The organism is Micromonospora echinaurantiaca (assembly GCF_900090235.1).
In the GTDB taxonomy this organism is placed as follows: Bacteria; Actinomycetota; Actinomycetes; order Mycobacteriales; family Micromonosporaceae; genus Micromonospora; species Micromonospora echinaurantiaca.
On sequence record NZ_LT607750.1, the window covers coordinates 2,668,809 to 2,895,944 of the forward strand.

A 227,136-nucleotide genomic window follows, 5' to 3' on the forward strand; every position below is an offset into this window, starting at 1 on the left:
TAGAGCCCGACGGTGACGCCCCGGACGGCGACGGCGGCCACGTCCGTCCAGAGCCACTCGCGCCGGTTCTCGGCCAGCACCGCTACCCGCTCCCCCGGGCTCACCCCGAGGGCCAGCAGGCCGTGCGCCACGGTCTGCGCGGTGTCCCAGTACGCCGCCCAGGTCACCTCCTGCCAGATCCCGCGGATCTTCTCCCGCAGCGCCACCCGCTGCGGGGTGGCCCGGGCGCACTCGCGTACCCGGGCGGCGATGGTCGGGGCGGCGGCGTCGGCGGCGCCGGTGGCGGGCGCCCCGGTGGGCGCGCTGGTGGGCGCGCTGGTGGTGCTCATGCCGCCGCTCCGCTTCGCTCCGCGGCGTCATGAGGCACCGCCGGGCGGTGTCGATGATTCGCTCGCTGACGCTCGCTCACGTGGTGGTCACCTCCCCCAGGTAGGCGCGGATCACGTCGGGGTGGTGCTGGATCTCGGCCGGGGTGCCGGTGGCCACCGGTTGTCCGAAGTCGACCACCAGCACCCGGTCGGCGAGGTCCATCACCAGGCCCATGTCGTGCTCGACCAGCACCACCGGGATGCCCAGCTCCTCCCGGACGTCGAGGATGTAGCGGGCCATGTCCTCGGTCTCCTCGAGGTTCATCCCGCCGACCGGCTCGTCGAGCAGCAGCAGCTTCGGCTCCATGGCCAGCGCGCGGCCCAGCTCCACCCGCTTCTGCACCCCGTACGGCAGCAGCCCGACCGGCATCCGCCGCCACTGCTCCAGCTCCAGGAAGTCGACGATGTCCTCCACCGCGGCCCGGGCGGCCAGTTCGGCGCGCCGGGCCCGGCCGCGCCAGAGCACCGCCGCCAGCGGCCCGTACCGGATGTGGTGGTGCCGGCCGAGCAGCAGGTTCTCCAGCACGGTGAGGTTGGCGAAGAGCTCGACGTTCTGAAAGGTTCGGGCGAGCCCGAGCGCGGCGATCTGGTGCGGGCGCCGGCCGACCAGGTCGACGCCGTCGAAGACCACCTGACCGGCCTGCGGCCGGTAGACCCCGGAGAGCACGTTGAAGATCGACGTCTTGCCGGCGCCGTTCGGCCCGATCACAGCGAACAGCTCCTGCCGGCCGACAGTGAAGCTCACCCCGTCGATCGCCCGGACGCCGGCGAAGCTCAGCCGCACGTCGGTGAAGCGCAGGATCTCGTCGCTCACGACAACCACCGCTTCCGTCGCCGGTAGTGCTTGACCTCCCGGAACGAACGCCGGCCGGTGTCGGCGCCGGCGTGCAGGCCCAGGTAGAACTCCCGCACGTCGTCGTCGGCGAGCAGCTGCGCGGCCGGCTTGTCGAGCACCACCCGGCCGGTCTCCAGCACGTAGCCGTGCGCGGCGACCGAGAGCGCCATGGCGGCGTTCTGCTCGACCAGCAGCACGCCGGTGCCGGCGGCGTTGATCCGCACGATCAGCTCGCGGACCTGCTCGACCAGGCGCGGGGCGAGGCCGAGGCTGGGCTCGTCCAGCAGCAGGTAGCGGGGGCCGGCCATCAGTGCGCGGCCCATCGCCAGCATCTGCTGCTCGCCGCCGGAGAGGTAGCCGGCGGTGCGCCGGCGCCGCTCGGCCAGCACCGGGAAGAGCGCGTACACCTCGTCGAGCCGGGCCGGGATCCGGCGTGGGTCGGTGTGCCCGCCGAGGCGCAGGTTCTCCTCCACGGTCAGCTCGCCGAAGATCCGCCGCCCCTCCATCACCTGCGCGACGCCGCGGCGCACGATCGCGGCCGGGCGCAGCCGGTGCAGCGGCTGGCCGTCCAGGGTGACCTCGCCGCGGACCACCTCGCCGTGGTGGATGTCGAGCAGCCCGGTGATGGCCCGCAGCAGGGTGGTCTTGCCGGCGCCGTTGGCGCCGAGCAGCGCGACGATCCCGCCGGGCGGGACGGTGATGCTCAGGCCGCGGAGCACCAGCATCACGTCGTCGTAGACGACCTCGAGGTTGCGCACCTGCAGCATGGCCGGCGCTCCTGGGGCTCGAGTGTGGCGTGTGCCACAAGTTACCGAGCATTAAACCGTGCGGAACGTCCCCGCAAAAGATCGGAACGGTTGGATCCGCCGGCTTGGCCGCCGACGGTCGGCCCGATCGCCCGGGCGACGGCGCCGTCCGGTCGCGCCGGCGCGGTGCGCCGCCCTGGCCACCCGGCGCGACGAATCAGCCGGTCGGCGTGCCGAGCGGGTGGACGGTGCGGGTCGCGCCGTTGTAGCTGCGCGCGGCGACGAACTCCCCGGCCGGCGGGGCGTCGCCGAGCACCGCCCGGGCCAGGCCCGCGTCGGCGTCGCGGAACCGCAGCGCCAGGCTCAGGTGCGGGCGCCACCGCCGGGGCGCGTGCCACGGGTTGCGCCCGTCTGCGTCGGCCAGGACGCGCCACACCGCCGCGTGCAGCGCGGTCAGCTCGGCGCCGGGGTCGACCAGCCAGACCAGCGGCGCGCTGCCGTCCAGGACGGTGACCTCGCCGAGCCGCGCCGGCACCGGCAGCGCCGCGTCGACCAGCGCGGTCAGCCGGGCCACCGCGCCCGGCGGGAACTCGTCGGCCGCGGCCAGGGTCAGGTGCGGCCGGTTGGTCGGGTGGGTGTTACGCGCCAGGCTGGGCAGCCCCGCCGCGGCCAGCCGGGCCCAGGCGGCCCGGACCGCGGCGTCCAACCCCGGCGAGCAGACCAGTTCGACCGTACGCACCAGCGTCAGGCTAGTCGGCGGGCTGACCGGTCGGGTCAGAGCCAGCCGTTGTCGCGGGCCGTGCGCACCGCCGCCGCCCGGTCGGCGGCGCCCAGCTTCTGCACCGCGGCGGCGAGGTGGTTGCGGACGGTGCCGGCGGACAGGTGCACCCGCCGGGCGATCACCGCGACCGGGGCGCCGAGTTCGGCCAGCCGCAGCGTCTCCAGCTCGCGCGCGGTCAACGGGCACTCGGGCAGGGTGAGCGCGTCGGCGGCCAGCGACGGGTCGACGTACCGGCCGCCGGCGTGCACCCGGCGGATCACGTCGGCGAGCGCGCCGCCCGGTGAACCCTTGGGCAGGAAGCCCCGCGCCCCGGCGGTGAGCGCCTGGCGCAGGTGCGCCGGCCGACCGTGGCCGGTCAGCAGCACCACCGCGCAGTCGGGCCGCACCCGGGTCAGCTCGGCGGCGACCTGGATGCCGGTGAGCCCGGGCATCTCCAGGTCCACCACGGCCACGTCCGGCCGGTGGGCCAGCGCGGCGGTGACCGCGGCCGGCCCGTCGGCGGCCTGCGCCACCACCTCGAGGTCAGGCTCCAGCCCGAGCAGGGCGGCGACCGCCACCCGGACCAGCTCCTCGTCGTCGGCGAGCAGGACGCGGATCATGAGGCGACCGGCACGGTGGCCTCCAGGGTGAACACCGCACCCTCCCGGTGCACCCGCAGCCGGCCGCCGGCCGCGCCGAGCCGGTCGGTCAGCCCGCGCAGGCCGTCGCTGCGCCCGTCCGGGCCCCGGTCGGTGGCGCCGTCGTTGGTCACCGTCATCCTGGCCACGCCGCCCTCCTGGACGATCTCGATCCGGCACCAGCCGGCCCGGCTGTGCCGCAGCACGTTAGTGCTCGCTTCGCGCAGCACCGCCGCCAGCTCGCCCGCCGTCGCCGCCGGCAGGCCGGCCGGTAGGGACGGCACGGCGCACCGTACGCCGCACGAGCGCAGCACGCCGGCCACGGCGGCGAGCTGCTCACCCAGGTCGACGGTGCGGTAGCCGTGCACGGTCTCGCGTACCTCGGCCAGCGCGGCGGCGGCCAGCCGCTGCACCTCGGCGGCTTCCCGGCCGGCCCGCGCCGGATCGCTCGGGGCGAGCCGGGCAGCCAGTTCGGCCTTCAACGCGATCACCGTGAGGTTGTGCCCGAGCACGTCGTGCACCTCCCGGGCGAGCCGCAGCCGCTCCTCGGTCGCGGCCAGCCGGGCCTGCGCGGCCTGGCCCTGCCGGGCCTCGACGAGCAGGTCCCAGAACCAGACCTGGAACCAGTTCACCACCGCGATGCCGGTCCCCACCCCGCCGGTCACCGCGAGGTGGCGGCCCAGCGAGCCGCCGGTCCAGCCGGCCACGCCGGCGGCGACCGCGACGGCCAGCGCCGCGACCGCCAGCGCGGCCGGGGGGCGGACCAGCAGCGGCGCCATGCCGACCAGCGAGGCACCGAGCCACGCCCAGGTGGGCCAGTCGCCGGCGGCGACCGGACCGACGACGGGAACGCTCAGCACCGCCACCACGGCCAGGCACGCCTGGAACCGCCGGCGCCGCCGCTGCGCCAGCCACGGCGTGGCCGCCGCGTACAGCACGGCGGACTGGGCGGCGGCGAAGGCCAGCACGCCGACCGCGCCGAGCGCCGCGCGCACCGGGTCGGGTTCCCGCAGCACGCCGACCGCCGGCAGCAGCAGGCTGGCCCAGCCGCTGGTGGCCAGCGACACCAGGGTCGCGTAGCGGGCGCGGCGCAGCCGCCGGTCCGCCCGGGGTACCGCCGCCTGCTGCGCCACGCCGCAGATCCTAGGGCGGCTCGCCGTCCGGTTCACCCGTGCGGATCGCACGGTCCGGCCGTGCGACCCGCCCGGAAATCCGGTGCCGCACGCGGCTGTCCTGCGGAGCACCGCCGCCGGCAGGGTCGAGGGCATGAGACAGACGCTGACAGACGACCCGGTGGTCTCCGCGCCGCCGGCCGCCGCCCGCCCGGCCGGCGGCGTACGACACCTGCTGCGGCACCTCGGCGAGATGGCGCTGGCGATGGTCGCCGGGATGGTGCTGCTCGGCCCGCTGTGGACGGTGGCCGGCGCCCCGCTCGGGCTCACCGCCACGCTGGCCCGGCCGGACGTCGCCGCGCTGACGATGGCGACCGACATGACCGTCGGCATGACCGTCTGGATGCGGTACCGCCGGCACTCCTGGGCCGCCAGCGGCGAGATGGCGGCCGCGATGTACCTGCCGTTCCTGCTGCTGCTCGGGCCGTACTGGGCAGGGCTGCTCGGGGCCGACGCCCTGCTGCTCGGCGGCCACCTGCTGATGATTCCCGCGATGGTGCTGGTGGCGGTGCGGCACCGGCACGCCGCGCCGGTCCCGGTACGGCGGCACCCGGCCGTCGTCGCGCTGGCCCGCCGGTGGCCCACCCTGCTCGCCCTGCTGATAACGGTCAAGCTGTGGGCCGAACCGGACGTGCCGAGCCCGTGGCTGATGCTGGTGCTGCCCGGCCTGTACCTGGTGATCGGCGCGGCCCGGCGCCGGCTGCGCGGTCCCGGCGGGCTCGGCCGGCAGCTGGTCGGGCTGGCCGCCTGGTCGGCGCTGGCGCTGGTGGCGGTGGTGGTCGACGGCCGCACGGCGGCCTGGCTGGTGGCCGCCGGGTGGCTCGCCCACGCCGGCTGGGACCTGCTGCACCACCGCCGCGACGAGGTGGTGCCCCGGGCTTACGCCGAGGGGTGCGGCGTGTTCGACGCGGTGGTCGGCGTCACCGTCGTGCTGGCGATCCTGACCGGCTGAGCCGCCGGGTCGGGCCGGCCGGCGGTACGGGGGCGGCCGGCCCGACCCGGTGTTGTGCCGGTCGCCGCACCGCCCGCCCGGCGGTGATGAAAGGCTTGTCACATGAGTTCCGCACCCGTCCCGCCCGAACCACCCACCCGTCCCGCCGCCGACCCGGACACCGGGGCGGGTGCCTTCGCGGACCTCGGCCTGCGCGCCGAGCTGCTGAACGCGCTGACCGCGCTCGGCTACGAGGAGCCGACCCCGATCCAGCGGGAGGCGATCCCGCCGCTGCTGACCGGGCGCGACCTGCTGGGCCAGGCGGCGACCGGCACCGGCAAGACGGCCGCGTTCGCGTTGCCGCTGCTGCAACGGATGCCGCCGCAGCGCGTCGGCGGCGATCCGACGGCGCTGGTGCTGGTGCCCACCCGGGAACTCGCCGTGCAGGTGTCCGAGGCGTTCCACCGCTACGGCAAGGACCTGGGCACCCGGGTGCTGCCGATCTACGGCGGGCAGCCGATCGGCCGGCAGCTGCGCGCGTTGGACGCCGGGGTGGACGTGGTGGTGGCCACCCCCGGCCGGGCGCTGGACCACATCGCCCGGGGCACCCTGCGGCTGGGCGGGCTGGCCACCGTGGTGCTGGACGAGGCCGACGAGATGCTCGACATGGGCTTCGCGGAGGACATCGAGGCGATCCTGGAACACGCGCCGGAGCAGCGGCAGACGGTGCTCTTCTCGGCGACCATGCCGGCCCGCATCGACGGGATGGCCCGGCAGCACCTCACCGACCCGGTGCGCATCCTGATCGCCCGGGAGCAGCCGGTGGCCGGCGAGGCGCCCCGGGTGCGGCAGAGCGCGTACATCGTCGCCCGGGCGCACAAGCCGGCGGCGCTGGGCCGGGTGCTGGACGTCGAGTCGCCCACCGCGGCGATCGTGTTCTGCCGCAGCCGGGAGGAGGTGGACCGGCTCACCGAGACGATGAACGGGCGCGGCTACCGGGCCGAGGCGCTGCACGGCGGGATGAGCCAGGAGCAGCGCGACCGGGTGATGGGCCGGCTGCGCTCGGGCACCGCGGACCTGCTGGTGGCCACCGACGTGGCGGCCCGGGGCCTGGACGTCGAGCAGCTCACCCACGTGGTCAACTACGACGTGCCGTCGGCCCCGGAGTCGTACGTGCACCGGATCGGCCGGGTGGGCCGGGCCGGCCGGGAGGGCGTGGCGATCACCCTCGCCGAGCCGCGCGAGCACCGGATGCTCAAGACCATCGAGCGGGTGACCGGCCAGCGGATCGCCATCGACAAGATCCCGACGGTGGCCGACCTGCGCACCCGTCGGCTGGAGCTGACCCAGGCCGCGCTGCGGGAGAGCCTGCTGGAGGACGACCTCGACCCGTTCCGGGCCATCGTGGAGTCGCTGACCGACGAGTTCGACCTGGTCGAGGTGGCGCTCGCCGCGGTGCGGCTGGCGCACGAGGCGACCTCGCCGGGCGCGGCCGACGAGGAGGAGATCCCGCAGATCCCGGTGCGTGGCCCGCGGGAGGGGCGGCCCGACGGTGGCCGGGCCGAGCGGCGCGGCGGGCGGCCCCGCGCGGGCGGCATGACGCAGGTCTTCATCGGCCTGGGCCGGCGCGCCGGGGTGCGCCCGCAGGACCTGGTCGGGGCGATCACCGGGGAGACCCGGGTCAGCGGCCGGGACATCGGCTCGATCGAGATCGCCGACCGGTTCTCCCTCGTCGAGGTCCCGTACGCGGTGGCCGACGAGGTGATCGCCGGGTTGCGCGGCAGCACCATCAAGGGGCGGAAGGCGACCGTACGCCGCGACCGCGACGGCGACGGGGACGGGGACCGCCGGCCCGCCGGCGGCGCCGACCGGCGGCCGTACCGCGACGGCGACGGCGACCGGCGGCCGCGCCGGGACCGCTACTGAGGCCGTACGCCACGCGGCCCCCGGCCGTCGCGCGGTGCGACGGCCGGGGGCCGGGGGTGTCGGTGCCGGTCAGGCGGCGGCGAGCGCCGGTCCGTCCAGCGACTCCGAGTCGATCTCGGCCGGGCGCAGCGCCAGGGCGAGCACGTCGGCCACGTCGGCCAGGGTGTGGACGGTCAGCGCCTCGCGCACCTCGGCCGGCAGGTCGTCCAGGTCCGGCTCGTTGCGCTTCGGGATGATCACCTCGGTCAGGCCGGCCCGGTGCGCGGCGAGCAGCTTCTGCTTCACCCCGCCGATGGGCAGCACCCGGCCGGAGAGGGTCACCTCGCCGGTCATCCCGAACTCGGGCCGCACCGGTCGCCCGGTCACCAGGGAGGCCAGCGCGGTCACCATGGTGATGCCGGCGCTGGGACCGTCCTTGGGTACCGCGCCCGCCGGGAAGTGGACGTGGATCCGACGTCCGGCCAGGGCGTTCGGGTCGATGCCGAAGCGTCGCCCGTTCGACCGCAGGTACGACAGCGCGATGTGCGCGGACTCCTTCATCACGTCGCCGAGCTGGCCGGTCAGGGTCAGCCCCGGCTCGCCCTCCATGCTGGTCGCCTCGATGAAGAGCACGTCCCCACCGGCGCCGGTCACCGCCAGGCCGGTCGCCACGCCGGGCACGGCCGTCCGCTCCGCCGACTCCGGCGTGAACTTGGGCCGACCCAGGTAGCGGGCCAGGTTGTCGGTGTCCACCTCGACCGGGGACGGGTCGTCGGCCAGCGCGACCGTCACCTTGCGCAGGATCTTCGCCAGGGCCCGCTCCAGCTGCCGGACGCCGGCCTCCCGGGTGTACTCCCCCGCGATCCGGGCCAGCGCCTCGTCGGCCACGGTCACCTCGTCGGCGGTCAGCCCGGCCCGCTCCCGCTGCCGGGGCAGCAGGTGGTCGCGGGCGATGGCGACCTTCTCGTCCTCGGTGTACCCGTCCAGGGTGACCAGCTCCATCCGGTCCAGCAGCGGGCCGGGGATGGCCTCCACCACGTTCGCGGTGGCCAGGAAGAGCACGTCGGACAGGTCGAGGTCGACCTCCAGATAGTGGTCCCGGAAGGTGTGGTTCTGCGCCGGGTCGAGCACCTCCAGCAGCGCGGCGGCCGGGTCGCCGGAGTAGCCGGCGGCCAGCTTGTCCACCTCGTCGAGGAGCACCACCGGGTTCATCGAGCCGGCCTCGCGCAGCGCGCGGACGATCCGGCCGGGCAGCGCGCCGACGTAGGTGCGCCGGTGACCGCGGATCTCCGCCTCGTCCCGCACGCCGCCCAGGCTGACCCGGACGAAGTTGCGGCCCAGCGCCCGGGCGACGGACTCGCCGAGGCTGGTCTTGCCGACGCCGGGCGGGCCGGCGAGGGCGAGCACCGCGCCGGAGCCGCGCCCGCCGACCACGCCGAGGTTGCGCTCGGCCCGGCGGTTGCGCACCGCGAGGTACTCCAGGATGCGGTCCTTCACGTCGGCCAGGCCGGCGTGGTCGGCGTCGAGCACCGCGCGGGCCGCGGCCAGGTCGGTGTTGTCCTGGGTACGCGTGTTCCACGGCATCTCCAGGACGGTGTCCAGCCAGGTCCGGATCCAGCCCGCCTCCGGGGAGGCGTCGCTGGCCCGCTCCAGCTTGCCGACCTCGCGCAGCGCCGCCTCGCGGACCTTCTCCGGCAGGTCGGCGGCCTCGACCCGGGCCCGGTAGTCGGCCGAGCCGTCCGGCTCGTCCTCGCCGAGCTCCTTACGGATCGCGGCGAGCTGCTGGCGCAGCAGGAACTCCCGCTGCGACTTCTCCAGCCCCTCGCGGACGTCGTTGTTGATCTGCTCGGTGACCTCCTGCTCGGCCAGGTGCTCCTTCACCCAGCCGACCAGCAGCTCCAGCCGGGCGGTGACGTCCGGCGCGGCGAGCAGCTCGCTCTTCTGGTCCAGGCTCAGCCAGGGCGCGTACCCGGCGGAGTCGGCCAGCTCGGAGAGGTCGGTCATCCGCTCCATCGCGTCGATGACCTGCCAGGCGCCCCGCTGTTGCAGCACCGAGGTCATCAGGGCGCGGTACTCGCGGGCGAGTTCCCGGGCCCGGCCGGCGGGAGCGGGTTCGTGCAGTTCGGTCGCCTCGACCCAGAGGGCGGCGCCGGGCCCGGGCACGCCCGAGCCGATCCGCGCCCGGGACAGGCCGCGGATGACGGCGGCGGGCTCGCCGCTGGGCAGCCGGCCTACCTTCTCGATGGTGGCCACCGCGCCGACCGGGCCGTACTCGCCGTCGAGGCGGGGCACGGCCAGCAGTTTGCGGTCGCCGGTGGCGCGGGCCGCGTCGACCGCGGCCTGGGTGGTCGGGTCGAGGGTCACCGGGATGACCATGCCGGGCAGCAGCACGGCGTCGGTCAGGGGAAGTACCGGAAGAGTTGCCATCGAACACCTGCTATCGCGTTGTCTTGAGCCTGTCTCGCTCAAGTAACAAAGCGTTCCCCTTGTTCCGCTGTGTGACCCAGACCACGTCCGGCCGCCGGCCGGGCCGGTGCCCGCAGCAGGTCCCGCAGCAGTCCACCGCCACCGGCGACGGCGACCGCGAGCGGGATCGCCAGGCTGGTCAGGGCCAGTGCGGCGACGGTCGGGCCGGGCAGCCCGGCGAACCAGGCCAGCCCGGTCAGCGCGATGAAGACCAGCAGCTTGACCCGGGTCCGGGCGACCGGCACCAGGGCGGTCTGCGGGGTGGGCGCGGTGGCGGGCATCGGTACTCCCCTTTCCGGTTCGTCGCGCGAATCCGTCGCGCAGGCTCGTCGCGCAGGCTCGTCGCGCGCGTTCGTCGCGCAGGCTCGTCGCCCGGGTTCGTCGCGGAGGCTCGTCGCGCGGGTTCGTCGCGGAGGCTCGTCGCGCGGGCTCGTCGCGCGGGTTCGTCGCTCAGAGCAGGAGCAGCAGGGCGGCGCCGACGGCGGCCGCGGGAATGGTGGTGATCACGGTGGCCAGCGCGGCGGAGTGCCGGCGCATCGCGGCGAGCGGGATCAGGGCGTCGCCGTCCTGGCTGATCGCGTTGGCCACCAGGGTGGGCAGCGGCAGGCCGCCGCTGACGTAGAGACCGGTGAAGACGATCTGCACGGCGCAGCCCGGGATGAGTCCGATCGCCGCGCCGACCAGGACGCCGAGCAGCCCGGTGAGCGCCAGTTCGGATCCGTCGAAGCCGGTGCTGGTGGTGATCACCTGCCAGGCGAGGTACGCCACCGCCACCCAGACGGTGACGAAGGACGCCTCGTGCGCGCTGTGCCGCAGCGTCTCCCGGAACGACCGGGCCTGTGCCGTCTCCAGGGTGTCGTCGGCCAGCCGCCCCCGCCCGGCCGCGAAGATCAGCATGGCGGTCAGCGTGCCGAGCACCCCCAGCGCCAGGTACGGGTCGACGCCGCCCAGCCGGTCGGTCAGCGCCCCCGGATCGACCAGCTGGAACACCACCGGAACCGACACCAGGAACGCCGGCGTGGTCAGCCCCCAGAACGCGGTGGACGCCGGCACCCGGGGCAGCAGCCCGCCGAGCAGCCGGCGCGCACCGGCCAGGTCGGGTCCGCCCGCCGCGGCCAGGCCGGCCGGTACGCCGGCGGGCGCGGCGGCCAGGCCGACGGGCGCGGCGGCCGGCACACCGGCGGGCGCGCGCCGGCGCCGCACGGCGCGGGCCGGGTCGATGCCGAGCGCGTCGACGACGTAGCCGGTGACCAGGCCGACCGCGAAGAGCAGCAGGTGGATCTGGAGCGCGAACAGCGGGTTCCAGGCGATCACCACCCAGGACGAGTCACCCATGGTGGCCGCCAGCGCGGCGATCACGGTGCCGAAGGACACCTTCCCCCGGGCGTAGAGCGGCATCAGGATGATCGCCCCGCCACAGCCCGGGCTGACCCCGAGCAGCGCGCCGACCAGCGGGCCGAGCCGGCGACGGCGGGTCAGCCCGTCGGTGACCCGGTCGCCGTAACGCCAGCGCAGCCAGCCGAAGAGCGCGACCATCACGGCGACGTACACACCCACCTGCATGAACGCGTCCGCCAGCGGGCGGAGTACGAGTTCGGTCACAGCACACCTCCTCCGGGAACGGGCACCGCCGGACCGCCCGCCACACGCGGACGGTCCGGCGGCGGGCTGTCAGGTGACCTTGCTCTTGACCTTGTTGACCATGCCGCCGGCGATACTCGGGTTGGTGCCGTACAGCCGCGGGTCGCCGGGCGGGAGCACCGGCTCGGGCGCGTGCGCGCGCGGGCTGTGGTCGTAGCGGAACTCGCCCTTGCCGTCCGGCGCCGGTCCGGACGCCCAGCGGCCCTCGGCCGCGTCCGGACCCGGCGAGAAGTCCAGGTACGTGTAGCTGAACTGCTCGGTGAACTCCTTCGAGTCGGGGAACGCGTCCGGCACCGGCATCTCCTCCAGGCCGTCCTCCTTGAGCTGCTCGATGGCGGCCATCCACATGTTCTGGTGCATGGTGTCGCGGGCCAGCAGGAAGCGGAGCATCTGCTTGACGCCCGGGTCGTCGGTCATGTTGAACAGCCGGGAGACCTGGAGCCGCCCCTGCGCCTCGGCGGTCACATTGAGCTGGAAGTCGGCCATCAGGTTGCCGCTGGCGGTGATGAAGTTGCCGTTCCACGGCACCCCGGCGCTGTCCACCGGCAGCGCGCCGCCGCCGCCGTGGATGAAGTGCGCCGGGTTGGAGCCGCCGTAGATCGCCCCCACCATCGGGTTGTCGTCGGCGGCCTCCTGCAACGACAGCGGCGCGTTCTCCAGCAGCCGCGTGATCATGGTGGCGATCATCTCGACGTGGCCCATCTCCTCGGTGCCGACGTCGAGGAAGAGATCCTTGTACTTGCCGGGCAGGCGGCAGTTCCAGCCCTGGTAGAGGTACTGGTTGGCGACGGTCATCTCGCCCCACTTGCCGCCCAGGATCTCCTGGAGCCGGCGGGCGAACGCGGCGTCCGGGCCATCCGGCTTGGCCTCGAACTGCAGGTCCTTCATGTGGCTGAACACGGGTCCTCCTCGTGCCACTGGTTCGGTACGGAGGACAGTTCCCGCCGGGCTGACCCGCCCGGGCCAACCGGCGGCCCCGCCGGGTCAGGCCGTGGGGCTGGGCAGCAGCACCTCCAGCGCCACGCCGCGCGGGCGCAGCCGGTGCGCCCGTACCGTGCCGCCGTCGACGGCCAGCAGCCGCCGGACGATCCACAGCCCCAGGCCGGACATCCCGACGGCCGGCGCGGGTCGGCGCAGGGCCGCCAGCAACGCGTCGTCCACCCGCCCCTCGTCGGTGACCAGGATGCTCAACCCGGCCCGGCGCACCGAGGCGTAGATGCCGATCCGCCCGTCGGCCGGCCCGTGCCGCAGCGCGTTCTGCACCAGGTTCGCCAGCACCTGCCGGGTGCGGCCGGCCGGCACCGGGCAGGCGCCGGCCCGGCGGGTGACCCGCACCCGTCGCCGGTGCCGGGGCACCAGGACGGCGACCCCGCGGAGGATCTCCACCAGCGGCACGGTGGTCGGCTCGGGTTGCCCGGCGAGGGCCAGCGCGCCGGTGCTGGCCGCCGCGTCCCTGAGCAGGTCCTGCAGATGCGCGGCCTGGTCCCGGGCGAGTTCGCTGATCACCCGCCGGTCGTCGCCGGTCAGCCCGGGGCGGTCGGCGAGCGCCCGGGTCAGCGAGGTGAGGGTGCTGACCGGGGTACGGAACTCGTGGCAGAGCACCCGCAGCAGCAGCTCCGGGTCGCCCGGGACGGGTGGGGTGGCCGGACCCACGCCACCCCGCCGGAACCCGCGTAGCAACCCCTGGAAACCGTGCCGTCCGCGCATCGGTCCGCCTCCCCTCGTCCGGCCGCGCCGCATGATCGGTACCCGCTGGGGAAGGGACCAGACATGCCGAACCGCCCCACCCTCCGGCTGGCCGTGGTCGACGACCACCCGCTGTTCGTCCGGGGGCTGGAGCTGCTGCTGCCGGCGGCGACCGGCAAGCGGGCCGAGGTGGTGGGCTCCACCGGCGACGCCGCCTCGGCCGCCTCGCTGGTCAGCCGGTGCCTGCCCGACCTGGTCCTGGTCGACCTGCACATGCCACCGCCCGGTGGCATCCGCGCGGTGGCCGCGATCCGCCGGACCAGCCCCCGGGTCCGGGTGGTGGCGATGTCCGGCGGCGACGACCCGGAGCCCGCGCTGGACGCGCTGCGCGCCGGCGCCGAGGGTTTCCTGCCCAAGAGCGCCGAGCCGGAGGAGCTGCTGCCGCCGCTGCTGGCCATCCTCGACGGGTGGGCGGTGCTGCCGGGCGAACTGCTGCGGGCGCTGCTACGGCCGGTCCGTGCCGCGCCGGTCGATCTCGACCAGGAGGAGCGATGGCTGCTGCGGGCGATCGCCGCCGGCCGGAGCACGCTGGAGATCGCCGACGAGCTGCACGTCTCGGAACGGACGGTCAAGCGGATGACGGCGGCGCTGCTGCGCAAACTCCGGGTTTCCAGCCGGGCGGAGGCCGCCGCGCTGGCCGGCCACGCCGGTCTGCTCGGCGGGTGAACGAACCGCTTTCCCGGTCGCCGCGATTTGCACCGGGAAACGACCCGCCGAAATGAAAACAGCGGAATTGTTGCGGGTGCGCCGCGGGATGCGTCAAACTTTGACCACACCCCGCCGCACACAGGGAGTAATCGGCAATGGCAAGAAAAGTAATCACGGTGCTGACCGACGATCTCGACGGCGGAAAGGCCGACCGGACGGTCGAGTTCGGTCTCGACGGCGTGGCGTACACCATCGACCTCTCCGACGAGAACGCGGGAGTCCTCCGTAAGGCACTGGACCCGTACCTCGCCGCCGGCCGGCGGATCGGCCGGGGCGCCGCCGACACCGGCCGGGCACCCCGCCGCGCGAGCGGAACCGGCGCGGGAATGGATCGCGAGCAGAATCGCGCCATCCGGGAATGGGCCGTCAAGAACGGTTTCCAGATTTCCGAGCGGGGCCGGATCCCGGTCGAGGTCGTCGAGGCGTACAAGAACCGCTGAGCGGGGCGGGACGCAGGTCCCGCGGCGGCGGGGTCGGGCTGACGGACAGCCCGGCCCCGCCGCTCGCTGTGGGGTCCGGGTCGCCCGGGTGCGCGCCGGGACCGCCGCATCGGGACGGTGCGGAGGCGTCCGCTCCGCACCGCCCCGATCGCCGGTTCCGTCAGCTGACCTCGATGCGTACCGCGTCGAAGGCCGGGGTCTGGTTGGCCCGCTCCATCATCGGGATCCGGTGCGACCCGTCACCGGCCCACACCGCGCACTGGGCGATGCCGGACTCGGGCAGCCCCGGGATCTGGATGGTCACCTCGTCCGGCTCGGCGCCGCCGCGGCTGTCCTCGGTGGCGACGAAGAACGCGGGCACCTCCTGAGGCGCCGGCGGCTGGTCGAGGCTGTCCAGCATCCGGCAGGCGGTGTGGAAGTGGCCCCGGACCAGCCCCTGCTCGTTGAGCAGCGAACTCTCCACGTAGTAGCCGCCCTGGCCGGCGGCGAGGAAGCGGTCCCGGACCAGGTTCCGGGTGGAGACCCGGAGGGTGAACGGCTGGTTGGCGCCCACCTGCTCCGGGAAGTCGGTGATCAGCAGAGACGGGTTGTTCGCCGCGGCGCCGACCTCGCCGAACGCGGTGCTCACGCAGCGGTTACCGTTCTGGAAGCCGTCGTGCGGCTGCAGCTGGCTCTCGTCGCAGTCGTTCGCCAGCACGCCGAGCCCGGCACCCGGGCCGCCGTTGTTACCGCCGCCGTTGTCGCCGCCGCCACCGTTGTCGCCGCCACCGTTGTCGCCGCCACCGCCGTTGTCACCGCCACCGTTGTTGCCGCCGCCGTTGCCGGTCGGCTGCACCTGGCACTCGGCGAGCTGGCGCAGCCCCTGCGGACGCGGCCCGAACCGGTCGATAGCCGTGGTGATCCGGTCCAGCGTCGCCCGCCGCTTGCCGGCCAGCGGCTGCAGGATCGCGTTGCGGATGAAGGCCTCGCCCCGGTCGCCCTCGGCGGCGAGCCGGCGGTCGGCCTCGGCGATCTGGGTCTGCAGCAGGTTCAGGTTGCGCTCCACCTCGGCGCGCGCCCGACGGGGCACCTCCGGGAGCTGGCCGGCCACATCGGGACAGGCGACCGCGGAACCGCCGTTGGGTGCCTCGCCCTCGCGGACGTCCTGGCACTCCTCGACCGTCTGCTGACCGTCGCCCCAGTGGTTGCGCACCCACCGGCCGTTCTGCCAGGTGCGCGTGGTGCCGTCCCGCCCGCTCGGCGCGGTTGCCCCGGGGCTGGGCGCCACGCAGGCCGCGGCCGCCGGCCGGGTCCGATTCGACCGCCGGTCCTCGGCCGACGAGATCTGGGTCACGGCGACGACGCCGCCGAAGACCGCGAGCGTGCCGACGACGGCCAGCAACCGCTTGCTCCGCGCGTTACCGGATGACCGGCGCGCCCGTGTGGACCTGCGCATCGAATTGCACTCCTTCTCGATCCGGTACTTGATTCGTGACCTCGGCGGACCGACGGAATTGAGGTGGCACGCCCCGGCGGAAACCGTCCGGGCGGACCGGTGGCATGTCGACGACCGACGATGCCCTTTCCGCACCGTCTCCCGCGTCCGGTGACGCGGATGGGGAGATCCTGTCCATTCCCGCAGGAGTACGAAGCGGCAGCCGTCACGGTTCAATGCGGATCGGACAAAAATTCGCGGCCGGTCACGACGGCCGCACCGGAGATTCGGTCGGTGCCGGAACGCACCGGGCGCCCCGGTGGACGGAGGAATCAGTCCACGCAGAGGTGGTCGAAGGCGAAGCCGTTCACCAGTTCGTCGCGCCGCGCCCGCAGGCCGCGGATCTCGGCGCGCAACTCGTCGCGGGAGACCAGCGCCGGCGCGTCGTCGTCCAGCCCGGCCAGCCGCTCGCCGACGGCGACCGCCGCCAGGTCCTCGGCGAGCCGGGCGGCGTCCACGCCGCAGGAGAAGCGGTGCTCCCAGACCGACACCCGCTCCACCAGGCAGGCGCCGGGGCGCACCTCGACCCAGCTCCAGCCCTCGGCCGGCCCGTCCTTCCAGGTCACGTGCAGCCCGCGCACGATCGGGTCGGCCAGCCGACGGGCCACGTACGCCTCCACGGCCGCGGCCCGGGCCAGCGCGCCGAGGTCGTTGACAGGCCCGGTCCGGCCGTCCGGCAGCCGGCCGAGGATGTCTCGGAAGCCGACCGCCGTCTCCCCCGGCAGGCCGCCCTCGGCGTACCCGCGCGCGTCGATCACGTACGCCACGATCCGCCGGCCGTGGTCGGCTGCCCGCAGCGTCGGCGACTCGATCCGCAGCACCTCCAGGCCGACGGCCGCGCCGACCGCGTTCCTCATCCGCTCGGTGCGCTGGGCCGCGGAGCCGGCCGGCGCGGGTGGGCCGATCTCGACGGCGAACAGCGGCCGGCCGCTGTCGCCGGCGCAGACCACGAAGTCGACCCCCGCCCGGATGGCGGTGCTCCACTGGTGGCCGGTGATGCCCGGCGGACGGCGCTGCACCAGGTCGCCCATCCGGCGGTCGGCATGCACGACCTGCCCACCCCGGGTCAGCACCGGTGCGCGGCCGTCGTCGGTCGGGATCGCGCGCAGCCAGGAGGTGTGGTCACTACCGGTGCTCGTCATCGCCTGATCCATCCGTCGTCCGTGGGCCGGCCCGAGTCTAGGCCGTCGATCATGGTCGTCGCCTCGTCGGTGCGGCCGAGGCCACCCGAGCCGGACGCGGCGCACGCGTCGGCCAGGACGAGCACGACGGGCCACCGCGCACCGGCCGGCCGGCGGCCCGTGCGGCACCGTGGGCCCGTCGGGCAAAACCGGTTGAGCCCCGCGCGTGGCCGGGCTGGGATGGGCCGGTGACCGTATTCCTCACCACCGGGCGGCTGGTGCTGCGCGAGTTCACCGAGGCCGACGCGGACCTGCTGGTCGAGCTGGACGGCGACGCCGAGGTGATGCGCTATCTGACCGGCGGCCGCCCCACCCCGCCGGAGGTGGTCCGGGACCGGACCCTGCCGGCGATCCTCGCGCTCTACCGGCGGCCGCCGGGCCTCGGCTTCTGGGCGGCCGTGGACCGGGCCGACGGCGGCTTCCTCGGTTGGTTCGAGTTCCGCCCGACCCGGGACGGCGACGTCCGCGAGGTGGAACTCGGCTACCGGCTGCGCCGCCCGGCGTGGGGCGCCGGCCGGGCCACCGAGGGCTGCCGGGCCCTGGTCGACAAGGGCTTCACCGAGTTGGGCGTGCAGCGGGTCACGGCGAACACCATGGCGGTCAACTCGGCCTCGCGCCGGGTGATGGAGAAGGTGGGTCTGCGGCACGTGCGCACCTACCACGGGGACTGGCCAGAGGCGATTCCCGGCTCCGAGCACGGCGAGGTCGAGTACGCCCTGACCCGCGACCAGTGGCGCGCCGACCGCGACCGCGTCGGCCCGGCGGCCGGCCGGACCACCTGAGCGTCCGCAGCGACCCGGCCCGCCGGTCGGATCGGGGCGCCCGGTCGGGATCACTCGGCGCCCATCACCAGACCCTCGATGGTGTGCTTCTGCCGGATGGGCACCAGGGTGTCCACCACCGGACACGGCAGGTGGGCGCGGACCAGCTCGGGCAGGCTGGCCCAGTAGCCCCTGGTGACCGCCAGGTCGTGGTGGCCCGCATTGCCGGCGCCGGGCGCGTCCACGCCGAGCACCAGCACCGGACGGGCCAGCGACGACACGTTCGGGGTGCCGCGGTGGATGGTGAGCGCCGACCGCGCGGAGATGTCGCCGCGCCGCGGGTACTTGCGCACCGCACGCCGCTCGTAGCGCGGGTGGCGCTCCTTCGGCGGAAACATCTCGTGGTCGAAGTCCCGGCCGTCGTCCCACTGGGTGCCCGGAGCGATCTCGAACGGGCCCATCTCCTCCGCCGTGTCCACGGTGGTCAGGTTGAACGCGAGCGAGGTCAGCCGGCGCTGTCGGCGGGTGTCCTCCGGCATCGGGAAGTCGCGGTGCCACGGCTGCATGGCCGCACCGGGGAACGGGATGTCGAAACCCAGCTCGACGATCTCGTAGTCGGGGCCGAGGGCCGCCCGGCAGACCGCCACCACCCAGGGGTGGGTGACCAGGTCGACGAAGCCGCGCAGCTGTTCCGGGTGGATCTCGACGTACCAGCGCTCCGGGCCCCGCCCGACCGCGCCGTCCGGCCGGGAGCGCGCCTCGCGGAAGGCCACGTCGATGTCCTCGCCGACCCGGTCCACCCAGTCCACCGAGAACGCGCCCGGGCACGCCGTGATGCCGTCGCGGTAGAGGTCGCCGAGCGCCTCGACGGGCACGTCATCGTCGGGGAACCGGTCGGTGCCGACGCGGGTGTCGGACTGCCCGGCGCGCGGTGCGGGTGGACCGGAGTGGGGCCTCATCGGGATCCTCCTGGTGGGTCGACGCGAGTATTCCAACGTTGTAGAGCACTGACAAGTGGGCCGGGCCGGTAGGTGCTCAGGGGTCCCCGGCCGGCGCCGGCGCGGACCCCGACCGGCGGGTCCGGCATGATCGGCCACGGCGGGCACACGAGGGGGTACGGGATGCGGGTGGTGTCGCTGGTGCCGTCGCTGACCGAGGCGGTGGCCGCCACCCTGCCCGGGCTGCTGGTCGGCGCCACCGACTGGTGCACCCACCCGGCGGGGCTGGACGTGGCCCGGGTCGGCGGTAGCAAGTACCCGGACCTGGACCGGGTGCTCGCCCTGCGGCCGGACGTGGTGCTGCTCAACGTCGAGGAGAACCGCCGCGCCGACGCGGACGCGCTGACCGCGGCCGGGGTGCCGGTGCGGATCACCTACCCGCGCACGGTGGACGCGGCGCTGGCCGAACTGGCCGAACTGCTGGCCGAGCTGGGCGCCTCGACCGAACCCGACTGGCTGCTCGCCGCCCGCCGGGCCTGGGCGGAGCTGCCCGCGCTCCCCGCCCGCCGGGCCGTGGTGCCGGTCTGGCGCAAACCGTGGGTGGTGCTCGGCGCGGGCACCTTCGCCGGCGACGTGCTGCGCCGGCTCGGCGTACACAACGTCTACGCCGGCCACGCCGAGCGCTATCCCCGCCCCGCCCTGGACGAGCTGCGTGCGCACCCGCTCGACCTGGTGGTGCTGCCAGACGAGCCGTACCGGTTCACCGAGCGGGACGGGCCGGAGGCGTTCCCCGGCGTCCCCTGCGCCCTGCTCTCCGGGCGGCACCTGACCTGGTACGGCCCGTCGCTGGCCGAAGCTCCGGCGGTGCTGGCCGGTCAGCTGGCCCGCCCGGTGACCTGCCCGCCCGGCTGAGCGGCGGCCGCCTAACCTCCCGGGGGGCGGCGCTCGCGGCGGGCGGTGACGACGCTCCAGCCGATCGAGATCGACAGGGTCACCACCACCACGGCCAGGGTGATCCAGACCGGCAGCTTCCCGACCGGGGTCTCGGACAGGATCAGCTTCAGCCCGGCGAAGGCCAGCAGCACGGCCAACCCGTACCGCAGGTAGCCGAAGTGGCGCAGCAGGCCGGCCAGGCAGAAGTAGAGGCTGCGCAGGCCCAGCACAGCGAAGGCGGTGGCGGTCCAGACGATGAAGGTGTTGGTGGTGATGGCCAGGATCGCGGCCACCGAGTCGATCGCGAAGATCACGTCGGTGGCCTCGATGGCGACCAGCGCCACCAGCAGCAGGGTGGCGTGGCGTCGGCTGCCTACCCGTACGAGGAAGCGGTTGCCGTGGAAGCGGGGCTCGGTCGGCACCAGCCGGCGGAACACCCGCACCGCGACGTTGTGGTCCGGGTCGACGTCCGGCTCGCCGCGCACCGCGAGCCGCCAGCCGGTCCAGATCAGGAAGGCGCCCAGGACGAACCCGACCCAGGCCAGCCGGTGCAGCAGCTCCGCGCCGGCGAAGATGAAGACCAGCCGGAAGCCGAGCGCCCCGATCACGCCCCAGAACAGCGCCTTGTGCTGGTAGCCGGCGGGCACCTGGAAGTAGCGGAAGAGCAGCGCGAAGACGAAGACGTTGTCCACCGACAGCGCCTTCTCCAGCAGGTAGCCCGAGTAGTAGGCCAGCGCCGGCTCACCGCCGCGCCAGAGCCAGATCAGCAGGCCGAAGGCGAGCCCGGCGGTGATCCAGACCGCGCTCCACGCCAGCGCCTCGCGCAGTTCGATGACGTGGTCGCCGCGGTGGGAGAACATGTCCACCGCGAGCATGGCGGCGAGCACTCCGGCGACCGCCAGCCAGGCCCACAGCGGTGCCGTGAACGTCGCCTCGTCCACCCGGCGCCCTCCGCATCCGTGCCGGCGGCTCTGTGCACGCGTGACGCGCGGCGGCGGCACCGGAGACGCGTCGTACCGAGCGTAGGCGAGCGGCGCGGTGCCCGACGGTGGTCCGGCGAAGTCCGCGGGCCCCGCCCGGGCGGGGCGGGGCCCGGGAACCGGTCAGGCCACCGGGGTGACCTGGCCGTCCACCTCCACCAGGGCGTGGTCGTCCACGTCGTACGCGATCATGTTCGTCACCCGCACCACGCCGCTGACCTGCCCGGCCAGCCGCCCGGCCAGCTCGACGGCAGTACGCCGGTCGAGCCGGCCGTCCAGGGTCACCTCGCCGTCGCGGACCCGCACGGTGACCAGGCCGTCCCGGATCGCGAGCACCCGGCGCAGCACCTCCTGGACGACGTCCTCGCGGATCTCGGCGTCCGTGCGCAGGTGCACCCGCAGCAGGTCGCCCCGGGTGACGATGCCGACCAACCGGCCCAGGTCGTCGAGCACCGGCAGCCGCTTGACCTGCTCGCGGTCCAGCAATCGGGCGGCGGCGGACAGGCTCACGCCCGGGTAGGTGGTCACCGGCGGAGCGGTCATCAGGTCCCGGGCCAGCAGCGCGTCGGCCTTCTCCCGCGCGCTGCGCCGGCGCCGGCCGGCGAAGACCCGCCGCTCGTCCGGGTGCCCGGCGCGTTCGATCTTGTGCAGCAGATCCGCCTCGGACACCACACCGAGCACCCGACGGAAGCGGTCCACCACCGGCACGGCGCTGATGCCGCGCCGGACCAGCACGTCGACGATCGCCCGGTACGGGGTTTCCTCGTCCACCGTCGCGACGTCCCGGGTCATCACGTCGCCCACCTGCCATGTCCTCATCACGACCTCCTCGCCGCTGTCACCGGCGACGCTACGGCCGCCTCCGGCGCCGGGTCAGGGTCGCGGGACCGGTACCCACCCGGCCGAGTGGACCGGTGCGACCGGGGTCCAAAGTCCCGGTCGGTTCGGGCCCGGTCGGCCCTGACCCGGCGCCCGGACCGGGGCGTCCAATGGAGATGCCACCGGGAAGCGCGGTGCGAAGCACGGAAGGGACGTGGAGACAATGACCGCGACGATCAAGCGGACCACCGCAGAGACCACCGCTCCGGTGACCGAGACCCGCCGGGAGCGGGCCACCCGCTACCTGCTCGCCGGCCTCCGGCTGGCGCTGGGCTGGGTCTTCCTCTGGGCCTTCCTGGACAAGCTGTTCGGCCTGGGCCTGGCCACCGAGGCGAAGAACGCCTGGCTCGACGGGGGCAGCCCGACCAAGGGCTTCCTCAGCTTCGGCGCCACCGGCCCGTTCCAGGACTTCTACCAGGGCATCGCCGGCGCGGCCTGGGCCGACTGGCTTTTCATGATCGGTCTGGCCGCCATCGGCACCGCGCTCATCCTCGGCATCGGGGTGCGCGTCGCCGCCGCCGCGGGCGGGCTGCTCCTGGTCATGATGTGGACGGCCGTGCTGCCCCCCGAGAACAACCCGTTCATGGACGACCACCTCATCTACGCCGCCGTGCTCGCGGTGCTCGCCCTGGTCAACGCCGGCGACACCTGGGGCCTCGGCCGGATGTGGGCCCGGCTCCCGATCGTCCAGCGGTACGGCTGGCTGCGGTAGCCGACCCGGTAACCCTCTCCCCTCGGCGGGCGTCACCACCGGTGACGCCCGCCGATCCGTGCGCCCGAGTGACGGGCTGAGCGGCTGGGCGGCGGGTCGGAGCGGGTGTGGTGCGGCGGCACGCGGGTCCGCCGGGCATCGGCGGGCCGCTATCCGGCAGGATCGGCGGTGACCGGACATCACGACCAGTACGGCAGGAGACTCGCGAATGAACCAGGCAGCAGGCGCCCGCCCGGGCAAGCCCGAGGTGGGTCCGATCGAGGGCGCGCCGCCGGCCGACCTCGTGATCGAGGACATCACCGTCGGCGAGGGCCCGGAGGCCCGGCCGGGCCAGCAGGCCAACGTGCACTACGTGGGGGTGGCGCACTCCACCGGCCGTGAGTTCGACGCGTCGTGGAACCGCGGTGAGGCGTTCGAGTTCCCGCTCGGCGGCGGACGGGTCATCGCCGGCTGGGACCAGGGCGTGGTCGGGATGCGGGTCGGCGGCCGGCGTCGGCTGACCATCCCGCCGCACCTGGGCTACGGCGACCGGGGGGCCGGCGGCGTCATCAAGCCGGGCGAGACCCTCGTCTTCGTCGTCGACCTGCTCGGCGTCCGCTGACCGGCTGAACCCGCGCGGCCGGGGCGGTGACACCCGTCGCCGACCCCGGCCGCGACCCGCTCAGCAGGCCACCAGCTCGCGGTCGGGGCACGGGTCGACGATCGGGATGACCCGGTGCAGCCCGGTGGCGCGCAGCACCCGGTGGACCGTCGGGTCGGGACCGACCAGCACCAGCTCGCCGCCCCGGGCCCGGATCCGCAGGTGCGCGGCGACCAGCGCGCGCACCCCGGCGGCCGAGAGCACCCGTACGCCGGAGAGATCGACCCGCAGCACCGACCGGGCCGGGGCGGCCCAGAGGGCGGACCGCAACGCGCCGACGGTGGCGATGTCGACCTCGCCGGTCACCCGCACCTCCACCGCGTGATCAGCCGCGCTGATCTGCACGTGGAGGCGGTCGTCGCGTTGTCCCATGCCGTCGAATCTAGCCGGCACCCCTGACAGTTCCGACCTGCCGCGGGCCGAATCCGGGTACGCCCAGGGTTCGACCCCGAGGCTGCCGGGATCCCCCTCAGGGATGAGGTTCCCGACCGCTCGGGGGCGGCGCGGAGGGCATCGGCGGACGAGAATGGCCGGATGGTCGTCCCCCGCCCGCGCGCGCCCTGGCTGATCCGTCCGGTCCGCGAGCCGGCCACCGTGCCGCCGCCGCTCGACGGGCCGTGGGCCCCGACTGACACCCGGCTCGACGCCGCCGAGCTGCTGCCCCTGCCCGCCGGGGCCACCGGCCCGGAGGACGTGCTGGTCGACCCGGCCGGGCGGCTGGTCAGCGGCGCCGAGGACGGCCGGCTCTGGTGGTGGCCGGTCGACGCGCCGCCGGGCACCGGCCCCCGGCTGCTCGCCGAGACCGGCGGCCGGCCGCTCGGCATCGAGCTGGACCCGCGCGACGGCAGTCTGGTGGTCTGCGACGCGTACCGGGGGCTGCTGCGGGTCACCCCGGACGGGGCGGTACGGGAGCTGACCGGCGTCGGGGCGCGTCCGCACCTGGCCGACAACGCCGCCGTCGCCCGTGACAGCACCGTCTACTTCACCGACTCGTCGTACCGCTTCCCGGTCTCGCACTGGAAGCGGGACCTGCTGGAGCACCGGCCGAACGGGCGGGTGCTGGCCTACCACCCGGGCACCGGGCGCACCGAGGTGGTCCGGGACGGGCTGTACTTCCCCAACGGGATCGCGCTGACCCCGGACGAGTCGGCGCTGATGCTGGTGGAGACCGCCACCCACCGGCTGGTCCGGCTCACCCTGCCGGACGCCGAGGTCACCGTGCTGGCCGACCTGCCGGCGTACCCGGACAACCTGACCGGGGTCGGCGACGGGACGTACTGGATCGCACTGCCCAGCCCTCGGCTGGCGGCGATGGAGCGGCTGCTGCCCCACCCGCGGCTGCGTCAGCTGGTCGCGCTGCTGCCGGCGGCGGTGCAGCCGAAGCCGCTGCGCTACGGCCTGGTCGCGCTGGTCGACGGCGCCGGGCGGGTGTTGCGTACGCTGCACGGCCCGCGCGGTGGGTACCACATGATCACCGGCGTCCGGCAGCACGGCGACCAGCTCTGGCTGGGCAGCCTCACCGCGACCGGGGTGGCCCGGGTTCCGCTGGCCTGAGCCGCTCCCCGGCGCGCCGATCGGTGCGGCGGGAACGGCGCGACCGGCCCGCCACGGTGGCGGGCCGGTCGGCGTACCCCTGGATCAGCCGCCGGTCACCGACGGCACCGGCGCCGGTGAACCGCCGGCCACCGCACCCGGGTGTGGCACCTGGGCGGGCGCCGGCCGCAGCCCGGCCGGTACGGGCAGTGCGCTGCCCTTGACGAACTCGTCCCAGCCGACGTTCCACGCGGTCCAGCCGTTGCCCTCGGTCAACTCGACCTCGGTGCCCTTGATGGTGACCAGGTCACCGACCTGGGTGAGGCGCATCAACCAGTCCGCGGCCTCGTTCGAGACGTTGGTGCAGCCGTGCGAGACGTTGGTGTTGCCCTGGTCCCCCACCGACCACGGCGCCGCGTGGATGAACTCGCCGCCCCAGGTGAGCCGCTGCGCGTCCTCGACGTCGACCACGTAGGGGTCGGCCGAACCCCGGGTGTCGAACGTCGTGAACTCGTGCTTCTCCATGATCACCATCTTGCCGCTGGACGTCGGCGTGCTCGGTTTGCCCATGCTGACCGGGATCTTGCGAACGACCTTGCCGTCGCGCACCACCGACATCTGCTTGGTGGCGTTGTCGATCTCCAGCGCCACCTGGCGGCCGATCTTCGAGGTGGCCCGCCGGTCCTCGTCACCGACGTGCTCCTTGCCGATCGGCAGACCCTCCAACCCCGCCCGGACACTGATCGTGGTGCCCGGTCGCCAGAAATCGGGCGCCCGGTAATAGACCTGGCTACCGTCGGACACCCAGGACCAGGCGCCCGGCTGCGGCGGGTTCGTCTTCACGAACAGGCGCCGCTGCACATCCGCTCTGGCCTCTTTCGGAATGGGCGGGTCGAACGCGACGGTTACCGGCATTGCGGTGCCGTACGTCCGATTACCGGCGAAATACAACGTGCTGGTGATCGCCGGTTTCGACGATTTCGGCATGGTGGTGAAGGTGGTCTTCCGGGTGGTGGTGGCGCCCGAGTCGCCGGTGGCGGTCACCTCGGCGGTGTAGGTCCGCTTCGGCTGCAACGGCTCGCTCGGCACCCAGCCCGAGCCGTCCTCCCGCGGCTCCGCCTTGACCTCCTTCCCCTTGTCGTCGGTGATCCGCACCGCGGTGACCCGACCGCCCTTGATGGTGGTGCCCACCTCGGCACTGATCGGGACGTCCCGGGCCCGGTCGGCGGGTGTCAGGCTCACCTCCGGCGGGGCCGACCGGCCCTTGGCCGACTCGGCGCCCTTGCGATCCGCGGTGCAGCCACCCAGGACCAACGGTGTGGCCGCGATGCTCACCGCCAGCAGCGTCAATCGCCGCCTCAACTCCATGATGCGTCCCCCCGTTTACGGCTTCCCTTCGTCACATTCTCGCCGTCGGTAGCCGCCGGCCGCGCAATTTCGACGGATTCGGAAAAGCAATGTGCAGCTCCATTTCCCGCCGTGTGCCAGATAGCGGTAATTGGGCTGGGAGCCGGTTCGCGCGCCGGATACACCGTTCGGCCACCCGTGGCCGGGCCGTCCCCTGCATCCTCGACCGGGACCCCGCCGCCCACTTCGCCACCACCGTCGGGTCTGCCCGATCTGCACCGCCCGACCACGACCCGCCCGGGCCGGCTGCCGCCGCCACACGGGCCAGGGCCGGCTTTTGTCGGTGCGAACAGAAGTTTCGTCAGTCCCGGCAGAGCTTTGCCTTCGCTCATCGATAAGGGTACGGTGGCCAATCAGATACAAAGTTGTCCATAGGTCGATCAGTTGCCCCGCCTTCCGGGCGGCGGCCCACCCCGCCCCGACGGACGGGCGGCGCCGCCGCGTGCTGACCGCGACCATCGCGCCGGGCCCACGCCCGGCCGGTCCGGCGTGCCCGCGGACGGCCGGTCGGCCCGAACGGCCGGGTCCGCAACGCCCGGCAGGAAGGACCAGCACCATGGACGAACTCGCCTCCCGACCACCGGCGTCCGGCCCGGAGTCGGTCAGCCGCCGCGGCGTGCTGCGCGCCGCCACCGTCTCGGCCGCCGCGGTCGGCGCCGCCGGCTTGCTCGGCGCGCCCGCCGCGGCCCACTCCGGCCCGGCGCACGGCCGACGCCGGGTCCCGGCCGACCGGATCAGCATCCAGCTGTACACGCTGCGCGACCAGCTCGCCGCCGACCTGCCCGGCACGCTCGCCGCGCTACGGCGGATCGGCTACCGCCGAATCGAGCACGCCGGCTACGTCGGACGGACGGCCGCCGAGTTCCGGGCCGCCCTCGACGACGCCGGACTGCGGGCCACCTCCGGGCACGTCGGCATCCCGCAGCCGTTCGACCCCGACGCGTGGGAGCAGGTGCTCGCCGACACCAACACGGTGGGCTGCCGGTACCTGGTCCACCCCTGGTTCGGGCTGGACGCCGAGGGCCGGCCGATCCGCGACCCGGAGCGGTACCGGGCGCTGGCCCGGGACCTGAACCGCGCCGGGCGGCTGGCCGAGCGGGCCGGGCTACGGTTCGGCTACCACAACCACCAGCTGGAGTTCGTGCCGTTGACCGACGGGCGGACCGGGTTCGAGATCCTGGCCGCCGAGACCGACCCCCGGCTGGTCCACTTCGAACTCGACCTGTTCTGGACCTGGCGCGGCGCGCGGGACCCGGTCGACGTGATCCGCGCGCACCGCGGCCGGATCCGCCAGGTGCACGTCAAGGACATGGACCACAACGCCAGCTTCGCCGACCTCGGCGACGGCCTGATCGACTTCGGCCGGATCTTCGGGTACGCCCGGGAGGCCGGGATCGAGGAGTACATCGTGGAGCGCGACGACGCGGGCACCCCGCCGCGCGCCCCGGCCGACGCCCTCGACACCGCCCGGGTCGGCTACGCCTACCTCGCCTCGCTCCGCTACTGAGCCACGACCTCGGGGGACGCCCAGATGAGAAGAGCCGCACTCCTGCCCGCCCTGGTGCTGGTGGCCGCCGGCCTCACCGCGCCGGCCGCGCCGGTCACCGCCGCGCCCGCCGCCGCACCACCGGACAGCAGCTTCCAGAAGGTCACACTCAACGACTACCCGGGCGAGCCGATGAGCCTCGCCGTGCTGCCCGACCTGCGGGTGCTGCACACCTCCCGGACCGGCGAGGTGCGCATCCACGATCCGCGTACCGGGCTGAACACGCTCGCCGCCGACGTGCCGGTGTACGAGCACGACGAGGAGGGCCTGCAGGGCATCGCCATCGACCCTGACTTCGCCCGCAACAAGTGGGTCTACCTGTACTACTCCCCGCCGATGGACACCCCGGTCGACGATCCGGCGACCCCGGACGTCAACGAGGGCGACGCGCCGTTGGTCGGCACCGAGGCGGACTGGCAGCGGTTCCGCGGGGTGCTGCGGCTGTCCCGGTTCAAGCTGGACGGGATGCGGCTCGACCTGCGTACCGAGCAGAAGATCATCGACGTGCCCACCGACCGGGGCATCTGCTGCCACGTCGGCGGACAGATCGACTTCGACAGCGCGGGCAACCTGTACCTGTCCACCGGCGACGACACCAACCCGTTCTTCTCCGACGGCTACACCCCGATCGACGAGCGCGCCGACCGGAACCCGGCCTTCGACGCCCAGCGCACCTCGGCGAACACCAACGACCTGCGCGGCAAGCTGCTGCGGATCCGGGTCAAGCCGGGCGGCGGCTACCGCGTCCCGCCGGGCAACCTGTTCCGGCCGGGCACCCCGAAGACCCGGCCCGAGATCTACGCGATGGGGCTGCGCAACCCGTTCCGGTTCGCCGTCGACCGGCGTACCGACGACGTCTACCTCGCCGACTACTCCCCGGACGCCGGTTCGGCGAACCCGGATCGGGGGCCGGCCGGGCACGGCCGCTGGATGCTGGTGGACAAGCCGGCCAACTACGGCTGGCCGTACTGCGTCACGCCGACCATGCCGTACCGCGACCACGACTTCGCCACCGGCACGCCCGGCGGGTACTTCGACTGCCGGCGGCCGGTGAACGACTCGCCGCACAACACCGGGCAGCGCCGGCTGCCGCCGGTCGAGGCGCCGCAGGTCTGGTACCCGTCCGCGCCCTCCGGCGAGTTCCCGCAGCTCGGCACCGGCGGGATCGGCCCGATGGCCGGCCCGGCGTACGACTACGACGGGCGCAGCACCTCGCGGGTGAGGTGGCCCGCCTACTATGACGGCGTCCCGCTGTTCTACGAGTGGACCCGCGACTACGTCAAGGAGTTCCGGCTCGACCGCGCCGGCGAGGTCGCCGACATCCGGCCGGTGGTGCCCTCGCTGGTGGTGGACAACCCGATGGACCTGGAGTTCGGCCCCGACGGCGCGCTCTACGTGCTGGAGTACGGCGACGGATACTTCGCGGAGAACCCGGACGCCCAGCTGTCCCGGATCGACTTCGTCCGGGGCAACCGGACTCCGATCCCGAAGATCAGCGCGGACCCGACCGCCGGGCAGGCGCCGCTCACGGTCACCTTCTCCAGCGCCGGTACGGTCGACCCGGACGGTGACCCGCTGCGCTACGCCTGGGACTTCGACGCCGACGGCTCGGTCGACTCCACCGAGCCGAACCCGAGCTGGACGTACCAGAGCAACGGCTCGTACCAGCCGACGCTGAAGGTCACCGACCGCACCGGCCGGTCCGCGGCGGCCACCCTGCCGCTGCTGATCGGGCCGCGGGCGCCGATCGTCGAGTTCGTCAGCCCGGTCGCCGGTCAGCCGTTCGAGTTCGGGCAGACCGTCGCGTTCCAGGTGAAGGTCACCGACGACCGCCCGGTGGACTGCTCACGGGTGCGGGTCACCTACATCCTCGGGCACGACGAGCACGGGCATCCGCTGTCCAGCGCCGCCGGGTGCACCGGCAGCATCGCCACCTTCGTCGACGGTGGACACGGCGGAGCGCCCAACCTGTCGGCGGTCTTCGTCGCCGAGTACACCGACGCGCCGACCGAGCCGGACGTACCGCCGCAGACCGGCACCGCCACGGTGGTGCTGTACCCGTCGGCGTCCTGACGGCCGAGCCGGCGGCGGGCCCGGGCGACCGGGTCCGCCGCCGGCCGCCGGTGGGCGCCCGGCGGCATCACCCCTCGTCGTCGTGGCCGTAGTTGCGTTCCCACCGGCCACCGACCGGCGGGGTGTCCGCGCGGACGGCGGCGTCGACGTTGCCGGCCAGGTCGTTGTCCACCACCCGGCAGTCCACGCAGCAGCCCTGGTCGGTGATCCAGATTCCGTGGGTCTGGGTGGCCGGGCCACGGTTGTCCCAGATCCGGTTGCCCCGCACGGTCGCCGAGGTGAGGTCCGCGTTGACCGTGATCCCGGCCCGCACCGGCGGCGCGGACGGCAGCTCGTACGGCGTCCCCGGTTTCGGGGTGTCCCCGCTCCAGGCGGTGAACGCGCCGGGCCGGATCGGCGCCAGGGTCAGCGTGTCGGCGTCGTTCGCCGCCACCACCGCGATCGCCCGGCCGACCCGCACCACCTTTCCCCGGTGCCCGTCGTTCGGCCAGGTCGCCGTCCGGTCCACCACGGACTTCTCGCTGTACCGCACCGAGTCGCCGTGCCCGGTCATCGCCGGCGCCACCTGCCGGCCGTTGTTGCGGATCCGGTTGTCCATCACGATCGCGTCCCGGACCGGCCGGTCGAAGCGGATCGCGTCGCCGCCGTTGCCGTAGAAGTCGTTGCTCTCGATGACGATCTCCTCGGCCACGTCCTGTCCCGCCGCGCCGAGGCTGCGCTGGTGGTAGCCGTGCCGGCCATTGCCGCTGACCCGGTTGCCCCGGATGGTGTACGGCCCGGGAGTGTTGCCGATGCTGACCCCGTCGCGCAGGTTGCCGTCGATCACGCAGTCGGTCAGGATGCCGCCCCGCCCGGCGGTGTGCGTGGTGCCCTTCGCCGAGACGTGGAAGCCGGCCTCCAGGTTGCCGGTCATCGTGCAGGCGGTGACGATCAGGCCGTTGGCGCCCCAGTCGGAGATGCCGAACCGGTTGCCCTGGGCGTGGCAGCCCATCACCTTGATCCCGCGCGGACGCAGCCCGCCGGCCTCCTGCAGCTCCAGGAAGATGCCGTTGGTGGCGTTGGCCACCGCGCTGCAGTTGACGATGGCGAGCCGTTCGATGCTGCCCCACCCGCCGATCCCGATCCCGATCCCGGCGCCGCCCATCTCGGTGCCGTTGTCCAGCCGTCCGCACCCCACCACCAGCACCCGGTCGATCGCGCAGTCCTGCAGGAAGTCGCAGCCCAACCCGGTGGCCGCGGTGTGGTGGATGTAGAGGTTGCGGAAGATGCCACGGACCACGTACTGCAGCCCGAGCCCCTTGGCGAGCGGGCTGTACTCCGCCGACGCCACCTGGGAGCCGTCGATCTCGAAGTCGGCGAAGGTGCAGTCGGCCAGGTGCCGGTCCCGGCCGGCGTCGTGCAGCTGCGCGGTGTGGAAGGCCAGCGGCACCGGCTCGGCCCGGTTGCCGGCGTTGCTGAGCACGAACCGGGTCGCCCCCGGCCCGGCGCCGACCAGCGACACCCCGCTGCGCCACACCGTGCCCGCGTCGCGGATCGAGTAGACCCCCGGCGGGCAGTGGATGACCCGGGCCCGCCCGTCCGCCTCGTACGCGTCGCCGAGCAGGTCGACCAGGGCCGCGAGGGCGGGCTGGTCGTTGGTCACCCCGTCGCCGGTCAGGCCGTGCTGGCGGGCGTCGCAGAGCAGCGGCGCCCCGGCAACCGGATGCGGCCGGATGTCGGAAGCCACGGTCATGCCCGGGTGCGCCACGTCGTCTCCCCTCGGCGACTGGGCCACCCGCTTTCCCGGTCCGTCTGCCGGGAAACGCCGGCGGCGACCAGCCGCGGGGCGAGGGGCGCCCTGTCCGGCGGTCCCGGCCCGAGCCGGGACCGCCGGCGCCGGTCAGACGGTGGCGATCAGCAGCGCCGGCCGCTCGACACAGTCGGCGACGTGCCGCAGGAACCCGCCGGCCACCCCACCGTCGCAGACCCGGTGGTCGAAGGTGAGGCTGAGCTGGGTCACCTTGCGGACCGCGAGCTGCCCGTCGACCACCCACGGCTTGTCCACGATCCGCCCCACCCCGAGCAGCGCCGCCTCCGGGTGGTTGATGATCGGGGTGGAGCCGTCGACACCGAACACCCCGTAGTTGTTCAGGGTGAACGTGCCGCCAGTGAGCCGGGCCGGCGGCAGCGTGCCGGCCCGCGCCGCGGTGGTGGTGGCCGCCAGTTCGGCGGCCAGCTCGCCGGTGGTCAACCGCTGCGCGTCCCGGACCACCGGCACGACCAGGCCGCGGTCGGTCTGCGCGGCGATGCCCAGGTGCACCGCGGCGGACTGGACGATCCGCTGCGCCTCGGTGTCCACCCGGGCGTTGAGCTGCGGGTAACGGCGCAGCCCGGACAGACAGATCCGGGCCAGCAGGGCCAGGATGCTCACCGGCGCGTCCGGGGTCGCCGCGTTGATCGCCGCCCGGGTCTCCAGCAGCGCGGTGGCGTCCACGTCCACCCAGATGGTGACCTCGGGGATCTCCCGCCGGCTGCGGGACAGCTTGTCGGCGATCGCCTTGCGGATGCCGGTCAGCGGGATGACCACGTCGCCGGCGCCGGCCGGGGCGAGGCCGACGTGCGCCGCCGGCGGGCCGGCCGGCTCCGGGTGGTCCGGCACCGCGGCCAGCCGGGCGGGCGTCGCCGCCACGGCAGCCTCGACGTCGGCCCGGCGGACCACACCGCCGGGGCCGGTGCCGCGCAGCGCGGCCAGGTCCAGGCCGTGCTCGCGGGCCAGCCGGCGCACGATCGGCGAGATGACCAAGGGGCCCGGCGCGACCGACGCGGTCTCTGGCGCCGGGACGACCGGCGCGACCGACGCGGTCTCTGGCGCCAGGGCGGCCGGCGCGGCCACGGGCTCCGGGGCGACCGCGAGCCGGGGCCGACGCCGCCGCCGGCCCGACCCGCCGTGGCCGGTGCCGTAGCCGATCAGGACGTTGCCGGAGCCGGCCCGCTCCTCCTCCCGGTAGGTGGCGTGCCCTGCCGGTTCGCCGCCGGCGGCGTCCGCCGGGGCGATGGTGATCAGCGGCTGGCCGACCGGCCGGACCTCACCCGCCGCGCCGTGCAGGGCCACCACCCGGCCGGCGTACGGGCAGGGCACGTCGACGACGGCCTTGGCGGTCTCCACCTCGACCACCGTCTGGTCCACGGTGACCATGTCGCCGACGGCGACCCGCCACTCGACGATCTCCGCCTCGGTCAGCCCCTCGCCCAGGTCGGGCAGGAGGAACACCTGGGCCCCGTCGACGGTGGTCATGCCGCGCTGCCTTCCGCGAGCCAGCGCGGGTCGGGCTGGTCGTCCCACTGCAGGCGGGCCACCGCGTCCAGCACGCGGTCCACCCCGGGCAGGTGGGTGTGCTCCAGCATCGGCGCCGGGTACGGGATGTCCAGCCCGCTGACCCGCAGCACCGGGGCGTGCAGGGCGTGGAAACAGCGCTCCTGCACCCGGGCGGCGATCTCGGCGCCCACCCCGGCGAAACCCTGCGCCTCCTGGATCACCACGCAGCGTCCGGTGCGCCGCACCGAGGCGGTGACCGTGGCGTCGTCGAACGGCACGATGCTGCGCACGTCCACCACCTCCAGGTCCCAGCCCTCCTCGCGGGCGGCCTCGGCGGCCTCCAGCGCGACCGGCACCGCCGGCCCGTACGCCACCAGGGTGGCGTCGCGGCCGGGCCGGCGCACGACCGCCCGGCCGAACGGCTCGGTACGCGCCGGCAGCTGCGCCTCGGCGCTGGAGAAGTAGAGCTTCTTCGGCTCCATGAAGACCACCGGGTCGGGGTCGGCGATCGCCTCGCGCAGCAGCGAGTACGCGTCCTCGACGGTGGCCGGGGTGACCACCTTCAGGCCGGGGGTGTGCGCGTAGTAGGCCTCGCTGGAGTCGCAGTGGTGCTCCACCCCGCCGATGCCGCCGGCGTACGGCACCCGGATGACGATCGGCACGCTGAGCGCGCCCCGGGTGCGGTTGCGCAGCTTCGCCACGTGCGAGGCGATCTGCTCGAACGCCGGGTAGGCGAACGCGTCGAACTGCATCTCGACCACCGGGCGCAGCCCGGACATGGCCAGGCCGACCGCGAAGCCGACGATGCCGGCCTCGGCGAGCGGGGTGTCGAAGCAGCGCTTGTCGCCGAACCGGGCCAGCAGCCCGTCGGTGATCCGGAAGACGCCGCCGAGCTGCCCGACGTCCTCGCCGAAGACGACCACCCGCTCGTCCTCAGCCAGCGCGTCGGCGAGGGCGTCGTTGAGCGCCTTCGCCATGGTGGTGGCCATCAGGCGTCCCCCTCCTGCTCGGCCGCGGCCAGTTCGGCGCGGACCTGCTCCCGCTGCTCGACCAGCTGCGGGGTCGGCTCGGCGTAGACGTGGTCGAACAGGCTCAGCGGGTCGACCGTCGGCTGGGCGTTCATCCGGGCCCGCAGGTCGGCCGCGTACTCCTCGGCCTCGGCGGCGACCGCCGCGACGGCCGTCCCGTCCAGCACGCCGCGCTCGCGCAGGTAGGTCTCCAGCCGCGCGATCGGGTCCCGGTCCCGCCAGGCGTCGACCTCGGCGCCGTCCCGGTAGCGGGTGGCGTCGTCGGCGTTGGTGTGCGGTTCCATCCGGTAGGTGTGCGCCTCGACCAGGAACGGCCCGTTGCCGGCCCGGGCGTGCGCCACCGCGCGGGTGAGCACGGCGAGCACCGCCACCGGGTCGTTGCCGTCGACCTGCTCGCTGGCCACGCCGTAGCCGACGCCCTTGTACGCCAGCGACGGGGCGGCGGTCTGCCGGGACAGCGGGACGCTGATCGCGTACCGGTTGTTCTGCACGAAGTAGACCACCGGCGCCTTGAACACGGCGGCGAAGTTGATCCCCTCGTGGAAGTCGCCCTCGCTGGTGGCGCCGTCGCCGATGAAGGCCAGCGCCACGGTGTCCCGCCCCTGGTACGCCTCGCCGTAGGCGAGCCCGGCGGCGTGCACGCACTGGGTGGCCAGCGGGGTGCACTGCGGCGCGGTGCGCCGGGCGGCCGGGTCGTACCCGCAGTGCCAGTCGCCGCGCAGCAGGGTGAGCACCTCGACCGGGTCGAGCCCGCGGGAGACCAGCGCCATCGACTCGCGGTAGGTCGGGAAGACCCAGTCGGTGTCGCGCAGCGCCAGCATCGCGCCGACCTGGCAGGCCTCCTGGCCCCGGGAGGACGGGTAGACGGCCAGCCGGCCCTGCTTGGTCAGGGCGGTGGCCTGGACGTCGAACCGGCGGCCGATCACCATCCGCCGGTACAGCTCGGCCAGCGCCTCGGTGGGCGGTTCGGGGTAGTCGGCACGGGCGGGCAGCGGCGTGCCGGCCGGGTCGAGCAGGCGTACCGGCTCGGCGGCCGGCAGCAGCCCACGGGCCGGGTCGGGCGGGGTGGTCGACCGGCGGGTGGATGCCCTGCGGACCGCCTGGGGTGTGGTCGTCACGGCGGGGACCTCCTGGACGTGTGGTGGGCCTATGCTCCTGCTGTCGGATGATTGACTCAAGATCCGCGCCAATTGCGGGACAGATGGCAGGTGGGAGGCGTCACGGTGAGCCAAGGATCCGGGCCGGGGGTGGACTCGACGGCCGGAACGGGACGATCGGCCCGCCCGCTCGACGAGGTGGACCGGCGGATCCTGGACGAGCTGGTCCGGGACGGGCGCACCTCGGTGCGCACGCTGGCCGAGCGGGTGCACGTCTCGCGAACCAACGCGTACGCCCGGGTGGAGCGGCTGCTGCGCGACGGGGTGATCACCGCCTTCCGGGCGCGGGTGGCGCCGGAGGCGGCCGGGCTGGGCACCTCGGCGTACATCGCGCTGAAGATCGAGCAGAACACCTGGCGGGAGGTGTCGGCGGAGCTGGCCCGGGTGCGCTACATCGAGCACGCGGCGCTGCTCGGCGGCGACCACGACGTGCTGGCGCTGGTCCGCGCGCCGGACAACGCCGCCCTGCGGGACGTGGTGCTCAACCGGGTGCAGAGCATCGCCGGCGTGCTCTCCACCCGCACCTGGCTGGTCTTCGAGGAGTTCGACGGCGAACGCAGCCCGTGGGCGTGAGCCGGCCTCAGCGCTCGGGCGGCGCCTCCAGGCCCTCCCGGTCGGCCAGTTCCAGCAGCGGCTCCAGCGAGAACCGCCGGTCGTCCAGGCCGGCGTGCGGGTCGCCGCGCTCGGCGAACCGGGCCGGCATCGACGGCACGTCGAAGTCCTCCGGCCGCGCGTCGTCCAGCTCCGACCAGTCCAGCGGCGCCGACACCAGCGCCCGCGCGGTGGGCCGGATGGAGTACGCCGAGGCCATGGTGTGGTCGCGGGACATCTGGTTGTAGTCGACGAAGACCGGGCGGTCCCGTTGCTCACGCCACCAGGTGGTGGTGACCAGGTCCGGCAACCGGCGTTGCATCTCGCGGCCCAGCGCGAGCACCGCCCGCCGGCAGTCGCCGAAGCTCCACCGGGGCTCGATGGAGAGGTAGATGTGCAGGCCCCGCCCGCCGGTGGTCTTCGGGTAGCCGGTCAGGCCCAGCTCGTCGAGGAACGCCCGCACCTCGCGGGCCACCGGCACCACCTGGTCGAAGCCCACCCCGGGCATCGGGTCGAGGTCGATCCGGAGCTGGTCGGGGCGCTCCACGTCGGCGGCGGAGACCGGCCACGGGTGGAACCGGAGGGTGCCGAGGTTGGCCGCCCAGATCACCACCGCCAGCTCGCTCGGCGCCACCTCGTCGGCCGTCCGGCCACTGGGGAAGGTGATGTGCGCGGTGCGGACCCAGTCGGGCGCGCCCGCCGGCAGCCGCTTCTGGTAGAAGGCGTCACCGCGGTTGTCCTGCCGGGTGCCGATCTTCGCGCCCGGGAAGACGCCGCGTGGCCACCGCTCCAGCATGGTCGGGCGGTCGCGCAGCGCGCGCAGGATGCCGTCGCCGACGGCCAGGAAGTACCGCACCACGTCGAGCTTGGTCAGCCCGAGCTCGGGGAAGTAGGGCTTGTCCGGGCTGGAGACGCGGACGACCCGCTCCCCCACCTTGATCTCCTCGGCCGCCGTCGCCACGCCTCACACCGTATAGGCGAGCGGCCGGCGCCGGGGGCAGCGCGCCGAGCGCAGTCGGCTCAGGCGACCAGCATGACGCCGACGACGATCAGCGGCAGGCCGACGAAGAGGAAGATCCCGACGCCGGTGAGCACCCGCCCGCCGCCGCCGGTCTCCTGCTCCGGCCCGAGCCCGAAGGTGGTCCGGGCGTCGAGCATGCCGATCCGGCTCAGCGTCAGGTCGCCGGTCACCCCGAGCAGGGCGCCGACGACCACCAGCGCGATGCCGAAGCGGGTGACGAAGTCGCCGCCGGCGACCGCGACCCAGATGCCCGCCGCGACCGCGACCACCACCAGGGCGATCACGAACAGCACCAGCGCCTCGCGCAGACCACGCACGACCGTCATCGCCGATCCCACCTCCGTCTCCCGGCGGCGGCACCGCCCGGGACGGCCATTGTGCACGGTGGGAACGCGTTGCCGCTGCCCCGGACACGGAGCGTGGTCAGCGGCGGCGCGGGCTGAGGACCGGGCGCCCGTCGGTGCGGCGGTCGGGCGCGCGAAAGCGGCCGGGGTCTCGGCGGCGGGCCGGGCACGCGGAGGCCGGGCCGGGGTCGCCGGCCCGGCCTCCGTCCGTTGTCAGCGGCCTTCCTGCTGCAGACGGCTCATCAGCATCTGCTTGCCCTGGTCACCCGCCTTGCGGTTGTTCTCCTGGATCTTGCGGAACCAGGTGGCGAGTTCCGTGTCGCCCCGGGCATCCGCGTCCGCGATGTACGTCTCCATCCGGTACACGTGCTCCAGCGACATCTGCAAGGCGTGGATGAGGTCGTAGTTCTTGTCCCTCACCGGGCTCATCTGTTCCTTGGTCATGGTCGCCACGGCGCAACCTCCCCTGTCGGTCATCGTGGAGCCAGCGCTTACCCGGCCGGGCCGGGTTCACGCCCGCCGCCGGGCGACGATGACCCGTCCCGGAGATCGCACCGGACGAGGCGGCGACGTCCGACCGCCGCGCCGACCGGCCGCCCCGACCGCCACGCCGACCAGCCACCGGCGACCACCGGGCGGGGCCACCGGGCGGGGCCGCTGGGGCCGGCGATTACCCGCCGGGACGCCCGGGTACGGGTTGCCCCATGGAACTGGCAGCGCTCTGGATCGTCCGGCACGGCGAGAGCACGGCGAACGTGGCGGCGAGCGCGGCCGAGCGGTCCGGCGCCGAGCTGATCGACCTCACCCACCGGGACGCCGACGTGCCGCTCTCGGCCACCGGCGAGGAGCAGGCCCGGGCCACCGGCCGGTGGCTGGCCGAGCTGCCCCCGTCGCGCCGGCCCGACCTGGCGGTGGTGTCGCCGTACCTGCGCGCGGTGCGCACCGCCGAGCTGGCGCTGGCCGGCACCGACATCCCGGTCAGCGTCGACGAGCGGCTGCGCGACCGGGAGCTGGGCATCCTCGACGGGCTCACCGGCCACGGGGTGCGGCAACGGCTGCCGGAGGAGGCGGCGCGCCGGGCCCGGCTCGGCAAGTTCTACTACCGGCCACCCGGCGGTGAGTCCTGGACGGACGTGGCGCTGCGGCTGCGTACCCTCCTCGGCGACCTGCGCCGCGACCACCCGGGCCGGCGGGTGCTGCTCTTCGGCCACGACGCGCTGGTCTTCCTCACCCGCTACCTGGTCGAGCAGCTCACCGAGACGGAGCTGATGGCGCTGACCCACGGGCAAATCATCGCGAACTGCTCGATCACCGGCTGGTCCGCCGACGAGCACGGCCGGCTCACCCTCAACGTGTTCAACGACGTCGCCCACCTGCGCCAGCAGGGCGCGCCGCCGACCCGGGAGGACGAGGTCCATGCCGAACCGGTCTGACACGGCCGTGATCACGCCGCAGCTGCTGCGGGACTGGGCGCTGCCCGTGCCGACCGGCGGCAAGCAGGCCCGCGGCACGGTGCTGGTGGTGGGCGGCTCCCGGTTCACCCCGGGCGCGGTGCTGCTCGCCGGGGTGGCCGCGCTGCGGGCCGGGGCCGGCGTGCTGCAACTGGCCGCCGCCGAGTCCACCGCCGCCGCGCTGAGCATCCAGGTGCCGGAGGCGCTGGTGGTGGGGCTGCCGGAGACCGCGGACGGCGCGGTCGCCGGCCAGCCCGGCGACCGGTTGACCGAGCTGGTGGCCGAGGCGGACGTGGTGGCGCTCGGCCCCGGCCTCAAAGAGATCGACGAGACCCGGGCGCTGCTCGGCCTGGTGCTCGACGCGGCCGGCCCGGAGACGGCGCTGGTGCTCGACGCGTACGCCCTGGGCGCGCTCAGCCACTGCCCGGACCTGCTGGTCGGCTCCGGCCGGCCGGTGGTGCTGACCCCCAACCTGACCGAGGCGCGCCACCTGCTCGGCCGGGCGCCCGGCGACGACCTGGACGCCGAGGCGGCCGAGCTGGCCCGCCGCTACGACGCGGTGGTCTCCCTCTACGGCCACATCGCCACTCCGGACGGGCTTGGTTGGCGGGAGGAGAGCGGCGACGCGGGTCTCGGCACCTCGGGCAGCGGCGACGTCCGGGCCGGGCTGCTGGCCGGGCTGTTGTCCCGGGGCGCCGAGCCGGCGCAGGCCGCGTGCTGGGCGGCGTTCGCCCACGCGGTGAGCGGGCAGCGGCTGGTCCCCCGGTTCGGCCGGATCGGGTTCCTCGCCCGTGAGCTGCTCGACGAGATCCCGCACACCCTCGCCACCGTCTGACACCTTTTGTCCGCCCTGAGCGCGTGTGTGTAACGCCACAACGGCTTTCGGCGCTGGTTGCACAGAGGCAAGCATCCTGCCTGCCTCTCGCCGGTCCGCACTCCACCCGGAGTGCGTCAACCGGCGGGTAACGGCCCCTGGGAGTCTGTGTGAAGAACCTCCGTCGCAAGACACTGGCCGCCGCGTCCGCAATGACGCTCGGCGTCGGACTGGCCGTCACCGGTGGGCTCGCGCCCGCCGTGGCGGCCGCCGGCCCGGACACCACGTTCCTGGTCCTCGCGCCGCAGGGCGCGAAGACCGACAAGGCGGCGGCCCGGGTGGCTGCCGCCAAGGGCACCGTGGTGGCCAGCTACGACCAGATCGGCGTGCTCGTCGTCCGCTCGACCAACCCCGACTTCACCACCGACGTGGCGGGCGCGGGCGTCGAGTCGGTGGCGTCCACCGCCGGCCTGGGCACCGCCCTCGACGAGGGCGAGACCGTCGAGGTGGCCGCGGCCGACGCCGTGGCCGCCAGCGCGGATCCGACCAAGGAGCCGCTCTTCGGTCAGCAGTGGGACATGCCGATGATCGGCGTCCCGCAGGCCCACGCGATCAACGCCGGCAGCGCCGACGTGGTGGTGGGCGTGCTGGACAGCGGCATCTCCAGCAGCCACCCGGATCTGGCCAGCCAGATCGCCAAGGACAAGAGCGCCTCCTGCCTCGGCGGTGTCGTCGACACCACCGAGTCGGCCTGGAATCCGACCACCTCCGACCACGGCACCCACGTGGCCGGCACCATCGCCGCCGGGGTCAACGGCGTCGGGGTGACCGGGGTCGCTCCGGGGGTGAAGGTGGCCGCCGTCAAGGTCGTCAACAACGACGGCTACATCTTCCCCGAGGCCGCGGTCTGCGGGTTCCTCTGGGCGGCCGAGCACGGCATGCGGGTCACGAACAACAGCTACTACATCGACCCGTGGCAGCTGAACTGCCGCAACGACGAGCGTCAGCGTCCGGTGTGGCAGGCCGTGCAGCGAGCCATCCGTTACTCGCAGAGCAAGGGCGTGCTGCACGTGGCGTCCGCGGGTAACTCGAACTGGGACCTCGCGCACAAGATCACCGACACCGGCAGCCCGAACAACGGGACGCCGGAGGTCCGCGAGGACCTCACCAGCGCCTGCCTCGTCCTGCCGGGCGAGGCGCCGGGCGTGGTGACCGTCTCGGCGGTCGGCCCGACCGGGGAGAAGAGCTACTACTCCTCGTACGGCCAGGGCGTGGTCGAGGTGACGGCGCCGGGCGGCGACACCCGGTTCCGCACCCGGGGTGTCAGCTCCACCCTCGCCGACGGCATCCTGTCGACCACCTTCAACACCGCCACCCGCACCAACGGGTGGGGCTACAAGCAGGGCACCTCGATGTCCAGCCCGCACGCCGCCGGCGTGGCCGCGCTGGCCCTGTCCGCCCACCCGGGCATGACGCCGGGCCAGCTCAGCTCGTTCCTGCAGCGCACGGCCGAGGCGCAGGCCTGCCCGGAGGGGGTCTACAACCCGGTGCCGCTGATCGCGGCCGGCCCGAACGCGTACGACGCCACCTGCTCCGGCGGGGCGCGTAACTCGTTCTACGGCGCGGGCATGGTCAGCGCGTACAACGTGGTGCGCTGAGGCGACAGCACGACCAGTGGTGGGGCCCGGCGGTGATCCGCCGGGCCCCACCCGCTTGGGGGACACCAGTTTCCGCAGCTCACCCCCGGGGTACCGGACGAACATCCGTCGAACCTAGGAGGTCACCCGGTGTCCACCGATGCCATCGTCCTGCTCAAGGAGGACCACAAGGAGATGCGCCGCCTGTTCAAGGCCTTCCAGGATGCCGAGGAGGGGCCGGCGAGCAAGCGCAAGCAGCTGGTGGGGCAGATCATCGAGGCGCTCACCGTGCACACGTACCTGGAGAACGAGGTGATGTACCCGGAGGTCCGCAAGCTCCTGCCGGACCTGGAGGACGACATCCTCGAGTCGTACGAGGAGCACCACGTCGCCGACCTGCTCTGCGCCGAACTGTTCACCATGGACGCCGAGGACGAGCACTTCAACGCCAAGACGACGGTGCTGATCGAGAACGTGCTGCACCACGTCGAGGAGGAGGAGCAGGAGTGGTTCCCGAAGGTGCGCGAGGCGCTCGGCCGTAAGCAGTTGCAGGAGATCGGCGAGCGGATGATCGAGCTGCGCGACGGCGCCCCCCGCAAGCCCACCGACCCGAAGGCGCTCAAGAAGTCGCTGCACGCGGTGACCGCCTGAGCGGCGACGGACACGGCGGGCCCCGGCGCGTCGGGGCCCGTCGTCACGCCGGGGGCGCCGGCAGGATCCGCCGCAGCCGCCCCGGCGGTACGGTGCGCTGCCGCCACTCCCGCGGGTAGCCCACCGAGACCTCCTCGAACCGGACGCCGTCGTGCCAGGTGGTCCGGGGAATGTGCAGGTGCCCGTAGACCACCGCGGCGGCGTCGAAGCGCAGGTGCCAGTCGGTGGTGGCCTCGGTGCCGCACCACTGGGCGAAGATCGGGTAGCGCAGGATCCGGGTCGGCTCGCGGACCAGCGGGTAGTGGTTGACCAGCACGGTGGGCAGCGCCGGCTCCCGCTCGGCCAGCCGCTGCCGGGTCTGCTCGACCCGGGCCGCGCACCAGTCCACCCGGCTCGGGTACGGGTCGGGGTGCAGCAGGAACTCGTCGGTGCAGACCACCCCGGTCCGGTACGCCTCGGCCAGCGCCGCCTCCCGGGTGTCGATCCCGTCCGGCAACCAGCTGTGGTCGTAGAGCAGGAACAGCGGCGCCACCAGCACCGGCCCGCCCGCGCCCCGCCACACCGGGTACGGGTCCTCCGGGGTGAGCACGCCCAGCCGCCGGCAGACGGCCACCAGGTGCTGGTAGCGCTCCAGCCCGCGCAGCGTCACCGGGTCGTTCGGCGGGGACCACAGCTCGTGGTTGCCGGGCGCCCAGACCACCCGCGCGAAGCGGTGCGCCAGCAGCCCGAGCACCCACTCGACGTCCGCCACCGTGTCGGCCACGTCGCCGGCGACGAGCAGCCAGTCGTGCGGCGTCTCGGGGTGCAGGCCCTCGACGACGGCCCGGTTCTCCCGGTGGTTGACGTGCAGGTCGCTGATGGCGAGCAGGCTGCCGCCCGCGCTCCCGTCGGCCACCATTCCCCGATCCTATGGACCGCCCATCCCCGCCGCGACCCCGCGCCCCGCACCCGGCGTCCGGCGTCCGGCGTCCGGCGTCCGGCGTCCGGCGCAATATGCGGGATGTGGCGGTCTCCGACGCGCGGGAAGCCGCCAGATCCCGTACGTCGTGCCGATCTTGACGGGCGGGTCCGGCGGCGACGGCGGGAGGAGGACGGGCGGCGCGCCGTCAGCCGGGTTGCCAGAGGCGGACCGGGGCGGCGGGTCGCCGACCCGGTAGGATCAGCCCGGGCCGTGACTGGCGCGTGGGGATGGAGCACCATCGGGAAGCGGTCCCGTCATGAGGACGCATGCCGAGCGCCTGGGCCTTCCGCACGTCACCTGGAGGTCGCATGTCGTCGCTGAACGCCGAATCCACCGCTTTCCGCAGCGCCCTCGAGGTGATCCGCGCGGTCGAACCGCGGGTCGCCGACGCCATCGGGGCGGAACTGGCCGACCAGCGCGAGTCGCTGAAGCTGATCGCCAGCGAGAACTACGCCTCCCCGGCCACGCTGCTGGCGATGGGCAACTGGTTCAGCGACAAGTACGCCGAGGGCACCGTCGGCCGCCGGTTCTACGCCGGCTGCCAGAACGTCGACACCGTGGAGGCGCTCGCCGCCGAGCACGCCCGGGAGCTGTTCGGCTCCGCGCACGCGTACGTGCAGCCGCACTCCGGCATCGACGCCAACCTGGTCGCGTTCTGGGCGATCCTGGCCGACCGGATCGAGTCCCCGGCGCTGAAGAAGGCGCAGGTCCGGCAGGTCAACGAGCTCACCGAGGCGGACTGGTTCGCGCTCCGCCGCGAGCTGGGCAACCAGCGGATGCTGGGCATGTCCCTGGACGCCGGTGGGCACCTCACCCACGGCTTCCGGCCGAACATCTCCGGCAAGATGTTCGACCAGCGCAGCTACGGCACCGACCCGGCCACCGGCCTGGTCGACTACGACCAGGTCGCCGCGGCGGCCCGGGAGTTCAAGCCGCTGATCCTGGTGGCCGGCTACTCGGCGTACCCCCGCAAGGTGAACTTCCGGATCATGCGGGAGATCGCCGACTCGGTCGGCGCCACCTTCATGGTCGACATGGCCCACTTCGCCGGCCTGGTCGCCGGCAAGGTGTTCACCGGCGACTACGACCCGGTGCCGCACGCGCACATCGTCACCACCACCACGCACAAGTCGCTGCGCGGCCCGCGCGGCGGCCTGGTGCTCTGCCAGCCGGAGCTGGCCGACCAGGTCGACCGGGGCTGCCCGATGGTGCTCGGCGGCCCGCTGCCGCACGTGATGGCCGCCAAGGCGGTCGCCCTGGCCGAGGCGCGTCGGCCCGACTTCGCCGACTACGCCCAGCGCATCGTGGCCAACGCGCAGGCGCTGGCCGAGGGGCTGCTGCGCCGGGGCGGCAAGCTGGTCACCGGCGGCACCGACAACCACCTGGTGCTGATCGACGTCACCGGCTACGGGCTGACCGGCCGGCAGGCCGAGCAGGCGCTGCTCGACTCGGGCATCGTCACCAACCGCAACTCGGTGCCGCAGGACCCGAACGGCGCCTGGTACACCTCCGGCATCCGGATCGGCACCCCGGCACTCACCACCCGGGGGCTGGGCACCGCCGAGATGGACCAGACCGCCGAGCTGATCCACACAGTGCTCAGCCAGACCACGCCGGGCAGCAACGCCGACGGCACCCCGTCGAAGGCCAAGTACCTGCTCGACCCGGCCGTCGCCGACAAGGTCAGCCGGCAGGCCGCGGAACTGCTCACCGGCTTCCCCCTCTACCCCACCGTCGACCTGACCTGACCCGCACCACCCCCGACGCCCCGCCCGGCCCCGCCGCGCGGGGCGTCGCCGTCCCCTCCCGTTGATCATGAGGTTGACGGCGTGGGTCCGGACATTTCACACCGCCAACCTCATGATCAACGGGGTGGGTGGGCGGCGCGGGTGGGGGTCAGTGGGGGCGGGTGCGGAGGGTGCGGAGGCGGTGGAGGGTGTCGGTGCCGCCGCGGCCGAAGTGGTCGTGCAGGGCGCGGTAGTGGGCGTACAGCTCGTCGTAGACCGCCGCGCGGGCGGGATCCGGGTGCCAGGTCTCCCGGTGGGGGGCGCCCATCGCCGCCGACGCGGCCGGCACGTCGGGGTACGCCCCGACGGCCACCGCCGCGTGGATCGCCGCGCCCAGCGCCGCCGGGTGCGCCGAGTCGACCACGTGCAGCGGCCGGCGCAGCACGTCGGCGTAGATCCGCAGCAGCAGCCGGTTGTCAGTCAGCCCGCCGGCGACGGTCAGCTCGTCCACCCGCACCCCGGCGTCCTCGAACGCGGCGACCACGGTCCGCGCCCCGAACGCGGTCGACTCCAGCAGCGCCCGCCAGATCTCCTCCGGCCGGGTGGCCAGGGTCAGCCCGACCAGCACCCCGCTCAGCTCGTGGTCCATCAGCACCGAACGGTTGCCGCTGTGCCAGTCCAGCGCGAGCAGGCCGTGCCCGCCGACCGGCTGCCCGGCGGCGAGCGAGTCGAGCAGCTGGTACGGGGTCACCCCCAGTTCGCGGGCCCGCTCGGCGTACGACGCGGGCAGCGCGTTGGCCACGTACCAGGCGAAGATGTCGCCGACGCCGCTCTGCCCGGCCTCGTAGCCCCACGCGCCGGTGGTGACGCCACCGTCGACCACGCCGCACACCCCGGGCACCTCGTGGCAGGCGTCCGCGTTCATGATCAGGCAGGTGGAGGTGCCGAGCACCGCGAGCATCCGGCCCGGCTCGACCGAGCGGGCCGCCGCGGCGGTGACGTGCGCGTCGATGGTGCCGACGGCCACCGCGACGCCCGCCGCCAGGCCGGTCCAGGCGGCCGCCTCCGGGGTGAGCCCGCCGGCCCGGGCGCCCAGCGGCGCGAGCGGACCGTCGACGCGGGGCAGCAGCCCGTCCAGCCGCGGGTGCAGGGCACGCAGGAACTCCGCCGACGGGTACCGGCCGTCCTGGCGCAGCCCCTTGTAACCGGCGGCCGAGGCGTTGCGGGTCTCCCGGCCGCAGAGCTGCCAGACGATCCAGTCGGCCGCCTCGACCCAGCGTTCCGCCAGGTCGAAGACCTCCGGGTCCTCCTCCAGCAGCTGCAGCGCCTTGGCCAGCTGCCACTCCGCCGAGACCCGGCCGCCGTAGCGGGCCAGCCAGCGCTCGCCGCGCTCGGCGGCCAGGGCGTTGATCCGGTCGGCCTGCCGCTGCGCCGCGTGGTGCTTCCACAGCTTCGGGTACGCGTGCGGCCGGTCGGCCAGCCCCGGCAGCTCGCAGAGCGGGGTGCCGTCGGCGCGGGCCGGCAGCACGGTGCTGGCGGTCGCGTCGACGCCGATGCCGAGCACGTCGGTGGGGCGTACGCCGGCGGCGCGCAGCGCGGCGGGCACCGCTACGCGCAGCACCTCGCGGTAGTCGTCGGGGTGTTGCAACGCCCAGTCCGGCGGCAGCGGCGGGCCGCCGGGGAGGCGCTCGGTGATCACCCCGTGCCGGTACGGGTGCACGGCCTCGCCGAGCGCGGTGCCGTCGGCGACGTCCACCACCAGGGCGCGGCCGGAGAGGGTGCCGAAGTCGACCCCGACCACGTACCGGGGCCGCCCGGCCGCGGGTTGCGCCACTGCTGCTCCTCCTCCCCGCCGCGGCCGGGCGGCGCGCGGGGGCGGCCGGTCGGCGGCGGGAGGCAACGTTGACATCCTCTCCGCCCTAAAGGACGGAGATTCCCTCCACGCTGCGCGTGGACCGCGCAGCGTCCGGGTGGGTTCCCGCTTCCCTGTGCGCCGCCGGCACGGATGCCGGTCTTACGTGCGCTCCACGGGCGTTGAGGTCCGCCTGTCCAGCGGCCCTGACGTTGATGGCGGCATTGACGTCCCGGTCGTGGTGGCTGCCGCAGGGGCAGTCCCACGATCGGACGTTGAGCGCCATCTTGTTGTTGATGCGTCCGCAGTCGGAGCACATGCGGGTGGAGGGGAAGAACCGGTCCACCCGGGCGAACGTGCGCCCGTACCGGGCTGCCTTGCACTCCAACATCGCGGTGAAACTGGCCCAGCCCGCGTCGTGCACGGACTTGGCGAGCCGGGTCCGGCTGAGACCAGTCACACACAGGTCCTCGACGTACACCGCTTGGTTCTCGCGGATGATCGTCGTGGACAGCTTGTGCTGCCAGTCTCGCCGGGTGTCGACCACCCGCGCGTGAGCGCGGGCGACCTTGACGACGGCCTTCTTGCGGTTGGCCGAGCCTTTCTGCTTGCGGGAGAGATCTTGCTGCAACCGCTTGAGCTTGCGGGCGGCGCGGCGCAGGAACTTCGGTGCGGTCACCTTCGTGCCGTCGGAGAGAACCGCGAAGTGGGTCAGGCCCAGGTCGATGCCGACTTCCGAGTCCGTCTCGGGCAGCGGCTCGTCCTTAGTCTGCACGACGAACGAGGCGAAGTACCGCCCGGCCGCATCCTTGATGATCGTCACGGATGATGGGTCCGACGGCAGGGTGCGGGACCAGCGGACCGCGAGGTCGCCGATCTTCGGCAGCCGGAGCCGGCTGTTGTCCAGCACCTTGAACCGGGCGTTCTTCGTGAACCGGATGGCCTGCCGGTTGTCCTTGCGCGACCGGAACCGCGGCAGCGCGACCTTACGTCCCTTGCGCTTGCCGGTGACCGAGGCGAAGAAGTTGCGGTAAGCGGTGTTCAGGTCCGCCAGGGCCTGCTGCAACACCACCGCCGACACTTCGCCCAGCCACGCCCGTTCCGGCGTCGCCTTCGCCTCGGTGATCAAACGGCGCGACAGCTCCCCGTCCGAGACGTACTTCTCGCCCGCCTCGCGGGCCTGCCGACGCAGACGTAGGCCGTCGTTGAACACCACCCGCGCACACCCGAACGCCCGGGCCAGCTCGATCTGCTGGCCGGGCGTTGGGTAGGCGCGGTAGTTATACCGGAGCTGCACGACACCATCGTACCATTGGTTTATGGCTGAACTCGAAGGCATTCGCACTGGCAGACACTGTGTCTTCGCGATGCATGTTCACTTGGTTTTCGTTACGAAGTTCCGGCACAAGGTGTTCGGCGACCGGCACCTGTCCCGGATGGAACAGATCATGCGGGACGTGTGCACGGACTTCGAGTCCGAGCTGGTCGAGTTCAACGGCGAGAACAACCACGTACACCTGCTGGTCAACTACCCGCCCAAGATCGCTGTTGCCCGCCTGGTCAACTCCCTCAAGGGGGTGTCATCCCGCCGCCTGCGGCAGGAATTCCCCGACCTCGCACGCCACTACTACCGGGCCAACAAGCTGTGGTCGGGCTCGTACTTCGCAGGCTCCGTCGGCGGCGCACCTCTAAGCGTCGTGAAGCAGTACATCGAGCAGCAGAACCGTTCCCGTTAAGGCACTGCTCGGGCCTTGACCGCCCTCCCAGCGCGGACCTTCACCCCCGCCCTGAAGGGCGGAGCACTGGCCCGCATCCCGGTAGCAACAACGCCGGGTGAACGGCATGCCGCCGCTGACTGCCGGGCCCGGGTGAGATCGACGGGCCGGCCGAGGCGGACGCGGGCGGCGGAGGGGGCGCGGGCGGTCAGCCGATCGGCCGCTTGAGGTGGTAGCGGTGCACCTCGGTGCTGCCCTGGACGTTGTTCACGTCCTCGGCGGCGGAGACCAGTTCCCAGCCCTCCCGGCCGGCCCGGTTCAGGTGCGCGATCGCCGTGTCGCCGTACGCGGTGATGTCCCGGCGCGACCCGTCCGGGCCGTACCAGATGAAGCTGACGTGGAAATTGCGGCCCTGCCCCTGATAGCGGCGGACCAGCAGGGCGTACTCCCAGGCGACCATGGCGTCCATTATGACCGTCCATGCAGGACACGTGAACGTGGGCAGTCGCGGATGGCCATGCGGTGAACGCGGTGTGTCAGGCCACCGGTCCCGACGCGCAGCGGCGGGCCAACTCGTCGGCGACCAGGGCGGCCAGCCGGTCCAGGCCCAGGTCGATCTCGGCCGGAGTCACCGCGCTCACCGACAGCCGCAACGCGTCGACCGGGGCGCCGGCGTCGTAGAAGTGCGCCATCGGGGTCCAGAGCAGCCCGTACTCGCGGGCGGAGCGGTGCAGCAGCGCGTCGTCGACCGGGAACGGCACGGTCACCACCACGAAGAAGCCGCCGGCCGGCACGTTCCAGCGCACCGGCGAGGCGTCCGCCGGGAACCGCCGGGCCAGGCCGGCCACCAGGTGCCGCAGGTTCCGGGTGTACGCGGCCCGCTCGCGGACGGTGGCGGCGACCAGGCTGCACCCGTGCTCCAGCAGCGCCCCGCCGATGACCGCCTGGGCGATCGCGGAGGTGTTCACGGTGACCATGCTCTTGATCTTCGCGAGCTGGTCGGCGAGCAGCCCGACCGTACCGTCCGCGCCGGCAACCCGCTGGTCGGCGACGACGTAGCCGACCCGCGCCCCGGGCAGCACGGTCTTGGCGAACGACCCCAGGTAGACCACCCGCCGGCCGGTGTCCAGCGCCTTGAGCGTGGGCACCCGCTCGGCGTCCCCGGCCGGGAAGAGGCCGTACGGGTTGTCCTCCAGCAGCAGCAGGTCCTCCGCCTCGGCCAGGGCCAGCAGCCGGCGCCGGTCGGCCAGGCCCACGCTCGTGCCGGACGGGTTGGCGAAGTCCGGCATCAGGTAGCAGGCCCGCGGGCGCAGCCCGTCGGCCCGGGCCCGGCGCACCTGGGCGCGCAGGTCGGCCAGGTCGACCCCGGCCGGCCCACCGGCGACCGGGCGCACCGGCAGGTCGAGCAGCCGGGCCGCGCCGGTCAACCCGACGTACGTGGGCGCGACGGCGAGCAGCACGTCGCCCGGGCCGGTGCGCAGCGCCCGCAGGACCAGGAACATCGCCTCCTGGCAGCCGACCGTCACCACGATCGCCTCCGGGTCGACGCCGATCCCCTCGTCCACCGCGAGGTTGCGGGCCACCAGGTGGTGCACGACGCCCTTGGTCCGGCCGTACTGGAACAGGGTGCGGTGCACCTGGGCCGGGGTGAGACCGAGGTCGTCGGCGAGGTGGCGGCGGAACGTGTCCAGATAGCGGTGCAGCGCGGCGACGTCGAAGAACTCCTCGTACGGCCGGCCGGCGGCCAGCGACACCGCGTCCGGGTAGTGCTGGGCCACCTCGTTGAGGAAGTTCATCGAGTTCAGTGCCGGGTCGTCGACGGCCGGATGCAGGTCGGCCGTGCTCAGGTCGACCACGGTCAGGTCCGCCGGCGCCGCCACGCTCAGTCCACCGTCCGGGTGCTCAGCTCGCGGGCGGCCGCCGGGTCCGCGCACCCGGTCAGCGCCAGCGCGTCGCGGAACTCGTCGGCGAGCAGGGTCAGCGCCGCCTCGGCGCCGGCCTGGCCACCGACGGCCAGCGCCCAGAGCATCGGCCGGCCGACCAGCACCCCGTTCGCGCCGAGCGCCAGGGCGCGCAGCACGTCCATCCCGCCGCGGATGCCGCTGTCCATCAGCACCTCGCAGCGGTCCGCGACGGCCGCGACCACCTCGGGCAGCACGGCGGCGGTGGCCGGCGCGCCGTCCAACTGGCGGCCGCCGTGGTTGGAGACCACCACCGCGTCGGCGCCGGCGGCGACCGCGAGGACGGCGTCGCGCGGATCGAGGATGCCCTTGACCACCAGCGGCAGCGCGGTGCACCCGCGCAGCCAGTCCAGGTCGTCCCAGGTCAGCGCGGGCGCGAAGACCGCGTGGGTGTGCGTGGCGATGGCGGAGACGCCCGGCATGGCGGTGTGCGCCAGGTCGTCCCGCCCGGCCGGCAGGTTCGCCGCCACCACGTGCGGCGGGACGGCGAACGCGTTGCGCACGTCGCGCAGCCGCCGGCCGAGGACCGGCACGTCCACGGTGACCGTGAGCGCCGTGCAGCCGGCCGCGTGCGCCCGGTCCAGCAGGTCGGTGACCAGACCCCGGTCGCGCAGCCAGTAGAGCTGGAACCAGACCGACCCGCCGGCCTTGGCGACCTGCTCGATCGGCACGCTGCCCAACGTGCTGGCCAGGTACGGCACGCCGGCCGCGGCAGCGGCGGCGGCCAGCGCCAGCTCCCCGTCCGGGTGCACCAGCCGCTGGTACGCGATCGGCGCCACCGCCACCGGCAGCGCGGACGGCGCGCCGAGCAGCCGGGTCTCGGTACGGGGGGTGGGAACGCCGCGCAGCACCCGGGGCAGCACAGCCACCCGGTCCAGCGCCCGCCGGTTGGCGGCGAGGGTGATCTCAGCGCCGCTGCCACCGTCGATGTAGTCCCACACCTCGGGCGGGAGCACCGCCCGGGCCCGCTCGGCGTAGTCGGCCAGGCAGGCCGGTGCGGGCGGCTCCGCCACCGGCCCGGCCGGCTTCGGCAGCACATCCTCAGCCATCGTTGGTCCCCCTTCCCGCCGGCACCGCATCCGGGTCGGTGCCAGTCAACCCGAACCGCCCGCGCAGGAACGCGGCGGCCTCGTCCTGGGCGTGCCGGCCGTCGTCGAAGACGCCGGGCATGGCGAAGAAGCCGTGGATCATCCCGGGGTAGCGGGTGAGGGTGGTCGGCACCCCGGCGGCGCGCAGCTGGTGCGCGTACCGCTCGCCCTCGTCGCGCAGCGGATCGTGCTCGGCGGTGACGACCAGGGCGGGCGGCAGGCCGGTCAGGTCCGGCGCGAGCAGCGGCGAGGCCAGCGGGTCGTGGGCGGCGTCCGGGTCGGGCAGGTAGTGCCGGCGGTACCAGTCGACCGAGTGGCGGTTGAACAGCAGCGGGTCGTCGTCGCCGGCGGCCACCGCGGTCTGGTCGGTGTTCGGGTAGACCAGCAGTTGCGCGGCGAGCCGGGGCCCACTCCGGGCCCGGGCCAGCAGGGTGACCGCGGCGGCGAGGTTGCCGCCGGCGCTGTCGCCGCCTACCGCCAGCCGCGCCGGATCCAGGCCGAACTCGCGCGGGTGCGCGGCGAGCCACCGGGTGGCCGCGTGGCAGTCGTGCACGGCAGCTGGAAAGGGGTGCTCCGGGGCGAGCCGGTAGCCGACGGTGACCACCTGGCAGGGCACCGCGTTGGCCAGCCGCCGGCAGATGCCGTCGGCGGTGTCGATGCTGCCCAGCGTCCAGCCGCCGCCGAAGAAGTAGACCAGGGTGGGCAGCGCGCCGGGGCCGGCCGGCCGGTAGACCCGTACCGGCAGGTCGCAGGCCGGGCCGGGGACGTGCGTGTCGCGGACCTCGGCGACCGGCTCGACCGCGCCGCCGCCGGCCCGGATCGCGGCCAGGTCGGCGGCGCGGGCCTCGGCCAGGGTCTGGCTGTACAGCGGTGGGGTGCCGGCCGCGGCGCGCGCCGCCCGGTACGCCGCCACCTGCGGGTGGAGGCTCACGCGCCCTCCCGCCGGCCGGTGTGCAGCAGCAGCTTGTCGATGCCGCGCAGGAAGAGGCTACCGCTGTAGATCGGCTGCTCGGCGACCGCGAGCCGGGGGAAGCGGGCCAGCAGCCGGGGCAGCGCGAGCCGACCCTCCAGCCGGGACACCGCGGCGCCGAGGCAGAAGTGCAGGCCGACGCCGAAGGCGAGCGAGGGCGGGCCGGGCCGGTGCGGGTCGAACCGGTCCGGGTCGGGGAACCGGGCCGGGTCGCGGTTGGCGGCCGCGAGCACCAGCAGCACGTTCTGGTCCCGCTCGACCGGCACCCCGGCGAGCACGGTGTCCCGGGGCGCGGCGCGGGCCAGGAAGTGCACCGGGGCCTCCAGCCGCAGGATCTCGTCGACGGCGCCCCGGGTCAGGGCGTCGTCGCCGGGCAGCGCGGCGGCCACCTCCGGGTGGGCCAGCAGCAGCGGCAGGCCGTTGCTGAACATGTAGACGGTGGTGACGAACGCCGCGTTGAACAGCACGATCAGGTTGCTGACCAGCTCGTCCTCGGTGAGCGGAACGTCGCCCGCGTCGACCGCCTCGACCAGGCCGCTGATCAGGTCCTCGCCGGGGCGGCGGCGCCGGTGGGCGATCAGCTCGGTGTAGAAGGCGCGCAGCTGGGTGGCTGCGGTGTTGGCGGCGGCGAGTCGCTGCGGGGTCTTGCCCGCCACGTCCAGGAAGTCGTCGATCCGCTCCACCCGCTGGCGGTAGAAGTCCAGTTCCTCGGCAGGGATGCCGATGAACTCCGCCATCACCCGGGCCGGCAGCGGGTAGGCGAACTCGGCGACGAAGTCGAACCCGGTGTCCCCGGCGTCGGCCATCCGGTCCAGCAGCTCGTCGACCACCCGGACCACGGCCGGTTCGAGGGCGCCCAGCCGGCGCGGGGTGAAGGTCTTGGCGAAGACCGCCCGCATCCGGGTGTGGTCGGGCGGGTTCACGAACATCATCGAGGTCTGCAGGGTGCGCAGCACCTCCTGCTCAGTCCAGCCGGGCGGGGCCTGCTTGTACCACTCCGGGTCGCGTAGCACCTGGCTGACCAGGTCGTAGCCGACGGCGACGGCGGCCACCGTGCGGTGTTCGGCCCGCGCCGGCACCGGGCTGACCGGCCCCAGCTCGTGCAGGGCGGCGTAGCAGGGGTACGGGTCCTGCCGGCCCTCGTCGCTGTAGAGCCGGGTCAGCACCTGCGGGACGTCCACGTCGGTCTCCCCCCGGGAAGCGGTGGCGCGGGCGGCGGGGTGGGCCGCCGCCCGCGCCGGATGTCAGAGGCCGAGCAGGCGCAGCGGCACGGCGTCGGCCATCGCCTGGTTGCCGGCGTCGTTGGGGTGGATGTGGTCACCGGAGTCGTACGCGGGCAGCAGTCGGCTGGGCTGGGCCGGGTCGCGCAGCACCCGGTCGAAGTCGAGCAGCCCGTCGAACTCGCCGCTGCCGCGCAGGTAGGCGTTCACCGCCTGCCGGGTGGCCTCCTTCTCCGGCGTCCACACCCCCGGGTTGCCGTGCCCCTCGTACGGCGTCAGGGTGGCCACCAGGCTGCGCAGGCCGCGCGCCTTGACCTGCTGGTTGATCTGCCGCAGGGCGGCGATGATCTGCTCGGCGGAGTCGCCGGACATCCAGATGTCGTTGATGCCCAGGTGGGTGACCACGGTGCGGGCGTCGGTCTGGGCGAAGACGTCCTCGTCGAGCCGGCTCACCGCATTCGGCCCCAGCTCGTGGTAGCCGGGGAAGCCGCCCGCGCCGGGCTCCGGCCCCTCGTGGTTGAGCCGGTTGCCGGCCAGGCTCAGGTTGAGCACGCCCGGGGTGCGGACGTCCGGCCGGGCGTCGATCAGCCGGTCGGCGAGCAGGTCGGGCCAGCGCTTGTTGGCGTTGACCGTGCTGCCGTTGCCGTCGCCGATGGAGTCGCCGAGCACCACCACGGAGCCCGGCGAGTGCCGGCGCTGCACGTCGATGCCGGAGAGGAAGAACCAGCAGCAGTTCGGCCGGATGGTGAAGCCCGCGCCGTCGGCGGCGGAGGTCAGGTCGGTGGCGCCGATGAAGTTGGTCTGCCGGGACTGGCCGTGGAAGGTGACCGGGCCGGTCGGGGTCGGGAAGTGCACGGTGAGCACCAGGTCCTGCTGGTCGCCGACCGGGAAGTCGATCGGGTCGCTGAGCAGTTCGGCGCCGCGGTTCATGGTGGCCGAGGCGGCGCCGTTGAAGCGCAGCTCGCGCAGGCTGGCCGGGTCGATGTCGGAGTGGTCGTCCGCGGTGGCGGTGTTGGGGCGGGCGATGGTGGCCCGGCCGACCTGGACCGCCTGCTCGCCGTAGATGTTGCTCAGTCGCACCCGCAGCCGGGGACCGCCGACCGAGGTGTGCACCACCATCCGCACGCTCTGGTTGTTCAGCCCGGTGTTGGTCAGGCCGGTGGCGTTGCCGCGGGTCACCGCGGCGGCCCAGCTGCCCGCCCAGACGGCCCGGTCGCCGCGCGCCCCGGACGTCGAATCGGGGCCGGCGCTGGCGACCACGGCCGGGGTGCCCGCGACCAGCAGCGCGGCGGCGGAAGCTATCACGTGCCATCTCTTCGGAGTCGCCATTGAACCTCCATCGTGGTGGCAGCTCAGGGCCGTCCGCGGACGGTCACCGGCTGGGATGGACCGGAAACTAACCGCCGCCGAAGATGGGCGTCAATCAACCTGATCGACGCGATCAAATGTCCGCCAGTCCGCGCGGAGCGCCGTTCGGCCACTCTCCGCCGACAGCGGGAACACCCTACGCTCACAGGCGGCGGCGAGGTGGTCGCCGACCCGCGCGCCACCGCCGCGCCCTGCCCGGGAACTGCCCGGGCACCGCCGGACCGGATGGGGACTGCCGATGACTGACGGGCAACGGGCCAGCTACGTGCACCGGGCGCTGGCGCTCTTCGCCGGCTGGGGCGAGCGGGAGGCGCTGGTCGGCGGTGGCCGCCGGCTCAGCTACGCCGACGTGCGCGCGGAGGTGTGCGCGCTGGCCGGCACGCTGCGCCGGCACGGCGTACGGCCGGGCGCGGCGGTTCTGGTCGCGCTCGGCAACCCGGTCGAGGGGCCGCTGGTGCAGCTCGCCCTGCACCTGCTGGGCTGCCGCACGATGTGGGTCGCGCCGGTCACCTCCCGGCGGGAGGTCGCCGACTTCGCCCGGCTGGCCCGTCCCGACGCGTTCCTCTACGACGCGCGGGACCCGGCGGGCCTCGGTCCGGAGCTGGCCGCCGCCCTGCCCGGCGTGCCGGTCTTCTGTCTCGGACCGGGCGGCGCCGGCCCCGACCTCACCGCGGCCACCGCATCCGGTGACCGACCCGACGGGCCCGACGAGCTGCCCGGCGAGGTGCCCGCGCCGGAGTCGTTCCTGCAGACCAGCGGCACCACCGGCACCCCGAAGCTGGTGCACCACCGGGAGAGCTTCTACGCGCAGATCCTCACCCTGGCCGCGGACTTCCGCGCCGCCGGCTTCCCGCTGCTGCGGCACCTGTCGCACTCGCCGATGTGGCTGGCCAGCGGCCAGATCACCACGCTGTTCAACCTGTTCACCGGCGGCGTGCTGTTCCTCCGCGACGGCTGGGACCCGGCGCGGTTCGTCGACACGGTGCAGCGGGAGCGGATCAACTCCACCTTCGTCACCCCGCCGATGCTCTACGAGGTGCTCGACCACCCGGCGCTGGACGGCGCGGACTTCTCCGCGATGTTCATGTTCAACGTGGGCGCCGGCCCCGCCGCGCCGGCCCGGCTGCGGCAGGCGATCGCCCGCTTCGGCCCGGTGCTGCGCATCGTGTACGGGCTCAGCGAGGCGGTGGTGATCACCGCGCTGCCCGGGCTGACCGACGACCCGGAGCACCCGGAGCGGCTGCGCTCCTGCGGCCGGCCGTACGGCGACGTGCGGGTGGAGATCCGCGCCGAGGACGGCACGGTGCTGCCGCCGGGCGTCGACGGTGAGGTGTGGGTGCACACCGAGCTGCGCTTCGCCGGCTACCACGGTGAGCCGGAGCTGACCGCCGACACGCTGGTCGACGGCTGGGTGCGCACCCGCGACATCGGGCACCTGGACGCCGACGGCTACCTCTACCTGGTCGACCGGCTGCAGGACCGGATCCTCACCCGGCAGCGCAGCTGGCCGATCTACTCCCGCCCGATCGAGGACGTGCTGGCCGGGCACCCGCAGGTGCGGGCGGCCGCGGTGATCGGCGTGCCGGACGAGGTGGCCGGCGAGGTGCCGTACGCCTTCGTGGTGCCGGCGCCCGGCGCGACGGTGACCGGCGCCGAGCTGATCGACCTGGTGACCACCGCGCTGAGCGACACCTGGGCACCCGAGGCGGTCGAGTTCGTCGACCGGCTGCCGCTGAACCGTTCGGCCAAGGTGGACAAGCGGGCGCTACGCGCGAGGTACGCCGCGGCGAACCCGCACGCCGCGATCGGCAGCCCGGCGTGACTCCCCGGCGGGAACTGGTCACCCTGGTCACCGCCGATCTGATCTCCAACCTGGGCAGCCGGATCTCGGTGGTGGCCATCCCCTGGCTGGTGCTGGAGACCACCGGCAGCCCGGCCAAGATGGGCCTGGTGGCGTTCGCCGAGACGCTGCCGTACCTGCTCTCCAGCGCGCTGGCCACGCCGTGGGCGGACCGGATCGGGTTGCGCCGCACCTCGATCCTGGCCGACCTCGCCAGCGCGGCGCTGATGGTGGCGGTGGCGCTCACCCCGTGGCTCGGCTTCGGCGCTCTGGTGGCGCTGGTCGCCGTCGTCGGCGGGCTGCGCGGCATCGGCGACCGGGTCAAGCACGTGCTGTTCCGGCCGGCCGCGGAGGCCGCCGGGGTGCGGCTGATCCGGCTGACCTCGGTCTATGACGGGTTGGGCCGGCTGGTCACCCTCTTCGGGGCGGCCGCCGGCGGCCTGCTCGTCTGGTGGTTCGGGGTGACCGGGGCGATCCTGATCGACGCGGCGACGTTCGGCGTCTGCGCGCTGCTGATCGGCGCCCTGGTCCGCCCGCCGGCGGCCAGCGCGACGCTGGCGCAACCGGAGGGCTACCTGCGCGCGCTCGCCGGCGGGTTCCGCTACCTGGGCCGGGACCGGATGCTGCTGAGCATGCTGCTGGTCATCGCCGCGCTGAACATGGTGGCCAACGCCAGTATCGCCGTCTACATCCCGCTCTGGGTGGCCGACGTGCTGGGCAACCCGGCCGGGCTGGGCCTGGTGCTCGGCGTGTTCTCGGCCGGCGCGCTGCTGGGCAACCTGCTGTTCACCGTGCTGGGGCCCCGGTTGCCCCGCTACCTGACCTTCGTGGCCGGGGCGCTGGTCAGCGGCACCCCCCGGCTGGTGGCGCTGGCGCTCAGCGAGGAACTGCCGGTGGTGCTGGTGGTGACCTTCCTGTCCGGCATCGGCATCGCCGCGGTGAACCCGTTGCTGGGTGTGGCGCTCTACGAGCGGGTGCCGGTGGATCTGCAGACCCGGGTGATCGGGCTGGCCGGGTCGCTGGGCTTCGTCGGGCTGCCGGTGGGCGCGTTGCTCGGCGGTTGGTCGGTGGCCGCGTTCGGCCTCGCCCCGGCCCTGCTGGCGATGGCCGCCGCCTGCCTGCTGGTGACCCTGCTCCCCCTCTCCACCGCCCTCCGCCCCACCCCCGCCCCCACTCCCAGCACCACCTGACCCCCTCCCCTGTTGCTCAAGGGGTTCGCGTCAGGATCCGCCCCCGGCGTGACACGAACCCCTTGATCACCGGAGCCGGGCGGGAATCGGGTTGCCCGGGGTGGGGTCGGGTGGGGAGAGTCGGCGGGTGGGGCGGGATGGGCGAGTCGTGGAGCCGGTGCCGGACGACGTGCTGCGCGGGCGGATCGACGCGGGGTTGGTGCGCCGGCTGGTCGCCGCGCAGTTCCCCCACTGGGGCGACCTGCCGGTCCGGCCGGTCGCGGTCGGCGGGTGGGACAACCGTACGTTCCACCTGGGCGACCGGATGACGGTCCGGCTGCCCTGCGGCGAGGGCTACGCCCTGCAGGTCGCGAAGGAGCAACGCTGGCTGCCGGTGCTCGCGCCCCGGCTGCCGCTCACCGTCCCGACCCCGCTCGCCGCCGGGGAACCCGGCGCCGGCTACCCGCACCCGTGGTCGGTCCACCGCTGGATCGACGGCGACACCGCCCGCCCGGAGCGGATCGCCGACCTGACCGAATTCGCCACCACGCTCGCCGGCTTCCTCGCCGCGCTGCGCCGGGTGGACCCGGCCGGCGGGCCGGCGGCCGGCCGGCACAGCGCCTGGCGCGGGGCGCCGCTGCGCACGTACGACGCGGAGACCCGGCGGGCGGTCGACGCGCTCGGCGACCGGATCCCCCGCGACCCGGTCACCGCGATCTGGACGGCCGCCCTGGCCACCACCTGGGACGCCCCGCCGGTCTGGTTCCACGGCGACGTCGCCTTCGGCAACCTGCTGGTCCGCGAGGGCCGGCTGGCCGCCGTCATCGACTTCGGCTGCTGCGGCGTCGGCGACCCGGCCTGCGACACGGTGATCGCCTGGACGCTGCTGGACGGGCCGAGCCGGACGGCGTTCCGGGAGGTGCTCGGCGTCGACGACGCCACCTGGGCCCGGGGACGCGGCTGGGCACTGTGGAAGGCGCTGATCACGCTGGACGACGCCGACCCGGCACGCGCCGCCGAGGCCCGGCACACGCTCGACCAGGTGCTCGCCGAGTGGCGGGAGGGGTGACCGTACGGCCACCCACCGGCCGCGCGCGGCGCGTATCGTCGGGACGTGGCCACCTGGGACGACGTACGCCGCATCGCGCTGGGCCTGCCGGAGACCAGCGAGCACCCGTCGTACAACGGGGCGCCGGCGTGGCGGGTGCGGAAGAAGTCCTTCGTCTTCGACCGCCCGCTACGCAAGGCCGACCGCGAGGCGCTCGGCCCGGCCGCGCCGGACGGCCCGGTGCTCGGCGCGTACGTGCCCGACGTGGGGGCCAAGGAGGCGCTGCTCGCCGACGACCCGGCCGTCTACTTCACCACCCCGCACTTCGACGGCTACCCGGTGATCCTGGCGCGGCTCGACCAGCTCGACGTCGAGGAGCTGACCGAACTGGTGGTCGAGGCGTGGTACGCCTGCGCGCCAAAACGGCTCGCGGCCGCGTACCAGGCCGGCCAGCCGACCACCCCGTCCTGACCCGGTACGCCGGGCCCGCTCAGGGGTGGTCGTTCGGGGCCGGCCGGGCGCCGACGGGCCACCGGTAGATCCGCAGCGGCCGCTCGACGCTGTCCCGGCCGCCGGCCAGCCCGGCGGTGCGGTGCAGCTGGGTCACCGGGATCAGCAGGTCGCCGCCGCGGTCGATCCAGAGCGCGTCGGCGAACGCCAGGCGCGGGTCGGCGACCAGCGTCGCCACCTGCCGGTCGGGAGCGATCCGCAGGATCCGGCGCCGGTCCACGTCGCTGAGGTAGATCGCGCCGTCGGCGTCGATCGCGGTGCCACCCGTGCTCGGGGTGTCCAGCCAGCGCTCGACGGCGCCGGCCAGGGTGTCGGGCGGGACGTCCGGGTCGTCCAGCCAGTGGGTGGCGACCCGGGCGAGCGGGCCGCAGGCCGGCTGGAAGTAGAGGTGGGCGCCGTCCGGCGAGACCTCCAACTGGTCAGCGTGCAGCCGGACCTCGGCGCCGTCCAGGTCCCGCAGCGGGGTGCCGTCCGCGCTCATCGGTCGGCCGGCCGTGGTGCTCCAGTGCCCGTCCAGCACCCGGCGGGCCCGGCCGCTGGCCAGGTCGAGGACGACCAGGGCGGGCGCGCCGGCGTCGGTGAGGTAGGCGGTCGGGCCGTTGAACCGGACGTCGTCGAGGAAACTGGTTGGCCGGGTCACCGCGGTCAGGTCGTAACAGCGGGTGATCCGGTCGGTGGCGAGGTCGACGGCGAGCAGGCGGGGGCCGCCCGGCACCGGCGGCGCGCCGAACCCGGGGGCGCCGCTGTCGACGAGCCAGAGCAGCCCGTCCGGCCCGGTCCGCAGGCTGTTCACGGTGACGAAGGCGCCGTCCGGGTCGTGGTCGTCGCGGACCGCGTTCCAGGCCGGGTCCGGATACGGCACCGCCGTCCCGTCGGCCCGCAGCTCGGCCACCGCGATCCCCGGCCCGTCAGCGTTGGGATAGCAGACGAACGTCCGCCCGGCGGCCGTGGTGACGCCGTTCCAGATCCGGTTCGAAGCGTGCACGGACGTCAGCCGGTCGTCCGCCCGGTCCGGCCAGTCAGCGCTCATCCCGCCCGCTCCCTCCGTCGCGACCCGTCGGCGGCAGCGACCTACCCGGCGATCCCCTCACCATGCCCGTGGCCGGGCGGCGAGCGCCGGCAGCAGCCCGTCGAGCACGCCCGTCCCCTCCCCCGACATCCGACCGGCCCATCGTCGGGTCGGGACGGCAGCCGCGCCGCGCGGTCAGGACCCGGCGACGTCAATCCGACAGGGCCGCCGCGACCGCCTCCTCGGCGGTGGTCACGTGCACCGGGCCGGGCGCGGTCGGGGCCCGGCGACGTCAATCCGACAGGGCCGCCGCGACGGCCTCCTCGGCGGTGGCGACGTGCACCGGGCCGGGCGCGGTCGGGGCCCGGCGACGTCAATCCGACAGGGCCGCCGCGACGGCCTCCTCGGCGGTGGTCACGTGCACCGGGCCGGGCACGGGCAGCCCGTCGGCGTCGAGGATCCACCAGCCGCCGAGCACCACCACCGGGATGCCGCCGCGGCGCAGGCCCAACGCCACCTCGCTGAGCGTCCCCCAGGACCCGCCGACGGCGATCACCGCGTCGGCGCTCCACACCAGGATCGCGTTGCGGGCCTGACCCATGTTGGTGACCAGCACCGCTGAACAGTCGGCCGGACCGGGGTCGGTGCCGTCGTCCGGGCGGACGCCGATCACCAGGCCGGCCCGGGAGCGGGCGCCGGCGGCGGCCGCGGCCATCACCCCGCCGCCGGCGCCGCAGAGCACCGTCACGCCGCGCCCGGCGAGCAGCTCACCCACCCGGCGGGCGTACGCCAGCTCGGTCCCGGTCGCCGACGCCGGGCCGCAGACCGCCACCTGCACCATGGTCCGCCCCCTTCCGCCGCCCATCATGCCGGCGGCGGGTGGTCCTTCCGGAGGGAGCGGTCGAGGGTCCACCCGGCGGAGGTAACCCTGCCCGACGGGCCGCTGCCCGCGGGCACCACGGTCGATTAGCGTACGCCCATGCCATCGACGTTGACCGAAGCGACCGATCCGTGGTGCCTGCGCCCCGGGGAGAGCGCGGCGCTGCTGCGCGGGCATCCGTGGCGGCGCTTCGCGGTGCTGGGTGACAGCGTGGCCGAGGGGCTCTGCGAGCCGGTGGACGGCTACCCGGACGTGCAGTGGGCCGACCGGATCGCCGCCGAGCTGCGGGCCGTGGCGCCCGAGCTGGCGTACCTGAACCTGGGGCTGCGGGGGCTACGGGCGCACGAGGTACGCGCCACCCAGCTCGCCCCGGCGCTCGACTTCCGGCCCGACCTGGCGCTGGTGGTCTGCGGCGGCAACGACGCCTTCTCCCCCGGCTACGACGCCGACGCGGTGGACGCGGAGCTGACCGCGATGATCGAGGCGTTGCGGGCCGCCGGGGCGGACGTGATCACCGTCGGGATGTTCGACGTGTCGCACAGCCCGGCGGTCCCGCACCGGCACCGGGCCGGCCTGGCCGAGCGGATGCGCCGGCTCTCCGCGCACACCGGCGCGCTCGCGCAGCGGCTAGGCACCCTGCACGTACGGCTCACCGACCACCCGCTCACCGCGGACCCGTCGATCTACAGCAGCGACGGCCGGCACGGCAGCGCCCGCAGCGACGCCATCGCCGCCGCCGAGACGGTCCGCCGCCTCGGCGCCCACCTGGGCAACGCGTGAGCCGCCGGAATCCGTCCCGGGAGCCCGCCGCGCCGCCCCGGGCGGACGGCGCGACGGCCACCGGCCTGCTCGAGGCCGGCAGCCGCCGGCGCAACCAACCGCCACCACCGGCCGTCGTGTTCGAGGCGCTCACCGAGCCCGACCGCGATCCGGCGCGCCCCTGGCTACGGTTGCTCGACGACGAGCAACCACCGCGGATCCTCCGCGCCGAGCACCCGCGCCTGGTCGTCTGGTCGTCGCTGTGGCCCCGGCGGCCCGACGCCCAGGTGCGTTTCGAGCTGGAGTTCGACGGCACGTACGGCACCGAGTTGCGCTGGACCCTGCTGGTGTCCGAGCCACTGCCCGACCAGTCCCTGCTGGGGCACCTGCGCAAGCGGATGAACCAACTGGTCAACGGGAACCTACGCCGCACCTTCGGCCAGTAGCCGGCGGAGGGCCGCTCGGGGCGGCATCGGCGTCAGTGCGCCGCACCAACCCGGGCGTGGCGGCGGTCCTCCGACCGGACGTGACCGGTGAGGGCCGCGCAGGTCGGGGTGTCCCGGTCGGTGTAGTCGGCGACCGGCCCCTGGTAGAGCACCGTGCCGCCGTGCCGGCCGGGGCCGGGCCCGAGGTCGATGAGCCAGTCGGCCCGGCGGATGACGTCGAGGTTGTGCTCGATGACGACGACCGTGTGGCCCCGGTCGACGAGGCCGTCGAGGAGGGCCAGCAGGGTGTCGACGTCGCTCAGGTGCAGGCCGGTGGTCGGCTCGTCGAGCACGTACGCGGTGGGCTGTGCCGTCTCGCGCAGCTCTCTGGCGATCTTCAGCCGCTGGCACTCGCCGCCGGAGAGCGTGCTCAACGACTGGCCGAGTCGCAGGTAGCCGAGGCCCACGTCGGCGAGGTGCCGCAGCGCGCGGGCGATCTGCCGGTCGGACAGCCGCGCGACGGCCTGGTCCACGGTGAGCGCGTCCACGTCGGCGATCGACAGCCCGTCGACGGTGTGCCGGAGCACCTCCGGGGTGAACCGCCGGCCCTGGCAGGTCCCGCAGACCACCTCCTGCCCGTCCAGGAAGGCCAGATCGGTGTGGATGACGCCGAGGCCCCGGCAGTCCGGGCAGGCACCGGCGGAGTTGGCGCTGAACAGCGCGGCCGGTACGCCGTTGCGCGCGGCGAACAGCCGGCGGATCGCCGGCGCGATGCCGGTGTAGGTGATCGGGGTGGAACGCCGGTTGGTGCTGACCGGGCTCTGGTCGATGACCGTCGCGGCGTGCTGGGCCACCAGTTCGGCGGCCAGGCTGGACTTGCCGGAGCCGGCCACCCCGGTCAGCACGGTCAGCACGCCGGTCGGTACGGCCACGGTCACCCCGCGCAGGTTGTTGCGGGTCGCGTCGGCGATGGTGAGGCGGCCGGCGCCGGCCCGTGGCCTCCGCCGCACCGGACGACGCCGGCGCAGCGCCCGCCCGGTGGGGGTGTCGGCGCGGCGCAGTTCGGCGAAGCCGCCCTGGAACACCAGGCGACCCCCGTCGGCGCCGGCGCCCGGTCCGATCTCGACGATCTGGTCCGCCCGGGCCATCACGGCGGGGTCGTGCTCCACGACCAGGATGCTGTTCCCCCGGTCGCGCAGCCGCTCCAGCAGCCGGACGGTGGCCTCGACGTCGGCCGGGTGCAGCCCGACCGTGGGCTCGTCGACCAGGTAGGTCATCTCGATCAGGCTGGAACCCAGGTGCTTGACCATCTTGATCCGTTGCGACTCGCCGCCGGACAGGGTCGTGGTCGGCCGGGACAGGGTGAGGTAGCCCAGCCCGATGGTGGTGATCGCGTCCAGCCGGGCGGTCAGTGCGTCGACCACCGGCGCCACCTGGGCCGCGGTGACGGCGCGGACGAGACCGGCCAGTTCGCTGACCTCCAGCCGGGACAGCTCGCCGATCGTGTGGCCGAGCAGGGTGGCCGTCCGGGCGGCCTCGTTGAGCCGGTCCCCGTGGCACTCCGGGCAGACCTCCGAGCGGGTGAACCGGCGGATCACCTCCTGCTTGCGGTCGGACAGGTGGTCGGAGGTGTGCAGGTAGATCCGCTCGAACCGCTCGACCACCCCCTCGTACGCCTTGGGTGGCTTGCGGCCCAGCTTCGCGGCGGCCTCGCCGCCGTACAGCAGCGCCGCCCGTTCCTGCGGGCTCCACTCCCGCAGCGGGGTGTGCGGGTCGAAGGTGCCGATGTCGGCGTACTGGGCGTACCAGTAGCCGCCGTCGCCGAACCCGGGCAGCCGGATCGCCCCCTGCGCCAGCGACCGGTCCAGGTCGAGGAAGCGGTCGACGGCGGCGGCCACCACCTCGCCGAGGCCCGAGCAGGTCGGGCACATGCCGGCCGGATCGTTGAAGGAGAACCGATTCGACTCGCCCACCTGCGGTGTGCCCACGCGGGAGAAGAGCAGCCGCAGGTAGGTCCAGGCGTCGGTGACGGTGCCGACCGTCGAGCGGGCGTTGCCGCCGAGCCGGCGCTGGTCGATCACGATCACCGGGGACAGCCCGCCGATGTGCTCGACGTCCGGGCGGGTCCATTTCGGCAGCCGGTTGCGGGCGAACGGCGGGAAGGTCTCGTTGAGCTGGTGACCCGCCTCGGCGGCGATGGTGTCGAACACCAGCGACGACTTGCCCGACCCGGACACGCCGGCGAAGACGACCAGCCGGTTGCGCGGGACGTCGACGTCGAGTGTGGCCAGGTTGTTGGTGCGGGCGCCCCGGACGGTGATGTGGCGATGTTCCATGCCGCCGACGCTACGAGCAGATGTGGCCGGATCCTGACCGCGATCGAGGGGAGAATGGGCCCGTGGCCGATGTGACCGGGCGGATGCTCTCCCTGCTGTCGACCCTGCAGAGCGGCCGGTCGTTCGCCGGCGACGAACTGGCCCGCCGGCTGGGGGTCAGCCCGCGGACCCTGCGCCGGGACGTCGAGCGGCTGCGCGGCTACGGCTACCCGGTCGACACCCAGCCCGGGCCGGGTGGCTACTACCGGCTCGCGGCCGGCCGGACCATGCCCCCGCTCGTCCTCGATGACGACGAGGCGATCGCCACCCTGCTCGGTCTCGCCGCGCTCGCCGCTACCGGAACGGCCACGTACGGCGCGTTGGACGAGGCGGCCACCCGCACCTACGGCAAGCTGGAGCAGTTCCTGCCCGCCCGGCTGCGGCCCCGCGTGGCGGCCGTCCGGGCGAGCCTGGAGACGGGCCGGCACGAGACGCCGCCGGTGACCGCCGAGCAACTCGGCCTGCTCGCCGACGCCATCGCCGACGCCGAGGTCGTCACGTTCACCTACACCGACGCGCACGGCGCGCGCAGCCGGCGACGGGTCGAGCCGTACCGGCAGGTCCACCACCTGCTGCGGTGGTACCTCCTGGCGTGGGACGTCGACCGGGCCGACTGGCGGGTGTTCCGGCTCGACCGGGTCGACGGCCCGGTGCGGACCGGCACCCGCTACGCACCCCGGCCGCTGCCGGCCGAGTCGGCCCTGGAATACCTGCGGCGTGGTCTCGGCAGAGCTGGGCAGCGGGTCAATCTCGTGGTCGAGGCGCCGGCGCACCGCGTGCTCGACGCCCTGAGGTACCACGACGTCGAGGTGGACGCCGTCGGCGACCGGCGGACCCGGATCGTCGTCTCGGTCGACTCCTGGCAGTGGCTGCTACTCAACCTCGCCTTCCTGGACGCGGACTTCACCATCGACGCCCCGCCCCACCTCACCGCCGCCTGCCGCACCTTCGCCCACCGCCTCCTCACCGCCACCCCTCCCACCCCCACCACCCCCGACCCACCTCGTCGATCATGAAGTTGTTGACCCGACACGCCGGAGCGAGCCACAACAACTTCATGATCAAGCGGGCGGAGTGGGGCCGGGGAGCCGGGGGGCGGTCAGTCGGTTACCAGGAGGCCGGAGAGGAGGACGCCGCGGGCGAGGTTGAGGACTCCGTCGCAGCCGGGGAAGCCGGTGCGGATGCAGGCGCCGGCCGGCTGGCGGCCGAACAGGTACGGGGCGATGCTGTAGGGCACCTCGGCGCTGACCGTCTCGCCGGTCTCGATGTGCACGAAGTCCAGCGGGACGCTGTCCGCCGGGACGTACTCCTGGAGGATGAAGCCGCCCCGCTCGGCGAACCGCCGTACCCCGTCGCGCCAGCGGTCCGGGTCGCACTCCCGGCCGATCAGCACGTCCACCCCGGCCGAGCCGTCGGCCGGCTTCGCCACCAGGCCGGCCCGGTCGGCCACCGCCCGGTCCAGCAGGGCCGGGGTGAGCGCCCAGGTACGCGGCACGTACCGGTGGATCAGATCGCGGTCGGCGGCCGGCAGTTCGTCGGCGTCCGCCCAGAGCCAGGCGAAGCCGAGCTTGTTGGCCAGCAGCCAGGCCGCCGCCGACACCCAGATCGGCACCGATCCGGCCGCCAGTGCCGCCTCCAGCGCGTCCACCCCGGCGCTCGGGGTGACCCGGTTGGGCACGAAGAGCCGGAACACCCCGTCGACCGGGGCGCCGTCGACGACCAGCCGGTCGTCGTCGTCCAGGCGCACCGCGGAGACCGGGGCGATCACCAGGTCCAGGCCGAACGCGGCGGCCCGCTCCGCCACCGGGGCGAGCACCCGCAGGAACCGCTGCGGGTCGTCCAGCCCCGGGTACTCGGCGTCGAAGTCGAGCAGCATGGCCACCCGCGCCCCGTCCGGCAGGCCCAGCCCGGCGCGGATCGCCGCGAACCGGCGGTCCACCGCGGACGGCGCCGCCTCGAGGCGGACCCGGTCGGTGATCCCGCGGGCCCGGTAGACGTCGACGAACCGGCGGACCACGGTGTCGGCGTCGAACGCGCCACCGAGGCTGCTGTCGATGTTGTACTCCACCACCCGCGGCACCCCGCCGGAGAGCAGCACGTCCGGCCGGAAGGCGGCCAGCAGCGCCTCGGAGAGCGGCTCGTCGTCGTCCAGCAACCGGGTCGCCCCGGCCGGGACGCCGAGCAACCGGCGCAGCTCCCCCGCCGTGCGGGCACGCCGCCGGCACGCCTCGAAGATCAACTGGGCGAGCCGGTCGCAGACCGCGTTGAGCACGTCCAGCGAGGTGCGGTCCATCACCGGCGGCCGGGCCAGCCGCCACTGCCGGTTGTACGTCGCCCGGCCGTCGAAGATCTCCCGCCAGGACTTCGCCCCGGCGGCCACCATCTCGGCCCGTACGTCGGCGGGCAGGTCCAGCCACGCCTGCGCGGCGGACGGCCAGCGGTGGTCAACGTCGATCATGGTCACCCGTCCTTCAGCACGTGTTGGATGGCGGTGCGCAACTGGTCCCGGCCCGGTTGCACGGCCCGGTCCAGCGCGGGGGCGAACGGCAGCACCGCGCCGTCCGGGCGGGTGACCCGGCGCGGCGGCGCGACCAGCGGCACCCGCTCGACCATCGTGGCGATCACCTCGCCGGCGATCCCGCAGGTCCGGTTCGAGTCGTCGACCACCACCAGCCGCCGGGTGCGGGCCACCGACTCGGCGAGCGAGTCCCAGTCGAACGGGTACAGCGTGCGCGGGTCGTACACCTCCACCGACGCCTCGCCGGCCAGTTCCTCGGCGACCGCTAGCGCGTCGTGCACCAGGTGCCCGACCGCGACCACGGTGACGTCGTCGCCGGACCGGTGCACCCGGCCCCGGCCGAGCGGCACCGGAGCCAGGGCGGCGAAGTCGACGTCGGCGCGGACGTCCAGCGCGCCGGCCGGCGCGAAGACCACCACCGGGTCGTCGCAGCGCACCGCCGAGACCAGCAGCCCGTACGCGTCCGCCGGGGTGGCCGGCACCACCGTGGTCACCCCGACGTGGGCGAAGAGGCTGTACGGGTGGTCGGAGTGCTGCCCCGCCCAGCCGGTACGGGAGCCGGAGCCGGGCACCAGGTAGGTCACCGGCACCGCGCACTGCCCGCCGGTCATCAGTGGGAACTTGTGCGCGTGGTTGACGATCTGCTCGAAGACCAGGAACAGCAGCGACGGGATCTGGAACTCGACCACCGGCCGCATCCCGGCCAGCGCGGCGCCGGTGGCGAAGCTGGTGAACGCCTGCTCGGACAGCGGAGTGTCCCGCACCCGGTCCGGGCCGAAGCGCTTGAGCAGGCCGGCGGTGACGTTCGCGGCGCCGACCCGGATGTCCTCGCCGAGCAGGAACACCGTCTCGTCGCGGGCCAGCTCGTCGGCGAGCGCCCGGGTGAGCGCCCGCCGGTAGGAGAGCCTGGGCATGGTCAACCACCTCCGGTGCGGGCGGTGAGGCCGCTGGCGTACAGGTGCGCCAGCGCGCCGGCCGGGTCCGGCTCGGGGCTGGCCAGGGCGAACTCCACCGCCGCGGCCAGCTCCCGCTCGACCTCGGCGTCCACCGCGGCCCGGTCGGCGGCGGACAGCCGGGCGCCCTGGATCACCACCGGGTCGCGGGCCCGGCCCCGGGCCACCTCCTCGGGCGGGCGGTAGTCGAGGCGTACCACATGCTCGAAGGTGTGGTGGGCGTCGAACCGGTAGGTGCTCGCCTCGATCAGCTCGGGGCCGCCGCCGGCCCGCAGCCGGGCGACGGCGGCCGCCGCGGCGTCGCGTACCGCCTCGGGGTCCTGGCCGTCCACGACGGCGGCCGGCATGCCGAACGCGGCGGCCCGGCCGGTGATGCTGCCGGCCACCGCGCCGGCGACCGGCATGGTGGTGGCGTAGCCGTTGTTCTCGCAGACGAACAGCACCGGCACCCGCCAGAGCGCGGCCAGGTTGAACGCCTCCAGCAGCATCCCCTCGTTGACCGCACCGTCGCCGAAGAAACTCACCCCGACGGTGTCCGCGCCGCGCCGCCGGCGGGCCCAGACCGCCCCGGTGACGATCGCGCCGGACGCGCCGACGATGGCGTTGGCGCCGAGCACACCGACGCCGAAGTCCGCGGCGTGCATCGAGCCGCCCCGGCCGGCGTTCAGGCCGGTGGCCCGGCCGCACAGCTCGGCGAGCATCCGGGCCGGGTCGGCGCCCTTGGCCAGCACGTGCCCGTGCCCCCGGTGGGTGCCGACGACCACGTCGTCGGCGCCCAGCGCGGCGCACACGCCGGCGGCGATCCCCTCCTGGCCGAGGTACGGGTGGATGCCGCCGACGATGTGCCCGGCGCGGACCAGCTCGATGGCCCGCTCCTCGAACCGGCGGACCAGCCGGACCGTGCGGTAGAGCCGGACCGGGTCGGCGTCGGTCACCGCCCGCGACCGGCCTTGATCGCGGCGAGGATGTCGTCCCAGAGCCGGGCCCGGGCGGCCAGCGCGGTGTTCACCGTGTCCGCGCACTCCTGCCACTTCGCGTCGTCGTCGCCGCACAGGTCGGCGAGCATCTGCATGGCCATCGGGGTGTGCTGCTCGCCGTCGACCTCGATGTGCCGCTCCAGGTAGTCGACGAACGTGTGCAGTCGCCGGCTGCGTTCGTTGATCGCGACGACCTGGGCGAACATGTCCGGGATCAGGTCCTCCCGGCCGAACGCGAAGGCGGCCGCCTGGCAGTGCACCGGGGTACCCTCGATGATCCGCCAGGTGGTGGCGGCGAACGCGGCCGACGCGGCGAGCACCCCGGCCTCGCCCAGCGCCGCGCCGACCGGCCGGCCGGCGCGCAGCAGCTCGACCAGCCGGTCCACCGCGGTGGTGTCGGCGCCGGCCTCCCGCATGCCCTGCACGTACAGCTCGAAGTGGCTGGTGTAGCCGTCGCCGAGCTCGTCGCTCTCCTCCACCATCACGATGTCGTTGATCAGCCGGCGGCTGCCGGTCGGCCCGGTCGGGATCCACGGCACGGTGACGCAGGTGAGCTGCCGCTGCAACGACTTCAGCAGCGACATGAAGTCCCACACCGCGAAGACGTGGTGCTCCATGAAGGTGACCAGCGCCTCGTGGGTGTCCAGGTTGGCGTAGAGCGGGTGCTTGACCACCGCGTCGCGGCGGTCGGTCACCGCCTTCTCCAGCCGCTCGATCCCCGGGTGCGTCTTACCCCAGTCGTACCGTGACATGTCAGCCTCCCTGCTGGGCGCGGTGGCGCCAGATGACCGGGCAGTATTCGGGGTCCGCGTAGTCCGGCCGCCCGTCGGCGGTGCGGCGGACCAGCACGTCGTGGTTGTAGGCGGCGAGCGAGCCGTCGGAGAGCGGGTACGCCCGCCAGGCGTTGTCGCCGTCCTGCAGGTGCAGCGAGATCGCCTGCCGGGGGCGGCCGCTGACGTTGGCGCCGCTGCCGTGGTAGGTGCGGCAGTGGTGGAAGCTCAGGTGTCCCTTGGGGATCACCATCGGGACCTTGCGGATCTCGACGCCGTTGTGCGCCGCGTTCGCGGCCAGCATCTCCTCCAACTGGTCGCGGTCGCGCTCGGCGAAGTGCCGCACCACCGTGTCGTCGGCGCCGACCTCCCGCCAGCGGTGCGAGCCGTCGACCATGGTGATGGTGCCCATCTCCTCGCCGCAGTCGTGGAACGGGATGAACGCGGTCAGCATCCGCTCGGACGACGAGGACGCCCAGTAGTGCTTGTCGAAGTGCCAGGGCACGATGTTGCTCGGCTCGCCGGAGATCGGCGGCTTGTAGATCAGCGTGGACTGGAACACGCGGATCTCCTCGGCCTGGGCGAGCCGCGCGGCGACCGCGCCGATCAGCGGCTTGCGCAGGATCGCGGCGAGCCCGTCGTGCTCGTGGTGGACGTAGTCGTTGTGCCGCTGCACCGCGCCCTTCGCCGGCTCCCAGTAGGCCAGCTTCGGCGGGCGTACCGGCAGCCGGCGGTCCCGCTCGCCGGCGTAGTAACGCTCGGCGGCCGCCGCGAGGGCGTCCACCTCCTCGTCGGTGAGCAGCTTCTTCGACAGGTACCAGCCGTGCTCGGCGTAGAACCGCACGTCTTCGTCCGAGGGCAGCAGCGCCTCCTCCTCGGCGGTCAGCGTCGGGTCGAACTCGGTCGTGGTCACGCACCCACCCCCTGCGGTACGGCCGCGGTCGCGGCCAGCTCCCGTTCCTTGGCCTCGTAGAGCGCCTTGATGTTGCCGCTGCCGAAGGTCAGCGCCCCGCGCCGCTCGATCAGTTCGAGGAAGAAGGTGCGGCGCACGTGCATCGACTCGGTGAAGATCTGCAACAGCTGCCCGGCGTGGTCCCGGTCGACCAGCACGCCCAGCTCGCGCAGCCGGTCCAGCGGCGCGTCGACCCGGCCGACCCGGGCCTCCAGCTCGTCGTAGTAGCTGCCCGGGGTGGCCGCGAAGCGCACCCCCCGGGCGGCGAGCGCGCCGACCGCGCCGACGATGTCGTCGGTGCGCAGCCCCAGGTGCTGCACCCCGGCGCCGGAGTGCTGGTCGAGGAAGGCGTCGATCTGCCCCGGCCGGTGGCCGCGGTCCGGCTCCAGCAGCACCAGGGTGACCCGGCCGGACGGGCTCTGCACCACCGTGGAGTTCATCGCCTGCCCGTCGACCTCGATGTGCTCGGTGAAGATCTCCGCGAAGCCGAACACCTCCCGGTAGTGCCGGACGGTCGCGGCGAGCTGCCCCGGCGGCACGCAGACCGCCAGGTGGTCGATCTCGGCGAGCAGCGGGGCGTCGTCACCGGGCGGCGGTGGGGTCGGCTCCACCGCGCCGGGCAGGAAGTCGCGCCGGTCGCCGCGCCGCTCCACCAGCCGGTGCAGCACGTCGCCGAAGCCGCCCACCTCGGCGGTGACCACCTCGGCGTCCGCGCCGGTGAAGGTGACCGGCGGGGTCACCCCGGTCGCTCCCCGGGCCACCAGTTCGGCGTACGCCCCGGCGGCGTCGTCGACCTCGACGGCGACCACCGCGACGCCGTCGCCGTGCCGCTGCACGTAGCGGGCGGCCGGGTGCTCGGCGGTCAGCCCGGTGGTGAGCACCATCCGGATGTCCGCCTGGCTCAGCAGCAGCGAGCGCCGGCCGGCCAGCCCGGTCTCCGGGCCGCCCTGGCCGCTCAGCCGGAAGCCGACCGCGCGGCCGAAGTAGAAGGCGGCCTGCCGCGCGTCCCCCACGTAGAGTTCGATGTGGTCGATTCCACGGATGTCCATCTCATCTGCCCTTCCCCCCGTGCTCTGCCGTCGGGCGCGCCCCGCCCGCGGGTAGGTGCTGCGCCGGTCACCTCCCCGGCCGGGCGGCCCGCGCGAGCAGCAGGCTCACGTTCTGGCCGCCGAAGCCGAAGGAGTTGGTCAGCGCGTACTCCGTCTCCGTCGCCCGGGGCTCCTTGCGGATGTGGTCGGCCGGGCAGGCCGGATCCGGGTCGTCCAGGTTGTGCGTCGGCGGCAGCAGCCCGCGGCCTAGCGCCAGCGCGGTGGCCGCCGCCTCCAGCACGCCGGACGCGCCGAGCAGGTGCCCGGTGAGCGCCTTGGTGGAGCTGACCGGCACCCCGTGCGCCCCGAAGACCTCCGCGAGCGCGGTGGTCTCGGCGATGTCGCCGAGCTTCGTGCCGGTGCCGTGCGCGTTGACGTAGCCGACCCGGGCGGCCGGCACGCCACCGCTGGCCAGCGCCCGCCGCATGCACTCGGCCGCGCCCGCGCCGTCCGGTCGCGGCGCGGTCGGGTGGTACGCGTCGGTGGTGGCCCCGTATCCGGCCACCTCGGCGTAGCCGGTGGCGCCCCGGGCGGCGGCGTGGTCGGCGCGTTCCAGCACCAGCAGCGCCGCCCCCTCGGCGAGCACGAAGCCGTTGCGGCGGGTGTCGAAGGGCCGGCTCGCGGCGGCGGGATCGGCCCAGCCCCGGGCGAGCGCCCGGGCGTTGCCGAACGTGTCGGCGAAGGTGGGGAAGAGCGGCGCCTCGCTGGCCCCGCAGAGCACCACGTCCGCCTCACCGGCCCGGATCAGCCGGACCGCGTCGGCGACCGACTGGGCGCCGGAGGCGCAGGCGGTGCCGACCGAGGAGGTGTAGCCGCGGATGCCGTACCGGATCGCGATCCGCGCCGACGGCATGTTCGGCAGGATCCCGGTGAGCAGGTACGGGCTGACCGCCGCCCGCCCCCGGGCGGCCCGGGCCAGCACCTGCTCCTCCAGCGTCGACATGCCGCCCACCCCGCCGACGATCACCGCGACCCGGTCCGGGTCGACGTCCCTGCCCACCTCGATGCCGGCGTCGGCGAGCGCGTCGGCCGCGGCGTGCAGCGCGAGCACCACGATCCGGTCCAGTACCCGGGTCTCCGGGCCGGACGCGACGGAACGCGGGTCGACCGGCGGCAGCAGGCCGGCGACCTCCAGGCAGTCGGCGGCGGGGTGCCCGGCCGGCGGGCGGGCCAACCCGGACCGGCCGGTGCAGAGCGCGTCGAAGGTCGCCTCGACGCCGCGCCCGACCGGGGTGAACAGGCCCATCCCGGTGATCACGGCGGTCATGCGGGGGTCCCGGTGAGGTATCGCTCGCGCAGGGCGACCTTGCGCACCTTGCCGGTGACGGTGACCGGGATGTCGGTGGAGCGGACCGGTACCACCCGGCGCAGGGTGGCGCCGACGTCCGGGCCGAGCGCGGCGCGGACCCGCTCGGTGCGGTCCTGCGCCGGGTCGACGCCGGCGGCGAGTTCCAGCAGCACGTCGGTGACCACGGTGCCGCCGTCGGCGACGATCACCACCGTGCAGTCGGTGACGTCGGGACAGGCGGCGAGGATCCGCTCCTCGGACATCGCGGTGTAGAACCGCCGCCCGTCGCCCGCGTCGACCGAGTCGACCGCCCGGTCCAGGTGGTAGTACCGGCCGTCGGCGTCGGCGTAGACCAGGTCGCCGGTGAGGTACCAGCCGCGCTGGCGGAACCGGTAGGTGGTGACCGAGTCGTTCCAGTAGCCGCGGAACAGCGACGGCGAGTCGATGCCGAGCCAGCCCGGCTGGCCGGGCGGCACCGGGTCGCCGTGCTCGTCGAGCACGGCGACCTTGGTGAAGCGGTACGGCCGGCCGATACAGCGGCCGTAGCGGTCGGTGTCGGTGCGGTGGGTGACGTGGAACATCGAGTGCCCCATCTCGCTGGAGCCGAGGCCGTCGATGAAGACCGAGCCGGGCACCCGGACCACCCCGTCGCGGGTGACGACGTCCCGGGAGCCGACCGCGACCAGCCGGCGGATGTGCGGCTCGTGCGAGCAGTCGCCCGTGTTGAACCACAGCCGCACCGAGTCCAGGTCGTATCCGGACAGGTCGAAGCGGGCCAGTTCCGCCCAGGTCACCGAGAAGCCGAACACACCGTCCGGGCGCCACCGCTGGATCGCGTCGAGCACCCGCTCGCCGCCCTGGTCGGAGAGGAGGAACATCTCCGCCCGGTTGCCGAGCGCCTGGTTGACCATGAGCACGGTGGCGGTGTGCGGGGCGGGCAGCGCGTTGAGGATCCGGCTGGTGCCCTGCGCCTGCGGCATGGTGAGCAGGTGCCGGGTGGCGGCGAAGAGGCTGGCGTGCGAGTGCAGCACCGCCTTCGGCACCCCGGTGGTGCCCGAAGTGTGGGTGATGACGACCGGGTCGTCGCCGTGGTGCGGGTAGTGCGCCGGGGCGGCGGCCGGGTCGCCGGCGCCCGCCTCGGCGGGGCTGCCGATCACCGGTACGCCGAGCTCGTGCCCGGCCAGCAGCGCGGTGTGCGCGTCGTCGGCGAGCACGCCGACGCCGCGTAGCCGGCGGATGTACTCGGCGGCGATCTCCGGGCGGAGCTTGCCGTTCATCAGCGCCGGGATGGCGCCGAGCCGGGTCAGCGCGAGGTAGCTGAGCACCATGTCGGCGGCGGCGGTGGCCCAGACCGCGACCGGGTCCCGCGGCCCGATCCCCCGGGCGTGCAGCCAGGCGGCCCGGGCGGCCACCCGCTGGTCGAGCTGGCCGAGGGTGAGCGGGTGTTCGGCCGGGTAGCCGTCGACCGCGGTGTCGAAGGTGAGTCCCGGCCCGTCCGGGTCGGCGTCGTGCGCCAGCACCCGGGCCAGCACGTTGCCGGCGCCGATCCGCTCGTCGGCGGCCAGCCGGCCGCGCAGTCCCCTGCTCCTCATCGGATGTCTCCTCCCCCCAGCAGCACCGCGACGGCTGAGTCCGCACCGCCGTCGTCGGATGCGTCGTCGATCAGGACCAGCAACGCCGCGTCGGCGTCGCCGTCGTGCACCAGCAGGTCGGCCGCGGCGATCCCGTCGGCCCGTGGGTCGCCGGTCGGCGAGAGGCAGAGCACCGGCCCGGCCAGCCCCCAGCGGGCGGCCACGTGCCCGGCCACGCTGTTGGGCACCGACTGGAAGAAGAACAGCGGCCCGGGGCGGCGGCCGGCGGCCACGGTGGCCCGTACGTGCGCCGCGCTGGCCCGGTCGCCCTCGGCGCTGACCAGCACGATCGCGCACCGCGCGCCGTCCGGCGCGGGCGCCGCCCGGTAGGCGCGGGTGAGGCAGCGCTCGGCCACCGCCGCGACCAGCGGGTTGAACGCCGAGTGCAGGTACCCGGGCAGCGGCGGCGGCGGGCCGTCGCCGGGTTCCGGCCAGGCCGCCTCGGCCAGCACGGCGAGCCCGGTAGCCCGGCCCGGCCCGGTCACGCCGCACCGACCAGCAGGGCGGTGTTCGCGCCGCCGAAGGCGGCGTTCAGGGTCAGCGCGTACCGGGTCGCGGCGGGCCGGGGCGCGTCCCGGATCACGTCCAGCGGGCAGTCCGGGTCGGGACCGAGCCAGCCGGCGTTCACCGGCAGCTTCCCGTGCCGCAGCGCCAGCACGGTGACCACCAGTTCGAGCAGCCCGGACGCCTCCAGCGCGTGCCCGTGCAGCGCCTTGGTGGAGCTGACCGGGACGCCCGCCGCCGCCCGGCCGAGCGCCGAGCGCAGGGCCGCCGCCTCGGCGGCGTCGCTGTGTCCGGTGCCGGTGGCGTTGGCGTTGACGTAGCCGAGCGCCTCGGCCGGCAACCCGGCCCGGCCCAGCGCGGCGCCGACCGCGCGGGCCATCCCACGGCCGGCCGGGTGCGGCTGGCACGGGTGGTACGCGTCGCCGGCGCGGGCCCAGCCGAGCAGGTCGGCCAGCGGCCGGCGGGCGGCCCGGGCGGACTCCAGCACCACCGCGGCGACCCCGTCGCCGAGCAGCAGCCCGGTGCGGCCGGCGCTGAACGGGCGTACCGCGCCGTCGGTGGCCAGCGCGCGGCCGGCGTCGAAGAGGGCGTACTGGTCCGCTTCGACCAGGTAGCCGGCGGCGACCACCACCCGGTCGGTGTCGCCGCGCCGGATCAGCGCCGCCGCGTCGGCCACCGCGCTGGTCGCCGAGACGCAGGCGGTGGTGTAGACCCGGGTCGGGCCGCCGAGGCCGGTCCAGCCGGCGAGGGTGCCGGCGAGCGCCGGGACTCCCGGGCCGCCGTGCACGGCCAGCAGCAGCGCGCAGCCGGCCCGCCGGGCGGCGTCCAGCCCGGCCGCCCGGCATGCCTCGGTCACCGACTCGGCCAGTTCGTCGGGCAGGTCGCCCACCTCGGGCAGGGTGGCCGCCGCGTCCACCCGGCGGCTGCCGGTGTCGAAGCGGCGGACCGGCCGGAACGCCGGCGCACCGGCCAGCGCGCCGGCCAGTTGCGCCGCCGCGCCCCGGCCGAGGGCGCTGGTCGCGTGCACGCCGGTGAGCTGGACGGTGGCCGCCTCAGCCATCTGCGGCGGCGGTCAGGGAGGTCCGGAAGACCGCCAGGGCGTCATCGACGGTACGGATGCCCGCGAGCTGGTCGTCGGTGAGGTCGAGCGGCTGCTCGTAGCGCTGCTCCACCAGGTGCATCAGCCAGGCCAGCTCCATCGAGCCGATCCGCTCGGGCACCTCGGCGGCCGGTTTCGCGGTGAGTTCGGCGAGCATCGCCACCAGGTCGGCTCGCCCCAGGTCGGGCCGCCCGGTCATCAGGACTTGTCGCTCGTCGCCGTGGCGACCCGGTCGGCGACCATCGCGGTGAACTCGCCGACGGTCATCAGCGCGAGCTGCTCCGACTCGTCGTCGGCGAACTTCAGGCCGTAGCGGTCCTCCACCCGGACCGCCAGGTCGGCGAGGGCCAGCGACTCCAGGTCCACACCGGACGGGCCGAGGGTGGTGTCGTCGTCGATCCCCTCGACGTCGTAGTTCATGTCGGCGAGCTGCTCGATGACGAAGGCGCGGACCTCGGTTGACATGGTTAACCTCTTTCCGTGAGCCAGCTACCGGTGCCCGATCGGGACACCGTGCACGTGTGGGTCGGCCGGGGCGCCGGCGGTCGGCCGGGGCGGGCCGGGCGGCTGCTGCGGCGGGCGGGAGCCACGCTGCTCGGCCGCGCGGAGGCGGAGATCGTGGTGGGGCGCGCCCCCGACGGGCGGCCGCTGGTCAGCGCGGGCGGGCCGGGCGGCCGGACGGTGGCGCTGCCGGTCAGCGTCAGCCGCGCCGACGGTGTGGTGCTGGTCGCCGCCCGCCGGGCGGGACCGGTCGGGATCGACGTCGAGCGCCGCCGGGAGCTGCCCGCGTTGGCGCTGGCCCGCCGCTGGTACGCCCCGGGCGAGCTGGCCTGGCTGGCTGCCCGGCCGGCGCCGGAGCGGGCCGTCGATTTCCTGCGGCTGTGGACCGCCAAGGAGGCGGTCGGCAAGGCGCTCGGCGTGGGGCTGCGCGGCGGTGGGCTGCGCCGGCCGGTGCCGGTGCCCGATGGCGATGACCTGCTGCGGCCGCTGCCCGGCCGGGCCGACCTGCGGGTCGGGCACCCGGCGGTCGATCGGGACCTGGTGGTGGCGGTCGCGGTCGCCGGCCCGTCCGGCGCGGGCCGTGACGTCGAGGTGCTCGTGGTGGACGCTGACGTCGGGCTGGTACAGCGGACCGGTCATGGCGTCGCCGCCGAGCGCAGCGCGTCCGGGGAGCGGACCAGCTTGCCGGTGGTGGTGCGGGGCAGCTGATCGAGCAGCCGCAGCACGCGGGGGCGTTTGTAGCCGGCCAGCCGCTCGGCGAGCAGCTTGTCCAGCACCTCCTCCGACAGCGGCCCGTCCGGTTGCACGTACGCGGTGATGCCGTCGTCCCAGAGCACCACCGCGGCGGCCACCCCGGGCAGTTCGGCGACGCAGGTCTCCACCTCGGTGAGGTCGACCTTCATCCCGCCCACCGAGACCTGCGAGTCCAGCCGGCCGCGGACGGTGACCAGGCCGGTGTCCGGGTCGACGGTGCCGGCGTCGCGGGTGCGCAGCCAACCGTCGGCCCACCGGGTCGGGTCGCTGAGCCCCACGTACGGCGAGGCGGGGCAGCTGACCCAGAGTTCGCCGTCGACCGCCCGGACCTCGATGCCGGGCGCCGGAGCGATCGCTGGCCGGTGCCGCCCGTACAGGTCGGTGCCGATCACCCCGACCTCGGTCATCCCGTACATGTTGCCCAGCGGCACGCCGAAGCGGTCGGTGAACGCCCGGGCCACCGCGGCCGGGACCAGTTCCCCACCGGTGGTCATCCGTTTGAACTGCGGCAGCGGCCCACCCGGCCGGGTGGAGGCGAGCAGTCCGATGTGGAACGGCACGCCGAGCACGGTGGCCGGGGTGTCGGCGGCGGCGACGGCGGCGAGCACGGCGTCGCCGCTGAGCCGCTCCGGCGGGACCAGTTCGACCCCGGCGTGCAGGCCGTACAGCAGTCCGCCGACCAGGCCGAGCACGTGCACCATCGAGGGGAGCAGGACGATCCGCTCGCCGGGCAGCGCCACCCCGTCGATGCGGGTGTAGCGGCGCACCTCGGCGACCAGGTCGGCGGCGGTGCGGCCGATCACCTTGGATGGTCCGGTGGAGCCGGAGCTGAGCTGGATCACCGCGTGCCCGCTGACCGCGGGCCGGTCGGCGTAGCCGGTGACGCCGGCGGTGACGTCGACGAAGACGCGCAGCGCCCCGCCGCCGGTGCGCACCGGCGCCACCACCACCTGCGGGGTGAGCCGGCGCAGCGCCCGGTCCACCTCGTGGTCGGTGAGCCGGTGGTCGAGCAGGATCGCCTGCGCGCCGACCCGCCAGGTGGCCAGCAGGTGCACCACGTACGCCAGCGAGGGCGGCAGCCGCAGCGCGGCGGCCCCGCCGGGACGCAGCCCGGCGGCGTCCAGCCCGGCCTGCGCGTCGGCGACCAGCCGGCGCAGGGTGGCCCGGTCGACCGGCGCCGGCAGCCGCAGGCAGACGCCGTCGGACGGGCCGGACAGCAACACCTCGTCGACCCATCCCGGGTCCGTCTCCAACGGGTTTCCTGTCGGTTGCTCCATTGCCACCGCCGTCACCGCCCAGCATCGAACAGGGCGGGATCCGCCCAGGAAAAGTGCTTGTCGGGGTGCTGCGGGGGAACCCTACGACGGCGCTCGGATCCATTGCCACATGCAAATGGCTAGATCAAAACGAGCGGCTGGCCGGATTGTCGACGGCCCGTTCGACGGGGCAGGATCGGACGCGTATGCCCACCGAACGCTACCAAACGATGACCCATCGTGCGGACGGCGGGCACTGCCGACCGTACGGCCGATGGTGTTCTTTTGACCGGCCGGGCCCGGGAGCCGACAGCGGCGATGGGTCCGGACACCAACCCGGCTGCGCGCCGGCGGCGTCGGGCGGACCGCTCGACCCCGGGCAGGCAGGCACCCGCGGTGCGGCACCGGATCGGACCTCCGCCGGCAGGCGCTGTGGAGCTGATGTCGCAAACGACTCAACCGCTCCCACCGCCCGGCCCGGCCACGGACCCGACACCCAGCCGGACCCCAACCCGCACCACTAGGAAGCTGATGTCGCAAACGACTCGACCACTCCCGCCGCCCAACCCGGCCACGGACCCGACACCCGGCCGGACCCCAACCCGCACCGCTACGGAGCTGATGTCGCAAACGACTCAACCACTTTCACCGCCCGGCCCGCCCCCGAACTATGGTGCCGACAGGGTCTGCCGTGCGCCGCACCAATCCGTCCGGACGGACCCTCCGCCGTGAGTCGTCCAGGACATCAGCTCCACAGTGGCGCGGATGGGCCCGGTGGCGGCCGACCGGGTGGCGGTCGGACGGACCGGGCGGCAGCCCGACGGACCGGGCACGCGGCGGCCCGACCGACCCCGCGCGCGGGGGTCAGGGCGCCGGTGGCAGTACCACCCGGGCGGTGCGCCGCTCGCCGTCCATCGCGCGCATCGCGCGGGCCAGCGTGCCGGCGTGCAGTTCCGTCTCGCCGCGCTCGCGCATCAGTTCGGCGACGGCGGCGACCGCCTTCGCCTCGGCCGCCAGGGCCTGCGCGGCGACCGCGCAGCCGAGCGGGTCGAAGTGGCCGCTGTCCCGGGCCGGGTTCAGCCGGGCGACCAGGTCGACGATGCGCAGGTACCGCTCGACGAGCTCCTGCTCGGCCCGGGTCAACGCGGGCAGGTCACGTTCGCTCATCCCCGCAGCCTCCCACCGGATCCGGCGGCCGGCCGCCCCGGCGCCGCTGACGACGCCGCGCTGAGGCTTCAGGCCGGCGTCTCGACCGGGGTCTGGGCGGGAGCATGGGAGTGGGTCTGGGCGTGTATGTGGAAGCGCAGCGACCGGGCGTCGGTGAAGCACTCCCGCATCGGCCGCACCAGGTCGCGGTGCTCCGGACTGCGCTCCCACCGCTCGAAGTCGGCCAGCGCCGCCCACTCGCTGGTGATCAGCCACTGCTCCGGGTCGGTGGCCGAGCGGCAGACCTGGTCCACCAGGTGCCCGGGCACCCCGCCGGCGACCTGGTGGCGGATCTGCTCGTACGCGGCGAGGAACGCCTCGGTGCGGGCCGCCGGCACCCGCACCAGGAACACCACCCGGGCCCGTTGATCGGTCATCACGCCACTCCTTCCGCCGGCGCCGCGCCGCGCAGCACCAGGGCACTGTTGAAACCGTCGAAGCCGCGCGCGCAGACCACGGCGGTCCGGCTCGCCGGCCGCCGGTGGGCACGCAGGAAGTCCAGCTCGCAGCCCTCGGCCACCTCGTCCGGCCCGGCCGACGCGGGCAGCGTGTCGTGCCGGAAGGCGAGCAGCGCGGTCGCCACGTCCACCGCCGAACCGCCCTGGTGGGCCCGGCCGGTGAGCGGTTTCTGCGTGGTCACCGGCGGCGGGCGGGTGCCGAAGACGGCGCGCAGCGCGGCGGCCTCGGCGCGGTCGTAGCGGGGCACGCCCAGCGCGTCGGGCAGCACCACGTCCACCTCCGCCGGCTCGACGCCGGCCCGGTCCAGCGCCAGCCGGATCGCCCGGGCGTACTGCCGGGGGTCGCCGGCGCCGTCCGGTCCGGTGTGCACGCCGTCGTGGGTGGCGCCCCAGCCGGTCACCTCGCCGTAGATCCGGGCGCCCCGGGCCAGCGCCCGCCCCAGCTCTTCCACCACGAACACCGCGCCGCCCTCGGCCGGCAGGTAGCCGCTGGCGGCGACGTCGAACGGCCGGTACGCCCGCTCCGGGTCGGCGACGTCGCTGAGCAGCCCGGACCGCAGCTGGCAGGCCAGCGCGTACGGGCTCAGCGGGCACTCGGTCGCGCCGGCGATCACCACCGGGGTGCCCCGGCGGATGGTGCGCACCGCGTGCGCCAGGCTGTCCAGGCCACCGGCGGACTCGGCGGCCAGCACGCCGCACGGCCCCTTGAACTGGTGGTGGATGGAGAGCTGGCCGACGCTGGCCGCGTAGAACCAGGCGATCGACTGGTACGCCCCGACGGTCCGCGCCGGCGAACCCCAGAGCCGTTGCAGTTCCCGCTGGCCGAACAGGTTCCCGCCGGACGAGCTGGCCAGGGTGACCGCCCAGCCGTACGGGTCGGGGGCGCGTTCGGGCAGCCCGGCGTCGGCCAGCGCCAGCCGGGTGGCGGCGAACGCCAGGTGCGTCCACCGGTCGGTCTGCACCAGCCGGCGGTTGTCCGCGTACCCGGCGGCGTCGAAGCCGGGGACCTCGCCGCCGTACCGGGTGGGATAGCCGGCCGGGTCGAAGTGGGTGATCGTCCCCGTCCGGCGGGTGCCGGCCAGCACGGTCCGCCAGTGCGCGTCCGCGCCGACGCCGCTGGGCGCCACCACGCCGATCCCGGTGACCACGGCCCGGGCGGTCACGCCGGCACCGTCCGGGGCAGCCGGCGGAACACCATGGCCGACTGGAAGCCGCCGAAGCCGCTGCCGACCGAGAGGGCCACGTCCACCGGCAGCTCGCGGGCCTCGTTCGGCACGTAGTCCAGGTCGCACTCCGGGTCGCGGGTGGCCCAGTTGGCCGTCGGCGGCACCACGCCATACTCGATGGCCAGCGCGCAGGCGGCCATCTCGATCGAGCCGATCGCGCCGAGCGAGTGCCCCACCATCGACTTGATCGAGCTGACCGGCACCCGGTACGCGGCCTCGCCGAGCGCCCGCTTGAACGCCGCCGTCTCGTGCCGGTCGTTCTGTCGGGTGCCGGAGCCGTGCGCGCTGACGTAGGAAACCTGCTCCGGGGCGATCCGGGCCTGGCCCAGCGCGGCGCTGACCGCCAGCGCCATCTCCACCCCGTCCGGCCGCAACCCGGTCATGTGGAAGCCGTTGCTGCGGCTGGCGTAGCCGGCCACCTCGCAGTAGACGTGCGCGCCGCGTCGCCGGGCGTGCCCGGCCTCCTCCAGCACCAGCACCGCGGCGCCCTCGGCGAGCACGAAGCCCTGCCGGTCGGCGTCGAACGGCCGGGAGGCGTGCGCCGGGTCGTCGTTGTCCGGGCTGGTCGCCTTGATCGCGTCGAAGGAGGCCACGGTGACCGGGGAGATCGGCGAGTCGGCGGCACCGGCCAGCACCACGTCCGCCTCGCCGTCGACGATCAGCTGGTGGGCGTACCCGATGGCGTCGATGCCGGAGGTGCACCCGGTGGAGACCACCTGGGCCGGGCCGTGCAGGCCGTGCCGGCAGGCCACGTCCGCGGCGAGGCTGCTGGGCACCAGCGCCTGGTACAGGTACGGGCCGCCGCGGGCGTGGTCGACCAGCCACCGGCGGCCGGTGTCGCTGACCCGCACGTACTCCTGCTCCAACGCCATGGTGCCGCCCACGGCGGTGCCGAGCACCACCCCGGCGTGGTCCCGCTCGGCCTCGGTCAGGTCCAGTCCGGCGTCGGCGACCGCCTCCGCGGCGCAGGCCAGCGCGAACTGCACGTACCGGTCGGCGCGGCGCCGCTCGGCCTCGGTGAGCCCGGCGGCGACCGGGTCGAAGTCGCACTCGGCGGCGATCCGGGACCGGAACGGCGACGGGTCGAAGAAGGTGATCCGGCGGGTCGCGGTACGCCCCTCGGTGATCGCCTTCCAGAACCGGTCCCGGGTCACGCCGCCCGGTGCGACCACCCCGATGCCGGTCACCACCGTGCGGCGCCGGCTCACGACAACACCTCTGTTCGCGACTGCGGGGCTCGCAACCCCGGCTCACTCCTCGCGCTCACGACCCACCCCGGTGCTCGGCCAGCTCGGTGTCGACGTGGCCGAGCTCGGGCCGGGGCGCCAGCGGCCCGAGGTGGAAGACCACCTCGGCCGGCTCGTCGCCGGTGTTGCGCAGCCGGTGCCGGACGTCGACCGGAACGAGCAACGCCTCCCCGGCGGCCAGCGGCACCGGCCGGTCGTCGAGGTCCACGGTGATCGCGCCGCGGCACACGTAGAGGAACTCCTCGCTGTAGGGGTGATAGTGCTCGGCGATCCGCTCCCCCGGCGCGAGCGCCGCCACCCCCATGAAGCCGGAGGTGCTGCCGACCGTCCGCGGGCCGAGCAGCACCCGCAGCTCACCGCCACGGCGCCGGTCCGGCGGTACGTCCCGGGCGGCGACCAGCCGCAGTGTCCGCTCACTCATCGTCGCCTCCGCTCAACTCGCCGGTCGGCGCGCCGTCGCGGGCCAGCCGTTCCACCCGCTCCTTGATGACGGCCAGCTGCACCGCGCTGTTGGCGTTGATCCGGTCGGTCATGCCGGCGTTGTCCACCGGCGCGGCCGGCTTCATGGCGAAGTCCTGCACCCAGGTCATCCGGGTACCGCCGGGCTCCTCGGTGTAGCGCCAGTGGATCCGCATGTACTCGAACGGCCCGGTCTCCACCCGCTGCGCCCGGACCTGCCGGGTCGCCGGGTCGGCGGTGCGCTCGCTGACCCAGCTCCAGGCGATCCCGTTCTCGTCCGGGTGCATGGTGAGCCGGAACCGCACGGTGTCGCCGTCGCGGTGCAGGATCTCCACCCGGGCGTACTCGGTGAACAGCTCGGTCCAGCGGGCGACATCGTTGGTGACCTCCCAGACCAGCGGCAGGGGCGCCGCGATCAGCACGCTGTTCTCGGTGTGTCCAAGCGGGTCGGCCCGGCGGGCCACCAGCTCCGCCACGGCGGGGATGCTCAGCTGGGCGGCCTGTTCCGGGATCTGCACCTGCCAGCGGTCGGCGACCACGGCGGAGAGCTCCAGCAGGGCCAGCGAGTCCATGCCCAGCTCCTCCAGGGACGCGGCCGGCGCGCGGGCGGCCGCGTCCGGGTCCAGTCCACAGTGGGCCACCAGGATCTCGGTGATTTCCCCGGTCAGCGGACGGCCATGGGTGACGGTCATCGGGTCCTCCTGTGCGGTCGGTCGGGCGGGCCGGCGGGCCCGCCGGGGCGGGCGGCGTCGGATGGCCGGGTGGCCGGCGGGTCGGCGGGTACGCCGGGCGGGCGGGTGGCCGGTGGCTCGCCGGGCCCGGTCGGCGGGCGGGCGGCGGGCGGCCCGCCGGGTGGCCGGGCGTCGGGCGGGCGGGTGGCCGGCGACCCGGACGGCGGCCCGGTCGGCGCGGCCGGTCGGGCCGGGTCCCGGGCGGCGAGCAGCCGGTCGACCAGGCCGGTCGAGTAGCGCCCCTTGCGGAACCCGGGATCGTCGAGCACCCGGCGGACGAACGGGATGGTGGTGCACACCCCCGGCCCGGCGACGTCGAACTCGTCGAGCGCCCGCTCCAGCCGGTTCAGGGCGAGGTCCCGGTCGGGCGCCCAGACCGCCACCTTGGCCAGCAGCGAGTCGTAGTACGGGCCGACGACGTAGCCGGGGTGTCCGTGGGTGTCGACCCGGGTGAACGGGCCGCCGGGCGGGACGAACCGCTCCAGCCGGCCGGGGGTCGGGGCGAAGTCGCGGTCCGGATCCTCCACGTTGACCCGGCACTCGACCGCCACCCCGTGCGGGCGGACGTCCTGCTGCCGCAGCCGCAGCGGCACGCCGGCGGCGATGTGCAACTGCTCGTGCACCAGGTCGATCCCGGTGATCATCTCGGTGACCGGGTGCTCCACCTGGATCCGGCAGTTGATCTCCAGGAAGTGGAACCGCTCGTCCGCGTCGACCAGGAACTCGACAGTGCCGGCGCCGGTGAAGCCGACGTCGAGGGCGCCGTGCAGGGCGGCCGCCGCGATCGCCTCCAGGGTGGCCGTGGAGAGTGCCGGCGCCGGTGCCTCCTCGACCAGCTTCTGGTGCCGGCGCTGCACCGAGCAGTCCCGGGTGCCCAGGTGCACGCCGTTGCCGTGCTGGTCGCAGAGCACCTGGACCTCGACGTGCCGGGCGTCGGTGAGGTACCGCTCGACGTACACCCGGTCGTCGCCGAAGACCGCCTGCGCGGCCGCCCGGGTGCGCGCGTACGCCCGGGGCAGCTCCGCCGGGGTGTGGACCACCGTCATGCCCCGCCCGCCGCCGCCGGCCGCCGCCTTGACGATCACCGGGTAGCCGACCTCGGCGGCCACCGCCACCGCCGCCGCGGCCGTCGGCACCGGTCGGACGCTGCCCGGCGGCAGTGGCAGCCCGGCCCGGCGCATCAGCGCCCGGGCGGAGGACTTGTCGGCCAGTTCGGCCATCACCCGCGGCGGCGGGCCGATGAAGGTCAGTCCGTTCTGCTCGCAGATCTCGGCGAAGTCGGCGTCCTCGGAGAGGAACCCGTAGCCCGGGTGCACGGCCTGCGCGCCGACCTGCCGGGCCGCCTCGACGATCGCCGCGGCGTTGAGGTAGCTGCGCCGGCTCTGCGCCGGCCCGATCCGGACCGCCTCGTCGGCGAGCCGGACCGGCGTCGAGTCGGCGTCCGCGCTGGAGTAGACCACCGCGGTGCGCACCCCCAGTTCGCGGCAGGCCCGCAGCACCCGCAGGGCGATCTCGCCCCGGTTGGCGATCAGCACCTTCTCGAACATCGCCACCACCTCAGGCCGGTTCCAGGGCGACCAGCGGCTGGTCGTACTCCACCGGCTGGCCGTCCTCGGCCAGCATCTCGACCACCCGCCCGGCCCGGTCCGCGGTCACCTCGTTCATCAGCTTCATCGCCTCGACGATGCCGACCACCTGGCCCGGCCGGACCAGGTCGCCGACGGCGACGAACGGCGCGGCGCCGGGTTCCGGCGCGCGGTAGAAGGTGCCCACGATCGGCGAGCGCACGGTGCTCCGGGCCGGCCCGTCCCCGCCCGCGGCCGGCGCCACCGGCCCGGCGGTGGGTTCGGGCGCCGGCCGGGGTGCCGGCGCGGGTCCTGCGGCCGGGGCGGAGGGGCCGTGCCACTCCACCTCCAGCACGGTCTGCCCGCTGCGCAGCCGGACCCGCCGCACCGGTCCGGCCAGCTCGGCGACGAGCTGCCGGGCCTGCCGGCGCAGCCCGGCCAGCACGGCGTCCACCCGGTCCGGACTCGCGTCGGCTGCCGGCGGGCCGGAGCGGGGCGGCGGGGTGGCCGTGTCCGGCGAACTCCCGGTGCGCGCGGCGGTCACCGGGCACCCGCCCGGACGCCGGCCGCGCCGAAGCGCCGGAACCGCTGCCGCCGCCGGCGCACCAGCGTCGCCGGGGCCACCTCCAGCAGCGGGGTGAGGTTGGCCAGCAGGGCCACCCGCAGCAGTCGGCCGGCTGCCTCCGGATCGTCCTGCGCCGCGGGGTCCGGCTCCGGCACCACCTCGTCCACCACCCCGAGCCGGCACAGGTCGGGCGCGGTGAGCCGCAACGCGCGGGCCGCCTGCGGGGCCGCCCCGCGGTCCGGCCAGAGGATCGCCGCGCAGCCCTCGGGGCTGATCACCGAGTAGACCGCGTGCCGGAGCATCAACACCCGGTCGGCGACGGCCAGGGCCAGCGCCCCGCCGCTGCCGCCCTCCCCGGTGATCACCGCGACGACCGGGGTGGGCAGCATGGTCAGCGCCAGGATGTTCTCCGCGATGGCGGCCGCCTGGCCCTGCTGCTCGGCGGCCACGCCGGGATCCGCGCCGGGGGTGTCCACCAGGGTCACCACGGGCAGGCCGAGCCGCGCGGCGAGCCGCATCAGCCGCAGCGCCTTACGGTGCCCGGCCGGGCTGGCCATGCCGAAGTTTCGGGCAACCAGCTCGGCGGTGGTGTGCCCCTTCTGGTGGCCGATCACCATCACCGGGTGGCCGGCCAGCCGGGCCAGGCCGCCGACCACCGCCGGGCAGTCCCCGCCGAGCCGGTCGCCGTGCAGCTCGACGAAGTCGTCGAACGCCGACTCCAGGTAGTCCAGGGTGGTCGGCCGGTCCGGGTGCCGGGCGGCGCGGACGGTTGCCCAGGCGTCGCCGGCCGGGCCGCCGGCCGCCGACGCCGAGCTGGCGGTCGCCGGGTCCACGGCGGCCGGCTGCGACGGGCGTACGTCCGGAGCCGGGTCGGGCCGGCGGGCGGCCCGGGCCGCGGCGAGCAGCGCGGTCAGCCGGCTCCGCAGGGCCCGCCGGGGCACCACCATGTCCACCTGCCCGTGCCGCAGCAGGAAGTCGGCGGTCTGGAAGCCGTCGGGCAGTGCCCGGCCGGTGACCTGGCGGATCACCCGGGGGCCGGCGAAGCCCATCCGGGCGCCGCTTTCGGCGATCACCACGTCGGTGTTGGTCGCGAAGGACGCCGCCACTCCCCCGTACGTCGGGTCGGTGAGCACGCTGACCGTGAGCAGGCCCGCCTCGCGCAACGCGGCGACGGCCTGGCTGACCGTGGCCATCTGCATCAGCGACAGGGCACCCTCCTGCATCCGCGCCCCGCCGGAGGCGGTGACCAGGACCAGCGGGATCCGGTCGGCCAGGGCCCGCTCGGCGGCGCGGGTGATCAGCTCACCGACCGCGCTGCCGAGGCTGCCGCCGAGGAAGCGGAAGTCCATCACCGCGAGCGCGCAGGGGTGCCGGCCGATGGTGGCGGTGCCGCAGAGCACCGCCTCGGCCAGCCCGGTGCCGGCGCGGGCTGCGGTGAGCCGGTGCGGGTACGGCAGCACGTCGACGAAGCCGATCGGATCCACCTCGGCCGGACGGTCGGGCAGCATGGTGAACGAGCCGGGGTCGACCAGCTGGCGCAGCCGGTCGGGCGCGCCGAGCCGGGCGTGCGTGCCGCATTCGGGGCACACGTCGAGGTTGCGGTGCAGCCGCTTGCGGTACAGCAGCGTGGCGCAGCCGGCGCAGCGGGACCAGAGCTGCGCCTCCCGGGGCGCGGTGGCGGTCACGACGGCCGTCCGGCGGGCGCGGCGTCGAAGCGGTAGAAGCAGCGGGCCATGGCGTCCCGCGGTGAGCGCCAGTCCGGCAGGTACGGCGAGACGTATGGCCGCAGCCGCGCGCTGACCCGCTCGAACTCGGGGTGGCCGCGGGCCGTCTCCACCGCCGCGTCGCCCGGCAGTTCGGTCTCCAGCAGGTGCACGTAGAGGTCGTGCAGCCGGTACAGCGACCGGTGCCGGACCCCGACCAGGCGTGGCAGCTCGGTCGCGTCGGACTCGGCGAAGATCTCGGCGACCCGCGCCTCGGCGGTCGGTACCACCTTCGCGACGATGAGCGAACGGTCCATTGATGAGCCTCCCCCCACGGCGTCCGGTGCCGGCGACCCCGGGCGGACGCGCCGGACGACTGCCGACACGATGCGCCCGGAGGCGTCACCCGGCCGTCACCGGGCATCGCCGACGGGCGACCCGGCTTGGTGACGGTGCGTTGACGCAAGCTGTGTATCCGCTGTCCGTCCGCTGACCGACGCGCCATCCCGCAGTGGCATATTCGCAGTTCGGAGCGGTTCTCACGGTCGCCGGCGGAGCGTCGAATCGCCGACCAACGTGTTGACGCAGCGTAATCGCTATTGATAATCTTCGTCGCGGTCACCCCGGCGGGCGCCGCACGCGCCGCCGGTGCCGCGGCGGAGCGAGCTCGACAGTGGCGTCACGGGCGGCCGCGCCGGGGACACAGCAGACAGTCGGGACGAGCGTTCCGCAGGGGGTGCCGCGTGGCCGCTTATCCATCCGTGCCGACCGCCGGGGGACGTCCCGGCGCCGGCATCTCGCTGCACCTGCTCGGCGGTTTCCAGCTGCTGCACGCCGACGCGCCGGTGGTGGTGCCGCGCGGCCTGCAACGGGTCATCGCGCTGATCGGGCTGCGCCCCGGAGTCACCCGCAGCAACCTGGCCGGGCTGCTCTGGCCGGACGCGCCGGAGGAGCGGGCGCTGTCCTCGCTGCGGACGGCGCTGTGGCGGCTGCGCCAGGACCCCTGCTGCCCGCTGGACACCAGCGGCGACACGCTGCGGCTCGACCCGCTGGTGCGGGTCGACGTGGACGACCTGGTCGGCACGGCCGCCCGGGTCCGCGACGGCGACGACCCCGGCACCGCCGCCGGGGCGCTCTGCGCCGGCCGGCACGACCTGCTCCCCGGCTGGTACGACGACTGGGTGCTGTTGGAGCGGGAGCGGCTGCGCCAGCTGCGGCTGCACATGCTGGAACAGGTGGCGTGCCAGCACCTGGCGGCCGGCCGGCACGGCGAGGCGCTGGAGGCCGCTCTGGAGGCGATGGCCGCCGAGCCACTACGGGAGACCCCGCACCGGCTGGTGGTCCGCATCCACCTCGCCGAGGGCAACGCCTTCGAGGCGGTGCACGCCTACTACGTCTACCGGGACCTGCTGCGCCGGGAGCTGCACCTGGAACCGTCGGCGGCGATGAGCGCCCTGCTCGCCGACACCCTCGCGCCGATCCGGCAGGCCAGCGGCGACGCCCGGCCCCGCCCCCGCCGCGACCCGGCCACCCGCGGCGCGACCCGCTGAACCCACCCGTCATCGCCGCCGCGACGCGGGTGACGGCCGGGTGACAGGGCGGCGGGCAGGGTGGGCGGCACAGGTGTCCGTGGCCGCTTCCCCGCCGGGAGCGCCACCGGGGAGAGGGGTCCCATGAGCCGTCTACTGATCGTCAGCAGGATCATCCCGGGCGCGGAGGGACGGGTGGCGCAGATCTTCGCCGAGTCCGACGCGACCGAACTGCCCACCCTGACCGGTGTCCGGCACCGGTCCCTGTACTGCCTGCACGACCTGTGCGTACACCTGATGGAAACCGCGGAGGTCGACCCGGACGCGCTGGCCGAGGCGCGCAACCATCCGCTCTACCGCCAGGTCAACGAGCGGCTCTCGGCGCACACCTCGCCGTACCTGCCGACCTGGCGCTCGCCGCGGGACGCCATCGCCGGCTGCTTCTACCGGTGGGACGCGGCGTCGGCGCCCGCGCCGCGACCGGCCGGGTGAGCGGGCCGATCACGATGGCCGCCAGCACACCGCACGTCCTGGTCATCGGCGCCGGCACCGGCGGGCTCTGCCTGGCGCACGGGCTGCGCCGCGCCGGGATCAGCGTCGCCGTCTACGAGCGGTACCGCACCCGCGGCGAGGGGCTGCTCGGCTACCGGGTCGGCATCGGCCCGACCGGCAGCCGGGCGCTGCGCGAGTGCCTGCCGCCGGAGCTGTTCGACACCTACCTCGCCACCTGCGCCCGGTCGCCGCGGTACTTCAACGTGATCAGCCAGCGGATGCGCCAGACCGCGTCGTTCGAACTGCGGCCGGACACCGACCCGGTCGACACCGAACGCTCGGTGGCCCGGATGACGCTGCGCCAGGTCCTGCTGACCGGCATGGAGGACGTGGTGCACTTCGACAAGACCTTTATCCGCTACGAGCAGCGCGACGACGGCACCGTCACCGCCCACTTCGCCGACGGCAGCACCGCCACCGGAGACCTGCTGGTCGCCGCGGACGGCACCCACTCGGCGGTCCGCCACCAGTACCTGCCGCACGCGGTCACCCGGGACGCCGGCACGATCAACATCGCCACCCGGATCCCGCTCACCCCACACACCCGCGGCCTGCTGCCGGAACGGATCCGCCGGGGCATCTCGCTGATCTTCGGCGCCGGCGGGATGATGGGCGTGCTGCACGTGATGGAGTTCAAGTGGGACCGCGACGGCGCGGTGAAGCCGGAGGTCAGCGCGGCCGACGCGGCCGTGCTGGCCCGCTGGCCGGGGCTGGCGCACGACAACACCCGGGACAACATCAACCTGGTCATCTGGAGCACCGCCCGCCGGTTCCCCGCCGACGTGATGCGCCGCCGCGGCGAGGAGCTGATCCGGCTCGCCCTGGAACTCACCCGCGGCTGGCACCCGAACCTGCGCGAGCTGCTGGCCTGCGGCGACCCGGACAGCGCCCTGCCGATCAGGGTGAGCACCTCGGAACCGGTGCCGCCGTGGAAGAGCAGCACCGTGACGCTGCTCGGCGACGCCATCCACACCATGACCCCGGGCCGCGGGGTGGGTGCGAACACCGCGCTGCGCGACGCCGCCCTGCTCTGCCGGCAGCTGCGGCTGGCCGCCGCCGGCGACAAGCCGCTGGTGCAGGCGGTCGCCGACTACGAGACGGTGATGGTGCCGTACGGGTTCGCCCGGGTCGCCGACTCGCTGAACCGCAGCGGCACCAACGGCGACGACCGGATGTACCACCCGCTGTTCGGCCGGCTCGCGCTGCTCGGCGCCCGTGGCTACTTCACCGTCACCAGCCGGGTGCCCCGGCTGCGCCGCAAGTTCGTCGACGACTTCTACACCTACCGGGGCGAGGAGGACTGACGACCGTCCCGTCACGACCCCGGCGCCCGGCGGCGCCGGGGTCGTCCCGCTGTCCGCCCGCTGCGGGCGGCGGCCGGCCGCCCCCGACACCGTCCGTCGCCCGTCGGGCACCGCCGGTACGGCCCGTCCCGCCGGCACGGATGGATGCCGAGCCTCCCTGTCCGCCGGATCGCGCGTGTGCGAAGCTGCGGCGAGTTTTTCTCGCGAGATTCCGACGTGAACGAGAGGGAGGTTTGCCGTGGCGTGGTCTTTCGGGCACTGGCTGATACTGATCGTGGCTCTGTTGGTGGGCCTGGCCGCCGGCTGGGTGCTGCGCGGCCGGCGCGACGCAGCGACCGCCGGCTCGCCCGGCATGGACGGTGGCGCCGCCGGCGGCATGACGGCCGTGGTGGCCGAGCCGGCGCCCGTCGCCACCACCGACACCGTACGGCCCGAGGCGACCGTCGACCCGGCCCCGGCCGCGGTCGCCGAGCAGCCCGCGCCGGTCGACACCGTGCCGGCCCAGCCGGGGCCGGCCAGCCCCGCGGCCGACACCGTGGACCCGGCCGACATGGCGCTCACCGACGGCCCGGCGTCCACGCCCGACCCGGCGACCGACCGGGGCCGGGGCGTCGACGAGCCGGCCGAGGCCGACGCCGCCCTGGTGGCGGAGCTGGCCGCCCGCGACGGCGAGGACGGGCCCGGGGCCGAGGTGCCGGTCAGCGTGCCCGACACCGACCGCACCGACGACGACGAGCCGGCCGTGGTCGGGCAGCGGCCGGCGCCGGCCGCCGAGCGGACCTCGGACGTCGCGGCGGCCGAGCCGACCACGGCCGAGCCCGTCGACGCCAACACCGCCAAGCCGGTCGAGGCCGAGACCGCCGCCGAGCCCGTCGACGCCGACGCCGCCGCCAGGTCGGGTGGGCCGGTGGCCGACGAGCCGCCGGCGCGGCCGGCCGTCGCCACTCCGCCGGTGCGGCCGGTACCCGCGCCGGCGCCGGCCGCGGAGGCCGCCGGGGACGCCGAGCCGGCCGACGACTTCCGCCGGATCCAGGGGGTCGGGCCGAAGATGGCGGCCGCGTTGCAGGCCGCCGGCGTCCGGACCTACCGGCAGCTGGCCGAGCTTGACGAGGCGGGCCTGCGGGACCTCATCCGGGCCGCCGGGCTGCGTGCCGCGCCCGGCCTCGCCACCTGGCCGCAGCAGGCCAAGGTGCTGGCCGGCACGCCGGAGGCGGCCGCCGTCCTGCCCGCCGGCGGGGACGACGCCTGACCGGTCGCGGCCCGGCGGTCGACGAACCGACCGCCGGGCCGCGACCGCGGGAACCACCGGCCGGCGCGTCGGCCGCGGGGATCCAGCCGCGGCGATCCGCGCCGAAAAAGCCGCATACCGGACGCGTGGTCGGCTGGAGATCGCTACCGTCGGAACAGGGCCGGACGGCCCGCCGAGCCGATCCCCGCCAGGAGCAGCCCGTGCAGGACCCGACGCCGGAGCCTGCCCCGAGCCGGGACCGCCCCCCGATGCGCGACCCGGAGGCGCCCCGGCGGGTGACCCTGCTGGAGCTCTTCTTCGACCTCGTCTACGTGGTCGCCCTCGCCCTCATCTCCCGGGGCCTGATCGAGGAACTGGACTGGCACCGGGCCGGGCAGGCCCTGATCATGCTGGCCGCGATGTGGTGGACGTGGGCGATCACCACCCTGGTCACCGACCTCTACGATCCGGAACGCCGAGAGATCAAGCTGCTGGTGGCCGCGGTGATGTTCGGCGCGCTGCTGATGACCACGGCCATCCCGGAGGCGTTCGGCGCCCGGGGGCTGGTCTTCGCCGGCACGTACGTGGCGATCCACCTCGGTCGCGGACTGTTCCTCATGCCGACCGTCCGCGGGCACCGACAGACCCAGCGCCGGGCCGCCCGCATCTTCCTCTGGTTCGCCGTCTCGGCGGTGCCGTGGATCGCCGGCGCGTTCGTCTCCGGGGACGGCCGGATGGCCCTCTGGGCGCTGGCGCTGGCCATCGACTACACCGGCTTCCGGCTGGCCTACCCGGTGCCCGGCCTGGGCGTGGTGCCCGACAGCCAGCGCAACGTCACCGCCGAGCACCTCTCCGAGCGGTACCAGCAGTTCTTCATCATCGCCCTCGGCGACGCCATCCTGACCATCGGCACCATGTTCAGCCTGAAGCACTCCGAGGCGGAGAACATCGCCGCGTTCGCGATCGCGTTCACCACCACGCTGCTGCTCTGGCGGGTCTATGTGCACAAGTCCGGGGAACTGCTGCCGCTGGCCATCGCGTCCGCCCGGGACCCGAGCAAGTTCCTCAACACCGCCCCGTACACGCACCTGCTGATGGTGGCCGGGGTGGTCACCACCGCCGCCGGGTTCGATCTGGTGCTGCACAAGCCGGAGGGCAGCACGCCGCCGGCCTGGGTGGCGGTCATCCTCGGCGGCCCCGGGCTGTTCCTGCTCGGCCGCGCCGCGTTCGAGTACGAGGTGTTCAGCCGGGTCTCGCTGTCCCGTCCCGGAGGGCTGCTCGTCCTGCTCACCGCCGCGCCGGCGGCGCTGTTCCTGCCGCCGGTCTTCGCCGCGCTCGCGGCGATGCTGGTGCTGTTCGGGGTGGCGCTGGCCGATCGCCGGCGCAGCCGGGGCAAGCCGCCGGAGGCGCCCTCCCCGCCGCACTGACCCAGCCACAACTCCGGCAGCCGGCGACCGGTCACACCAGCGCCTCGGCGTAGGCCCGGACCCGCAGCCGCTGCCCCGCGGCGGGGCCGAGGCGTACCTGGAGCCCCAACGGCGCCGCCGCCCGGCGCACCTGGTCGAGGTGGAGCGACCCGTGCCGGTCGACGGTGAGCACCGGCGGCTCCTCCGGGTCGCCCGTGGGCGCGTGGAACGACAGCAGGGTCACCGACGCCGGCAGGTGGTCGGGGTACGCGGCCCGGGCCGCCGCCTCGTCCCGGTGTGCGAGGACGACCAGGTCGTCGAGGTGGGCGAAGTCCGCCACGATGCCGTCGGCCCGCCAGTGCGCCGGCTCCTCGTCCGCTCCGGTCAGGTGCCGGGACCGGTTCGCCGAGGTGATGTAGAGGTGCTCCACCCCGGCCTCGGCGACCGCCCGGGCGAAGAAGGCGTTCGACGGGCAGGCGAGCCCGGGCGCGATCACCTGGGTGGTGCGTACCCCCTGGTCGTGCTGGGTCAGGTGGGCGGGCAACCCGGCAGCGGCCGGCCCCCGGAAGCCGAACGGGCCCGCGCCGTAGAGCGCGTCCATCAGCTGGCGGACCCGCCGCTGCGGCAGCCGGTGCGGCACCAGCGACCAGTCGAACAGGTCGGCGATCCGGCCGGGCGTGGCGGTGATGCTCCCGACCTGGCCGGCCGGCCGCCCCTTGGCGAGGTTGACCCGGCGCACGGTGCCGGCGTCCGGCCGGGTGACCACGGCGTAGAAGTTCCCGAACGCGACCGCGACGACCGCGCCGCCGGCCAGCGCGCGGGCCGCCACGGCCACGTCCTCGGGACGGTCGACGAACAGGTGCGGTCTCCAGACGCCCATGGGTCCTCCTCGGCGGGCCGTGACGCAGTTGTACGTCCGTCGCGGTGCCCGGCACGGTGGTGGGTCGTCGATCCGATAGTCGACCCGCCGCAGCCGGCGCGGGCGGGCGATCCGCCGCCGTACCACCGGCCGGCCGCGCCCGACGGACGGGGCGGTCCGGCCGACCGATCGGTGCCTCCGTTAGCCGATCGGCGCGATTGGGTACAACGCCTGCACCTCGAACCCACCACCCCTGGAGGCAACCATGCGCGGCACCTCGATACTCGGAGTCCTGGTCGTCATCTGGCTGATCATCGGCGCGATCGCCGCCGGCCAGCGCGGTTACTACGGCAACGACGACACCAACTGCGCGGAGGCCGGCACGATCCTGGTGACCATCGTGGCCGGACCGCTGAACTACATCGGCGCCAACCCGAAGGTCGACTGCGAGCTGCCCGAGCCGTCCAAGTAGGACGCTCCAGTCCGGCCCGCGCCCCCGCGGCGCGGGCCGTCGCGTGCCGGTCCGGCCGGCGCCTGCCCGGAAGGTCAGGAAGAGGGCCGGCGGGGCAGCCGGACCGGGGCGGACGGTCCAGACTGGTCACCGTGACCGAGACGACCGACACCCGACGCAGCTACGACCAGGTGGCCGGCCGGTACGCGGCGGAGATCGGCGACGAGCTGACCGGCAAGCCGCTGGACCGGGCGCTGCTCGCCGCGCTGGCCGAGTTCGGCGCCGGCGGGCCGGTGCTGGACGTGGGCTGCGGGCCCGGCCAGGCCGCGGCCGAGCTGGCCGGGCGGGGCGCGCGCCCGGTGGGCGTCGACCTGTCGCCGGCGATGTGCGCGCTCGCCCACCGCGCCACCGCGCTGCCCTGCTGCGCGGCGGACATGACCGCGCTGCCGGTCCGCTCCGCCGCGGTGACCGCGATCGTCTGCCTGTACGCGGTGATCCACCTCGACCCGCCCCGGCGGGCCGCCGCCTACGCCGAGTTCGCCCGGGTGCTGCGCCCCGGCGGCAGCGCCCTGATCGCCTTCCACACCGGCGACGAGCAGACCCCGCCCGGGCAGGCCCGGACGCTCACCGACTGGTGGGGGCACCCGGTGGCGCTGACCTTCCGGTTCCTCGACCCGGCGGCCGAGGTGGCCGCCCTCGCCCGGGCCGGGCTCGCCCTCACCGCGCGGTTGGACCGCCGGCCGGACCCGGCGCGGGAGCACGCCAGCGAGCGCTGCTACCTGCTGGTGCGACGCGCCTGAGCGGCCGGCGACCGCGCCGAGGCCGCCCAGGGGCCGCTCAGAGCACCGCTCAGGGGCCGCTCAGCGGCCCGCTCAGCGGTGACGTTTGCCGCGGGTCGCGGCGGGAACGGCCCTGGCTCCACCGCCGCACGGACGGGAGCAGGGCACATGCAGATCGGCTACAAGCTCGCCGCGGAGGGCTACGGACCGCAGGAGATGATCCGGCAGGCGGTCCGGGCCGAGCAGGTCGGCTTCGACTTCGTCGAGATGAGCGACCACTTCCACCCGTGGCTGGAAGCCCAGGGCCACTCGTCGTTCGCCTGGAGCGTGCTGGGCGCCGTCGCGGCCCGGACCACCACCCTGCGGCTGGCCACCGGCGTCACCTGCCCCACCGTCCGCTACCACCCGGCGATCATCGCCCAGGCCGCCGCCACCCTGGCCCTGATCTCCGACGGGCGGTTCACCCTCGGCGTGGGCGCCGGGGAACGGCTCAACGAGCACGTGGTCGGGCAGGGCTTCCCGAGCGTACGCGGGCGGCACGAACGGCTCCGCGAGGCGCTGGAGATCATCCGGCTGCTCTGGCAGGGCGGCTACCAGTCGTACGACGGCAGGCACCTGCAGCTGGAGGACGCCCGGGTCTTCGACCTGCCCGACACTTCGCCGGTGATCGCGGTGGCGGCCAGCGGGCCGGACTCCGCCGCGCTGGCCGCCGAGCTGGGTGACGGGCTGTTCGCCACCGAGCCGAAGGGGTCGATCGTCGAGCACTACCGCTCCGCCGGCGGGCAGGGCCCGCGGTACGCCGAGGTGCCGCTGGCCTGGGCCACCGACGAGGGGCAGGCGGTGCAGGCGGTGCTGCAGACCAGCCGCTGGATGGTCACCGGCTGGAAGGTGATGAGCGAGCTGCCCAACCCGGTGAACTTCGACGCGGCCAGCTCGTACGTGGAGGAGCGGCACGTCCGCGAGCTGTTCGCCGTCGGCCCCGACCCGGAGGTGCACGTCCAGGCGGTGCGGCCGTACCTCGACGCCGGCTTCGACCACATCGTGCTGCAGAACGCCGGCCCGGACCCGGACGGCTTCCTCGACTTCTTCGCCGCCGAGCTGGCCTCCCGGCTGCGCGCGCTCGGCTGATCCGGACGGCGGGCGGCCCGCCGGGGCGATCGCAGGATCGTCCCCGGCGGGCCGCGGATGGGCAGAGCCGATGGTCGCGGTCAGCGGAAGCAGTGGGTGACCGGCACCCGGGAGCCCGCGCAGTTGGTGGGCCGGTTCTCGATGACGTCGGTCTCGTCGTCGACCGTCACCCGGGCCTTGTCGGCGTGGATGCCACCCGGGCCGGTGGTCCCCCCGTTGCGGATCACCTCGCTGCGGTGGAGCGTGAGCTGCCCGAGAGAGGCGAAGATGCCGCCGCCCGTCGACCGGGCCCCGACGGCGGTGTTGCGGCTCACCTCGCTCTGCCGCACCAGCAGGTTGGACTTCTCGGCGTAGAGGCCGCCGCCGTTGCCGCGCGCGGTGTTGCCGGCCACCACGCTGTCGTCGAGCGGGACCAGCCCCTGGAAGGTGGAGATGCCGCCGCCGTTGCCGGTGGCGGTGTTGTCCCGCACGGTGAGCCGGCGCAGGAAGAGCACCGCGTCCGAGTTGGCCAGGCCGCCGCCGATCTGGGCGGTGTTGCCGAGCACCTTGGTGTCGGAGACCCGGGTCCGGGCGGAGAAGCTGGCCACGCCACCGCCGTGGGTGGCGGTGTTGTGCGCGAAGGTGCTGCCCTGCACCTCGGCCGCGCCGCGATAGTTGGCCAGCCCGCCGCCGTACGCGACGGCGCTGTTGTCGCGGAACTCGGAGCGGTGCATGGTGAGCACGCCGCCGTTGAGGAACCCGCCGCCCTTGCCCGCCTTGCCGGCCGCGTTGTTCGACACGAAGGTGCTCTCGTCGACCAGCATGTTGCCGTCGTTGAAGATGGCGCCACCGCCGCCCTCCGCCGAGAGCGAGACGCTGTGGGTGATCGTGGTGCGCTCGACGACGGCCGAGGCGCCGTGCACGACGTGGATGGCGCCGCCCTCGGCGGCCGACCGGCCGTTGCGCAGGACGACGTCACGCAGGGTCAGCTCGCCGCCGTCGCGGACGGTGAAGAACCGGAACGCCTCGGCGTCGGTCTTGCGGACGATGGTCGCGCCCGCGCCCTCGATGGTGACCGGGTGGTAGATCACCGGCAGGCCGGACTTGTCGTCGGCCGGGTTGCGCGGCGGCGCCTCGGCGTCACCGGGGTTCTCCGCCGTGTCGGCGGCCTCCCGGGCGTCGCGGATCCCGCCGTCGTACTGGTCGGGCTGCCCGAACGCGTGGGTGAGCGGGTACGTGCACTTCGGCGCGAGCCGGAGGGTGCCGCCGCCCTCGGCGTTGACCCGCACCAGCGCCGCGATGAGTTGGGCGGAGTCGCACGGCACCGCGATCGCGTCCCGGTGCCACCGGTTGCCGCCGCCGTCGCGACGCTGGTGCGGGTCGTCCCCGGTGCCACGCGACTCCTGCGGGTCTCCTCCGGCGGCCCGCTCCCAGCCGCTGCGCGGGTCGTCCGGTCGCCCGTCCGTGCCCTGCGGGCCCGCCTCGTACCGGCGCTCACCGCCGTCGGGCCGCTCGCCCGCCCGTCGCGGGTGCTCCGGGTCGGTCGGGTCGCCGGTGGGCACCAGCACAGGCCGGCCCTGATCGGGTGCGGAGAGCCCGTGGTCGGCGGCGCTCGCCGCGCCCCCGCCCAGCCCCACCGCCGCGACCACCAGGCTGCCCGCCACGACGCCGCCGGCTAAGAACCACCGGGATCGTCGCCTGGGTCGTGCTGGGCGCCGGCTCCCCTGGTAGGTGGACATCACGCTTCCCTGCCTCTCGTGCGGATGACACGGCCGCGCCGAGACGGGCGCGGCGTGGCTGGCTCGCCGCAGCCACTGAAAGTCACGATACGGTGGGTAACCGGACAAGTCCGTCGAACATGAATAAACGTGTCGTTCGCCTTCATCTACCCCAGCACGGCACCGAACGGTTTGCTCCGGCGGCCGCGAGTCATCCGCCGACGTGGATTCCCGGGCGGCGGGTCGGGTCGGGCTCGGAACGGCGCAGGATCTCCCGGACCACCGGCGGGGTGTCGCCGCGACCGAGGATCAGGTACCGGAGCAGGTGGGCGACCGGGCTGCCCTCCGACCACTCGAAGTGCGCGTGCGGCCGCACCCCAGTGGCGTCGCGGAGCGCGAGCAGGATCGCCGCGATGGCGTTCGGGGCGGCCGGGCTGCTGGCCCGCAGCACCCGGAACCCGCCGACCTCCACGCCGTGCACCCGCAGCACCTGGCTGAACTCGGACGGGTCGACCACGTCGATCTCCAGGAAGAGCACGTCGGCCGCGCCCGGCACCGGGTTCATCCCGCGCTGCGCCCGCTCCTTGACGGTGTACTCCTTGACCGCGCCGCTGTCGCGCCGGTTGGCGATCAGGTGCAGCCGGCCGTCGTGCGCCAGCGACTCCCGGATGTAGCGCCGGGCCGGCTCGTCGAACTCGATCCGCTCGGCGCGCAGCTCGGTGGTGCGGGTGACCCGGGAGACCAGCGAGACGGCGATGATGCCGAGGATGAACAGGGCCGAGATGGTGATCCCGTCCGGTTGCTCGATGACGTTCTCGACCAGCGCGTACAGCAGCACGAGGACGAGCACGGTGAAGCCGGTGGCGACGCCCCGCCGGTGCTGGCGGGCCGTCGCGATGGCCACCGCCACCGCGGCGGAGACCATCATCGCGAGGATCCCGGTGGCGTACGCCCCGGCCTGGGCGTTCACGTCGGCCCGGAAGATGATGGTGATGGCCACGCAGACCAGCGTGTAGACGATGACCACCGGCCGCACCGCGCGGGCCCACTCGGGCGCCATCCCGTACGAGGGCAGGTAGCGGGGCACGATGTTGATCAGGCCGGCCATCGCCGAGGCGCCGGCGAACCACAGGATCAGCATGCTGCTGACGTCGTACACCGTGCCGAAGCCCTCGCCGACGTGCTCGTGGGCGAGGAACGCCAGCGCCCGCCCGTTGGCCGCGCCGCCCGGCTCGAACTCCTCGGCGGGAATCAGCGCCGTGGTGACGAACGTGGTGGTGACCAGGTACACCGACATGATCAGCGCGGCGGTGGTGAGCAACCGGCGGGTGTTGCGGATCCGGGCGGCCAGCCGGGCCTGCGGGTCCGGGCCCCGCCCGGCCACCAGCGGCATCATGCTGACCCCGGTCTCGAAGCCGGACAGCCCCAGCACCAGCAGCGGGAAGGCGAGCACGGCGGTCAGCGCCACGTCGGCGGGCCCGCCGGTGGCGGTCAGCGCGGCGGTCCAGTCGGACAGCAGGCCCGGGTCCGCCACGATCTCGGCCACCGCGACCACCACGACCACCGCGTTGAGGGCGAGGAAGACGACGACCAGCGGGATCGCCACCACCACGGCCTCGCGGAACCCGAGCAGGAACACCCCACCGAGGACCAGCAGCAGGAGCACGGTCACCGCCACCGCCACCAGCGGGCCGCCGAACCCCGCCGGCAGGTACGGGTTCTCCAGCAGGTGCACGGTGGCGTCGGCCGAGGAGAGAGTGATCGTGATGATCCACGAGGTGGCCACGAAGCCGAGCAGGACGAGGACGAAGATCTTGCCCCGCCAGAACGGCAGCAGCCGCTCCAGCATCGCCACCGACCCCTGCCCGTGCGGGCTCTCCCGGGCCACCCGGCGGTACATCGGCAGCATCCCGAACAGGGTGAGCGCCACGATCAGCAGGGTCGCCAGCGGCGACAACGCCCCGGCGGCCACCGCCGCGATGCCGGGCAGGTAGGACAGCGTGGAGAAGTAGTCCACCCCGGTCAGGCACATCACCTGCCACCAGGCGTGCGACCGGGCCTGCCGCTCGGTGGTCTCCGGACCGAGCGGCTGCACCTGGTGCTCGAACAGCCACCGGCGCAGCCGGCCCTCCGGCTCCTGCCGGCGCACCAGGTTCTCCACCCGCTCCGGGACGCTGACCCGGCGGCCGGCACGGTCGCCGGGTCGGGTCGGGTCGCGGGCGGCACGCAGCTCCGGCCCCGGACCCCCGGACGCCGGCTGCGGGCGCCCACGCGGGCGTCGCGTCTTCCCCCGCTGCTCGTCAGCCATCCCCCGTCCCACCCTCGGCCGTCCTGCCCAAAAGGTAGGCGGTGGCCGGCGGCCGGCCGGGCGGAACGGACGAAGCCGGCCGGTCCCACCGCGTTCGCGGAACGGACGAAGCCGGCCCGGACCCGCCCGGGCGGGTCCGGGCCGACGCCGGAGCGGGGTGCACCGAGGCCGCTCAGCGGGTCACCGGGCCGGACAGCACGCGGGCCAGGCCGTCCGGGTCGGCGACCGTCACGGTCACCGCCGGGTGCCGCAGCCAGCCGCCGGGCAGCAGGGCGGGAACCGGTTCGGCGAACCGGACGCAGACGCCGGCCCGGGTACTGCTGCCGAACGTGACGCCGGCGTCGGCGAGCGACAGGTGCGGGCCGATCGCCCGCCACCAGCGATACGGCCCGGCCACCTCCACCCCGGTGACGTTGCCCCGGCCGGTGCGCAGCCGCCACGGACCGAACCGGACGATCAGTTCCGCGTCGTCGACCCGTACCCACGCCGTGGCGGGCCGGACGCCGACCAGCGCGAGACCCGGCCGGAACACCCGGCCGAACCGGAAGGCGAACCGATGGGTCACCGGGCCCCACCCCGGCGACGCCCGTCGCCCGGCCGGGCGGGGCGCGGCGGTGCGTCGGGTCGGGGGCGGGGTCGCGCCGCGGGCCGGCGCCAGGCCTGGACGTCCATGGCCCGCGCGTACCCCGTGCGGGCCGGCCGACACCCCCCGGGCCGGCCGGCCCTCCCCCACGGTCGCGGCGGGCGCCCCCCGGGCCCGGCCGCGATGCCTCCGGCGTCCGCCGGCCGTCGCGGGTCGTCCGGCCGGGTCCCCCACCCCCCGTGCCGGCCGGCGACCCGCCGGCGGACATGTCCCCGCGCCCCACGTGGGCGGAGCGCGGGGACCCCCCGTCCCGGCTACTGCAGGAACGCCCCGAGGGGCGAGAGCAGCAACCGACCGAGCAGCGCGGCGTTGTCGTCCAACCGCGCGCGCTCGCACTCGTGGGCGGCCGGATCGTGCCGGCAGCGCCAGATCTTCTGCGCGTTGCGCCAGGCGACGTCGCGGGTGTACTCGATCAGTTCACCCTGGTACCAGTCGTCGATGTCGCCGTTGAGCATGTCGATGAGCAGTTGCCAACGGTCCAGGTAGCCGCGCCGCAGCCCCGGGATCTTGTCGGCGAAGATGTTGTTGATCTCAAGGTAGTCCCGGTGCTGGTCGGTGCCGTCGACCGGCTCCGACTCCAGGCTGTCGAACGTGGTGACCAGGGCGAACGGCAGGTCGAAGTTGATGTGCGCGTTCACCCCCGCGGCGGCCGACGGCAGCGGCCGGGCGTCCGGGCCGCGCATCCGCTCGAACAGGCACGACCAGGCCTTGGGGCAGCCCGGGCTGGAGTCCGTCCAGAGCCGCATCGCGTCGAAGTAGCGGGCCGCGAACTCCACGTCGAGCCGGGACAGAAACACCGGGTCGGCGAACCGGTCGTCGTAGAGACCGTCCAGCACGCTGGTGGTGATGGTCAGGTAGAGCTTGTTGAAGTCGGCGAGCGGGCAGCTCTCCTCCAGCGGAGGCAACCGCACCAGCAGGTCCTGGAGCTTGGTGAGGTGGTCGACCACCGCCGGCACGTCGGCGGGGTGGTCGGCGAGCAGGTCGACGATGTCCCGGTGCACGGGCCCCCAGACCGGTTCCGTCATCTTCTCCTCCACACTGCCGCGCGACACCCCGTCGGTGATACGGCACAGCCTTCCAGCCGGCGACTGTCCGCCGGATCAGTAGAACGACGTATCCGTACCGCGCGAGTCAGGCCGACCGGCTACGCAGGTAGATGGCGCTGGCCTGGACCCGGGTGCGGACCTGGAGCTTGTCGAAGATGTGCGACACGTGCACCCCGATGGTCCGTTCGCTGATGAACAGCCGCTGCCCGATCTCCTTGTTGGTCAGCCCCTCGGCCACGGCGGCGAGCACCTCGCGCTCCCGGGCGGTCAGCACCGCCAACTCGTCGCCGTCCGGACCGGCGGCCGCGCCGGCGTTCCCGACCGGGCCGCGCTCCTCAAGCCGCACCCGGGCCCGGCCGGCGAGGGTACGGATCTCCGAGGTCAACGGCACCGCGCCGAGCCCCTGGGCCACCTGGTACGCCTGCCGCAGCAGCTTCCCCGCGGTGGCGCTGCGGCTGCGCCGGGCCAGCAGCGCCTCGGCCTGCCGCAGCCGCGAGTAGGCGGCCGGATAGGGGTGGTTGCGCCGGTCCCACTCGGCCGCCGCGTGCGCCCACAGCTCCGGGTCGCTGCCGTCGAGCCGGCTCACCTCTGCGGCGCAGAGCGCCAGGAACCCGTCGACCACGTCGCGGACCGGGCGGGCGGCGTGCTCGCTCTTGCGGGCCACCCGCTCGGCGACCTCCCGCAGCCGGCGCACCGCTGTCTGGTCGACCGCCACGGCGCGGCTGGCGTGCGCCTCCGCCTCGGCCCGCAGGCCATGCCAGACCAGCGTGGCGAGGATGCCCACGTCATCGGAGCGGCTCTCGGTCAGGCCACGCTGCACCGCCTGCCGGGCCAGGTCGTGCCGGCCCTGCCACATCGCCAGGCCGGCCCGCAGGGTGAGCAGCGGGATCACGTGCCGGGCACCGCCGCCGGCGAGCATCGTGGCCACCGAGTCGAGGTCCCGGTCGGCGGCCTCGATGTCGCCGTAGCCGACCGAGAGGCGGCACCGGGCCAGCAGCAGCTCCACGGCGTCGGCGCCGGACGGGCGGTGCCGCAGCGCCGCCGCGACCACCTTCTCCGCCTCGGACCACTGGCCGACCCGGAACAGCCCGTTGGTGGCGATGGCCAGCAGCCGCGTCTCGTAGGTGCGGCCGAGGCCCAGCTCGGCGACCCGCTCGGCGCCCCGGCGGGCCACCACCACGCCCTCCTCCAGGACGTTCAGCGGCCCGGTGAGCAGCTCGGCCAGGTGCAGGTACGCGCAGGCCACGTCCTCCGGCCGGCCGGCCCGCTCGGCGGTCTCCAGCGCCTCGCGCATCACCGCCAGCCCGGCGTCCGGATCCTCCAGGTACGCCTCGGAGAAGCCGAGCGCCGCGCTGGCCAGCACCGCCTCGGAGGTGGAGCCCTCCACCCGGGCCGCCAACCGCAACGCCTCCCGGGCGCGGCGGCCGGCGTCGACGTACCGGCCCAGGTGCAGCAGCAGCTCGGCCAAATGGGCGGCGGCGGTGGCCCGCTCCTGGGGCGTGCAGTCGGCGGCCTCCAGCACCTGCTGGTACTCGGCCTCGGCCGGGGCGGACCGGCCGGCGGCGGCCAGGTAGCGGGCCCGCCGGATGTGCAGCGCGCAGGCGGATCCGCCGGCGTCGGCGGCGACCAGCTCCTCCAGCAGCGCCAGCGCCCGGGCGTGCTCGCCACAGTGGTGGGCCGCCTCGGCGGCGTGTTCGAGCAGGGTGGCCCGGTCCACCGCCGCCGGCCCGCCGGCCGGGGTGTCGGCCAGCTGCAACGCCACCGACCAGTGCCGGTGCGCCTCGGCGTAGCCGTGCAGCCGTTCGGCCTCCCGGGCGGCGGCCATCGCCGCCGGCAGCGCCCGCGCCGGCTCACCGGCCAGCCGCCAGTGGTGCGCCAGCCGGGCCTGGTGCAGCTCGGCCGGCGCCGCGGTGAGCGCTTCGGCGTAGCGGCGGTGCAACGCGGCCCGTTCGGCCGGCAGCAGCTCGTGCTCCAGCACCTCGGCGACCAGCCGGTGCCGCAGCCGGTAGCCGTCGTCCGCGCCGACCAGCAGCCGGTGGGCGACCGCCGCGCGGACCGCCTCGATCAGCTCGTCCTCGGGCAGCCGGACCACCCGGGCCAGCAGCCAGTGCTCGACCGGCTCCACCCCGGCGGCGACCGCGTGCACCACGGCGTGCGCGGGCTGCGGCAGCGCGTCCACCCGGGCCAGGAAGATCTCGCGCAACGTGTCGGAGAGCCCGTCCCGCCCGTCGCGCAGGTCGCGGGCCAGTTCCTCGACCACGAACGGGTTGCCGCCGCTGCGCCGCCAGACCTGCTCGGCCGCCTCCGGGCCCAGCGGGCCGCCGACCACGGCGGCGGCGAGCCGCTCGGTGTCGGGCCGGTCCAGCGGGGCCAGGTCGAGCACCCGCACCGACCGCAGCCGGCGCAGCTCGGTGAGCACCCGGCGCAGCGGATGGGCGCCCTGCAACGACTCGGCCCGCACCGCGGCCAGCACCGACAGTTGCAGGTCGCCGAGGCCGGCCAGCAGGTAGAGCAACAACTGGCGGGTGCTCCGGTCGACCCACTGCAGGTCGTCCAGGACGAGCACCAGCGGCCGCCCCTCGGCGATCAGGTGCAGCCCCCGGGAGACCCGCTCCAGCAGCGCGCCGGCGCCGTCCGGGCCGGCGGTCTCGTCGGCGAAGGTCTGCAGCAGCCCGCGTACCGCCGACGAGGTGCGGGCGTGCGAGGCGGTCAGCTCCGCGTCGAAGCGCCGCAACGCCTGCAGCAGCGGGTGCAGTGGAGAGGCGTCGCCGATGTCCAGACAGGACCCGGTGAGCACCAGGGCGCCGGCCTCGCGCAGCCGGGCGCCCACCTCGCGCAGCAGCCGGGTCTTGCCCACCCCGCTCTCACCGGTGAGAAAGACCGCCGCGGTGTGCCCCGGCGCCACGTCGTCGAGCAGCGCCGACCGCACCGCCGTCAACAGGTCGGCCCGGCCGACGAGCGGTGCGGTGTCCACATCGCTGGCCATGGCACGCAGCCTAGTCACAGGTCCCCGCACCGTTCTACGGCCCGGACGGCGGTGTGGTACTCCTCGCGTCGACATTGCGACCAAAGGTTGCGCGCGGCCGACATACGTCGTTCTGCCGATCCCCCGTCGGCCCGGTGGTGACAGTCTCCGAACGTCATCAGCCAGAAGCGGGGAGAGAGGCGGTGTCCATGCCCACCACCACCATCGCCGACGCGACGCCGGCCACGTCCGGACGTTGGCCGGTGCCCGAGGAACGCCGGATGGTCACCGTACTGTTCGTCGACATCGTCGGGTCCACCGCGCTGGTGACCCGGCTGGACCCGGAGGACGTCCGCACCTTGCAACGGGCCTACTTCGACACCGTCGGCGGGGTGCTGCGGCGGTGGCACGGCGTGGTCGAGAAGTACATCGGGGACGCCGTCATGGCGCTCTTCGGCGCCCGCGACTCGGACGGCTTCGACGCGTACCGGGCGGTGCGGGCCGGGCTGGAGATCCAGCGGGCCCTGGACCGGCGGGCCCTGGCCGGGGGGCCACGGCTGCGGGTGCGGATCGGGGTGGCGACCGGCGAGGCGGTGGTGGACCTGGCCGGCGCCCGCGACGGCGGGCACGGCGCGGCCAGCGGCGCGGTGATCACCACCGCGGCCCGGCTCCAGGAGTACGCCCCGCCCGGCGGCGTGGCGCTCTGCGCGGCCACCCACCGGGCCACCGCCGGCCTGGTCGAGCAGCGCCGGGTGCCACCGGTGGCGCTGGCCGGCACGGCGTCGCCGGTCGACGTCTGGCACGCCACCGCGCTGGTGCGGCCGGCCCCGGTGCGGCACGACGGCCCGTTCCTCGGCCGCCGCCGGGAGCTGGCCGCCGCCCGGGACCAGATCGTCCGGGCGGTACGGGACCGCCGCCCGCGCTGGGTGTCGCTGGTCGGCTCGGCCGGCAGCGGACGAAGCCGGCTGCTGCACGAGCTGAGCCGGTCGGTGGCGACGGTGGACGCGGTGGCGGTCCGCTGGTGCGTGGCGCGTTGCCTGCCGTACCCGGACCACCCGCTGGCGCCGGTCGCGGAGCTGGTCCGCGGCTTCGCCGGCCTCCGCGCCACCGACCCGCCCGCCTGGGTACGCCGGCGGCTCGGCACCGCCCTCGCCGCACTGGTGCCGCCCGAGCGGCTGCCGGCGGCCGTGTCCACGCTGGCCCGGCTGGTGGCCGGGCCGGACGGGGCTGATCCGGCGGACGCCGGTCTGGCCGGCGCTGCGGCGCTCTGGCGGGAGCTGCTGCTGACGCTGGCCGCCCGGCAGCCGGTGGTGGTGGCGGTGGACGACGTGGACCGGGCCGCGCCCGAGGTGACCGGCTTCCTGCGCGCGCTGCTCGCCGCGGCCACCGGCCGCCGCCTGCCGCTGGCGGTGGTCACCGCGCACCGTCCCCAGTGGGCGGAGCCGTTGCCGGAGCCCTCCGCCCCGGTCGACCTGCGGCCGCTCGGCCCGGTGGACAGCGGCCGGCTGCTGCGCCACCTGCTCCGCCGGGCCGGCCGGCCGGTCGCGCTGGCGGACCGCCTGCTGCCCCTGGTCGACGGCAGTCCGGGCCACGCGGCGGCGTACGTCCGGTCGCTGGTCGAGGGAGCGGACAACGCGGCGGACCTGCCGGTGCCCGAACCGGTCCGCCGGGCCGTCGACGCGCGGCTGGACCGCCTCGACGGCGACCAGCGGGCGGCGCTGATGGCCGTGGCCAGCCGGGCGGCGGCCTGCCCCGCGCCGACCGTGGACCGGCTGCTCGACTGGGCGCCCGGGCGGGCCCGGCCGGTGCTGCGGTCGCTGGTCGCCCTCGGACTGCTCGCCACCCGCCCGAGCGGCGGGTACGCGGTCGCCGAGGCGGTGGTGCGGCAGGTCGCCTACGCCCGGCTGCCCCGGGCGGTACGGGCCGAGTTCGCCCGACGCGCCGCTGAGGCGCCGCGCCCCGGGCCGGCACCCGTCCCCGCCGCCCGCCCGGCACCGGTCGACGCCGCCCAGACGGCAGCGCTCCACACCACCCGGCCGGCACCTCTGCAGGCCGCCCTGGCGGCACCGGTCCGCGCCCTCCAGCCGGCGCCGGTGCACACCACCCAGGCGGCAGCGGCGCACGCCGTACCCCCGCCGCACCCGGCGCCGGCCCGTCCACCCGTCGGCGCACCGGCGCGGCGCCCGTCCACGCTGACCCCGCTGACCGGCCGTCGACCCGCCGGCCGGCCGGCACCTACCGCTTCCACGCCGGCCACGTCCCGCCGATCCACCAGCTCCCCGGCGCCCACCGCCGCCACGCCGACTGCGCACCTGCCCACCGGCCTACGCACCGCACCCACGCCGAACCCCGCCACCGCCCGGCCCGCCGGCGAGCGGGACCGCCCGTCGCCCCCGGCCCGGCCGTCCCGCCCCCGGGTGGTTCCGCTGCGATCACCAGGGCCGTCGACCCAGCGACCCCGCGTCGGCGATCCCGGGAACCGGTGCCGCGGCCTCGCGAAGGCGGCCGGCGACGCCGGCGGGGAGGTCCGGTGGCGTGCCGCCCGGTTCCGCGATGGCGCAGCGGATGGCGGCACGGCGGGGGCCGGACGAGGGCGTACCCCGTCGGTACGGGCGCCCGCCCGGGCGGCCGCCTGACGGCGGCCCGGGGTGGCCGGCTCTCCCCCACGATCCAAGCTATCAGTCGACACCCCCGGGCGGTATCGGGTGCGCGGCCGAGTGCGCAGGTCAGTGCCGTTGGTTAGGTTCGCCCGATGCCTACCGACGAGATCACCGCGGCCGCCGCGGGCAGCTGGACCCTGGGCGACCGCACCGTGCACCGGATGGGGTTCGGCTCGATGCGGATCACCGCGAACCCGGACCGGGACCTGGCCGTCCGCGTCCTGCGGCGAGCGGTCGCGCTGGGTGTCAACCACATCGACACCGCCGCCTTCTACTTCTCTCCGGGCGGGCCGCTGCGGGTGGGCACCGGAGGAGTCCGGTACGCCACCGAACTGATCCGCGAGGCCCTCCACCCCTACCCCGACGACCTGGTCATCGCCACCAAGGTCGGGCCCGACTACCGCACCGGGGCCTGGAGCGGCGAGCTGACCAGCCCGGCCGACCTGCGCCGGCAGGTCGAGGAGAACCTGCGCCGGCTGGGCCGCGACCACCTCGACGTGGTGAACCTGCGGATCGCGCGCCGGCCCGGCGACGACTCGGTGGCGGAGCGCTTCGCCGCCCTCGCCGAGCTGCGGGACGCCGGACTGATCCGCCACCTCGGGCTGTCCAACGTCCGGGTCGACCACCTCCACGAGGCGCAGGCCATCGCGCCGGTGGTGTGCGTGCAGAACGCGTACGCCGTCGACGCGCACCGGATCTCGGACGACCTGCTGCGGGTCTGCGGCGAGCGGGGTGTGGCGTTCGTGCCCTTCTTCGCCCTGGCCGGGGAGCGCCGCGAGGCCGGTGCGACCGCCGAGCACGACGCGGCCGTCCGCGAGGTCGCCCGCGCCCACGGCGCGACCCCGCACCAGGTGCGGCTGGCCTGGACCCTGCACCAGGGACCGCACGTGCTGGCCATTCCCGGCACCGGCGACCCGGAGCACCTGGCGCAGAACGTCGCCGCCGGCGCGTTGCGGCTCTCCCCCGACGATCTGGCCCGCCTCGGCTGACCGCATCACCCGGCCGGCGCCGCGCCGGGCCTGCCGGCCGGCTCAGCCGGAGAGCGTCCCGTGGGGGCGTGGGGTCTGGGAGCGGAAGCTGTGGCCGAGCTCGTCGCCCAGACCGAAGTAGTGGCGGAAGTTGTAGATGAGCGGGCTCCACGCCGACGGGTCGACGTGCTGCGTGCCGGGCAGCACGACCCGCGGATCGGCGTGGACCTTGAGCACCTGGGCCTCGACGATGAGGAAGTCTCCGGCGGCGTCGGGCCGTACCCGGGTCGCGCGGGCCTCCAGGTGCAGCGGGCATTCGGCGACCCGGGGCGGCCGGACCAGCTCGGACGGGACGGGACGCAGGCCGGCAGCGGCGAACTTGTCCGGCTCGAAGCGGAAGGCGCCCCGCTTGTGCTCGGGCACGTCGCGCCGTCCGGTCAGCGGGGCCAGCCGCTCCACCGCGGCCCACTGGGCCGGGCCCGGGAGGTTCACCACCAGGTCGGGGCGGCGCCGCAGGTTGCGGCCGGTCTGCCCGGCCCGGCCCAGCCCCAGGACGACGACCTGACCGAGCGCCCAGGCCGACGACATCGGCGCGAGGTTGACCGAGCCGTCCGCGTTCTCCGTCGACAGCAGCACGACCGGGGTGCCGAAGTACAGGATGCTCGGGGTGATCGCCACGTGGTCGGTGGCCACGCCGGCGGTCGGGGAACTGTCCGACGCTGTGTTCATGGGCAGCGACGGTAGGGCGGGGACCGTTCGGTGGCCGGCGAAGGATCACCGGGCGACCGGCTGGCTAACCGGCGAGGAAGGCCAGGCTCCGATCCCAGGCCCGCACGGCGGCGTGCGCGTCGTGGTCGGGCACGTCCGGGTCGGTGAACAGGTGCCCGGCGCCCGGGTACCGGTACACGTCCACGGCGGCGCCGGCCGCGGTCATCGCCCGCCGCCACTCGTCCACCTCGTCCTGCGGTTCGTACTCGTCCGGGTCGGCCAGGTGCAGCTGAACCCGCAGGCCGGGGCGGACCGCCTCCGGCGCACCGCCGGTGCCGTGCAACAACAGCAGCCCGGCGGTGTCGGGACGCTCGGCGAGCATCGCGCCGGCCACCCCGGCGCCCATCGAGAAGCCGGCCAGCACGGCGTCGGTCGGCGCGTCGCGCAGTGCCGCCCGGGCGCGGTCGAGCACGACCTCCTGGCCGATCTCGTCGAGCAGGGCGAAGCCGTCGGCCACCGTGTCGGCGGCCGGCACGCCGTACAGGTCGGGGGTGGCGACCTCGTGCCCGGCGGCGCGCAGCTCGTCGGCGGCGCGCAGCACGGCCGGGCGCAGCCCGTACACCGAGTGGAAGAGGACGATGTGTCGCATCGGCCCATCGTGCCCGAGACCACCGACAGGACCGCCGCGCCACGCGTGGCCGCCGGCCGCCTCCGGTCAGGCCAGCGCCGCCAGCCGGGGCACCAGGTCGGCCGGCTCCGGCATGGCGGCGATCTCCCGGCTGACCTGCGCCGCAGCGTCGCGCAGCGCGGTGTCGGCGACCAGCCGGGTGAGCGTTGCCGGGGTGATCTCGCGGGTGGCGGCGGCGATGCCCGCGCCGCGGGCCGCCATCAGCTCCGCGTTCTGCCGCCGGTCGCCCGGGCCGACGGTGGCCAGCTGCGGCACCCCGGCGGCCAGGGCGCCGAGGACGCTGCCGGCGCCGCCGTGGTGCACCAGCGCCGCGCCGGCCGCCAGCGCGGCCGGCAGCGGGATCCAGCCGACGGTACGGACGTTGTCGGGCAGTGTTCCCCGGGCCAGCCGCTCGTCCGGTCGGACCAGGACGAACTCCGCGTCCACCCGACCGGCCGCGGCGACCACCGCACGCATCGGGCCACCGCCGCCCGGCCCGGCCACGGTGCTGCGGCTGACCAGCACCCGGGGTCGCTCGCCCGGCTCGCGCAGCCAGTCCGGCAGCTCGCCGCCGCCGACGTACGCGCCGTAGCGCATCGGCCAGCCGTCCTGGCGCAGCACGCTGGGCGGGGCGACCGCGACGGCGGCGGCCGGCGGCGGCAGCTCGGTCAGGCCGTGCCGGCGCAGCGCCGGGGCGAGCCGGGCCACCGTGGCCCGGGCCAGCGCTCGGCCGTCGAAGAGGGAGTTCTCGTGGCGTACCGCCGGCACGCCGAGCCGGGCCGCGGCGACCGCGCCGGCCACCGCGAACGGCTCGTGCACCACCAGGTCCGGCTTCCACTGCTCGGCCAGCGCGACCACCCCGTCGGCGAGCTGGTCGTTGACCGCGCCGAAGAGCAGCCCGGCGCCCCGGGTGCCGGCCCGGCCGGCCAGCTCGGCGCGGGCCACCAGCGGATGGCGCAGCAGCATTCCCCGGGCGATCCGGCCGAAGTCGAACGCCGGCGCGACGTCGCGCACCGGCAGGCCGGAGCGGGCCACGTCCAGCCCGTCGGCGGCCGTGGCCACCAGCACCTCGTGCCCCGCGTCGCGCAGCGCGGCGGCCAGCGGGACGAGCGGGAAGACGTGACCGATCAACGGCGCGGAGACCACCAGGACGCGCATGGCGCCGATGCTAGGCGATCACCACCAGCCGGTGGGGACGTCGCTCAGCCCGGCTGCCCGTTGACGGTGCGGCTGCGGCCGCGGAACTCGGCCACCACCTCGCCGTCCGCACGGGTGACCGTGACGTCGTAGATGCCGCTGCGGCCGTACCGGGTCCGTTCGGTGGCCCGGGCGATGAGCAGGTCCCCCTCGCGGGCCGGCCGGATGAAGGTGATTTCGCCGCCGGCGGCGACGGTGACCGGGCCGTGGCTGTTGCAGGCCAGCGCGAAGGCGGTGTCGGCGAGCAGGAAGACGTAGCCGCCGTGGGCGATCGCGTGCCCGTTGACCATCGCGCCGGTCACCCGCATCCGGGCCTCCGCCGCGCCCTCGGCGGCGGAGACCAGCTCGATCCCGAGATTGCGGGAGGCCGCGTCGGCGTCGAACATGTCGTACGCGGCGTTGCGTGCCTCGCCCACGTCAGCCGCCCCGCCGCTGGTCGACGATCCGGCGCATCTTGCCCATCGACCGCTCCACGCCGTCCGGGGCGATCACGTCGACCGCGACGCTCACCCCGATGGTGTTCTTGACCAGGGCGACCAGTTCCGCGCCGGCCCGCTCGGCGGCGTCGACGGCCACCCCGGCGCGCCGCTCCACCCGTACGGTCAGCGTGTCCATCCGCCCCTGCCGGTCCAGGACGCACTGGAAGTGCGGCGACAGCTGCGGGGTACGCAGGATCAGCTCCTCGATCTGGGTCGGGAAGACGTTCACCCCGCGCACGATCATCATGTCGTCGGTCCGGCCGGTGATCTTCTCGATCCGGCGCATCGGCCGGGCGGTGCCGGGCAGCAGCCGGGTGAGGTCCCGGGTGCGGTAGCGGACCACCGGCATGGCCTCCTTGGTCAGCGAGGTGAGCACCAGCTCGCCCCGCTCCCCGTCGGGCAGCACCTCGCCGGTCACCGGGTCGATGATCTCCGGGTAGAAGTGGTCCTCCCACAGGTGCAGGCCGTCCTTGGTCTCCACGCACTCGTTGGCCACCCCGGGACCCATCACCTCGGAGAGGCCGTAGATGTCCACCGCGTGCATGTCGAGCCGCCGCTCCATCTCGCGGCGCATGTCCTCGGTCCACGGCTCGGCGCCGAAGATGCCCACCCGCAGCGACGTGCCGCGCGGGTCGACGCCCTGCCGCTCCATCTCGTCCACGATGGCCAGCATGTAGCTGGGGGTGACCATGATGACCTCGGGCTGGAAGTCGCGGATCAGCAGCACCTGCCGTTCGGTCATCCCGCCGGAGACCGGGATGACCGTGCAGCCCAGCTCCTCGGCGCCGTAGTGCGCGCCGAGCCCGCCGGTGAACAGCCCGTAGCCGTACGCGACGTGCACCCGGTCGCCCGGGCGGCCGCCGGAGGCGCGGATCGAGCGGGCCATCAGCCGGGCCCAGGTCTTCAGGTCGGCCGCGGTGTAGCCGACCACGGTCGGTCGGCCGGTGGTGCCGGAGGAGGCGTGCAGGCGGGCGATCCGCTCGCGGGGCACGGCGAACATGCCGAACGGGTAGTTCTCCCGCAGCTCGGCCTTGCCGGTCAGCGGGAAGCGGGCCAGGTCGGCCAGCTCCCGGCAGTCGTCGGGGTGCATGCCGGCGGCCTCGAAGGCCCGCCGGTAGTGCGGCACGTTGTCGTACGCGTGCCGCAGCGACCAGCGCAGCCGCTGCAGTTGCAGGGCGCGCAGCTCGTCGACGCCGGCCCGCTCGATCGGTTCCAGCTCCTCCGGGCGAGGGGTCCGGTCCTGCATCGCTACCTCCTGGCTCCTGGCGCGGCCGGCGGGCCGGGTACCGACCCGGGTCGTCCACGCCCGCGCGGTCACCGGGCCCCGGCGCCGGGAGGTCACGCGCCCGCCGATCCGGGTACCGTACGCCCGCCGCCGGGCGGGCACCACCGCCGGGTGGCGCCCGCAGCGGTGGTGGTCAGACGGTGAGCAGCGCCTTGCCGATCACCGTCCGGCCCTCGACGGCCCGGTGCGCGTCGGCGGCCCGGTGCAACGGGAAGGTCTGCCCGATCAGCGGCGTGATCCGCCCGGCCGCCGCCGCGTCGAGCGCGGCGCGCAGGTGCCCGCGGGCCTGCTCCGGCGTGAACTGCACGTCGGCGATGCCGGTGACGGTGATCCGCCGGGCCCGGGCGACCTCCGGATCGGGGATCGCGAACGCCCCGGCCGGGGTGCCGTGCGCGGAGAACCGCCCGCCGGCGCGCACCAGGTCGAAGGCGGCCCGACCGTAATCGCCACCGGCGCCGTCGAAGACCACGTCCATCTCGCCGGCTGCGGCGCGCACCCGGTCGGTCCAGCCCGGCTCGTGGTAGTCGACCACCAGGTCCGCGCCGAGCCGGCGCAGCGCGGCCAGCTTCGCCGGGCCGCGGGCCGCGGCGACGACGAACCCGCCGGTGGCCCGTACCTGCTGCACCAGGACCGCGCCGAGGCCACCGGCGGCGGCGGTGACCAGCACCCGGTCGCCGGCCCGGACCGGCACCAGGTCGAGCAGCCCGAACGCGGTCACCCCGTCGTGCAGCAGCGCGGCCGCGTCGGTGAGCGGGACCGCGTCCGGCACCGGCAGCAGGCCGTCGGCCGGCACCACGGCCCGTTCCAGGTAGCCGCCGCGCTCGTCGGTGCGGGTCACCACCCGCCGGCCGGCCCAGCCCGGGTCGACCCCCGCCCCGACCGCGCCGACCGTGCCGGCCACCCCCACCCCCGGGCGGTACGGGGGCCGCACCGGGAAGTACGTCCCACCCTGGCCGCGCCGGATCATCGTCTCCACCCAGAGGACGTCCGCGACGGCCACCTCCACGACCACCTCGCCGGGACCGGGCACCGGCTCCGGCGCCTCGGTCAATGCCAGCACCTCCGGTCCCCCGAACGCCGTCACCTCGACCACGCGCATGTCACCCTCCACTTCGCTGCGTCGGTACGACCAGCCTCGAAGGTGAAGCGCGGTTGAGGTCAACGGGCGGCCCGGGTGACGCGGCCCACGGCGTCGGCGGCGGAAGCGGGCGGGGCGGGCCGACCTCCGACCCGACCGCGCCTCCGATCATCAGCCCACCATCTCCCGCTATTGCAAAATCTTTGCAACAAGGTCTGGACCGGGGTCCTGGATGTAACTAGCCTGCTGGCTATGACTCCTTACCTGACGAACGCGGCGGCCTGGCAGGAGAGCTGGGACCGCCAGCAGGAGGCGTACCTGCCGGACCGGGAGCACCGGTTCACCGCGATGCTCGACGGGGTCGAGGCGATCCTCGACGGCGAACGGCCCCGCCTGCTCGACCTGGCCGGTGGCACCGGCACCATCTCCCTACGGGCGCTGCGCCGCTTCCCCGACGCCGAGGTGACCCTGCTCGACCTGGATCCGGCGCTGCTCGCCATCGCCCGGGCCACCCTCGGCGACCGGGTCACCGTGGTGACCGCCGACCTCAACCGGCCCGACTGGTCCGCCGCGCTGCCGCACCACGAGTACGACGCCGTGCTCACCGCCACCGCCCTGCACTGGCTGCCGGGCGACCGGCTCGCCCGGCTCTACGCCGAGGTGCGCGACCTGCTGCGCCCGGGCGGCCTCCTGCTCAACGCCGACCACATGCCCGACGACGGCCTCCCGCAGCTCAGCAAGCGCCTGCTGGACCGCGCCCGGGACCGCCGCGACGCCCGGTACGCCGCCGGCGCCGTGCTGTCCTGGTCGGACTGGTGGGAGCGGGCGGCGGCCGACCCGACGCTCGCCCCGTTGGTCGCCCGGCGCCACGAGATCTACCCGACCGGGCACAGCCCGGAGTGGAACCCGCCGGTCTCCTGGCACCTGGCCGCGCTGACCGACGCCGGCTTCACCGAGGTGGGCACACTCTGGCGCGGCGGCACCGACGCCGCCGTGGCGGCGGTGCGCTGACCGCCGGCACGCCCTGCCATGCCCGCGGCATCGCGGGGGCCGACCGGAGATCACCCCGGGGCTCGCGCATGGGGCGTTATGCTGGCGCCCGCCGCCGGACGGCCGCCGGCGGCACCCGCGGCTGTGGAGGAGACGTGACCGGTCCGGCCGAGCCGCCGCGGATCGATCCCGACGTCGACCTGCGCGTACCCGGTGACCGGGGCGAACTCACCGCGCACCCGGCGGCGGTCCTCGGCGCCGTCTCCGCCGGGGGCCTGCTCGGCGCGCTGGCCCGGGCCGGCCTGCAGGCGGCGTTCCCGCACCCACCGGACGGCTTCCCGTGGGCGACCTTCGGGGTCAACCTCAGCGGCTGCCTGCTGATCGGCGTGCTGATGGCCGTGCTCGGCCGCGCCGGCGGCGGGCGGCCGCTGGCCCGGCCGTTCCTGGGCGTGGGGGTGCTCGGCGGCTACACCACCTTCTCCACCTACGCGGTGGACGTCCACCGGGCGCTGCTGGCGGGTGCCCCGGCCACCGCGCTGGCGTACCTCGCCGCCACCCTGGTCGGGGCGCTGCTCGCGGTCTGGGCCGGGGACGCCACCACCGACCGGTTGCTGTGGAGCCGCCGGTGACCGCCCTGCTCGTCGCGCTCGGCGCGGCCGTCGGCGCCCCGCTGCGCTACCTCACCGACCGGGCCGTGCAGGCCCGCCTGGGCTCGGCCTTCCCGTGGGGCACGCTCACCGTCAACGTGGCCGGATCGCTGCTGCTCGGGCTGGTCACCGGACTGCCGACCGACCCGGCGGTGGGCGCGCTGGTCGGCACCGGTTTCTGCGGCGCGCTGACCACCTGGTCCACGCTGAGTTACGAGACGCTCCGGCTGGCCCGCGGCGGCCGGCGGCTGGCCGCGCTGCTCAACGTCACGGCCAGCCTCGCCGCCGGGCTCGCCGCCGCCACCGCCGGCTACGCGCTCGCCCGGGCGCTCACCGGCTGACCGGTCCGGGGCCCAGCCGGTCGGAGGGCGCCCCGGCCCGGGCGGCCCGGGCGAGGAATTCCGGCCGAGTCGTTCACGACATCAGCTCCACAGGGGCGCTCGCCGCCCCGTGACCGGCTGACGCTCGCGCGTCCGGTGCCGGGCGACGCTCACCGCCCGGCACCGGTTCACCACTCGATGCCCTTCTGGCCCTTCTGGCCGGCGTCCATCGGGTGCTTGACCTTGACCAGCTCGGCGACCAGGTCGGCGGCGGCGACCAACCGCGGGTCGGCGTCCCGTCCGGTGATCACCACGTGCTGGAACCCGGGGCGGTTCGCCAGGGTGTCGACCACCTCGTCGACGTCCACCCAGCCCCACTTCATCGGGTAGGTGAACTCGTCGAGCACGTAGAGGCCGTGGCGCTGCGCGGCCAGGTCGCGCTGGATCTGCCGCCAGCCCTCCAGGGCGTCGGCGGCGTGGTCCGCCGCGCCGCCGCGCTGGATCCACGACCAGCCCTCGCCCATCTTGTGCCAGGCCACCGGGGCGCCCTGGCCGGTGTGCCGGTGCACCTCGCCGAGCGCGCGGAAGGCGTTCTCCTCACCGACCCGCCACTTGGCGCTCTTGACGAACTGGAACACGCCGATCGACAGGCCGGCCGTCCACGCCCGCAGCGCCAGTCCGAACGCCGCCGTCGACTTCCCCTTCATCTGGCCGGTGTGCACGAGCAGCAGCGGGCGGTTGCGCCGCTGCCTGGTGGTCAGCCCGTCGGCGGGCACGTGGGTCGGTTTTCCCTGCGGCATCAGGCGATGCTCCTTCTCGTCGGGGCGTCCGCCCCGGCGGTCGTACGGTTTGGGTCCGCGACGTCGGCGCGCTCGCGCGTCATGCCGGAACCCGACCCGCGCGGTCGCGGGGGCGGGTGGTCAGGTGGGTGAGCGAGGCCGCGGCGATCTGGTCGAGCCGGTGGTGATCGGCGGCGAGGTGGGCGGCGAGGCGGCGGGCCAGGCCGAGCCGCACCGGGCCGGACTCGCAGTCGACGACGACGCAGGGCGCCCCGGTGGCGGCGAGCCGGGCGGCGGCGTACGCGGCCCGGTCGAGCGGGCGGTCGCCGGCGGTGGCCCGGCCGTCGGTGAGCACGAGCACCAGCGGGCGCCGGCGGGGGTCGCGCAGCCGCTCCACCCGGAGCAGTTCGGCGGCGGCCAGCAGTCCTTCGGCGAGCGGGGTGCGCCCGCCGGTGGGCAGCTCGGCGAGCCGGGTCGAGGCGGCGAGCACCGAGGAGGTCGCCGGCAGCAGGGTCTGCGCGCCGGCGCCCCGGAAGGCCACCACGGCGACCTTGTCCCGCCGCTGGTAGGCGTCGGTGAGCAGGGCGAGCACGGCACCCTTGACCGCGGCCATCCGCTGCCGGGCGCCCATCGACCCGCTGGCGTCGACCACGAAGAGCACCAGGTTGCCCTCGCGGCCCTCGCGGACCGCCTCGCGCAGGTCGACCGGGCGCAGCCGCAGCGGACCGGCGGTCCGGCCGCGGCCGACCTGGTGCGGCGCGGCGGCCCGCAGCGTCGCCGGCAGGTGCAGCGCGCCGGCACGGCCGGCCGGCACCCGGGCGCCGGTGGTCCGGCCCCGCCCGGTGCGGGCCCGGGAGCGGCGCCCGGGCACCCCGTCCCCGACGCCGGGCGCGGTGAGCAGCCGGGCCTCCAGCCCCTGGCGGGGTACGGCCACGGCCGGTCCGGCGCCGGGCCGGCCGGGGGCGCCCTCGCCCGGGTTCCCGCCGTGGGCCTCGGCTGGGCCGGCCGAGGTGTCCCGCCCGCTCGCGTGGTGCCCGCCGCCGGGCCGGTCCGGCCCGCTGTCCTCGCCGCCGCCGGGTCCTCCTCCCCCGGGGCCGGAGTCCGGACCGCCGTCGGGGCCGCCGGAACCGCCCTGGTCGTCGTCCGGGTCGTCGTCGCCGGCCCGGTCCAGCGCCTCGTCGAGGCGCTGCTCGTCCAGCCCGGGAGAGTCGAACGGGTCGCGGCGGCGGCGGTGCGGCAGCGCCAGCCGGGCGGCCACCCGGACGTCGGCGACGGTGACCGCGTCCCGGCCGTGCCAGGCGGCGTGCGCGAGCGCGGTGCGGGCGGTGACGATGTCGGCGCGCATCCCGTCCACGTCGAAGGCGGCGCAGACCTCGGCGATCTGGCGCAGCGCGGCGTCGGGCAGCCGCACGCCGTCCAGCCGCCGCCGGGCGGCGGCCACCCGGCGGGCGATCTCGGCGTCCGCGGCGGCCCAGCGGGCGGCGAAGCCGACCGGATCGGCGTCCGCCGCGAGCCGGCGGCGGACCACCTCGACCCGGACGGCCGGGTCCCGGCTGGCGCCCACCTCGACGGTGAGCCCGAACCGGTCGAGCAGCTGCGGGCGCAGCTCCCCCTCCTCCGGGTTCATCGTGCCGACCAGCAGGAACCGGGACGCGTGGCTGACCGAGACGCCCTCCCGCTCGACGTGGCAGCGGCCCATCGCGGCCGCGTCGAGCAGCAGGTCGACCAGGTGGTCGTGGAGCAGGTTGACCTCGTCGACGTAGAGCACGCCGCGGTGCGCGGCGGCGAGCAGGCCGGGCTCGAAGGCGCGTACCCCGTCGGCCAGGGCGCGTTCCAGGTCGAGCGAGCCGACCACCCGGTCCTCGGCGGCGCCGACCGGCAGCTCCACCAGCCGGGCGGGGCGGCGCTCGGCGGCCGGCCGGTCCGGGTGCGGCCCGTCCGGGCAGGCCGGGTCGGGGGCGGCCGGGTCGCAGGCGAAGCGGCAGCCGGCCACCCGGTCGACCGGCGGCAGCAGCGTGGCGAGGGCGCGGACGGCGGTGGACTTGGCGGTGCCCTTCTCGCCGCGGACCAGCACCCCGCCGATGGCCGGGCTGACCGCGTTGAGCAGCAGGGCGAGCCGCATGTCGTCCATCCCGAGCACCGCGCTGAACGGGTAGCCGGTCATGCCCGCTCCTCCAGGTCACCCTCGCTGGCCAGGTACGTCTCCCGGAGCCGGTCCAGGGTGGCCGGGTCGGGTTCGGCCCACAGGCCCCGGTCGGCGGCCTCCAACAGCCGCTCGGTGATGCCGCGCAACGCCCACGGGTTGGACCGCTCCAGGAACTCCCGGGTGGTCTCGTCGAACACGTACGCGGCCGCCAGGTGCTCGTACATCCAGTCGTCGACCACGCCGGCGGTGGCGTCGTAGCCGAACAGGTAGTCCACGGTGGCGGCCAGCTCGAAGGCGCCCTTGTAGCCGTGCCGGCGCATCGCCGCGATCCACTTCGGGTTGACCACCCGGGCCCGGAACACCCGCCGGGTCTCCTCGCCCAGCGTGCGGGTACGTACGTCCTGCGGCAGCGCCGAGTCGCCCACGTACGCGGTCGGGGAGGCGCCGGTGAGGTGGCGGACCATCGCCACCATCCCGCCGTGGTACTGGAAGTAGTCGTCGGAGTCGACGATGTCGTGCTCGCGGGTGTCCTGGTTCTTCACCGCCACCGCGATCCGGGCGAAGGAGCGTTCCATGTCCGCCCGCGCCTCCCGCCCGTCCAGCCCGCGGCCGTAGGCGTAGCCGCCCCACACGGCGTACACCTCGGCCAGGTCGGCGTCGCTGCGCCAGTTCCGGGCGTCGATCAGCGGCAGCAGTCCGGCCCCGTACGCCCCCGGCTTGGAGCCGAAGATGCGGGCGGTGGCCCGGCGTTCGTCGCCGTGCTCGGCCAGATCGGCGGTGACGTGCGCGCGGACGTGGTTGTCACCGGCCGGTTCGTCGAGGGCGGCGACCAGCCGCACCGCGTCGTCGAGGAGCGCGACGACGTGCGGGAAGGCGTCCCGGAAGAAGCCGGAGATGCGCACGGTGACGTCGATACGGGGCCGGCCCAGCTCGGCCACCGGCACCACCTCGACGCCGGTGACCCGGCGGGACCGGTCGTCCCAGGTGGGCCGGCAGCCGAGCAGCGCGAGGACCTCGGCGACGTCGTCGCCCTGGGTCCGCATGGCGCTGGTGCCCCAGACGGTGAGCCCGACCGAGCGCGGGTACTCGCCGGTGTCGGCGAGGTGCCGGGCGAGCAGCGAGTCGGCGAGCGCGACGCCGACGTCCCAGGCGTTGCGGCTGGGGATCGCCTTCGGGTCGACCGAGTAGAAGTTCCGCCCGGTGGGCAGCACGTTGACCAGGCCGCGGGTGGGCGAGCCGGACGGGCCGGGTGGCACGAACCGGCCGTCGAGCGCGGCCAGGGTGTGCGCCAGTTCGTCGGTGGTCCGGTCCAGCCGGGGCACCAGTTCGGTGGCGGCGAAGCGGAGCACCGCGGCGGCGTCCGGGACGGCCCGGCCGGTGACCTCCTCGACCACCGCGTCGACCTTGTCCGGCGCCCAGCCGAGGGTCTCCAGGCCGACCACCAGCCGGCGGGCGAGCGCCTCGATCAGGTCCACCGCGTCGGCGGCGGTGCCGGCCGGCCCGTCGACGATGTCGGTCAGCGCCGCCGGCGGGGTCAGCCGCTCCCCCGGCGCGGCGAGCAGCGCCTGCTCGTCCAGCCCGTACGCGGCGGCGAGCGCCTGCCGCAGGCCGGGTAGCGCGTACCGGCCACCCCAGACCTGCGGGGCGCGCAGCACGGCGAGGACGAGGTTGGCCCGGGGTTCGCCGGTCGGCGCGGCGGCGAGCACGTGCAGCCCGTCGCGGATCTGCACGTCCTTGACCTCGCACAGGTAGCCGTCGAGGTGCAGCACGAAGTCGTCGAAGTCGTCCTCGCCGGGCATCTGCTCGGTGTGCAGGTCGTGGTGCAGCTCGGCGGCGCGCACGAGTGCCCAGATCTGCGCCCGCACGGTGGGCACCTTGGCCGGGTCGAGGGCCTGCACGGTGGCGTACTCGTCGAGCAGTTGCTCGAGCCGGGCCAGGTCGCCGTACGTCTCGGCGCGGGCCATCGGCGGCACCAGGTGGTCCACGACCACGGCGTGCGCGCGGCGCTTGGCCTGGGTGCCCTCGCCGGGATCGTTGACGATGAACGGGTAGACCAGCGGCAGGTCGCCGAGGACGGCGTCGGGGGCGCACCCGGCGGCCAGGCCGAGTCCCTTCCCGGGCAGCCACTCCAGGGTGCCGTGCTTGCCCAGGTGCACCACCGCGTCCGCGCCGAAGCCGCCGTCGGCGACCGGCGCCGCCAGCCAGCGGTACGCGGCCAGGTAGTGGTGGCTGGGCGGCAGGTCCGGGTCGTGGTAGATGGCGATCGGGTTCTCCCCGAAGCCGCGCGGCGGCTGGATCAGCAGCACCACGTTGCCGAACCGCAGCCCGGCCAGCACGATGTCGCCGCCGTCGGTGTACAGCTCGCCGGGTGGTTCGCCCCAGTGCTCGCGCATTCGTTCGCGCAGCTCGGCGGGCACCTGGTCGAACCAGCGGCGGTAGCGCTCGCCCGGCACCCGGGCCGGCGCGGCGGCGAGCTGCTCCGGGGTGAGCCACTCGACGTCGTGCCCGCCGGCGGCGATCAGGGCGTGGATGAGCGCGTCCCCGTCGTCCGGCGGTGGCGCGTCGCCGAGGTGGTAGCCGGCGTCGGCGAGCGCGGCGAGCAGCCGGACCGCCGAGGCGGGGGTGTCCAGGCCGACCGCGTTGCCGACCCGGGAGTGCTTCGTCGGGTACGAGCTGAGCACCACCGCCACCCGCTTGCGCGCGTTCGGCAGCCGGCGCAGCCGGGCCTGCCGCACCGCGATGCCGGCCACCCGGGCGGCGCGTTCCGGGTCGGCGACGTAGCCGGAGAGCCCGTCGGCGTCGATCCGCTTGAACGAGAACGGCACGGTGATGATCCGGCCGTCGAACTCCGGCACCGCGACCTGCATGGCGGCGTCCAACGGGGACAGTCCGGCGTCGCTGCCCGCCCACTGCTGCCGGGTGCTGGTGAGGCAGAGCGCCTGGATCACCGGCACGTCGAGGGCGGCGAGCGCGCCCACGTCCCAGGCGTCCTCGTCGCCGCCACCGGAGGCGTCCGCGGCGACCGTGCCGCCGGCCGCGAGCACGGTGACCAGCAGCGCGTCACAGCCGGCCAGGAGGCGCAGCGGACCGGCGTCGGCGGTGAGCCCGCGCAGCGAGCCGCAGAAGACCGGCAGCGGGTTGCCGCCGGCGGCGTCGACCGCGGCGGCGAGGGTGTCCACGAAGGCGGTGTTCCCGGCGAGGGCGTGCGCCCGGTAGAAGACGATGCCGACGGTCGGCCGGTCCGGGTCGGCGGGGTGCTCGCCGTACAGCCCGTGGGCCGGGGTGGGTGCGGGTGGGGCGAAGCCCTCGCCGGTGAGCAGCACGGTGTCGGAGAGGAACCGGGCCAGCTGGGCGAGGTTGGCCGGCCCGCCCTCGACCAGGTAGGCCAGTGCCTCGGTGGCCACTCCGGACGGCACGGTGGAGGCGGCCATCAGCTCGGCGTCCGGCACCGGCTCGCCGCCGAGCACCACCGTCGGCACGCCGGAGGCGAGCACCGCGGCCAGGCCGTCCGGCCACGCCTGCCGGCCGCCGAGCAGGCGTACGACCGCGAGGTGGACGCCGTCGAGCAGCGCGGGTACGGCGTCGACGGCGACCCGGGCCGGGTTGGCCAGCCGGTAGTCGGCGCCGCTGGCCCGGGCGGCGAGCAGGTCGGTGTCGGCGGTGGAGAGCAGCAGGATGCGCACGGGTGACTCCGGACAGTGACGCCCACCCGGTCGACGGCGGCGGCCGGGCACGGCGGGGCGGGTGCTGGTTCAGCGGGCAGGCGCCGCCGGCGACCGGTTCACCGGCGGCAGGCCGGTACCGGGCGGCAGCGTGCGGAACTCAGCGGTGAACGGCGGGGCGGCGGCCCGGGGCGGGCGCGGCGGCGCGGCGGCCCGCAGCGGGGCGGGTGGGCGCGGGTGCGCGGTCGCGGCCGGGCCGGGTGCGGCGATGGCCGTCGACAATGGAGACGCGGTGCGTCATCGGGTCCTCCTCGGGTGTCCACGCCCTGGGGTCAACTCCCGACGGCCGAAGTATCCTGGCTCCCGGATCGACGCTCACCCCCGGCCTTCCAACCGCGCACGCACGGCCGTGGCTCACGAGGGGGGATCGCTCCCCGGTGACAGTGGCGGGACCGCGCCGGAATCGCACCGGCTTCCTTCACTGCCGTCAGGCCGGGAATGCTGCCACACCGGCGTTGCGCCGGTCAACGCGCCCTCGGGATACCTCGCCCGACGTCGACGCGCACCCGAGCCGACCCTCAAGCTCCACTGTGATCCCACCTGCCCGGCGGCGCGCCCGCGAACGCCGCCGCCTAGGATCGGGCCACGACCAGCCGCGTCGCGTTCGAGGAGGTGCCGCCATCACCGACATCACCGACATCACCGACATCAGGTTCGAGCACCTTGCCGGCCGGGTCTGGCGCTGCCCCGGCGACCCGGATCCGGCGGCCGTGCAGGCCGGCGTCGCGCTGGTGGCCGACGACCGGGGCAGCGTGCTGATCGACGCCGGGCAGAGCCCCGCGCACGCCCGGGAGATCCAGGCCGCGCTGCGCGCCGCCGGGTTGCCGCCACCACGCTGGCTGGTCTACACCCACCACCACTGGGACCACGTCTGGGGCGCCTGCGCCTGGCCCGGCGTGGAGATCGTCGGGCACGTCACCGGCGAGCGGCTGCTGCGCGCGGAGGCCGACCGGCCGTGGAGCCACCGGTACCTGCGCGAGCAGGTGCGGGCCAACCCCCGGCTCGGCCCGAGCTTCCGGGCCCGGGCGCTGGCGGTCGACTCGTGGGACGACTTCGCGGTGCTGCCGCCCACCCGGACCTTCACCGACGAGTTGGAGCTGCCGGTGGGCGTGCGGGTGCGGCACGTCGGGGGCAACCACGCGCCGGACTCCACCGTGGTCACCGTGCCGGACTCGGGTGTGCTGCTGCTCGGCGACGCCTACTACCCGCCGCCGGCGCACCTGCGCACCCCGGCGGACGGCCCCGACCTCGCCCTGGTGCGCCGGCTGCTCACCGACGACGTCCACTGGTACGTGGCCAGTCACGAGCCGCCGATGACGCTGGCCGAGGCGCGGGCGGCGGTCGCCGCCGCGGGGTGATCCGCGATCAGCGGGCCCGCCGCTCCGGGTGGGCCCGGTTCCAGGCCCGCATCCGCTCCGGGTAGCCGGTGCGGGCCGCCTCGTACAGCGGCACCGCGTGCTTGCGGGCGATCGCCCCGGCCGCCCGCGGGGTGCCGGTCCGGCGGCGGATCCACTCGCCGTCGTGGGCGATCGCGACCACCGTGGTGTCCGTCGCCGTGGTCTCCGGTTCCAGGTAGAACTCCACGCCACGGCGGCTGGTCACGAACGCCTCCAGCGCCGCCAGGTCCTCCCGGGTAGCCTCCCGGTCGAGTTTCGTCACCGCGCCCTCGGCGGCCCGCGGCCGCCGGCTGAACCAGCCCATGCCCCGCTCCTCTCCTCGCCCTCCCAGTGCACCACCCGTCCCTGGCAACCCCCTGCACACTCCCTGAGAGCCCCCTGCACAGCGAACGGTGATCGTCCGGCGGGACGGAGGGCGCCGACCGCCGTCCAGCAGGCGATCGTGGCGACCGGCGCGGCGGGGTGAGGTCAGCGGGTCGGGGGGCGCAGGGTGGGGACCAAGGCCAGGGTGGGCAGCAGCAGCACTGGCACCACCAGCAGCGCGTGCAGCGTGCCGACCCGGTCGCCGAGCATGCCGAGCAGCGGCGGCCCGGCGAGGAACGCGGTGTAGCCGATCACCGCGACCACGCTGACCCGGGCCGGGGCCCGCTCCTCGTCGTCGGCGGCCGCGCTCATCCCGACCGGGAAACCCAGCGAGGCGCCGACGCCCCAGAGCGCGACGCCGGCGATCGCCACCGGGCCCGATCCGGCCAGCACCGCCGTAGCGGCGCCGAGGGTGGCGAGCAGGATGGTGGCGACCAGCACCCGCACCCGCCCCCACCGGTCCAGCGCCAGGGTGCCGACCGTACGGCCCAGCGTCATGCCGACCACGAAGACGCCGAAGACCGCCGCGCCGGCCGCCTCGCTGAGGCCGTGACCGTCCACGAAGGCGACCGCCAACCAGTCGTTGGCGCTGCCCTCGGCGAACGCCATCACCAGCACCAGCAGGCCGACCAGCAGGGTGCGCGGCTCCCGCCAGGCGGCCAGCAGGTCCCGTCGGCGGCTGGCCGGAGCGGGGGCGGCCGCGGTCTCCGTCACCGGCAGGAACGACCGGGCGGCCAGCACCGTGCCGACCAGCACCACCGCCGCCAGCGCGGCCAGGTGGGCGGCGACCGGCACACCGAGGCGGGCGGCCCCGGCGCCGAGCGCCGCGCCGGCCACCGAGCCGAGGCTCCACGCCGCGTGGAAACGCGGCATGACGGTACGCCCGAGCCGCCGTTCCACGGCCGCGCCCTCGACGTTCATCGCCACGTCGCAGGTGCCGGAGCCGTAGCCGAGCGCGAAGAGGCCGACCGCGACCCCGACCAGCGACCCGGCGAGCCCGGCCGCCGCCCCGGCCAGGGTCAGACCGGCCGCGACGAGCAGGGTGGAGGCGGCCACCGTGCGGGCCGTGCCGAGGCGCTGGGCCACCAGGCCGGCGGTGGGCATGGCGAGCAGCGCCCCGGCGGAGAGCGCGAGCAGCAGCAGCCCGAGCCGGCCGGCGGTGAGCCCGAGCGCCTCGCGGACCGCCGGCACCCGACCGAACCAGGTGGCCACGGCCAGGCCGTTGAGGGCGAAGACCACGGCCACGCCGGTGCGGGCGGCGAGCACCGACCGGGGTACGGCCGGGGCCGGCGCGGCGGGTGGGGCGGCGGCGGAACTCACGACGGGTTTCCTTCCGGCGGATGCACTTCCCCTTGATCGCACACCTGAGAGCGTTCTCACCGCAACCCGGTTCCACCCCTTACCGATCGCGCCCGCGGCGCGGGATGATGCGGACGGGCACGCCGGGGGGCGGCCGACAACGGGGAGGACAGCGATGACGACGGCACGCCGACCACCGACGCTCGAGGACGTCGCCGCCGCGGCCGGGGTGTCCCGGGCCACCGCCTCGCGGGTGCTCGCCGGCACCGGGTACGCCGCACCGGTCACCCGGGACCGGGTCACCGCGGCCGCCGACCGGCTCGGGTACGTGCCGAACCCGGCGGCCCGGGCGCTGGTCCGGGGCAGCGGGGTGCGGCTGGTGGTCGTGGTGGCGGGCGCCGACGCGACAGTCCTCGACGACCCGTACGTCGACCGGGTGGTCGGCGCGGCGGCCCGGGTCTGCGCGCCGTACGGGCTGGGGGTGGCGCTGCACTGGCTGCCGACCCGCGAACCGGCCGGGCTGCGCCGGCTGGCCGAGGACCGCAGCGTGGGCGGGCTGGTCCTGGTCAACACCACCGAGGCGATGCTCGCCGCGATCCCCCGGGCGCTGCGCGGCCGGGTGGCCTCGATCGGCATCGGCTCCGCCCTGGTGCCCTCGTTCGACGTGGACAACGGCGGCGGCACGGCGGCCACGGTCCGGCACCTGTACGCCACCGGACGGCGCCGCATCGCGATGGTGACCGGTCCGCACTGGCTGTCCTGCGCCGGCCGGTCGGTCGGGGCGTACCGGCAGGTGATGAGCGACGCGGGGCTGCCGGTGCGGCTGGTGCCCGGCGACTTCACCGCGCGCCGGGGGCGGGCGGCGGCCGGCGAGGTACTGGCGCGCTGGCCGGACACGGACGCAATCGTCGGGATCAGCGACGCCACCGCGCTCGGGGTGATCGACCGACTGCGCGGCGCCGGCGTCGGGGTGCCCGGGGACGTGGCCGTGACCGGCTTCGACGACATCCCGCTCGCCGCGATGACCACTCCCGCGCTGACCACGGCGACCCACCCGGTGGCACAGATCGCCACGGCCGCCGCGACCGCCGCGCTGGCCGGCCGGCCGGCACCGCCGGTGACCGTGTTTCCGTCCCGGCTGGTTCGCCGGGCCAGCGGCTGAGCCGCTACCGCCCGCGGCATCGCGGAGAGCGGCCGGCGCGGCGGCGCTGCGGGATTAGCCGCCGGCCAGTGGGGTAAGCGGGCGCGCACGCCCGCCAGGACTGGAGAGATGATCCCGTGGCCGAACCCGCGCCGCCGCACCGGCAGCCGGAGGAGAACCCCCGGCACGGCCGGCTGACCGCGCGGCCGGCCCCACCCACCGCGCTGGCCGCCGCCGGGCTGGCGTCGCTGACCGACCCGCACGGCGGGCAGCTGGCCATGGTGTACGCCCCGGAGCCGGTCGACGGGCCGCCGTACCGGCTGGTGCTGCTCCTGCACGGGGCCGGCGGCTCGGCCCGGCAGGGGCTGGACCTGCTGCTTCCGCTCGCCGACGAGCACCGCCTGCTGCTGGTCGCCCCGCAGGCCGAGTCGAGCACCTGGGACCTGATCGTCGAGGGGTTCGGGCCGGACGTACGGCGGATCGACGGGTTGCTGGCCACCGCCTTCGCCGGGTACCCGATCGACGGCGTGGCGGTCGGCGGGTTCTCCGACGGCGCCTCGTACGCCCTCTCGCTGGGCCTGACCAACGGCGACCTGGTCGACGCGGTGGTGGCCTTCTCCCCCGGTTTCGCGGCGCCGCAGGTCACCCACGGCCGGCCCCGGGTGTTCGTCTCGCACGGCACCGACGACCCGGTCCTGCCGGTCGACATGTGCAGCCGCCGTCTGGTTCCCCGGTTGCACGGCCTCGGCTACGACGTCAGCTACCGCGAGTTCGCCGGCGCCCACGAGGTGCCCGCCGACACCCGCCAGGAGGCCGTCGCCTGGCTCGACGGCCGACGCTGAGGCGGTCCCCCGGGCTGGCTATGATCCGGGCGTGGACGGGCTGACCGGGTTGCTGGACGGGGCCCGGGCGCGGGGCGCGTTCCTGCTCCGCTCGGTGCTGGACCCGCCGTTCGCGCTGCGGATCGAGGACCGGGCGCCGCTGACCGTGGTGGCGCTGGTGCGCGGCGCCGCCTGGGTGGTGCCGGACGACGGCGAGCCGGCCCGGCTGGACCTCGGCGACGTGGCGGTGCTGCGCGGGCCGGACGCGTACACCGTCGCCGACGACCCGGCGACCCCGCCACAGGTGGTGATCCACCCCGGCCAGCGCTGCACCACGCTGCGCGGCGAGCCGCTGACCTCGACGCCCGGGCTGGGGGTACGCACCTGGGGCACCGGCCCGGACGGCTCGACGGTGATGTTGACCGGCACCTACCAGCTGCCCGGCGAGCTGAGCCGGCGGCTGCTCACCGCCCTGCCGGCGCTGCTGGTGGTCACCGGCGACGACTGGCGCAGCCCGCTGGTGCCGCTGCTGGCCGAGGAGATGTCCCGGGACGCGCCCGGCCAGGAGGCGGTCCTCGACCGGCTGCTCGACCTGCTGCTGATCGCCGCGCTGCGCACCTGGTTCGCCCGGCCCGGCACCGCGCCGGCCTGGTACGCCGCCGCCGGTGACCCGGTGGTCGGCCCGGCCCTGCGGCTGTTGCAGGAGGACCCCGCCCGGCCGTGGACGGTCGCCGCGCTCGCCGCCGAGGTGGGCGTCTCCCGGGCGGCGCTGGCCCGGCGCTTCACCGAGCTGGTCGGTGAGCCGCCGATGACCTTCCTCACCGGGTGGCGGCTGACGCTCGCCGCCGACCTGCTGCGCGAGCCGGACGCCACGGTCGGCGCGGTCGCCCGCCGGGTCGGCTACGGCAGCCCGTTCGCGCTCAGCGCCGCCTTCCGGCGGGTGCACGGGGTGAGCCCGAGCGAACACCGGATCGGCGCCGCGACCGGCGACTGATCCGGCCCACCCGGACCCGGCGAGGCCGGCGTCAGGCCGGGTTGGTCCCGGATCCGGCTCCGCCAGCGCGCCGACGTCCGGCCGAGTTGGTACCGGATCCGGCTTCCCCAGCGCGCCGGCGTCAGGCCGGGTTGGTGGCGGCGCGCAGCAGGGTGCGTACGGCCGACGCGAGGTCGGCCCGGCTGGCCGGGCTGCCCGGCGGTGGGGCGCTCAGCGCGCCGGCACCGACCAGCCGATCGAAGAGCAGCCCGTCGACGAACGCGACCAGCTGGTCACCTTGCCGGCGCGGGTCGGGCGCACCGGCCCGGGCGAGCAGGTCGCGCGCCTGGACCCGCAGGCCGGTGCCGTGCTCGAGGATCTGCCGCAGCTCCGGCCGGTGCACCGCCTCCAGCAGGCAGGCGTACCGGGCCAGGGTGCGGCTGCGACCGACGGTGAGCCAGCGGTCCAGCACCTCGGCCACGCCGGCGGCGAGCCGGTCGAGGTCGTCCGGGGTCAGCGGCGGCCCCGGCCGCTGCGGCGGCTGGTCGGTCGGCAGCCGCTGGGCGACCAGGTCGGCCCGGTCGAGGTCGGCCAGCCGCTGCACCACCGCCTCGATCAGCGCCCGGCGGGTCCGCAGGTAGGCGGAGGTGGTGCCGAGCGGCACCCCGGCCCGGGCGTCGACCGCCCGGTGGGTCAGCGCCCGCATGCCGCCCTCGGCGAGCAGTTCGATCGCCGCGTCGGCCAGCGATGCCACCCGTTCCGCCCGCGCCATGGCCCTCCTCGGCTCGCTTCTACGGATGTAGTATGCATTTCTACAGGCGTAGAAGGAGGCGGGTGGGATGGAAGCGGCGCGCGCGGTCGTGGTCGGCGGCGGGATCGGGGGCCTGGCCGCGGCGCTGGCCCTGCACCGGGTCGGCTGGCAGGTCACCGTGCTGGAGCGCGCCCCCGAGCTGCGCGAGGTCGGCGCCGGGCTCACCCTGATGGCGAACGCGCTGCGCGGGCTCGACGCGCTCGGGCTCGGGCCGGTGGTCCGCGCCCGGGGGCAGCAGGCCCCCGGCGGGATCCGCACCGCGGGCGGGCGCTGGCTGTCCCGGTTGGACGCCGACGAGATGGCCCGGGTGCTGGGCACCACCGCGCTCGGCATCCACCGCGCCGACCTGCACCGGATCCTGGCCGACGCGCTGCCGGCCGCGGCGCTGCGGACCGGCGCCGAGGTGGACGAGGTGGACCCGGACAGCGGCGAGGTGCGCTACCGGCGGCGCGGCGAGTCGAGCACGCTCCGGGCCGACCTGGTGGTCGGCGCCGACGGCCTGCACAGCGTGCTGCGCGCCCGGCTCTGGCCCGCGACCCCGGCGCCGGTCTACGCGGGCTCGACCGCCTGGCGGGCGGCGATCCCGTTCCCGGCTCCGGTGCCGGCGGCGATCAGTTGGGGACCGGCCGCCGAGTTCGGCATGGTGCCCCTCGGCGAGAGGCGGGTCTACTGGTACGGCGCGGTCACCGCCCCGCCCGGCGGGCGCGCCCCGGACGAGTTGGCCGCCGTCCTTGAGCGGTTCGGCTCCTGGCACGACCCGATCCCGGCCCTGCTCGCCGCCACCCCGCCGGAGGCGGTGCTGCGCAACGACATCCTGCACCTCGGCACGCCGCTGCCGTCGTACGTGCGGGGGCGGGTCGCGCTGCTCGGCGACGCGGCGCACGCGATGACGCCGAACCTGGGGCAGGGCGCGTGCCAGGCGATCGAGGACGCGGTGACGCTCGGCGCGTTCTGCGCCGGCGCCGTCGACGTGCCGGCGGCGTTGGCCGCGTACGACCGGCAGCGGCGGCCACGCAGCCAGGCCGTCGCCCGGGCGGCGGCCCGGACCGGCCGGTTCGGTCAGCAGCTGCGCCACCCGGCGGCGGTCGCGCTGCGCAACACCCTGATCCGGCTGACCCCGGCCGGCACCGCGCTGCGCGGCATGGCCCGGTACGCCGACTGGCAGCCGCCGACCGTCAGCTCCCCGACCGGCCCGGCGCCGGGCCGCTGACCTGTCAGCCGCCGGCGGATGACTGACCGCGCCGACCGTCAGCAGGTGCCGGACCGGCCCGGCCGGCCGCGGCGAGCGCGGCCAGCCGGGCGTGCTCCGGTGAGCCGAGGAACCGGGCCAGCACCTCGGCGGTGCCCGGGGTGAACGGCCGACCGTCGAGGACCTCCTCGGCCGGCAGGAACAGGATCGCCGCCCCCTCGCCGAGCACCACGTCGTCCTGCCCGGCGCCGGTCGCACCGCAGAAGTAGTGCTTCACCCGGCCCAGCTCGGGCAACTCCTGCCGGGCGAAGAGGCGCAACCCGTGCTCGGCGCGCAGCCCGGTCTCCTCCCTCAGCTCGCGTGCGGCGGCCTGTTCGGCGGTCTCGCCCGGTTCGCCGTGCCCACCGGGCAGACCCCAGACGTTCGGATGGTTCGGGGCGTGCTCGTCGCGCAACTGCAGCAGCAGGCGCCCGTCCCGGTCCACCAGCAGCACAGCAGAGATCGAGATCATGCCGCAGGGTAGCCCGGGGACCGGCGGCTCGACGGACCGGCGGCGCGGGACGCCGCCGGCCCGCCGGTCAGGCGCGGGCCCGCCAGAGTGGACTGTCCACGTAGTGGTTGTCGAACCGCTCGCCGCTGGCGCCGATCTCCGCCGGGTCGGCCTCGCCCCGGTAGACCCGTTCCAGCAGCCGGTAGTAGTCGAACCGGTCGATGCCCGGGGTGAAGACCACCAGTACGTCGGCCGCCTCGTCGCGGGCCGGCGCGAAGGCGTGCGGGGTGTGCGCGGGGACGAGCAGGAAATCGCCCTTGCGCAGGGTACGGATCTCCTCGCCGACCAGCACGTCGAGCACCCCGTCAAGGACGAAGAACGCCTCGGCCGCGCGGGTGTGCAGATGCGGTGGTGCGCCGGGCGAACCGCGGTGCAGCGTGGCCCGGTTGGCGGTGAGTGCGCCCGCGGTGGCGCCGGCGTCGGCGAGCAGGGTGATCAGGCTGGTCGGACCGTCGGCGAGGACGGTGGCGTCGGTGGCCTGGACGTGCACGGGTGCGGTCATGGTGGATCGCCTCTCTGGGAAGGGATGGTGGATCAGGACAGCGGGGCGGCGAACCGCTCCCGGGTGTTGGCGGGGGTGTCCGGGTAACGCTGCTCCACGGCGGTGCGCAGGTCGGCGAGCGTCTGCCCGGCCAGCTCGCGCCGCCAGGCGAGGTCGGCCCGGCGCATGGCCTGCGAGACGAGGCAGACCTGGCGGTAGTCGACGTCGGCCCGGCCGCCCGGGCCGGCCCGGAGGATCTGTTCGCAGCGGAACGCCTCCTCCGCGCCCTCGATGGCCACCACCACGTCCAGCACGCTGACCGCCTCCGGCGGCCGGGCCAGCCGGAACCCGCCGCGCGGGCCCGGGGTGGAGGTGAGGATCCCGGCCCGCACCAACGCCTGCAACTGCTTGTTCAGGTACGCCGTGGGCAGCCGGTAGAAGGCGGCCAGGCGGGCGGCCGACACCGCCTGCCCCGGCTCCAGCCAGGTCAGGTTGAGACAGCTGTGCAGGGCCCACTCGACGCCCTCGGACATTCGCATATCCTGGACACTACATATCCAGGATTGGTTCCCGCAAGCCCGCTCCCCCACCGCCGGCCGGTTCCTCGCCGGTGCCGTCCGGGCCAGCACCGGGCCGCCACCGGCCGGGCCCGTCAGGCCGCGTCGACCGCCTCGGTCGGCCGAGGAAATTGCCGCACGACGGCCAACCTTTCAGATTATCGATTCGGCCCGTCACGGGCCTCAGCCGAACGTGACAACGGGCCGGTAAGATCGGCGACTTCGTTGTGACTGATCGCTGACTGCTGACCGTGATCCCGATCACACACACTGTCCGCATGATGACGGGACTCGTCCGCGGCAGAGCGCTCCGGCTCGCGGGGTGTCTCGCTCTCGTGGCCGTATTGAGCGGCTGCATGGAACTGAACATGGGGCTGGCCGTCAACGCCGACGACACGGTGAGCGGCCAACTCCTGCTGACCGCCCGGAAGACCGTGCTGACCAGCGGGAACCGGACGGTCGAGGCCGGCTTCGCCGAGCTGCGGCAGAACATCCCGGCACTGCCGCCCGGCGAGGAGACCCGCTACGAGGACGGCCGGGTGTTCGGTTTCCAGATCACCTATCGGGACACCCCGCTGAGCGATTTCAACAGCGAGAGCGTGAAACTGGTCCGCGACGGCGATCTCTACCGGTTCACCCTGCCGCTCGACCCGAAGAAATACGGCGGCAAAATCGCCGAACAACATCCACAGAGTCAGCAGGATTTCCTCCGGCTGATGTCGTTCGAGATTTCGGTGACCTTTCCCGGCCCGGTACGCGAGACCAACGGCACGGTCAACGGACGATCGGTCAGCTGGCAGGTCGGCAGCAACCAGAACAAGCCGGCCGAGTTGCGCGCCGTCGCCGAGGCGCCACCCCGACCGTCCGCCGCCGCCACCGATGACGACGACGCCGGAGGCTTCCCCTGGCTGCTGGTCGTCGGCGGGGTGGTCGGCCTGCTGGTCGTCGCCGTCGTCGTCGTACTGCTGCTGCGGCGGCGCCCGGCGGCGCCCGCGAACGCCGGCGCGACCGCGCCCGGCCCGACACCCGGCGGTTCCACCCTGCCCGGCCAGCCGGGCGGACCGACCCTGCCGGGCCAGGTGCCCGGCGGTCAGCCGGCGGCCGGCTCGACGCCCGCCGGCCCACCGGAGTCCGCCTGAGACACCCCATCCGCTCCCGTCCGCCGCCGCGGACGGGTCGTCGGAGACTCCCCGGAGCCGCCGGCCCGCACCACCACCACCCCGGTCGCACCACCGCACATCGAAGGGGGGATCGGCGATGAACGATCTCTTCACCTGGGCCGCCCTGGGCAGCCTGACCGGCGCGAGCGCCGCGACGCTGCTGGCCACCAACGTCATCGGCGGGCTGATCGGCCCGAGCGGCGACAAGGCTCGCAAGTGGATCGCGCTGGGCATCGCGCTCGCGCTGTCCTACCTCACCGCGGCGTTCGCCACGGACGCCGGCGCCGAGAAGTGGATCATCGCCTTCTTCAACGGCCTGGTCATCTTCTCCGCCGCGCTGGGCATCAACCAGCTGCCGCCGGGCAACCGGCAGGCGACCCAGGCGTCGCCCACCCAGCTCGCGCAGGGTCGCGAGCCCCGCATCATCCGCTCGTGGGTCTGAGAGGTGCCGCCATGATCTACGGAATCGTCAGCACCGTCGTGCACGTGGCCACCGGCGCCATCCTCGGCCAGCTCGCGGGCGGCACCGTCGGCCTGCTGGTCGGGGCGGTGCTCGGCCTGCTGGTCGGCGGGGTGTTCGGCTGGGCGGTCGCCTCGGCCCGGGTCTACGGCCCCGACCCGAAGGGGGTCCTGCTCTTCGTCGTCGACCACACCTGGAGCCTGCTCAACACCGTCGTCGGCGCCATCTACCTCGCCGTCCACGTCGTCTTCGGGCACTCCCTGGACCGGGCCACCTCGCAGCACACCTGCCGGGTCAACGTGGTCGAGGGCGTCTCGCCGCGCTACGCCACCACGATCGGCACGGTCTGCGCCGGATCCGGCCCGGGCATCCAGCGCCACGAGGACGTGCACATCCTCCAGGCGCGCATCCTCGGACCGCTCTACATCCCGCTGGTGCTCGCCAACTACGTGCTGTTCACCATCGCCCCGGTCTGGTTGCTCTACCACGACCACAGCAACGCGCCGATCAACCGGTTCACCCGCTACTTCGAGATCGGCGTCTACCCGCACGTGTGGAACGAGGCCATCGCCTACCGGGTGCAGGGGACCCCGCCGCGATGACCACCGGTGCGCGCGGTCCGATCGAGTCGGCCACCGCCGAGCTGGCGGCGTGGCTGGCCGGGGCGGCGGGAGAACCCGTCCCGGTCGGCCCGCCGCGGCCCGACGACGACGCCGCCCGACTGACCCTCTGGCCGCTGGAGCTGCGCCCGGCCCGGCAGACCCGGGGTAGCGGCGGCGGTCGCGAGCCGTACCGGTTCACCGTGCGCTACCTGCTCTGCGCCGGCGGGCCGGCGGCGCTGCCCGGGCTGGACCGGGTGCTCGCCGCCGCCACCGCTGGCGGCGGCGGGCACACCGTGGTGCTGGAGGCCGGCGATCCACGGCTGTGGCAGGCGTTCGGCACCGGCCCCCGACCGGCCCTGCTCATCGACGTGCCCGCCCAGGTCACCCACGCCGACACGGTCGCGCCGCCGGTGCTGGCCCCGCTGCGGCTGCGCCAGTTGGAGCTGCTGACCTTCGACGGACGGGTGGTCGGCCCGGCCGAGCAGCCGCTGGCGGCCGTCCGGGTCGAGGTGGTCGGCCAGCCGTACGCCACCAGCACCGATCCCGCCGGCCGGTTCCGCGTGGTCGGCGTGCCGCACGACCCCGAGCGCCCCGGCCCGGTGCGGCTGCGGCTGACCAGCCGCGGCCAGGTGCTCACCGCCGAAGTCGACCCGGCCGAGCCCGACATCGTCATCGTCTGCCCACCACCGTCCCGCTGACCCGATCCGGGAGGACCGATGCCCACCTACTTCTCGCCCGGCATCTACGTCGAGGAGGTGCCCAGTGGCGCCCGCCCGATCGGACCGGTCGGTACCAGCACGGCCGCCTTCGTCGGTGTCGCCCCGGACCGCGGCGCCCACCTCGGCCGGGCCCAGGCGGTCAACAACTGGTCGGACTTCCTGCGGCTCTACGCCGACGGGGAGCGGCTGGAGAGCACCCCGCTGGCCCGGGCGGTGTTCGGCTTCCTGGACAACGGCGGCACCCGGTGCTGGGTGGTCAACGTCGGCGAGGACGGCGCGATCACCGGCACCGGCCAGCGGCGCGCCGGCCTGCAACTGCTGGAGGCGGTCGACGAGATCTCCATCCTGGCCGCGCCGGGTTTCCACGACCCGGTGTCGCACGAGGCGCTGCTCAGCATGGCCGAGCGGACCCGCACCATGGTGGCGATCTGCGACCCGCCGCCGGACGTCGAGGACATCTCGGCGCTGACCCGGGTCGCCACCCCGAGCAGCGGCAAGCCCCCGAAGCCGGCCGAGGCTTCCGGCGGATCCGGCGGCTCGGGCGGGGCTTCCGGCGGCTCGGGCGGGGAGGCGGCGGCGTGCCGGCCCCGGCAGTCGGACTTCGGCACCTGCTACTTCCCGTGGCTGCGGGTCCGCGACCCGCTCAGCGGGGAGCTGGTGCTCACCCCGCCGAGCGGGCACATGGCCGGCATCTGGGCCCGCACCGACGCGCTGCGCGGGGTGCACAAGGCGCCGGCCAACGAGCCGGTACGCGGCGCCGTCGACCTGGCGTACCTGGTCACCCGGCCGGAGCACGACGTACTCAACCCGAAGGGCGTGAACGTGATCCGCTACTTCGCCGGCGAGGGCATCCGGGTGTGGGGCGCCCGTACGCTCGCCGCCGAGGCCAGCGAGTGGCGCTACCTGAACGTCCGGCGGCTCTCCATCGCCATCGAGCAGGCGATCGCCAACGGCACCCGGTGGATGGTCTTCGAGCCGAACGACTTCTCGCTGTGGCGCTCCATCCGCCGCGACATCGGCGCCTTCCTGACCCGGGTCTGGCGCGACGGGGCCCTGCTGGGGCGCACGCCCGAGGAGGCGTTCTTCGTCAAGTGCGACGAGGAGACCAACCCGCCGGACGTCCGCGACGCCGGGATGGTGGTCGCGCACATCGGCATCGCCGTGGTGAAGCCGGCGGAGTTCGTGGTGTTCAAGCTGAGCCAGTGGGCCGGCGGCGCCGAGACCGAGACGATTGGAGGCTGACATGCCCACCACGGCCAACCCGCAGCCGGGCGCCCCGGTCGACCCGTACCGGGCCTACAACTTCAAGCTGCTGGTCAACGGCGTGACCAACGGGCACTTCACCGAGGTCAGCGGGCTGGAGATGAACATCCCCGCGCTGCCCTACCGGGAGCAGGGCAACGACCGGATCCGGATGATCCCCGGCCAGGCCGAGTACGAGCCGGTGACGTTGCACTTCGGGCTGACCGCCTCCCGGGAGCTGTGGGACTGGGTGCACGCCGTCGCCCGGGGCATGGTGAGCCGGCGCAACGTGTCGATCGTGCTGCTGGACGCCGCCGGCACCACCGAGGTGCTCCGCTGGAACATGATCAACGCCTGGCCGACCCGCTGGCTCGGCGCACAGCTGAACACCCTCGGTCAGGAGATCGCCATCGCCGCGCTGACGCTGCGCTACGAGGGCCTGGAACTGGAGACCGGCGGTGCCGCCCCGACGCCCGCGTAGCTGGCTGGCCGACCGGCTCCGCGCCCTCGCCGGCGGCGCGACGCGGCTGGCCGGTCGCATCGAGCCCGCCGGCGGTGCGGTGGAACCCGCCGGTGATCCGCTGCGCCGCCCCGGCGAGCCGCCCGAGCACTGGCTCCGCCTGGTCGCCGCGCACGCCCCCGGCCTCCTCCACGACCTCCCCCTCACTCCCCCGCCTCCGCCGCCCCCACCGCACCACGGTGTCGATCAAGGGCGTTACGTCAGCGACGGCCGCGTCATTGACGCAAACCCCTTGATCACCGGCCCTGGGGAGCCGGGGATCGCGGGGGGTTGGGGGGTCGTGCTACGGCCGGCGGTGCCGCCGGCAGTGGGGGACGCTGGCGCTGCCGGAGCGGGCGCTGCCGGCAGGGGCGTTGGCGGGACACCCGCTCCCGGCGCGGGTGCTGCCGGCACGGGCGTCGGCGGCGGGGGCGTTGGCGGCACGGCTGTTGGCAGCGCGGGCGCTCCCGGCACGGGCGCTGGCAGCGCGGCCGTTGGCGGGGCGGGCGCTGCAGGGGCGGGCGGCGGCGTGGGGGTTGGCGGGGCGGGCGTCGGCGGTGAGGCGTTTCGGCCCGGGGGGTGGGTGCCCGGCCACGGGTCGAGTGGCCTCGGGGGGCCGGCAGCCGACCCCGCTGGCATGGGCACATCCGTCAGCATCCGCCCGGGGGCACACCCGACTGACCCGGGAACACCCCCCGGCACCCGCCCGGGCGCACGCCGGACCCCACCGGGAACACCCGGCATCGCCCGCTCGGCGGCACACCCGGCTGCCGGCGGGGCGGCGACCGTCACCCCGGATCCGGGCGGCACCAGCGGATGGACCGTCGGCGACATCCGGACCCGGCTCACCGGTACGGACACGCCCGACACCGCCGGCCGAAGCCGAGGTGCGGACGGCAGCACCGGCACTCCCGGCAAACGCCGGAGCCGAGGCGCGGACGGCGACTCCGGCCCGTCCGGCCTTAGCCACGCTGGCGAGGGCAGCACCGGTGCCCGGGGCCACGGCGGGATCGGCACCGGCGATCCGCGCCTGGACGCCGCCCTCGGTGCTCCATTCGCGTCCCCCGGCTTCAGCCGGCTTGCTGATGGCGGCACCGGTGGCCCGTCGGGCGCCTCCGTCCGATCCGGATCCGTCTCGGGTCGGACGGGCCCGGCCGGCGAGTATCGGGACAGCGCAGCCTCCCGCCGGCCGAACCCCGGTCACCCGAACCCCGGCCCCCACCCCCCTCCCCCGCCTCTCGCCCACGGCACGCCCGAGATCTTGGAAGATGCCGGCGCCTACCGGGGCCGATCCGGACCAAGGCCTGCGGCCGCACGGGGGGCTGGCGCGGAGGTGGGGTGGTGGTGGCCGGGGTTGCCGGAGAGCGGGGCGGCCGGGAGTGTGCCGCGGGCGGGGGGCGGTCCCTGGCCGGAGCTGCCGGATGACCGGGCGCTGTGGAGGCCCGCGGGGGACGCGCTGGACCCCGCGCACCTGCGCCGGCTGGACCGGGAACAGGCGGGCGCCTGATGGAACGGGTCGCCTTCCTCGTCGACGCCACCGGTGACCGGGTGGACTGTCTGCTCAACCCGGAAACCGTACAGGTGACCCGGCTGGCCGGGATCCGGCCCCGGGGCGCGCCGGGCGGGCAACTGACCGGCGCCGGGCTCGCCGACGACCCACTGGTGTTCACCGGCGGCGGGCGTACCGAACTCGTGCTGGACCTGCTCTTCGACGTGGACTTCGCCGAGGGTCAGGTCCGCCCCACCGACGTGCGGGTGCTCACCCGCCCACTGTGGCTGCTCGCGGAGAACTCGGCCACCGAGCACGGCTGGCTACGGCCGCCGCTGGTGCGGCTGGTCTGGGGCAAGACCTGGAACGTGCCCGGCGTGATCGTCGCTGTGGCGGAACGCTTCGACGCGTTCACCGTGACCGGCTCACCCCGCCGCTCCTGGCTGCGGCTCAAGCTGGTCCGGGTGGCCGAGTCGGCCGACCGGGCGCGGGAGGGGTTCGCCGAGGAACTGGCCGCCGCCGACACCCCGGCCGCCGCGCCCGGCAGCGCCGTGGTGGCCGCCGGCGACGGCGCGGCCGAGCCCGACTACTCGGGCGTACGGTTCGACCTGCTCGCCCACGACGCGCTCGGCTCCCCGCTGCGCTGGCGGCTGCTGGCCGAGCACAACCGGATCACCGACCCGCTCACCGTGCCGGCCGGCACCGCGCTCGCCGTCCCACCGCCCGGCGCGGTCGCCGGCTCACCCCCGCCCGGCGGAGGTGCGCCGTGACCGTCGCCGCGCCCCGCGCGCTGACCGCGCCCGCCGTCGCACCGCCGGCCGCCAACCCGGCCCCGCCCGCGTCGCCGGGAGGTGCGCCGTGACCGTCGCCGCGCCGCCCGCGCTCACCGTGCTGCTCGACGGCGCGGCGCTGCCCGACGGCGCGACCCGCCGGGTGGTGTCGGTACGGGTGGCCGCCCGGCTCGACCAGCCCACCCAGTGCGAGGTGGCGCTCGCCACCGCCCCCGGCGCCGCCGCGCTGACCCCGCCGGTGCGCACCGGCGGCACACTGGACGTCCGGCTGACCGACCAGCCGGAGGCGCTGTTCGCCGGCGAGGTCACCTGCGTCGAGGTCGAGTACGCCGCCGACGGCTCCGCGCTGCTGCTGGTGCGGGCGTACGACGCGCTGCACCGGCTGCGCAAGCGGCAGCGGCTGCGGGTGTTCGAGTCGGTGACCGCCGCCGACCTGGCCCGGGAGCTCTGCGCCGACGTCGGGCTGGCCGTGGCGGCGGAGACCGACGGGCCACGGCTGGAGCGGCTGGCACAGCACCGGCACACCGACCTCGACCTGCTGCTGGAGGTGGCCGGCCGGGCCGGGCTGCACCTGACCGTCGACGGTGACCGGCTGCGCCTGGTGACCCTGGAGGGGTACGGCGAGCCGGTCCCGCTGGAGCTGGGCCGCTCGGTGCACGCGCTGCGGCTGTCCACCAACCTCGACGCCGCCGCCGGGGACAGCGCGGCGCTGGGCTGGCACCCGCAGCGGGCCGAGCCGATCAGCCAGCGGGCCGGCGCGGCGCGCTGCGGGCGGCGCACCGCCGCCGACCCGGACCCGGCGGACGTGGGCGCGGACGGCGTGCGTACCGCGGTCGACCAGCCCGGGCGCAGCGACGACGAACTGGCCGCGCTGGCCCAGGCCGGCCTGGACGCCCGGGTCGCCGCCCTGGTCACCGCCGACGGGGTGGCCGAGGGCGATCCGGCGCTGCGCCCGGGCCGGCGGATCGCGCTGGCCGGGGTGGCCGCGCCGGCCGAGGGCACGTACGTGCTCACCGAGGTGGTGCACACCGTCGACGCCAACGGTCACCTGACCCGGTTCGGCACCGCCCCGCCACCGCCGCCGCCGGCCGGGCCGCCCGCCCCGGCGGTGCTCACCCTCGGCACGGTCACCGACGTCGCCGACCCGGACGGGCTGGGCCGGGTCCGGGTGGCGCTGCCCGCGTACGGGGAGCTGGACGCCGGGTGGCTGGGGGTGCTCTGCCCGGGCGCCGGCCGGGGCAAGGGGATCGTGGCGCTGCCCGACCCGGAGGACACCGTGCTGGTGGCGCTGCCCGGGGGCGAGCCGGCGGCCGGGATCGTGCTCGGCTCGCTGTTCGGCGCGGTCGAGCCGTACGACGCGGGGATCCACCAGGGGCGAGCGGGCCGCTGGTCGCTGCGGACCGCCGGCGGGCAGTCGATCGTGGTGGACGACGCCGGCCGGCGGCTGCGGCTGGCCACCGACGGCGGCAGCTGGCTGGAGCTGACCCCGGAGCTGGCCACCCTGCACGCGGCGAGCGACCTGGTGCTCTCCGCGCCGGGCCGGGCGATGGTGGTCCGGGCCCGCAGCGTGGACTTCCTGCACGCCGAGGCGGCCGAGGACGCAGAGACGGCCGCCGAGCGGGCCCGGACCCTGGCCCGCGCCCAGCACGAGGGAGGTGGCTGATGCGCTGGATCCACCGCGACTCGGTGATCAGGTGCGACCACGACGGCCGGGTGGAGAACCGGGCCTCGCAACGCTGGGTCACCGTCACCGGCGTACCGGTGCTGGTGGACGCCGACCCGGAGGGGCGCCCGATCACCGCCTGCCCGAACTACGGGCCGACGATCAAGCCCTGCGCGAAGACGCTGCGGGTGCGGGTCGGCTACAGCGACTGGCTGCGGGTGGACGGTCACCGCGTGGTCCTGTCCCACCTGGACGGTTTCACCGACGGCACCCCGCCGGGCCTGGTCCACCACCGGGTGCGCGACCCGCGCCAGCGGTTCCTGGGGGCCGACCGGTGAGGGCGTTCCGGTTCGTCGGCGCCGGCTTCGACGCGGGTCGCACCGGCGGGCTCGCGCTGACCGCGGCCGGCGGGCTGGCCATGACCGAGGGCGACGAGACGGTACGCCAGGCGTTGTTCCTGCTGCTGTCCACCACTCCCGGCGAGCGGCTGATGCGCCCCGGCTACGGGTCCCGGTTGCACCGGCTGGTCTTCGCACCGAACGACGACACCACCGCCGGGCTGGCCATCCACTACGTCCGGCAGGCCATCGCCCGCTGGGAGCCCCGGGTGGAGGTGGTCGACGTGGACGCCGGCCCCGACCCGGACGACCCGTGGCGGCTGGTGATCCGGCTGGACTACCGGATCCGGGCCAGCCTGGCCCCCGGCCAGCTGGTCTTCTCGGTCGACCTGCTGCCCGCCGACGAGCCGGCCGACGTCGCACCACCCGGGACCGCCCGACCGGCCGACCGGCCCGGGGCCCCGAGCGCGGAGGGAGCGCCGTCATGACCCTGCCCGTGCCGCACCTGGACGACCGGACCTTCCTCGACCTGGTCACCGAGGCCCGGGAGCGGATCCGCCAGTCCTGCCCGGGCTGGACCGACCTGTCCGCGCACGACCCGGGGATCGCCCTGGTGGAGGCGTTCGCGTACCTCACCGAGGTGATGATCTACCGGCTGAACCAGCTGCCGGAGAAGGCGTACGTGTCGTTCCTCAACCTGCTCGGGGTGACCCGGCACCCGCCGTCGGTGGCCTGGGCGGACGTCCGGTTCACCCGGACCGGCGGGGACCGGGGCGCGATCCGGATCCCGGCCGGCACCCGGGTCGCGGCGGCCCGGGGCGCCGATCCCCGGCCGGTCGTCTTCGTCACCACCGAGCCGGCCCTGCTGCCCGCCGGGCAGGCCGAGGTGACCGTCCGGATGCACCACTGCGCGCCGGTCGAGGCGGAACTGCTGGGCGTCGGCACCGGGCAGCCCGGCCAGGTGCTGCGCGCCGCGCGGGCGCCGCTGGCGCGGACCGCCGAGCCGCTGGACCTGCTGCTCGGCGTGGAGGTGCCGGCCGGTTCGGTGGAGCTCGGCGCGGCGGCGCGCGAGCACGAGGGGCGCACGTTCGAGATCTGGCGGCCGGTGGACAGCTTCGCCGGCGTCGGCCCGCAGGCGAAGGTCTACCTGGTCGACCGCTGCTCCGGCACGGTCACCTTCGCCCCCGCCCTGGACCTGCGCGACCCGCCGCCGGCCGAGCCTGCCGGCGGCCCCACGCCCGATGGCTCCGCTGCCGGCGACCCGGTCGGCCCGGACGGCGGGACCGGTGCCGCCGAGCCCCGGGATCCGGGTGGTGCGGGTGGGCCGGTGACCGTGGCGGCGGTGCCGCCGGCCGGGCGGCAGGTCCGGCTCTGGTACCGGGCCGGCGGCGGACCGGCCGGCAACGTGGCGGCCGGCACCCTGACCAGCCTGCGCGACCCGCTGCCCGGGGTGCGGGTGGAGAACCCGGCGTCGGCCGCCGGCGGGCGGGACCTGGAGTCGCTGGAGTCGGTTCTGCTCCGCGGCCCGTACGAGTTCTTCGCCCAGCAACGGGCGGTGACCGCCCGGGACTACGAGGTGCTGGCCGCCGGCTCCGGCGCGGTGGCCCGGGCCCGGGCGTTCACCCGCGCCGCCGTCTACAGCTACGCCCGCCCCGGCGAGGTCGAGGTGGTGCTGGTGCCGTACGTGCCGGAGGCGGCCCGGCCCGGCGGCCGGCTGCCGGTGGCGGTGCTGCGCGAGCACGAGGTCGAGGAGGCCCGGGCCCGGGTCGAGGCCGACCTGGACCGGCGCCGGGCGTTGGGCACCAGTTGCCGGGCCGGCTGGGCCCGCTACAAGGCGGTGTCGATCCGGGCCCGGGTGGTGGTACGCCGTGAGGAGGACGCCGACGCGGTCCGCCGCCGCATCCACGACCGGCTGCACTCCACGCTCAGCCCGCTGCCCACCCCGCTCAACCCGACCGGCTGGGCGTTCGGGGAGCCGCTGCGCGCCTCCAACGTGTACCGGCTGCTGGAACACGCCGAACCCGGGGTGCGCTACGTCGAGTCGGTCCGCTTCGTGGTCGACGAGGCGCCCGACGCGCAGGTCAACGCGGTGGCGGTGGACCAGTACCAGCCGCGCACCTGGTACGCCGGGCGCGGGCCGGTGCTGTTCCGCTCCACCAACGCCGGGGCGGGCTGGGAGCCGGCCGGCCGGTTCGACGGCGAGACGGTGCTGCGGGTGGCGCCGGCCCCGGCCCCGACCCGCCCGGGCATCGTGCCCCGCCCCGGCGCGGTCGCGGCGGTCACGCTGCGCGCCGGCGGCGGCTCGCGGGTGCACCTGAGCACCGACCTGGGCGAGACCTGGTCGCTGCTGACCGACCTGGCCTCCCGGATCACGGATCTGGCCTGGATCGACCGGGACGGCGCCGGCGCGCTGCTGGTCGCCACCGACACCGGGCTCTACGAGGTGTCTCTGCTGCCCGGCGCGGTGCCGCTGCAGATCCTGGTCGACCCGGCCGACGCCGACCGCGGCTTCTACGCGGTCCGCGCGTTCGTCTCCGAACGCGGCGCGCCCGGCGTGGCGGTGGCCGCCCAGGCCGGTTTCGGCGTCTACCTGTCCACCGCGGCCGGCCGGCCCGGCACCTTCGGCCACGTCGGTCTGGCCAACGTGGACAACCGGGTCCTCGCCGTGCAGTACGACGGTCCGGCCACGCTGCTGTGGAGCGGCACCGGCGAGCCGGACCCGAAGAAACCGGGCCAGGGCTGTTACCGCACCCGGCTGTTCGAGTCGGACGTGCAGTGGCAGCCGGTGCAGACCGGCTGGATCGGCGGCACCTGCCGGGACCTGGCCTTCGCCGGCCCGCTCGCGGTCGCCGCCACGCAGAGCGGCGGGGTGGTCCGGCTGGACACCCTGGCCGCGCAGCCGCAGTGGGCGCCGGTGATGGTCAACTGCGGGCTGCCGCTTCGGGACCGCACCCGGTTCCTGCCGGTGGACGCGATCGCCGCCACCGCCGGCCCGGACCGGCTGATCCTGGCCGGCGGCGAACGCGGGGTGTACCGCAGCGGCAACGCCGTCGACTGGGCGGCGAGCGCCAACCAGGCCACCGCGGACGTGGTGACCGTTCCCGACACCTGGCTGCTCTGCTCCGGCGAGCACGACATCGAGGTGGTGCGGCAGGATGCGACGCGCGGCGATTGAGCGGCTGCTGCCCGCGGCGTACCAGCGGGCGTGCGTGCCGGGCAGCGTGCTGTGGGCGCTGCTGGACGTGATGGAGGCGCTGCACGCCCCGGACGAGGCGGTGCTGGCCGACGTCGACGCGCTCTTCGCCCCGTACCGGGCGCCGGACGCGATGGTCGTCGCGCTGGCCCGCTGGGTGGCGATGGACCACGTGGTGGCCTCGCCCCGGCCGGACACCCCGCTGCCGCTGCCGCCGGGTCGGCTGCGGGACCTGGTGGCGCACGGCGCGCTGCTGGCCCGCTGGCGCGGCACCCCGTACGGGCTGCGCCTCGCGCTGGAGGTGGCGACCGGGCTGCGTGGCTTCGTGCTGGCCGAGCCGGCCGACCGGCCGTTCCACGTGGTGGTGCGGGTGCCCGCGGCCGCCACCGAGCAGCAGTTGGCCGTGGCGACCCGCATCGTCGAGGCGGAGAAGCCCGCGTCGACCACCGTCGAGATCGTCGTCGCAGAGGAGCCCTTATGACCACCGAGTGGGCGGTCGTCGCGGCCGCCGAGCAGTTCACCCTGGACGCCCGCAACACCGGGGAGCTGACCTTCACCGTCTCCAACCCGGGCGTCGCGCCGGACACCGTCGTCTTCGACGTGGCACCCGGCGAGGGCAGCCAGCGCTCCTGGTTCACCGTCACCGAGCCGCAGCGGGTGGTGCCCGGGCAGGGCTCGGTGTCGTTCCTGGTCCGGCTGGTGGTGCCGGCCGGCACCGCGCCGCGTCGCTACGACATGACCGGGTTCGCGTACTCGGCGAACACCGCGCCGGAGGAGAGTTCCCGCTCCAGCGGGCGGGTCACCTACGAGGTCCGGGCGGTCACCCCGACCCGGCGCAGCCCGTGGCCGTGGGTCGCCGCCGCGGCGGCGCTGGTGCTGCTCGCCTCGGCGGTGGTGGTCTTCCTGGTCACCCGGGACGGCGACCCGGCGCCCCCGGGTGAGCCGCGGGTGGTCACCGTGGAGGCGGAGGACCTGGTCGACGGGGCGATGGTGCTGTCGCCGCGGGGTGCGGCGGCCACCGTGGTGCGGCAGCCGAACTGCTGCGGGGTGGTCTGGTCGCAGGACACCCAGTTGTTCTTCCAGGGCCGGGCGATCGGCGACCAGGTGACCGTCACGGTGACCCTGCCCGCGGACGCCACCTGGCGGTTCGCCACCGTCCGGACCACCTCGTTCGACTACGCCAACACGGTGTTCACCATCGACGGCGTCCAGGTCGGCGGCGTCTTCCTCGGCTTCAGTCCGACCGTGGTCCGCACGGACTGGCTCGACGTGGGCACCATCCGGCTCGGCCCGGGCCCGCACCGGATCACGCTGGTGGTGGTCGGCAAGACGCAGGACACCGACCGGTACTTCGCCGGGATCGACGCGATCCGGTTCACCGAGGTCGCCCCGGCGGACACCCGATGAGCGAGCGAGTCATCAGGCTCGGCGCGACGGGGCCGCATGCCGGCAAGCAGCGCAGCGGAGTGCCGTCGTGAGCGGGCGGCAGAAGGCGCTGCTGGTGCTGCTCGGCGTACTGCTGGTGGCGCTCTTCGCCGTGGCGGTGGCCGGCGGCCGGGCCGACCGGGGCGACCCGGCGGACCGGTCGGGCCTGGTCGACCGGCTCGGCCGGCTCGGCGGCGAGCAGGCCGCGGTGGACCCGGCGGCGGTCGCCGCGGAGTGCGCTGTCGAGCCCGGCCGGCTGGTCTTCACCGGCGGCTGCGCGCTGCGGGTCGCCGCCCCGGGTGGGCTGCGCACGCTGGTCCTGCGCAGCCCGGCCCGGTTCACCGTCGAGGCGCCGGCCCCCGGCGACATCGACGTCACGGTGCGGGACGACGTCGAGCCGGCCGCCGACGGCGCGGTGGTCCGGGTGGCGGTGGACCGGCCGACCACCGTCCTGCTGGGCTGCCCGGGCCTGGGCACCTGCACGGTCACCGTCGCCCCGTCCTGACCGCCGCGAGGAGGAGGCTCCCGATGGGCGAGTTGCGCAAGCCGTTCCTGCTGCTGGCGATGCTGGCGGTGGTGCTGGCCATCGCCGTGGAGCTGGGCGCCGGGCTGCTCACCGGCGGCGGGGACGCCGGTGCGGCGCTGCGGGACAGCGCCGGGGCGCTGGACGTGGAACTCGGCGAGGTCTCCGGGGTCACCGAACCGTCCGGCCGCGGCACCAGCTACCTGGCGCTGGTCGACGCGGTGGCGGTCTGGACCACCGGGCTGTTCTGCCTGAGCCTGCTGCTGTCCGAGCGCGTCCAGGGCCGGGTGCAGGGCGTGGCCACCCTGGTCTTCGCGATCGTGCTGATCCTCGTGTCGCTGGTCGCGCTGCTGGTCGCGTTCGTCGAGCTGTCCGTGATGGTGTCGCTCTTCCTGGCCGCGCCGTTCGGCACCCTGGCGTACCTGGCGCTGTGGGGGTTCTTCCCGGTCGGTGAGGCGGCGCTGCTGCTCGGGCTGGTGCTGCTGCTCAAGCTCGCCTGGGGCGGGCTGCTGCTGGCCGCGCAACCGCGCTTCGCGCAGAACAAGGGCCTGGTCGCGCTGGTGCTGACCACGCTGCTCTGCACGGTGGTGCTGGAGTTCCTGCACCGGCTGGTGCCGGTGATCCTGGTCAGCATCCTGGACGACATCGGCGCGCTGGTCTTCTCGGTGGTCGCCCTGGTCTGGGGCGTGGTGCTGCTGGTCGGTTCGATCCCGGCCATCGTCAAGGCGGTCCGGGTCACCGGCGCCCTCGCCGACCGCTCCTGACCCGCCGGCCGGAAAGGTCGGTGGGTGGTCGAGGTCCTCAGCGGGCCGCCGTTCCCGGGGCCTCGCCGGCGCGGGCCAGTTCCGCCAGCCGGTCCAGCTGGTCGGGGTCGGCCAGCGCGGACCCGACCGCGACCACCCGCACCCCGGCGGCCAGGAATTCGCCGGCGGTGCCGCCGTACCGCACCGAACCGTCGGACTGGACGGTTTGAGCAACCCGGAAGGCAGGGCAGGGCCAATCGGTGTGCTCTCGCTTTTGCCGAGGTCCTGACCCGTTGTTAGCGTGCGGTGATGGCAACCCTTGGCTCGCCGGCGCCGACCACGGTTTCCGCGGTTTCACGCTGTCGCCAGGTTGCATCGCGCTACGTCGACGTCCCTTTCCGGATGTCGCGGACCGCACAGGGAAGTGTCACTCATGACCGATGACAAGAAGCACGACACGGGACCGACGTTGCTCTCGGGCGGCAATCCCCAGATCCCCAAGGGTGAGGGAAACGGGCCGGTGCGGGACTACATCGCTGCCATGCCCGGCTGGAAACGAGGCGTCGGGGAGCGCCTGGACGAGCTCATCGTGCGCACCGTTCCCGGGGTGCACAAGGCCGTGAAGTGGAACCAGCCGTTCTACGGGCTCACGGGCGAGGGCTGGTTCCTGTCGTTCCGCTGCTACACGAACTACGTGCAGGTGCAGTTCCTGAAAGGGACATCGCTCGATCCCGTGCCGCCGAAGCCATCCAAGCACGACGAGGTGCGCTATCTCGACATCCGCCAGGATGAGGAACTGGACGAGAACCAACTGCGCTCCTGGATCGAGCAGGCCAGCCGGTTGCCGGGCGAGCGGATGTGACCAGGCGCGACGACCCGGACGTCGGGCGCTGCGCCGCTGTGGTCTAGTCGTCGGTCCCGGCAGGCCGCCAGGGCGGCGTGGGCATGGACGCCAGCCGGCGCGGGTCGACCAGCGCCACGACCTCGACGATGCGTCCACCGCGCACGCTGCACGCCATCACGCTGAGCGGCGCTCCGGTGCGGCTCCAGGTCATGATGCCCGGCTCCCCGTTGACCAGGACCCGGCGTGCCACGACCGAGGCGTGGGCCCCACGTTCGGCGGCGGCGATCACCTCGGTGGCGCCGATCTTCACCACCACTCCGCCCGGGGTGTACGACCGCCACGTGATCTGGGGGTCGAGTACCCGCAGTAGGGCCTCGAAGTCCCCGTTCCGGGCAGCGGCCAGGAAGGCGTCGACCACCTGGCGTTGGCGTTGGCGGCCCTCGTTGGGACGGTCGGCGCCGCGCACCTTGCGGCGGGCGCGGCTCGCCATCATCTTGGCTGCGGTCGCGGAGGTGCCGAGGATCTCGGCGATGTCCTTGAACGGCACCGCGAAGATGTCGTGGAGCACGAACGCCAGCCGTTCGTCGGGCCCCAGAGCCCCGAGCACCACGAGCAGAGCGAGGCCCACCGCCTCGTTGGCCGCCGCCGCGTCATCGGGGGATTCAACGTCCTCGCTGACCGTGAACTCGGGCAGGTCGGGCTCATCCGCCGGCAGCGGGCGGTGCTTGCGGGCGCGCAGCATGTCGAGACAGACCCGCGCCGCCACGGTCGTCAGCCAGCCAGGGAGATTGCCGATCGACGCCGGATCGTGGCGGACCAGACGCAGCCACACCTCCTGGACGACATCCTCGGCGTCTGCTCGCGAGCCGAGCATCCGATGGGCCAGGGCCACCAGGCGTGCTCGCTCGTCCTCGAACACGGCTGCCAGATGCGTGTCCGACGTCATCGTTGTTACCTCTCGTGGCTGGGCTCCGTCACACCTACGACGCGCCTCGGGGAGGCGAGGTAACGGATGTGAGGAGCTGTCGTGCACACCGCGCTATGGATAGTGACTGCCATTGTCGCGACCGGGTTCGCCATCGGCGGGATCAGTCAGGTCGTGCTGACGAAGGAGCGGTTCCGCTCGTTCGGAGCCAGCCAGCACTGGGTGGACGACTTCGGCCGCGGGCACATCAAGGCGATCGGCACGATCAAGATCATTGGCTCCCTCGGCCTGATCCTGCCCGCTGTCCTCGACGTGGCTGTCGTGCTCGTGCCGTTGGCCGCCTCCGGCCTGATGCTGGTGATGGCAGGTGCGGGGACGACCCGATTCCGCCGCAGCGAGTGGGGCTACCTGCTCGGTGACCTGATGTTCATCGGTCTGCTCGGTTTCGTCGCCTGGGGGAGATTCGCGCTCGAACCGCTGGGCTGACCTGCCGGGTCACCGGTCGACGCAGCACCGCGGGCCGGGTCGGCGGTCGCCGGCCCCGCCCGTCGGATGGCCGACGGGCGGGACCGGGCCCGTGGTGAAGATCCGCTATAAGTGACGCATGGACTTCCCCGCGTACCTGGCCACCATGCCGATGCACGCGATCACCGAGATCCACGGCGAACCCGGCCTGTTGGAACGGTTCCGGCTGGAGATCCGGGCGTTCGACGAACCCGCCCGGCAGCGGCTCACCGCCGCCCTCGACCTCGCCGCCGACCTGCACCGTCACGACCGGCGGGTACGCGAGCCGTACCTCAACCACCTGCTGCGGGTGGCGATCCGGATGATGCACCATTACCAGGTGCGCGACGTGGACGTGATCGTCGCCGGTCTGCTGCACGACGCGGTCGAGGACCACCCGGACGAGCTGGCCGGCGACGCGGAGGTCGACGACCCGACGACGGCGGCGCTGGCCACCCTCGCCGACCGGTTCGGCCCCCGGGTGGCCCGCCTGGTCGCGGCGGTCACCAACCCGGCGTACGACCCGGGGCGCGACCGGCACGAGCAGTACCGCGAGCACGTGGCGGCGAGCCTGGAACGCGAGCCGTGGGCCCGGGTCATCAAGGTCTCCGACTTCACCGACAACGGGGTGGGCGTGATCCACACCGTCGGCCCGAAGGTGGCGTCGGCGGCGGCGAAGTACCGGCCGCTGGTGCCGGTCTTCCGCGACCTCGTCACCCGCCCGGATACCCCGCTGTCCGCCCCGGTCAAGCAGCACATCCTCGACCAGCTCGACCTGGCCGAGGAGCGGTTCAGTGCCATCCTGGACCAGCCCGCCTGACCGGGCTCCGACCTGGGATCCCGTCCGGTGCTCGACGGGGGCGGCGGTCCGCTTCCGGTCCGCCACCTCGCCGAGGTCGACCTGTGGCTCGCCGATCTCGCCGACACCGGGCCGGCCCGGCACCGGACCGGTCGCGGCGTGCTCCCGGCTGACGTCGCAGCGCCGGGCGGTGGGTCAGTGGCCCCGGTACAGCGCCTCGACGTCGTCGGCGTAGCGCGTCGCCACCGCCTCCCGTTTGATCTTCAAGGTGGGGGTGAGTTCGCCCTCGGCCTCGGTGAGGTCGCGGTGCAGGATCCGGAACGTCTTGACCTGCTCCGCCCGGGACACTGTCGCGTTCGCCCGGTCGACGGCGGACTGGATCTCGCCGCGCAGCTCCGGGTTGTCGCGCAGCTCGGCCACGGGCACGTCGGGCAGGCCGCGTGCGGCGTGCCACCGCGTCCAGGCGTGCTCGTCGACGGTGACCAGCGCGGCCACGTACGGGCGGCCGTCGCCGACCAGCATCACCTGGCTGACCAGCGGATGCTCGCGGATCGCGTCCTCGATCGGCGCGGGTGCCAGGTTCTTCCCGGCCGCCGTCACCATGATCTCCTTCTTCCGGCCGGTGATCCGCAGGTAGCCGTCCTGGTCGAGGCTGCCGAGGTCGCCGGTGCGCAACCAGCCGTCGCTGGTGAACGCCTCCCGGGTGGCCTCGGGGTTGTTCCAGTAGCCGGGAAAGATCATCGGGCCGTGCACGAGGATCTCACCGTCCGGGGCGACGCGGACCCGCGCGCCGGGGATCGGGCGGCCGGCGGTGCCGATGCGCATGGCCGACGGCGGGTTGACCGTCAACGCCGGTGACGTCTCGGTCAACCCGTACCCCTCCAGCAGGGCCATCCCGGCGCCCCGGAAGAAGTGCCCGAGCCGGTCCGCCAGCGGCGCCCCGCCGACGATCGCCAGCCGGCATCGCCCGCCGAGGGTCGCGCGCAGCTTCCGGTACGCCAGCACCTCGAAGACCACGTGCGCCAGGCGCAGCAGCGGCCCCGGGCCGCGCGGGGTGTCCAGCGCCCGGCTGTAGCGCACCGCCAGCCGGTCGGCAAGGTCGAACAGTCGCGTCCGGTTCGCCTCGTCGGCCTTCTGCCGCGCCCGGTTGTACATCTTCTCGAACATCCGCGGCACCGCCAGGATGAACGTCGGCCGGTACTTCCGCAGCTGGTCGAGGACTCCGCTCATGTCGGCGCTGTGCACCATGGTCGCCCGGCTGTGCACCATGCCGACCTGGATCAGCCGGGCGAACGCGTGCGCCAGCGGCAGGAACAACACCGTCGAGGCGCCCGGATGCAGCAGGTCCCGCAGCACCTCTGTCGCGCCGATGACGTCGCAGTGGATGTTGCGGTGGGTCAGTACGCAGCCCTTCGGCCGTCCGGTGGTGCCGCTGGTGTACACGATGGTCGCGACGTCCCCGCCGGTCACCGCGTGCCGCCGGGCCTCCACCCGCGCGTCGTCGACGGCGCGGCCCTCCCCGGCCAGGGCGATCAGGTCGCCGCCGTCGATCCGCCACACCCGGCGCAGCGCCGGCAGGTCGTCCCGGAAGCCGGCGAGCATCCCGGCGTGCTCACCGGTCTCCAGCACGCAGCCGACGGCGCCGGAATCGGTGAGGATCCACCGCAACTGGTCGGCGCTGGAGGTGTCGTAGATCGGCACGGTGACCGCGCCGATCGACCACAGGGCATAGTCGACGAGCGTCCACTCGTAGCGGGTGCGGCTCATCAGGGCCACCCGGTCGCCGTGGCCGACGCCGGCGGCGACGAACCCGCGGGCGAGAGCGAGCACGTCGTCGCGGAACTGCTGACAGGTGACCGGCTGTGGCCCGCTACGCAGCGGACGCGGCGCCGGCCAGGATCGGGGCACCGGGTCCGGGCGCAGGAACTGCACCGCCTCGGGCGCCGCCTCGGCGTTCTCCCACACCACGTCGGCCAGGCCCGCCGACCGGGCCTCGGCGGCCACCGGTTCGACCGACACGTCCTGCACGTCACTCCCCCGTTCCTCCGTCACCGGCACGCGGGGGCCCGCCGGGGTGGCTCCGCGGCCATCATGGCGCGGCCGGCGGTGCGGGCGGCGGCGAACGGCGAAAGTGCTCCCGCCGCGGTCGGCGTTCTCGTGCCCGGACGCGGCGGGTGGGACGATTGTCGGCTTCGCCGGCGCGCGACCGCCCCGCCATTCCGGCAATCGTAGGAATTGTGCACAGACCTCAGAAAAATCGAAGGATTCCGTTGCATCCCGGCCACCCGCCGGAAAGGATCGACCCAACCCACCGGTGATTACTCCCGGGCGCTCCCCGATCCGGTCCGCGCCCGGCGCCGGCGTGGGTCCAGGAAAGGAGCACGCGTGCAGTTTCATTCGACGCCGACGATTCTCCGGCCCCGGAAGGCGCTAGCCGCCGTCGCGCTGACGGCGCTGGCCGGCTCGATCCTCGCCGCCCCGCCCGTTTCGGCCGCCGCGCCCGAGGGGCCGGGTGAGGGCAGCTGCCGGACCGCCGACGACCCGTCCTGGTCCGGCTGGAGCAACCACGAGCAGGTGGGCCAGCGGTTGGCGCAGATCGAACAGACCAGCGGCGGACGGGTGGACGTCGAGGTGGTCGGGCACTCCCCGCAGAGCCGGGAGCTGTGGGCGGCCCGGGTCGGCACCGGCGACAAGGTGCTGCTGGTCACCAGCGCCATCCACGGCAACGAGCGCACCGGCACCGAGGCCCTGCTCGGGATCCTCAAGCACCTCGGCAGCAGCGGCGACGCGCAGACCCGGAGGATCCTGAACGAGATCACCTTCGTGGCGATGCCGATGGTCAACCCCGACGGCGGGGAACTCAACCGGCGGATGAACGTGCGGTCCTGGGACGAGACCGTGGCGCAGTTCCCGCAGTTGGCCGGCGCACCCCGCGCCTGGTACCACCGGCTCAGCGGGGACGGCATCGACCTGCCCGGCTACGACCTCAACCGGGACTTCAACCCCGACCTCGACTACGTTCCGCAGGCCGCCGACCTGCCCGGGCGGGACACCGACGCCGGGTTCTTCCTCTCCCCCGAGTCGCGCGCGATTCGGGACGTCTACGTCGGGCTGCGCGCCGAGAAGGGCGCCGTCGACGCGTACGTCGACCTGCACCACATGGGCCCGTGCGACCGGCTCACCGGCGGCGAGCAGGACGGCCGGCTGATCTCCGTGTCGCTGGACTACCCGCCGCTGGGCGTGCAGGACGGCGCCGCGTACCGGCCCGCCTGGCCGGCGCTCGACCAGGACAAGTCCCGCCGGTACGCCCTCACCGTGGCCAACGGCCTGATGGCGAAGTACGGCAACCAGTCCAAGCTGGCCGCGGTGGGCCGGTACTTCCACCCGGACGCCCGCGAGTACGCTGGTCAAGGCCGGTCCGCGTTCGCCCTGAACGGCACCGGGACGGTGCTGTTCGAGGTGCGCGGCCAGCAGGACGACCTGGGCCAGAAGCAGCACGGCATGCTGGTGGAGAGCGTCCGGACCGGGGTGGAGTCGTTGCTCGCCGGACTGGCCGACGGCACGGTGGACCGGGTCGACGGGGACGACTTCTTCGACCTGCCCGACTACGGCTGGGACACCGCCGCGGACTGACCATGACAGCGCGGCCGGGGCGGCGTCGGCCGCCCCGGCCGCCGGCTGTCGGGATCAGGCGGGGATCGCGTCGACCAGCTTGCGCAGCAGCGCCTCGTTGGCGGCGGCGTCGTCGTGGAAGCTGCTGATCTGCACCGTGTACGCGCCCGCCTTACTGATCACCACGGCCTCGGCCTCGGTCCCGCCGGTGGCGAGGTACCCCTGGTCACCCTTGTCCACCTCGGACACCCGCTCGAACCGCTTCCCGGCCTGCTCCCTGCTGTAGTCGTAGGTGGCCTGACCGGCCACCTCGGACGCGAGGGTGATGGTCAGGATGGCGACGCCGTTGCCGTCGCGGAACAGGCAGTTGCCGTCGGCGTTCATCGTCCGCCCGACGAGTTCCGAGGCACGCTCCGGGGTGAACGGGCAGGACGGACGCTCGACCGCCGCCCCGTCCCCCTCGATGACGCCGTCGCCGCCGTCGACCTCCTCCGCCGCCCCGGGCGACCCCTGCGGCTCCTCCGAGCCGCCGCATCCGGTCAGAGCCAGCACGACCACCAAGGCCACCGGCGCGATCCACCGTCGCATGACCACCCCTCGCTCTCGTTCACGTCGAAGAGACCGGCTCCGGGCTCGCACCGCCGGGGCCGGATCGGCCCGGCCGCCCACCGGTCGCCACCGCCACCGTCGGACGGCTCGGCACGCCCCGACGCTAACTTTCGGACCGCCGTCGACGAATCGGGGAAATCCCTATCTACTGACCGGTCCCGATTGCGCCGGAAGCCGGGACGTACGGCCACGGCACCGCGGCGACGGGGTCGTCGGCGCGGTCCGACGATCATTTTCGGCACGCGCCGACAATGATCAGCAAATCGTCTCTCACAGATCAGTTATTGCTTCCGGGTTAACGAAGTATGACGATTGATCAGGGGGGCCCGTCCCATAAGGAGGTTCTTCATGACCGAAGTAACTGAGGCCCCGGACGTCCGCACCTATCACCTGGGAAAGAGCCGTCCTCCGCTGGCCGTGGCGGACCTGCCCGAGCCGGAAGAGGTGTTCGGCGTTCGCACGCTCGGGCTTCCGCAACTGTTCAAGTACGCGCTCGGCCCCAGCCTGATCGCCCTCGGCATCTCCATCGGCAGCGGGGAATGGCTGCTCGGCCCGCAGGCGGTGGGCCAGTTCGGCTTCGTCGGGGTCGGCTGGGTGATCCTCGTGTCGGCCGTGCTGCAGACGTTCTACAACGTCGAGTCGTCCCGGTACGTGATGGCCACCGGCGAGGCGCCCGTCGTCGGTTGGGGGCGGGTGCCGCCCGGCTACCTGTTGTGGGTGCCGCTGTCGGTGTTCCTGGTCATCTTCGCGTTCATCGCCGGCGGCTGGGCCGCGTCCGCCGGGCAGGGCCTGTACGCGCTGGTCCACGGCGAGGTGCCGCCGTCCGGAGCCGAGGAGCCGCGGCTCTGGGCGATCGGCCTGCTGGTGCTCGTCTTCCTCATCACGGCGGCGGCCCGACGGATCAGCCGCACGCTGGAGCTGGCCAACTGGCTGATGGTCGGCACGATCCTGATCGCTCTGCTGTTCATCACCCTGCTGGTGGTGCCGGGCAGCCTGTGGTGGGAGGGCATCCGCGGGTTCTTCACCCCGGCCGCGCCACCGGCCGGCATCACCGCGACCCAGCTGGGCGGGCTGGCCGGCTTCACCGCCCTCGCCTCCGGCCTGAACTGGTACGTGATGGGCCACTACCGGGACAAGGGCTACGGCATGGGCTACCGCACCGGCTACATCTCCGGCCTGCGCGGCGACCGGCGCGAACTGCTCGCCAGCGGCGTCACCTTCCCGGACGACGCCGCCAACGCCGCCCGCTGGAAGCGCTGGTACCGGCTGCTGCTCACCGACATGTGGGGCATCTTCTTCGTCGGCGCCATGCTGGGCATGCTGCTGCCCACCATCCTCATGGCGCAGGCGGTGGAGCTGTCCGGCGAGACGCCGACCACGGCCACCGTGCCCACCTTCGTGGCCACCGCGCTCGAACCCGAGTACGGCCAGGTGATGTTCTACGGCATGCTGCTGATCGGCGTACTGATCCTGTTCAGCACCCAGCTCGGCATCTTCGAGGCGATGGTCCGGGTCACCACCGACGCCGCGCACGCCACCAGTCCCCGGCTGCGCCGCCTGCTGGAGGGCGACCCCCGCCGGTTCTACTACCCGTTCATGCTCCTGCTGCTGGTGATCATCGCCGTCGTCCTGCACCTCGCGCTACCGGTCAGCCTGGTGCAGTGGTCGGCGAACATGTCCAATCTGGGTGCGTTGATCTTCCCGTTCATGTTGATCTACCTGAACAGCAAGCTGCCCCGCGCGGCGCGCCCCCGGGCGTGGCACTACGCACTGCTCATCATCAATGTCATTTTCTTCGGCTTCTTCTTCGTCAACTTCATCGCCGACTTCGTGGGCGACCCGCTGGTCACCTTCTGATCGGTCGAATCCACCGACGGCACCCCTCCCGCGCCAGGCGGGAGGGGTGTCACGGAACCAGGTCGGTGACCGGCCGGGCGCGGATCGACGCGTCGAGCACCTGGGCGGTGTGGGCGAGCGCGACCCGGCCGCCGAGCCGCCCGACCGCGGCGGCCACCTGCATCAGGCAGCCCGGGTTGGCGGTGACGAGCAGCTCGGCTCCGGTCGCCAGGACGTCGCGGGCCTTGCGCTCCCCGAGCCGCGCCGCCGGCTCCGGGTTGAGCACGTTCCACACGCCGGCCGATCCACAGCAGATCTCCGGGTCGGCGATCTCCCGCAGTTCGAGCCCGGGGATGGCGCGTAGCAGCTCGCGGGGCTGTGCCCGCACCCCCTGGGCGTGCGCCAGGTGACAGGCGTCGTGGTAGGCGACGGTCACCGGCAGCGGGTGCCGCCGGGCCACCGGGCCCAGCTCGGCGAGCAGCTCGGCCAGGTCGCGCACCGTGGCGGCGAAGGCCGCCGCCCGCTCGGCGTACGCCGGGTCGTCGCGGAGCAGCTCGCCGTACTCCTTCAGCGACGACCCGCACCCGGCCGCGTTGACCACGAACCGGTCGAGGCCGGCGGCGTCGAAGACGTCGATCAGCGCCCGGGCGAACCGCCGCGCCTCCTCCGCCCGTCCGTTGTGGACGCTCAACGCGCCGCAGCAGCCCTGCCGGTCCGGGACGATGACCACCTCGCAACCCTCCGCGGCGAGGACCCGGGCGGTGGCCGCGTTGACGTCGGGGAAGAACGCGCGCTGCACGCAGCCGGTGAGCATGCCGACCCGCGCCCGCCGCTGGCCGTACGCCGGCAGCCGCGCCGGCAGCCGGGCCGGGCGACCGAGCGTGGGGGCCAGCGATTCGAGGGTGGCCAGCGTCGGCGCCAGCCGCGCCGCCAGGCCGCTGCGACGCACCAGCTGCCGCAGGCCGCTGGCCTGGTACGCCCGCAGCGGCCCGCGCAACAGCCGCAGCCGGCGCGGGTACGGGAACACCTGGAAGATGGCGGTCCGCAGCAGCCGCTCGCGGCGCGGCCGGGGATGCCGGCGTTCCACCTGCTGCCGGGTGTCCTCGATCAGCCGGTCGTAACGGACCCCGGACGGGCACGCGGTCACGCAGGTCATGCAGCCCAGGCAGCGGTCGAAGTGCCGCACCATGGACGGGCTCAGTGGTTCGCCGTCGAGCCCCTCCTCCATCAGGTAGATGCGCCCGCGCGGTGAGTCCATCTCCTCGCCCCACAACACGTACGTGGGGCAGGTGGGCAGGCAGAAGCCGCAGTGCACGCAGTCGTCGATCAGGTCCCGTCGGGGCGGGTGGTCCTCGTCGAAGGCCGGTTCGCCCGGTGGGCCGGCGACCGGCCCCAACACGTCCGGTGGCGCGCTGTCGGGCCGGCTGCCCTGCGGCCGGTCGACGCCGCGCTGGGCCGGAAGTTCGCTCGACATCTCAGATCCCTCCGACGAAGCGGCCGGGCGCGAACCGGGCGTCCGGGTCGAACTGCGCCTTGACCCGGTGCATCAGTTCGAGTCCACCGACCGGCCCCCACAGGTCGACCCGGTCCCGCACCGGGGCCGGCGCCGTCAGCACGACGGCGTGCCCGCCGGCGGCCGCCGTCGCGGCGCGCAGGTCCGCGACGATCCCGGCCACCACGTCGGGCGTCGCGGCGCCGGGCAGGCCGGCGTAGAGGACGCCGGTGCCCGCCGAACCGCTGACCGGCACCGGTACGCCGTGCCGCCGCCCGGCCTCCCGGGCGGCCGCGAGCAGTCCCGGGACGCCGGAGAGCGCGGCGGTCAGCTTCAGCCCGACGTCGCCCATCCGCCACGGGTGGGCCGACCACCACGGCGGCGGGGTGTCCGAGGTGGTCGCGGCGGCACCGAGCAGGCGCCGGGTCGCGGCGACCCGCTCACGGACGCCGGACGGCGTGCCCTCGATCAGCACCGCGAGCTCGACGCCACCGTCGGGCGGGGCGTGCACCTCCAGCGCGCTGGGCACGAGCTGCGCGCCGAGCACGGCGGCGAGCAGGCGGGCGACCTCGCCGGCACCGTCGACCGGCCGACGCACGTACCCGCTCGCGGCCGGCAGCGGGTGCAGCCGGAAGGCGCACTCGGTGATCAGGCCGAGCGTGCCGTACGAGCCGGTGAAGAGCTTGCCGAGGTCGTAGCCGGCGACGTTCTTCACCACCTTGCCACCGGCGTGGGCCACCACCCCGTCCGGCCGCACCACGGTGATACCGATCAGCAGATCCCGGACGGTGCCGTAGCGCATCCGGCGCGGCCCGCTGGTGTTCACCGCCACCGCGCCGCCGACCGTCGCGCCCGCCCCGCCGGCCAGCGGCGGCGCGTCCAGGGCCAGTTGTTGCCCGGCCGGGGCCAGCTCGGCGCGCAGGTCGACCAGTCGGGTGCCGGCCCGTACCACGACGATCAGGTCGCCGGCGGCGTGCTCGACCACCCCGGTGAGCCGGCGGGTGTCGACCACCAGGTCGAGCCGGCGCGGCGGGTTCGCCCAGTCCTGCTTGGTCCAGCCGCCAGCGGCGACGATCGCGAGGTCGTGCGCGGCCGCCACCCGCAGGACGGCGGCGGCGGCCTCGGTGGAGCCGGGCGCGGCGCGGTAGCGGGCCGGCACACCGGCCACCGTGTCGCCGGCGCCGGCCGGACGGACGGCGTCGCGCTCGCCGGCCGCGGCGCGGAGGGCGGCCAGCACGACGTCGGCCATCAGAACAGCTCCGCCAGGCCGGCCTCCTGCGCCGGGTGGACGCCCCGACGCCGGCCGGGCACCTCGCCGCAGAGTCGGGGCGTCGGGAAGACCTTGCCCGGGTTGGCCAGCCCGCGCGGGTCGAAGGCGCACCGCAGCAGCTGCATGGTGTCCAGGTCGTCGTCGGTGAACATGCGCGGCATGAAGGTCACCTTGTCCATGCCGACGCCGTGCTCGCCGGTGATCGAACCGCCGTGTTCGACGCACAGGTCGAGGATCGCCCCGGACACCTCCTCGGCCTGTTCGGCCTGCCCGTCGACGCTGTCGTCGAAGAGGACCAGCGGGTGCAGGTTGCCGTCGCCGGCGTGGAAGACGTTGGCCACCCGGACGCCGCGCCGGGCGGCGATCTCCGCGATGCGGCGCAGCACCTCGGGCAGCGCGGTGCGCGGGATGACGCCGTCCTGGACGATGTAGTCGGGGCTGATCCGGCCGACCGCGGCGAACGCCGACTTGCGCCCCTTCCAGATCAGCGCCCGCTCGGTGTCGTCCGCCGCGACCCGGATCTCGCCGGCGCCGTTGTCCCGGCAGAGCCGCTCCACCTCGGCGAACTGGGCGTCCACCTCGGCCGCCGGGCCGTCCAGCTCGACGATCAGCACCGCCCCCGCGCCGGCCGGATAGCCGCACCGCACGGCCGCCTCGGCGGCCGAGATGGCCAGCGCGTCCATCATCTCGATCGCCGCCGGCACCACCCCGGCCGCGATGACGGCCGAGGTCGCCGCCCCCGCCTCGTCGGTGGAGGGAAAGGCGGCCAGCAGCGTACGGACCGACTCGGGCAGCCGGACCAACCGCACGGTGACCTCGGTGGCGATGCCGAGCGTCCCCTCGGAGCCGACGAACGCGCCGAGCAGGTCGTAGCCGGGCGAATCCGGGGCGCGGCCGCCGAGGCGCACCAGGTCACCGTCCGGGGTGACCACCTCCAGTCCGGTGACGTGGTTGGTGGTGAAGCCGTACTTCAGGCAGTGCGCGCCGCCGGAGTTCTCCGCCACGTTGCCGCCGATGGAGCAGATCTGCTGGCTCGACGGGTCGGGGGCGTAGTAGTAGCCGTACGGGGTGGCCGCCCGGGTGACCTGAAGGTTGATCACGCCGGGTTCGACCACGGCCCGCTCGTCGGCCGGGGCGACCTCCCGGATGGCGCGCAGCCGCGAGGTGACCACGAGCACCCCGTCGGCGTGCGGCAGCGCCCCGCCGGACAGGCCGGTGCCGGAACCCCGGGCGACGAACGGCACCCCGGCGTCCACGCAGGCCCGCACCGTCGCCGCGCACTCGGCGGCGGTGCCCGGCAGGGCGACCAGGGCGGGGATCACCTTGTACTGGGCGAGCCCGTCGCACTCATAGGTGCGCAGCTCCTGCCGGTCGGTGATCACGTGCTCGGGGCCGAGGACCGCCCGCAACGTCGCGGCCAGGGTGCCGATGTCCGTCGTGGTCATCGCCGGCCTCCCGTCGCGGTTTCCGGTGTCAGGGCATCCGCTCGTACGCGGGCAGGGTCAGGAAGTCCACGAAGTCGTCGGCGACGGCGACCGCCATGAACAGCGACCGCGCCTCGGCGTAGTCGGCCGGGTCGCCCGGCAGCTTCGCCAACTCCTCGTCGGCGAGCCGCTCGACGAGGTCGGGGTCGACCTTCTCGCCGCTGTCGTCGAGGGTCACGCCGTTGTGCAGCCACTGCCACACCTGGGAGCGGGAGATCTCCGCCGTCGCGGCGTCCTCCATCAGGTTGAAGATGGCCACCGCCCCGGTGCCGCGCAGCCAGCTCGCCAGGTACTGGACGCCCACGCTGATGTCGTTGCGCAGTCCGGCCTCGGTCCGGCGGCCCGGGGTGCTCTTCACGTCCAGCAGCTGGGCGGCGGTGACCCGTACCTCGTCGCGGGTCCGGTCGAGCTGGTGGGGCCGGTCGCCGAGCACGGCGTCGAACACCTCGCGGCAGACCGGCACCAGGTCGGGGTGGGCCACCCACGAGCCGTCGAAGCCGTCACCCGCCTCGCGGGTCTTGTCGTCGCGGACCTTCGCCAGGGCGGTCTCGTTCACCTGCGGGTCGCGGCGGCTGGGGATGAAGGCGGCCATCCCGCCGATCGCGTGCGCGCCGCGCCGGTGGCAGGTCCGCACCAGCAGTTCGGTGTACGCGCGCATGAACGGCGCGGTCATGGTGACCGCGTTCCGGTCGGGCAGCAGGAAGTCGCGGCCCCGGGTGCGGAACTTCTTGATCACGCTGAACATGAAGTCCCACCGGCCCGCGTTCAGGCCGGCGGAGTGCTCGCGCAGCTCGTAGAGGATCTCCTCCATCTCGAACGCCGCCGGGTAGGTCTCGATGAGCACGGTGGCGCGGATGGTGCCGCGCGGGATGCCCAGCCGCTCCTGGGCGAACAGGAACACGTCGTTCCAGAGCCGCGCCTCCAGGTGACTCTCCAACTTGGGCAGGTAGAAGTACGGCCCGGAGCCGCGGTCGAGCAGCCGGGCGGCGCAGTGGAAGAGGTACAGGCCGAAGTCGACCAGGCTGCCCGAGGTGCGTTCGCCGTCGACCAGGATGTGCTTCTCGGTCAGGTGCCAGCCGCGGGGGCGGAAGACGATGGTGGCCAGGTCGCCGTCGTGCAGCGCGTACCGGCGGCCGTCCGGGGCGGTGCAGGAGAGCGTGCGGTCGATCGCGTCGCGCAGGTTGAGCTGGCCGCCGATCACGTTCTCCCACAGTGGGGTGTTGGCGTCCTCGTGGTCGGCGAGCCAGACCTTGGCGCCCGAGTTGAGCGCGTTGATGGTCATCTTCGCGTCGGTCGGCCCGGTGATCTCCACCCGGCGGTCGACCAGGCCTGGCGCGGGCGGGGCCACCCGCCACTCGCCGTCGCGCACGTGCCGGGTCTCGGGCAGGAAGTCCAGCAGCTCACCGGCGGCCAGCGCCGCCTCGCGGTCGGCGCGCCGGGCGAGCAGCTCCCGCCGCCGGGCGTCGAAGGCGCGGTGCAGCTCGGCCAGGAAGGCGAGCGCCTCCGGGGTGAGGATCTCCGGGAACCGGTCGTGCCGGGGGCCGGCCAGTTCGACGCCGTCGGGCATACCCATGACGCGCTCCTCACCGTCGAGGGAAGATGCAGTCGGATCGATCCACGGGATGCTGGCGTCGACTCTAGCTGCCCGTTCGCCCGACCGCGAGGGGTCGCGCGCGGGGGCGGTCCGCTGAGCCGCCCGATCAGTAGGATCTCCGCGTGGCGACCTTCGACAGTGCTGACGGGACCCGGTTGGCGTACCACCGGCTGGGCGCGGGTGCTCCGCTGGTCTGCCTGCCCGGCGGCCCGATGCAGGCCGCCGCCTACCTCGGTGACCTGGGTGGGCTGTCCGCGCACCGCGAGTTGATGCTGCTGGACCTGCGCGGCACAGGCGCGTCCGCCGTCCCGGCGGACCCGGCCAGCTACCGGTTCGACCGGCAGGTGGCCGACGTCGAGGCGCTGCGCCGCCACCTGGGGCTGGACCGGCTCGACCTGGTGGCGCACTCGGCCGGCGCGGCGCTCGCCCTGGGCTACGCGGCCCGGCATCCCGAGCGGGTCGGCCGGCTCGCCCTGGTCACCCCCAGTCCGCGGGTGGTCGACCTGGCGGTCACCGATGAGGACCGGCGGCTGGTCGCCGAACTGCGCCGGGACGAGCCCTGGTTCCCCGAGGCGTTCGCCGCGTTCGAGCGGATCTGGTCGGGTCGGGCCACCGAGGCCGCCTGGGCGGCCATCGCGCCGTTCACCTGGGGCCGGTGGGACGAGGTCAGCCAGGCCCACCGCGCCCGGGAGGCGAGCCTGCGCAACGCCGACGCGGCAGCCGTCTACTACTCGGCGGACGCGGTCGACCCGGCGACCGTCCGGTCGGCCCTCGCCGGTCTCCCGGCACCCGTCCTGGTCGTCGCGGGCGGGTACGACGTCTCGCTCCCGCCGGCGTGCGCCGCCGCGTACGCCGGCCTGTTCCCGCGCGGCGAGGTGACCGTGCAGCCGGGCGGCGGGCACTTCCCGTGGCTCGACGACCCGGGGGTGTTCGTCGCGACGCTCGCCGATTTCCTGTGCTGAGCGACCGCCGCCGATCCGCCCACCCGCTGGCGCCGACCAGGAATGCCTGACTAAAGTCAGGTATATGGACCAGCAGCTGGTCGCCGCGGTGCGGCGGTTCAACCGGACGGTCACCCAGCGGGTGGGCGCGCTCGACGACGAGTACATGGCCCGCGGCCGGCCGCTCGCGCAGGCCCGGCTGCTCTGGGAGATCGGCCCCGGCGGCGCCGAGGTCGCCGCGCTGCGGGTGCGGCTCGGGCTGGACTCCGGGTACCTCAGCCGGCTGCTGCGCACCCTGGAGAGCGACGGGCTGGTCACCGTCGGGCCCGCCGACCAGGCCGGCGACCAGCGGGTCCGGACGGTCGCGCTGACCGCGGCCGGCCGAACCGAATGGGCCGAACTCGACCAGCGCTCCGACGAGCTCGCCTGGTCGATCCTCGCGCCGCTGACCGGCTCGCGCCGGGACCGGCTGGTCGCCGCGATGGCCGAGGTCGAGCGGCTGCTCGTCGCGTCGATGGTGGTGATCGAGCCGTGCCCACCCGGCGACCCGCGGGCCCGCGCCTGCGTCCGCGCGTACGCCCGGGACGTCGCCCGCCGGTTCGACGACGGGTTCGACCCAGCGCTGAGCAACCCGGTGCACGACGAGGAACTGACCCCGCCCGCCGGCGTGTTCCTGCTCGCCACGCTCAACGCCGAGCCGGTCGGCTGCGGCGCGGTGAAGCTCCACCCCGACGCACCCGCCGAGATCAAGCGCGTCTGGGTGTCGGACACCGTGCGCGGGCTCGGCCTCGGCCGGCGACTGCTGGGCGAGCTGGAACGGTACGCCGCCGAGCGCGGTTGGACCGCCGTCCGGCTGGACACCAACCGCAACCTCACCGAGGCGATCGCGATGTACCGCTCGGCCGGCTACCGGGAGGTCGAGCCGTACAACACCGAGCCCTACGCGCACCACTGGTTCGCCAAGGACCTCGCCCCGGCGACAGGCTGAGTCAGCACCACCAGCACGGTGGGAAGCGCAGGATCCGGTCGTCGCCCGGTGCCGGGGCGCCCCGGCCGTCCCGGTTGCTGGTGCTGACCCAGAGCGAGCCGTCCGGCGCGACGGCCACCGTACGCAGCCGGCCGTAGCTGCCGACGAGCTCCGCGGTGGGGGTGCCGGCGCCGCCCGCGGGGCCGAGCGGTACGACCCACAGCCGGGTGCCGCGCAGCGCCGCCACGTAGAGCCGCCCGCCGGCGATCGCCGCGCCGCTGGGCGACGCCTCGGCGGGGCGCCACGTCACGATCGGGTCGCGGAAGCGCGGGTCGCCGGCCACCCCCTCGGTGACCGGCCAGCCGTAGTTGCCGCCCGGCACGACGCGGTTCACCTCGTCCCAGCCGCTCGCGCCGAACTCGGTCGCGTAGAGCCGGCCCCGCCAGTCCCAGGCCAGGCCCTGCACGTTGCGGTGACCGAGGCTGTAGACCAGTGAACCGCGAACCGGGTTGTCCCACGGCACGCCGCCGTCGGGCCGCAGCCGCAGGATCTTCCCGTTGCGGCTGCCCGGGTCCTGCGCGGTGGCGGGCCGGGCGGCGTCTCCGACGCCGGCGTAGAGCATCCCATCCGGGCCGAAGGCGATCCGCCCGCCGTCGTGGGAGCTGGCCCGAGCGAGCCCGGTGAGGATCGGCTGCTGGACGTGCGGCGCGGCCAGCCGGAAGCGGACGATCCGGTTGTCCACGGCAGAGGTGAAGTAGGCGTACACGTAGCCGTCGGCGCGGTATCGCGGCGAGACGGCCAGCCCGAGCAGCCCGGACTCGCCGACCGCCGAGACACCGGCGATGTGCGCCACCTGCCGCGGCGCCAGGCCCCGGCCCACCCGGAGGACCCGCCCGCTGTTCCGCTCGCCGACCAGGGCGCTGCCGTCGGGCAGGAAGGCCAGTCCCCACGGCGCTTCGAGGCCGGTGGCGACCACCGACGGCCGGGTGAAGTCGAATCCCCACCAGCCGGACGCCGGGCCGCGCGGCTGCGCGGTCACCGGCGCGGGCGCCCCGACGACGACGAGGCAGCCGGCCAGGGCGATGGTGGCGACAACGGTGCGTCTTCTCATGCCGGCCTCCTCGGGCAGGTGCGACCCACGCCGGGGCGACACCGGCGCCACCCGCTGGTCGAGTGTGGACGGGCGCACCTACCAGCGTGCGGCGCCCACCGTCTCGGCGGCGTCACCGCGACCGCACGCACCGCCGTCGCGGGGAGACGCTTCCGCGGTGCCGGTGTGACCACCTCCCGATCCACCTCACCGCGTGCCGGGGCGGCCGGGCGCGACCGGCGCTGGCCCGCGCGGCCCGGTCGGTGACACCGGCGGGCAGCGGGCCGGGATCCCGACAGCCCACGCCGCCCGGGCACTGACTGTCACCGATGTGATTGAGCGGGGCCACCGCCGTGCCTAGCGTGGCCGGCATGGACGAATCCGGCCCTACCCCACTGGTGGCGCTGGAGAGCGCCGGCCAGGCCACCATCCTCAGCTACAACGTCCCCGACCCGACCGCCTACCCGGGGCGCAACTGCATCGACCTGCCGTTCGACGCCAGCTACTTCACCGAGGAGGTGGCCAAGGCGCCGGCCCGGGCCGCCCTGACCGGCAAGCCGATGGCCGAGATCCTGCCGATCGTGCGGCGCTCGCTGTCCGGGTCCTTCGCCGACCCGGCCTGGTTCCCGCTGCTGCAACCGGCCCGGAGCACCGCGTTGACCGCGTTCAGCGGCACGGGTGGCAAGCGACCGCCGACCAAGGGCGGCACCGCCGCCAAGCAGTGGAACCCGGACACCGGCGAGGTCACCGACACGCCCGGGGTGGAGGACGACAAGCCCGGTGGCGGTGGCGGAAAGCCGAAGGAGGACGAGCAGGCGATCAGCATCGCCGGGCAGCTCCAGGTCGGCTACGAGCCGGTCGTCATCACCGACCTGTGGGGCAGCGAGGTGCCGGCGTACGTGCCGGTACCGGAGGCGGCCGAGCCGCGGCTGATGCTGGTCGAGGAGTACCGGCTCTCCACCTACCTGGGCTCGTTCGGGGCGGGCCGGGTGGTGCAGACCATGACCCTGCTGCCGGGCGAGAAGACCACCATCAGCGTCAAGACGTACACCCAGTCGACCTCGACCCAGGCTCAGGCGTCCAGCATCCTCGACTCATTCTCGCAGGAGAGCGCGACCGCCTTCGAGTCCGCCGTGCAGTCCGAACAGTCGGACCAGAGCACGTACGCCAAGAGCTTCGAGTACAACGCCGAGGTCTCCGCCTCGGCGTCCTGGGGCTTCGGGTCGGTCGACGTCTCCGGCGGGGTGGCCGGTTCCACCAACTCCAGCCGGGAGGAGTTCGCCAAGAACATCTCCTCGGCCACCGAGAAGCACTCGGCCAGCGCGTCGTCGAAGCGGGAGGTGCAGGTCAACACCAGCTCCGAGGTGACCACCACGGCGGGCGAGGAGACGTCGATCACCCGGGAGATCGCCAACATCAACCTGTCCGCGCCGTTGAACTTCGTCTTCCGGCAGATGAACCAGGAGTTCATCACCGTCCTGCACCTGGTCGACGTCCGGGTGGCGTTCTTCAACAACTACGCGGAGTCCAAGCGGGAGCGGACCCTGCCCGAGCTGCAGGCGCTGCTGGACGAGGTGATGGTGCCCGACGACGAGAAGAAGCGCGAGGTCAAGGCCGAGATCCTGCACGCGCTGAAGACCATGGTGGACTGGCGCGGCGAGCCGGTGACCGACTTCGTCCGGCAACGCTCCTATCCGGAGCGGGACGGCTCGGTGACCCGGGTCTGGCAGGTCAACCGGGACAAGTACACCGACTACGTGGATCCGGTCACCGGTGCCGCCTTCCGGGTGCCCGGCGTGATCATGTCGGTGCAGAAGAACGTGATGCGCACCGAGGGCATCGTGGTCGAGGCGTTGCAGGGGCTCGCGCCGGCGCTGGACCGGTACAACGTCGCGCTGCAGGACGAGGCTTTGCAGGAACGGCGGGCCGCGAACGCGGCGGCGGACCTGGCCAACCGGCGCGAGGAGTTGGCCCAGCAGATCGTCAGCTCCGGTGACGCCACCATGGCGGACGCGTACGTCACGGTCTTCGCACCGGGCGGCGCCGCTCCCGGCGACCCCGCCGGGCCGGCGCCGGCCGGCTGATGCTCGCCGGCCCGCGCGCCGCCGACCAGCAGGTGGTCGCGGCGGTCGCGGTACAGCAGCCGGCCGGGTCGCCGGCCGCCGTGGACCCGACCGCCGACCAGGTCACCGTGGTCGACGTGGTCAGCACCCCGGCGGTACGCACACCGGGCGCGCTGCCGCCCGGCGCGGCCGATCCGGCCGCCCGGAACCGGCTGCCCGACCTGGCCGCGCTGATCGAGACCACCCTGCGCGGCCATCTGGACGGCGACGCCGACCTGCGACCGCTGCTGGACGCGCTCGACGCCCAACTGTCCCCCGACCCGGGTGCGTTGCAGGCGGTGCTGCAGGAGGTCTGGGACCAGACGCTGCGGCTCGGCACCGAGGCCAGCGAGGCGGCGATGCGGGGCCGGTCGTGGAGCGACGCCGGGGCGGTGGAGGCGGGGCTGGCTCCCCTGCTCACGCTGGCCCCGGTGGTGACCCAGGTGGCGTCGTCGCTGCTGGCGACGTTCGGGGCCGCGCTGCCGCCGGTCACCGACTACCCGGACGAGTTGCAGGCGGTGATGCGCGGGATGGCCGCCTTCGGCGGCGGCCTGCGCGACGGGCTGACCGGCAGCGGCCTCTGCGAACTGCAGTTCTACGAGGACATCTACGCCAAGTTCTGCACCAGCATGCAGGAGCACATGCTGATCGCCAGCACCGTGGTGCAGGCGGGCATGGTGGTCGGCATCGGCGAGCGGCTGGTCGAGGACCTGATCGGCATCGTCGCGCTGATCCTGCTGCTGTCGTCCGGGCCGATCCTGGTCGCGGTGCTCTGCTACGCCGGCTGGTCGCTGTGGCAGGCCGGCGCGGAGCAGGTGGCCCGGGAGACCGGCGGCATGCTCGCCGCGGCCGCCGCGGAGCCGTTCCTCAAGCTGCACGCCGCCCCGGTCGGGGTGGAGTTCCTCTTCCTGCTCGGCCGGATCATGGGCCCGGTCTTCCTCGACGCGATCCTGTTCATGATCGGCGAGGGGGCGGTGGTGGCCGGTGCCCGCAACGCGGCCCAGGCGGCCCGGATGGCCGACATCTGGGCGAAGCTGAAGACCTTCTGGGCCACCCTGCCGGACGTGCAGCCGCTGCTGGACAAGGTGGAGGCACAGGCGTTCGAGCTGCTGGACTTCTTCAAACCGGCGCTGGCCACGCTGGGCACCGAGGCCGAGGAGAAGTTCCTGCGGCTGCTGCAACGCGAGCGGTCGGACGCGCTGCTCGCCGAGATCCGCGACTACGTGGAGAGCCTCACCGAGGATCCGGCCGAGGCCACCAAGGCCATCGGCACCATCCTCGACTTCCTCGACGACCTGACCGAGGAGGAGTTCGCCGGGCTGCTCGCCTTCGACCAGTACCGGCCGTACTCCAACGCCAGCCCGGCCCACCCCGGGCCGCAGTACGCCGAGGTCGGCTGGGTCGACCTGCTGTTCATCCAGGGCATGGAGGGCAGCGCCAAGGAACTGCTCGCCCTGCTCGGGCCGATCGCCGGGCGGCTGTGCCGGCAGCACGACGGCATCCGCACCGTGCTGGGCGACTACCTCTTCGGCGGCGGGAAGTTCACCGGGGCGGCCGGCGTGCTGCTCGCCGCCCGGCGGATCCTCGCGGAACGCCCCGACGCCTGGCTGCGGTTCGAGGTCGACGCCGGCGACCGGGTGCTCGACATCGTCGCCTACGGCGCGGAGTACATCTGGACCGGCGAGGGCTTCCGACGACAGTACTTCCTCCAACTGATCGCCGAGGTCAAGACCTACCCCAGCGGCACGCTCACCCAGGACCAGTACCACAAGCTGCTCCGCCAGATGCGCAAGGACCTGGTCCGGCACGCCACCTCGGGCGACCCCGGGCTCGAACTGCTGAGCTGGATGATCGACCCGGTCGGCTACCAGGCCCTGAACGAACAACTGCGCTACATGTTCTGGGAGGCGCTGCACCTGGAGCACGGCAACCTGGTCAACCAGGGCGTCGACTACCTGGCGCTGGAGGTGGCCCTGATGGAACGGCTCGAGGCGGGGCAGCTGCTGATGCCGTACTGACGCCGGAGGCGTCGGGACGTCCGGTGGCGAGCGGTGTCCATGCTGGAAGGCATGATTCGCTTCGGGTTGAACGTGCTGTGGCTCATCTTCGGCGGCGGCCTCGTCCTCGCCATCGGTTACGGCATCGCCGCGCTGATCTGCTTCGTCCTCGTCGTCACCATCCCGTTCGGGGTGGCCTCCCTGCGCCTGGCCGGATACTCGCTGTGGCCGTTCGGCCGCACGCTGGTGCCCAAGCCGGGTGCGGGGGTGGCGTCCGGGCTGGCCAACGTGCTCTGGGTGGTGCTGGCGGGCTGGTGGCTGGCCCTGTCCCACCTCGTCGCCGGCGTCGCGCTCTGCGTCACGATCATCGGCATTCCGTTCGGCGTGGCCAACTTCAAGCTCGTCCCGGCGGCGTTCTGGCCGCTCGGGCGGGACGTCGTCGACGCACCGTAGGCGCCTGCCCGATCGCCCGGACCACGTTCCGTACGCCCCGGCGCGTCGGTCCGCGCCCGGTGACGGCCGGCGGCGGGCGGGACGGGCGGCTCAGCCGCTGGCCGCCGCTGCCCGGTACCGCTGGATCCACTCCTGGTTGAGCTGGTCGGCCTGACGCCGATGCCGAGCCACGATGTCCCCGGCCGGCGCGTCGAGCCCGAGGAACTCCAGCACGCCGCGCGTCGTGGCCGCCATGTCCTGGTCGAGATCCTCGTAGCGCACCCGGTACGGCCGGATCCCCCGCGTCGCGAACCACGCCTCCCAGGCCGCGTTGTGCTCCTCGATGACCTCGACGTGGTGCCGGATCCCGGCGGCGTCGAAGCGGGGTGCCCGGCCGGTGCCGGCGTTGCCGCTGATCTCGCCGTTGCCGCCGACGAACCAGGTGCCGGTCTGCTCGGCCCGCAGCCAGGAGACCGCCTGGGCCAGCACGTCCGCGCGGCGCAGGAAGACGAACCGGGTACGGCCGAACGCCCGACCCAGCAGGGCGGTGTCGTCACCGGCCAGGTCGGGGTGGACGGTCGCGAGGCGGGCGACCAGCTCGTCCAGCGTTCCCCACATGAGCTTCGCGCCGAACACCCCGTTGCCGGTCCGGCCCTCGGCGAGCGCGGCCCGCAGGTAGTCGGCGTAGTCGATGCCGCCGTCGGCGGTGCGGGGCAGCCGCCACCGGTCGGCCCAGAGCGGCTCGTCCGGCGACCGGAAGTACGCCTGGGGACGACCGGCGACGCCGGTGGACTCCAGCAGCCCGAGCAGCAGCGAGCTGCCGGTACGCGGGGTGGCGCAGACGAAGTACGAGTCGATCCGGTCGGCCGGCATGGCCACACCCAAGCGCACCGCCGGCGTGCCCGGCAACCGAGTTCCGGCCGGGTCAGCGCGGCCGGCCGGGGCGGGACCGCCGCGACCGGGCCAGCACGAGCAGGCCCGCCACCAGCAGGCCGAGCCCGACCGCCCCCGCCGCCACCATCGGCGTGACCCCGCGGTCGGCGCGGTCGGCCCGATCGCCGGCGGCCCGGTCGCCCGGCACGGACGTGCTCGGCGGCGCGACGGTCGCGGCGGGCGGCATCGCCGCGGGCGACGGGGCCGCCACCGGGTAGCGCAGGATGCTCGGCCGGGTGCCGGCGGGCTGGTCGGCGGTCTCGGAGACGGTGAGCAGGGACCGCCCGTCCCGGCTGTAGGTGATGGACTCGCCCTGCGGTTCGTCGGGCAGCGGGGTGACCCGCGGCGTGCCGCTGGTCAGCGCGGCGATCACGTCGCCGCCGGTGACGTCGAACTCGAACGCGTCGGCGTAGGTGCGCAGCACCACCCGGTCGCCGTCCGGCGCGGTGGCGGCGCCGGTGACCGCCGTCCGGCCGAGCAGCGAGAACGGGTTGCTCGTCGTGGAGGCCGGCAGCCGGACCTGCCCCACCTGCGTCAGTGGCACCGTCGCGCCCGGCCGCAGGGCGGTGCTCGCCGCGTAGAGCACGCCCGAGTACTTGGACACGATCACCGGCCGGCCGTCGCCGGTCACCAGCATCGCCTCGGCGTCGTGCGGGCGGTCCGGGTACGCCATCCGGTACAGCACCGGCCGGGCCGCACCCGGGGTGAGCTTCCACACCGCGACCGTCTGTCGGGAACGGTCGTTGTCGCCGATGTCCGCCACCCAGATCGTGCCGTCCGCGCCGACGGCGAGATCCTCGGTGTCCCGGGGCCGGGACGGGTAGCGCAGCGTCCGGGTCACCGCGCAGTCCGCGTCCAGGAAGAAGATCCGGCGGCGGGCCTCGTCGTCCGCGCCGTCGTTGACCACGACGTACCCGTCGTCGGTGGCCACCATCCCGGAGATCTCGGTCAGCCGGTCGTCGCGGATCTGGCACACCGGGGTGCCCGGGGCGGGCGTCGGTTCGGCCGCCGCGCCGGTCGGGGCCAGCACGGCGAGGACGACGGCCGCGGCCACGGCGGCCGACAGCCGGGGCGTTCCGATCGATCGCATCACCGGCAATCCTTCCATCACCGGTCGAGCCGGCCGCTCCGACCGGCCGTGACCCGGCCGCGGGACCGGCGCGGCCCGTCCGTGGCGTTCTGTCCGGTCGGCGTTTGCGCCCCTGGGACCAGGCGGAGGCGCCGCGCACCGCCGCCGAGCGCGCGCCTCGACCGCGGCGTCGGACCGCCGGACCGGCCGCATGGCGCGGACGGGAAGCAGGGGTAGCGAGATGCCACCCAGCCATGGGAGCGTTCCCACAGTGGGGGAAAGTATCGACACGTCTAAATGCTCGTCGGCATCCTGGGCCCGGTCGGTTTCCCGCAACGGAGGTGTCGCAATGCGTGCTGAGCAGATCGTCGGACCAGCGGTGTCCCTCTTCCGCGCGGTCATCGGGCTGCTGTTCCTCTGCCACGGCCTGGCCTCGCTCTTCGGCGTCCTCGGCGGCAACCGGGGCACCGGCGAGGCGATCCCGCTGGGCCAGTGGCCGGGCTGGTGGGCCGCACTGATCCAGGGGATCTGCGGCGCGCTGGTGCTGCTCGGCCTGCTCACCCGGCCGGCCGCGATCCTGGCCTCCGGCTCCATGGCGTACGCGTACTTCATGGTGCACCAGCCGGACGCCCTGCTGCCCCTGCGCAACGGCGGTGAGCTGGCCGTGCTGTTCTGCTGGTCGTTCCTGCTCATCGCGGTGCTCGGCCCCGGCGCGTGGGCGCTCGATTCGCTGCTGCGGACCCGCCGCGCTGACCGGGCGCCGGTCCCCGCCCGGTGAGCGATCGACGGCGACCGGATGGCGGCCGTGGACGGGCCCCTCGTGCTGGCGGTCGAGGGCACCCGGGAGCCGGGCGGGTCAGTGCCCGAGCACACCGGCCAGCCACCGCAGTTGGCGGCGCACCTGCACGGCCTCCCCGCCCTCGTGCCCGTTGAACGGGTAGACGTGCAGGTCCCGCTCCGGCGCGGCGGTCCGGCCGTTGCCGGCGCCGTACTGGTTGTAGGCGGCGAACCCGGTGCTCGGCGGGCAGACCTGATCGCGCAGACCGATCCCGAAGTGCGGGCGCGCTCGCCCGGCGGGCGAAGGCCACGCCGTCGACGTAGGACAGCGTCCGACGGACCGGCTCCTCCACCTCCCGGTTGACCGCCAGGTACTGCGCGATCTCGCCGTACGGCGAGGCGTCGGTGATCTCGATGGCCGGCGACCACGACCTGGTCCGGCGGACGCTGCACGAGATCATGGACGACTCCTGGCGCAGCTACGAGCGGTACACCGCGCCGCTGGGCGTCGGCTTCATGGTCCGCCCCGGCACCCACTACGGCCCCGACGTGGACGGCTACGAGTACACGCCCTGGGGCACATACCACTTCGCCGACCGCGACGGGGTGGGCGTCGACCGCACCCGGGCCACCGGCACCGGATTCACCGGCCAGTACCCGCCGCCGTGGTCGGAGGTGTACGAGTCACTCGACCGGTGCCCGGACGAGCTGCTGCTCTTCTTCCACCACGTGCCGTACGGGCACGTGCTGCACAGCGGCACCACAGTCATCCAGCACATCTACGACACCCACTTCGCCGGGGTGACGGAGGTGGCCGCGATGCGCCGGCGGTGGGAGCGGCTGGCCGGTCTGCTCGACCCGGCGCTGCACGCCCGGGTGGCCGAACGCCTCGACGAGCAGCTGCGCTGCGCCGAGGAGTGGCGCGACCAGGTCAACACCTACTTCTTCCGCAAGTCGGGGGTGCCGGACGTCCACGGTCGCCGCATTCACTGACCGTCGCGCTCACCGCAGCGCCTCGGACCGGGCCGGCAGCAGCCGGCCACGGGCCACCAGTTCCACGGTGAGGACGACCGCCACCGCCTCCACCGCCAGCAAGCCGACCAGCACGAACACCTGGGTGATCCCGGCCGCCAGCGGGTCCGCGCCACCGAGCAGGACACCGACGAACGCGCCCGGCAGTGTCACCAGCCCCACCGTGCGGGTCTGGTCCAGCGCCGGCACCAGCGCCTGACCGGCCACCGGACGGCAGACGAGCAGGACCGCGTCCCGGGGCAGCAGCCCCAGCGCCAGGCCGGCCTCCACCTCGCCCCACCGGCTGGTCAGCTCGTCCAGGATCCGCCGGCCGGCCAGCGACGTCGCGGTCATCGCCCCACCGATGAGGATCCCGGCCACCGGGATGACCGCGATCCCCCGCAACGGCACCAGTCCGGCCACCAGCAGGCCCGCCACCACGGACATGCTGCCCACCACGATCGGCACGGCGGCCCACCAGCCGTGCCGGCCCCGGGTGATCCGTCGACCGGCGGTGCCCGCCGCGACCACGCACATCAGGACGACGAAACCGGCGGTCGCCCAGAGCGACACCACGATGGCGGTGATCAGCAGCGAGACGGCCGCCAACTGGACCGCCGCGCGACCGGCGGCGACCAGGATCTGCCGGCCGTGCCCCAGCCGCCCCACGGTGGCCACCACCGCCGCCGCGACGGTCAGCACGATCAGCGCCACCCCCAGCTTGGGGCCAACCACCAGGATCGTCGAGGACACCCGGTCAGTCTGCCGGCAGCGCCGGACGGTCGCCGCGGGAACCGGCGGAGGCGCGCGCTCGTGCGCCGCGAGGGCGGTGGCCGTTCTGATCTCCGGTGGCGTCCCGGCTGGTGATGTCGTACCCGTCGGTAGGCTCGGTGGTGTGGGAGATCCGTTCCGGGTACGCATCACCGTCCGTGGCTACGAGCTCGACACCCAGGGCCACCTGAACCAGGCCGTCTACCTCCAGTACGCCGAGCATGCCCGGTGGGAGTGTCTGCGCGCCGCCGGCATCTCGCAGGACCGGTTGATCGCCACCGGCGTGGGGCCGGTCGCTCTCGAGGTCACCCTGCGCTACCTGCGGGAGCTGCGCGGCGGTGACGAGGTGGACGTGTCCTGCGCGTTCCACTGGGGTGAGGGCAAGACCTTCCGGATCGAGCAGGATTTCGTCCGTGCGGACGGCACCCGGGTGGCGGCGCTGACGGGGGTGGGTGGCCTGCTGGACCTGTCGGCCCGGCGCCTGGTGCCCGCCCCGCAGGATCGGTTCCGCGAGCTGGCCGACGATTCGCAGCCGCTCAACCTCTGATCTCCCGGCCGCCGACGGCTGCCCCAGGAAGCCACGCGTTCGTCACCCTTGGCTGCGCCGTCATCTGCTGGCGACGACTGCGCACCGCACTTCGTTGAGGGTAAGGGCGGGCGATCGCCCCAGCGGGGTGGCCTGCTCGATGCGTCAGCAGCATACGTAGCAGTCGGGCCACGCCGCCTCACCTCCGGGCTCTGAGCACGTCGACCTCACAGCCCGGCGCGAAGGGGTCGAAGCCGTGCTCGATCAGCCAGCGAACTGCCAGCAGGCTTCGCAACGACCACCACGCGTGGATCACGTCGAGGTCGACGTCGGTGCCATAGCCGGCGATGACGTCGTCAAGGTGCTCCTCGTGTCCGAGCGTGAAGGTGGCGAGGTCGTACAGGGCATCACCCTGGCCCGCCTCGGACCAGTCGATGATGCCGGTGACCTCGTCGCCGTCGACGAAGACGTGCGCGATCTGCAGGTCGCCGTGTGTGAACGCCGGAGTCCATGGCCGGAGCGCGGCCTCGGCGACCTGGCGGTTGCGGGTGACCAGGTCAGTGGGCAGGACACCGTTCGTCACGAGCGACTCGCACTCGTCGTCGAGTTCCGCCGCCAGCGCGACGACGCTCCGGCCGGCCCGGCCCGGCAGGGGCGGCAGGGGCGCTTCGTGCAGGTTCCGGATTGCGGCGCCAGCCGCTGCCCACGCCGCCGGCGACCCGGTCGACGGCCCGCCGAGGCGCCCGAGCGTCGTCCCCGGGAGTGCGGCTATCGCGAGCACGGGCGGCTTGCGCCACAGGACCTCCGGGGTCGGGACCGGCGCGAGGGACATCGCCTCGACCTCGACGTCGATGCGCGCCTGATCGGCGTCCACTTTCAAGAACACGTCACCGACGCGCAGAGTCGCGCGCTCGGAATGGGCGACGACGACTTCGACCTCATCCATCGGCGATCAGTATCCCGGGGGTGATCGCCGACGTCGCCACGTTTATCGCGTGCGATTACGCGGTCGACCGCGTCCCACTACCCGGCGGCCTCGTGCACGACACCAACCTCTGACCAGGTCAAGCCCACCACTTTGTCAGGAGTCCTATAGGGCGCCGCCCCAGTTGTCGGTGACGATCGGGAACGGGGCCTTGAAGACGGGCGCGGCGTGTGCCGGCGACGAGCCGACGAGGACGCCGGCGGCCGCCAGGCACACCGCGAGGATCGCGGCGAGGCCCGCGCGAGGGACAGCTCTGGTCATGACGCGACGCTCCCGCCCGGTTGCCGACCTGGCCGGTGTTGAGCTCCGACTGCCGCGAGTCTGGAGAGGGACCATGACGCCTGTCAATGGGTTCGCGAAAAATTCCGGCAGGGCGACAAGGGATGACTGAAGACATCCTTCGGCCTTCCGACGCCCGCTTGACTACCACCATGACCATCAATCGCCGCACCCTGCTCGGCCGGGTCGCCATGGTCGGCGCGGCCACGGCGACCGGTGCCCTGCTCGCACCCGGGCCCGCGCGAGCCGCGTCCTGGAAGAAGCGGCTCACCGGCGCCGACCTGGACACCTACCACCGGTGGCGGGTCGCCGGAACCGACCTCGGCATCCCCTACGTGCTGGAGAACGGCTCCATCGGGTACCTCTTCGGCGACACCTTCAACACCCCGTGGCCGGAGGGCCCACCGCTGCCGAACGACTGGCGCTCACCGGTGATGCTGCGCTCCAACATCCACCCCGGAGTCGCCGGCGGCGTGGTCTTCGACAGCGCGGCGCGGGTCGCGGGCAACGGGCGGGCCCCGGAGCTGATGCACAACGGCCACAACGGGATCGGCATCGACGGCCTCTGGGAGGTGACCGTCATCCCCAACGACGGCATCAGCTTCCCGGAGACCGGCCGCCAGCTCATCTCGTACATGAGCATCGAGAACTGGGCCTCCGCCGGACCCGCCGGGCCGCACTGGCGGTCGCGCTACGCCGGGCTGGCCTACAGTGACAACGGCAACGACTTCATCCGTACGCCGCTGAAGTGGTGGAACAACGGCACCAACACCGACCCGTTCCAGATGTGGACGATGCAGCGCGACGGCGACTGGGTGTACGTCTTCTCGGTGCGCTCGGGGCGCCAGGACGGCCCGATGATGCTGCGCCGGGTCCGCTGGGACCGGCTGTTCTACCCGGAGTCGTACGAGGGCTGGGGCTGGAACGGCAGCAACTGGGGCTGGGGCCGGCCGTGCACGCCGATCCTGACCGGCCGCTTCGGCGAGCCGTCGGTCCGGCGGCTCGCCGACGGGAGCTGGGTGATGTCGTACCTCAACTGCGCCACCGGTTGCATCGTGACCCGCACCGCCGGCGGGCCGGACCAGGTCTGGACGGCGGAGAAGGTGCAGGTCACCCCCTGGCAGGAGCCCGGGCTCTACGGCGGGTTCATCCACCCGTGGTCCAGCCGGCGGGCCAACGACCTGCATCTGATGGTCTCGAAGTGGACCAGGACGCCCGACGGCCGGAGCACCGCCTACCACGTCAGCCAGTTCGTCGGCACCGCTTGAACGGCGGCCGCCGCGCCGTCCGGGCCGTCCGACTTGTAGCAAACCTTCTTGACGATTAATCGATGCGTAGCTAAGTTTCAGCCATCCGGACTGAGAGGTCGTCGTCTATGAAGACCCGACTCGTCATCGCGACCGTCCTGGTGGCCACCCTGGGAGCCACCCTCACGCCGCTGCCCGTCCAGGCCACCACCGCCGCACCCGCCGCGCTTCCACCCGCCGCCGAACACGGCTGGGTCACCTCCACGCTGCGGCACATGAGCCTGGAGCAGAAGGTCGGCCAGCTCTTCGCCACCTACGTCTACGGCGGCGACGCCACCGCCCCGACGGCCGCGGACCGGGCCGCCAACCGGGCGGCGTTCGGCGTCGAGACGCCGGCCGAGGTGATCGAGGAGTTCCACCTCGGCGCGATCTGCTACTTCTCCTGGTCACACAACCTGGACAGTCCGCGGCAGATCGCCACGCTCTCCAACGGCCTGCAACGGGCCGCCCTCAGTGCCGGCGGCAAGGACCGCGTCCCGCTGCTCATCTCCACCGACCAGGAACAGGGCGTGGTGCTGCGGATGCCCGCCCCCGCCGCGCAGTTCCCCGGCGCGATGGCTCTCGGCGCCGGGCGCTCGCCCGGCGACGCCCGCACCGCGGCGGAGATCACCGGACGCGAGCTGCGCGCCGTCGGCATCCACCAGCCGTACGCGCCGATCGCCGACGTCAACGTCGACCCGGCCAACCCGGTGATCGGGGTGCGCTCCTTCGGCGCCGACCCCACCCTGGTGGCCGAGCTGACCGCCGCGCAGGTCACCGGCTTCCAGCGGGACGCCGGCGCGACCGCGGTGGCTAAGCACTTCCCTGGCCACGGCGACACCGACAACGACAGCCACACCGACCTCCCGGTGATCAACCACACCCGCGAGGAGTGGGACCGGATCGACGCGCCACCGTTCCGCCGGGCCATCGCCGCCGGCGTCGAGTCGGTCATGACGGCGCACATCGTGGTGCCGGCGCTGGACCCCTCCGGTGACCCGGCGACGCTGTCGCCGACCATCCTCTCCGGGGTACTGCGCGGCGAACTCGGCTTCCGCGGCGTGATCGTCACCGACGCGCTGAACATGGCCGGGGTCCGGCAGAAGTACGGCGACGAGCGGGTGCCCGTGCTGGCGCTCAAGGCCGGCGCCGACCAGCTGCTGATGCCGCCGGACCTGCGGCTGGCCCGGGACGCCGTGCTGCGGGCGGTGGCCACCGGCGAGCTGACCGAACGGCGGATCGACGAGTCGGTCCGGCGCATCCTCGCCCTGAAGTACCGGCAGGGTCTGGCCGCGTCACCGCTGGTCGACGTCGAGGCGGCGGTCCGTACGGTCGGGGCGGCCGAGCACCTCGCCGCCGTCGCCCGGGTCACCGACCCGACGCTCACCGCGGTGCGCAACGACGCCGGGCTGTTGCCGCTGGCCAGCACCGACCGGTCGGTGCTGGTGACCGGCTGGAACAGCGCCGCCTTCGCGCCGGTTGCGACGGTCGCCGACGGGTTCGCCGCCCGCGGGGCCCGCGCCACCGCCCGGCCCGCGACCCTGCCGTCCGACCAGGCGATCGCCACGACCGCCGCCGAGGCGGCCCGGCACGACCTCACCGTGGTGCTGGTGAACAAGGCGTGGGACGTCGAGGTGACCGACCCCCGCGCCAGCCAGCGACGGCTGGTCGCGGCGCTGCTCGCCACCGGCCGACCCGTGATCGTGGTGGCGGTCCGCGATCCGTACGACGTCGCGTACCTGCCGGGCGTGTCCACCTACCTGGCGACCTACTCGTACACCCGGGCGGCGATGGACGCGCTCGTCCGCGCGCTGCACGGCGAGCTGTCCCCGCGCGGACGGCTGCCGGTCACGATCCCCACCGCCGACGGCGGGCTGCTCTACCCCTACGACCACGGCCTGACCTGGTAGGAGGAACCATGCCGGCGAGGACTGTCCGCACCACGATGGGCGTGCGCCGGGGCCTCGCCCTCGGCCTGGCCGTGGCCGTGCTCGGCACGGCGCTGCCGGCGACCGGGGCGGCCGCCGCCGAGCGGTCGCCGGCCGGGTCCGCACCGCCGTCCGTCACGCCCGCCGACATCCGGTTCCGCCACGACACGCTGCGCTACGGCGACGCCCGCGAGGTGGGGCTGCTTCCCGAGCACGTGGACCGGATGCCGGCCGACCTCACCGGGTACCTCGAACCGACCCCGGACCACCCCGGCCATCCCACCTACGCCGGCGCCGTGGTGCTGGCCGCCAAGGACGGCGTGGTCGTGCAGCACGCCGCGGTGGGGTCGGCGGTGCGCTACTCGGCCGTCGGGCCGCCACCCGGGCTGGCCGGGGTGGAACTGCCTGCCGACCAGCAGCTCCCGATGCGACCCGACACCATCTTCGACCTGGCGTCGGTGTCGAAGCTGTTCACCACGATCGTGGTGCTGCAGCAGGTGGAGCGGGGTCGGGTCGAGCTGGACGCCCCGGTCGCCCGGTACGTCCCGGAGTTCGCCGCCGGCGGCAAGGAGGCCGTCACGGTACGCATGCTGCTCACCCACACCTCCGGGCTGCCCGCGTTCACGGCGCTGTGGAGCCGGTACCCGACCCCGGCCGAACGGTTCGCCGCCGCGCTCGCCACGCCACTGGCGGCCGGGGCGACGCCCGGCACCCGGTACGTGTACTCCGACCTCGGGCTGATCGCGCTCGGCGTGCTGGTGGAGCGGGTGACCGGCCGGTCGTTGGTCGACCTGGTCCGCGACGGCGTCACGGCGCCGCTGGGCATGGCCGACACCGGCTACAACCCGGCGCCGGAACTGCGGCCGCGGATCGCGGCGACCGAGTACCAGCCGTACGCCGGGCGCGGCATGGTGTGGGGCGAGGTGCACGACGAGAACGCCTGGTCGCTCGGCGGCGTGGCCGGACACGCGGGCGTCTTCTCCACCGCGACGGACCTGGCCGTGCTCTGCCAGACCCTGCTCAACGGCGGCGAGTACCGCGGCTGGCGGATCCTGCGCGCCGACACGGTCCGGGCGATGCTGGTCAACTACAACGCGCCGCTGGAGCAGGCCTACCCGGAGAGCGACCGCGGCCTCGGTTTCGAGCTCAACAAGCACTGGTACATGACGGGTCTGTCCTCTCCGGTGGGGTTCGGGCACACCGGGTTCACCGGCACCTCGCTGGTGGTCGACCCGCTCTCCCACTCATTCGTCGTCCTGCTCAGCAACCGGGTGCACCCCGACCGTGGCTGGGGCAGCAACAACGTGGCCCGGCGTGCCGTCGCGACCGACCTCGCCGAGGCCATGCCGGTGCGACCCCGGTCGCGGGAGGCGTGGCGGGCCGACCCGCGCGACCTCGCGACGGTCACCCTCACCGCCCCGCTGCGCCGGGCGGCGCGCGGCGGCACGGCGAATTTCCTGCTCTGGTACGACACCGAGCCGCGCTACGACAGCGCCCGGTTCGAGGTGTCCACCGACGGCGGACAGACCTGGGCCGCGGCGCCGATGCGGCTGCGGCACGGTGACCAACGATGGGCCAGCGACGGCACGGTCACCGGCTACGGCGGCCGGGTCTGGTGGCAGGTCTCCGTCGAGCTGCCCGACCGGGCGACCCACCTGCGCTGGAGCAGCAGCACGGACGTCTCCGCCCGGGGCCGCGGGGTCTACGTCGACCGGATCGTCGCGGCGGACCGCGCCGGTCTGCTCTTCCAGGGCGAGGGCGGGGACGCCGCACACCTCGTGGCGCAGGGGTGGGCGCCCGCCCGCACCTGAGGAGCTGGTCGCACCGTCGGTGGACCTGGCGGCCCGACAACCACCCGGACAGCACCGCTGACATCTGTAGATGCGTCAATGTCGTGTCGGATTTCTTTCTCGATCCGGAGATCGGCACGGATATCGTGAAACCGGCCCGCCGACCCTGGTCGGGCCGGCCGGATATTGTCCACCGGATCGAACTGCACTACCATTTCCACCGTCTCACTCGACCCTCGGCGACAAACCGCCGGACGGGTTTCGCCACCGGTCGATGAGGCCTCTGCCAGGTGCGCGGCAGGGGCCCCGCGACCACCCGATGACGCCACGCCTCCGCGCGGCCACCTGCCGGACGAGCCGGCCAACCACGCCCCCGTCGCCACCCGACGCCGACCCACGTGGACATCCCGGGAAGTTCGGTCAAGCCACGATGAAAACGTTTACATCGGAACCGCGAAACAACGCCTCAGCCATTTACAGATGCCTACGCACAACTATTTTTAACCGTACCGATATAAAGCGGAACTAGGGTCTCAGTTGATTGACGGGCGTCGTGGGACGATCGCCCCGAAATCGTGGGGGAACGGGAAAGGTGGGGGGATGAGGGGGATCCGGGTCGCGTCCCTGGCGATCGGCATCGCTTCCTCGCCGGCCGAGCGCCGGCAGCTGGCACAACTGCTCGGCGGCAGCGAGGCGTTCCTGATCGTCTCGAGCGTGGACCAGGCGCGGCGGTTCCTCGACGTGGTCGAGCCGCCGCACAACCCGCCGGCGGCTCCGCCGGACCAGCCGGTGGTCACCGAGGTCACACCGGGCGCGGCACCGCCTCCCGGCCTGACCGTCGACTCGGACCGGCGGGTGCTGCGCTGGCTGGACCGTGAGATCGAGCTGACCCGGCTGGAGCACGACCTCCTGCGCTGCCTGGTCGGCGCGCCCGGGCGGGTCTGGACCTACGAACTGCTGCACCGCGAGGTCTGGGGCAACGAGCACCTCGGCCGCGGGTCCGACATGCACTCGGTGGTCCGGCGGGTACGACGCAAGCTCGCCCGGCTCAACGCGGCGGCGACCATCCACGCGGTACGCGGCGTCGGCTTCCGCCTCGCTCCGGTCTGACCACCGACCCACGAGCCACGCCGCGGCCCACCCGCCGCACGCGAACCGGCCCGCCTGGTGGACGACCAGGCGGGCCGGCTCGGTCAGCTGACGGTCAGGTCAGCAGCGGATGGGTGACAGTGCGAAGTCCTCCACGGTGGGCGTGCTGGTGTTGATCCTCGTCTGACGGGTCTGGGGCTTCCAGTTGTCCTTGGCGACGATCATCGTCATCGGGTTGTTCCGACGGTCCATCCAGTAGGCGTACTTGCCCTCGGCGTCGGTGGCGAAGGTCCACGACATCGCCCACGAGTCGATCTGGACGACCGCACCGGGAAGCGGCGAGCTGACACCCTGACAGCTCGTCCCGGTGACGGTACCCATCAACTTGCCCCAGGTCTTCGGCGGATTCACGTTCATCGTCACGGCCACCGGCGACACCGTGTACGGGGTGTTCTCCTTGATGGCGACCGAGGCGGTGTAGGTGCCCGGCTGGTCGACGTTCGCCGTCATCCCGACGGTGACCGTGACCTGCTCGCCCGGCGCCAGCGTGGCCGACGTCTTGTTGATCGTCATCCAGCTGACGTCGGCGGCCGCCTCGGCGCACTCCTCGAACCCGGGCAGCACCTCGCTGTCCGGCGTCGCGGTGAAGCTACCGGACGATCCGCCGATCTTGTAGAAGCCGCACGCCGCGCCACCGCGGTAGCGCGCCGTGTTGGCGTTCGGCAGGTTCGACCACGCGTTGGTGGCCGGGTCGTACGCGAAGCCGGCGTTGGTGATGGCGCCGCCCTGCGAACCGCCGACCACCAGGAGCTTGCCGTTCGCCACGGCGAACGAGCTGGCCCAGTTGTCGGCCGGCGCGTCGGGGATCGCGGTCCAGGCGTTGGCCCCCGGGTCGAAGGCGTAGCTGGCCTTCTGCGAGGCGGAGCCGTCGTTGCCGCCGGTGCAGTAGACGACGCCGTCGATCCCGCCGCAGGAGGCGAAGGCCACCGACTTCGGGTAGTTCGGCAGCGTCTCCCAGCTGTCGCCGGCCGGGTCGTACCGGACCACGCTGTTCGACATCGGCGTGCAGGCCGAGGTGGTGCAGCCGCCGATGGCGTAGAGCTTGCCGTCGACGACCGCCTGGCCGGCGGCGGAGCGGGCCGCCGGGTTGTCAGCCACCTTCGTCCAGGTGTTCGCGCCCGGGTCGTACGACCAGGTGGTGCCGGAGGGACCGGCCGCCGCCCAGCCGCCGGTCGCGATGATCTTCCCACCGACGACGCCCACCGTCATGGCGTTGCGTGCCTCGGGAAGATCGGCGATCGGCGCCCAGCTCTGCGCGATCGGGTCGTAGACGAAGTTCTTCGTCGTGGACGCCGAGCCGTTGCCGCCGGCGATGGAGTACACCTTGCCGTCGAGGTTCACCACCCGGTTGTCCATCACGTTCGCCGGGTAGTCGGCGATGTCCGTCCAGGGCTCGGCCTGCGGGCCGAGCGCGGGGGACGTCGCGTTGCTCGACATGCCGGACGCCCGCGCCGCGAACGACGTCGGGACGTTCAGCCGCTGCTCGGGTGCGCCGTTGGACCCGATCACCTGCTGTTCGGTCAACCGGGACCCGTCGGCCCGGAGGAGCTCGAACGCGCCCTCGCGCTCACTGAACTCGACCTCGACCGGCGCCCCGCCGGTGTTGGTCACCGTGAACGCCTTGTTGACCTTGCCGGTGGGCATCTGGAGCGTGGCGCTCACCTGCGCCGGCTTGACCGAGAGCCGGCCGGCCGCGAGCCGGAAGTTGGTCGCGGTCGCCCAGTCGGCCTGCACGTCGACGTTCTTGCTCTGGCTGACGTAGTTGCCGGCCGCGGCGGTGAACTTGTGCGTGCCGGTCAGCGACGAGAACAGCCAGTAGAAGCCGTCCGCCAGCTCGGTGTCGTCCGGCGTCGCCACCGTGGTGGCCTTCTCCGCCGGCCGGTCGTTACTGGTGACCGTGGCCCCGTTGACGTAGCCGTTGTCGTTGGCGTCCCGGACGTGTCCGAGCACCAGGCCGCCGTTGGTGGGCCGGCAGACGACCTCGCTGCCGATCAGGACGTTGTCGACCTCCCACCACCACTCGAACGAGGCGTCGTAGTAGTGGAACCGGACCTGCACCTGCGCCTGCCCGGCGGCCTGCGGGATCGGGACCTCGGTCACCCGCGGCCCCCGGACGTCGGCGGCCTGCCGCAGCACGTTCGTCCAGGTGGCACCGCCGTCGACGCTCAGGTCCACGTCCGCGCGGTCCGGACCCAGATGGTTGAAGTCCTGGTTGAACCGGATCACCGGAGCCGCCACGTCGGTCAGGTCGACGACCGGGCTGACCAGGGAGCTGTCCTGCCGCCCGCCGGAGCCGTACTCGTCGCTGTCGATGATGGCGAAGTTGCCGGTGCCGCCGGTCAGGTTGCCCCGGTTGCCGTCGTCGGTGAACTTCCAGACCTGGCCGGTACCCGCGTGGTCGACCACCGACCAGCCGGCCGGCACGGCCGTGCCGTCGAACGTCTCGTAGACGCCGTCGGAGCCGAACGTGTAGCCGGGCGCCGTGGTGCAGGCGTTGGTCTGCACCGGCACGGCGATGTTGGCGGTGACGTTGCCCGTGCCGACGACGACCTCCTTGGTCACCGTCTGGTAGCCCGGGTACTGCGACTCGACCTTCAGGGTGTACGTCGCCCCGGCCGGCAGCGTGAAGCTGTAGCGGCCGTTGCCGGGCGTGGTGTAGTCGGACACGCCCGACGGGCCCTGCACGGTCACCTTCGCGTAGAGCGGCCAGCCATGCCCGGAGCCGTCGGTGACCGACCCGCTGACGGTGACGCTCGGCACCGCCGACAGCGCGACGTTGACCGTGGTGGTGGCGTTCTGGGTCACCGTCGCCGGCACCGTCTGGCTCTGGTAGCCGAAGGCCGCCACGACGACCTGGTAGTCGCCCACCGGCAGCAGGGACGAGTACTTCCCGTCCGCCCCGGTGGTCAGCTGGCGCTCGGCCGGACCGGTCACGGTCACCGTGGCGTCCGCGATCGGGGCGCCGGTGGCCGCGTCGGTGACGGTGCCGGCCAGCGTGCCGGTGTCGCCGATCGGCGCGGCGTTGAGCAGCGCCAGCGCGTCCAGCCGGCCCTCGCCGAAGACGTTGTTGTCATCGGTGGTTCCACCACACTGGGCGTCGGCGCTGTCGATCGCGGTGTTGTCCAGCAGCGCGCGGGTCGCGTCGACCTCACCGACCAGCGCCGGTGCCGCCGACCACAGCAACGCGACCGTGCCGGCGAGGTGCGGCGCCGCCATCGAGGTGCCGCTGATGGCGCCGTAGCCGTTGCCCGGAAGACTCGACCGGACGTTCACCCCGGGCGCCGAGATGTTCGGCTTGGTCTCACCGTTCTGCCCCGCGCCGCGGGCCGAGAAGCTGGCGATGTTGTTGTTGACGTCGTACGCACCGGAGGAGTAGTTGCTGACCAGGCTGCCCGGCGAGCCGCTGGTCTGGCACCCCGGTCCGCTGTTGCCGTTGGAGAAGACACCGAAGATGCCCGACTCCTTCCAGGCCAGCGTCACGTCCTCCATGAACGGGTCGTTGGAGGGCAGCCGGGTCCCCCACGAGTTGTTGATGATGTTCGGCCGCTTGCTGGCGTCCGGGTTCTGGCCGTTGACGTCGGTCGGCTCCAGCATCCACTGGCCGGAGGTCACCAGCGCGGCGTCGCTGGGGCAGCAGCCGTTCGCGGCGATCCACCTGACCTCGGGGGCGACACCGATCTGGTTCGCCCCGTCGGAGCCGACCATCGTGCCCATCGTGTGCGTGCCGTGGCCGTCGCCGTCGCACGGCGTGGCGCAGGTGCCGGCGGCGTTGAACCAGTTGTAGTTGTGGTCGAACGTGCCGTCGCCGTTGTTGCCGCGGTAGGAGTTCACCAGGGCCGGGTGGTCGAACTGCACACCGGTGTCGATGTTGGCGATGGTGATGCCCTCGCCCTTGACGCCGTACTGGGACCAGACGTCGTCGGCGTTGATGTTCGCGATGCCCCACTCGAGGGCGTTCACGGTCTTCTCGTCGGTGCCCTTGGTGGTCTCCGGCACCTCGTAGGCGACCGGGGCGTACAGGCCCTCGACCTCGTCGTGCGCGGCGAAGTTCTGCGCCATCGTCAGCGAGCCGCCGCTGACCCGGATGGCGTTGGTCGCCCAGAAGGTCTGGTACTTGGCGCCGGCGGTGTCCAGCTCGGTCCGGATCTTGGCCTGGCTCTCGGCGGCGGTCTTCTTCAGCGCCTCCGCCACCGCGGTGCCCCGCTCGGTCCAGTCCTTGATGTCCCTGGCCCGACTGAGGTCCGCCCGATCCTTGAAGCGGATCCAGAAGTCGCCCTCCGTCTTGCCCTCGAGCTGCTTCGCGAGGTCCGGCCGGATCTTGTCGGACGGAGAGGTCGCGCCTGCCGCCGTTCCGGCCTGCGCGGCCTGTGCGCCGGTCCCGGTGGCCAGGCCTGCCGCGACGAGGACCATCGCCGCTGCGGCGCTCACCAGTGATCTGGCTGTGCGCCTCCTGTGTGGACGTCTGAACATCGGTGCTGCCTCCTTCAGAACGACCCAGATTCGAGTGAGCCATGGTGAAGGGGTTCGGGGGCGGACGTCCCATGTGGATGTAACCGGAACGGCTGACCCCCTCCAGGCCCCCCAGGCATCGCGCGGGTCACGCCGGCTGCCCGAGTGGACACTATGATCTAGAGGAAAGGACGATCAAGAACTTGCCGTAAGCAACTTGTCACTAACCGTTTGCTGGCTGGCGGCAGGGTTGCCACTTATTGTCAGACGACGATGGAACTGGGCAGACGCTGCCCATCGTTTCCGGGCGGGTGCGGTGGCCGAGGACGACGAGAGCACGGTGCCGGGAGGTGGATCCGAGCCGGCCGGGGAACTCTTCCCGCTGCTGATCGCGGTGACCCCGTCGCCGGCGGAACGGATCCGGCTCGCCGAGCGCCTCGACGGCATCGCGCCCCTGCTGCTCGTCGCCGATCTCGACGAACTGCGCCGGCTGATCTCGGCCCCACAGCAGCTGCGCCCCGGATCGCCGGCACCGGCGCCCGGGTCGGCGACCGACACCGCGCTCCGCATCGACCCGACCCGGTCGACCGCCCGCTGCGGCGACCGCGAGGTCTCCCTGACCCGGCTCGAACACGACCTGCTGAGCTGCCTGACCACCGAGCCGGTGCGGGTCTGGAGCTACGCCGAGCTGCATCGGGCGGTCTGGCGGGCCGAGGGGTCGCAGCGCAAGGCGGACGTGCAGTCGGTGGTGAAACGGCTGCGGCGCAAGCTCACCGAGTTGGGCACCGGGGTCACCATCGACACCGTGCGGGGGGTCGGCCTGCGGCTCACCGACCACCAGCAACCGAGGATCAGCGGCGCCTGACGACTGCCTGACTCGGGCAGCGATCGGGGCCGCCGGTGGATTCGCAGCGATCGGGGCCGCCGGTGGATCAGATCAGGCCGGCACGGGTCCACAGCAGACGGCCCGGGCCGGCCACCAGGCCGAGGCCCGCCAGGTGGCCGTACACCCTGGCGGCGGACCAGCGCAGGGTGGCCCGCCAGTGCGGGTTGGCCCGGGCGGCGGCGCGGCCGACCGCCGGCGGGATGCCCACCGCCGCGTACGCCGCGGGATGGACCAGCCGGTTGGCGATCGACCAGGCGGCCCGACCGATCAGCAGCCGGGCGTACGACAGGCCCAGCGGGCCGGCGGCCTCGACCTGGCGGGCCAGTTCCGCGCGGGCGAACCGGACGTGCCGCGCCTCCTCGACGACATGGATCCGCGACACCATCCGGATCAGCGGCTGCAGCGACTCGTCCGCCATGATCTCGCGCTGGAACGCGTCGAGGATCTCCTCCGCGATGAGGATCGCGGCGTACATCCGCGGGCCGGTGGCGGTGGCCTTGAGGAAGCGCCCGAGCAGGTGGTCGACCGGGTCGGCCCGGTAGACCGGGCAGCCCATCGCCTCGATGAGCCGGCCGAACATGATGGAGTGCCGGCACTCGTCGGCGACCTCGGTGAGCGCGTACTGCGCGTGCCGGCTGGTCGGGTCGGCGTCGTAGTAGTGCCGGATCAGCATCTGCATGAGGATCGTCTCGAACCACAGCCCGGCGCTGGCCGCGCTGGCCACCTCGTGCTTGGTGAGCTCGACGCGCTGCTCCTCGGTGAGCCGCTCCCACAGGGGCGTGCCGTAGAGGCTGCTGCGCCGTGGCGGCAGCCAGTACGCCCCGGGCACCGGCGGCGCGGCCCAGTCGATCTCGACAACCGGGTCGTAGCTGGTCCGCACCGAGGAGGTGAGCAGCCGGGTGGCGAGCGCCTCGCGCTCGGTCCGGTCGGACGTGGGCTCCATGACGCCTCCATATTGACGTGACGCCCGGTAACTGTTACGAGTAGTAGCATGCAATCGCCTGTGACGGATGTCAATGGATCCGGGTCGGCCGGCGGCCCGCCCGCGGCGCGGGCCAACGGCCGCCGGGACCGCTGGGCGGACCACCGCGAGCAGCGGCGGCAGGAGCTGATCGGGGCGGCCGTGCAGGCGTTGCTGCGGCACGGACCGGAGGTCGACATGGACCAGGTGGCCGCCACCGCGGGGGTGAGCAAGCCGGTCCTCTACCGCTACTTCGCCGACAAGTCGCAGCTCTGGCTGGCTGTCAGCGAGGTGGTGGCCGCCCGGGTGGTCGACACCGTGGCGCCGGCGGTCGAGCAGGTCCGCGAGGAACGCGGACTGGTCGAGGCGACCATCGACGCGTACCTCGGGGTGATCGAGTCGGAGCCGAAGCTCTACCGCTTCCTGATGCACCAGTCCAGCCATCCCGGGATCCACCAGGTGGTCGCCGGCACCAGCCGGCAGGTGGCCGCCGGGCTGGCCCGGGTGATCGGCGACCGGCTGCGCGCGCTGGGCCTCGACGCCGGTCCGGCCGAGCCGTGGGCGTACGGCCTGGTCGGCTTCGTGCAGGCGGTCGGCGACTGGTGGACCACGAACGGGCAGCCGATCCGCCGGGCGGCCCTCACCGACTACCTGACCACGCTGCTGTGGAGCGGCATCGAGGGGGTACGGCGCAGCGCCGACCTGCCCCGCGAGCTCACCCGCGCGCACGAGCGGATCGTGCCGTGAGCCAGCGCCGGCGGACGGAGCGGCGGCCCGGCACGGCGGATCCGCAGGCCGCCACCGGGCGCGGCGAGGTGACGGCATGAGCTACCACGGCCCGGCGCGGCTCGCCGGCACCCCGGTCCGGGTGCACCTGAGCGGGCGGTGGGAGCCGGTCGACGGCCGCTACCACTGGCGCGGGCGGATCGAGCCGGAGCCGAAGGTGGCCCGGCTGGTGCGCTCCGGCCGGCGCGACGTCGAGCTGCGCGTCGCCGGCCGGACCAGCCCGGCCCGGCTGGCCGAGGTCGACCCGTGGGGCGGCGTACGGATCACCGGGGTTGGCGATCCGCCCTGGCCCGCCGAGGCGGAGCGGGAGCACGCCGATGCGGAGTGACCTCGCGGGCCGGACGATCCTCGTCACCGGGGCGGCGCGTGGCATCGGCGCGCAACTGGCCCGCCAGGCCACCGCCCGAGGCGCCCGGGTCGCCCTCGTCGGGCTGGAACCCGACCTGCTCCGGCGGCTCGCCGCCGACCTCGACGCGCACTGGTACGAGTGTGACGTCACCGACCAGGCGGCCCTGGACGCCGCCGTGGCGTCCACCGTGGACCGGTTCGGCGGGATCGACGTGGTGGTCGCCAACGCCGGCATCGCCAACCTCGGCACGGTCGCGCTGGGGCCGGTCGACGCGCTGGTCCGTACGGTCGAGGTGAACCTGTGCGGCGCGATCCGCACGGTCAGCGCCGCGCTGCCGCACGTCACCGCCGCCCGCGGCCACGTCCTGATCGTCTCCTCCGCCGCCGCGTTCACGGCGATGCCCGGGATGGCCGCCTACTGCGCCTCGAAGGCGGGCGTCGAACAGTTCGCCAACGTGCTGCGGTTGGAGACCCGCCGGCACGGCGTCACCGTGGGCACCGCCCACCCGATCTGGATCGACACCGACCTGGTCCGCGACATCCGCGCCGACCTGGCCTCGTTCCGCGCCACGCTGCGCCGGCTGCCGCGGCCGCTGTCCACGGTGGTCCCGGTCGACCGGTGCGCGGCCGCGCTGCTGCGCGGCATCGAGCGCCGCAGCCGCAAGGTCTACGTGCCGCGCTCGCTCGCCGTGGTGCAGGCGCTGCGGTCGCTGGTGCTGAGCGGTCCCGTCGACGCGCTGGTCACCCGGCTGGGCGGCCGCACCCTGGTCGACCAGATGGAGGACGAGGTACGCGGGCTCGGCCGCTCGTTCGGCCGCAGCTCGGTGGAGGAACGGCGATGAAGGTCCACTGTCGCCGCGCCGGCCGTGGGGAGCCGCTCGTGCTGATCCACGGCATCGGGCACCGCCACCAGGCCTGGGAGCCGGTGTTCGACCGGCTCGCCGCCCACCACGAGGTGATCGCGCTCGACCTGCCCGGGTTCGGCGACTCCCCGGTACCCGAGGCGGGCATGCCCGCCGACATGGCCGCCACCGTCGCGGCGATCCTGCCGGTACTCGCCGGGTGGGGGCTGGAGCGCCCGCACGTGGCCGGCTACAGCCTCGGCGGGGCGATCAGCCTGGAACTGGCCGCCGCCGGGGCGGTCGCCTCGGCCACCGCCCTCTCCCCCGCCGGCTTCTTCACCCCGGCCGAACGGCGGCGGGCGCTGGCCATCCTCCGGCTGCTGCGGGCCAACGCGTACCTGCCGACGCCGGTCATGCGGGTCGCGCTGCGGTCGGCGTACCTGCGGGCGATGTGCTTCGCGCCGCTGGTGGCGCGGCCCCGGTTGCTGGACTTCGAGCGCGCGCTGGGCGACGCGCTCGCGCTGCGCCGGGCGGTCGGCTTCGGCACCGTGGCCCGGGCCGCCCGCGGCTACCGCTTCGACTGTGCCCGGCTGTCCGGTGCGGCGGTGCCGGTGACCGTCGGCTGGGGCGACTGTGACCGTATCTTCGGCGTCCACCAGGCCGAGCGCGCCCGGGCGGGACTGCCGGCGGCCCGGGTGGTGACCCTGCCCGGCTGCGGGCACGTGCCGATGAGCGACGACCCGGACCTGGTCGCCGCGCTGATCCTGGAGACCACCGGCGCGGTGCCCGGCGCCGACCGGCCGGCGGGCTGACCGCCCCCGGCGGGATCGCGTCCGGGGGGCGTACGCCCGGGCAGCTGTGACCACCGTCACGTCGCCCCGCGGTAGGGGTGCGGCGACCGGCTCCGACCTCTCACCGAGCAGGCGCCCGGAGCGGGTGTCGAGGATCGAGAGGACCGTGACGAGATGACCAAGGTGACCGCGCAGCTGTCGGTGTCGGTGGACGGGTTCTACGCCGGCCCGCGGCACACCGGCGACGGCGACTGGATGACGTCGGCCGAGAGCGCCGGCTTCTTCCGGGTCACCCGCTGGGTGACCGACGCGATGGCCTGGCGGGAACGGCAGGGCTTCGCCGGCGGCGAGCGGGACACGAACTCCGACGTGGTCGCCGAGTCGTTCGAGGCGACCGGCGCGTACGTGATGGGGCGGCGGATGGCCGACGGCGGTGAGGTGCCCTGGGGCGAGGAACCGCCGTTCCGCGCGCCGGTCTTCGTCGTCACGCACCGTCCCCGGCCGCGGGTGGAGCGCAAGGGCGGCACCAGCTTCACCTATGTCACCGACGGCGTGGCCAGCGCCGTCGAGCAGGCGCGGGCGGCGGCCGGCGGCCGGGACGTCGCCGTGGCCGGCGGCGGCAGCCTGGTGCGGCAGGTACTCAAGGCCGGCCTGCTCGACGAGTTGGAGCTGCATGTCGTGCCGGTGGTGCTCGGCACCGGCCTGCGGCTGCTCGACGCGGACCTCGACCTGGCCGAGAAGGAGGCGGTCGAGTTGACGCCGATCCGGGTCATCCCCACGCCGCAGGTCACCCACATCCGGTACGCGGTGCGTGGCCGCGCTCCGCTGCAGCTCGACGACCGCGGCAGCGGTGGCGGCCCGACGGTGGTCTCCTGACCTCCGCCCGGAGGCGACGCCTCTCCGGACGGGGATCGGCCGTCGCCCGTGGTGGGCCAATCCGGCACGTACCGCCGGGGCGGCCCCACCGGGGCCGCCCCGGCGGTTCCCGGTCAGTTCCGGTGGAGTCTCCGCCAAAGACGGCGAAACGGGCCGGGCGGCGGAACATCGAGCGACAGGTACGAGCCGGTGACGTTGTCGTCGTCGGGCGCCACGGGGGGTGAATTCGGCCGGGAATGGGGCCAATCGCTGCCGTTCCGCCCAGAACAGCATTGGCGGCATGGAATGAACAGACACCGTAATCCGGCCCCGCAAAGGCGCGTCAGCAGTGTCGCCCGGTACCGGGAAAATGCCGGGCTACCTGCGCGAACGGCACAATTTCCGGGCCACCGCCGGGCTTTCGGAAAACGGAGTTCGGTCGCTGTGCCGACGATTACGTTCGTTGTCGTGAGCACGCCTTCGGTCACCGCAGCGGCGCTCGGCGCCATCCTCGTCCTGCCCACGGTCGCGGTCGCACCACCGGCGCGGGCCGCCGCCGCGCCGTACGTGCCGTGTCCGGCGGTGAAGCCGCCGGTGCCGCCGCCCGCCGCGCCGTCACCGCCGCCGGTCGATCCCGCACACCGGGCGGTCGGCGGGCCGGCGCTGGCCACCTCGGGGCTGGCCGCTCCGGCGGGTGCGCCGAAGGCGCCGGCGGTGACCGCCACCGCCTGGCTGGTCGCCGACCTCGACAGCGGCGCGGTGCTGGGTGGCTGCGCCCCGCACGAACACCGCACCCCGGCCAGCGTGCAGAAGCTGCTGCTGGCGGCGGCCCTGATGCCCCGTCTCGATCCCACCCTGATGGTCCAGGTGACCCGGGCCGACCTGCGCGATCTCGACCCGGAGAGTTCGCTGATGGGGGTGATCCCGGGCGGCCGGTACTCGGTGGAGAGCCTGTGGCTGGGGCTGCTGCTCCAGTCGGGTAACGACGCGGCCAACGCGCTGGCGCGGGTGGGCGGCGGAGCGGCCGGCCGGCCGGGCGGTGTGCAGGCGATGAACGAGGAGGCGCGCCGGCTGCGCGCGTACCAGACGCACGCCGCGACGCCCTCCGGGCTCGACGGGCCCGGGCAGTACACCAGCGCGTACGACCTGGCGCTGATCGCGCGGGCCACCTTCGCCCGGGAGGACTTCTGCCGGTACATCGCGACGCGGCGGGCGCAGATCCCGGCGCAGCCGTCGAATCCGGGGTTGGAGCTCGTTCACGATCAGACCCTGCTCGGCGTCTACCCGGGCACGGTCGGTGGCAAGACGGGCTTCACCGACCTGGCGCGGCAGACGTACGTCGGTGTGGCCGAGCGTGACGGCCGCCGGCTCGCGGTGACCCTGCTCGGCGCGGAGACCGCGCCGCTGGGCAGCCTGGGCGAGGCGTCCGCCCTGCTGAACTGGGGTTTCGGCCTCCCCGAGGGCGCGTCGGTCGGCGAGCTGGTCGGGCCGGAGGAGAAGACGTACGACCAGCCCGTGGTCCCGGTCAAGGGCGAGCGGCAGGCCGAGGAGTCGTCGTCGCTGTCGTGGCCCGCCGGGCTCGGCCTCGGCGCGGCCCTGGCCTTCGCCGTCCTGGTCCTGACGATTCCGTGGTGGCGCCGGGCCGCCCGCCGGGGAGCCGGCGAACGGTAGGGCGCCGGCTCGGGACGGTCCCGGGGGCCCCGCGGGTTGCGGGGCCCCCGGCATGTGAGGATGCCGCCCATGCGTGCGGTGATCTTCGACGAGTTCGGTGCCCGGCCCGAGGTCCGCGACGTTCCCGACCCGGTGGCGCCGCCCGGTGGCGCGGTGATCCGGGTCGAGGCCACCGGGTTGTGCCGCAGCGACTGGCACGGCTGGCAGGGACACGACCCCGACATCCGGCCACCACACGTTCCCGGTCACGAGTTCGCCGGGGTCGTTTCGGCGGTCGGTGCGGGCGTACGCGGTTGGCGGGTCGGCGACCGGGTGACCGCGCCGTTCGTCTGCGCCTGCGGCCGGTGCCCGGCCTGCCTGGCGGGCGACCAGCAGGTCTGCGAACGGCAGACCCAGCCGGGCTTCACCCACTGGGGCTCGTTCGCCGAGTACGTGGCGGTGCACGACGCCGAGGTCAACCTGGTCCGGCTCCCGGACGACCTGGACTACCCGGCCGCGGCGGCGCTCGGCTGCCGGTTCGCCACCGCGTTCCGGGCCGTGGTGGGCCAGGGGCGGGTCGCCGCGGGCGAGTGGGTAGCGGTGCACGGCTGCGGCGGGGTGGGGCTGTCCGCGGTGATGATCGCGGTGGCGTGCGGGGCGCGGGTGGTGGCCGTCGACGTCGCCCCGGGCGCGCTCGAACTGGCCGCCGGCTGCGGGGCGGCGGTCTGCCTGGACAGCGGCGCGCTGCCCGGCCCCGGTGCGGTGGCCGCCGCCGTCCGGGAGGCGACCGGCGGCGGCGCCCACCTGTCGCTGGACGCGCTGGGCAGCCACGCCACCTGCACCGCCTCCATCGAGAGCCTGCGCCGGCGCGGCCGGCACGTGCAGGTCGGGCTGCTCCCCGTCGCCCAGGGTCGGCCGGCGTTGCCGATGGAGCTGGTCATCGCGTACGAGCTGGAGCTGCTGGGCAGCCACGGCATGCCCGCGCACGCCTACCCGGAGCTGCTGCGGCTGGTCACCGCCGGGGTGCTGCGCCCGGCCGAGCTGGTCACCCGCACCATCGGCCTGGCCGAGGTGCCCGCGGCACTGGCCACCATGGACCGGCCCGGCGCCGGCGGGATGTGCCTGATCCGTCCGCACTGAGTGGAGCGGCGGTCAGCCGTACCGCGCGGACGCTGGGCTCAGCCCGATCCGGCGTACCGCGGGCTGAACCACGCGCGGAACCGACACGGCCCACCCCGCCCTTCGGGGAAGCGTGACAACCCCTGGTCACTCCCACCGGCACGGTCGCCAGATATGGACGCCACGCAGACTACGGAGAGTGTCCATCTGCTGACGCTAACCGACCGACTGGCTGGTTAGCAGGCCTGATCTACCGGTGCGTTGAGCGAAAGCCGGCACTTACTGTCGCCACCATGCCGACGGCGGCGGTGAAGCCAGACCACTCGCGGACCGGTGGCGCGACGCCGCCGGTGACAGGAGGACGCATGCGAAGTCGCATCTTGTTGGTTGTGCTGATCGCGACAGTTACGGCAGCGACCGCGGTCGCCTTGAGCGCACCGGCGAACGCTCGGGCGGGCGAAGGGACTGCCTTGGCGGCGGCCCCGGGGGGCAGCTTCACTGGCGTCTCGCCGGCCCGCCTTCTCGACACCCGATCGGGCCTCGGCGCACCGAAGGGAATCGTCGTCGCAAATGGGCAGGTCACGCTTGGCGTCGCAGGCCGCGGTGGCATTCCGGCATCCGGGGTCTCCTCGGTCGTGCTGAACGTAACGGTGACCGGACCCGCGAGTGCGGGATACGTGACCGTCTACCCGACGGGTGCGGCTCGACCCACGGCGTCCAACCTCAACTACAGGGCTGGACAGACTGTTGCCAATCAGGTGGTCGTCGGGCTCGGTACGGGCGGCTCCGTGCGCCTGTTCACGTCGGCGCGGACGCATCTGCTGGCTGACGTCACCGGCTACTTCTCCACGCCGGACACCGCCTCGGGGCACGCCGGGTTGTTCCACCCCCTCACACCGGCCCGGCTCGCGGACTCGCGCACCGGTCAGGGATTCACCACCCCCGGTTCGAACACGACCAGGACGCTCCAGGTCACCGGGCGCGGCGGAGTGCCGCCGACGAACGTCGGCGCGGTGGCGCTGAACATCACCGTCGCCGCTCCGACCACCGCCGGATTCGTGACGGTCTACCCGAGCGGCCAGTCCCGGCCGGGGACCTCGACGATCAACTTTACCCAGCGGGACGTACGGGCGAACCGCACGATCGTCGCCCTGGGCACGGACGGCCGCATCGCCCTTTACAACGCGACCGGCACCACGCCGATCATCGTCGACGTGGTGGGCTGGTTCAGCGGCGCCAGCGCTCCGCCGGGCGCCGGCGGGGCCTACTACGTCAGCATGAACCCGGTTCGGGTGGTCGACACCCGCATCCCGTCGGGCGACCTCGGCGGCGCTCTCGGCCCGCGCGACGCCGGCGTCCAGACCATCGCCGCCCGAGCGGGCGTGCCGACCGGCGCGGGGGACACGGTTCCCGTGGCGGTCGTCGGGAACCTCACCGCGGTCAGCCCGACAACATCCGGATACCTCACGGCGTTCCCGCCCGGGTTCGGCAAGGTTGTCGACTCGGTGCCCCTCGCATCGGACCTCAACTTCGTCAAGGGCGACATCGTGCCCAACATGGTCATGACGCAGCTGCACGCCGGGCTGCTCGGCGTCTACAACAGCAGCGGCACCACGCACACGCTGCTCGACGTGAGCGGCTACTTCGCCCTGCCCGCGCCCCCGCTGACACTGACCCGGCCGATCCCCGACGCCAACGACCAGGTTCTGCTCACGATGTCCAGCAACGGCGCGTACTTCGCCACCTCCAGTTGGGCGTCCAACCTGGTCGCCGGCGACACCAACGACCAGCCCGACGCCTTCCGAGTCGCCTCGAACGGCGTGGTCACCCGAGTGAGCGTGGGTGTCGGCGGAGAACAGGCCGACGGGCCTACCTGGGAGGCGGAGGTGTCCAACGACGGCCGGTACGTGGCCTTCGTGTCGAGCGCCACCAACCTCGTTCCAGACGACACGAACGAGATGACCGACGTGTTCGTCCGCGACACGGTGGCGAACACCACCACTCGACTGAGCGTCGGCCCCGGCGGTGTCCAGTCGGACGGCGACAGCTACGGGGTGACCATGTCGAACAGCGGCACCCGGATCGCCTTCACGTCATCCGCGTCCACCCTCGTCGAGGACGACACGAACGGCGAGGCGGACGTGTTCGTGGCCGACGTGACCACCGGCCAACTGACCCGGGCCAGCGTCACCACGGCGGGCGCCGAGGGCGACGGGCGCAGCACCTACGGCATCATCTCCGGCGGCGGCGACCACGTCGCCTTCACCTCGTTCGCCGCGAATCTCGTGCCGATGGACACGAACGGCGTCGACGACCTGTTCGTCCGTGATCTCGCCACGAACACCACCACCCGGGAGAACGTGACGTCGAGCGGCGGCCAGGCCAACCCCGACCCGGATCTCGGCTTCTCGATCTCGTCCCTGTCGATCACGGATGACGGCCGGACGGTCGCCTTCTCCAGCTGGGCCGACAACCTCGTCCCGGCGGACACCAACGGCGCCTCGGACGTGTTCATCCGCGATCGCACGACGGGCACCACGTCCCGGATCACCGCGGCCGGCGGCGTCCAGGCCGACGGCGACAACGCGACCATCTCCGGCGACGGTTCGACGATCCTGTTCACCTCCACCTCGGATGCGCTGTCCGGACTCTGGAGCGACAGTTACGGCGAGACGATGTACGTGTACCGGACCGGGACCGATACCTCGACTCCCATCCGCGGGTACGACTATCTCAGCGGCCCCGCGAAGGTGTCGACGGACGGCAGCAGGGCGCTGGTCGGGACCGGCATCGACGTCGACCGGACCGGAAGGTCGGATATCCGGACCTACGTGCTGACCCTGCCGTAGCACCCCGGGCGTCGCGGCGGTCGCACCACCGGCCGCCGCCACGCCCACCGGTTCAGACCAGCGCGGCGCCGAGGGCCGGCACCACCGTCGCCGGCGTCGCCCGGCGCTGCGCGACCCTAGCCGGCAAGGAGTGAACGGTGGTTCAATCCTTGGGTGGTCTACCGGAGCACCGAGCGGGTGCAGGCTCGCCTGAACGACTCGCGGGAGCGGATCATCGCCGCCGCGCTGGAGATCATGGCCGGGGCGGGATACGCCGGCTGCTCGGTGGCCGCCGTCGCCGAGCGGGCGGGCGTGGCCACCGGCACGGTCTACCGCCACTTCCCCACCAAGGCCGAGCTGTTCGCCGAGGTGTTCCGCACCGCCTCGCAGCGCGAGGTGGACGCCGTCGCGCGCGCCGCGGCGCTGGAGCGCACCGCCGCCGCGCAGGTGTCGGCCGTGGTCGAGACGTTCGCCGGCCGCGCACTGAAGTCCCCGCGGTTGGCGTACGCGCTGCTCGCCGAGCCGGTCGACCCGGCCGTCGACGCCGAGCGGCTGGTCTTCCGCCGGGCGTACGCCGACCTGATCGCCGGCTACGTCGCGGCCGGCGTGGCCGGCGGCGAACTGCCCCCGCAGGAGCCGGAGCTGACCGCCACCGCGCTGGTCGGCGCCCTGGCCGAGGCGATGGTCGGCCCGCTCGCCGCCGGGGTCGCCGGCCCGGGCACCATCCCCGGCCTGATCACCTTCATCCACCGCGCGCTGGGAGTATCGCCGTGACGACGCACGAGGTCAGCAACCAGGTTCCCCCGCTGGTCGGCTACGACGCCGCGGACGATCCGGCCCTGCTCGACGGGCTCGAGCGGGAGGGCGCCGGCTGGGCCGCCGCCGAACTGCACGAGCTCGGCCGCCTCGGCGGCACCGAGGCGGCGATCGAGCACGGGCGGCTGGCCAACGACCACCCGCCGGTGCTGCGCACCCACGACCGCTACGGCCACCGGATCGACGAGGTGGAGTTCCACCCGGCCTGGCACGAGCTGATGCGTACCGCCGTCACGCACGGGCTGCACGCCGCGCCGTGGGCGGACGACCGGCCGGGCGCGCACGTGGCCCGGGCCGCCAAGTTCTACACCTGGCGGCCCGACGCCGGGCACGGCTGCCCGATCTCGATGACCTACGCGGCGGTGCCGGCGCTGCGCCACGAGCCGGGGCTGGCCGCGCGGTACGAGCCGCTGCTCACCGCCACCACGTACGACTTCGGCCTGCGTGCGCCGCTCGGCAAGCGGGGCCTGCTGGCCGGCATGTCCATGACGGAGAAGCAGGGCGGTTCGGACGTCCGCGCCAACACCACCACCGCCCGCCCCGAGCCGGACGGCAGCTACCGGCTGCTCGGGCACAAGTGGTTCACCTCGGCGCCGATGTGCGACGTCTTCCTCACCCTCGCCCAGGCGCCGGGCGGGCTCACCTGCTTCCTGGTCCCGCGGGTCCTGCCGGACGGCACCCGCAACCCGATGCGGCTGATGCGCCTGAAGGACAAGCTCGGCAACCGCTCCAACGCCTCCGCCGAGATCGAGTACGAGCACGCCGTCGCCTGGCGGGTCGGCGACGAGGGGCGCGGCGTCCGCACCATCATCGACATGGTCAACCTGACCCGGCTGGACTGCGTCATCGGCGCGGCGGCCGGGATGCGCCAGGGCGTGCTCACCGCCGCCCACCACGCCACCCACCGGCAGGCGTTCGGCCGGTACCTGGCCGACCAGCCGCTGATGCGCAACGTGCTGGCCGACCTCGCGGTCGAGTCCGAGGCCGCCACCGTGCTGATGATGCGGCTCGCCGGCGCGACCGACCGGTCCGCGCGCGGCGACGCCGGCGAGACCGCGTTCAAGCGGCTCGCCCTCGCCGTCGGCAAGTACTGGGTGTGCAAGCGCTGGCCGGCGCACGCCGCGGAGGCCCTCGAATGCCTGGGCGGCAACGGCTACGTCGAGGAGTCCGGCATGCCGCGGCTGTTCCGGGAGTCCCCGCTGAACTCGATCTGGGAGGGTTCCGGCAACGTCGCCGCGCTGGACGTGCTGCGCGCTCTCGGCCGGGAACCCCAGGTCATGGCGGCGTTCCAGGCCGAGGTGGGCGCCGCCGCCGGCGCCGACGCGCGGCTCGACGCCGCGGTACGCCAGGTGCGGGCCGACCTGTCCGACGCCGGTGATCTGGAACTGCGGGCCCGCCGCGTGGTCGAGCGGCTCGCGCTGGTGCTGCAGGGCTCGCTGCTGGTGCGGTACGGCCACCCCGCCGTCGCCGACGCCTTCTGCGCCTCCCGGCTCGGCGGCGACCACGGCCAGGCGTTCGGCACGCTGCCCAGCGGGGTCGACTTCGCCGCGATCATCGCCCGCGCCGTGCCCAAGCTGGGCTGACCCGGGCCGCGCCGACGGCCGGTCCGCGGAAATGCGGCGGACCGGCGCGGGTGCCCTGACATAGGTTGGCGGGGTGGAGAGCGCGGCCGTCACAGTCGAACGCCGGGTCACCGAACGCGGTGAACTGGTCCTGCGAGCCGAGGCGGGGCACTACGAGGTGATCAGCAACGGGGTGTTCCTGATGGACACCCGCGCCGGGCGTTCCGAGCGGCTGCTCATCCAGGCGGCGCTGGCGGCGGTGTCGGGGAACGCGCGGCTGCTCATCGGCGGACTCGGGGTGGGCTTCTCGCTGGCGGAGGCGGCCCGCTCGGAACGCGCCACGGAGATCACCGTGGTGGAGATCGAGCCGGCGCTGGTCGCCTGGCACCGCAGCCACCTGTCCCGGTTCAGCGAGCACGCCCTCGACGACCCCCGGGTACGGGTGGTGACCGCCGACATCGTGACCTGGCTGCGCGGGACCGACCAGCGCTTCGACGCGATCTGCCTGGACGTCGACAACGGTCCGGACTGGACGGTCTTCGACGGCAACGCCGACCTCTACGGCGTCGACGGGGCGGCCCTGCTCCGGTCCCGGCTGCGCCCCGGCGGCGTACTGGCGGTCTGGAGCGCCGCCCACTCCCCCGGGTACGCGCGCCGGCTGGCCGAGCACGTCGGCCCGGTGGACACCCATCGCGTCGAGGTGCCGCGCGGCGAGCCGGACGTGGTCTACCTCGCGCACGCCCGGTAGCCGGAGCGTCAGCCGCCGGCCAGGCTGTGCAGCGCCACCAGGCCGGGCACGGCGGCGCGGCCGAGTTCCCGGCCGGTGGCCGGGTCGTACCAGCTCACGGCACGGGTCTGGCCGACATGGAGGCGGTTGCCGCCGGGGCTCAGCACCAGGCCGGCGACCGGCTCGCGGACCGGCCACTGCGCGGCCTGGCCGAGGTCGGCGAGGTCCACCGTGCGTACGGTCGTACCGGCGCCGAGGAAGAGGCGGTTTCCGTCCGCGGCGACGTGGGCCGCGCCGGTGGCCGTGGCCAGGGTCGCCGTCCGGCGTACCGTCAACTCCTCGGTGGAGATCTCCGCGACGCCGCCCGAGGCCACGTCGGTCACGTAGAGTCGGCGCCCGTCCGGCGTGATCGCCATGGCGTGGCCGCTCGCCGGCCCCTCCCCGAACGGGTGCGGCAGGTCGACGCAGTACGCCCACCGCTCGACGAGGTTCAGCGTGTGGACGAACGCGTGCGCGTTGCCCGGCCGCCCGCTGACCAGGTCACGGGTGTGCCGATGGCCGGGCTGGTGGGTGTAGAGCGTGTAGAGCGTCCGGCGGTCCGGGGCGAGCACGGCCTGGCGTCCGTCGCCGCGCATCTCCTCCTCGGCGCCCGGTGGGACCGGCGCCTTGGCCCGGGTGGAGAGCGGGCCGGGCGTGCCGGTGGCGAGGTCGACCACCCGCACCCGGTAGCGGTCCGGCGCCGCCGCCGGCAGCCATTCCAGGACGAACAGTCCGGTGAGGTCGCCGGTGAACGCCTCGGGCACGACGTTGCCGCGCAGGTCGAGCCGCTGCCGGACCCCGCTGGCGTCGGCGATCAGCACCGGCGTGACGTCCCGGCCGGCCGGCCGCCCGGCGGTGACCCGCACGAGCTCCGAGGTGAGGGCCACCGCCGTACCGTGGGCGGCGACGGCCTGCGGCACCCACCGTCCCGGCAGGACGACCCGGGGCGACGTGCGGCCGGTGACGGTGTCCGCCCGCCAGAAGGCGGTGTCGGCGCCCTGGGGTGCGGCCGCGTAGACCGTCCGCCCTTCCGCGGTGGCGACGGCGTGCGGGAGGGTCCGCCGCTCCGCGCCGCGCAGCACGCCGAGGCCGTCGGCGAGTTCGACGAGCAGCGGGTCGGGGATCGCGGCGGCGGGTGCCGTGGCCGGGCCACCGGTGGGATCGCAGCCGACCAGCGCAGAAGCGCCGGTGCCGGCGAGCACGGTCAGCAGGGTACGCCGCGAGAGCGTCGTCGTGGCCATCATGTCTGGGTGACACCGCCGCGTCCGTCGAGGTTCCGCCCGGCGGCCGAGCGCTCCGATCGGCGGATGGAACCGGGACGGCGTACCCGGTGTCATGAGGTCAGTCCCCCCGGAGGTTCCCCTGGACGACGAAGAGCTCGTCACCCGCGCCCGGGCCGGTGACCTGGAGTCGTACGAGCTCCTGGTCGCCCGGCACACCGCGTCCGCGCACCGGACGGCGGTGCTGCTCGGCGCGGGCTCGGACGCGGAGGACGTCATCCAGGAGGCGTTCGTGAAGGGATACCGCAAGCTCTCCCGCTATCGCGGGGAGTCGTCGTTCCGCTCCTGGCTGCTGGCCATCGTGGCGAACGAGACCCGCAACCTGCACCGGTCGCGGGGGCGGCGGGACGGGCTCGTGCTGCGGGCCGCGGCGAACCGACAGCCGGAGGTCGCCGAGGATGTCGCGGTCGGCGCGGTGCTGGCCGCGGAGCGCCGCGCCGCGCTGGTCGACGCCCTGCGCCGGCTGCCGGAGAAGGACCGCGAGGTGATCGTCTGCCGGTTCTTCCTCGACCTCAACGAGGAGGAGACCGTGACCATGCTGGGCTGGCCCCGGGGCACGGTCAAGTCGCGCACCTCCCGGGCGCTGGTGAAGCTCCGCGCCCTGCTCGACGGTGCGGAGGTCCGCGGTGGATGACCTGGAACGGGAGCTGCGGGCGCTGTCCACCTCGCTGCGGACGCCCGAGCCGCCCGACGTCACCGCCCGGGTACGCGCCCGGCTCGCCGCGCCACCCGCGCCCCGGCGGATCCGCTGGCGCCGCTGGCGGCTGCACCTCGCCGCGGTGCTCGTCGCGCTGCTCGTCGCGCTGCTGCCACCCGGGCGGGCCGCCGTCGCCGACGCCGTCGCCGGGCTGCTCCGCTTCGCCGGGATCACCGTCGACACCTCGTCCGAGCCGGCCCTGCCCACCGGCACCCCGTCGCCGATGCCGTCGCAGCGGCCCGCCGCCCTGACCGAGGCGCAGCGGGCGGTGCGCTTCCCGATCCGGGTACCGACCGCGCTCGGCCCGCCCGAGCAGGTGCTGGTCGCCGACCCGGACGGCACCGGCGGGCACCGGGTCGCCACCCTGCTCTACCGCGGGGGCGCGCTGCGCCTCGACGCCTTCGACGGCCGGCTCGACCCGGTCTTCCACAAGCAGGCCAGCGGGCCGGGCACCGAGCTGGTCCAGCTCGACGGGGACCTCGCGGTCTGGGTCGGCGGCCCGCACACCCTCGCGTACGTGGACCGCACCGGCACGATCCGGGTGGAGACCGCCCGGCTCGCCGCCTCGACGCTGATCTGGGAGGAGGCCGGTGTGACCTACCGGCTGGAGGGCGAGGTCACCCAGGCCGAGGCATTGCGGATCGCCGGCACGCTGGACTAGCCGGTTGCTCCCGCCGGGCGGCGGCCCGGTGGCGTGAGATCGGCGTAACAGGTGATCCGGGAGTGCTCGGGTGGATCTCCGACGTACCGTGAGATCGTGCCGACGACAGACGTGATCACCAGCGCCGACCTCGCCGAACTGCGCCGCTCGGCGCTCGGGACGGCCAATCCGCTCGGCGTCGCCGCCGAGCTCGCCGAGGCGGTGGAGCAGGGCCGGCTGGCGGATCCGGCGGACGCCGGGGACGCGCTGGCCCTGGCCGCCGAGATCGCCGAGATCCGGGCGCGGCTGGATGCCGCACTCCGGTACGCCGATCGGGCGGTGGCCGCGTACCCGTCCCGGGACGACCCGCGGGCCGGCATCGCCCGGGCGCTGCGGGCCCGGATCCTGTTCCGCGCCGGCGGTCGCGAGGACGAGGCGATGGCCGAACTCACCGCGCTGCGCCCGCTGCTGACCGAACAGCCGGACGCCCCCGCGTACGTCAGCGCGGCGTTGGACGCCGGCGGCCGCACCGCGGTGGCCGAGGAGTGGCTGAGCGCGGCGGTCGACACCCTGCTCGGCGAGCGCGCCACCGCGGCCGAACCGGCCGCCTCGACCGCGGCCGCCGCCGAGGCGGCGCTGGAGGTCGGCCCGCCGGAGGCGCCCGGCGTGCTGTTCTTCCTGCTGCAACAGCGGCACCGGGTGCGCCGGGACCTCAACCTGCCGCACGACCGCAACGACGACCTCGCCGACCGGCTGGAGGCCCGGCTGGTCCGCCGGGCCCAGGAGCGGCAGGCCGCCGAGCCCGACCTGCTCTTCTGGCCCCGGGCCGAGTTCGACCGACTCCTCACCGAGCAGTCGGCGCTGACCGAGGCGTACGGGCCGGACTGGGACGCGCACCGGGCCCGGCTGGAGAAGCAGCTGGTGCGGCTGACCGGGGCCGGCCGTACCGGGTTGCACGTGCTCGCCGGGTCGGTGGACGGGCTGGTCGGCTACGCCGGCCGGCACGACGGGGACCCGGCCGACCCGGAGATCCGGGCCGGTTACGCGCGCGAGCTGGCGGCCCGTCCGGCGGCGCGGATCCCCTGGCCGCCGGAGCGCAACGACGCCTGCTGGTGCGGCTCGGGCAGCAAGTACAAGAAATGCTGCCTGCCGCGCTCCCGCGGCTGAGCCGCCGGGCCGCGGGTCGGCGGCTCAGCTGTTGGGCGCGGCGAGCAGCCGGAGGAAGTGCTCGACGGTCTCCGCCATCGCGGTCCGGCCCAGCGACAGGTACGCCCGCGGGTCGGCGCCGCGGGGATCGTCGGCGAGGCGGGCCCGGACGGCCGTGGTGAACGCGACGTTCAGCGCGGTGCCGATGTTGATCTTCACGATGCCGCCGGCCGCCGCCTGGGCGAGGTCGGCGTCGGAGACGCCCGACGAGCCGTGCAGCACCAGCGGCACGTCGACCGCGCCGCGGAGCTTGGCGATCAGCGCGTGGTCGAGGGTCGCGGTGCGGGTGGTCATGGCGTGCCGGCTGCCGACCGCCACGGCGAGCGCGTCCACCCGGGTCGCCGCCACGTACGCCGCCGCCTGACCGGGGTCGGTGCGGGCGCCGGGCGCGTGGGCGTCCAACGGCGCCTCGCCGTCCTTGCCGCCGATCCAGCCCAGCTCGGCCTCGATCCAGAGCCCGCGTTCGTGGGCCCAGTCGGCGGCCCGCCGGGTCGCCTCGACGTTGGCCGCGTAGGGCAGCCCCGCCGCGTCGTACATCACCGAACTCACCCCGGCGTCGGCGGCCTGGCGCAACAGTCCCTCGTCGCGCACGTGGTCCAGGTGCAGCGCGACGTCGACGGCGGCGGTCCGGGCCACCTCGGCGGCCGCCCGGGCGATCGGCAGCACCCGGCCGCCGTGGTACTTCACCGCGTTCTCGCTGATCTGCAGGATGGCCGGGGCGCCGACCCGCTCCGCCGCGTCCACCACGGCCTCGGCGTGTTCGAGGGTGATGACGTTGAAGGCGCAGGCCGCGTGGCCGGCGCGGGCGGCCCGCGCGACGAGGTCGGCGGTGGCGGACAGGGGCATGGCGAACTCCGTCAGCTGGGGTGGGGCGTCGGCGTGCGGGATCCGGCCGGCCGGGGGGCGAGCCGGTGGTAGGTGTCGGCGTCGAACTGGCCGGCGCGGGGCGCCTTCACCGTGGCGGTGGAGAGCGCCACCGCGTCCGCCAGCCGGTGCGGCCACGACGTTCCGGTGTGGATGCCGGCCGCGATCGCGGCGACGACCGAGTCGCCGGCGCCGGTCGGGTTGCCGGCCAGCGGCGCCGGCGGTTCGGCACGGAAGGTGCCGTCGGGGGTGACGGCGAGCAGGCCCGCCGGGCCCAGCGAGGCCACCACCGCCCGCGCCCCCGCCGCACGCAGCGCCTCGGCGGCGGCGAGCGGGTCGGGCAGGCCGGTCGCCTCCGCCAGTTCGGAGGCGTTGGGCTTGATCACGTCTGGGCCGGCCGCGACGCCGGCGCGCAGCGGCGGTCCGGCCGCGTCCAGGATCACCGGCACGCCGGCCCGCGCGGCGGCGCCGGCCAGTTGGGCGTACGCCGTGTCGGGCAGCCCGGGCGGCAGGCTGCCGGAGAGGACCAGCACGGACGCGCCGGTGAGCAGTCGGTGCACCTGCTCGCGGAGCGCCTGCCACTCCGCGCCGGACACCGCCGGGCCGGCCTCGTTGAAGACGGTGGCGTCGCCGCTGCCGAGGTCGACGACGGTGAACGTGCGCCGGCTCTCTCCGGCGGTGTCGACCAGCCGGTGGGCGATGCCGTGGCGGTCGAGGTCGGCGGCGACGGCGGCGCCGGTGAGGCCGCCGCGGAACGCCACGGCGACGGTGGGTAGCCCCAGCGCGTGCAGGACGCGGGCGACGTTGACGCCCTTGCCGCCGGCCTGGGCGGCGACGTCGGTGACCCGGTGGCTGCTGTGCGGCACCAGCGACGCGACGGTGTGGGTGATGTCGAGCGCGGGGTTCAGCGTGACCGTGACGATCATGCCGTCGCCCGGCGCGCCGTGTCAGGGTGCCGCATGACCCCTCCCAGTTCCCGCATTGGGGCTGGACCGTAATACGGGAACCGGCCCGCTGGCAACTGCCGGTGGCGGCGGTCGCCGCGGATCGGGTCGCCACCGGCGCCGGGGCCGGGACCGACCCTTGACGGTCCACTTCGGCAATCATTAAGGTCCGGGCCGTAATGACGCGGATGAACGGAGACCACGATGCCCCTCAGCCGTCGATCACTCCTCGCTGGTAGCTGCCTCACCGGCGCTGCCCTGGCGGTGGGCCACGGATCCCTCGCCACGCCGGCGTTCGCGCAGGACGACGAGCCGCTCACCCCGACCAGTTTCGGTCCGGCGTCGTTGACCGCCGCCGTCCGCGGCGCCGCCGTCATCGGCGACAGCGTCTTCGTCACCTCCCGGTTCAACACGCCGGAGGGGAAGATGCGGCTGGGCGAGTTCGACGTCAACACCGGCGAGATGCGCAGCATCGACGACCTGGCCATCCCGAGCAACGGTGGGCAGAAGCTCGCCGCCGACGGCCGGTACGTCTACATCGGCCCGGCCGGCAGCGCGTACGTCCACCGGTTCGACCCGCAGACCAAGGAGCTGGTGGCCTGGGCGCGAGCCGGTGGCAGCACCACCTGGTACTACGACATGGTCGTGCACGGCGAGCACCTCTACCTCGGCACGTACCCCGACTGCACGGTCAAGCGGGTCCGGCTGGCCGACGCGACCGTCGAGACGTACGGGCGCATCTCGACCTCGCAGTACGCGGCGGCCGTGGCGGTCGACGACGAGTACGTCTACGGCGGCTCGGCCGCGCCCGGCAGTCTGCTGGTCTGGCCGAAGGCCGGCGGCGCCCCGACCGACCTGACCGCGCACCTCAGCGCCTCCCCGGTCGGCATCCTCGACCTGGTGGTCAACGACGGGGTCATCTACGTGGCCAGCGGCCGGCAGCTGATCTCGTTCCGCCGCGACGGCTCCGGCCGGGTCTCCCGGGACATCCCGGCCGAGGACCGCTACATCGACCAGCTGACCGTCGGTGGCGACGGCAAGGTGTACGCGCTGACCCGGCTCACCACGAACCTGTACGAGGTGACCGCAGACGCTCTGGTCCGGGTCGGCAAGCCGCTCGCCGACGTGGAGAACCAGCTCCTCGCCCCGCTGCCCGGCGGCGCCCTGCTCGGCGTGAGCGGCCTCGGACACGTGTGGCGGGCGACGCCGAACGGCGCGGCCACCGTGTGGCAGACCGCCACCCGCGGCTTCGGCTACCCGGAGACCATCCAGTCGATGCTGCGGCACACCCGCAACACCGTCTGGGTGGGTGGCCACTACGCGATGACCGTGCACCGCCCGGAGGCCGGCACCAGCCAGCGGTTCGACGTCAACGGCGAGGTCAAGGCGATGGCCGAGGGGAAGGCCGGCACCGTCTACGCGGGCCTCTACCCGAGCACCCAGATCGTGGCGATCGACCCGGACAGCTTCGCCGTCACCGTGCTGGGGCTGCTCGGCAACGAGCAGCTGCGCACCAAGCGGATCCACGTCGACCGACCGCGCAACCAGCTGATCGTCGCGTCCAGTCCGCAGACCACCAAGCACACCGGGGCGCTGACCTTCATCGACCTGTCCGACAACACCGTCGACTCGCACCGGGAGTTCCTGCCCGAGCAGAGCGTGATGGACGTGGTGGTGCAGGGCACCACGGCGTACCTCGCCGGTGACACCTACGGCGAGGGCACCAGCGGGCCGATCCGCAGGACCGCGCAGGTGGCGGCCGTCGACATCGTCACCCGCAAGTTGCTCTGGCGCGAGGAGATCAAGCCGGACTGGCAGTCGTACGAGAGCTTGCACGTGGTCGGCAACCTGCTCTACGCGATGGGCCGCCGCCCGCGCGGGGCCTGGTTCGCCTACGACCTGACCACCCGCACCATCGTGATGGAGGGTGACCTCGGCGGGTACGGCCAGTTCAACGGCGTCGACGGGCGGGTGTTCTCCTGGGTGCACTGGACCAACGACATCTGTGAGCTGCCGACCGTGCCGGGCGGCGAGGTGACCACGCTCTACGACAACGTGCCGCGCGGCTGGTACAACAACCCGGCGTTCAACTTCACCCCGGACGGCAAGGCGACCTGGGGCATGCTCGGCATGGACCTGGCCCGCTTCCCACTGCCCAGGAGGTAGCCCCGCAGGCGGAGCGGCCGACCCGGGCCTCGTCGTGCGTCGGGGGTTCGCATTCCCGTCGGACGGCGAGGCCCGCCGGTCCGTCCGCCTCGGCACCCGGCGCCCCGGGACGTCGGCTACCGGCGGGCCGGCGGATGCCAGGGCGTGGTGCCACCACGTCAAGGGCCGCCGGGAGCATCAGTCCGGCGCCGACGAGGGCCGGGCGATATCGGCCAGCTGGGCCCGGGAGCTGACGCCCAGCTTGGGAAACGCCTTGTAGAGGTGGTAGCCGACGGTCCGCGGGCTGAGAAAGAGCTGGGCGGCGATGTCGCGATTGGAGGCGCCGTCGGCGGCCAGCCGCACGACCTGGCGTTCCTGGGGGGTGAGCACGCTGAGTGGGTCGCCGGCCCGGCGCGGCGCCGCCGGCACGTCCCCCGTCGCGCGCAGCTCCACGCGGGCGCGTTCGGCCCACAGTTCCGAGCCGAGCCGGTCGAAGGTCTCCAGTGCGGCGCGCAGCTGCTCCCGGGCGTCCGCCCGCCGCCGTGCCCGCCGCAGCCACTCGCCATAGGCGAGCTGCGTCCTCGCCTTCTCGTACGGCTGAGCGTCATCGTGACGGCGTAGGGCGTGGGCGAAGTGCGCTTCGTCCCCTTCGACGAGAGCGCGGCAGCGCAGGGCGACGGCGTCCGACGATGGTTGACGGACGTGCCGCGCCCAGTCCAGGTAGCGGGCGAGCGGCTCCGTGGCCCGCTCCGGCCTGCCGCTGCGGATGGCCGCCTCGACCTGGTCCGCGGCGGAGATGGTGGCGATGCCGGTCGGTGGGATGGCGGCCAGCTGCTGGAGGGCGGCCTCCGCACGGCCCAGGCCGAGCTCGAGCAGTCCAAGCGCCCAGCGTCCGATGGCCGCCGCCAGCACCAGCCCTTGGTTGCCGGCTCGGGCCACCCCTTCCTCGGCCTTCGCGCGGCACTCCTGCGCGGCCCCCTGGTGCGCGAGCACCCAGGCGAGCGAGCACGTGAGGTGGGCGATCCGGTGCTCGTGGCCCAGGTCTGTCGCCAGCCGCAGCCCCGCGTCCAGGGCAGCCCTGGCCTCGCCGTACCGGCAGAGCCACCCGTGCGCGAGCCCCTGATTCTCGAGCGCGAAGGCGAGCCAGCCGATCATCCCGCTCTTCCGGCAGTCCGCCACGATGCCTTCGGCGATCTCCTCGCCGCGGGCGGCACGGCCCAGCGGGAAGCAGAGCATGGCGGTGAAGGTTCGTCCCGGCACCCCCAGCCCGGTGACCGCTGACATCTCGACCGCCTCGCTCATGAGCGTGATCCCACCGCCGGTGTCACCGGTCAACAGGCGGGTCAGCCCGAGCGCCCCGCTGACCAGCGGCGAGCTGACCGCCGGGAGCTCGCGGAGGCTCACGGCGGCTTCCTCCGCCAACCGGACGTCACCGGCGAACCAGGCGCAGCGGATGGCCTCCACCAGCAGCCAGGTGGCCTGCTCGGCGGAGTTGGCCGCCACGCGTGGAACGCCGTCCATGATGATCCGGCCCGCCGCGAGCGGCGTGCCCAACTCGAATTCGCGATGGGCGCGTACCTGGATCAACGCGGTGAGCAGGTCGGGGTCGTTGGCGTCGGGCGTGGCGCTGTCCGCGAGCGCGGCGGCGCGCCCCATCAGCCCGGCGTCACTCGCGGCCAACGCGGCGTTGGCCAATCGGCTGGACCGTCGTACCGGATCGGCGCTGAGCTCGGCGGCTCGCTCGTAGGCGGCCGCCACCGCCGCGTGGCCGCCGCGGGTGCGTGCCCGCTCCGCCGCTTCCTCCAACTCCCGTGCGACGTCCTCGTCGGGACCGAGCGCGGCGGCGGCCAGGTGCCACGCCCGCCGGTCGGCCGCGTCGATCAGCGTCGAACCGGTGAGCGCGCCGGCGAGCGCTCGATGCACGGCAAGCCGCCGGGTGACCGGCGCGCTCTGGTAGGCGGCGGCCCTGATCAGGGGATGACGGAAACCGATGGTCGTTCCCCTGACCTCGATCAGTCGGCTTCGCTCGGCCGCCTCCAGGCCGTGGAGCGAGGCACCCGCACCCACCAGCGTTCCGAGCTCGCCGGAGCCGTCGGCCGCCGCGATCAGCAGCGCGGTCCGTGCGGACTCGGGAAGCTCGGCGATCTGTGCCTGGAAAGCCTCTTGGACACGATCGGCGACCGGCATCGCACCCACCGGCGACAGGCGTCCCGCCCGCTGTTCGGCGCTGAGCGCGGCGGGCAGTTCGATGAGCGCCAGGGGGTTGCCGTCCGACTCCTCGATGAGACGGTCTCGCACCTGCGGGGGAAGATCGGCGGGGAGCAGGGCGGCGGCGGCCGCGCTGTCCAGACCGCCGAGCCGAAGCTCGGGCAGCCCTGCGGCCTGGAAACCCGCGCGGGCGGCGAAGATCATGACGATGCCTTCGACCTCGAGGCGGCGGGCGGCGAACACCAGCGCGTCCATCGACGCCCGGTCGAGCCACTGTGCGTCATCGATGAGGCAGAGCAACACGCCGTCCCCCGCGAGCTCGGAGAGCAGGCTCAGCGTGGCCAGCCCGACCAGGAACCGGCTTTCCGGGGCGGTGTCGCCCAACCCGAGGGCACCCTTGAGTGCGCTGGCCTGCACGTCGGGCAGTGCGGGGATCCGGTCGAGCCCGGCGCGCAGCAGGTGGTGGAGTGCGGCGAAGGGCAGCGTGGCCTCGGACTCGATGCCGACGCCGCGCAACACCCGCATGCCCGCTGCCGACCCGGCGGCGTGGTTGAGGAGCGCGGACTTCCCGATCCCCGCTGGGCCGCGAATGACCAGGGTCCCGCTCTGGCCGGTCCGGGCTGCCGCAAGGAGCCGTTCGATCTCCGCCTGTTCGCCAGCTCGTCCGTGCAGCACGTCAGGAACCTACCGTCACGATGACGGATTCGGCCCGGGGCCGGACCTTCATAGCGTCGAGGTCACACGACGTCAGCACTACGAAGGGAACTCCGCAATGGCCACCATCGCGAGCACCGTGACGACCGCGGCCGACGCCAAGTTGCTCCGCTTCGCCCTCAAGCAGGACGCGACCGGCTCGGGCGCCAACGGCGTCCTCTACGTCCTCGCGGCGGCGATCTTCGGCGAGCTGTTCGGCCTGCCCGCCGCCTTGCTCTACCCGGTCGGCGCGTTCCTGGTCGCCTTCGCCGCCGCCCTGTTCTTCCTCGCCTCGCGGCCGAGGGTCAGCAGGGCCGCCGTGGGCGTCGTGATGGCCGTCAACATCGCCTGGGTGGTCGCGAGCGCCGAGCTGCTCATCGCCGGTTGGTTCCCGTTGACCGGCCTCGGCACCGCACTGGTGATCGCACAGGCGGTCGTGGTCACTGGTTTCACCGGCCTGCAGTTCGCCGGTCTTCGCAGGACCGCCTGAACGACCGACCGGGTCGCCCCGCGACCGGAACCGCTGGATTGGAATTGGCGCAGGATGGCCGTCCCCGACCGGGCGGCCACCCTGCCCCTGTCCGGCGGGGACAGGCGCGAGGCGCCCGCGCCCGCAACTCGGGAGCCGGGTGCCGCCATCCGCGTTTCACCCCGCCGCGGGGGGCGGCCCGGTGTAGCCACTGCTCCACCGGAACCGGTTGCTCGGCTGGGCGTACTCCTCGACGACGTGCGCGATCCAGCCCGCCGTCCGGGCCACCGCGAAGATCACCTCCGCGGCGCCCGGGCCCATGCCGGTCGCGTGCGCCAGCGTGGCCACGGCGAAGTCGACGTTGGGCAGAGCGCCCCGCCGCGCCGCCGTCGCGACCAGATCGTCGACGGTGCGCCGCAGGGCGCCCTCGATGGGCAGCGCCGTGACGAGGTCGAGCAGGGCCGCCCCGCGCGGGTCGCCGTCGGGATAGCGCGGATGCCCGAAGCCGGGCAGGCCGCCGGTCCGTAGCCATTCGGCGATCGCGGCCGGCACCCCGTCGCGCAGCGCGGCCTCGATGAACCGGTGGACGCTGGCGCCGATCGCGCCGTGCATCGGCCCGTCCAGCGCGCCGAGACCGGCGAGCACCGCCGCGTAGGGGTGCGCTCGGGTCGACGCCGCCACCCGGACCGCGATGGTCGAGGCGGCCAGGTCGTGGTCGGCGAGCAGGACGAGTGCGGCGTTGAGCGCCCGGACGCCGTCCGGGTACGCCGGCGTGCCGGTCAACCGGGACCACAGGCGGGTCGCCAGCCCGTCGTCCGGTGGCGCCTCGCCGACCTGGGGCAGGGCGTCGACCATGGTGGACAGCAGCCCGGGCGCGAGCGCGGTAACGGTGGCCGGCGCCAGGTCGAACCGGAGCGGGTCCATCGCGGCGGCGACGGCGACGATGACCGGCAGCCGGTCGAAGACCCGGGCCTGGGCGGGCAGGTGCTCGCTGGCCCGCCGCGCCCGCTCCAGGGTCTCCGGGGACGCGGTGAAGGCGGCGTGCCGCCGCTCACCCGTCCACAGCCACTGCGCGACCTCCTCGAACGAGGTGACCGGTGCGAGGGCGGCGGCGTCCAGCCCCCGGTAGTGCAGCCGCCCGTAGGCGATCAGGGTGGTGGCGGTCCGCATCGCCGGGGCGGCGTCGCGTTCCGGCCGGGTCGCCTGCGTACGGGCGGCCAACCGCTCCACGTCGGCCAGCCGGAACCGACTGACCCGCTCACCCGGAACCTTGACCCGGTCAAGCAAACCTCGGCTGACGTACGCGTAGACCGTCTCCGGCTTGATACGCAGGCGGTGCGCCACCTCGGCGGTGGTCAGCAGGGGTTCCCCGGGCATGTGGCCATGCTCTCACATTGACTGGATCAATGTTGACTGGGCCGGTTTGCCGGCGCGAGGCTGCCGGCATGGCTGACACCATCACCGTTCCGCGCGGGCTCGCCGGCGTCGTGGTCACCGACACCACCATCGGCCACGTCCGCGGCCACGAGGGCTTCTACCACTACCGCCAGTTCTCGGCCATCGGCCTGGCCGAGCGCCGCACCCTGGAGGACGTCTGGGCGCTGCTCATCGACGGCTCCCTCCCCGCCGAGCCCAAGGCGCTGCACGCGGAGATCGCGCCGCTGCGTCACATCCCACCCGCCGTCGCCGCCGCCCTGCCCGGCATCGCCGCCGCCTCGGCGGCGCAGGACCCGATGGGCGGGTTGCGTGCCGCGCTGGCCGTCGCCGGCCTCGCCGGGGGCGCCCGTCCGCTCTACGACACCCCGCCCGCCGAACGCCGAGCCCAGGCCGTGGCGCTCTGCGCGCTCACGCCCAGCCTGCTGGCCGCGCTGTACCGGCTGCGCGCCGGACTGGAGCCGATCGAGTCGCGGGACGACCTGTCGCACGCGGCGAACTACCTGTACATGATCACCGGTGAGGAGCCGTCCGAGCGCCACGCCCGGGCGATCGAGCGCTACCTGATCGCGACCGTCGACCACGGCTTCAACGCCTCGACCTTCACCGCCCGCGTCATCGCCTCCACCGGCGCCGACATCTACGCCTGCGTCGGCGGCGCCCTGGGCGCGCTGTCCGGCCCGCTGCACGGCGGTGCTCCCAGCCGGGCCCTGGACACCCTCGACGCGATCGGCTCGATCGACCGGGCCGACGCGTGGTTGCGCTCCCGGATCCTGAACGGTGAGCGGATCATGGGGTTCGGGCACCCGATCTACCGGACCGAGGACCCGCGCTCGCGGATGCTCAAGGGGATCGCCCAGGACCTCGGCGGTGAGCTGGTGGACCTCGCGGTGGCCGTGGAGGAGCGGGTGCTGTCGTTGCTGGCGGAGCTGAAGCCCGGCCGGGAACTGCACACCAATGTGGAGTACTACGCGGGCGTGGTCATGCACCTGTGCGCGCTGCCCCGGGAGATGTTCACCCCGACCTTCGCCACCAGCCGGGTCATCGGGTGGTGCGCGAACGTGCTGGAACAGGCCGAGGACTCGAAGATCATCCGGCCGGATTCGCGGTACGTGGGCCCGCCCCCGCCACAGCCGGTGCCGTGAACGGCCGGTAGGTCGGGCACCGGCGGTGCGGACCTCGCTGCCGGCTAGCACCCGGCCGGGCGGCCACCCCGACGACCGGTCGTGCGCGGCGCCGGCGATCCGGCAGCAGCGCACTGACCCGGCGGTCGGTCGTGCGCGGCGCTGCCGGAGGCCAGTGCGGCGTCAGGAGACGTCGAGGCGGAACAGCTCGGCGGCGTTGCGCCAGGCGACCCGCTCGGCCAGCTCGGGCGCGAGGTCGGCGGCGAGCACGGCCCCGTACGCGGCGGCCGGGTCGATCAGGGTGGCGTCGGTGCCGAACAGCAGCCGGCGCGGGTTGACCGCCGCCGCCACCGCGGCGAAGCGACCCGCCTCGGTGTGCGAGAAGCACGGCTCCAGCCAGAGCCGGTCGACCGAGTTGGCCGCCTCGACGGCGTGCCGCCAGCCGTTCGCGCCCATGTGCCCGGCGATGGCTCGCGCCCCGGGGACGTCCGTCACCGCCTGGGCCAGGTCGAGCGGGCTGGTGTCCCAGGTGTGCACGAGGGCGGGCAGGTTGTGCGCGGTGGCCAGTTCCAGCGCCGCGCGGGTCTGCGGCGAGTTCGCCGGCGAGCCGGTGTAGTCGGTGTGGATCTTCACGCCGACGAACCGGCCGGTGGGCAGCAGCTCGCGCAGGTCCCGCTCGGCGTCGTCCAGCCGGCGCGGGTTGATGGTCAGGTAGCCGAGCAGCCGGTCGCTGCTCTCCAGCACCCGGGCCATCGCCCGGTTGCCGGCGGCGACGTCGTAGATCACCGCCTCGGTGGCGGAGACGACGGCCAGGTCGATGCCGTACCGGTCCATCACCGCGAGGTTGGTGGCGACCGCGCCGACCTCCATGCTGAAGAACCACGGCCCCCAGTGGGCGTGCACGTCGATGATCATTTGGTCAGCCCCAGGATCCGGCGGGCGTTGCCGCCCGTCACCGCCGCGACCGCGGTCGGGCCGAGCCCGCCGCGGGCCAGCCGCAGCCGCGGCACGACGGGCTCGTAGTACGGGGTGCGAGAGCCGTAGAGCAGGCGCTCGACGCCGACGTGCGCGGCGACGGTCTCCAGCGCGTCCGGCGAGTTGAGCAGCCGGGTGGAGGTGTGGAAGCCCGGCTCGTCGCGGGCCGCCACCACGAAGTCGCCCAGGTGGTAGAAGTGCGTGTCGAGGAAGACCACGGTGGCGCCGCGCAGCGGCCGCCAGAACCGGCGTACGTCCCCGCCGGTCAGGATCACCAGGCCGGCCTCGGTGGCCCGGCGGGCGACGTGCCGCACCGACGGGAAGTCCGGCTCGACGTGTTGTTCGTCGGGGAACAGCCGGACGGCCCGGAAGCCGCGTTCGGCGAGCCGGACGACCTCCCGTTCGGCGCCGAGCGGGTCGCGCAGGTCCAGCCCGCCGACCGGCAGCACGGCGGGGCCGGCGAGGGTGGCCACCTCGTCGTTGCCGCTGCGTACGTCGAACAGGGCCGCCCGCAGGCTGGCCACGGCCGCCCGCTCGACGCCGTTGGCGGCCAGCGTCGCGGCGACCGCCGCCGGTTCGCCGGTGGGGCCGGGCCGGTCGGCGTACCGGCCGACGAGCACGTCGATGTCGAGGGTGACCGGCGGCAGGTCGCCGGCCACGAAGGGGTTGTCGGTCACCGGCACCCCGCCACTCGCAGCACCCGGTCCCGGTCGCCGTCGGGCAGCGCCGGGGCGTGCGGGTCGACGGCGTGGCCCGCCGGGATCCGCCCTTCCGCGGCGGCGATCCAGAGCATGCGCTGCACGTACCCTTCCATCGGTTCGGTGAAGGTGACCTCGGCCAGCCGGTCGAGGTCGGCGGAGGCGGTGAGGAACTCGTCGTACCGCTTGTCGGCGTAGGCCCGCAGCGTCCGGGCGGCGATCGGGACCGCCGCGGCGGCCAGGCCGACCAGGGCCGCCTCGGCGCCCCACATCAGCGACGGCCCGAACATCCGGTCCTCGCCGGTGACCGCCAGCCGGTCGGCCCGGTGCGCGGCGGCGAGGGCGGCCTGACAGGCGATGGCGTCGTGCAGCCGGGCCACCTTCACCCCAGCGACGCCGGGGTGTGCCAGCAACGCGGCCAGCGCCGGCTCCGGGTAGGGCCGCAGGTAGAGGTCGAAGGCGAGCATCGGCAGGCCGGCCGCTCGCCAGAGCGCGTCGTGGTGGGCGACCGGGTCGTCGTCGACCGGGAAGACGAGCAGGCCGTTCGCGCCGAGGGCGGCCGCCCGGCGCGCCTGCGCGGTCACCTCGTCGGTGCGCTCCCCCGGCCGGCCGCCGACGCCGACGATCACCGGCACCCCGGTCCCGACGGCACGGCGGACCACCAGGTCGCGGGTGGCCTCGTCGAGGTACGGGCCGCGGCCGGTGTGCGCGAGCACCGCCAGCGCGTCGGCCCCGTCGGCGACCAACCCGCTCAGGTACCGGCCGAGCACCTCCTCGTCGACGGCCCCGGCCGCGTCCACCGGGGTGGCGCTGGCGGCGACGAGCCGCCAGCGCAGCCGGTCGCGCAGCGCGGCGGCGGCCGGCGCGATCATCCGGCCACCGCGGCGCGGACGGCCTGGGCGATCTCGTCGACGTGCGCGTCGGTGTACCGCTCGTTCCAGTCGATCACCAGCAGGGTCTGCTCGATCAGCCGCTCGGCGACCGGGCACGCGCCCGGTCCGTAGGTTGGCAGCCGGTCGGCGGGCGGCACGGTGAGCGGGAAGCGGGAGTTGCCGTAGACCGGCGCCTCGGTCAGCGCCGGCGCCCAGTGCAGCGGCTGCTGCAGGTAGCCGGCGCGGGCCGGGATGCCGGCGGCGGCGAGCTTCCCGGCCACCTCGTGGTTGGTCAGCGGCGGGTCCAGCACGATCGGGAACAGCCACCAGGCGTGCGCGTCGACGTCCGCCGGCAGGTGCAGGCCGGGCAGGCCGGCCAGCGCGTCGACCAGCCGCCCGGCGGTGCGCCGCCGGTCGGCGAGCACCCCGGGCAGCTTCGCCAGCTGGGCCCGCGCGACGGCGCCGGCGAGCTCGGTCATCCGGTAGTTGAGGCCGAGGCTGACGTGCCGACGGGCCTCGTCGCGCGGCCAGCCCTTGTCGGCGAAGAGCCGCATCCGGCGGGCCAGCACCGGGTCGTCGGTGATGGTCAGGCCGCCGTCGCCGCAGGTGATGTGCTTCCACTGCTGGAGGCTGAAGCAACCGATCGCGCCGGCCGTGCCGGCGAGGGTGCCGTCCGGGTAGCGGGTGAGCCAGGCCTGGGCGCAGTCCTCGATCAGCGGCACCCCGGCGGCGTCGGCCACCGCGCGCAGGTCGACGGCGGCGCCGAACAGGTGCACCGCGAGGATCGCCCGGGTGCGCGGCCCGATCGCGGCGGCGACCGCCGCCGGGTCCAGGTTGCCGGTGTACGGATCGACGTCGGCGAACACCGGCACCGCGTTCTGCGCCAGAATGGGCGCGACCGTGCCGAAGTCACTGATCGGAGAGGTGATGATCTCGTCGCCGGGATCCGGCGCGACGGCCGCGACGGCCAGGTGCAGGGCCGCCGTCCCCGAACTGGCGGCCACCGCGTGCGACACTCCATGGCGGTCGGCCATCTCGCGCTCCAGGGCGCGGACCTCCGTGCCCCACACCGAGCTGAGCATGCCGGACTGGAGCACCCGGCTGACCGCGGCCAGCTCCTCCGCGCCGATCGTTCGGCCGCTGGCGTCGGCCATGCTGGGAAACACGTGACCCTCCCGGGCTTCATTAATACCGGGCCTGACCGTAATCTTGTGCTGCGAACAATGCAACCCCCGACAGGAGGCAGCGGTGACCATCGAGATCGGGGTCATCGGTCCGCACGACCTGGTCGACGACGTGGCCGCCGCCTGCGAGGAGCAGCCCGGCGTCACCGCCCGTCGACTGCACTACGACCACGAGTCGCAGGCTCCGGCGATCGTCGAGGCGCACGCCGGCCAGGTGGAGGCGTGGCTGTTCACCGGCGTCGTGCCGTACACCCTCGCCCGGGAGGCGAACTCGCTGAACCGTCCGGCAGTCTTCGTCGACTACACCGGCGCGACCCTGCTCCAGGCCGCCGTACGGCTGTTGCGCGCCGGGCACGACATCACCCGGATGTCGATCGACACCGTCACCGGCGCCGACGTCGCCACCACCTTCGGCGAGGCGGGGCTGCCGGTCGACCGGGTCCGTTCGCTGCCGTACCGCAGCGGCCTGCGCTCCGACGACGTGGTCGCGTTCCACCGCCGGCAGCACAAGTCCGGAGCGGACGTCGCGGTCACCTGCATCAGCTCGGTGTACGAGGTGCTGCGCCACGAGATGCCGGCGTTCCGCCTCGCCCCGTCGAACCACTCGGTGCGCACCGCGCTGCGCCAGCTGCTGCTCCAGGTCGGCAGCCAGGCCCAGGAGGACGCCCAGATCGCGCTCGGGCTGGCGAACCTCTCCGACGGCGACGACGGGCTGCTCAAGGAGGTGGCCGGGCTCGGCGGCACGCTCGCCCGGTTCGCGCCCGACACGTACCTCATCGTCACCACCCGGGGCCCGCTGCACGACGCCACCGGCGGGTTCACCGCGCTGCCGATGCTGCGCCGCCTGGCCGACCGGCACGAGACCGTGCAGATCGGCTTCGGCCTGGGGCGCAGCGCCGCGGAGGCGGAGAACCTGGCCCGCCGCGCGCTGAGCCGGGCCCGCCGGGTCGGGCCGACCACCGCGGTGCTGTCGCTGCGCGGCGAGACCGACATCGTGCTCGAGTCGACCACGCCGCCCCCGGCGCCGTCGGAGGTGAACCTGGCGGTCATCGCCCAGCGGGTCGGCCTGTCGGTGCCCACCCTGCTGCGGCTGCGGGAGGTGCGCACCTCGGTCGGCGACGAACCGCTGACCAGCCGCGAGGTGGCCGACCAGCTGCGGGTGCAGCAACGCACCGCGCGGCGCATGCTGCACCGGCTGGAACTGGCCGGCCTGGCCGAGCGGACCGGCAACCTCGCCTCCGGCACCAGCGGCCGCCCGCTGACCCTCTACCGCCTCACCCTCTGACCCAACCCGCTCCCACACCCCCCGTCCAACACGGACCGGACCGCCGGCCACCCCGCGTTGATCATGAGGTTAGCGGCGGAGTCGATCTCCGGAACTGCCGCCAACCTCATGATCAACCCGGGTGAAGGGGTCCGGTGGGGCAGGTGGGGTTAGGACAGCCAGGTGTCCAGGTGTTCGGCGACGAAGTCGTCGTCGCGCAGGTGGGGGTAGGCGCGGTGTATCCGGTCGATCGCGGCCAGCTGCCCTGGGGAGAGTTCCTCGTCCGGGTCCAGGCACCACCGGCCGGCCAGCAGGCCCTGCCGGCGTAGCACCTCGTGGATGCCGGGGATGCAGCCGTGGTAGCCGTTGGCGGCGTCGAAGATGGCCGCGTTGGCGTCGGTCAGGTGACCGTCCAGAGTGAGCAGTCGACGCAGCGCCGCGTCGTCGCCGGCCCGGGCCCGCCGGGCCTCGTCGAGCAGCGTCACCGCGGTGCCCGCCCAGACCGCCCACTGGCCCAGCAGCCCGCCGACGAACTCGACCTCCACCGCCCGCCCGTCCAGGATGACCCGGTGCGGCGCCACCAGGTCGGCCAGGATGTGGTCGTCGTTGCCGGTGTAGAGGGCGAGGTCGCCGTTGCGGCCGGCGGCGCAGACGCCGTGCAGCACGTCCAGGGTGCGGTACCGGTCGAACGGCGCCACCTTGATCCCGACCACCGACCCGAGGGCGGCCAGCCGGGCCCAGAAGTCGCGGGACAGCTCCCGGCCGCCGACGGCCGGTTGCAGGTAGAACCCGATCACCGGCAGCACCTCGCCGACCGCCCGGGCCCGCTCGATCAGCGCGTCCTCGTCCAGGGGCGCGTACGGCGACAGCAGCACCAGGTGGTAGCCGAGCGACGCGGCGAGTTCCGCCTCGGCGACGGCCTGGGCGGTGTCCCCGCAGGCGCCGGCGACCAGGATCGCGTCCGAGCCGGCCGCGGTCTCGGCGGCCAGTTCCAGCACCGGGGCGAGCAGCCCCACCTTCGGGTCGTGAATGGCGAACTGGGTGGTGTGCACGCCGACGGCGACGCCGCCCGCCCCCGAGGCGAGGTAGTAGCGGGTCAACGCCCGCTGCCGGCGCTCGTCGAGCCTGCGGTCGGCGTCCAGGGCGAGCGGGTGGGCGGGGATGACACACCCGCGCTGGAACCGGGTCAGGGCCGCGGCCTGTCGGGTGCTCGATGCGGTCAACACGGTCTCTCCTAGAACTTGCCGTCACGGCGCTGGAAGCCGGTCGGCTTGCCGAGCAGGGGCTGGCCGTCGGCGACCCAGTCCGCCGTCAGCTCGATGAGCTCGGCGAGCGGCAGGTCGGGGTAGCCGAACAGGCGGTGACAGAGCTGGGCGTTGGACAGCAGCGCGGTGGGCGCCTCGGCGCCGGTGAAGGCCGGCTCCCGGCCCAGCCGCGCGGCGACCGCGGTGGCGACCTGGCGGACCGAGACCAGCTCCGGCCCGGTCAGGTTGAGCACGAACGGCGGCGTGCCGGTGTGGTGCAGGGCGCGCAGGATGACCTCGTTGGCGTAGCCCTGCCAGACCACGTTGGCGTGCCCCATGGTCAGGTCCACGGCCTCGCCGGCGTGTACCGTCCGGGCGATGTCGACCAGCACCCCGTAGCGCATCTCGACGGCGTAGTTGAGCCGGATCAGGGCCAGCGGGGTGTCGTCGCGCTGCGCGAAGTGGGTGAGGATGCGCTCGCGGCCCAGGCAGGACATCGCGTACTCGCCGACCGGCTGCACCGGGGTCTGCTCGACGCAGCCGCCGCTGGTCACCGGCACCAGCGGATAGACGTTGCCGGTGCTCAGCGCCACCAGCCGCGACCCGGCGAAACGCTGCGCGACCCGGCCGGGCAGGTAGGTGTTGGTCGCCCAGGTGGCGTGCTCCCGGCCGGAGGTGCCGAACTTGGCACCGACCAGGAAGACCACGTTCGGCGCGTCGGGCAACGCGGCCAGCGCGGCGTCGTCGGCGACGTCCGCCTCGACCACCTCGGCGCCCTCGTCGCGCAGCGCGTCGGCCAGGCCGGCCTCGGAGAACCGCGACACGGCGATCACCCGCGCGCCGGTGCCCGCCGCCGCGACCCCGCGCAGCGCCAGCCGGACCAGGCTCGGCCCCAGCTTGCCGCCCGCGCCGAGGATCAGGATGTCCCCGTCGAGCTTGCGCAGGTCGTCCACCAGGACGTCCCGCGGGCGGGAGAGGCGCTCCTCCAGGTCCGCCACCGTACGCATGCCACCACCCCTTCAGAAGTAACGGTCATGACCGTAACCTCCGGCCCGGAGAGCGTCAAGGTGCCGGGGGCTGCCGGTCGACCGGGGCGGGTCCGACGGGCCCGCCGAACCCCGCTGACGCCGCAGGTCGAGACGGTGACGGGCGGGGTCGGACCACCCGCACGACCGATTTTCCGCGCCCGCCGTGCCGTACCCGGCCCAATTGCGGACCGGGCCGTCGGTCACGGCCGAACCGTCCATCGCGGCCGTGCCAGAGCTGACGCCGTCGGGCGGCCGGGCCGCCCAGAGGCGGCCGTCTCGGAGCCGACGCCGTCGGGCGGGACCGGACCACCGGCCGGCCATCGGGGCGGGGCCGACGACGTCGGGCGGGACCGGGCCACCGGCCGGCCATCGGGGCGGGGCCGGTGGCCCGGGACGTGGTCGGCTACGCGGGGCGGGCCGTGGCGCGGGCCGCGGCGAGGACGCCGAGCACGGCCCGGGTCTGCGCCCACGGCACCGGGCTCGGCGCGCCCCGGACCATGCCCAGGAACGCGTCGATGGTGTCCCGGTAGCCGAGCTGGTCGGCGCCGCCGCGCAGCACCACCCGCCGCTCCCCCGCGGCGGTGTGGACGGTCACCTCGTACGCCTCGCCCTCGCTGACCCCCAGCACCTCGACCGCGCCGGGCACCCCGTCCGCCCACTGCAGGGCCAGCATCCCGGTGTCCTCCGAGCGCAGCCCTCGGTGGTGGCGTACCGTGCCGGCGGCCCCGACCAGCCGCACCGCCGGCCCGAGCAGCGCGACCAGCAACTCCACCCCGTGCAGCCCCATCATCACCAGCGTGCCGCCGCCGATCGCCGGGTCGTCCTGCCACGGGTTGTACCCGGTGGCCCACAACCCGACGTCGTGCCGCACCGTGGCCCGGACCGACAGCACCTCCCCGCGCGGCACGTCGAACGCCGCGAAGTCCGGCGCGAAGCGCAGCACCGAGGAGGTGAGCACCAGCTCCGCGGCCGGCGCCACGACGCGTTCCAGCCGGTCGAGCTGGTCGACCGTCGCGGCGGCCGGCTTGTTGACGAAGCAGGGCAGCTCACGGGCCAGCACCTGGGCCAGCGCGTCCGGCACGTCGGAGGTGGGGACGGTGAGGACCACCCCGTCCGGGCGGGTCGCCAGCAACCCGGCCAGGTCCGGCGCCACCGCGACGTCCGGCTGCTCGGCGCGGAACCGCGCCAACCGCTGCGGATCCGGCTCCCACACCACCAACTCGGCGTGGTCGCGCAACGCGCGGGCGTCGGTGTAGGGGTGACTGGTGGCGAGTCCGGCCAGAGCGATGCGCATGAGCGCAGAGGCTACTTCTCCGGCCTCCGGCCACGCCAGCGCAGGTCAGCCGGTCAGCCGGTCCGATCGAGCTGCTCGGGCAGCACCTCGTGGGCCAGCGGTGCGCCGCGCAGGAACCGGTCGATCTCGGCCACCACGATCGCACCGGCCCGCCGCCGCGACTCGACCGTCCCGGCCGCCTCGTGCGGCGTGAGCAGCACGTTCGGCAGCCGGCGGAACGGGTGGTCGACCGGCAGCGGTTCGGCGTCGAAGACGTCCAGCGCGGCGTCGATCCGCCCGGTACGCAGCGCGGCCAGCAGCGCGGCCTCGTCCACCAGCGCCGAGCGGGCGGTGTTGACCAGCACCGCCCCGTCCGGCAACAGCGCCAGTTCCCGTGCCCCGATCATCCCGACCGTCTCCGGCAGCACCGGGGCATGCAGGCTGACCACCAGGCTGCGGGCGAGCAGGTCGTCGAGACCGACCCGCTCGACGCCGAGCGTCGCCGCCTCCGCGTCCGACAGGAACGGATCGGCAACCAGCACCCGCGCCCCGAGCGCCCGCACCAGGCCGAGGTAGGCCCGGCCGGTCCGGGACGCACCGACCACCCCGACCGTCGCCCCGCGCAGTTCCCGCCGCGGCGGGGCGGCCTTGGCGGTCGCCCAGTCGGCGCCGGTACGCAGCGCGTGGTCGAACCGGTGCAGCCGGTGCAGCAGGGCGAGGGTGAGCGCGAGCGCCTGCTCCCCCACCGCGTACGCCATCGCCTCGCCGGCCTGGGTGACGCGCACCCCGCGGGCGAAGCTCTCCGGGGTGACGAACGGCTTGACGCTGGCGCCGGTGTGCGCGAGCAGCCGCAGCCGCGGCGCGGCGGCGAGCACCGCGGCCGTCAGCGGGGCGGTGCCCCAACCGGTGACGACGACGTCGGCGTCGGCGAGCAGCCCCGCGAGCACCACCTCGTCGCCCACGTCGGCGCCGTCGGCCGGCAGCCGCACCTCCCCCAGCCGGCCCAGGGCGGCCCGGGTGTCGGGGTCGAGGAACAGCTCGCGGACGTACGGCGTCGCCGCCACCGCGATGACGCTCAACCCTTGATGCCCGTGGTCGAGACGCCCTCCTGGAAGTAGCGCTGACCGATCAGGTAGGCCATGAAGATCGGCACGAAGGCCACCACGGACCCGGCGAGCAGCATGTTCAACGCCACGTTCTCCTGTTGCAGCGAGGCGATGCCGGTGGTGAGGGTACGCATGTCGAGGCTCTGCCCGACGATGAGCGGCCACAGGAAGTCGTTCCAGTGCCAGAGGAAGACGAAGACGCCGAGGGTGGCCAGGATCGGCTTGATCAGCGGCAGCACGATCGAGACGTACACCCGCCACTCGGAGCAGCCGTCGAGGCGGGCCGCCTCGAACAGCGAGTCGGGCAGCGACGCGATGAACTGCCGCATCAGGAACACCGCCTGGGCGTTGGCCAGCGTCGGCACGATCATGCCCCAGTAGGTGTCCACGCCGTTCAGCTCGGAGATGATGATGAACGTCGGGATCATCGTGACGTGGTACGGCACCATCAGCATCGCCAGGAACGACCAGAACATGGTCTCCTTGCCGGGGAACCGCTTCTTGGCGAAGGCGTAGCCGGCCATCGAGGCGAACAGCAGCACGCCGACCACGGACACCACCGAGTAGATGATGGTGTTCCACATCCAGCGCAGCACGCTCTTGGCGCCGATCACCTGGTCGTACGCCTCGGTGGAGAACGGCCAGGGCAGCAGGCTGTCCGGGAAGGTGACCGGCCCGGTCGGCTTGAACGACAGCACGACCATCGCGTAGAAGGGGAAGAGGGTGAGCAGGGCGCCGCCCACCAGCAGGGCGGTGCGCCCTACCACCCAGCCCCGGCTGGCCCGGCCGACGCGGTACGGACGTCGGTTGCGCTTGGGCGCCTCGGTGGTCGGCGCGGCGGTGGCCGGGGGCGTGATGATGTCGGTCAATTTTCCCTCCCCAGGGTCAGCCGCTGGATCAGCGCCACGACGATCGTCATCACGAACAGGGCGACCCCGACCGCGCTGGCGTAACCCAGGTCGAAGTACTTGAAACCCTGGTCGTAGAGCAGGTAGACGAGGCTGTAGCTGGCGCGTACCGGGCCGCCGCCGGTCATCACGTAGATCATGTCGAACACCTGGAACGACACGGTGGTCTCGATGATGGCGACGAAGAACAGCGCGGGACGCAGCTGCGGCAGTGTGACGTAGCGGAAGCGCTGCCAGGCCGAGGCGCCGTCGGTCAGCGCCGCCTCCTCCAGCTCGGCCGGGACGTCCTGAAGGCGGGCGAGCAGGATGAGCATGCCGTAGCCGAAGCGGGACCAGACCGAGACCAGCACCAGGGCCGGGATCACCAGCACGCTGTCGGCCAGCCAGGACTGTGCCGGCAGGCCGAGCGCGCCCATTGCCCGCGACCAGGGGCCGCCCTCGGAGAAGACCCAGCTGAAGACCACGCCGGCGAGCACCAGGCTGGTCACCACCGGCAGGAAGAAGATCGACCGGAACAGCTTCGCGCCGCGGAAGGCGCGCCGGGTCAGCAGCGCCATACCGAGCGAGGCCAGCATCGACAGCGGCACGGACAGCACGGTGAAGATGACCGTCACGCGCAGCGCGGACCAGAAGGTCGGATCGTCGACGAGCCGGCGGAAGTTCTCCAACCCGGTCCAGCTGGTCTCGCCGCCGACCGTGTAGTCGGTGAAGCCGAGGATCACCCCGGCGATCGCCGGCCCGAACCGGAAGACGGCGAAGAGCAGCAGGAACGGCAGGACGAACAGCAGGGCCGTGCCGGCCTCGCGGGCGGACGGCCGGCGCAGCCGCCGCGCGGGTCTCCCCGGTAGTGCAACCATCTGACAACCTTTCTCAGCGGCTCGCGGTGGGCAGGGTACGCCCACCGCGAGCCGCGTCGGGAATCAGCCGAGCAGCGGAGCCGCGGCCTTGGCCGCGTCGTCGAGCGCCTGCTCCACCGACTTCTTGCCGAGCAGGGCGGCCTGGATCTCCGGCGAGAGGACGCCCTGGACGTCGCGGGCCTTCTCGTGCAGCGGGCCGACCGTGCTGGTGCCCACGTGCTTCTCCTGCTCGCCGAAGACGGGGTCCCCGGCGTAGAGCGGGCCGGTGGACTTCCGGGCGGAGAACAGGCCGGCACCGACGTCGTACTTCTTGCTGTTGTCAGCGTTGGTGGCAAAGGCGATCCACTTGCCGGTCGCCTCCTTGCTCTCGGCGTTCTTGAGCATCGACAGCGAGCCGACGGTGCCGTAGCCGATCTGCTTGGTCTCGGTGAAGTGCGGGACGACCTGGATGTTCTCCTTGCCCCAGAACTTCTCGATCTCCGCCGCCGGCACGTGCCAGACACAGCCGACCTTGTTCTGGGCGATCCTGGTCTGCTCGATCGGCGGGGCCGTGGTGAGCAGGGTCTTGTCGACGTAGCCGCCGTCGACGAGCTGCTTGGCGAAGGTCAGCGCCTTCTTGCCGGCGTCGCTGTTGAAGGTGACCGACTTGCCGTCCGGGCTGAA

206 protein-coding genes, 3 pseudogenes and 2 riboswitches (2 of these 211 running past the window's edge) are annotated in these 227,136 nt (G+C 74.5%); of the genes and pseudogenes, 95 read left to right on the forward strand and 114 right to left on the reverse strand.

Annotation, left to right across the window (positions count from 1 at the left end; all coding sequences use genetic code 11):
• From GA0070609_RS12270 to GA0070609_RS12295, 6 genes are all read right to left on the reverse strand, one after another.
• Positions 1-329, reverse strand: the 5' end (the start) of a protein-coding gene (locus tag GA0070609_RS12270) for an AMP-dependent synthetase/ligase (protein ID WP_088993932.1). It extends 1,576 nt beyond the left edge of the window; the window shows 329 of its 1,905 coding nt (coding positions 1-329); it begins with the start codon at positions 327-329; its stop codon lies off the left edge, out of view.
• Positions 330-405: 76 nt separating this feature from the next.
• Positions 406-1,182 (reverse strand): ABC transporter ATP-binding protein, encoded by a 777-nt coding sequence (locus tag GA0070609_RS12275; protein WP_231928640.1) that lies wholly within the window; start codon positions 1,180-1,182, stop codon positions 406-408.
• Positions 1,179-1,970, reverse strand: coding sequence for an ABC transporter ATP-binding protein (locus tag GA0070609_RS12280; protein ID WP_088993934.1), 792 nt, complete (start codon positions 1,968-1,970; stop codon positions 1,179-1,181). The genes GA0070609_RS12275 and GA0070609_RS12280 overlap by 4 nt, the downstream gene beginning before the upstream one ends.
• Before the next feature lie 196 nt (positions 1,971-2,166).
• Complete coding sequence (locus tag GA0070609_RS12285; protein ID WP_088993935.1) at positions 2,167-2,688, reverse strand: 2'-5' RNA ligase family protein; 522 nt, start codon at positions 2,686-2,688, stop codon at positions 2,167-2,169.
• Positions 2,689-2,723: 35 nt separating this feature from the next.
• Positions 2,724-3,329, reverse strand: coding sequence for a response regulator transcription factor (locus tag GA0070609_RS12290; RefSeq protein ID WP_088993936.1), 606 nt, complete (start codon positions 3,327-3,329; stop codon positions 2,724-2,726).
• Entirely contained in the window at positions 3,326-4,480 is a 1,155-nt protein-coding gene (locus GA0070609_RS12295) for a sensor histidine kinase (protein WP_231928641.1), read from the reverse strand. Before GA0070609_RS12295 ends, GA0070609_RS12290 begins: the two co-directional genes overlap by 4 nt.
• Positions 4,481-4,613: 133 nt before the next feature.
• Between GA0070609_RS12295 and GA0070609_RS12300 the strand changes: the two genes are divergently transcribed.
• A complete protein-coding gene (locus tag GA0070609_RS12300; protein ID WP_231928642.1) occupies positions 4,614-5,471 on the forward strand; it encodes a hypothetical protein in 858 nt (285 codons plus the stop codon).
• A gap of 102 nt (positions 5,472-5,573) precedes the next feature.
• Positions 5,574-7,376 (forward strand): DEAD/DEAH box helicase, encoded by a 1,803-nt coding sequence (locus GA0070609_RS12305; RefSeq protein ID WP_231928643.1) that lies wholly within the window; start codon positions 5,574-5,576, stop codon positions 7,374-7,376.
• Positions 7,377-7,445: 69 nt separating this feature from the next.
• Here the strand turns inward: GA0070609_RS12305 and lon are convergent, their stop codons facing one another.
• The 5 genes from lon to GA0070609_RS12330 form a co-directional block, all read right to left on the reverse strand.
• Complete coding sequence (gene lon / locus GA0070609_RS12310) at positions 7,446-9,782, reverse strand: endopeptidase La (protein ID WP_088993938.1); 2,337 nt, start codon at positions 9,780-9,782, stop codon at positions 7,446-7,448.
• 38 nt (positions 9,783-9,820) lie between these two features.
• Positions 9,821-10,102, reverse strand: coding sequence for a hypothetical protein (locus GA0070609_RS12315; RefSeq protein WP_088993939.1), 282 nt, complete (start codon positions 10,100-10,102; stop codon positions 9,821-9,823).
• Positions 10,103-10,271: 169 nt separating this feature from the next.
• Entirely contained in the window at positions 10,272-11,423 is a 1,152-nt protein-coding gene (locus GA0070609_RS12320) for a putative manganese transporter (RefSeq protein WP_088993940.1), read from the reverse strand.
• A 69-nt stretch (positions 11,424-11,492) separates the two neighbouring features.
• Positions 11,493-12,362 (reverse strand): manganese catalase family protein, encoded by an 870-nt coding sequence (locus tag GA0070609_RS12325; protein ID WP_088993941.1) that lies wholly within the window; start codon positions 12,360-12,362, stop codon positions 11,493-11,495.
• Between the two features lie 84 nt (positions 12,363-12,446).
• Positions 12,447-13,169 carry a sensor histidine kinase gene (locus GA0070609_RS12330; RefSeq protein ID WP_157748122.1) on the reverse strand — a complete coding sequence of 241 codons (723 nt, stop codon included), beginning with the start codon at positions 13,167-13,169 and terminating at the stop codon, positions 12,447-12,449.
• Positions 13,170-13,232: 63 nt separating this feature from the next.
• On the opposite strand from GA0070609_RS12330, the gene GA0070609_RS12335 reads away from it, so the two are divergent.
• Both GA0070609_RS12335 and GA0070609_RS12340 read left to right on the forward strand, forming a co-directional pair.
• On the forward strand, positions 13,233-13,874 hold the full coding sequence (locus GA0070609_RS12335) for a response regulator (RefSeq protein ID WP_088993943.1): 642 nt from the start codon (positions 13,233-13,235) through the stop codon (positions 13,872-13,874).
• A gap of 137 nt (positions 13,875-14,011) precedes the next feature.
• Positions 14,012-14,356: a histone-like nucleoid-structuring protein Lsr2 gene (locus GA0070609_RS12340; RefSeq protein WP_088993944.1), complete on the forward strand. Its 345-nt coding sequence runs from the start codon at positions 14,012-14,014 to the stop codon at positions 14,354-14,356.
• A gap of 160 nt (positions 14,357-14,516) precedes the next feature.
• Here GA0070609_RS12340 and GA0070609_RS33840 read toward each other — a convergent pair whose 3' ends face one another.
• Positions 14,517-15,791 (reverse strand): hypothetical protein, encoded by a 1,275-nt coding sequence (locus GA0070609_RS33840; RefSeq protein WP_088993945.1) that lies wholly within the window; start codon positions 15,789-15,791, stop codon positions 14,517-14,519.
• 311 nt (positions 15,792-16,102) lie between these two features.
• Entirely contained in the window at positions 16,103-16,972 is an 870-nt protein-coding gene (locus GA0070609_RS12350; RefSeq protein WP_088993946.1) for a hypothetical protein, read from the reverse strand.
• A 227-nt stretch (positions 16,973-17,199) separates the two neighbouring features.
• On the opposite strand from GA0070609_RS12350, the gene GA0070609_RS12355 reads away from it, so the two are divergent.
• Complete coding sequence (locus tag GA0070609_RS12355) at positions 17,200-17,793, forward strand: GNAT family N-acetyltransferase (protein ID WP_088993947.1); 594 nt, start codon at positions 17,200-17,202, stop codon at positions 17,791-17,793.
• Between the two features lie 50 nt (positions 17,794-17,843).
• On the opposite strand, the gene GA0070609_RS12360 is transcribed toward GA0070609_RS12355, so the two are convergent.
• Positions 17,844-18,731: a phytanoyl-CoA dioxygenase family protein gene (locus GA0070609_RS12360; RefSeq protein ID WP_088993948.1), complete on the reverse strand. Its 888-nt coding sequence runs from the start codon at positions 18,729-18,731 to the stop codon at positions 17,844-17,846.
• A 162-nt stretch (positions 18,732-18,893) separates the two neighbouring features.
• Here GA0070609_RS12360 and GA0070609_RS12365 point away from each other — a divergent pair, with 162 nt between their 5' ends.
• Positions 18,894-19,622, forward strand: a complete 729-nt coding sequence (locus tag GA0070609_RS12365) for a helical backbone metal receptor (RefSeq protein ID WP_088993949.1) — start codon at positions 18,894-18,896, stop codon at positions 19,620-19,622.
• An 11-nt stretch (positions 19,623-19,633) separates the two neighbouring features.
• On the opposite strand, the gene GA0070609_RS12370 is transcribed toward GA0070609_RS12365, so the two are convergent.
• Together GA0070609_RS12370 and GA0070609_RS12375 are read right to left on the reverse strand one after the other, a co-directional pair.
• Positions 19,634-20,584: a TerC family protein gene (locus tag GA0070609_RS12370; protein WP_088993950.1), complete on the reverse strand. Its 951-nt coding sequence runs from the start codon at positions 20,582-20,584 to the stop codon at positions 19,634-19,636.
• Positions 20,585-20,746: 162 nt separating this feature from the next.
• Positions 20,747-21,442 carry a CBS domain-containing protein gene (locus GA0070609_RS12375; RefSeq protein WP_088993951.1) on the reverse strand — a complete coding sequence of 232 codons (696 nt, stop codon included), beginning with the start codon at positions 21,440-21,442 and terminating at the stop codon, positions 20,747-20,749.
• Positions 21,443-21,656: 214 nt separating this feature from the next.
• Between GA0070609_RS12375 and GA0070609_RS12380 the strand changes: the two genes are divergently transcribed.
• On the forward strand, positions 21,657-22,214 hold the full coding sequence (locus GA0070609_RS12380) for a DoxX family membrane protein (protein ID WP_172899330.1): 558 nt from the start codon (positions 21,657-21,659) through the stop codon (positions 22,212-22,214).
• Between the two features lie 208 nt (positions 22,215-22,422).
• On the forward strand, positions 22,423-22,815 hold the full coding sequence (locus GA0070609_RS12385; RefSeq protein WP_088993953.1) for an FKBP-type peptidyl-prolyl cis-trans isomerase: 393 nt from the start codon (positions 22,423-22,425) through the stop codon (positions 22,813-22,815).
• Positions 22,816-22,875: 60 nt separating this feature from the next.
• On the opposite strand, the gene GA0070609_RS12390 is transcribed toward GA0070609_RS12385, so the two are convergent.
• A complete protein-coding gene (locus tag GA0070609_RS12390; protein ID WP_088993954.1) occupies positions 22,876-23,226 on the reverse strand; it encodes an STAS domain-containing protein in 351 nt (116 codons plus the stop codon).
• Positions 23,227-23,388: 162 nt separating this feature from the next.
• On the opposite strand from GA0070609_RS12390, the gene GA0070609_RS12395 reads away from it, so the two are divergent.
• On the forward strand, positions 23,389-24,408 hold the full coding sequence (locus GA0070609_RS12395) for an SMP-30/gluconolactonase/LRE family protein (RefSeq protein WP_088993955.1): 1,020 nt from the start codon (positions 23,389-23,391) through the stop codon (positions 24,406-24,408).
• Between the two features lie 84 nt (positions 24,409-24,492).
• Here GA0070609_RS12395 and GA0070609_RS12400 read toward each other — a convergent pair whose 3' ends face one another.
• Positions 24,493-25,755 (reverse strand): L,D-transpeptidase, encoded by a 1,263-nt coding sequence (locus tag GA0070609_RS12400; protein ID WP_088993956.1) that lies wholly within the window; start codon positions 25,753-25,755, stop codon positions 24,493-24,495.
• A gap of 595 nt (positions 25,756-26,350) precedes the next feature.
• Here GA0070609_RS12400 and GA0070609_RS12405 point away from each other — a divergent pair.
• Complete coding sequence (locus GA0070609_RS12405) at positions 26,351-27,301, forward strand: sugar phosphate isomerase/epimerase family protein (protein ID WP_088993957.1); 951 nt, start codon at positions 26,351-26,353, stop codon at positions 27,299-27,301.
• A 24-nt stretch (positions 27,302-27,325) separates the two neighbouring features.
• A complete protein-coding gene (locus GA0070609_RS12410; protein WP_088993958.1) occupies positions 27,326-29,413 on the forward strand; it encodes a PQQ-dependent sugar dehydrogenase in 2,088 nt (695 codons plus the stop codon).
• Between the two features lie 67 nt (positions 29,414-29,480).
• Here the strand turns inward: GA0070609_RS12410 and GA0070609_RS12415 are convergent, their stop codons facing one another.
• The 4 genes from GA0070609_RS12415 to pdhA form a co-directional block, all read right to left on the reverse strand.
• Positions 29,481-31,160 (reverse strand): right-handed parallel beta-helix repeat-containing protein, encoded by a 1,680-nt coding sequence (locus GA0070609_RS12415; RefSeq protein ID WP_172899331.1) that lies wholly within the window; start codon positions 31,158-31,160, stop codon positions 29,481-29,483.
• A gap of 132 nt (positions 31,161-31,292) precedes the next feature.
• Complete coding sequence (locus GA0070609_RS12420; protein WP_088993960.1) at positions 31,293-32,687, reverse strand: dihydrolipoamide acetyltransferase family protein; 1,395 nt, start codon at positions 32,685-32,687, stop codon at positions 31,293-31,295.
• Positions 32,684-33,700 (reverse strand): alpha-ketoacid dehydrogenase subunit beta, encoded by a 1,017-nt coding sequence (locus tag GA0070609_RS12425; RefSeq protein WP_172899501.1) that lies wholly within the window; start codon positions 33,698-33,700, stop codon positions 32,684-32,686. Before GA0070609_RS12425 ends, GA0070609_RS12420 begins: the two co-directional genes overlap by 4 nt.
• The gene (pdhA, locus tag GA0070609_RS12430) at positions 33,697-34,887 is read right to left on the reverse strand and encodes a pyruvate dehydrogenase (acetyl-transferring) E1 component subunit alpha (RefSeq protein WP_172899502.1); all 1,191 of its coding nucleotides are present in this window, start codon (positions 34,885-34,887) and stop codon (positions 33,697-33,699) included. The genes GA0070609_RS12425 and pdhA overlap by 4 nt, the downstream gene beginning before the upstream one ends.
• Positions 34,888-34,959: 72 nt before the next feature.
• On the opposite strand from pdhA, the gene GA0070609_RS12435 reads away from it, so the two are divergent.
• Complete coding sequence (locus GA0070609_RS12435; protein WP_088997687.1) at positions 34,960-35,466, forward strand: Lrp/AsnC family transcriptional regulator; 507 nt, start codon at positions 34,960-34,962, stop codon at positions 35,464-35,466.
• Between the two features lie 7 nt (positions 35,467-35,473).
• On the opposite strand, the gene GA0070609_RS12440 is transcribed toward GA0070609_RS12435, so the two are convergent.
• The 3 genes from GA0070609_RS12440 to GA0070609_RS12450 all read right to left on the reverse strand — a co-directional run bounded on the left by GA0070609_RS12440 (position 35,474) and on the right by GA0070609_RS12450 (position 37,293).
• Positions 35,474-36,445, reverse strand: coding sequence for a DNA polymerase domain-containing protein (locus GA0070609_RS12440; RefSeq protein WP_088993963.1), 972 nt, complete (start codon positions 36,443-36,445; stop codon positions 35,474-35,476).
• A 59-nt stretch (positions 36,446-36,504) separates the two neighbouring features.
• The gene (locus GA0070609_RS12445; RefSeq protein ID WP_088993964.1) at positions 36,505-36,831 is read right to left on the reverse strand and encodes a hypothetical protein; all 327 of its coding nucleotides are present in this window, start codon (positions 36,829-36,831) and stop codon (positions 36,505-36,507) included.
• Positions 36,832-37,062: 231 nt separating this feature from the next.
• A complete protein-coding gene (locus GA0070609_RS12450) occupies positions 37,063-37,293 on the reverse strand; it encodes a hypothetical protein (protein ID WP_088997688.1) in 231 nt (76 codons plus the stop codon).
• A gap of 260 nt (positions 37,294-37,553) precedes the next feature.
• On the opposite strand from GA0070609_RS12450, the gene GA0070609_RS12455 reads away from it, so the two are divergent.
• From GA0070609_RS12455 to GA0070609_RS12470, 4 genes are all read left to right on the forward strand, one after another.
• Positions 37,554-38,282, forward strand: coding sequence for a histidine phosphatase family protein (locus tag GA0070609_RS12455; RefSeq protein WP_088993965.1), 729 nt, complete (start codon positions 37,554-37,556; stop codon positions 38,280-38,282).
• Positions 38,266-39,135, forward strand: coding sequence for an NAD(P)H-hydrate dehydratase (locus GA0070609_RS12460; RefSeq protein WP_088993966.1), 870 nt, complete (start codon positions 38,266-38,268; stop codon positions 39,133-39,135). The genes GA0070609_RS12455 and GA0070609_RS12460 overlap by 17 nt, the downstream gene beginning before the upstream one ends.
• Before the next feature lie 149 nt (positions 39,136-39,284).
• Positions 39,285-40,772, forward strand: coding sequence for a S8 family peptidase (locus GA0070609_RS12465; RefSeq protein WP_088993967.1), 1,488 nt, complete (start codon positions 39,285-39,287; stop codon positions 40,770-40,772).
• Between the two features lie 129 nt (positions 40,773-40,901).
• Positions 40,902-41,402 carry a hemerythrin domain-containing protein gene (locus GA0070609_RS12470; RefSeq protein WP_088993968.1) on the forward strand — a complete coding sequence of 167 codons (501 nt, stop codon included), beginning with the start codon at positions 40,902-40,904 and terminating at the stop codon, positions 41,400-41,402.
• A gap of 43 nt (positions 41,403-41,445) precedes the next feature.
• Here GA0070609_RS12470 and GA0070609_RS12475 read toward each other — a convergent pair whose 3' ends face one another.
• Positions 41,446-42,300, reverse strand: a complete 855-nt coding sequence (locus GA0070609_RS12475) for a metallophosphoesterase family protein (RefSeq protein ID WP_088993969.1) — start codon at positions 42,298-42,300, stop codon at positions 41,446-41,448.
• Between the two features lie 263 nt (positions 42,301-42,563).
• Positions 42,564-42,653: riboswitch (ZMP/ZTP riboswitch) on the forward strand.
• A gap of 18 nt (positions 42,654-42,671) precedes the next feature.
• On the opposite strand from GA0070609_RS12475, the gene GA0070609_RS12480 reads away from it, so the two are divergent.
• Positions 42,672-44,111 carry a glycine hydroxymethyltransferase gene (locus GA0070609_RS12480; protein ID WP_088993970.1) on the forward strand — a complete coding sequence of 480 codons (1,440 nt, stop codon included), beginning with the start codon at positions 42,672-42,674 and terminating at the stop codon, positions 44,109-44,111.
• Between the two features lie 148 nt (positions 44,112-44,259).
• On the opposite strand, the gene araB is transcribed toward GA0070609_RS12480, so the two are convergent.
• Together araB and GA0070609_RS12490 are read right to left on the reverse strand one after the other, a co-directional pair.
• Positions 44,260-45,924 (reverse strand): ribulokinase, encoded by a 1,665-nt coding sequence (gene araB / locus GA0070609_RS12485; RefSeq protein ID WP_231928645.1) that lies wholly within the window; start codon positions 45,922-45,924, stop codon positions 44,260-44,262.
• A gap of 85 nt (positions 45,925-46,009) precedes the next feature.
• Positions 46,010-47,239: an RNA-guided endonuclease InsQ/TnpB family protein gene (locus GA0070609_RS12490; protein ID WP_157748124.1), complete on the reverse strand. Its 1,230-nt coding sequence runs from the start codon at positions 47,237-47,239 to the stop codon at positions 46,010-46,012.
• A 22-nt stretch (positions 47,240-47,261) separates the two neighbouring features.
• Here GA0070609_RS12490 and tnpA point away from each other — a divergent pair, with 22 nt between their 5' ends.
• The gene (gene tnpA, locus GA0070609_RS12495; RefSeq protein WP_088993973.1) at positions 47,262-47,678 is read left to right on the forward strand and encodes an IS200/IS605 family transposase; all 417 of its coding nucleotides are present in this window, start codon (positions 47,262-47,264) and stop codon (positions 47,676-47,678) included.
• A 187-nt stretch (positions 47,679-47,865) separates the two neighbouring features.
• Here the strand turns inward: tnpA and GA0070609_RS12500 are convergent, their stop codons facing one another.
• From GA0070609_RS12500 to GA0070609_RS12525, 6 genes are all read right to left on the reverse strand, one after another.
• On the reverse strand, positions 47,866-48,126 hold the full coding sequence (locus GA0070609_RS12500) for a hypothetical protein (RefSeq protein ID WP_088993974.1): 261 nt from the start codon (positions 48,124-48,126) through the stop codon (positions 47,866-47,868).
• Positions 48,127-48,193: 67 nt separating this feature from the next.
• Positions 48,194-49,591 (reverse strand): aminotransferase class I/II-fold pyridoxal phosphate-dependent enzyme, encoded by a 1,398-nt coding sequence (locus GA0070609_RS12505; protein ID WP_408630646.1) that lies wholly within the window; start codon positions 49,589-49,591, stop codon positions 48,194-48,196.
• Positions 49,540-50,667, reverse strand: coding sequence for an alpha-hydroxy acid oxidase (locus GA0070609_RS12510; protein ID WP_088993975.1), 1,128 nt, complete (start codon positions 50,665-50,667; stop codon positions 49,540-49,542). Before GA0070609_RS12510 ends, GA0070609_RS12505 begins: the two co-directional genes overlap by 52 nt.
• A complete protein-coding gene (locus GA0070609_RS12515) occupies positions 50,660-51,637 on the reverse strand; it encodes an alpha/beta hydrolase (RefSeq protein ID WP_088993976.1) in 978 nt (325 codons plus the stop codon). The genes GA0070609_RS12510 and GA0070609_RS12515 overlap by 8 nt, the downstream gene beginning before the upstream one ends.
• The gene (locus tag GA0070609_RS12520; protein ID WP_088993977.1) at positions 51,634-52,857 is read right to left on the reverse strand and encodes a cytochrome P450; all 1,224 of its coding nucleotides are present in this window, start codon (positions 52,855-52,857) and stop codon (positions 51,634-51,636) included. The genes GA0070609_RS12515 and GA0070609_RS12520 overlap by 4 nt, the downstream gene beginning before the upstream one ends.
• Positions 52,858-52,920: 63 nt before the next feature.
• Entirely contained in the window at positions 52,921-54,198 is a 1,278-nt protein-coding gene (locus tag GA0070609_RS12525; RefSeq protein ID WP_172899505.1) for an SGNH/GDSL hydrolase family protein, read from the reverse strand.
• 304 nt (positions 54,199-54,502) lie between these two features.
• Between GA0070609_RS12525 and GA0070609_RS12530 the strand changes: the two genes are divergently transcribed.
• From GA0070609_RS12530 to GA0070609_RS12545, 4 genes are all read left to right on the forward strand, one after another.
• The gene (locus tag GA0070609_RS12530; RefSeq protein WP_088993979.1) at positions 54,503-56,086 is read left to right on the forward strand and encodes a class I adenylate-forming enzyme family protein; all 1,584 of its coding nucleotides are present in this window, start codon (positions 54,503-54,505) and stop codon (positions 56,084-56,086) included.
• On the forward strand, positions 56,083-57,294 hold the full coding sequence (locus tag GA0070609_RS12535) for an MFS transporter (RefSeq protein ID WP_088993980.1): 1,212 nt from the start codon (positions 56,083-56,085) through the stop codon (positions 57,292-57,294). Before GA0070609_RS12530 ends, GA0070609_RS12535 begins: the two co-directional genes overlap by 4 nt.
• A gap of 148 nt (positions 57,295-57,442) precedes the next feature.
• On the forward strand, positions 57,443-58,342 hold the full coding sequence (locus GA0070609_RS12540) for an aminoglycoside phosphotransferase family protein (RefSeq protein WP_197700260.1): 900 nt from the start codon (positions 57,443-57,445) through the stop codon (positions 58,340-58,342).
• A gap of 45 nt (positions 58,343-58,387) precedes the next feature.
• Positions 58,388-58,792 (forward strand): MmcQ/YjbR family DNA-binding protein, encoded by a 405-nt coding sequence (locus GA0070609_RS12545; protein WP_088993981.1) that lies wholly within the window; start codon positions 58,388-58,390, stop codon positions 58,790-58,792.
• 19 nt (positions 58,793-58,811) lie between these two features.
• Here GA0070609_RS12545 and GA0070609_RS12550 read toward each other — a convergent pair whose 3' ends face one another.
• A complete protein-coding gene (locus GA0070609_RS12550; RefSeq protein ID WP_088993982.1) occupies positions 58,812-59,861 on the reverse strand; it encodes an L-dopachrome tautomerase-related protein in 1,050 nt (349 codons plus the stop codon).
• Positions 59,862-60,213: 352 nt separating this feature from the next.
• Positions 60,214-60,681, reverse strand: coding sequence for an SLOG cluster 4 domain-containing protein (locus tag GA0070609_RS12555; protein ID WP_172899332.1), 468 nt, complete (start codon positions 60,679-60,681; stop codon positions 60,214-60,216).
• Between the two features lie 138 nt (positions 60,682-60,819).
• Here GA0070609_RS12555 and GA0070609_RS12560 point away from each other — a divergent pair, with 138 nt between their 5' ends.
• Together GA0070609_RS12560 and GA0070609_RS12565 are read left to right on the forward strand one after the other, a co-directional pair.
• Positions 60,820-61,500 carry an SGNH/GDSL hydrolase family protein gene (locus GA0070609_RS12560; protein WP_088993983.1) on the forward strand — a complete coding sequence of 227 codons (681 nt, stop codon included), beginning with the start codon at positions 60,820-60,822 and terminating at the stop codon, positions 61,498-61,500.
• Positions 61,497-61,925, forward strand: coding sequence for a hypothetical protein (locus GA0070609_RS12565; protein WP_231928654.1), 429 nt, complete (start codon positions 61,497-61,499; stop codon positions 61,923-61,925). Before GA0070609_RS12560 ends, GA0070609_RS12565 begins: the two co-directional genes overlap by 4 nt.
• Positions 61,926-61,957: 32 nt before the next feature.
• Here GA0070609_RS12565 and GA0070609_RS12570 read toward each other — a convergent pair whose 3' ends face one another.
• A complete protein-coding gene (locus GA0070609_RS12570) occupies positions 61,958-64,240 on the reverse strand; it encodes an ATP-binding cassette domain-containing protein (RefSeq protein ID WP_088993984.1) in 2,283 nt (760 codons plus the stop codon).
• A gap of 62 nt (positions 64,241-64,302) precedes the next feature.
• Between GA0070609_RS12570 and GA0070609_RS12575 the strand changes: the two genes are divergently transcribed.
• Positions 64,303-65,295: a helix-turn-helix transcriptional regulator gene (locus GA0070609_RS12575; RefSeq protein ID WP_088993985.1), complete on the forward strand. Its 993-nt coding sequence runs from the start codon at positions 64,303-64,305 to the stop codon at positions 65,293-65,295.
• Between the two features lie 83 nt (positions 65,296-65,378).
• Here GA0070609_RS12575 and GA0070609_RS12580 read toward each other — a convergent pair whose 3' ends face one another.
• The 12 genes from GA0070609_RS12580 to GA0070609_RS12635 all read right to left on the reverse strand — a co-directional run bounded on the left by GA0070609_RS12580 (position 65,379) and on the right by GA0070609_RS12635 (position 76,524).
• Positions 65,379-66,737 carry an ATP-grasp domain-containing protein gene (locus tag GA0070609_RS12580; RefSeq protein ID WP_088993986.1) on the reverse strand — a complete coding sequence of 453 codons (1,359 nt, stop codon included), beginning with the start codon at positions 66,735-66,737 and terminating at the stop codon, positions 65,379-65,381.
• Between the two features lie 2 nt (positions 66,738-66,739).
• Entirely contained in the window at positions 66,740-67,711 is a 972-nt protein-coding gene (locus GA0070609_RS12585; RefSeq protein ID WP_088993987.1) for an alpha-ketoacid dehydrogenase subunit beta, read from the reverse strand.
• A 2-nt stretch (positions 67,712-67,713) separates the two neighbouring features.
• Positions 67,714-68,685: a thiamine pyrophosphate-dependent dehydrogenase E1 component subunit alpha gene (locus tag GA0070609_RS12590; protein WP_088993988.1), complete on the reverse strand. Its 972-nt coding sequence runs from the start codon at positions 68,683-68,685 to the stop codon at positions 67,714-67,716.
• Positions 68,682-69,479 carry a DUF3050 domain-containing protein gene (locus GA0070609_RS12595; RefSeq protein ID WP_088993989.1) on the reverse strand — a complete coding sequence of 266 codons (798 nt, stop codon included), beginning with the start codon at positions 69,477-69,479 and terminating at the stop codon, positions 68,682-68,684. The genes GA0070609_RS12590 and GA0070609_RS12595 overlap by 4 nt, the downstream gene beginning before the upstream one ends.
• A gap of 1 nt (position 69,480) precedes the next feature.
• Entirely contained in the window at positions 69,481-70,410 is a 930-nt protein-coding gene (locus GA0070609_RS12600; protein WP_088993990.1) for a phytanoyl-CoA dioxygenase family protein, read from the reverse strand.
• A complete protein-coding gene (hppD, locus tag GA0070609_RS12605) occupies positions 70,407-71,498 on the reverse strand; it encodes a 4-hydroxyphenylpyruvate dioxygenase (RefSeq protein WP_088993991.1) in 1,092 nt (363 codons plus the stop codon). Before hppD ends, GA0070609_RS12600 begins: the two co-directional genes overlap by 4 nt.
• Positions 71,499-71,565: 67 nt before the next feature.
• Positions 71,566-72,804 carry a beta-ketoacyl-[acyl-carrier-protein] synthase family protein gene (locus GA0070609_RS12610; RefSeq protein WP_088993992.1) on the reverse strand — a complete coding sequence of 413 codons (1,239 nt, stop codon included), beginning with the start codon at positions 72,802-72,804 and terminating at the stop codon, positions 71,566-71,568.
• Entirely contained in the window at positions 72,801-74,417 is a 1,617-nt protein-coding gene (locus GA0070609_RS12615; protein WP_088993993.1) for a class I adenylate-forming enzyme family protein, read from the reverse strand. Before GA0070609_RS12615 ends, GA0070609_RS12610 begins: the two co-directional genes overlap by 4 nt.
• Positions 74,414-74,941 (reverse strand): beta-ketoacyl synthase chain length factor, encoded by a 528-nt coding sequence (locus tag GA0070609_RS12620; protein ID WP_088993994.1) that lies wholly within the window; start codon positions 74,939-74,941, stop codon positions 74,414-74,416. Before GA0070609_RS12620 ends, GA0070609_RS12615 begins: the two co-directional genes overlap by 4 nt.
• The gene (locus tag GA0070609_RS12625; protein WP_088993995.1) at positions 74,938-76,020 is read right to left on the reverse strand and encodes a beta-ketoacyl-[acyl-carrier-protein] synthase family protein; all 1,083 of its coding nucleotides are present in this window, start codon (positions 76,018-76,020) and stop codon (positions 74,938-74,940) included. The genes GA0070609_RS12620 and GA0070609_RS12625 overlap by 4 nt, the downstream gene beginning before the upstream one ends.
• Positions 76,013-76,258, reverse strand: coding sequence for a hypothetical protein (locus GA0070609_RS12630; protein WP_088993996.1), 246 nt, complete (start codon positions 76,256-76,258; stop codon positions 76,013-76,015). Before GA0070609_RS12630 ends, GA0070609_RS12625 begins: the two co-directional genes overlap by 8 nt.
• Positions 76,258-76,524 (reverse strand): acyl carrier protein, encoded by a 267-nt coding sequence (locus GA0070609_RS12635; RefSeq protein WP_088993997.1) that lies wholly within the window; start codon positions 76,522-76,524, stop codon positions 76,258-76,260. Before GA0070609_RS12635 ends, GA0070609_RS12630 begins: the two co-directional genes overlap by 1 nt.
• A 15-nt stretch (positions 76,525-76,539) precedes the next feature.
• Here GA0070609_RS12635 and GA0070609_RS12640 point away from each other — a divergent pair, with 15 nt between their 5' ends.
• Positions 76,540-77,268 (forward strand): 4'-phosphopantetheinyl transferase family protein, encoded by a 729-nt coding sequence (locus GA0070609_RS12640; RefSeq protein WP_088993998.1) that lies wholly within the window; start codon positions 76,540-76,542, stop codon positions 77,266-77,268.
• Here the strand turns inward: GA0070609_RS12640 and GA0070609_RS12645 are convergent.
• From GA0070609_RS12645 to GA0070609_RS12695, 11 genes and pseudogenes are all read right to left on the reverse strand, one after another.
• Positions 77,196-78,590 (reverse strand): class I adenylate-forming enzyme family protein, encoded by a 1,395-nt coding sequence (locus GA0070609_RS12645; RefSeq protein ID WP_088993999.1) that lies wholly within the window; start codon positions 78,588-78,590, stop codon positions 77,196-77,198. The genes GA0070609_RS12640 and GA0070609_RS12645 overlap by 73 nt on opposite strands.
• A gap of 843 nt (positions 78,591-79,433) precedes the next feature.
• Complete coding sequence (locus tag GA0070609_RS12650; RefSeq protein WP_088994000.1) at positions 79,434-79,736, reverse strand: hypothetical protein; 303 nt, start codon at positions 79,734-79,736, stop codon at positions 79,434-79,436.
• Positions 79,737-79,804: 68 nt separating this feature from the next.
• A complete protein-coding gene (locus GA0070609_RS12655) occupies positions 79,805-80,152 on the reverse strand; it encodes an antibiotic biosynthesis monooxygenase family protein (RefSeq protein WP_088994001.1) in 348 nt (115 codons plus the stop codon).
• Positions 80,152-81,396, reverse strand: a complete 1,245-nt coding sequence (locus tag GA0070609_RS12660; RefSeq protein ID WP_088994002.1) for a beta-ketoacyl synthase N-terminal-like domain-containing protein — start codon at positions 81,394-81,396, stop codon at positions 80,152-80,154. The genes GA0070609_RS12655 and GA0070609_RS12660 overlap by 1 nt, the downstream gene beginning before the upstream one ends.
• On the reverse strand, positions 81,393-82,667 hold the full coding sequence (locus tag GA0070609_RS12665; protein ID WP_088994003.1) for a beta-ketoacyl-[acyl-carrier-protein] synthase family protein: 1,275 nt from the start codon (positions 82,665-82,667) through the stop codon (positions 81,393-81,395). Before GA0070609_RS12665 ends, GA0070609_RS12660 begins: the two co-directional genes overlap by 4 nt.
• Positions 82,668-82,722: 55 nt before the next feature.
• Complete coding sequence (locus tag GA0070609_RS12670; RefSeq protein WP_088994004.1) at positions 82,723-83,127, reverse strand: cupin domain-containing protein; 405 nt, start codon at positions 83,125-83,127, stop codon at positions 82,723-82,725.
• Positions 83,120-83,857: an SRPBCC family protein gene (locus GA0070609_RS12675; RefSeq protein WP_088994005.1), complete on the reverse strand. Its 738-nt coding sequence runs from the start codon at positions 83,855-83,857 to the stop codon at positions 83,120-83,122. The genes GA0070609_RS12670 and GA0070609_RS12675 overlap by 8 nt, the downstream gene beginning before the upstream one ends.
• A 242-nt stretch (positions 83,858-84,099) precedes the next feature.
• Positions 84,100-85,443 (reverse strand): annotated as a pseudogene (locus GA0070609_RS12680) (acetyl-CoA carboxylase biotin carboxylase subunit); the annotation flags it as partial.
• 10 nt (positions 85,444-85,453) lie between these two features.
• Complete coding sequence (accB, locus tag GA0070609_RS12685; protein WP_088994006.1) at positions 85,454-86,005, reverse strand: acetyl-CoA carboxylase biotin carboxyl carrier protein; 552 nt, start codon at positions 86,003-86,005, stop codon at positions 85,454-85,456.
• Positions 86,002-87,711 (reverse strand): acetyl-CoA carboxylase carboxyltransferase subunit alpha, encoded by a 1,710-nt coding sequence (locus GA0070609_RS12690; RefSeq protein ID WP_088994007.1) that lies wholly within the window; start codon positions 87,709-87,711, stop codon positions 86,002-86,004. Before GA0070609_RS12690 ends, accB begins: the two co-directional genes overlap by 4 nt.
• Positions 87,708-88,046: a TcmI family type II polyketide cyclase gene (locus GA0070609_RS12695; RefSeq protein WP_088994008.1), complete on the reverse strand. Its 339-nt coding sequence runs from the start codon at positions 88,044-88,046 to the stop codon at positions 87,708-87,710. The genes GA0070609_RS12690 and GA0070609_RS12695 overlap by 4 nt, the downstream gene beginning before the upstream one ends.
• Positions 88,047-88,472: 426 nt before the next feature.
• On the opposite strand from GA0070609_RS12695, the gene GA0070609_RS12700 reads away from it, so the two are divergent.
• The 5 genes from GA0070609_RS12700 (at position 88,473) to GA0070609_RS12720 (ending at position 93,769) form a co-directional block, all read left to right on the forward strand.
• Positions 88,473-89,279 (forward strand): AfsR/SARP family transcriptional regulator, encoded by an 807-nt coding sequence (locus tag GA0070609_RS12700; RefSeq protein WP_088994009.1) that lies wholly within the window; start codon positions 88,473-88,475, stop codon positions 89,277-89,279.
• 123 nt (positions 89,280-89,402) lie between these two features.
• A complete protein-coding gene (locus GA0070609_RS12705) occupies positions 89,403-89,750 on the forward strand; it encodes a TcmI family type II polyketide cyclase (protein ID WP_088994010.1) in 348 nt (115 codons plus the stop codon).
• 14 nt (positions 89,751-89,764) lie between these two features.
• Positions 89,765-91,114: an FAD-dependent oxidoreductase gene (locus GA0070609_RS12710; RefSeq protein WP_088997693.1), complete on the forward strand. Its 1,350-nt coding sequence runs from the start codon at positions 89,765-89,767 to the stop codon at positions 91,112-91,114.
• 274 nt (positions 91,115-91,388) lie between these two features.
• Positions 91,389-92,363 carry a hypothetical protein gene (locus GA0070609_RS33605; RefSeq protein ID WP_231928660.1) on the forward strand — a complete coding sequence of 325 codons (975 nt, stop codon included), beginning with the start codon at positions 91,389-91,391 and terminating at the stop codon, positions 92,361-92,363.
• Between the two features lie 200 nt (positions 92,364-92,563).
• Positions 92,564-93,769: a low temperature requirement protein A gene (locus tag GA0070609_RS12720; RefSeq protein WP_231928662.1), complete on the forward strand. Its 1,206-nt coding sequence runs from the start codon at positions 92,564-92,566 to the stop codon at positions 93,767-93,769.
• A 31-nt stretch (positions 93,770-93,800) separates the two neighbouring features.
• Here the strand turns inward: GA0070609_RS12720 and GA0070609_RS12725 are convergent, their stop codons facing one another.
• Positions 93,801-94,628: a hypothetical protein gene (locus GA0070609_RS12725; protein ID WP_088994013.1), complete on the reverse strand. Its 828-nt coding sequence runs from the start codon at positions 94,626-94,628 to the stop codon at positions 93,801-93,803.
• 244 nt (positions 94,629-94,872) lie between these two features.
• Between GA0070609_RS12725 and GA0070609_RS12730 the strand changes: the two genes are divergently transcribed.
• The 3 genes from GA0070609_RS12730 (at position 94,873) to GA0070609_RS12740 (ending at position 96,965) form a co-directional block, all read left to right on the forward strand.
• Complete coding sequence (locus GA0070609_RS12730; protein WP_088994014.1) at positions 94,873-95,079, forward strand: hypothetical protein; 207 nt, start codon at positions 94,873-94,875, stop codon at positions 95,077-95,079.
• A gap of 131 nt (positions 95,080-95,210) precedes the next feature.
• Entirely contained in the window at positions 95,211-95,858 is a 648-nt protein-coding gene (locus GA0070609_RS12735; protein ID WP_197700261.1) for a class I SAM-dependent methyltransferase, read from the forward strand.
• 147 nt (positions 95,859-96,005) lie between these two features.
• The gene (locus GA0070609_RS12740; RefSeq protein ID WP_088994015.1) at positions 96,006-96,965 is read left to right on the forward strand and encodes a TIGR03557 family F420-dependent LLM class oxidoreductase; all 960 of its coding nucleotides are present in this window, start codon (positions 96,006-96,008) and stop codon (positions 96,963-96,965) included.
• 80 nt (positions 96,966-97,045) lie between these two features.
• Here GA0070609_RS12740 and GA0070609_RS12745 read toward each other — a convergent pair whose 3' ends face one another.
• The 5 genes from GA0070609_RS12745 to GA0070609_RS12765 form a co-directional block, all read right to left on the reverse strand.
• Positions 97,046-98,683 (reverse strand): right-handed parallel beta-helix repeat-containing protein, encoded by a 1,638-nt coding sequence (locus GA0070609_RS12745; protein ID WP_157748125.1) that lies wholly within the window; start codon positions 98,681-98,683, stop codon positions 97,046-97,048.
• A gap of 190 nt (positions 98,684-98,873) precedes the next feature.
• The gene (locus GA0070609_RS12750) at positions 98,874-100,970 is read right to left on the reverse strand and encodes an APC family permease (protein WP_088994016.1); all 2,097 of its coding nucleotides are present in this window, start codon (positions 100,968-100,970) and stop codon (positions 98,874-98,876) included.
• A gap of 172 nt (positions 100,971-101,142) precedes the next feature.
• On the reverse strand, positions 101,143-101,535 hold the full coding sequence (locus GA0070609_RS12755; protein ID WP_172899333.1) for a hypothetical protein: 393 nt from the start codon (positions 101,533-101,535) through the stop codon (positions 101,143-101,145).
• A gap of 332 nt (positions 101,536-101,867) precedes the next feature.
• Complete coding sequence (locus tag GA0070609_RS12760; protein WP_088997697.1) at positions 101,868-102,638, reverse strand: DUF5995 family protein; 771 nt, start codon at positions 102,636-102,638, stop codon at positions 101,868-101,870.
• Between the two features lie 106 nt (positions 102,639-102,744).
• The gene (locus tag GA0070609_RS12765; protein ID WP_088994017.1) at positions 102,745-105,645 is read right to left on the reverse strand and encodes a helix-turn-helix transcriptional regulator; all 2,901 of its coding nucleotides are present in this window, start codon (positions 105,643-105,645) and stop codon (positions 102,745-102,747) included.
• 188 nt (positions 105,646-105,833) lie between these two features.
• Here GA0070609_RS12765 and GA0070609_RS12770 point away from each other — a divergent pair, with 188 nt between their 5' ends.
• Both GA0070609_RS12770 and GA0070609_RS12775 read left to right on the forward strand, forming a co-directional pair.
• On the forward strand, positions 105,834-108,260 hold the full coding sequence (locus tag GA0070609_RS12770) for an adenylate/guanylate cyclase domain-containing protein (protein ID WP_088994018.1): 2,427 nt from the start codon (positions 105,834-105,836) through the stop codon (positions 108,258-108,260).
• A 116-nt stretch (positions 108,261-108,376) separates the two neighbouring features.
• Entirely contained in the window at positions 108,377-109,273 is an 897-nt protein-coding gene (locus GA0070609_RS12775) for an aldo/keto reductase (RefSeq protein ID WP_088994019.1), read from the forward strand.
• 42 nt (positions 109,274-109,315) lie between these two features.
• On the opposite strand, the gene GA0070609_RS12780 is transcribed toward GA0070609_RS12775, so the two are convergent.
• From GA0070609_RS12780 to GA0070609_RS12805, 6 genes are all read right to left on the reverse strand, one after another.
• A complete protein-coding gene (locus tag GA0070609_RS12780; RefSeq protein ID WP_088994020.1) occupies positions 109,316-109,981 on the reverse strand; it encodes a flavin reductase family protein in 666 nt (221 codons plus the stop codon).
• Positions 109,982-110,045: 64 nt separating this feature from the next.
• Positions 110,046-110,609 carry a dienelactone hydrolase family protein gene (locus GA0070609_RS12785; RefSeq protein WP_088994021.1) on the reverse strand — a complete coding sequence of 188 codons (564 nt, stop codon included), beginning with the start codon at positions 110,607-110,609 and terminating at the stop codon, positions 110,046-110,048.
• Positions 110,610-110,675: 66 nt separating this feature from the next.
• On the reverse strand, positions 110,676-111,785 hold the full coding sequence (locus GA0070609_RS12790; protein ID WP_088994022.1) for a nucleotide disphospho-sugar-binding domain-containing protein: 1,110 nt from the start codon (positions 111,783-111,785) through the stop codon (positions 110,676-110,678).
• A gap of 44 nt (positions 111,786-111,829) precedes the next feature.
• The gene (gene paaI / locus GA0070609_RS12795; RefSeq protein ID WP_088997698.1) at positions 111,830-112,210 is read right to left on the reverse strand and encodes a hydroxyphenylacetyl-CoA thioesterase PaaI; all 381 of its coding nucleotides are present in this window, start codon (positions 112,208-112,210) and stop codon (positions 111,830-111,832) included.
• Between the two features lie 31 nt (positions 112,211-112,241).
• Positions 112,242-113,549: a phenylacetate--CoA ligase PaaK gene (gene paaK / locus GA0070609_RS12800; protein ID WP_088997699.1), complete on the reverse strand. Its 1,308-nt coding sequence runs from the start codon at positions 113,547-113,549 to the stop codon at positions 112,242-112,244.
• A 172-nt stretch (positions 113,550-113,721) separates the two neighbouring features.
• Positions 113,722-114,687: a zinc-binding dehydrogenase gene (locus GA0070609_RS12805; RefSeq protein ID WP_088994023.1), complete on the reverse strand. Its 966-nt coding sequence runs from the start codon at positions 114,685-114,687 to the stop codon at positions 113,722-113,724.
• Positions 114,688-114,918: 231 nt separating this feature from the next.
• Here GA0070609_RS12805 and GA0070609_RS12810 point away from each other — a divergent pair, with 231 nt between their 5' ends.
• From GA0070609_RS12810 to crcB, 3 genes are all read left to right on the forward strand, one after another.
• On the forward strand, positions 114,919-115,677 hold the full coding sequence (locus tag GA0070609_RS12810) for a class I SAM-dependent methyltransferase (protein ID WP_088994024.1): 759 nt from the start codon (positions 114,919-114,921) through the stop codon (positions 115,675-115,677).
• Positions 115,678-115,745: 68 nt separating this feature from the next.
• Positions 115,746-116,285: a fluoride efflux transporter FluC gene (locus tag GA0070609_RS12815; protein ID WP_088994025.1), complete on the forward strand. Its 540-nt coding sequence runs from the start codon at positions 115,746-115,748 to the stop codon at positions 116,283-116,285.
• Entirely contained in the window at positions 116,282-116,644 is a 363-nt protein-coding gene (crcB, locus tag GA0070609_RS12820; protein ID WP_088997700.1) for a fluoride efflux transporter CrcB, read from the forward strand. The genes GA0070609_RS12815 and crcB overlap by 4 nt, the downstream gene beginning before the upstream one ends.
• Positions 116,645-116,811: 167 nt before the next feature.
• Here crcB and cobO read toward each other — a convergent pair whose 3' ends face one another.
• From cobO to cobN, 3 genes are all read right to left on the reverse strand, one after another.
• Positions 116,812-117,426, reverse strand: a complete 615-nt coding sequence (gene cobO, locus GA0070609_RS12825) for a cob(I)yrinic acid a,c-diamide adenosyltransferase (protein ID WP_269459294.1) — start codon at positions 117,424-117,426, stop codon at positions 116,812-116,814.
• A 76-nt stretch (positions 117,427-117,502) separates the two neighbouring features.
• Positions 117,503-119,566 (reverse strand): putative cobaltochelatase, encoded by a 2,064-nt coding sequence (locus GA0070609_RS12830; protein WP_088994027.1) that lies wholly within the window; start codon positions 119,564-119,566, stop codon positions 117,503-117,505.
• Positions 119,563-123,231: a cobaltochelatase subunit CobN gene (gene cobN / locus GA0070609_RS12835; RefSeq protein ID WP_088994028.1), complete on the reverse strand. Its 3,669-nt coding sequence runs from the start codon at positions 123,229-123,231 to the stop codon at positions 119,563-119,565. The genes GA0070609_RS12830 and cobN overlap by 4 nt, the downstream gene beginning before the upstream one ends.
• Positions 123,232-123,559: 328 nt before the next feature.
• Positions 123,560-123,689: riboswitch (cobalamin riboswitch) on the reverse strand.
• A 111-nt stretch (positions 123,690-123,800) separates the two neighbouring features.
• Between cobN and GA0070609_RS12845 the strand changes: the two genes are divergently transcribed.
• Positions 123,801-124,628 (forward strand): MBL fold metallo-hydrolase, encoded by an 828-nt coding sequence (locus GA0070609_RS12845; protein ID WP_231928671.1) that lies wholly within the window; start codon positions 123,801-123,803, stop codon positions 124,626-124,628.
• 7 nt (positions 124,629-124,635) lie between these two features.
• On the opposite strand, the gene GA0070609_RS12850 is transcribed toward GA0070609_RS12845, so the two are convergent.
• Together GA0070609_RS12850 and GA0070609_RS12855 are read right to left on the reverse strand one after the other, a co-directional pair.
• Positions 124,636-124,971 (reverse strand): hypothetical protein, encoded by a 336-nt coding sequence (locus GA0070609_RS12850; RefSeq protein ID WP_088994030.1) that lies wholly within the window; start codon positions 124,969-124,971, stop codon positions 124,636-124,638.
• A 164-nt stretch (positions 124,972-125,135) separates the two neighbouring features.
• Positions 125,136-126,350, reverse strand: coding sequence for an MFS transporter (locus GA0070609_RS12855; protein ID WP_088994031.1), 1,215 nt, complete (start codon positions 126,348-126,350; stop codon positions 125,136-125,138).
• Positions 126,351-126,504: 154 nt separating this feature from the next.
• On the opposite strand from GA0070609_RS12855, the gene GA0070609_RS12860 reads away from it, so the two are divergent.
• From GA0070609_RS12860 to GA0070609_RS12870, 3 genes are all read left to right on the forward strand, one after another.
• The gene (locus GA0070609_RS12860; protein ID WP_088994032.1) at positions 126,505-127,491 is read left to right on the forward strand and encodes a LacI family DNA-binding transcriptional regulator; all 987 of its coding nucleotides are present in this window, start codon (positions 126,505-126,507) and stop codon (positions 127,489-127,491) included.
• A 116-nt stretch (positions 127,492-127,607) separates the two neighbouring features.
• Complete coding sequence (locus GA0070609_RS12865; RefSeq protein ID WP_088994033.1) at positions 127,608-128,312, forward strand: alpha/beta hydrolase; 705 nt, start codon at positions 127,608-127,610, stop codon at positions 128,310-128,312.
• A 31-nt stretch (positions 128,313-128,343) separates the two neighbouring features.
• Entirely contained in the window at positions 128,344-129,285 is a 942-nt protein-coding gene (locus tag GA0070609_RS12870) for an AraC family transcriptional regulator (protein ID WP_088994034.1), read from the forward strand.
• A 121-nt stretch (positions 129,286-129,406) separates the two neighbouring features.
• Here the strand turns inward: GA0070609_RS12870 and GA0070609_RS12875 are convergent, their stop codons facing one another.
• The gene (locus tag GA0070609_RS12875; protein WP_088994035.1) at positions 129,407-130,036 is read right to left on the reverse strand and encodes a TetR/AcrR family transcriptional regulator; all 630 of its coding nucleotides are present in this window, start codon (positions 130,034-130,036) and stop codon (positions 129,407-129,409) included.
• Between the two features lie 67 nt (positions 130,037-130,103).
• Between GA0070609_RS12875 and GA0070609_RS12880 the strand changes: the two genes are divergently transcribed.
• On the forward strand, positions 130,104-131,285 hold the full coding sequence (locus GA0070609_RS12880; RefSeq protein WP_088994036.1) for an FAD-dependent monooxygenase: 1,182 nt from the start codon (positions 130,104-130,106) through the stop codon (positions 131,283-131,285).
• A gap of 4 nt (positions 131,286-131,289) precedes the next feature.
• Here GA0070609_RS12880 and GA0070609_RS12885 read toward each other — a convergent pair whose 3' ends face one another.
• The 3 genes from GA0070609_RS12885 to GA0070609_RS12895 all read right to left on the reverse strand — a co-directional run bounded on the left by GA0070609_RS12885 (position 131,290) and on the right by GA0070609_RS12895 (position 132,828).
• Positions 131,290-131,775, reverse strand: a complete 486-nt coding sequence (locus tag GA0070609_RS12885) for an NUDIX hydrolase (protein ID WP_088994037.1) — start codon at positions 131,773-131,775, stop codon at positions 131,290-131,292.
• Between the two features lie 67 nt (positions 131,776-131,842).
• Positions 131,843-132,316 carry a cupin domain-containing protein gene (locus GA0070609_RS12890; protein WP_088994038.1) on the reverse strand — a complete coding sequence of 158 codons (474 nt, stop codon included), beginning with the start codon at positions 132,314-132,316 and terminating at the stop codon, positions 131,843-131,845.
• Between the two features lie 32 nt (positions 132,317-132,348).
• Positions 132,349-132,828 (reverse strand): RrF2 family transcriptional regulator, encoded by a 480-nt coding sequence (locus GA0070609_RS12895; RefSeq protein ID WP_197700262.1) that lies wholly within the window; start codon positions 132,826-132,828, stop codon positions 132,349-132,351.
• 380 nt (positions 132,829-133,208) lie between these two features.
• Here GA0070609_RS12895 and GA0070609_RS12900 point away from each other — a divergent pair, with 380 nt between their 5' ends.
• From GA0070609_RS12900 to GA0070609_RS12970, 15 genes are all read left to right on the forward strand, one after another.
• Complete coding sequence (locus GA0070609_RS12900; protein WP_197700263.1) at positions 133,209-133,991, forward strand: LppM family (lipo)protein; 783 nt, start codon at positions 133,209-133,211, stop codon at positions 133,989-133,991.
• A 118-nt stretch (positions 133,992-134,109) separates the two neighbouring features.
• A complete protein-coding gene (locus GA0070609_RS12905; RefSeq protein ID WP_088994040.1) occupies positions 134,110-134,454 on the forward strand; it encodes a hypothetical protein in 345 nt (114 codons plus the stop codon).
• Positions 134,455-134,465: 11 nt separating this feature from the next.
• Positions 134,466-135,074, forward strand: coding sequence for a glycine zipper family protein (locus GA0070609_RS12910; protein WP_088994041.1), 609 nt, complete (start codon positions 134,466-134,468; stop codon positions 135,072-135,074).
• The gene (locus GA0070609_RS12915; RefSeq protein WP_088994042.1) at positions 135,071-135,772 is read left to right on the forward strand and encodes a carboxypeptidase-like regulatory domain-containing protein; all 702 of its coding nucleotides are present in this window, start codon (positions 135,071-135,073) and stop codon (positions 135,770-135,772) included. The genes GA0070609_RS12910 and GA0070609_RS12915 overlap by 4 nt, the downstream gene beginning before the upstream one ends.
• Positions 135,773-135,790: 18 nt before the next feature.
• Positions 135,791-137,035, forward strand: a complete 1,245-nt coding sequence (locus GA0070609_RS12920) for a phage tail sheath family protein (RefSeq protein ID WP_088994043.1) — start codon at positions 135,791-135,793, stop codon at positions 137,033-137,035.
• 1 nt (position 137,036) lies between these two features.
• Entirely contained in the window at positions 137,037-137,516 is a 480-nt protein-coding gene (locus GA0070609_RS12925; RefSeq protein ID WP_088994044.1) for a phage tail protein, read from the forward strand.
• 1,524 nt (positions 137,517-139,040) lie between these two features.
• Complete coding sequence (locus GA0070609_RS12930; RefSeq protein WP_088994045.1) at positions 139,041-139,793, forward strand: CIS tube protein; 753 nt, start codon at positions 139,041-139,043, stop codon at positions 139,791-139,793.
• Positions 139,794-139,881: 88 nt separating this feature from the next.
• Positions 139,882-141,477, forward strand: coding sequence for a phage baseplate assembly protein V (locus GA0070609_RS12935; protein WP_088994046.1), 1,596 nt, complete (start codon positions 139,882-139,884; stop codon positions 141,475-141,477).
• Positions 141,477-141,815 carry a hypothetical protein gene (locus GA0070609_RS12940; protein ID WP_088994047.1) on the forward strand — a complete coding sequence of 113 codons (339 nt, stop codon included), beginning with the start codon at positions 141,477-141,479 and terminating at the stop codon, positions 141,813-141,815. Before GA0070609_RS12935 ends, GA0070609_RS12940 begins: the two co-directional genes overlap by 1 nt.
• Positions 141,812-142,303, forward strand: coding sequence for a GPW/gp25 family protein (locus tag GA0070609_RS12945; RefSeq protein ID WP_231928673.1), 492 nt, complete (start codon positions 141,812-141,814; stop codon positions 142,301-142,303). The genes GA0070609_RS12940 and GA0070609_RS12945 overlap by 4 nt, the downstream gene beginning before the upstream one ends.
• The gene (locus tag GA0070609_RS12950) at positions 142,300-144,990 is read left to right on the forward strand and encodes a putative baseplate assembly protein (protein ID WP_088994048.1); all 2,691 of its coding nucleotides are present in this window, start codon (positions 142,300-142,302) and stop codon (positions 144,988-144,990) included. Before GA0070609_RS12945 ends, GA0070609_RS12950 begins: the two co-directional genes overlap by 4 nt.
• Positions 144,971-145,489 carry a phage tail protein gene (locus tag GA0070609_RS12955; RefSeq protein WP_088994049.1) on the forward strand — a complete coding sequence of 173 codons (519 nt, stop codon included), beginning with the start codon at positions 144,971-144,973 and terminating at the stop codon, positions 145,487-145,489. Before GA0070609_RS12950 ends, GA0070609_RS12955 begins: the two co-directional genes overlap by 20 nt.
• Positions 145,486-146,415, forward strand: a complete 930-nt coding sequence (locus GA0070609_RS12960; protein ID WP_088994050.1) for a carbohydrate-binding protein — start codon at positions 145,486-145,488, stop codon at positions 146,413-146,415. Before GA0070609_RS12955 ends, GA0070609_RS12960 begins: the two co-directional genes overlap by 4 nt.
• A 67-nt stretch (positions 146,416-146,482) precedes the next feature.
• A complete protein-coding gene (locus GA0070609_RS33150; protein ID WP_157748126.1) occupies positions 146,483-146,938 on the forward strand; it encodes a hypothetical protein in 456 nt (151 codons plus the stop codon).
• A gap of 23 nt (positions 146,939-146,961) precedes the next feature.
• Positions 146,962-147,720, forward strand: a complete 759-nt coding sequence (locus GA0070609_RS12970; protein ID WP_088997702.1) for a hypothetical protein — start codon at positions 146,962-146,964, stop codon at positions 147,718-147,720.
• 37 nt (positions 147,721-147,757) lie between these two features.
• Here the strand turns inward: GA0070609_RS12970 and GA0070609_RS12975 are convergent, their stop codons facing one another.
• A complete protein-coding gene (locus GA0070609_RS12975; RefSeq protein ID WP_231928676.1) occupies positions 147,758-147,904 on the reverse strand; it encodes a hypothetical protein in 147 nt (48 codons plus the stop codon).
• A 228-nt stretch (positions 147,905-148,132) separates the two neighbouring features.
• Here GA0070609_RS12975 and GA0070609_RS12980 point away from each other — a divergent pair, with 228 nt between their 5' ends.
• The gene (locus tag GA0070609_RS12980) at positions 148,133-148,561 is read left to right on the forward strand and encodes a DUF1801 domain-containing protein (RefSeq protein WP_088994051.1); all 429 of its coding nucleotides are present in this window, start codon (positions 148,133-148,135) and stop codon (positions 148,559-148,561) included.
• A gap of 43 nt (positions 148,562-148,604) precedes the next feature.
• Here the strand turns inward: GA0070609_RS12980 and GA0070609_RS12985 are convergent, their stop codons facing one another.
• Positions 148,605-149,489, reverse strand: coding sequence for a sigma-70 family RNA polymerase sigma factor (locus tag GA0070609_RS12985; protein ID WP_088994052.1), 885 nt, complete (start codon positions 149,487-149,489; stop codon positions 148,605-148,607).
• An 81-nt stretch (positions 149,490-149,570) separates the two neighbouring features.
• Here GA0070609_RS12985 and GA0070609_RS12990 point away from each other — a divergent pair, with 81 nt between their 5' ends.
• A complete protein-coding gene (locus GA0070609_RS12990; protein ID WP_088994053.1) occupies positions 149,571-149,954 on the forward strand; it encodes a DoxX family protein in 384 nt (127 codons plus the stop codon).
• A gap of 118 nt (positions 149,955-150,072) precedes the next feature.
• On the forward strand, positions 150,073-150,792 hold the full coding sequence (locus GA0070609_RS12995; RefSeq protein WP_088994054.1) for an HD domain-containing protein: 720 nt from the start codon (positions 150,073-150,075) through the stop codon (positions 150,790-150,792).
• A gap of 174 nt (positions 150,793-150,966) precedes the next feature.
• Here GA0070609_RS12995 and GA0070609_RS13000 read toward each other — a convergent pair whose 3' ends face one another.
• Positions 150,967-152,799 (reverse strand): AMP-dependent synthetase/ligase, encoded by a 1,833-nt coding sequence (locus GA0070609_RS13000; protein ID WP_231928678.1) that lies wholly within the window; start codon positions 152,797-152,799, stop codon positions 150,967-150,969.
• A 357-nt stretch (positions 152,800-153,156) separates the two neighbouring features.
• Here GA0070609_RS13000 and GA0070609_RS13005 point away from each other — a divergent pair, with 357 nt between their 5' ends.
• Positions 153,157-154,404 (forward strand): M14 family zinc carboxypeptidase, encoded by a 1,248-nt coding sequence (locus GA0070609_RS13005; RefSeq protein ID WP_197700264.1) that lies wholly within the window; start codon positions 153,157-153,159, stop codon positions 154,402-154,404.
• A gap of 54 nt (positions 154,405-154,458) precedes the next feature.
• Here the strand turns inward: GA0070609_RS13005 and GA0070609_RS13010 are convergent, their stop codons facing one another.
• Positions 154,459-154,971, reverse strand: coding sequence for a hypothetical protein (locus tag GA0070609_RS13010; RefSeq protein WP_157748127.1), 513 nt, complete (start codon positions 154,969-154,971; stop codon positions 154,459-154,461).
• A 369-nt stretch (positions 154,972-155,340) separates the two neighbouring features.
• Between GA0070609_RS13010 and GA0070609_RS13015 the strand changes: the two genes are divergently transcribed.
• Positions 155,341-156,849 (forward strand): Nramp family divalent metal transporter, encoded by a 1,509-nt coding sequence (locus tag GA0070609_RS13015; RefSeq protein WP_088994057.1) that lies wholly within the window; start codon positions 155,341-155,343, stop codon positions 156,847-156,849.
• 49 nt (positions 156,850-156,898) lie between these two features.
• On the opposite strand, the gene GA0070609_RS13020 is transcribed toward GA0070609_RS13015, so the two are convergent.
• From GA0070609_RS13020 to aceB, 4 genes are read right to left on the reverse strand one after another with little or no spacing between them, the layout of a single operon-like run.
• Positions 156,899-158,302: a (Fe-S)-binding protein gene (locus GA0070609_RS13020; RefSeq protein WP_088994058.1), complete on the reverse strand. Its 1,404-nt coding sequence runs from the start codon at positions 158,300-158,302 to the stop codon at positions 156,899-156,901.
• A gap of 1 nt (position 158,303) precedes the next feature.
• The gene (locus GA0070609_RS13025; RefSeq protein WP_088994059.1) at positions 158,304-159,569 is read right to left on the reverse strand and encodes an FAD-binding oxidoreductase; all 1,266 of its coding nucleotides are present in this window, start codon (positions 159,567-159,569) and stop codon (positions 158,304-158,306) included.
• Positions 159,569-161,035, reverse strand: a complete 1,467-nt coding sequence (locus GA0070609_RS13030) for an FAD-linked oxidase C-terminal domain-containing protein (RefSeq protein ID WP_088994060.1) — start codon at positions 161,033-161,035, stop codon at positions 159,569-159,571. The genes GA0070609_RS13025 and GA0070609_RS13030 overlap by 1 nt, the downstream gene beginning before the upstream one ends.
• Before the next feature lie 28 nt (positions 161,036-161,063).
• Entirely contained in the window at positions 161,064-162,647 is a 1,584-nt protein-coding gene (gene aceB, locus GA0070609_RS13035) for a malate synthase A (protein WP_088994061.1), read from the reverse strand.
• 143 nt (positions 162,648-162,790) lie between these two features.
• Here aceB and GA0070609_RS13040 point away from each other — a divergent pair, with 143 nt between their 5' ends.
• Both GA0070609_RS13040 and GA0070609_RS13045 read left to right on the forward strand, forming a co-directional pair.
• Positions 162,791-163,630, forward strand: a complete 840-nt coding sequence (locus GA0070609_RS13040) for an alpha/beta fold hydrolase (RefSeq protein WP_088994062.1) — start codon at positions 162,791-162,793, stop codon at positions 163,628-163,630.
• Positions 163,631-163,694: 64 nt separating this feature from the next.
• Positions 163,695-164,597 (forward strand): MarR family winged helix-turn-helix transcriptional regulator, encoded by a 903-nt coding sequence (locus GA0070609_RS13045; RefSeq protein WP_088994063.1) that lies wholly within the window; start codon positions 163,695-163,697, stop codon positions 164,595-164,597.
• A gap of 1 nt (position 164,598) precedes the next feature.
• Here GA0070609_RS13045 and GA0070609_RS13050 read toward each other — a convergent pair whose 3' ends face one another.
• On the reverse strand, positions 164,599-165,687 hold the full coding sequence (locus tag GA0070609_RS13050) for a PQQ-dependent sugar dehydrogenase (protein ID WP_088997704.1): 1,089 nt from the start codon (positions 165,685-165,687) through the stop codon (positions 164,599-164,601).
• 350 nt (positions 165,688-166,037) lie between these two features.
• Here GA0070609_RS13050 and GA0070609_RS13055 point away from each other — a divergent pair, with 350 nt between their 5' ends.
• Genes GA0070609_RS13055 through GA0070609_RS13065 form a run of 3 tightly spaced genes read left to right on the forward strand, consistent with a single transcriptional unit; the run spans position 166,038 to position 170,218 of the window.
• Positions 166,038-167,750, forward strand: coding sequence for a hypothetical protein (locus GA0070609_RS13055; protein WP_157748128.1), 1,713 nt, complete (start codon positions 166,038-166,040; stop codon positions 167,748-167,750).
• A complete protein-coding gene (locus GA0070609_RS13060) occupies positions 167,750-169,786 on the forward strand; it encodes a hypothetical protein (RefSeq protein ID WP_088994065.1) in 2,037 nt (678 codons plus the stop codon). Before GA0070609_RS13055 ends, GA0070609_RS13060 begins: the two co-directional genes overlap by 1 nt.
• A gap of 51 nt (positions 169,787-169,837) precedes the next feature.
• Entirely contained in the window at positions 169,838-170,218 is a 381-nt protein-coding gene (locus GA0070609_RS13065; RefSeq protein ID WP_088997705.1) for a YccF domain-containing protein, read from the forward strand.
• A gap of 90 nt (positions 170,219-170,308) precedes the next feature.
• On the opposite strand, the gene GA0070609_RS13070 is transcribed toward GA0070609_RS13065, so the two are convergent.
• Together GA0070609_RS13070 and GA0070609_RS13075 are read right to left on the reverse strand one after the other, a co-directional pair.
• A complete protein-coding gene (locus tag GA0070609_RS13070; protein WP_157748129.1) occupies positions 170,309-171,070 on the reverse strand; it encodes a Stf0 family sulfotransferase in 762 nt (253 codons plus the stop codon).
• Positions 171,071-171,122: 52 nt separating this feature from the next.
• Positions 171,123-172,220, reverse strand: coding sequence for an SdiA-regulated/phytase-like domain-containing protein (locus GA0070609_RS13075; protein ID WP_197700265.1), 1,098 nt, complete (start codon positions 172,218-172,220; stop codon positions 171,123-171,125).
• Positions 172,221-172,548: 328 nt separating this feature from the next.
• Here GA0070609_RS13075 and GA0070609_RS13080 point away from each other — a divergent pair, with 328 nt between their 5' ends.
• Entirely contained in the window at positions 172,549-172,977 is a 429-nt protein-coding gene (locus GA0070609_RS13080; RefSeq protein WP_088994067.1) for a DoxX family protein, read from the forward strand.
• Positions 172,978-173,055: 78 nt separating this feature from the next.
• On the opposite strand, the pseudogene GA0070609_RS35175 reads toward GA0070609_RS13080, so the two are convergent.
• Positions 173,056-173,437 (reverse strand): annotated as a pseudogene (locus GA0070609_RS35175) (acetylxylan esterase).
• On the opposite strand from GA0070609_RS35175, the gene GA0070609_RS13090 reads away from it, so the two are divergent.
• Positions 173,337-173,969: a hypothetical protein gene (locus tag GA0070609_RS13090; RefSeq protein ID WP_231928680.1), complete on the forward strand. Its 633-nt coding sequence runs from the start codon at positions 173,337-173,339 to the stop codon at positions 173,967-173,969. The pseudogene GA0070609_RS35175 and the gene GA0070609_RS13090 sit on opposite strands and share 101 nt — an antisense overlap.
• A gap of 9 nt (positions 173,970-173,978) precedes the next feature.
• Here GA0070609_RS13090 and GA0070609_RS13095 read toward each other — a convergent pair whose 3' ends face one another.
• Positions 173,979-174,740: an ABC transporter permease gene (locus tag GA0070609_RS13095; protein WP_231928681.1), complete on the reverse strand. Its 762-nt coding sequence runs from the start codon at positions 174,738-174,740 to the stop codon at positions 173,979-173,981.
• A gap of 142 nt (positions 174,741-174,882) precedes the next feature.
• Between GA0070609_RS13095 and GA0070609_RS13100 the strand changes: the two genes are divergently transcribed.
• Complete coding sequence (locus GA0070609_RS13100) at positions 174,883-175,305, forward strand: acyl-CoA thioesterase (RefSeq protein WP_088994069.1); 423 nt, start codon at positions 174,883-174,885, stop codon at positions 175,303-175,305.
• Positions 175,306-175,483: 178 nt separating this feature from the next.
• On the opposite strand, the gene GA0070609_RS13105 is transcribed toward GA0070609_RS13100, so the two are convergent.
• Together GA0070609_RS13105 and GA0070609_RS33155 are read right to left on the reverse strand one after the other, a co-directional pair.
• A complete protein-coding gene (locus GA0070609_RS13105; protein ID WP_088994070.1) occupies positions 175,484-176,230 on the reverse strand; it encodes a phosphotransferase family protein in 747 nt (248 codons plus the stop codon).
• 177 nt (positions 176,231-176,407) lie between these two features.
• Positions 176,408-176,530, reverse strand: a pseudogene (locus tag GA0070609_RS33155) (peptidoglycan DD-metalloendopeptidase family protein); the annotation flags it as partial.
• Positions 176,531-176,700: 170 nt separating this feature from the next.
• Between GA0070609_RS33155 and GA0070609_RS13110 the strand changes: the two are divergent.
• The 4 genes from GA0070609_RS13110 (at position 176,701) to GA0070609_RS13125 (ending at position 182,662) form a co-directional block, all read left to right on the forward strand.
• Positions 176,701-177,816 (forward strand): DUF4185 domain-containing protein, encoded by a 1,116-nt coding sequence (locus GA0070609_RS13110; RefSeq protein WP_088994071.1) that lies wholly within the window; start codon positions 176,701-176,703, stop codon positions 177,814-177,816.
• 107 nt (positions 177,817-177,923) lie between these two features.
• Positions 177,924-179,744 (forward strand): glycoside hydrolase family 3 protein, encoded by a 1,821-nt coding sequence (locus GA0070609_RS13115; protein ID WP_088994072.1) that lies wholly within the window; start codon positions 177,924-177,926, stop codon positions 179,742-179,744.
• Between the two features lie 8 nt (positions 179,745-179,752).
• Positions 179,753-181,573 carry a serine hydrolase domain-containing protein gene (locus GA0070609_RS13120; protein WP_088994073.1) on the forward strand — a complete coding sequence of 607 codons (1,821 nt, stop codon included), beginning with the start codon at positions 179,753-179,755 and terminating at the stop codon, positions 181,571-181,573.
• Between the two features lie 579 nt (positions 181,574-182,152).
• Complete coding sequence (locus GA0070609_RS13125; protein ID WP_088994074.1) at positions 182,153-182,662, forward strand: winged helix-turn-helix domain-containing protein; 510 nt, start codon at positions 182,153-182,155, stop codon at positions 182,660-182,662.
• 99 nt (positions 182,663-182,761) lie between these two features.
• Here GA0070609_RS13125 and GA0070609_RS13130 read toward each other — a convergent pair whose 3' ends face one another.
• Positions 182,762-187,129 (reverse strand): S8 family serine peptidase, encoded by a 4,368-nt coding sequence (locus GA0070609_RS13130; protein ID WP_231928683.1) that lies wholly within the window; start codon positions 187,127-187,129, stop codon positions 182,762-182,764.
• A gap of 337 nt (positions 187,130-187,466) precedes the next feature.
• Here GA0070609_RS13130 and GA0070609_RS13135 point away from each other — a divergent pair, with 337 nt between their 5' ends.
• Complete coding sequence (locus tag GA0070609_RS13135) at positions 187,467-188,015, forward strand: winged helix-turn-helix domain-containing protein (RefSeq protein WP_231928685.1); 549 nt, start codon at positions 187,467-187,469, stop codon at positions 188,013-188,015.
• A 67-nt stretch (positions 188,016-188,082) separates the two neighbouring features.
• Here GA0070609_RS13135 and GA0070609_RS13140 read toward each other — a convergent pair whose 3' ends face one another.
• The gene (locus GA0070609_RS13140) at positions 188,083-188,979 is read right to left on the reverse strand and encodes an AurF N-oxygenase family protein (RefSeq protein ID WP_088994076.1); all 897 of its coding nucleotides are present in this window, start codon (positions 188,977-188,979) and stop codon (positions 188,083-188,085) included.
• 48 nt (positions 188,980-189,027) lie between these two features.
• Between GA0070609_RS13140 and GA0070609_RS13145 the strand changes: the two genes are divergently transcribed.
• The 11 genes from GA0070609_RS13145 to GA0070609_RS34255 all read left to right on the forward strand — a co-directional run bounded on the left by GA0070609_RS13145 (position 189,028) and on the right by GA0070609_RS34255 (position 201,342).
• On the forward strand, positions 189,028-189,744 hold the full coding sequence (locus GA0070609_RS13145; protein WP_088994077.1) for a TetR family transcriptional regulator: 717 nt from the start codon (positions 189,028-189,030) through the stop codon (positions 189,742-189,744).
• A gap of 76 nt (positions 189,745-189,820) precedes the next feature.
• Entirely contained in the window at positions 189,821-190,111 is a 291-nt protein-coding gene (locus GA0070609_RS13150) for a DUF4873 domain-containing protein (protein WP_088994078.1), read from the forward strand.
• Complete coding sequence (locus GA0070609_RS13155; RefSeq protein WP_088994079.1) at positions 190,101-190,973, forward strand: SDR family oxidoreductase; 873 nt, start codon at positions 190,101-190,103, stop codon at positions 190,971-190,973. The genes GA0070609_RS13150 and GA0070609_RS13155 overlap by 11 nt, the downstream gene beginning before the upstream one ends.
• Positions 190,970-191,785, forward strand: a complete 816-nt coding sequence (locus tag GA0070609_RS13160; RefSeq protein ID WP_088994080.1) for an alpha/beta fold hydrolase — start codon at positions 190,970-190,972, stop codon at positions 191,783-191,785. Before GA0070609_RS13155 ends, GA0070609_RS13160 begins: the two co-directional genes overlap by 4 nt.
• Before the next feature lie 153 nt (positions 191,786-191,938).
• Positions 191,939-192,640 carry a dihydrofolate reductase family protein gene (locus tag GA0070609_RS13165; RefSeq protein ID WP_088994081.1) on the forward strand — a complete coding sequence of 234 codons (702 nt, stop codon included), beginning with the start codon at positions 191,939-191,941 and terminating at the stop codon, positions 192,638-192,640.
• Positions 192,641-193,072: 432 nt separating this feature from the next.
• Positions 193,073-194,290 carry a D-alanyl-D-alanine carboxypeptidase family protein gene (locus GA0070609_RS13170; protein ID WP_408630664.1) on the forward strand — a complete coding sequence of 406 codons (1,218 nt, stop codon included), beginning with the start codon at positions 193,073-193,075 and terminating at the stop codon, positions 194,288-194,290.
• 69 nt (positions 194,291-194,359) lie between these two features.
• The gene (locus tag GA0070609_RS13175) at positions 194,360-195,409 is read left to right on the forward strand and encodes a zinc-dependent alcohol dehydrogenase family protein (protein ID WP_088994083.1); all 1,050 of its coding nucleotides are present in this window, start codon (positions 194,360-194,362) and stop codon (positions 195,407-195,409) included.
• A gap of 344 nt (positions 195,410-195,753) precedes the next feature.
• A complete protein-coding gene (locus tag GA0070609_RS13180) occupies positions 195,754-198,237 on the forward strand; it encodes a TolB-like translocation protein (protein ID WP_157748130.1) in 2,484 nt (827 codons plus the stop codon).
• Positions 198,238-198,390: 153 nt separating this feature from the next.
• Entirely contained in the window at positions 198,391-198,990 is a 600-nt protein-coding gene (locus GA0070609_RS13185; RefSeq protein WP_088994085.1) for a TetR/AcrR family transcriptional regulator, read from the forward strand.
• Positions 198,987-200,615, forward strand: coding sequence for an acyl-CoA dehydrogenase family protein (locus GA0070609_RS13190; RefSeq protein ID WP_088994086.1), 1,629 nt, complete (start codon positions 198,987-198,989; stop codon positions 200,613-200,615). Before GA0070609_RS13185 ends, GA0070609_RS13190 begins: the two co-directional genes overlap by 4 nt.
• Positions 200,616-200,688: 73 nt before the next feature.
• Complete coding sequence (locus tag GA0070609_RS34255) at positions 200,689-201,342, forward strand: spermine/spermidine synthase domain-containing protein (RefSeq protein ID WP_231928696.1); 654 nt, start codon at positions 200,689-200,691, stop codon at positions 201,340-201,342.
• Between the two features lie 8 nt (positions 201,343-201,350).
• On the opposite strand, the gene GA0070609_RS34260 is transcribed toward GA0070609_RS34255, so the two are convergent.
• Positions 201,351-202,601, reverse strand: a complete 1,251-nt coding sequence (locus tag GA0070609_RS34260) for a YncE family protein (protein WP_231928697.1) — start codon at positions 202,599-202,601, stop codon at positions 201,351-201,353.
• 94 nt (positions 202,602-202,695) lie between these two features.
• On the opposite strand from GA0070609_RS34260, the gene GA0070609_RS13205 reads away from it, so the two are divergent.
• The 3 genes from GA0070609_RS13205 (at position 202,696) to GA0070609_RS13215 (ending at position 205,144) form a co-directional block, all read left to right on the forward strand.
• Entirely contained in the window at positions 202,696-203,274 is a 579-nt protein-coding gene (locus tag GA0070609_RS13205; protein ID WP_157748131.1) for an RNA polymerase sigma factor, read from the forward strand.
• Entirely contained in the window at positions 203,267-203,998 is a 732-nt protein-coding gene (locus GA0070609_RS13210) for a hypothetical protein (RefSeq protein ID WP_088994088.1), read from the forward strand. Before GA0070609_RS13205 ends, GA0070609_RS13210 begins: the two co-directional genes overlap by 8 nt.
• Before the next feature lie 96 nt (positions 203,999-204,094).
• Positions 204,095-205,144 (forward strand): SEC-C metal-binding domain-containing protein, encoded by a 1,050-nt coding sequence (locus GA0070609_RS13215; RefSeq protein WP_231928704.1) that lies wholly within the window; start codon positions 204,095-204,097, stop codon positions 205,142-205,144.
• Positions 205,145-205,168: 24 nt separating this feature from the next.
• On the opposite strand, the gene GA0070609_RS13220 is transcribed toward GA0070609_RS13215, so the two are convergent.
• Positions 205,169-206,029: a class II fructose-bisphosphate aldolase gene (locus tag GA0070609_RS13220; RefSeq protein ID WP_088994090.1), complete on the reverse strand. Its 861-nt coding sequence runs from the start codon at positions 206,027-206,029 to the stop codon at positions 205,169-205,171.
• Between the two features lie 11 nt (positions 206,030-206,040).
• Positions 206,041-206,973, reverse strand: coding sequence for a 1-phosphofructokinase family hexose kinase (locus GA0070609_RS13225; RefSeq protein WP_088994091.1), 933 nt, complete (start codon positions 206,971-206,973; stop codon positions 206,041-206,043).
• Positions 206,974-207,195: 222 nt separating this feature from the next.
• On the opposite strand from GA0070609_RS13225, the gene GA0070609_RS13230 reads away from it, so the two are divergent.
• Positions 207,196-209,157 carry a YncE family protein gene (locus GA0070609_RS13230; protein ID WP_157748132.1) on the forward strand — a complete coding sequence of 654 codons (1,962 nt, stop codon included), beginning with the start codon at positions 207,196-207,198 and terminating at the stop codon, positions 209,155-209,157.
• 177 nt (positions 209,158-209,334) lie between these two features.
• On the opposite strand, the gene GA0070609_RS13235 is transcribed toward GA0070609_RS13230, so the two are convergent.
• Positions 209,335-212,019, reverse strand: a complete 2,685-nt coding sequence (locus GA0070609_RS13235) for a helix-turn-helix transcriptional regulator (RefSeq protein ID WP_088994093.1) — start codon at positions 212,017-212,019, stop codon at positions 209,335-209,337.
• A gap of 97 nt (positions 212,020-212,116) precedes the next feature.
• On the opposite strand from GA0070609_RS13235, the gene GA0070609_RS13240 reads away from it, so the two are divergent.
• Entirely contained in the window at positions 212,117-212,527 is a 411-nt protein-coding gene (locus GA0070609_RS13240; protein WP_088994094.1) for a hypothetical protein, read from the forward strand.
• Between the two features lie 156 nt (positions 212,528-212,683).
• Here GA0070609_RS13240 and GA0070609_RS13245 read toward each other — a convergent pair whose 3' ends face one another.
• Positions 212,684-213,883, reverse strand: coding sequence for a citrate synthase (locus GA0070609_RS13245; protein ID WP_088994095.1), 1,200 nt, complete (start codon positions 213,881-213,883; stop codon positions 212,684-212,686).
• Positions 213,884-213,951: 68 nt separating this feature from the next.
• Between GA0070609_RS13245 and GA0070609_RS13250 the strand changes: the two genes are divergently transcribed.
• Positions 213,952-215,085 carry a citrate/2-methylcitrate synthase gene (locus GA0070609_RS13250; RefSeq protein WP_088994096.1) on the forward strand — a complete coding sequence of 378 codons (1,134 nt, stop codon included), beginning with the start codon at positions 213,952-213,954 and terminating at the stop codon, positions 215,083-215,085.
• Between the two features lie 162 nt (positions 215,086-215,247).
• Here GA0070609_RS13250 and GA0070609_RS13255 read toward each other — a convergent pair whose 3' ends face one another.
• Genes GA0070609_RS13255 through GA0070609_RS13270 form a run of 4 tightly spaced genes read right to left on the reverse strand, consistent with a single transcriptional unit; the run spans position 215,248 to position 218,775 of the window.
• Complete coding sequence (locus tag GA0070609_RS13255; RefSeq protein ID WP_088994097.1) at positions 215,248-215,979, reverse strand: amidohydrolase family protein; 732 nt, start codon at positions 215,977-215,979, stop codon at positions 215,248-215,250.
• Positions 215,976-216,716: an amidohydrolase family protein gene (locus GA0070609_RS13260; RefSeq protein ID WP_197700266.1), complete on the reverse strand. Its 741-nt coding sequence runs from the start codon at positions 216,714-216,716 to the stop codon at positions 215,976-215,978. The genes GA0070609_RS13255 and GA0070609_RS13260 overlap by 4 nt, the downstream gene beginning before the upstream one ends.
• Positions 216,713-217,609 carry a dihydrodipicolinate synthase family protein gene (locus tag GA0070609_RS13265; protein ID WP_088994098.1) on the reverse strand — a complete coding sequence of 299 codons (897 nt, stop codon included), beginning with the start codon at positions 217,607-217,609 and terminating at the stop codon, positions 216,713-216,715. The genes GA0070609_RS13260 and GA0070609_RS13265 overlap by 4 nt, the downstream gene beginning before the upstream one ends.
• The gene (locus GA0070609_RS13270; protein ID WP_197700267.1) at positions 217,606-218,775 is read right to left on the reverse strand and encodes a DegT/DnrJ/EryC1/StrS family aminotransferase; all 1,170 of its coding nucleotides are present in this window, start codon (positions 218,773-218,775) and stop codon (positions 217,606-217,608) included. The genes GA0070609_RS13265 and GA0070609_RS13270 overlap by 4 nt, the downstream gene beginning before the upstream one ends.
• An 82-nt stretch (positions 218,776-218,857) precedes the next feature.
• On the opposite strand from GA0070609_RS13270, the gene GA0070609_RS13275 reads away from it, so the two are divergent.
• On the forward strand, positions 218,858-220,078 hold the full coding sequence (locus GA0070609_RS13275; protein WP_088994100.1) for a response regulator: 1,221 nt from the start codon (positions 218,858-218,860) through the stop codon (positions 220,076-220,078).
• A gap of 149 nt (positions 220,079-220,227) precedes the next feature.
• Here the strand turns inward: GA0070609_RS13275 and GA0070609_RS13280 are convergent, their stop codons facing one another.
• From GA0070609_RS13280 to GA0070609_RS13310, 7 genes are all read right to left on the reverse strand, one after another.
• Positions 220,228-221,283, reverse strand: coding sequence for a dihydrodipicolinate synthase family protein (locus GA0070609_RS13280; protein WP_197700268.1), 1,056 nt, complete (start codon positions 221,281-221,283; stop codon positions 220,228-220,230).
• A gap of 8 nt (positions 221,284-221,291) precedes the next feature.
• A complete protein-coding gene (locus GA0070609_RS13285; protein ID WP_088994101.1) occupies positions 221,292-222,308 on the reverse strand; it encodes an NAD-dependent epimerase/dehydratase family protein in 1,017 nt (338 codons plus the stop codon).
• Between the two features lie 424 nt (positions 222,309-222,732).
• Positions 222,733-223,623 carry a Gfo/Idh/MocA family protein gene (locus GA0070609_RS13290; RefSeq protein ID WP_088994102.1) on the reverse strand — a complete coding sequence of 297 codons (891 nt, stop codon included), beginning with the start codon at positions 223,621-223,623 and terminating at the stop codon, positions 222,733-222,735.
• 53 nt (positions 223,624-223,676) lie between these two features.
• Positions 223,677-224,681 (reverse strand): hydroxyacid dehydrogenase, encoded by a 1,005-nt coding sequence (locus GA0070609_RS13295; protein ID WP_088994103.1) that lies wholly within the window; start codon positions 224,679-224,681, stop codon positions 223,677-223,679.
• Positions 224,678-225,577 (reverse strand): carbohydrate ABC transporter permease, encoded by a 900-nt coding sequence (locus GA0070609_RS13300; RefSeq protein WP_088994104.1) that lies wholly within the window; start codon positions 225,575-225,577, stop codon positions 224,678-224,680. The genes GA0070609_RS13295 and GA0070609_RS13300 overlap by 4 nt, the downstream gene beginning before the upstream one ends.
• Positions 225,574-226,473 (reverse strand): carbohydrate ABC transporter permease, encoded by a 900-nt coding sequence (locus GA0070609_RS13305; protein ID WP_088994105.1) that lies wholly within the window; start codon positions 226,471-226,473, stop codon positions 225,574-225,576. Before GA0070609_RS13305 ends, GA0070609_RS13300 begins: the two co-directional genes overlap by 4 nt.
• 63 nt (positions 226,474-226,536) lie before the next feature.
• Positions 226,537-227,136 carry the final stretch of an ABC transporter substrate-binding protein gene (locus GA0070609_RS13310; RefSeq protein WP_088994106.1) on the reverse strand. It continues 642 nt past the right edge of the window, so the window shows 600 of its 1,242 coding nt (coding positions 643-1,242); its start codon lies off the right edge, out of view; it ends in the stop codon at positions 226,537-226,539.

Bases quoted from the DNA above. Each gene is read 5' to 3' on its own strand.
- GA0070609_RS12280 (WP_088993934.1), bottom strand. From the start codon at position 1,970: ATGCTGCAGGTGCGCAACCTCGAGGTCGTCTACGACGACGTGATGCTG.
- GA0070609_RS12290 (WP_088993936.1), bottom strand. From the start codon at position 3,329: ATGATCCGCGTCCTGCTCGCCGACGACGAGGAGCTGGTCCGGGTGGCG.
- GA0070609_RS12300 (WP_231928642.1), top strand. From the start codon at position 4,614: ATGAGACAGACGCTGACAGACGACCCGGTGGTCTCCGCGCCGCCGGCC.
- GA0070609_RS12305 (WP_231928643.1), top strand. From the start codon at position 5,574: ATGAGTTCCGCACCCGTCCCGCCCGAACCACCCACCCGTCCCGCCGCC.
- lon (WP_088993938.1), bottom strand. From the start codon at position 9,782: ATGGCAACTCTTCCGGTACTTCCCCTGACCGACGCCGTGCTGCTGCCC.
- GA0070609_RS12315 (WP_088993939.1), bottom strand. From the start codon at position 10,102: ATGCCCGCCACCGCGCCCACCCCGCAGACCGCCCTGGTGCCGGTCGCC.
- GA0070609_RS12330 (WP_157748122.1), bottom strand. From the start codon at position 13,169: ATGCGCGGACGGCACGGTTTCCAGGGGTTGCTACGCGGGTTCCGGCGG.
- GA0070609_RS12335 (WP_088993943.1), top strand. From the start codon at position 13,233: ATGCCGAACCGCCCCACCCTCCGGCTGGCCGTGGTCGACGACCACCCG.
- GA0070609_RS12340 (WP_088993944.1), top strand. From the start codon at position 14,012: ATGGCAAGAAAAGTAATCACGGTGCTGACCGACGATCTCGACGGCGGA.
- GA0070609_RS33840 (WP_088993945.1), bottom strand. From the start codon at position 15,791: ATGCGCAGGTCCACACGGGCGCGCCGGTCATCCGGTAACGCGCGGAGC.
- GA0070609_RS12350 (WP_088993946.1), bottom strand. From the start codon at position 16,972: ATGACGAGCACCGGTAGTGACCACACCTCCTGGCTGCGCGCGATCCCG.
- GA0070609_RS12360 (WP_088993948.1), bottom strand. From the start codon at position 18,731: ATGAGGCCCCACTCCGGTCCACCCGCACCGCGCGCCGGGCAGTCCGAC.
- GA0070609_RS12365 (WP_088993949.1), top strand. From the start codon at position 18,894: ATGCGGGTGGTGTCGCTGGTGCCGTCGCTGACCGAGGCGGTGGCCGCC.
- GA0070609_RS12375 (WP_088993951.1), bottom strand. From the start codon at position 21,442: ATGAGGACATGGCAGGTGGGCGACGTGATGACCCGGGACGTCGCGACG.
- GA0070609_RS12385 (WP_088993953.1), top strand. From the start codon at position 22,423: ATGAACCAGGCAGCAGGCGCCCGCCCGGGCAAGCCCGAGGTGGGTCCG.
- GA0070609_RS12390 (WP_088993954.1), bottom strand. From the start codon at position 23,226: ATGGGACAACGCGACGACCGCCTCCACGTGCAGATCAGCGCGGCTGAT.
- GA0070609_RS12395 (WP_088993955.1), top strand. From the start codon at position 23,389: ATGGTCGTCCCCCGCCCGCGCGCGCCCTGGCTGATCCGTCCGGTCCGC.
- GA0070609_RS12400 (WP_088993956.1), bottom strand. From the start codon at position 25,755: ATGGAGTTGAGGCGGCGATTGACGCTGCTGGCGGTGAGCATCGCGGCC.
- GA0070609_RS12405 (WP_088993957.1), top strand. From the start codon at position 26,351: ATGGACGAACTCGCCTCCCGACCACCGGCGTCCGGCCCGGAGTCGGTC.
- GA0070609_RS12410 (WP_088993958.1), top strand. From the start codon at position 27,326: ATGAGAAGAGCCGCACTCCTGCCCGCCCTGGTGCTGGTGGCCGCCGGC.
- GA0070609_RS12420 (WP_088993960.1), bottom strand. From the start codon at position 32,687: ATGACCACCGTCGACGGGGCCCAGGTGTTCCTCCTGCCCGACCTGGGC.
- GA0070609_RS12445 (WP_088993964.1), bottom strand. From the start codon at position 36,831: ATGACGGTCGTGCGTGGTCTGCGCGAGGCGCTGGTGCTGTTCGTGATC.
- GA0070609_RS12450 (WP_088997688.1), bottom strand. From the start codon at position 37,293: ATGACCAAGGAACAGATGAGCCCGGTGAGGGACAAGAACTACGACCTC.
- GA0070609_RS12455 (WP_088993965.1), top strand. From the start codon at position 37,554: ATGGAACTGGCAGCGCTCTGGATCGTCCGGCACGGCGAGAGCACGGCG.
- GA0070609_RS12460 (WP_088993966.1), top strand. From the start codon at position 38,266: ATGCCGAACCGGTCTGACACGGCCGTGATCACGCCGCAGCTGCTGCGG.
- GA0070609_RS12475 (WP_088993969.1), bottom strand. From the start codon at position 42,300: ATGGTGGCCGACGGGAGCGCGGGCGGCAGCCTGCTCGCCATCAGCGAC.
- GA0070609_RS12480 (WP_088993970.1), top strand. From the start codon at position 42,672: ATGTCGTCGCTGAACGCCGAATCCACCGCTTTCCGCAGCGCCCTCGAG.
- tnpA (WP_088993973.1), top strand. From the start codon at position 47,262: ATGGCTGAACTCGAAGGCATTCGCACTGGCAGACACTGTGTCTTCGCG.
- GA0070609_RS12500 (WP_088993974.1), bottom strand. From the start codon at position 48,126: ATGGACGCCATGGTCGCCTGGGAGTACGCCCTGCTGGTCCGCCGCTAT.
- GA0070609_RS12510 (WP_088993975.1), bottom strand. From the start codon at position 50,667: ATGGCTGAGGATGTGCTGCCGAAGCCGGCCGGGCCGGTGGCGGAGCCG.
- GA0070609_RS12530 (WP_088993979.1), top strand. From the start codon at position 54,503: ATGACTGACGGGCAACGGGCCAGCTACGTGCACCGGGCGCTGGCGCTC.
- GA0070609_RS12550 (WP_088993982.1), bottom strand. From the start codon at position 59,861: ATGAGCGCTGACTGGCCGGACCGGGCGGACGACCGGCTGACGTCCGTG.
- GA0070609_RS12555 (WP_172899332.1), bottom strand. From the start codon at position 60,681: ATGGTGCAGGTGGCGGTCTGCGGCCCGGCGTCGGCGACCGGGACCGAG.
- GA0070609_RS12560 (WP_088993983.1), top strand. From the start codon at position 60,820: ATGCCATCGACGTTGACCGAAGCGACCGATCCGTGGTGCCTGCGCCCC.
- GA0070609_RS12570 (WP_088993984.1), bottom strand. From the start codon at position 64,240: ATGGAACATCGCCACATCACCGTCCGGGGCGCCCGCACCAACAACCTG.
- GA0070609_RS12580 (WP_088993986.1), bottom strand. From the start codon at position 66,737: ATGATCGACGTTGACCACCGCTGGCCGTCCGCCGCGCAGGCGTGGCTG.
- GA0070609_RS12585 (WP_088993987.1), bottom strand. From the start codon at position 67,711: ATGCCCAGGCTCTCCTACCGGCGGGCGCTCACCCGGGCGCTCGCCGAC.
- GA0070609_RS12595 (WP_088993989.1), bottom strand. From the start codon at position 69,479: ATGTCACGGTACGACTGGGGTAAGACGCACCCGGGGATCGAGCGGCTG.
- hppD (WP_088993991.1), bottom strand. From the start codon at position 71,498: ATGGACATCCGTGGAATCGACCACATCGAACTCTACGTGGGGGACGCG.
- GA0070609_RS12610 (WP_088993992.1), bottom strand. From the start codon at position 72,804: ATGACCGCCGTGATCACCGGGATGGGCCTGTTCACCCCGGTCGGGCGC.
- GA0070609_RS12615 (WP_088993993.1), bottom strand. From the start codon at position 74,417: ATGAGGAGCAGGGGACTGCGCGGCCGGCTGGCCGCCGACGAGCGGATC.
- GA0070609_RS12625 (WP_088993995.1), bottom strand. From the start codon at position 76,020: ATGGCTGAGGCGGCCACCGTCCAGCTCACCGGCGTGCACGCGACCAGC.
- GA0070609_RS12630 (WP_088993996.1), bottom strand. From the start codon at position 76,258: ATGACCGGGCGGCCCGACCTGGGGCGAGCCGACCTGGTGGCGATGCTC.
- GA0070609_RS12635 (WP_088993997.1), bottom strand. From the start codon at position 76,524: ATGTCAACCGAGGTCCGCGCCTTCGTCATCGAGCAGCTCGCCGACATG.
- GA0070609_RS12645 (WP_088993999.1), bottom strand. From the start codon at position 78,590: ATGGAGCAACCGACAGGAAACCCGTTGGAGACGGACCCGGGATGGGTC.
- GA0070609_RS12650 (WP_088994000.1), bottom strand. From the start codon at position 79,736: ATGAGCGAACGTGACCTGCCCGCGTTGACCCGGGCCGAGCAGGAGCTC.
- GA0070609_RS12655 (WP_088994001.1), bottom strand. From the start codon at position 80,152: ATGACCGATCAACGGGCCCGGGTGGTGTTCCTGGTGCGGGTGCCGGCG.
- GA0070609_RS12670 (WP_088994004.1), bottom strand. From the start codon at position 83,127: ATGAGTGAGCGGACACTGCGGCTGGTCGCCGCCCGGGACGTACCGCCG.
- GA0070609_RS12675 (WP_088994005.1), bottom strand. From the start codon at position 83,857: ATGACCGTCACCCATGGCCGTCCGCTGACCGGGGAAATCACCGAGATC.
- GA0070609_RS12695 (WP_088994008.1), bottom strand. From the start codon at position 88,046: ATGGACCGTTCGCTCATCGTCGCGAAGGTGGTACCGACCGCCGAGGCG.
- GA0070609_RS12705 (WP_088994010.1), top strand. From the start codon at position 89,403: ATGAGCCGTCTACTGATCGTCAGCAGGATCATCCCGGGCGCGGAGGGA.
- GA0070609_RS12710 (WP_088997693.1), top strand. From the start codon at position 89,765: ATGGCCGCCAGCACACCGCACGTCCTGGTCATCGGCGCCGGCACCGGC.
- GA0070609_RS12725 (WP_088994013.1), bottom strand. From the start codon at position 94,628: ATGGGCGTCTGGAGACCGCACCTGTTCGTCGACCGTCCCGAGGACGTG.
- GA0070609_RS12730 (WP_088994014.1), top strand. From the start codon at position 94,873: ATGCGCGGCACCTCGATACTCGGAGTCCTGGTCGTCATCTGGCTGATC.
- GA0070609_RS12740 (WP_088994015.1), top strand. From the start codon at position 96,006: ATGCAGATCGGCTACAAGCTCGCCGCGGAGGGCTACGGACCGCAGGAG.
- GA0070609_RS12745 (WP_157748125.1), bottom strand. From the start codon at position 98,683: ATGTCCACCTACCAGGGGAGCCGGCGCCCAGCACGACCCAGGCGACGA.
- GA0070609_RS12750 (WP_088994016.1), bottom strand. From the start codon at position 100,970: ATGGCTGACGAGCAGCGGGGGAAGACGCGACGCCCGCGTGGGCGCCCG.
- GA0070609_RS12760 (WP_088997697.1), bottom strand. From the start codon at position 102,638: ATGACGGAACCGGTCTGGGGGCCCGTGCACCGGGACATCGTCGACCTG.
- GA0070609_RS12765 (WP_088994017.1), bottom strand. From the start codon at position 105,645: ATGGCCAGCGATGTGGACACCGCACCGCTCGTCGGCCGGGCCGACCTG.
- GA0070609_RS12770 (WP_088994018.1), top strand. From the start codon at position 105,834: ATGCCCACCACCACCATCGCCGACGCGACGCCGGCCACGTCCGGACGT.
- GA0070609_RS12775 (WP_088994019.1), top strand. From the start codon at position 108,377: ATGCCTACCGACGAGATCACCGCGGCCGCCGCGGGCAGCTGGACCCTG.
- GA0070609_RS12780 (WP_088994020.1), bottom strand. From the start codon at position 109,981: ATGAACACAGCGTCGGACAGTTCCCCGACCGCCGGCGTGGCCACCGAC.
- GA0070609_RS12785 (WP_088994021.1), bottom strand. From the start codon at position 110,609: ATGCGACACATCGTCCTCTTCCACTCGGTGTACGGGCTGCGCCCGGCC.
- GA0070609_RS12790 (WP_088994022.1), bottom strand. From the start codon at position 111,785: ATGCGCGTCCTGGTGGTCTCCGCGCCGTTGATCGGTCACGTCTTCCCG.
- paaI (WP_088997698.1), bottom strand. From the start codon at position 112,210: ATGTTCGACGCCGACGCGGCCTCCCGCAATCTCGGGATCGAGCTGGTC.
- paaK (WP_088997699.1), bottom strand. From the start codon at position 113,549: ATGCAGGACCGGACCCCTCGCCCGGAGGAGCTGGAACCGATCGAGCGG.
- GA0070609_RS12805 (WP_088994023.1), bottom strand. From the start codon at position 114,687: ATGCGCGTGGTCGAGGTGACGGCGTTCGGGGGACCGGAGGTGCTGGCA.
- GA0070609_RS12810 (WP_088994024.1), top strand. From the start codon at position 114,919: ATGACTCCTTACCTGACGAACGCGGCGGCCTGGCAGGAGAGCTGGGAC.
- GA0070609_RS12815 (WP_088994025.1), top strand. From the start codon at position 115,746: ATGGGGCGTTATGCTGGCGCCCGCCGCCGGACGGCCGCCGGCGGCACC.
- GA0070609_RS12830 (WP_088994027.1), bottom strand. From the start codon at position 119,566: ATGACCGGCTACCCGTTCAGCGCGGTGCTCGGGATGGACGACATGCGG.
- GA0070609_RS12850 (WP_088994030.1), bottom strand. From the start codon at position 124,971: ATGGGCTGGTTCAGCCGGCGGCCGCGGGCCGCCGAGGGCGCGGTGACG.
- GA0070609_RS12860 (WP_088994032.1), top strand. From the start codon at position 126,505: ATGACGACGGCACGCCGACCACCGACGCTCGAGGACGTCGCCGCCGCG.
- GA0070609_RS12875 (WP_088994035.1), bottom strand. From the start codon at position 130,036: ATGGCGCGGGCGGAACGGGTGGCATCGCTGGCCGACGCGGCGATCGAA.
- GA0070609_RS12880 (WP_088994036.1), top strand. From the start codon at position 130,104: ATGGAAGCGGCGCGCGCGGTCGTGGTCGGCGGCGGGATCGGGGGCCTG.
- GA0070609_RS12885 (WP_088994037.1), bottom strand. From the start codon at position 131,775: ATGATCTCGATCTCTGCTGTGCTGCTGGTGGACCGGGACGGGCGCCTG.
- GA0070609_RS12890 (WP_088994038.1), bottom strand. From the start codon at position 132,316: ATGACCGCACCCGTGCACGTCCAGGCCACCGACGCCACCGTCCTCGCC.
- GA0070609_RS12895 (WP_197700262.1), bottom strand. From the start codon at position 132,828: ATGTCCGAGGGCGTCGAGTGGGCCCTGCACAGCTGTCTCAACCTGACC.
- GA0070609_RS12900 (WP_197700263.1), top strand. From the start codon at position 133,209: ATGGAACTGAACATGGGGCTGGCCGTCAACGCCGACGACACGGTGAGC.
- GA0070609_RS12905 (WP_088994040.1), top strand. From the start codon at position 134,110: ATGAACGATCTCTTCACCTGGGCCGCCCTGGGCAGCCTGACCGGCGCG.
- GA0070609_RS12910 (WP_088994041.1), top strand. From the start codon at position 134,466: ATGATCTACGGAATCGTCAGCACCGTCGTGCACGTGGCCACCGGCGCC.
- GA0070609_RS12915 (WP_088994042.1), top strand. From the start codon at position 135,071: ATGACCACCGGTGCGCGCGGTCCGATCGAGTCGGCCACCGCCGAGCTG.
- GA0070609_RS12920 (WP_088994043.1), top strand. From the start codon at position 135,791: ATGCCCACCTACTTCTCGCCCGGCATCTACGTCGAGGAGGTGCCCAGT.
- GA0070609_RS12925 (WP_088994044.1), top strand. From the start codon at position 137,037: ATGCCCACCACGGCCAACCCGCAGCCGGGCGCCCCGGTCGACCCGTAC.
- GA0070609_RS12930 (WP_088994045.1), top strand. From the start codon at position 139,041: ATGGAACGGGTCGCCTTCCTCGTCGACGCCACCGGTGACCGGGTGGAC.
- GA0070609_RS12940 (WP_088994047.1), top strand. From the start codon at position 141,477: ATGCGCTGGATCCACCGCGACTCGGTGATCAGGTGCGACCACGACGGC.
- GA0070609_RS12950 (WP_088994048.1), top strand. From the start codon at position 142,300: ATGACCCTGCCCGTGCCGCACCTGGACGACCGGACCTTCCTCGACCTG.
- GA0070609_RS12955 (WP_088994049.1), top strand. From the start codon at position 144,971: ATGCGACGCGCGGCGATTGAGCGGCTGCTGCCCGCGGCGTACCAGCGG.
- GA0070609_RS12960 (WP_088994050.1), top strand. From the start codon at position 145,486: ATGACCACCGAGTGGGCGGTCGTCGCGGCCGCCGAGCAGTTCACCCTG.
- GA0070609_RS12970 (WP_088997702.1), top strand. From the start codon at position 146,962: ATGGGCGAGTTGCGCAAGCCGTTCCTGCTGCTGGCGATGCTGGCGGTG.
- GA0070609_RS12980 (WP_088994051.1), top strand. From the start codon at position 148,133: ATGACCGATGACAAGAAGCACGACACGGGACCGACGTTGCTCTCGGGC.
- GA0070609_RS12985 (WP_088994052.1), bottom strand. From the start codon at position 149,489: ATGACGTCGGACACGCATCTGGCAGCCGTGTTCGAGGACGAGCGAGCA.
- GA0070609_RS12995 (WP_088994054.1), top strand. From the start codon at position 150,073: ATGGACTTCCCCGCGTACCTGGCCACCATGCCGATGCACGCGATCACC.
- GA0070609_RS13010 (WP_157748127.1), bottom strand. From the start codon at position 154,971: ATGCGACGGTGGATCGCGCCGGTGGCCTTGGTGGTCGTGCTGGCTCTG.
- GA0070609_RS13015 (WP_088994057.1), top strand. From the start codon at position 155,341: ATGACCGAAGTAACTGAGGCCCCGGACGTCCGCACCTATCACCTGGGA.
- GA0070609_RS13020 (WP_088994058.1), bottom strand. From the start codon at position 158,302: ATGTCGAGCGAACTTCCGGCCCAGCGCGGCGTCGACCGGCCGCAGGGC.
- GA0070609_RS13025 (WP_088994059.1), bottom strand. From the start codon at position 159,569: ATGGCCGACGTCGTGCTGGCCGCCCTCCGCGCCGCGGCCGGCGAGCGC.
- GA0070609_RS13030 (WP_088994060.1), bottom strand. From the start codon at position 161,035: ATGACCACGACGGACATCGGCACCCTGGCCGCGACGTTGCGGGCGGTC.
- aceB (WP_088994061.1), bottom strand. From the start codon at position 162,647: ATGGGTATGCCCGACGGCGTCGAACTGGCCGGCCCCCGGCACGACCGG.
- GA0070609_RS13045 (WP_088994063.1), top strand. From the start codon at position 163,695: ATGGACCAGCAGCTGGTCGCCGCGGTGCGGCGGTTCAACCGGACGGTC.
- GA0070609_RS13050 (WP_088997704.1), bottom strand. From the start codon at position 165,687: ATGAGAAGACGCACCGTTGTCGCCACCATCGCCCTGGCCGGCTGCCTC.
- GA0070609_RS13055 (WP_157748128.1), top strand. From the start codon at position 166,038: ATGGACGAATCCGGCCCTACCCCACTGGTGGCGCTGGAGAGCGCCGGC.
- GA0070609_RS13060 (WP_088994065.1), top strand. From the start codon at position 167,750: ATGCTCGCCGGCCCGCGCGCCGCCGACCAGCAGGTGGTCGCGGCGGTC.
- GA0070609_RS13065 (WP_088997705.1), top strand. From the start codon at position 169,838: ATGATTCGCTTCGGGTTGAACGTGCTGTGGCTCATCTTCGGCGGCGGC.
- GA0070609_RS13070 (WP_157748129.1), bottom strand. From the start codon at position 171,070: ATGCCGGCCGACCGGATCGACTCGTACTTCGTCTGCGCCACCCCGCGT.
- GA0070609_RS13075 (WP_197700265.1), bottom strand. From the start codon at position 172,220: ATGCGATCGATCGGAACGCCCCGGCTGTCGGCCGCCGTGGCCGCGGCC.
- GA0070609_RS13080 (WP_088994067.1), top strand. From the start codon at position 172,549: ATGCGTGCTGAGCAGATCGTCGGACCAGCGGTGTCCCTCTTCCGCGCG.
- GA0070609_RS13105 (WP_088994070.1), bottom strand. From the start codon at position 176,230: ATGGATGAGGTCGAAGTCGTCGTCGCCCATTCCGAGCGCGCGACTCTG.
- GA0070609_RS13110 (WP_088994071.1), top strand. From the start codon at position 176,701: ATGACCATCAATCGCCGCACCCTGCTCGGCCGGGTCGCCATGGTCGGC.
- GA0070609_RS13115 (WP_088994072.1), top strand. From the start codon at position 177,924: ATGAAGACCCGACTCGTCATCGCGACCGTCCTGGTGGCCACCCTGGGA.
- GA0070609_RS13120 (WP_088994073.1), top strand. From the start codon at position 179,753: ATGCCGGCGAGGACTGTCCGCACCACGATGGGCGTGCGCCGGGGCCTC.
- GA0070609_RS13125 (WP_088994074.1), top strand. From the start codon at position 182,153: ATGAGGGGGATCCGGGTCGCGTCCCTGGCGATCGGCATCGCTTCCTCG.
- GA0070609_RS13140 (WP_088994076.1), bottom strand. From the start codon at position 188,979: ATGGAGCCCACGTCCGACCGGACCGAGCGCGAGGCGCTCGCCACCCGG.
- GA0070609_RS13145 (WP_088994077.1), top strand. From the start codon at position 189,028: ATGCAATCGCCTGTGACGGATGTCAATGGATCCGGGTCGGCCGGCGGC.
- GA0070609_RS13150 (WP_088994078.1), top strand. From the start codon at position 189,821: ATGAGCTACCACGGCCCGGCGCGGCTCGCCGGCACCCCGGTCCGGGTG.
- GA0070609_RS13155 (WP_088994079.1), top strand. From the start codon at position 190,101: ATGCGGAGTGACCTCGCGGGCCGGACGATCCTCGTCACCGGGGCGGCG.
- GA0070609_RS13160 (WP_088994080.1), top strand. From the start codon at position 190,970: ATGAAGGTCCACTGTCGCCGCGCCGGCCGTGGGGAGCCGCTCGTGCTG.
- GA0070609_RS13165 (WP_088994081.1), top strand. From the start codon at position 191,939: ATGACCAAGGTGACCGCGCAGCTGTCGGTGTCGGTGGACGGGTTCTAC.
- GA0070609_RS13175 (WP_088994083.1), top strand. From the start codon at position 194,360: ATGCGTGCGGTGATCTTCGACGAGTTCGGTGCCCGGCCCGAGGTCCGC.
- GA0070609_RS13180 (WP_157748130.1), top strand. From the start codon at position 195,754: ATGCGAAGTCGCATCTTGTTGGTTGTGCTGATCGCGACAGTTACGGCA.
- GA0070609_RS34260 (WP_231928697.1), bottom strand. From the start codon at position 202,601: ATGGCCACGACGACGCTCTCGCGGCGTACCCTGCTGACCGTGCTCGCC.
- GA0070609_RS13205 (WP_157748131.1), top strand. From the start codon at position 202,696: ATGAGGTCAGTCCCCCCGGAGGTTCCCCTGGACGACGAAGAGCTCGTC.
- GA0070609_RS13220 (WP_088994090.1), bottom strand. From the start codon at position 206,029: ATGCCCCTGTCCGCCACCGCCGACCTCGTCGCGCGGGCCGCCCGCGCC.
- GA0070609_RS13225 (WP_088994091.1), bottom strand. From the start codon at position 206,973: ATGATCGTCACGGTCACGCTGAACCCCGCGCTCGACATCACCCACACC.
- GA0070609_RS13230 (WP_157748132.1), top strand. From the start codon at position 207,196: ATGCCCCTCAGCCGTCGATCACTCCTCGCTGGTAGCTGCCTCACCGGC.
- GA0070609_RS13240 (WP_088994094.1), top strand. From the start codon at position 212,117: ATGGCCACCATCGCGAGCACCGTGACGACCGCGGCCGACGCCAAGTTG.
- GA0070609_RS13245 (WP_088994095.1), bottom strand. From the start codon at position 213,883: ATGCCCGGGGAACCCCTGCTGACCACCGCCGAGGTGGCGCACCGCCTG.
- GA0070609_RS13250 (WP_088994096.1), top strand. From the start codon at position 213,952: ATGGCTGACACCATCACCGTTCCGCGCGGGCTCGCCGGCGTCGTGGTC.
- GA0070609_RS13255 (WP_088994097.1), bottom strand. From the start codon at position 215,979: ATGATCATCGACGTGCACGCCCACTGGGGGCCGTGGTTCTTCAGCATG.
- GA0070609_RS13265 (WP_088994098.1), bottom strand. From the start codon at position 217,609: ATGATCGCGCCGGCCGCCGCCGCGCTGCGCGACCGGCTGCGCTGGCGG.
- GA0070609_RS13285 (WP_088994101.1), bottom strand. From the start codon at position 222,308: ATGCGTACGGTGGCGGACCTGGAGGAGCGCCTCTCCCGCCCGCGGGAC.
- GA0070609_RS13290 (WP_088994102.1), bottom strand. From the start codon at position 223,623: ATGCGCATCGCTCTGGCCGGACTCGCCACCAGTCACCCCTACACCGAC.
- GA0070609_RS13305 (WP_088994105.1), bottom strand. From the start codon at position 226,473: ATGGTTGCACTACCGGGGAGACCCGCGCGGCGGCTGCGCCGGCCGTCC.